Source organism: Arenibacter catalasegens, from assembly GCF_002909235.1.
In the GTDB taxonomy this organism is placed as follows: Bacteria; Bacteroidota; Bacteroidia; order Flavobacteriales; family Flavobacteriaceae; genus Arenibacter; species Arenibacter catalasegens.
The window spans coordinates 1-200,310 of sequence record NZ_PHQQ01000007.1; the positions used below are offsets into that span (position 1 = coordinate 1).

At 37.7% G+C, this 200,310-nt stretch carries 188 protein-coding genes, 1 rRNA gene, 1 other RNA gene and 1 riboswitch; of the genes, 100 read left to right on the forward strand and 90 right to left on the reverse strand.

Translation table 11 applies throughout. From position 1 onward, the window contains the following. Window positions 1-585 precede the first annotated feature (585 nt). From CWD90_RS07340 to trhA, 3 genes are all read left to right on the forward strand, one after another. Entirely contained in the window at window positions 586-2,487 is a 1,902-nt protein-coding gene (locus tag CWD90_RS07340; RefSeq protein ID WP_103475300.1) for a 3-keto-disaccharide hydrolase, read from the forward strand. Between the two features lie 16 nt (window positions 2,488-2,503). Next, a complete protein-coding gene (locus tag CWD90_RS07345) occupies window positions 2,504-4,462 on the forward strand; it encodes a plastocyanin/azurin family copper-binding protein (protein WP_103475301.1) in 1,959 nt (652 codons plus the stop codon). Between the two features lie 158 nt (window positions 4,463-4,620). Next, complete coding sequence (gene trhA, locus CWD90_RS07350; RefSeq protein ID WP_103475302.1) at window positions 4,621-5,238, forward strand: PAQR family membrane homeostasis protein TrhA; 618 nt, start codon at window positions 4,621-4,623, stop codon at window positions 5,236-5,238. Here trhA and CWD90_RS07355 read toward each other — a convergent pair. Beyond that, entirely contained in the window at window positions 5,235-5,663 is a 429-nt protein-coding gene (locus tag CWD90_RS07355; protein WP_103475303.1) for a DUF4268 domain-containing protein, read from the reverse strand. The genes trhA and CWD90_RS07355 overlap by 4 nt on opposite strands. 95 nt (window positions 5,664-5,758) lie before the next feature. Further along, complete coding sequence (locus CWD90_RS07360; RefSeq protein ID WP_103475304.1) at window positions 5,759-6,430, reverse strand: ZIP family metal transporter; 672 nt, start codon at window positions 6,428-6,430, stop codon at window positions 5,759-5,761. A 90-nt stretch (window positions 6,431-6,520) separates the two neighbouring features. Here CWD90_RS07360 and CWD90_RS07365 point away from each other — a divergent pair, with 90 nt between their 5' ends. Both CWD90_RS07365 and CWD90_RS07370 read left to right on the forward strand, forming a co-directional pair. Beyond that, window positions 6,521-7,684, forward strand: a complete 1,164-nt coding sequence (locus CWD90_RS07365; protein WP_103475305.1) for a THUMP domain-containing class I SAM-dependent RNA methyltransferase — start codon at window positions 6,521-6,523, stop codon at window positions 7,682-7,684. 32 nt (window positions 7,685-7,716) lie between these two features. Further along, complete coding sequence (locus CWD90_RS07370) at window positions 7,717-7,947, forward strand: hypothetical protein (RefSeq protein WP_103475306.1); 231 nt, start codon at window positions 7,717-7,719, stop codon at window positions 7,945-7,947. A 1-nt stretch (window position 7,948) separates the two neighbouring features. On the opposite strand, the gene CWD90_RS07375 is transcribed toward CWD90_RS07370, so the two are convergent. From CWD90_RS07375 to rlmD, 3 genes are read right to left on the reverse strand one after another with little or no spacing between them, the layout of a single operon-like run. Continuing rightward, on the reverse strand, window positions 7,949-8,755 hold the full coding sequence (locus CWD90_RS07375) for a DUF6048 family protein (protein WP_103475307.1): 807 nt from the start codon (window positions 8,753-8,755) through the stop codon (window positions 7,949-7,951). Continuing rightward, a complete protein-coding gene (locus tag CWD90_RS07380) occupies window positions 8,736-9,239 on the reverse strand; it encodes a DUF6452 family protein (RefSeq protein WP_103475308.1) in 504 nt (167 codons plus the stop codon). The genes CWD90_RS07375 and CWD90_RS07380 overlap by 20 nt, the downstream gene beginning before the upstream one ends. Window positions 9,240-9,250: 11 nt before the next feature. Continuing rightward, window positions 9,251-10,666: a 23S rRNA (uracil(1939)-C(5))-methyltransferase RlmD gene (gene rlmD, locus CWD90_RS07385; protein WP_103475309.1), complete on the reverse strand. Its 1,416-nt coding sequence runs from the start codon at window positions 10,664-10,666 to the stop codon at window positions 9,251-9,253. 226 nt (window positions 10,667-10,892) lie between these two features. Between rlmD and CWD90_RS07390 the strand changes: the two genes are divergently transcribed. The 3 genes from CWD90_RS07390 to rocD all read left to right on the forward strand — a co-directional run bounded on the left by CWD90_RS07390 (window position 10,893) and on the right by rocD (window position 14,856). Continuing rightward, the gene (locus CWD90_RS07390) at window positions 10,893-12,359 is read left to right on the forward strand and encodes a sulfatase (protein WP_205161216.1); all 1,467 of its coding nucleotides are present in this window, start codon (window positions 10,893-10,895) and stop codon (window positions 12,357-12,359) included. 166 nt (window positions 12,360-12,525) lie between these two features. Beyond that, on the forward strand, window positions 12,526-13,431 hold the full coding sequence (locus CWD90_RS07395; RefSeq protein ID WP_103475310.1) for an endonuclease/exonuclease/phosphatase family protein: 906 nt from the start codon (window positions 12,526-12,528) through the stop codon (window positions 13,429-13,431). 144 nt (window positions 13,432-13,575) lie between these two features. Continuing rightward, window positions 13,576-14,856 (forward strand): ornithine--oxo-acid transaminase, encoded by a 1,281-nt coding sequence (gene rocD / locus CWD90_RS07400; protein WP_103475311.1) that lies wholly within the window; start codon window positions 13,576-13,578, stop codon window positions 14,854-14,856. 53 nt (window positions 14,857-14,909) lie between these two features. On the opposite strand, the gene CWD90_RS23695 is transcribed toward rocD, so the two are convergent. The 4 genes from CWD90_RS23695 to CWD90_RS07420 are packed head-to-tail and all read right to left on the reverse strand — an operon-like array spanning window position 14,910 to window position 16,285. Beyond that, window positions 14,910-15,290 (reverse strand): DUF2752 domain-containing protein, encoded by a 381-nt coding sequence (locus tag CWD90_RS23695; protein ID WP_157941175.1) that lies wholly within the window; start codon window positions 15,288-15,290, stop codon window positions 14,910-14,912. Window positions 15,291-15,312: 22 nt separating this feature from the next. Further along, complete coding sequence (locus CWD90_RS07410; RefSeq protein WP_103475313.1) at window positions 15,313-15,597, reverse strand: CD225/dispanin family protein; 285 nt, start codon at window positions 15,595-15,597, stop codon at window positions 15,313-15,315. Window positions 15,598-15,634: 37 nt separating this feature from the next. Next, a complete protein-coding gene (locus CWD90_RS07415) occupies window positions 15,635-15,973 on the reverse strand; it encodes a CCC motif membrane protein (RefSeq protein WP_103475314.1) in 339 nt (112 codons plus the stop codon). A gap of 9 nt (window positions 15,974-15,982) precedes the next feature. Next, window positions 15,983-16,285: a DUF2752 domain-containing protein gene (locus CWD90_RS07420; RefSeq protein ID WP_239986483.1), complete on the reverse strand. Its 303-nt coding sequence runs from the start codon at window positions 16,283-16,285 to the stop codon at window positions 15,983-15,985. Window positions 16,286-16,344: 59 nt separating this feature from the next. Here CWD90_RS07420 and CWD90_RS07425 point away from each other — a divergent pair, with 59 nt between their 5' ends. Both CWD90_RS07425 and CWD90_RS07430 read left to right on the forward strand, forming a co-directional pair. Further along, window positions 16,345-16,542 carry a hypothetical protein gene (locus CWD90_RS07425; protein WP_103475315.1) on the forward strand — a complete coding sequence of 66 codons (198 nt, stop codon included), beginning with the start codon at window positions 16,345-16,347 and terminating at the stop codon, window positions 16,540-16,542. Further along, on the forward strand, window positions 16,542-17,090 hold the full coding sequence (locus tag CWD90_RS07430) for a Smr/MutS family protein (RefSeq protein ID WP_103475316.1): 549 nt from the start codon (window positions 16,542-16,544) through the stop codon (window positions 17,088-17,090). Before CWD90_RS07425 ends, CWD90_RS07430 begins: the two co-directional genes overlap by 1 nt. Here the strand turns inward: CWD90_RS07430 and CWD90_RS07435 are convergent, their stop codons facing one another. Then, window positions 17,091-17,600 carry a hypothetical protein gene (locus CWD90_RS07435; RefSeq protein ID WP_103475317.1) on the reverse strand — a complete coding sequence of 170 codons (510 nt, stop codon included), beginning with the start codon at window positions 17,598-17,600 and terminating at the stop codon, window positions 17,091-17,093. It abuts the gene before it with no gap. A 134-nt stretch (window positions 17,601-17,734) separates the two neighbouring features. On the opposite strand from CWD90_RS07435, the gene CWD90_RS07440 reads away from it, so the two are divergent. Further along, complete coding sequence (locus tag CWD90_RS07440) at window positions 17,735-18,883, forward strand: cysteine desulfurase family protein (RefSeq protein WP_103475318.1); 1,149 nt, start codon at window positions 17,735-17,737, stop codon at window positions 18,881-18,883. On the opposite strand, the gene CWD90_RS07445 is transcribed toward CWD90_RS07440, so the two are convergent. The 3 genes from CWD90_RS07445 to CWD90_RS07455 all read right to left on the reverse strand — a co-directional run bounded on the left by CWD90_RS07445 (window position 18,880) and on the right by CWD90_RS07455 (window position 23,782). Continuing rightward, window positions 18,880-19,533 carry a hypothetical protein gene (locus CWD90_RS07445; RefSeq protein ID WP_192877998.1) on the reverse strand — a complete coding sequence of 218 codons (654 nt, stop codon included), beginning with the start codon at window positions 19,531-19,533 and terminating at the stop codon, window positions 18,880-18,882. The two genes, CWD90_RS07440 and CWD90_RS07445, sit on opposite strands and share 4 nt — an antisense overlap. Window positions 19,534-19,620: 87 nt before the next feature. Next, window positions 19,621-22,140, reverse strand: coding sequence for a TonB-dependent receptor (locus CWD90_RS07450; protein ID WP_103475319.1), 2,520 nt, complete (start codon window positions 22,138-22,140; stop codon window positions 19,621-19,623). After that, on the reverse strand, window positions 22,094-23,782 hold the full coding sequence (locus CWD90_RS07455; protein WP_103475320.1) for a M23 family metallopeptidase: 1,689 nt from the start codon (window positions 23,780-23,782) through the stop codon (window positions 22,094-22,096). Before CWD90_RS07455 ends, CWD90_RS07450 begins: the two co-directional genes overlap by 47 nt. Before the next feature lie 194 nt (window positions 23,783-23,976). Here CWD90_RS07455 and CWD90_RS07460 point away from each other — a divergent pair, with 194 nt between their 5' ends. From CWD90_RS07460 to rny, 4 genes are all read left to right on the forward strand, one after another. Beyond that, on the forward strand, window positions 23,977-24,267 hold the full coding sequence (locus tag CWD90_RS07460) for a hypothetical protein (RefSeq protein WP_103475321.1): 291 nt from the start codon (window positions 23,977-23,979) through the stop codon (window positions 24,265-24,267). Between the two features lie 14 nt (window positions 24,268-24,281). Then, entirely contained in the window at window positions 24,282-24,578 is a 297-nt protein-coding gene (locus tag CWD90_RS07465) for a cell division protein ZapA (protein WP_103475475.1), read from the forward strand. A gap of 54 nt (window positions 24,579-24,632) precedes the next feature. Beyond that, window positions 24,633-24,742, forward strand: a non-coding RNA gene (gene ssrS, locus CWD90_RS07470) — 6S RNA. Between the two features lie 54 nt (window positions 24,743-24,796). After that, complete coding sequence (rny, locus tag CWD90_RS07475; protein WP_103475322.1) at window positions 24,797-26,362, forward strand: ribonuclease Y; 1,566 nt, start codon at window positions 24,797-24,799, stop codon at window positions 26,360-26,362. 122 nt (window positions 26,363-26,484) lie between these two features. On the opposite strand, the gene CWD90_RS07480 is transcribed toward rny, so the two are convergent. The 13 genes from CWD90_RS07480 to CWD90_RS07540 all read right to left on the reverse strand — a co-directional run bounded on the left by CWD90_RS07480 (window position 26,485) and on the right by CWD90_RS07540 (window position 43,436). Further along, window positions 26,485-27,330, reverse strand: a complete 846-nt coding sequence (locus tag CWD90_RS07480; RefSeq protein ID WP_103475323.1) for a hypothetical protein — start codon at window positions 27,328-27,330, stop codon at window positions 26,485-26,487. A gap of 65 nt (window positions 27,331-27,395) precedes the next feature. Next, complete coding sequence (locus CWD90_RS07485) at window positions 27,396-29,624, reverse strand: DUF349 domain-containing protein (protein WP_103475324.1); 2,229 nt, start codon at window positions 29,622-29,624, stop codon at window positions 27,396-27,398. A gap of 152 nt (window positions 29,625-29,776) precedes the next feature. Further along, on the reverse strand, window positions 29,777-30,529 hold the full coding sequence (locus CWD90_RS07490) for a shikimate dehydrogenase family protein (RefSeq protein WP_103475325.1): 753 nt from the start codon (window positions 30,527-30,529) through the stop codon (window positions 29,777-29,779). Next, on the reverse strand, window positions 30,507-31,520 hold the full coding sequence (locus CWD90_RS07495) for a DUF368 domain-containing protein (RefSeq protein WP_103475326.1): 1,014 nt from the start codon (window positions 31,518-31,520) through the stop codon (window positions 30,507-30,509). Before CWD90_RS07495 ends, CWD90_RS07490 begins: the two co-directional genes overlap by 23 nt. Window positions 31,521-31,532: 12 nt before the next feature. Next, window positions 31,533-32,450 carry a DUF368 domain-containing protein gene (locus tag CWD90_RS07500; RefSeq protein WP_103475327.1) on the reverse strand — a complete coding sequence of 306 codons (918 nt, stop codon included), beginning with the start codon at window positions 32,448-32,450 and terminating at the stop codon, window positions 31,533-31,535. Between the two features lie 28 nt (window positions 32,451-32,478). Further along, window positions 32,479-33,879, reverse strand: a complete 1,401-nt coding sequence (locus tag CWD90_RS07505) for a tetratricopeptide repeat protein (RefSeq protein WP_103475328.1) — start codon at window positions 33,877-33,879, stop codon at window positions 32,479-32,481. Window positions 33,880-33,974: 95 nt separating this feature from the next. Beyond that, complete coding sequence (locus tag CWD90_RS07510) at window positions 33,975-35,156, reverse strand: aspartate aminotransferase family protein (RefSeq protein WP_103475329.1); 1,182 nt, start codon at window positions 35,154-35,156, stop codon at window positions 33,975-33,977. 12 nt (window positions 35,157-35,168) lie between these two features. Further along, on the reverse strand, window positions 35,169-37,187 hold the full coding sequence (locus CWD90_RS07515; RefSeq protein ID WP_103475330.1) for an OstA-like protein: 2,019 nt from the start codon (window positions 37,185-37,187) through the stop codon (window positions 35,169-35,171). 111 nt (window positions 37,188-37,298) lie between these two features. Beyond that, window positions 37,299-38,570: an adenylosuccinate synthase gene (locus CWD90_RS07520; RefSeq protein WP_103475331.1), complete on the reverse strand. Its 1,272-nt coding sequence runs from the start codon at window positions 38,568-38,570 to the stop codon at window positions 37,299-37,301. A 16-nt stretch (window positions 38,571-38,586) separates the two neighbouring features. Then, entirely contained in the window at window positions 38,587-39,042 is a 456-nt protein-coding gene (locus CWD90_RS07525; RefSeq protein ID WP_103475332.1) for a Fur family transcriptional regulator, read from the reverse strand. Between the two features lie 41 nt (window positions 39,043-39,083). Continuing rightward, window positions 39,084-41,288: a RelA/SpoT family protein gene (locus CWD90_RS07530; protein ID WP_103475333.1), complete on the reverse strand. Its 2,205-nt coding sequence runs from the start codon at window positions 41,286-41,288 to the stop codon at window positions 39,084-39,086. A gap of 44 nt (window positions 41,289-41,332) precedes the next feature. Beyond that, the gene (locus CWD90_RS07535) at window positions 41,333-42,565 is read right to left on the reverse strand and encodes a M48 family metallopeptidase (RefSeq protein ID WP_103475334.1); all 1,233 of its coding nucleotides are present in this window, start codon (window positions 42,563-42,565) and stop codon (window positions 41,333-41,335) included. 61 nt (window positions 42,566-42,626) lie between these two features. Then, window positions 42,627-43,436: a TrmH family RNA methyltransferase gene (locus CWD90_RS07540; protein ID WP_103475335.1), complete on the reverse strand. Its 810-nt coding sequence runs from the start codon at window positions 43,434-43,436 to the stop codon at window positions 42,627-42,629. Window positions 43,437-43,510: 74 nt separating this feature from the next. Between CWD90_RS07540 and CWD90_RS07545 the strand changes: the two genes are divergently transcribed. Then, window positions 43,511-44,314, forward strand: coding sequence for a DUF6503 family protein (locus CWD90_RS07545; protein WP_103475476.1), 804 nt, complete (start codon window positions 43,511-43,513; stop codon window positions 44,312-44,314). Window positions 44,315-44,468: 154 nt separating this feature from the next. Here CWD90_RS07545 and CWD90_RS07550 read toward each other — a convergent pair whose 3' ends face one another. Then, window positions 44,469-45,536: a DUF3810 domain-containing protein gene (locus CWD90_RS07550; protein ID WP_103475477.1), complete on the reverse strand. Its 1,068-nt coding sequence runs from the start codon at window positions 45,534-45,536 to the stop codon at window positions 44,469-44,471. 73 nt (window positions 45,537-45,609) lie between these two features. On the opposite strand from CWD90_RS07550, the gene CWD90_RS07555 reads away from it, so the two are divergent. Both CWD90_RS07555 and CWD90_RS07560 read left to right on the forward strand, forming a co-directional pair. Then, window positions 45,610-47,070 carry an aminoacyl-histidine dipeptidase gene (locus CWD90_RS07555; RefSeq protein ID WP_103475336.1) on the forward strand — a complete coding sequence of 487 codons (1,461 nt, stop codon included), beginning with the start codon at window positions 45,610-45,612 and terminating at the stop codon, window positions 47,068-47,070. A gap of 167 nt (window positions 47,071-47,237) precedes the next feature. Beyond that, window positions 47,238-47,699 (forward strand): CBS domain-containing protein, encoded by a 462-nt coding sequence (locus tag CWD90_RS07560; RefSeq protein ID WP_103475337.1) that lies wholly within the window; start codon window positions 47,238-47,240, stop codon window positions 47,697-47,699. A 139-nt stretch (window positions 47,700-47,838) separates the two neighbouring features. Here the strand turns inward: CWD90_RS07560 and CWD90_RS07565 are convergent, their stop codons facing one another. The 3 genes from CWD90_RS07565 to CWD90_RS07575 are packed head-to-tail and all read right to left on the reverse strand — an operon-like array spanning window position 47,839 to window position 50,515. Continuing rightward, window positions 47,839-48,945 carry a peptidylprolyl isomerase gene (locus CWD90_RS07565; protein WP_103475338.1) on the reverse strand — a complete coding sequence of 369 codons (1,107 nt, stop codon included), beginning with the start codon at window positions 48,943-48,945 and terminating at the stop codon, window positions 47,839-47,841. 11 nt (window positions 48,946-48,956) lie between these two features. Continuing rightward, the gene (gldI, locus tag CWD90_RS07570) at window positions 48,957-49,502 is read right to left on the reverse strand and encodes a gliding motility-associated peptidyl-prolyl isomerase GldI (protein ID WP_103475339.1); all 546 of its coding nucleotides are present in this window, start codon (window positions 49,500-49,502) and stop codon (window positions 48,957-48,959) included. After that, window positions 49,499-50,515 (reverse strand): DHH family phosphoesterase, encoded by a 1,017-nt coding sequence (locus CWD90_RS07575; RefSeq protein WP_103475340.1) that lies wholly within the window; start codon window positions 50,513-50,515, stop codon window positions 49,499-49,501. The genes gldI and CWD90_RS07575 overlap by 4 nt, the downstream gene beginning before the upstream one ends. Window positions 50,516-51,230: 715 nt before the next feature. Between CWD90_RS07575 and CWD90_RS07580 the strand changes: the two genes are divergently transcribed. Continuing rightward, on the forward strand, window positions 51,231-52,169 hold the full coding sequence (locus CWD90_RS07580; protein ID WP_103475341.1) for a calcium/sodium antiporter: 939 nt from the start codon (window positions 51,231-51,233) through the stop codon (window positions 52,167-52,169). Window positions 52,170-52,191: 22 nt separating this feature from the next. Then, a complete protein-coding gene (locus CWD90_RS07585) occupies window positions 52,192-53,817 on the forward strand; it encodes a carboxypeptidase-like regulatory domain-containing protein (RefSeq protein ID WP_103475342.1) in 1,626 nt (541 codons plus the stop codon). A gap of 75 nt (window positions 53,818-53,892) precedes the next feature. Here CWD90_RS07585 and CWD90_RS07590 read toward each other — a convergent pair whose 3' ends face one another. Further along, window positions 53,893-54,906, reverse strand: a complete 1,014-nt coding sequence (locus CWD90_RS07590; protein ID WP_103475343.1) for a glutamine synthetase beta-grasp domain-containing protein — start codon at window positions 54,904-54,906, stop codon at window positions 53,893-53,895. Between the two features lie 196 nt (window positions 54,907-55,102). On the opposite strand from CWD90_RS07590, the gene CWD90_RS07595 reads away from it, so the two are divergent. From CWD90_RS07595 to CWD90_RS07615, 4 genes are all read left to right on the forward strand, one after another. Then, complete coding sequence (locus CWD90_RS07595) at window positions 55,103-57,289, forward strand: glutamine synthetase III family protein (RefSeq protein ID WP_103475344.1); 2,187 nt, start codon at window positions 55,103-55,105, stop codon at window positions 57,287-57,289. An 89-nt stretch (window positions 57,290-57,378) separates the two neighbouring features. Beyond that, a complete protein-coding gene (locus tag CWD90_RS07600) occupies window positions 57,379-58,557 on the forward strand; it encodes an AIR synthase related protein (protein ID WP_103475345.1) in 1,179 nt (392 codons plus the stop codon). Window positions 58,558-58,606: 49 nt separating this feature from the next. Further along, on the forward strand, window positions 58,607-59,047 hold the full coding sequence (locus CWD90_RS07605; protein ID WP_103475346.1) for a QcrA and Rieske domain-containing protein: 441 nt from the start codon (window positions 58,607-58,609) through the stop codon (window positions 59,045-59,047). Between the two features lie 193 nt (window positions 59,048-59,240). Next, on the forward strand, window positions 59,241-60,287 hold the full coding sequence (locus CWD90_RS07615; protein ID WP_317045712.1) for an FAD:protein FMN transferase: 1,047 nt from the start codon (window positions 59,241-59,243) through the stop codon (window positions 60,285-60,287). On the opposite strand, the gene CWD90_RS07620 is transcribed toward CWD90_RS07615, so the two are convergent. After that, a complete protein-coding gene (locus tag CWD90_RS07620) occupies window positions 60,276-60,938 on the reverse strand; it encodes an ATP-binding cassette domain-containing protein (protein ID WP_103475348.1) in 663 nt (220 codons plus the stop codon). The genes CWD90_RS07615 and CWD90_RS07620 overlap by 12 nt on opposite strands. Window positions 60,939-61,324: 386 nt before the next feature. Between CWD90_RS07620 and prfA the strand changes: the two genes are divergently transcribed. Beyond that, window positions 61,325-62,401: a peptide chain release factor 1 gene (gene prfA, locus CWD90_RS07630; protein WP_103475350.1), complete on the forward strand. Its 1,077-nt coding sequence runs from the start codon at window positions 61,325-61,327 to the stop codon at window positions 62,399-62,401. Between the two features lie 5 nt (window positions 62,402-62,406). Then, entirely contained in the window at window positions 62,407-63,225 is an 819-nt protein-coding gene (gene pyrF / locus CWD90_RS07635; protein ID WP_103475351.1) for an orotidine-5'-phosphate decarboxylase, read from the forward strand. A gap of 5 nt (window positions 63,226-63,230) precedes the next feature. Here the strand turns inward: pyrF and CWD90_RS07640 are convergent, their stop codons facing one another. After that, window positions 63,231-63,428 carry a hypothetical protein gene (locus tag CWD90_RS07640; protein ID WP_103475352.1) on the reverse strand — a complete coding sequence of 66 codons (198 nt, stop codon included), beginning with the start codon at window positions 63,426-63,428 and terminating at the stop codon, window positions 63,231-63,233. A 184-nt stretch (window positions 63,429-63,612) separates the two neighbouring features. Between CWD90_RS07640 and CWD90_RS07645 the strand changes: the two genes are divergently transcribed. Then, window positions 63,613-64,392 carry an alpha/beta fold hydrolase gene (locus CWD90_RS07645; RefSeq protein WP_103475353.1) on the forward strand — a complete coding sequence of 260 codons (780 nt, stop codon included), beginning with the start codon at window positions 63,613-63,615 and terminating at the stop codon, window positions 64,390-64,392. A gap of 273 nt (window positions 64,393-64,665) precedes the next feature. Here the strand turns inward: CWD90_RS07645 and CWD90_RS07650 are convergent, their stop codons facing one another. Together CWD90_RS07650 and purU are read right to left on the reverse strand one after the other, a co-directional pair. Beyond that, window positions 64,666-65,367: a DUF4197 domain-containing protein gene (locus CWD90_RS07650; RefSeq protein ID WP_103475354.1), complete on the reverse strand. Its 702-nt coding sequence runs from the start codon at window positions 65,365-65,367 to the stop codon at window positions 64,666-64,668. 55 nt (window positions 65,368-65,422) lie between these two features. Beyond that, a complete protein-coding gene (gene purU / locus CWD90_RS07655) occupies window positions 65,423-66,274 on the reverse strand; it encodes a formyltetrahydrofolate deformylase (protein ID WP_103475355.1) in 852 nt (283 codons plus the stop codon). A 255-nt stretch (window positions 66,275-66,529) separates the two neighbouring features. Between purU and CWD90_RS07660 the strand changes: the two genes are divergently transcribed. Continuing rightward, on the forward strand, window positions 66,530-69,988 hold the full coding sequence (locus CWD90_RS07660; protein ID WP_103475356.1) for a methylmalonyl-CoA mutase family protein: 3,459 nt from the start codon (window positions 66,530-66,532) through the stop codon (window positions 69,986-69,988). 112 nt (window positions 69,989-70,100) lie between these two features. On the opposite strand, the gene CWD90_RS07665 is transcribed toward CWD90_RS07660, so the two are convergent. Then, entirely contained in the window at window positions 70,101-70,493 is a 393-nt protein-coding gene (locus CWD90_RS07665; protein ID WP_103442067.1) for a hypothetical protein, read from the reverse strand. Between the two features lie 117 nt (window positions 70,494-70,610). Here CWD90_RS07665 and CWD90_RS07670 point away from each other — a divergent pair, with 117 nt between their 5' ends. The 3 genes from CWD90_RS07670 (at window position 70,611) to CWD90_RS07680 (ending at window position 73,547) form a co-directional block, all read left to right on the forward strand. Continuing rightward, window positions 70,611-71,063 (forward strand): Lrp/AsnC family transcriptional regulator, encoded by a 453-nt coding sequence (locus CWD90_RS07670; RefSeq protein ID WP_103475479.1) that lies wholly within the window; start codon window positions 70,611-70,613, stop codon window positions 71,061-71,063. A gap of 222 nt (window positions 71,064-71,285) precedes the next feature. Continuing rightward, a complete protein-coding gene (locus CWD90_RS07675; RefSeq protein ID WP_103475357.1) occupies window positions 71,286-72,698 on the forward strand; it encodes an alpha/beta hydrolase in 1,413 nt (470 codons plus the stop codon). Between the two features lie 210 nt (window positions 72,699-72,908). Further along, window positions 72,909-73,547 (forward strand): DUF1684 domain-containing protein, encoded by a 639-nt coding sequence (locus CWD90_RS07680; RefSeq protein WP_103475480.1) that lies wholly within the window; start codon window positions 72,909-72,911, stop codon window positions 73,545-73,547. A gap of 60 nt (window positions 73,548-73,607) precedes the next feature. Here the strand turns inward: CWD90_RS07680 and CWD90_RS07685 are convergent, their stop codons facing one another. The 4 genes from CWD90_RS07685 to crcB all read right to left on the reverse strand — a co-directional run bounded on the left by CWD90_RS07685 (window position 73,608) and on the right by crcB (window position 77,074). Continuing rightward, window positions 73,608-74,675 (reverse strand): outer membrane beta-barrel protein, encoded by a 1,068-nt coding sequence (locus tag CWD90_RS07685; protein WP_103475358.1) that lies wholly within the window; start codon window positions 74,673-74,675, stop codon window positions 73,608-73,610. 112 nt (window positions 74,676-74,787) lie between these two features. Further along, window positions 74,788-76,038, reverse strand: a complete 1,251-nt coding sequence (locus CWD90_RS07690) for an ammonium transporter (protein WP_103475359.1) — start codon at window positions 76,036-76,038, stop codon at window positions 74,788-74,790. 31 nt (window positions 76,039-76,069) lie between these two features. Continuing rightward, window positions 76,070-76,408, reverse strand: a complete 339-nt coding sequence (locus CWD90_RS07695; RefSeq protein ID WP_103475360.1) for a P-II family nitrogen regulator — start codon at window positions 76,406-76,408, stop codon at window positions 76,070-76,072. 300 nt (window positions 76,409-76,708) lie between these two features. Continuing rightward, window positions 76,709-77,074, reverse strand: coding sequence for a fluoride efflux transporter CrcB (gene crcB, locus CWD90_RS07700; protein WP_103475361.1), 366 nt, complete (start codon window positions 77,072-77,074; stop codon window positions 76,709-76,711). A gap of 666 nt (window positions 77,075-77,740) precedes the next feature. Between crcB and CWD90_RS07710 the strand changes: the two genes are divergently transcribed. Continuing rightward, window positions 77,741-78,130, forward strand: coding sequence for a pyrophosphohydrolase domain-containing protein (locus CWD90_RS07710; protein WP_103475363.1), 390 nt, complete (start codon window positions 77,741-77,743; stop codon window positions 78,128-78,130). Window positions 78,131-78,228: 98 nt separating this feature from the next. On the opposite strand, the gene CWD90_RS07715 is transcribed toward CWD90_RS07710, so the two are convergent. Beyond that, window positions 78,229-79,299, reverse strand: coding sequence for a branched-chain amino acid aminotransferase (locus tag CWD90_RS07715; protein WP_103475364.1), 1,071 nt, complete (start codon window positions 79,297-79,299; stop codon window positions 78,229-78,231). 411 nt (window positions 79,300-79,710) lie between these two features. Here CWD90_RS07715 and CWD90_RS23435 point away from each other — a divergent pair, with 411 nt between their 5' ends. The 10 genes from CWD90_RS23435 to CWD90_RS07770 all read left to right on the forward strand — a co-directional run bounded on the left by CWD90_RS23435 (window position 79,711) and on the right by CWD90_RS07770 (window position 89,733). After that, the gene (locus CWD90_RS23435) at window positions 79,711-79,869 is read left to right on the forward strand and encodes a DUF4920 domain-containing protein (protein ID WP_239986484.1); all 159 of its coding nucleotides are present in this window, start codon (window positions 79,711-79,713) and stop codon (window positions 79,867-79,869) included. A 29-nt stretch (window positions 79,870-79,898) separates the two neighbouring features. After that, on the forward strand, window positions 79,899-80,564 hold the full coding sequence (mnmD, locus tag CWD90_RS07725) for a tRNA (5-methylaminomethyl-2-thiouridine)(34)-methyltransferase MnmD (protein ID WP_103475365.1): 666 nt from the start codon (window positions 79,899-79,901) through the stop codon (window positions 80,562-80,564). 139 nt (window positions 80,565-80,703) lie between these two features. Beyond that, window positions 80,704-81,666, forward strand: a complete 963-nt coding sequence (locus tag CWD90_RS07730; RefSeq protein WP_103475366.1) for a TIGR01777 family oxidoreductase — start codon at window positions 80,704-80,706, stop codon at window positions 81,664-81,666. A 140-nt stretch (window positions 81,667-81,806) separates the two neighbouring features. After that, the gene (locus tag CWD90_RS07735) at window positions 81,807-82,379 is read left to right on the forward strand and encodes a nucleotide exchange factor GrpE (protein WP_103475367.1); all 573 of its coding nucleotides are present in this window, start codon (window positions 81,807-81,809) and stop codon (window positions 82,377-82,379) included. A 9-nt stretch (window positions 82,380-82,388) separates the two neighbouring features. Then, window positions 82,389-83,522: a molecular chaperone DnaJ gene (gene dnaJ / locus CWD90_RS07740; protein WP_103475368.1), complete on the forward strand. Its 1,134-nt coding sequence runs from the start codon at window positions 82,389-82,391 to the stop codon at window positions 83,520-83,522. Window positions 83,523-84,525: 1,003 nt separating this feature from the next. Next, window positions 84,526-85,449 carry an ABC transporter ATP-binding protein gene (locus CWD90_RS07750; RefSeq protein ID WP_103475370.1) on the forward strand — a complete coding sequence of 308 codons (924 nt, stop codon included), beginning with the start codon at window positions 84,526-84,528 and terminating at the stop codon, window positions 85,447-85,449. Between the two features lie 5 nt (window positions 85,450-85,454). Continuing rightward, window positions 85,455-86,792, forward strand: a complete 1,338-nt coding sequence (locus CWD90_RS07755; RefSeq protein WP_103475371.1) for an ABC transporter permease — start codon at window positions 85,455-85,457, stop codon at window positions 86,790-86,792. A gap of 1 nt (window position 86,793) precedes the next feature. After that, window positions 86,794-87,690: a mechanosensitive ion channel family protein gene (locus tag CWD90_RS07760; RefSeq protein WP_103475372.1), complete on the forward strand. Its 897-nt coding sequence runs from the start codon at window positions 86,794-86,796 to the stop codon at window positions 87,688-87,690. After that, window positions 87,680-88,558 carry a DUF6268 family outer membrane beta-barrel protein gene (locus tag CWD90_RS07765; protein WP_103475373.1) on the forward strand — a complete coding sequence of 293 codons (879 nt, stop codon included), beginning with the start codon at window positions 87,680-87,682 and terminating at the stop codon, window positions 88,556-88,558. Before CWD90_RS07760 ends, CWD90_RS07765 begins: the two co-directional genes overlap by 11 nt. An 11-nt stretch (window positions 88,559-88,569) precedes the next feature. Beyond that, window positions 88,570-89,733 carry a sigma-54-dependent transcriptional regulator gene (locus CWD90_RS07770; RefSeq protein WP_103475374.1) on the forward strand — a complete coding sequence of 388 codons (1,164 nt, stop codon included), beginning with the start codon at window positions 88,570-88,572 and terminating at the stop codon, window positions 89,731-89,733. A 154-nt stretch (window positions 89,734-89,887) separates the two neighbouring features. Here CWD90_RS07770 and CWD90_RS07775 read toward each other — a convergent pair whose 3' ends face one another. Then, complete coding sequence (locus CWD90_RS07775; RefSeq protein ID WP_103475375.1) at window positions 89,888-90,577, reverse strand: hypothetical protein; 690 nt, start codon at window positions 90,575-90,577, stop codon at window positions 89,888-89,890. Window positions 90,578-90,990: 413 nt separating this feature from the next. Between CWD90_RS07775 and CWD90_RS07780 the strand changes: the two genes are divergently transcribed. The 3 genes from CWD90_RS07780 (at window position 90,991) to CWD90_RS07790 (ending at window position 94,327) form a co-directional block, all read left to right on the forward strand. Then, on the forward strand, window positions 90,991-91,869 hold the full coding sequence (locus CWD90_RS07780) for a PPK2 family polyphosphate kinase (RefSeq protein WP_103475376.1): 879 nt from the start codon (window positions 90,991-90,993) through the stop codon (window positions 91,867-91,869). Continuing rightward, window positions 91,866-93,239, forward strand: coding sequence for a M20/M25/M40 family metallo-hydrolase (locus CWD90_RS07785; protein WP_103475377.1), 1,374 nt, complete (start codon window positions 91,866-91,868; stop codon window positions 93,237-93,239). The genes CWD90_RS07780 and CWD90_RS07785 overlap by 4 nt, the downstream gene beginning before the upstream one ends. 155 nt (window positions 93,240-93,394) lie before the next feature. Continuing rightward, complete coding sequence (locus CWD90_RS07790) at window positions 93,395-94,327, forward strand: peptidylprolyl isomerase (protein WP_103475378.1); 933 nt, start codon at window positions 93,395-93,397, stop codon at window positions 94,325-94,327. 474 nt (window positions 94,328-94,801) lie between these two features. On the opposite strand, the gene CWD90_RS07795 is transcribed toward CWD90_RS07790, so the two are convergent. Both CWD90_RS07795 and CWD90_RS07800 read right to left on the reverse strand, forming a co-directional pair. Continuing rightward, a complete protein-coding gene (locus tag CWD90_RS07795; protein WP_103442091.1) occupies window positions 94,802-94,993 on the reverse strand; it encodes a cold-shock protein in 192 nt (63 codons plus the stop codon). Window positions 94,994-95,351: 358 nt separating this feature from the next. Continuing rightward, window positions 95,352-95,990, reverse strand: coding sequence for a peroxiredoxin (locus CWD90_RS07800; protein WP_103475379.1), 639 nt, complete (start codon window positions 95,988-95,990; stop codon window positions 95,352-95,354). A 366-nt stretch (window positions 95,991-96,356) separates the two neighbouring features. Between CWD90_RS07800 and CWD90_RS07805 the strand changes: the two genes are divergently transcribed. Then, window positions 96,357-96,908 (forward strand): YfiT family bacillithiol transferase, encoded by a 552-nt coding sequence (locus tag CWD90_RS07805; protein WP_103475380.1) that lies wholly within the window; start codon window positions 96,357-96,359, stop codon window positions 96,906-96,908. A gap of 75 nt (window positions 96,909-96,983) precedes the next feature. Here the strand turns inward: CWD90_RS07805 and CWD90_RS07810 are convergent, their stop codons facing one another. Beyond that, entirely contained in the window at window positions 96,984-97,541 is a 558-nt protein-coding gene (locus CWD90_RS07810) for a thioredoxin family protein (protein ID WP_103475381.1), read from the reverse strand. Between the two features lie 109 nt (window positions 97,542-97,650). Here CWD90_RS07810 and CWD90_RS07815 point away from each other — a divergent pair, with 109 nt between their 5' ends. The 4 genes from CWD90_RS07815 to CWD90_RS07830 are packed head-to-tail and all read left to right on the forward strand — an operon-like array spanning window position 97,651 to window position 100,252. After that, window positions 97,651-97,956 carry a phosphoribosylpyrophosphate synthetase gene (locus CWD90_RS07815; protein ID WP_103475382.1) on the forward strand — a complete coding sequence of 102 codons (306 nt, stop codon included), beginning with the start codon at window positions 97,651-97,653 and terminating at the stop codon, window positions 97,954-97,956. Beyond that, window positions 97,953-98,291 (forward strand): tRNA-binding protein, encoded by a 339-nt coding sequence (locus CWD90_RS07820; RefSeq protein ID WP_103475383.1) that lies wholly within the window; start codon window positions 97,953-97,955, stop codon window positions 98,289-98,291. Before CWD90_RS07815 ends, CWD90_RS07820 begins: the two co-directional genes overlap by 4 nt. A 3-nt stretch (window positions 98,292-98,294) precedes the next feature. After that, on the forward strand, window positions 98,295-99,215 hold the full coding sequence (locus CWD90_RS07825; RefSeq protein WP_103475384.1) for a bile acid:sodium symporter family protein: 921 nt from the start codon (window positions 98,295-98,297) through the stop codon (window positions 99,213-99,215). After that, window positions 99,212-100,252, forward strand: a complete 1,041-nt coding sequence (locus tag CWD90_RS07830) for a lysophospholipid acyltransferase family protein (protein ID WP_103475385.1) — start codon at window positions 99,212-99,214, stop codon at window positions 100,250-100,252. The genes CWD90_RS07825 and CWD90_RS07830 overlap by 4 nt, the downstream gene beginning before the upstream one ends. A gap of 164 nt (window positions 100,253-100,416) precedes the next feature. Here CWD90_RS07830 and CWD90_RS07835 read toward each other — a convergent pair whose 3' ends face one another. Beyond that, window positions 100,417-100,788 carry a PUR family DNA/RNA-binding protein gene (locus CWD90_RS07835; RefSeq protein ID WP_103475386.1) on the reverse strand — a complete coding sequence of 124 codons (372 nt, stop codon included), beginning with the start codon at window positions 100,786-100,788 and terminating at the stop codon, window positions 100,417-100,419. 80 nt (window positions 100,789-100,868) lie between these two features. Continuing rightward, window positions 100,869-102,623: an ABC transporter ATP-binding protein gene (locus tag CWD90_RS07840; RefSeq protein ID WP_103475387.1), complete on the reverse strand. Its 1,755-nt coding sequence runs from the start codon at window positions 102,621-102,623 to the stop codon at window positions 100,869-100,871. A gap of 180 nt (window positions 102,624-102,803) precedes the next feature. Here CWD90_RS07840 and nusB point away from each other — a divergent pair, with 180 nt between their 5' ends. The 7 genes from nusB (at window position 102,804) to CWD90_RS07875 (ending at window position 110,857) form a co-directional block, all read left to right on the forward strand. Further along, a complete protein-coding gene (nusB, locus tag CWD90_RS07845; RefSeq protein WP_103475388.1) occupies window positions 102,804-103,751 on the forward strand; it encodes a transcription antitermination factor NusB in 948 nt (315 codons plus the stop codon). Window positions 103,752-103,882: 131 nt separating this feature from the next. Further along, window positions 103,883-104,356, forward strand: coding sequence for a DUF1573 domain-containing protein (locus tag CWD90_RS07850; protein ID WP_103475389.1), 474 nt, complete (start codon window positions 103,883-103,885; stop codon window positions 104,354-104,356). A 12-nt stretch (window positions 104,357-104,368) separates the two neighbouring features. Further along, entirely contained in the window at window positions 104,369-104,656 is a 288-nt protein-coding gene (gene yajC, locus CWD90_RS07855) for a preprotein translocase subunit YajC (RefSeq protein ID WP_103475390.1), read from the forward strand. A 95-nt stretch (window positions 104,657-104,751) separates the two neighbouring features. Further along, on the forward strand, window positions 104,752-106,071 hold the full coding sequence (locus CWD90_RS07860) for a Gfo/Idh/MocA family protein (protein ID WP_103475391.1): 1,320 nt from the start codon (window positions 104,752-104,754) through the stop codon (window positions 106,069-106,071). A 316-nt stretch (window positions 106,072-106,387) separates the two neighbouring features. After that, window positions 106,388-108,175 (forward strand): FAD-dependent oxidoreductase, encoded by a 1,788-nt coding sequence (locus CWD90_RS07865; protein ID WP_103475392.1) that lies wholly within the window; start codon window positions 106,388-106,390, stop codon window positions 108,173-108,175. Window positions 108,176-108,248: 73 nt separating this feature from the next. Further along, complete coding sequence (locus tag CWD90_RS07870; RefSeq protein ID WP_103475393.1) at window positions 108,249-109,361, forward strand: hypothetical protein; 1,113 nt, start codon at window positions 108,249-108,251, stop codon at window positions 109,359-109,361. A gap of 56 nt (window positions 109,362-109,417) precedes the next feature. Continuing rightward, complete coding sequence (locus tag CWD90_RS07875) at window positions 109,418-110,857, forward strand: carbon starvation CstA family protein (RefSeq protein ID WP_103475394.1); 1,440 nt, start codon at window positions 109,418-109,420, stop codon at window positions 110,855-110,857. Between the two features lie 145 nt (window positions 110,858-111,002). On the opposite strand, the gene CWD90_RS22995 is transcribed toward CWD90_RS07875, so the two are convergent. The 12 genes from CWD90_RS22995 to CWD90_RS07930 all read right to left on the reverse strand — a co-directional run bounded on the left by CWD90_RS22995 (window position 111,003) and on the right by CWD90_RS07930 (window position 121,587). Next, on the reverse strand, window positions 111,003-111,158 hold the full coding sequence (locus CWD90_RS22995) for a hypothetical protein (RefSeq protein WP_157941176.1): 156 nt from the start codon (window positions 111,156-111,158) through the stop codon (window positions 111,003-111,005). 137 nt (window positions 111,159-111,295) lie between these two features. After that, window positions 111,296-112,939 carry an AMP-binding protein gene (locus CWD90_RS07880; RefSeq protein WP_103475395.1) on the reverse strand — a complete coding sequence of 548 codons (1,644 nt, stop codon included), beginning with the start codon at window positions 112,937-112,939 and terminating at the stop codon, window positions 111,296-111,298. Between the two features lie 17 nt (window positions 112,940-112,956). Continuing rightward, window positions 112,957-114,006: a proline iminopeptidase-family hydrolase gene (locus CWD90_RS07885; RefSeq protein WP_103475396.1), complete on the reverse strand. Its 1,050-nt coding sequence runs from the start codon at window positions 114,004-114,006 to the stop codon at window positions 112,957-112,959. 15 nt (window positions 114,007-114,021) lie between these two features. Then, complete coding sequence (locus CWD90_RS07890) at window positions 114,022-115,059, reverse strand: methyltransferase (RefSeq protein WP_103475397.1); 1,038 nt, start codon at window positions 115,057-115,059, stop codon at window positions 114,022-114,024. Between the two features lie 12 nt (window positions 115,060-115,071). Next, on the reverse strand, window positions 115,072-115,617 hold the full coding sequence (locus CWD90_RS07895) for an acyl-CoA thioesterase (protein ID WP_103475398.1): 546 nt from the start codon (window positions 115,615-115,617) through the stop codon (window positions 115,072-115,074). 89 nt (window positions 115,618-115,706) lie between these two features. Next, the gene (locus CWD90_RS23185; protein WP_192877999.1) at window positions 115,707-116,633 is read right to left on the reverse strand and encodes an ester cyclase; all 927 of its coding nucleotides are present in this window, start codon (window positions 116,631-116,633) and stop codon (window positions 115,707-115,709) included. A gap of 71 nt (window positions 116,634-116,704) precedes the next feature. Then, the gene (locus tag CWD90_RS07905) at window positions 116,705-117,601 is read right to left on the reverse strand and encodes a dioxygenase family protein (protein WP_103475399.1); all 897 of its coding nucleotides are present in this window, start codon (window positions 117,599-117,601) and stop codon (window positions 116,705-116,707) included. A gap of 62 nt (window positions 117,602-117,663) precedes the next feature. Next, the gene (locus CWD90_RS07910; protein ID WP_103475400.1) at window positions 117,664-118,584 is read right to left on the reverse strand and encodes an ester cyclase; all 921 of its coding nucleotides are present in this window, start codon (window positions 118,582-118,584) and stop codon (window positions 117,664-117,666) included. Between the two features lie 63 nt (window positions 118,585-118,647). After that, entirely contained in the window at window positions 118,648-119,082 is a 435-nt protein-coding gene (locus CWD90_RS07915; protein WP_103475401.1) for a hypothetical protein, read from the reverse strand. Between the two features lie 153 nt (window positions 119,083-119,235). Continuing rightward, a complete protein-coding gene (locus tag CWD90_RS07920; protein WP_103475402.1) occupies window positions 119,236-120,042 on the reverse strand; it encodes a hypothetical protein in 807 nt (268 codons plus the stop codon). 163 nt (window positions 120,043-120,205) lie between these two features. Then, a complete protein-coding gene (locus CWD90_RS07925) occupies window positions 120,206-120,973 on the reverse strand; it encodes a hypothetical protein (RefSeq protein WP_103475403.1) in 768 nt (255 codons plus the stop codon). Window positions 120,974-121,047: 74 nt separating this feature from the next. Further along, a complete protein-coding gene (locus CWD90_RS07930) occupies window positions 121,048-121,587 on the reverse strand; it encodes an ester cyclase (RefSeq protein ID WP_103475404.1) in 540 nt (179 codons plus the stop codon). 183 nt (window positions 121,588-121,770) lie between these two features. On the opposite strand from CWD90_RS07930, the gene CWD90_RS07935 reads away from it, so the two are divergent. The 3 genes from CWD90_RS07935 (at window position 121,771) to CWD90_RS07945 (ending at window position 125,468) form a co-directional block, all read left to right on the forward strand. Next, window positions 121,771-123,723, forward strand: coding sequence for a histidine kinase dimerization/phosphoacceptor domain -containing protein (locus tag CWD90_RS07935; protein ID WP_103475405.1), 1,953 nt, complete (start codon window positions 121,771-121,773; stop codon window positions 123,721-123,723). 2 nt (window positions 123,724-123,725) lie between these two features. Continuing rightward, a complete protein-coding gene (locus CWD90_RS07940; RefSeq protein WP_103475406.1) occupies window positions 123,726-124,460 on the forward strand; it encodes a response regulator in 735 nt (244 codons plus the stop codon). Between the two features lie 219 nt (window positions 124,461-124,679). Continuing rightward, on the forward strand, window positions 124,680-125,468 hold the full coding sequence (locus tag CWD90_RS07945; protein ID WP_103475407.1) for a hypothetical protein: 789 nt from the start codon (window positions 124,680-124,682) through the stop codon (window positions 125,466-125,468). 109 nt (window positions 125,469-125,577) lie between these two features. Here CWD90_RS07945 and rpiA read toward each other — a convergent pair whose 3' ends face one another. The 6 genes from rpiA to CWD90_RS07975 all read right to left on the reverse strand — a co-directional run bounded on the left by rpiA (window position 125,578) and on the right by CWD90_RS07975 (window position 131,734). Next, window positions 125,578-126,270, reverse strand: coding sequence for a ribose-5-phosphate isomerase RpiA (rpiA, locus tag CWD90_RS07950; RefSeq protein WP_103475408.1), 693 nt, complete (start codon window positions 126,268-126,270; stop codon window positions 125,578-125,580). A 28-nt stretch (window positions 126,271-126,298) separates the two neighbouring features. Then, window positions 126,299-126,910: an FMN-binding negative transcriptional regulator gene (locus tag CWD90_RS07955; protein WP_103475409.1), complete on the reverse strand. Its 612-nt coding sequence runs from the start codon at window positions 126,908-126,910 to the stop codon at window positions 126,299-126,301. 9 nt (window positions 126,911-126,919) lie between these two features. Continuing rightward, window positions 126,920-127,762 carry an endonuclease/exonuclease/phosphatase family protein gene (locus CWD90_RS07960; protein ID WP_239986485.1) on the reverse strand — a complete coding sequence of 281 codons (843 nt, stop codon included), beginning with the start codon at window positions 127,760-127,762 and terminating at the stop codon, window positions 126,920-126,922. A 129-nt stretch (window positions 127,763-127,891) separates the two neighbouring features. Next, complete coding sequence (locus tag CWD90_RS07965; RefSeq protein ID WP_103475410.1) at window positions 127,892-129,166, reverse strand: DEAD/DEAH box helicase; 1,275 nt, start codon at window positions 129,164-129,166, stop codon at window positions 127,892-127,894. A 69-nt stretch (window positions 129,167-129,235) separates the two neighbouring features. Beyond that, window positions 129,236-130,792, reverse strand: a complete 1,557-nt coding sequence (locus CWD90_RS07970) for an NAD(P)/FAD-dependent oxidoreductase (protein ID WP_103475411.1) — start codon at window positions 130,790-130,792, stop codon at window positions 129,236-129,238. Window positions 130,793-130,864: 72 nt separating this feature from the next. After that, window positions 130,865-131,734 (reverse strand): AraC family transcriptional regulator, encoded by an 870-nt coding sequence (locus CWD90_RS07975; protein ID WP_103475412.1) that lies wholly within the window; start codon window positions 131,732-131,734, stop codon window positions 130,865-130,867. A 194-nt stretch (window positions 131,735-131,928) separates the two neighbouring features. On the opposite strand from CWD90_RS07975, the gene CWD90_RS07980 reads away from it, so the two are divergent. The 9 genes from CWD90_RS07980 (at window position 131,929) to CWD90_RS08020 (ending at window position 142,046) form a co-directional block, all read left to right on the forward strand. Then, on the forward strand, window positions 131,929-135,435 hold the full coding sequence (locus CWD90_RS07980) for a PVC-type heme-binding CxxCH protein (protein ID WP_103475413.1): 3,507 nt from the start codon (window positions 131,929-131,931) through the stop codon (window positions 135,433-135,435). A gap of 84 nt (window positions 135,436-135,519) precedes the next feature. Beyond that, the gene (locus CWD90_RS07985) at window positions 135,520-136,377 is read left to right on the forward strand and encodes a sugar phosphate isomerase/epimerase family protein (RefSeq protein WP_103475414.1); all 858 of its coding nucleotides are present in this window, start codon (window positions 135,520-135,522) and stop codon (window positions 136,375-136,377) included. Window positions 136,378-136,389: 12 nt separating this feature from the next. Continuing rightward, entirely contained in the window at window positions 136,390-137,523 is a 1,134-nt protein-coding gene (locus CWD90_RS07990) for a Gfo/Idh/MocA family oxidoreductase (protein WP_103475415.1), read from the forward strand. Window positions 137,524-138,554: 1,031 nt separating this feature from the next. Continuing rightward, the gene (locus tag CWD90_RS07995; protein WP_103475416.1) at window positions 138,555-138,743 is read left to right on the forward strand and encodes a hypothetical protein; all 189 of its coding nucleotides are present in this window, start codon (window positions 138,555-138,557) and stop codon (window positions 138,741-138,743) included. Window positions 138,744-138,860: 117 nt separating this feature from the next. Next, a complete protein-coding gene (locus CWD90_RS08000; RefSeq protein ID WP_103475417.1) occupies window positions 138,861-140,198 on the forward strand; it encodes a 2TM domain-containing protein in 1,338 nt (445 codons plus the stop codon). 89 nt (window positions 140,199-140,287) lie between these two features. Continuing rightward, complete coding sequence (locus CWD90_RS08005) at window positions 140,288-140,590, forward strand: 2TM domain-containing protein (protein ID WP_103475418.1); 303 nt, start codon at window positions 140,288-140,290, stop codon at window positions 140,588-140,590. Then, window positions 140,581-140,919: a 2TM domain-containing protein gene (locus CWD90_RS08010; RefSeq protein WP_103475419.1), complete on the forward strand. Its 339-nt coding sequence runs from the start codon at window positions 140,581-140,583 to the stop codon at window positions 140,917-140,919. The genes CWD90_RS08005 and CWD90_RS08010 overlap by 10 nt, the downstream gene beginning before the upstream one ends. A gap of 5 nt (window positions 140,920-140,924) precedes the next feature. After that, window positions 140,925-141,242, forward strand: coding sequence for a 2TM domain-containing protein (locus CWD90_RS08015; protein ID WP_157941178.1), 318 nt, complete (start codon window positions 140,925-140,927; stop codon window positions 141,240-141,242). Between the two features lie 48 nt (window positions 141,243-141,290). Continuing rightward, entirely contained in the window at window positions 141,291-142,046 is a 756-nt protein-coding gene (locus tag CWD90_RS08020) for a LytR/AlgR family response regulator transcription factor (RefSeq protein ID WP_103475421.1), read from the forward strand. Between the two features lie 92 nt (window positions 142,047-142,138). Here CWD90_RS08020 and CWD90_RS08025 read toward each other — a convergent pair whose 3' ends face one another. Continuing rightward, entirely contained in the window at window positions 142,139-143,326 is a 1,188-nt protein-coding gene (locus CWD90_RS08025) for an LETM1-related biofilm-associated protein (protein WP_103475422.1), read from the reverse strand. Between the two features lie 176 nt (window positions 143,327-143,502). Between CWD90_RS08025 and CWD90_RS08030 the strand changes: the two genes are divergently transcribed. The 3 genes from CWD90_RS08030 (at window position 143,503) to CWD90_RS08040 (ending at window position 146,346) form a co-directional block, all read left to right on the forward strand. Then, window positions 143,503-144,183, forward strand: a complete 681-nt coding sequence (locus CWD90_RS08030) for a DUF4331 family protein (protein ID WP_103475423.1) — start codon at window positions 143,503-143,505, stop codon at window positions 144,181-144,183. Between the two features lie 25 nt (window positions 144,184-144,208). Further along, complete coding sequence (locus CWD90_RS08035) at window positions 144,209-144,976, forward strand: DUF4331 family protein (RefSeq protein WP_103475424.1); 768 nt, start codon at window positions 144,209-144,211, stop codon at window positions 144,974-144,976. 92 nt (window positions 144,977-145,068) lie between these two features. Then, entirely contained in the window at window positions 145,069-146,346 is a 1,278-nt protein-coding gene (locus tag CWD90_RS08040; RefSeq protein WP_103475425.1) for a tetratricopeptide repeat protein, read from the forward strand. A gap of 601 nt (window positions 146,347-146,947) precedes the next feature. Here the strand turns inward: CWD90_RS08040 and CWD90_RS08045 are convergent. Together CWD90_RS08045 and gndA are read right to left on the reverse strand one after the other, a co-directional pair. Continuing rightward, a complete protein-coding gene (locus CWD90_RS08045) occupies window positions 146,948-147,229 on the reverse strand; it encodes a hypothetical protein (RefSeq protein WP_103475426.1) in 282 nt (93 codons plus the stop codon). An 81-nt stretch (window positions 147,230-147,310) separates the two neighbouring features. Further along, a complete protein-coding gene (gndA, locus tag CWD90_RS08050; RefSeq protein ID WP_103475427.1) occupies window positions 147,311-148,720 on the reverse strand; it encodes an NADP-dependent phosphogluconate dehydrogenase in 1,410 nt (469 codons plus the stop codon). Between the two features lie 188 nt (window positions 148,721-148,908). Between gndA and zwf the strand changes: the two genes are divergently transcribed. Further along, a complete protein-coding gene (gene zwf, locus CWD90_RS08055; RefSeq protein ID WP_103475428.1) occupies window positions 148,909-150,441 on the forward strand; it encodes a glucose-6-phosphate dehydrogenase in 1,533 nt (510 codons plus the stop codon). Window positions 150,442-150,464: 23 nt separating this feature from the next. Further along, a complete protein-coding gene (gene pgl / locus CWD90_RS08060; RefSeq protein WP_103475429.1) occupies window positions 150,465-151,175 on the forward strand; it encodes a 6-phosphogluconolactonase in 711 nt (236 codons plus the stop codon). Here the strand turns inward: pgl and CWD90_RS08065 are convergent. The 6 genes from CWD90_RS08065 to CWD90_RS08090 all read right to left on the reverse strand — a co-directional run bounded on the left by CWD90_RS08065 (window position 151,168) and on the right by CWD90_RS08090 (window position 156,580). Further along, the gene (locus CWD90_RS08065; RefSeq protein ID WP_103475430.1) at window positions 151,168-151,722 is read right to left on the reverse strand and encodes an acyl-CoA thioesterase; all 555 of its coding nucleotides are present in this window, start codon (window positions 151,720-151,722) and stop codon (window positions 151,168-151,170) included. The genes pgl and CWD90_RS08065 overlap by 8 nt on opposite strands. A 5-nt stretch (window positions 151,723-151,727) precedes the next feature. Continuing rightward, entirely contained in the window at window positions 151,728-152,084 is a 357-nt protein-coding gene (locus CWD90_RS08070; RefSeq protein WP_103475431.1) for a 6-phosphogluconate dehydrogenase, read from the reverse strand. Between the two features lie 18 nt (window positions 152,085-152,102). Continuing rightward, complete coding sequence (locus tag CWD90_RS08075) at window positions 152,103-153,449, reverse strand: DNA recombination protein RmuC (RefSeq protein ID WP_103475432.1); 1,347 nt, start codon at window positions 153,447-153,449, stop codon at window positions 152,103-152,105. A 63-nt stretch (window positions 153,450-153,512) separates the two neighbouring features. Further along, on the reverse strand, window positions 153,513-154,307 hold the full coding sequence (locus CWD90_RS08080) for an ABC transporter ATP-binding protein (RefSeq protein ID WP_103475433.1): 795 nt from the start codon (window positions 154,305-154,307) through the stop codon (window positions 153,513-153,515). A 95-nt stretch (window positions 154,308-154,402) separates the two neighbouring features. Beyond that, the gene (locus CWD90_RS08085) at window positions 154,403-155,434 is read right to left on the reverse strand and encodes a FecCD family ABC transporter permease (protein ID WP_262494947.1); all 1,032 of its coding nucleotides are present in this window, start codon (window positions 155,432-155,434) and stop codon (window positions 154,403-154,405) included. After that, entirely contained in the window at window positions 155,435-156,580 is a 1,146-nt protein-coding gene (locus CWD90_RS08090; protein WP_103475435.1) for an ABC transporter substrate-binding protein, read from the reverse strand. A 258-nt stretch (window positions 156,581-156,838) separates the two neighbouring features. Next, window positions 156,839-157,055, forward strand: a riboswitch (cobalamin riboswitch). Between the two features lie 34 nt (window positions 157,056-157,089). On the opposite strand from CWD90_RS08090, the gene CWD90_RS08095 reads away from it, so the two are divergent. Next, the gene (locus CWD90_RS08095) at window positions 157,090-158,934 is read left to right on the forward strand and encodes a TonB-dependent receptor (protein WP_103475436.1); all 1,845 of its coding nucleotides are present in this window, start codon (window positions 157,090-157,092) and stop codon (window positions 158,932-158,934) included. Window positions 158,935-158,948: 14 nt separating this feature from the next. Continuing rightward, the gene (locus tag CWD90_RS08100) at window positions 158,949-160,004 is read left to right on the forward strand and encodes a YncE family protein (RefSeq protein ID WP_103475437.1); all 1,056 of its coding nucleotides are present in this window, start codon (window positions 158,949-158,951) and stop codon (window positions 160,002-160,004) included. Window positions 160,005-160,100: 96 nt separating this feature from the next. On the opposite strand, the gene CWD90_RS08105 is transcribed toward CWD90_RS08100, so the two are convergent. After that, window positions 160,101-161,573: a S41 family peptidase gene (locus CWD90_RS08105; protein ID WP_103475438.1), complete on the reverse strand. Its 1,473-nt coding sequence runs from the start codon at window positions 161,571-161,573 to the stop codon at window positions 160,101-160,103. Window positions 161,574-161,669: 96 nt separating this feature from the next. Next, window positions 161,670-163,154 carry a S41 family peptidase gene (locus CWD90_RS08110; RefSeq protein WP_103475439.1) on the reverse strand — a complete coding sequence of 495 codons (1,485 nt, stop codon included), beginning with the start codon at window positions 163,152-163,154 and terminating at the stop codon, window positions 161,670-161,672. Window positions 163,155-163,396: 242 nt separating this feature from the next. On the opposite strand from CWD90_RS08110, the gene CWD90_RS08115 reads away from it, so the two are divergent. The 5 genes from CWD90_RS08115 to CWD90_RS08135 all read left to right on the forward strand — a co-directional run bounded on the left by CWD90_RS08115 (window position 163,397) and on the right by CWD90_RS08135 (window position 167,210). Beyond that, entirely contained in the window at window positions 163,397-163,906 is a 510-nt protein-coding gene (locus CWD90_RS08115; protein WP_103475440.1) for an RNA polymerase sigma factor, read from the forward strand. Further along, window positions 163,893-164,315: a hypothetical protein gene (locus CWD90_RS08120; RefSeq protein ID WP_103475441.1), complete on the forward strand. Its 423-nt coding sequence runs from the start codon at window positions 163,893-163,895 to the stop codon at window positions 164,313-164,315. Before CWD90_RS08115 ends, CWD90_RS08120 begins: the two co-directional genes overlap by 14 nt. A gap of 10 nt (window positions 164,316-164,325) precedes the next feature. Beyond that, window positions 164,326-164,874, forward strand: a complete 549-nt coding sequence (locus CWD90_RS08125; RefSeq protein WP_103475483.1) for a DUF4252 domain-containing protein — start codon at window positions 164,326-164,328, stop codon at window positions 164,872-164,874. Between the two features lie 67 nt (window positions 164,875-164,941). After that, window positions 164,942-165,487, forward strand: coding sequence for a DUF4252 domain-containing protein (locus CWD90_RS08130; protein ID WP_103475442.1), 546 nt, complete (start codon window positions 164,942-164,944; stop codon window positions 165,485-165,487). A 181-nt stretch (window positions 165,488-165,668) separates the two neighbouring features. Continuing rightward, window positions 165,669-167,210 carry a GH3 family domain-containing protein gene (locus CWD90_RS08135; protein WP_103475443.1) on the forward strand — a complete coding sequence of 514 codons (1,542 nt, stop codon included), beginning with the start codon at window positions 165,669-165,671 and terminating at the stop codon, window positions 167,208-167,210. On the opposite strand, the gene CWD90_RS08140 is transcribed toward CWD90_RS08135, so the two are convergent. Then, entirely contained in the window at window positions 167,207-167,815 is a 609-nt protein-coding gene (locus CWD90_RS08140) for a hypothetical protein (RefSeq protein ID WP_239986486.1), read from the reverse strand. The two genes, CWD90_RS08135 and CWD90_RS08140, sit on opposite strands and share 4 nt — an antisense overlap. A gap of 235 nt (window positions 167,816-168,050) precedes the next feature. Here CWD90_RS08140 and CWD90_RS08145 point away from each other — a divergent pair, with 235 nt between their 5' ends. Then, window positions 168,051-168,866: a mechanosensitive ion channel family protein gene (locus CWD90_RS08145; RefSeq protein WP_103475444.1), complete on the forward strand. Its 816-nt coding sequence runs from the start codon at window positions 168,051-168,053 to the stop codon at window positions 168,864-168,866. A gap of 131 nt (window positions 168,867-168,997) precedes the next feature. Here CWD90_RS08145 and purB read toward each other — a convergent pair whose 3' ends face one another. The 3 genes from purB to CWD90_RS08160 all read right to left on the reverse strand — a co-directional run bounded on the left by purB (window position 168,998) and on the right by CWD90_RS08160 (window position 171,902). Beyond that, window positions 168,998-170,341 (reverse strand): adenylosuccinate lyase, encoded by a 1,344-nt coding sequence (purB, locus tag CWD90_RS08150; protein WP_103475445.1) that lies wholly within the window; start codon window positions 170,339-170,341, stop codon window positions 168,998-169,000. Between the two features lie 109 nt (window positions 170,342-170,450). Next, on the reverse strand, window positions 170,451-170,942 hold the full coding sequence (locus tag CWD90_RS08155; RefSeq protein WP_317045713.1) for an adenylosuccinate lyase: 492 nt from the start codon (window positions 170,940-170,942) through the stop codon (window positions 170,451-170,453). A gap of 267 nt (window positions 170,943-171,209) precedes the next feature. Continuing rightward, the gene (locus CWD90_RS08160) at window positions 171,210-171,902 is read right to left on the reverse strand and encodes an SIR2 family NAD-dependent protein deacylase (RefSeq protein WP_103475447.1); all 693 of its coding nucleotides are present in this window, start codon (window positions 171,900-171,902) and stop codon (window positions 171,210-171,212) included. A 60-nt stretch (window positions 171,903-171,962) separates the two neighbouring features. Here CWD90_RS08160 and CWD90_RS08165 point away from each other — a divergent pair, with 60 nt between their 5' ends. Continuing rightward, window positions 171,963-172,619 carry a TrmH family RNA methyltransferase gene (locus CWD90_RS08165; protein WP_103475448.1) on the forward strand — a complete coding sequence of 219 codons (657 nt, stop codon included), beginning with the start codon at window positions 171,963-171,965 and terminating at the stop codon, window positions 172,617-172,619. 41 nt (window positions 172,620-172,660) lie between these two features. After that, on the forward strand, window positions 172,661-173,197 hold the full coding sequence (locus CWD90_RS08170) for an SRPBCC family protein (protein WP_103475449.1): 537 nt from the start codon (window positions 172,661-172,663) through the stop codon (window positions 173,195-173,197). Here CWD90_RS08170 and CWD90_RS08175 read toward each other — a convergent pair whose 3' ends face one another. The 6 genes from CWD90_RS08175 to CWD90_RS08200 all read right to left on the reverse strand — a co-directional run bounded on the left by CWD90_RS08175 (window position 173,198) and on the right by CWD90_RS08200 (window position 180,026). Continuing rightward, on the reverse strand, window positions 173,198-174,013 hold the full coding sequence (locus tag CWD90_RS08175) for a metallophosphoesterase (protein WP_103475450.1): 816 nt from the start codon (window positions 174,011-174,013) through the stop codon (window positions 173,198-173,200). 134 nt (window positions 174,014-174,147) lie between these two features. Beyond that, on the reverse strand, window positions 174,148-175,842 hold the full coding sequence (locus CWD90_RS08180) for an alpha-amylase family glycosyl hydrolase (RefSeq protein ID WP_103475451.1): 1,695 nt from the start codon (window positions 175,840-175,842) through the stop codon (window positions 174,148-174,150). A 129-nt stretch (window positions 175,843-175,971) separates the two neighbouring features. Next, the gene (locus CWD90_RS08185) at window positions 175,972-176,751 is read right to left on the reverse strand and encodes a carboxypeptidase-like regulatory domain-containing protein (RefSeq protein WP_103475452.1); all 780 of its coding nucleotides are present in this window, start codon (window positions 176,749-176,751) and stop codon (window positions 175,972-175,974) included. A gap of 77 nt (window positions 176,752-176,828) precedes the next feature. After that, the gene (locus tag CWD90_RS08190; protein WP_103475453.1) at window positions 176,829-178,634 is read right to left on the reverse strand and encodes a DEAD/DEAH box helicase; all 1,806 of its coding nucleotides are present in this window, start codon (window positions 178,632-178,634) and stop codon (window positions 176,829-176,831) included. Window positions 178,635-178,804: 170 nt separating this feature from the next. Next, complete coding sequence (locus tag CWD90_RS08195) at window positions 178,805-179,449, reverse strand: DUF4337 domain-containing protein (protein ID WP_103475454.1); 645 nt, start codon at window positions 179,447-179,449, stop codon at window positions 178,805-178,807. Beyond that, entirely contained in the window at window positions 179,436-180,026 is a 591-nt protein-coding gene (locus CWD90_RS08200) for a non-canonical purine NTP diphosphatase (protein WP_103475455.1), read from the reverse strand. The genes CWD90_RS08195 and CWD90_RS08200 overlap by 14 nt, the downstream gene beginning before the upstream one ends. Before the next feature lie 186 nt (window positions 180,027-180,212). Here CWD90_RS08200 and CWD90_RS08205 point away from each other — a divergent pair, with 186 nt between their 5' ends. The 4 genes from CWD90_RS08205 (at window position 180,213) to serA (ending at window position 184,141) form a co-directional block, all read left to right on the forward strand. After that, entirely contained in the window at window positions 180,213-180,587 is a 375-nt protein-coding gene (locus CWD90_RS08205) for a methyltransferase family protein (RefSeq protein ID WP_317045714.1), read from the forward strand. Window positions 180,588-180,673: 86 nt separating this feature from the next. Beyond that, entirely contained in the window at window positions 180,674-181,285 is a 612-nt protein-coding gene (locus tag CWD90_RS08210; protein ID WP_103475457.1) for a SatD family protein, read from the forward strand. Then, window positions 181,282-181,980, forward strand: coding sequence for a DUF3307 domain-containing protein (locus tag CWD90_RS08215; protein WP_103475458.1), 699 nt, complete (start codon window positions 181,282-181,284; stop codon window positions 181,978-181,980). The genes CWD90_RS08210 and CWD90_RS08215 overlap by 4 nt, the downstream gene beginning before the upstream one ends. A 268-nt stretch (window positions 181,981-182,248) precedes the next feature. Continuing rightward, on the forward strand, window positions 182,249-184,141 hold the full coding sequence (serA, locus tag CWD90_RS08220) for a phosphoglycerate dehydrogenase (RefSeq protein ID WP_103475459.1): 1,893 nt from the start codon (window positions 182,249-182,251) through the stop codon (window positions 184,139-184,141). A gap of 162 nt (window positions 184,142-184,303) precedes the next feature. Here the strand turns inward: serA and rlmH are convergent, their stop codons facing one another. After that, window positions 184,304-184,777, reverse strand: coding sequence for a 23S rRNA (pseudouridine(1915)-N(3))-methyltransferase RlmH (gene rlmH / locus CWD90_RS08225; protein ID WP_103475460.1), 474 nt, complete (start codon window positions 184,775-184,777; stop codon window positions 184,304-184,306). Between the two features lie 211 nt (window positions 184,778-184,988). Between rlmH and nadC the strand changes: the two genes are divergently transcribed. Genes nadC through priA form a run of 4 tightly spaced genes read left to right on the forward strand, consistent with a single transcriptional unit; the run spans window position 184,989 to window position 189,727 of the window. Continuing rightward, window positions 184,989-185,846, forward strand: a complete 858-nt coding sequence (gene nadC / locus CWD90_RS08230; protein WP_103475461.1) for a carboxylating nicotinate-nucleotide diphosphorylase — start codon at window positions 184,989-184,991, stop codon at window positions 185,844-185,846. Continuing rightward, a complete protein-coding gene (locus tag CWD90_RS08235) occupies window positions 185,847-186,833 on the forward strand; it encodes a YihY/virulence factor BrkB family protein (protein ID WP_103475462.1) in 987 nt (328 codons plus the stop codon). Then, window positions 186,808-187,257: a DUF2147 domain-containing protein gene (locus CWD90_RS08240; RefSeq protein ID WP_239986487.1), complete on the forward strand. Its 450-nt coding sequence runs from the start codon at window positions 186,808-186,810 to the stop codon at window positions 187,255-187,257. The genes CWD90_RS08235 and CWD90_RS08240 overlap by 26 nt, the downstream gene beginning before the upstream one ends. 13 nt (window positions 187,258-187,270) lie before the next feature. After that, window positions 187,271-189,727, forward strand: a complete 2,457-nt coding sequence (gene priA, locus CWD90_RS08245; RefSeq protein WP_103475463.1) for a replication restart helicase PriA — start codon at window positions 187,271-187,273, stop codon at window positions 189,725-189,727. 4 nt (window positions 189,728-189,731) lie between these two features. On the opposite strand, the gene CWD90_RS08250 is transcribed toward priA, so the two are convergent. After that, window positions 189,732-190,424 carry a LytR/AlgR family response regulator transcription factor gene (locus tag CWD90_RS08250; protein WP_103475464.1) on the reverse strand — a complete coding sequence of 231 codons (693 nt, stop codon included), beginning with the start codon at window positions 190,422-190,424 and terminating at the stop codon, window positions 189,732-189,734. A gap of 235 nt (window positions 190,425-190,659) precedes the next feature. On the opposite strand from CWD90_RS08250, the gene rpsF reads away from it, so the two are divergent. From rpsF to hisS, 6 genes are all read left to right on the forward strand, one after another. Further along, the gene (gene rpsF / locus CWD90_RS08255) at window positions 190,660-190,998 is read left to right on the forward strand and encodes a 30S ribosomal protein S6 (protein ID WP_103442173.1); all 339 of its coding nucleotides are present in this window, start codon (window positions 190,660-190,662) and stop codon (window positions 190,996-190,998) included. A gap of 2 nt (window positions 190,999-191,000) precedes the next feature. Further along, the gene (gene rpsR / locus CWD90_RS08260; protein WP_192878001.1) at window positions 191,001-191,300 is read left to right on the forward strand and encodes a 30S ribosomal protein S18; all 300 of its coding nucleotides are present in this window, start codon (window positions 191,001-191,003) and stop codon (window positions 191,298-191,300) included. 13 nt (window positions 191,301-191,313) lie between these two features. Next, the gene (rplI, locus tag CWD90_RS08265) at window positions 191,314-191,769 is read left to right on the forward strand and encodes a 50S ribosomal protein L9 (protein ID WP_103475466.1); all 456 of its coding nucleotides are present in this window, start codon (window positions 191,314-191,316) and stop codon (window positions 191,767-191,769) included. 102 nt (window positions 191,770-191,871) lie between these two features. After that, window positions 191,872-195,036 carry a carboxypeptidase regulatory-like domain-containing protein gene (locus CWD90_RS08270; protein WP_103475486.1) on the forward strand — a complete coding sequence of 1,055 codons (3,165 nt, stop codon included), beginning with the start codon at window positions 191,872-191,874 and terminating at the stop codon, window positions 195,034-195,036. A gap of 130 nt (window positions 195,037-195,166) precedes the next feature. Next, a complete protein-coding gene (locus CWD90_RS08275; protein ID WP_103475467.1) occupies window positions 195,167-195,637 on the forward strand; it encodes a DUF6495 family protein in 471 nt (156 codons plus the stop codon). Between the two features lie 64 nt (window positions 195,638-195,701). Further along, entirely contained in the window at window positions 195,702-197,078 is a 1,377-nt protein-coding gene (gene hisS, locus CWD90_RS08280; protein WP_103475468.1) for a histidine--tRNA ligase, read from the forward strand. Here the strand turns inward: hisS and CWD90_RS08285 are convergent. Both CWD90_RS08285 and CWD90_RS08290 read right to left on the reverse strand, forming a co-directional pair. Beyond that, complete coding sequence (locus CWD90_RS08285) at window positions 197,073-197,621, reverse strand: NUDIX hydrolase (RefSeq protein ID WP_103475469.1); 549 nt, start codon at window positions 197,619-197,621, stop codon at window positions 197,073-197,075. The two genes, hisS and CWD90_RS08285, sit on opposite strands and share 6 nt — an antisense overlap. Before the next feature lie 79 nt (window positions 197,622-197,700). Next, window positions 197,701-198,789: a M42 family metallopeptidase gene (locus CWD90_RS08290; protein ID WP_103475470.1), complete on the reverse strand. Its 1,089-nt coding sequence runs from the start codon at window positions 198,787-198,789 to the stop codon at window positions 197,701-197,703. 104 nt (window positions 198,790-198,893) lie between these two features. Between CWD90_RS08290 and CWD90_RS08295 the strand changes: the two genes are divergently transcribed. Beyond that, window positions 198,894-199,580 carry a DUF4294 domain-containing protein gene (locus tag CWD90_RS08295; RefSeq protein ID WP_103475471.1) on the forward strand — a complete coding sequence of 229 codons (687 nt, stop codon included), beginning with the start codon at window positions 198,894-198,896 and terminating at the stop codon, window positions 199,578-199,580. A gap of 640 nt (window positions 199,581-200,220) precedes the next feature. After that, window positions 200,221-200,310, forward strand: a 16S ribosomal RNA gene (locus CWD90_RS08300); the annotation flags it as partial.

A 200,310-nucleotide genomic window follows, 5' to 3' on the forward strand; every position in this document is an offset into this window, starting at 1 on the left:
TTGTCCTAAACTCTTCATAAAAGAGACCTCCATTAAATATATCGATCCGACAACCTGTCACTAAATTCTACCTGGAGTTACGGGCTGTCATGGAATGGCACGCCTAGGGCGTGATCAGTTCCTGCAACCACCGCTACTGCGTTTTAGGATAAAGGTCAATTGTCGTATTAATTCATTGGTACATTGAACAATGGCTACATTACTATAATGGTATATTCCCAAATTGACCCACTTCCAAATCATTTCTTCCCGGGCAATAGTTCCCCGGGCCATGACTTTTGGGTGTTATCCAGTTTTATTTATCAACCATATGTGGGTTTTCCCAACTTTAATCATTGGATAAATAGTGTTTGTAAATACATATAAATAAGATCTTTTTCCATTATGGGTTTAGGCTTACACTTGACTTTTGTAAATGACTTCATAAAGTTACGAAAACCTTTTCGTAGTTCAAATGGCCAGTGTTCGGGGACTTGGCAATAAAGTGTTTTTTGACATGTCGTCAGGGATATAGGAATTTTATAACTTATAGTTCTATATTTAAGGATTGGAACTACTGTTTCAAGTAACTTAAGCTTCAATTTTATGAAAACTCCATTGTTTTTAAGTGGATTATTGCTGTTCTTTATTTCGTGCGGTGATCGTCCTTCCAAAGAAACTGCGACTACAGCTACCGAATCCATCATAATTAATAATTATCTCCCATTCTCAGAGCTCCAACTAGATGACCTATCAAAGTTTAAGGTGGAAACCGATAATTGGAAGATTGTTGGAGATGTTTATGTGGATAGGTCACAGGAGAAGATATTAGAATCCTCCCCAGGAAGGGGGATTTTGGCTAATATTCCCAGTGAGCAGGCAAAAAATGGTCATATTTTCACAAATTTTGAACATGGGGATATAGAAATTGAGTTGGATGTGATGATGCCGGTCAACTCAAATTCTGGTCTCTATTTTCAGGGTAGGTATGAAGTTCAATTATTGGATAGTTGGGGTGTAAAGGAGCCTACATCAGGGGATATAGGAAGTATTTATAAGCGTTGGGACGATACTAGGGAGGAGGGTCATAAAGGTTTTGAGGGACATGCCCCAAAAATCAACGCTTCAAAATCACCAGGACTTTGGCAACATTTTAAAATTATATTTCACGCTCCGAAATTTGATGCTTCGGGTAATAAAATCAAAAATGCCGTATTTCAAGAGGTATGGTTGAATGGTGAGTTAGTTCAGGAAAATGTGGAGGTAACGGGACCTACAAGATCTTCTGCTTATGACGATGAAAAAGCTAGAGGGCCATTAATGATTCAAGGAGATCATGGACCTGTCGCGATTAGAAATTTAGAATATAAGCAATATGAGGATATAGAAGTATCCTTATTGGATATTCACATGACGGAATACGAAAGTAATTCTGATACAATTGCTGGATTGGACACTCTTACTGTGGTGAGGGAGATAAATACGGACAGTATTTCAGCCAAAATGATAACCGGGGATAGAGTGAAAAGAATATTGAAGTATGATGGACAGTTGGATATCCCAAATTCTGGTATTTATCTCTTCGATATAGGAGTTAACAATGGTGGCGCCTTATTAGTTATAGGCAAGGATACCGTAGTAGATTTAAATGGAGATTATAGCCTGGATTCCCCAGGGATTGGAAAATTGAAATTGGAAAAGGGTACAATACCTTTCACTTTTATTTACAATAAGCATAATCCTTGGAACACAGGGTTTAGTTTTGAGGTGGAAGGCCCTGAGATACAAAAGATGGCCTTGCATGCCAAGGCTTCCTTTGGTTCTTCAAGGAGAGGGCCCGTAGACAATATATTGGTTCAGGTGAAGGAGGAACCTATTGCACAGCGTGGCTATATGATGCATAATGGTGAAAAAAGGACCCATTGTATTGCTGTAGGAACCCCGGAACAATTACATTTTTCATACGATTTAAGTAGAGAGTCCATTTTGCAGGTATGGCAAGGTGATTTTCTTGATGTAACACAAATGTGGCATGCACGTGGTATTAATCAACTTGCGGAAGTAAAAGGATTTTCGGTATCCTTTCATGGTGATCCTGATTTTATGATTTTGGAAAAAGAGGACATGGTTTGGCCAGATAGTATCCCTTCCAATGTTAATTTTAAGCAACTGGGGTATGACATTGAGGACAATGGTCTCCCAGTATTTTTACTCCAAGTTAAGGAAACCGTGATTCGCAATTCATTTAAACCTTCTGAAAATGGTCGCGGACTAACCCGTACCATCTCCATTAAGGGCGATGAAGATATCTGGCATAAAATTGCCGAAGGGCAATCAATTAAAAAGCTTCAGGATGGTACCTTCATCATAAATGACGAAAGTTATTTTATAGATTTTTCAGGAAATGGAAATTTGGTTCCTCTGGTCCGAAATTCCAATGGAATGGATGAATTACTTCTAAAAATACCCGCGGGTAGTCAGAACATTAAGTACACTATTATTTGGTAACCCAAAATAACCAATTATGCAGATTTTAAGACAGGCAGTTTTCTTTATATTCCTTTTAGGTACGGTGCAATGTATGTTTGGTCAGGACAGTTCGGACTTGGCAAAAAAAGAATCGGAATATTATAAAATATTGGAGGTGCCAATTCCAAAGGAGGTTGTATTGGAAGTGGGAGGTTTGGCCTTTACAGATGATGATAAATTAGGAGTGTCTACAAGAAGGGGTGAGGTATGGCTAATAGATAAGCCATATAGTTTAAATCCAGAGTACAAACGATATGCCAATGGCTTGCATGAAGCCTTGGGCCTGGCATACAAGGATAATGGTTTTTATCTTGCACAAAGGGGAGAGCTTACCAGGTTGGATGATAGGAACGGGGACGGTAGGGCGGATAGTTATAAGACTGTTTATTCTTGGCCGCTGTCCGGGAATTACCACGATTATTCTTATGGGCCTAAAATTCTACCCAATGGGGATATGTTGGTAACCTTAAATTTATCCTGGATAGGTCATGGAGCCAGTTTGGTTAAATGGAGGGGTTGGATGTTAAAGATAACTCCAGAAGGTGATATGACGCCTATAGCAACGGGTTTAAGGTCGCCAGCTGGTTTCCAAATCAGTCCAGAGGGTGATTTTTTCTACACAGAAAACCAAGGGGATTGGGTAGGTTCAGGAAGGATGACTCATTTGGAAGTAGGTGATTTTGCAGGTAATCCTGAAGGTTTAAGATGGACAGATGACCCACAGTCGCCCTTAAAACTAAAACAGGAAGAAATCGAGGAACAATCAGGTTTAAGTCTTTATGAATATGCTAAAAAAGTACCAGCATTAAAGGCTCCTGCAATCTGGTTTCCCCATACCATACAGGGTATTTCCACTTCGGATATCCTATATGATACTACGAATGGAAAATTTGGTCCATTTGAAGGACAGATATTTGTTGGTGACCAAGGCCATAGCAAGATTATGCGGGTTTTTATGGAAAAGGTCAACGGGGTGTACCAAGGTGCTTCGTTTTTATTTCGTGAAGGTTTTTCCTCTGGTTTAATACGAATGTTATGGGGTAGCGATTCCAGTATGTTTGTGGGTATGACCAGTAGGGGATGGTCTTCTACAGGAAAAGCACCATATGGTTTGCAACGGCTTGTCTGGACTGGAAAAATACCTTTCGAAATTAAAACCATGAAGGCGCTTGATGATGGATTTAAATTGGAATTCACGGAACCGGTAAATAAAAAGTTGGCAGCTGATGTAACTAGTTATGAAATGAAAAGTTTTACTTACCAATATCACAATACTTACGGTAGTCCCATTGTGGAAGAACAGCCGGTAATGGTACACAAAGCAGCGGTTTCGGTAGATGGATTATCTGTTAAATTAACATTGCACGGTATGCGATTGGGTTTTATCCACGAGATAAAAATTCCAGGTCTTATCTCGGGTTCGGGAAAGAAACTACTGCATGACACAGGTTATTATACGCTGAACGAAGTTCCAGGGGGAGTATTGAAGTCTCCACAAATGATAGCTGCTGTCAAATCGGGTAAAAATATTGTCCAACCTAAAAGAATAACAAAAATGCCTAATGATTGGAATAATAAATCCGATCAGAAATTGATGATCGGTACCAAACCGGGATTGAAGTATGATGTCGAGGAAGTGCAGGTAAAAAGAGGAGCCAAGGTAGAGCTCACCTTTAATAATAACGACGATATGATGCACAACCTAGTAATCACCCAGAAAGGTAAGGAGTCGGTGGATAAGGTGGGGCAAATGGCTTTGATGTTGGGATTGGACGGACCGGACTATAATTATGTGCCGGATACCGATTTGGTGTTGTACCATACTGCTATCATGCAGCCAGAAACAGCAGAAACAATTTATATTAAAATGCCAGATGAGCCGGGTGAATATTGGATAGTATGTACCTTCCCGGGTCATTCCTCGATAATGCGGGCTAAACTAATTGTAGAGTAAATATTTGTTTCTACTCTTTGAGTATTGCATTGATAATGGAATATGTGACTTATTTTAATTTTTGGTCCCCAGATAAAAAATGATGGGTTCTGTGCAATTTAGGTAACGGAATATCGGTTATGATGGATTAAATGGAAGCATATGACTACTTTTAAAGAATGTTATCCAACGAGGAAAAACTAAACACCGTTTCACATGCTCTAGGAATATTCTTGGGGCTTATCGGCTTTGCGGTTTTAATTCAATATGCCGGGGAGCTAATCTCTTACGGTACCTTTTCCATAGTGCTGTACAGTTTTACCATTGTATTGTTGTTTACGGCATCAACCTTATATCATCGTGTTGGGGATCGTAATTTGAAAAACAAATTAAGGATACTGGATCACATCAGTATTTATTTTTTAATTGCGGGGACTTATACACCGGTTGCCTTGATCTTGTTGGAAAATGGCAATGGATGGTTCCTATTTTATACAGTTTGGGGAATAGCAGCCGTAGGTACGGTCATGAAATTATTCTATACTGGAAAGTTCGAATTTATTTCACTTTTTCTTTATTTGGTAATGGGCTGGTTGATCGTATTGGATTTGGATAATTTGCTTAGCCATACAACTACAATTGGACAGAGTGCCCTTTTTTTGGGAGGTGCTTTTTATACCCTTGGAATTGTATTTTATGCCACAGAAAGAATCCCCTATAATCACTTTATTTGGCATTTATTTGTATTGGCAGGTGCCATAAGCCATTGGGTTTTTATTCTAGTAGATGTGGTTTAAGGTTTAATAATGTCTTCATATTGATTATAGAATTCTTCAAAAGCAGCCATTTGGTCTTTAAAAAAGACCATGGTCTCCTGCCAAGTATTTTTATTGTGTATGGAAACATTCTCGAGACCAACTGAAATTCTGGAGATTTCCTTCCCGTTATCCAAGAAAACCGTATCCTCAGATAGGGCTTTCGGTAGATATTCCTCTAATAAAATCGATTTAAGTGACATCAATTTTTCCCATACTTCCAATCGTTTTTCTAGATCTTGAGTTTCTATATCGAAAGAGACCATTGCTCTCTTCAAATCAAAATGAAATTTAAAAGAGGAGTCCTTTATACCAGTGTTATACAGAATCCATTTTCTCGGAAAGGATTTCCCAAAGGAGATCCAAAAATCTTGGCGTAACTTTTTTGCTTCCTCCTTGCTGAACATTTATTGGTCTTGGTGCTATGTTAATTTTAGCAGTGGCTACTAATTTAAAGTAATTGACCTGTTGTGCCAATTATTCTTGTAATTGGAATTCGATTTTATAGCATATAAGCAATTGAAATTCCCAAAATAATAACCACCAGTTTGCGCAAGTTAAATTTATGCGCTTCCGAACTTTCGAATAAAATAACAGTTGAAATATGAAGAAAAACACCAATTACCAAGGCGTTTAACAATACAGCATAATCGTGGATAAATTCATAATTGGCAGCAATATAAGTACCTATAGGGGTCATAAGGGCAAAAAGCACTATAAAAAATATGGCGGACAGCAACTTGATCTTGGAGTTGAGTAAAAATATGCTAAGAATAATGGCAATTGGAATTTTATGAATTAGTATTCCATATAAAATGGTACTGTGATTTTCTATAGGCAATCCCTCAAGTAGTGAATGTATGCACAGGCTTATAAATAGCATCCAAGGGAAATCCGATTTTTCAGGATCTAAATGAACATGACCATGTTCTGCTCCTTTGGAAAAAAATTCGAGAAATATCTGGAGCAGAATCCCCAACATAATAAAAACTCCGACGGTTTTTGGTTCTGCACTACCATAAACTTCAGGGAACAATTCAAATACAGTAAGCGCTAATAAAAAAGCGCCACTGAAAGCCAGTAGTAGCTTAAAGACTTCCTTGTTTTTTGGTTTGGTGAAGTATACAAATAAGAAACTCAGCACTACAGCAAGAATAGGTAATAAATATTTCATTAAGGATTAATTCTGGTATTGTACAAAATTATCATATTGGCTAATAAGGGCTAAAATTAATGTATTTTTGCCGTAATCTTAAAGGTAGATATGAACAATAATTTTAAAATGGTGGCCAAGACCATGTTTGGTTTTGAGGAAATTTTGGCCAAGGAACTACGTAACCTAGGTGCGAGTAATGTTCAGGAAGCAGTTAGGAGCGTATATTTTGAAGGGGATACCGGTTTTATGTACAAGGCAAATCTGTGTTTGCGTACTGCAATTAAAATTGTTAAACCGATCCATTCGTTTCGGGTGCGGGATGAAAACGATCTTTATAAAAAAATATATGCCATGGATTGGTTCGATTATCTTTCGACCACCACGACTTTTGCAATAGATGCTACAGTAAATAGCGAAAATTTCACCCATTCCTTATATGTCTCCCAAAAGACAAAAGATGCCATAGTGGATAAATTTAGGGATACGGACGGTACTAGGCCAGATGTAGATATTAAATTTCCAGATGTTAGAATCAATATTCACATTCAAAATGATCAATGTAACGTGGCCCTAGATTCCTCAGGGAGATCTTTGCACCAAAGAGGGTATCGGACCGCCACCAACATAGCACCTATAAATGAGGTTTTGGCAGCTGGACTTTTGTTGTTAAGTGGATGGGATGGACAATGTGATTTCTTGGATCCCATGTGTGGAAGTGGTACCATGTTAACAGAAGCGGCCATGATTGCCTGTAATATTCCGGCCAATATTAATAGAAAGGAATTTGCCTTTGAGAAATGGCACGATTTTGATCCCGAGCTTTTTGAGAAAATTGTAGATAGCAGTCTAAATAGGACAAGGGAGTTTAACCATAAAATTATTGGATATGATAAAGCACCCTCTGCCGTTAGAAAAGCACAGGACAATGTGGTTAACGCCAATCTATCCGATTATATAACGATTGAAAGAAAGAACTTTTTTGATACGGAAAAATCAATTGAAGGGCATTTGCATATGGTTTTTAACCCTCCTTATGGTGAGCGCTTGGATATTGAAATGGAGGATTTTTATGGAGACATTGGAAATACCTTAAAGAGAAATTACCCTGGTACCGATGCATGGTTTATTACGTCCAACTTGGAGGCTTTAAAATTTGTAGGGTTACGTCCGTCAAGAAAAATAAAAGTATATAATAGTCATTTGGAGTCCCGATTAGTAAAATATGTGATGTATGAAGGGAGTAAGAAGGCCAAGTTTAATAAGGCAGAATAGCACCCTACCTACTATTTTACAGAATTGAAATTATGAAACCAAAACATAAAGTCCTAATCTATAATTTTCTAGGCTTTGCTATTTTATTTGTGGCTGGGCGGTTATTGCTTGGTATGTTCTTATCATTAGATACTCTTGTCCTGGCGATTATAGCAGCAGTAATAGCGAGTTTAATGGCGCCCAAATTTGCGGTTGTCAAATCCGGTAAAGGCAACAAAATAATGATGAAATGGATTTTGATTAAAGGGTTTCGGGAGTTTTAGGTTATTTCTGACCCTGTTTTTTTTCTACCGGTTTTTCTTCTTTTTCCTTTATTTTTTTGGCTTTCTTGTAGAGCGGTATAAAATAAGTAATGGAATAATTAAAGCCAGCCCCAAAATTGCTCCCGTCAGTAACTTTATTGAATCCCGGAATCCATAGATTTCTAAAACTATCAGGTTCCTTATTACTGACCAAAAAGCCAATGCGTACGCTTGCTCCCAAATAAATATTGGCAAAAAGCTCTGCTTTTAAGCCAATCACAGCTTCTAGCCAACTGGCACTTAATCCGCCAAATTCTTGAGGAACATCTGAGCCAAAGGGAAAATCGTTCACGGCATTGGGGTTAGGGTTGTTCTGATAATCCGGATCGTTCCAGTATCGGTTGGTATCATAAATTTGATAATTATTCAAGGTTTGACTAAAAGTACTGTATGCATAACGGCCTCCCACATGTACAGAGTTGTTCATTCCATACCAATTACCATACGTATTATAATCCACTCCAAGTTTTAAGTAACTCCCGGAGGTTGTAAAATTGTAAAGATCCTCTTGTTTTGTATTTTTTTCATTACCAAGTTCGGCCGCTACATAAAGTTTATCTGTAATCCTGTAATCGCCAACTATTTCCAGTCCAGTGTAATTATCATTTAAAATGGATATCAATGGGCGGCTAAGGTCTATCCCTACCCTAAGGCCATAAGGGTCTGTATGGGCTACTGTGTCTTTGGGCTGCAGGTCAATTGGCTTACTTTGTGAGTATCCCAAAACAAAGGCTAGAAATATAAAACTACTAATGAAATATTTTAACATGGGCCGTTGTTGAGTTTTCTACCATTGGGGTTACAATTTCTATTTCTTTTATCCAATTATCGGTTTCCGTTTTTAAATCGCTACTTAATGTCTCATAATTGGCAATATAACCACAGGCCCTCGAAACAAACTTATCCTTTCTCGTATAATTGAAGTATAAGGTGTCCAGATCTCCTACTTCTACGGAATCTACCTCGGAAGAATTGTTGATAAAATAAAAACCGCTACTTTCTTCGGCAACTCTTAATGGAATGGCAATAGAATCCAAATCGGTTCTGTCGGAAACCGTGGTTACGGTCGTATTCTGGCCAACTCCAACAATTCGTAATTTAGTTACCTTTTTTAATACGGTAGGGTTGTCAACATCATAAAACCTTATCACCATTAAAGGGGTATCCCCGTCCACACAGATATCATCCTTTTCGCAAGCTCCAAAGCTGATAAACGCAATTATGAAAAGTATTGGAATATAGACCTTCTTCATGCTTAGTTGGATTATTTAATCCGTTTTTTCAAAAGTACAACATTTTCAACATGATGGGTTTGCGGAAACATATCCACCGGTTGCACCTTCATTATTTCATAATCTTCCTTCATTAATTCCAAGTCCCTAGCCTGTGTAGCACTGTTACAACTAACATATACCACCTTTTCAGGTGCTATGGTCAAAATTTGTTGCACAACGGCTGCGTGCATACCATCTCTCGGCGGATCTGTTATAATGAGGTCGGGCCTTCCATGTGCCTTAATAAAACTCGGGTTAAAGACGTTCTTCATATCCCCAACAAAGAAATCTACATTGTCTATTTTGTTTCTCTCGGCATTGGTCTTAGCATCGGCAATGGCTTCAGGAACGGCCTCTATACCTATAACTTTTTTGGCTTTTTTGGCCACAAATTGGGCAATGGTACCTGTACCTGTGTAAAGGTCGTATACCAATTCATTTCCAGTAAGTCCGGCAAAATCACGTGTTACCTTATAAAGTTCATAGGCTTGGTCGGAATTGGTTTGATAAAAGGATTTGGCATTTATTTTAAATTGTAAGCCTTCCATTTCCTCAAATATATGATCGCGACCAGAATGGCATATGATTTCTTGGTCATATATAGTGTCATTTTGTTTTTGATTGATGACGTATAACAAGGAGGTTATCTCCGGAAAGGTCGTTTCTAAATGGGCCATCAACAATTCCCTCTTTTCCAAATGGTCCTCGTAAAATTGGACCATAACCATAATTTCACCTGTAGAGGATGTGCGTATCATTACGGTCCGAAGCATGCCCCATTGATTTCTTGGATTAAAGAAGGTAAGCCCGTTCGTGATAGCGAAATCCTTTATTTCCAACCTAATGGCATTGGAAGGGTCATCTTGTAAATGACATTTTTTAATGTCCAATATTTTATCCCACATACCAGGAATATGAAACCCCAAGGCATTTTTATCCTCAATCTCCTTACCCGAGTTTATTTCATCCAAGGTCAACCACCTACTGTCCGAAAAGGAAAATTCCATCTTATTTCTATAGAAATATTGTTTTTTAGAGCCCAAAATGGTATTGGTTGGTGGTAATTCCAAATGACCAATTCTACGAAGATTGTTTTCTACTTCTTTTTGTTTGTAGAATAGCTGATGCTCATAGCCCATATCCTGCCATTTACAGCCACCGCAAACTCCAAAATGCTCACAAACGGGAGTAGTCCTTTTGTCCGAAAAAGTATGGAATTTGGTAGCGACCCCTTCAAAATAGGCCTTTCGTTTTTTAGTGGTCTCAACGTCCACAACATCACCCGGTACCGTATTGGTCAGGAAAATTACCCTTCCGTCTGGTGCCTTGCCAATTGTTTTTCCTTTGGCTCCAGCATCTACGACTTCTACATTTTCAAAAACTTGTCTTGTATTCTTTCTGCGCATGGCGCAAAAATAGGAGAATTTTTTAGGATTTATGTAGCTTTTTAACAGAGTCTTATTTGTATTTATTAGATTCGTTTGCGCTGTGGTATAAATAAAATGGGAATTGCCTATTAAATGAGTTTTACCTACGGTGGATTGCAGGCAAATAAAAGCAGAAGTAATTGAGGTTATAGGCCCTAGGGAATTGATGAATATTGTTATTTTAAGTTTTGATAAATTAGTTACAATGAGAAAACTACTTCTATGTCTCTTAATGATGTGTTTTTTTTATGGACCCGCACAAAAAGGAAAATTGGGAAATAAAATTAAAAACAATAAACCCAATGTTCTATTTATAATTGCGGATGATCTAACGGCTACAGCGATTTCATCCTATGAAAATCAGGCGTCCAATACCCCGAATATTGATCAATTGGCAGCTAAAGGCACTAGGTATACAAGGGCCTATTCCCAATACCCAGTCTGTGGCCCATCAAGAGCTTCCCTTATGTTCGGCTACTATCCCAACGCTACCAATACTTATGGATATGTAAGTGGAAGGGAAAATGTTGGCCCTTCACGAAAGTCACTTTCACAACTGTTCAAGGATAATGGCTATTATACAGCTCGGGTAAGCAAGATATATCATATGGGAGTTCCTATAGATATTGAAACGGGTTCTAATGGTCAGGATGACGAGGCCTCGTGGACCGAACGGTTTAATAGTAAGGGTCCAGAATGGACTGCGGAAGGGGAGGCCGAATTGGTGCAGAATAATCCCTATGGGCTGAAACCAAGAAAAGGAGGTAATGTTATGACCATTGTTAAGGCAGATGGGGATGATTTGGTGCATTCCGATGGAAAAACTGCTGAAAAGGCTATAGAACTAATTAAAAAGCACAAAAATAATCCCTTCTTTTTAGCAGTAGGATTGGTAAGGCCCCACGTGCCCTTTGTTGCTCCCAGAAGGTATTTTGAACCTTATCCACATGAGCAAATAGTATTGCCGCCTAAAGTTGAAAACGATTGGGACGATATTCCCGCGCGTGGAATTAATTATGTAACCAGTGTAAATGGTGAAATGTCCGAGGAACAAGAAAAAAAGGCAGTAGCTGGGTATTATGCATCCGTATCTTATATGGATGCTCAAGTAGGAAAGATACTAAAGACATTAAAAGAAGAAGGGTTGGATGAAAATACCATTGTTGTATTTACTTCTGATCACGGTTTTCATCTAGGGGAACACCGTTTTTGGATGAAAGTAAGCCTTCATGAGGAATCGGTTAGGGTTCCCTTGGTGATAAAAGTGCCAGGCAAAGCACCGGCAGTATGTAATTCCTTTTCCGAACTTTTAGATTTATATCCTACACTCGCAGAATTGGCTGGGATAAAAGCTTCAGAACATTTACAAGGAAAGAGCCTTGTAAAAACATTGGATAATCCTAAAGCCAATGTGAGGGATTATGCATTTTCGGTGAGTCAGGGAGGTAAGACCTTTCTTTTGCGCAACCACAAATGGGCATACATACAGTACGATGAAGATGCAGGAGCTGGTATGGAACTTTTTGATATGGAGAACGATGCCAAACAGTATAATAATCTCGCGCATAACCCTAAATATGCTGTGATAGTGGAGGAAATGCAGAAGACTTTAAGGGAGAAACTGAAGGAACTTCGCACTAACGATTTGGGTATCCAGTATGGTTCCAAGTAGTTAAGCGTACACACTAGTGTGGGTAGGGTATATGGATCCGATCCCGAGTTGGAGCATCAAAATTTTTGCTTGTTTATAAATAACCATCATACTTTTACGGCCTTCTGACCAGATTTTTTTTGGGGGACAGAACTGTTGGCCATATTGTTAAAATAAATTTAGACCAATGAATTTTCGAAATATATTATTTATAATTATAATAATACCATTATCACTGGTATCCCAAGATAAGCAGGAGAATTTTAAAATTCTAACCTACAATATTTGGAATGGCTATGATTGGGGCAAGGATCTGGAAAGAAGGAAAAATATACAAGATTGGGTAGGAGCACAAACTCCAGATGTTGTTGCCTTACAAGAGTTATGTTCCTATTCTTCGGAAATGTTAGCGGAAGATGCCAAGGTCTGGGGTCATGATTACTCTGTTTTATTGAAAACAACTGGTTATTCTGTTGGCCTTACCTCTAAATATCCCATAGAGGTTGTAGAAAAAATAATGGAAGGTATGCATCACGGTGCGTTGCACTGCAAAACCAATGGAATTGATGTTTTGGTAGTTCACCTCCATCCTGGAAGCATTGAACGTAGGAGGGAAGAGGCCATTATAATATCCAATAAATTGAACGAAATAGTCAAAACCACTTCTAAATATGTGGTATTGGGAGATTTTAATGCCCATTCACCTTTTGATGCCGATTTGTACGACCCCAAGGGTAAATTATTAACTAGGTTACAGGAATCTAATAAGGGAAAGGGATTAAACGGCAATATTGTAAATGGAACATTGGATTATGCTGTAATGTCCAAATTTCTTTCATTCCCATTATATGATGTAGTTCAAAAATTTTCTGCTGGTTTAGCTGAAAGAGGCAGTTTTCCTGGGCAGGTTTTGGCAGAGGTGAATAAGGAAAGTGCTTTACAGCTGGTTTCTCGTCTGGAACGGATAGATTACATTTTGGTTTCTCCTGAGTTATCCATAAAATGTTTGGATGCAAAAGTCCACAATGGTTCGGAAAATTGGTTTTTATCCGATCACTATCCCGTTAGTGCCAATTTTGACCTAAAAGATTGAAAGCTAGGTGTTCTGTGAGGAAAATCAATTCATAAAATATTTTAGCATGCAAATTACAATTCGTAATTTGCATGCTCTACAATAGAAGGATGATTTCTCTCCCCAAGAAGGAATTGCTAAAGTTTTATTTAAAATTTAAAAATCATGTCAGTTTTAGAAAAATTAACTTCTAAGGATGCAATTGCGTTGGAAGAAAAATACGGGGCACATAATTATCATCCGTTACCAGTTGTTTTAAATAGGGGAGAGGGAGTCTTTGTTTGGGATGTTGAAGGAAAGAAATATTACGATTTTTTATCGGCCTATTCAGCAGTAAATCAGGGGCATTGTCATCCTAAAATTATCAGCGCAATGATGCGGCAAGCGCAAACGCTTACCTTGACATCTAGGGCATTCTATAATGATATGTTGGGTAAGTTTGAGAAGTTGGCAACCGAAACCTTTGGTTTTGATAAGTTGTTACCTATGAATACAGGTGCGGAAGCAGTGGAAACGGCGCTTAAAATATGCAGAAAATGGGCCTATGAGAAAAAGGGAATTCCGGAAAATCAAGCCCAAATTATCGTCTGTGAAAATAATTTTCACGGACGTACAACCACTATTATCTCATTTTCCAACGATTCCGTGGCGCACAAAAATTATGGTCCATATACTGAAGGTTTTATCAAAATTGAATATGACAATCTAAAGGCCCTACAGGAGGTTTTAGAGAACAATGTAAACATAGCTGGGTTCTTGGTAGAACCCATTCAAGGGGAAGCCGGAGTGTATGTGCCGGCGGAAGATTATTTGTCCGAAGCCAAGGAATTATGTAAGAAACATAACGTTCTTTTTATTGCCGATGAAGTACAGACCGGAATAGCCCGGACGGGAAAATTATTGGCAACATGTGGCAACTGTAATTGTCCGGATAGGCATTGTAGCGGAACACCTGAAGTGAAAGCGGATTTATTGATTTTAGGAAAAGCCCTTTCTGGAGGGGTTTACCCAATTTCTGGAGTTCTAGCCAATGATGAAATTATGGATGTTATAACACCTGGTAGCCATGGCAGTACTTTTGGGGGGAATCCAGTGGCTGCTGCTGTGGGTATAGCTGCCCTCGAGGTAGTAAAGGAAGAAGGGTTGGCAGAAAATGCCTATCTGTTGGGTGAAATTTTCAGGGATGAGCTCAATAAGTTTATTCCAACATGTAATATTGTGAATGCCGTTAGGGGCAAGGGTTTATTAAATGCCATATTGATAAATGATACAGAAGATAGTTCTACAGCTTGGGATATTTGTTTGGCTTTAAAGGAGAACGGTCTTTTGGCCAAGCCTACCCATGGAAATATTATAAGGTTTGCCCCTCCTTTGGTAATGGATAAGGAACAGCTCCTTGATTGTGTGGGGATAATTATAAAAACATTAAAGAAATTTGAAAAATAATTTCTTATAATTTTAGTAAATAGCCCGTTATTGTCTTTATAGCGGGCTTTAGTTTATCCTGGAGCCAGTAACGTAAAAGGGTAAATGTTTACATTCCTTAAAATTGTAAATAGCGTGATTATAATAAATAGTACTATTGGAGTTTTGGGATGATAGATAAGATCAGGTAAGGCTTTTTTGTTCTTTAAGGGGGTATAATTGCGAACCCAATGGTAGATGATCAATAAAAATGCGGGAATAAACAGGATATTATGCCGAGCAACACCTAATAAATTTAAGTGTAGCAAATCATGTAGGGCCCTTTGGCTACCGCAACCCGTGCAATAATAACCTGTGGCAGTTAAAAATGGACATTTGGGGAAGTAGTTGGAACTAACGGGGTTTATAAAAAAAAATAGGAGCAGTAGTCCAAGGAACACTGCTCCCAAAATCATTATTAATGGTATTTTTATTTTTTTAGAAATCACCCGAACTCATTAAACCACCTATTATGGCAAAGCCAAAAATAGCGATATATAAAAGCCACAATACACCTGCAATGGCAATACCAACAATGGCCCATGTTTTGGCGTTTTTAGAAGCTTTTTCAGCTTGGTCATAATTGCCCAGAGCATATGCCTCATTTACCTTGGCAGCATTTACAATACTGACGATGCCAGGAATCAAGCAACAAAATACAGTACTGATAATAGCTAAAACCAAATAGTTGTTCGGTTTGGGTCGGGTTTGATGGTTTTCCATAAAATAGTTTAATAAAATTGTTAGGTTGTAATTATATTTATTGAAGGTTCTGGAAATAATCTTCCATTCTTTCCCTCATAATTTCTTCGTTCTGTAATGCATCCCAGCCAATAATAGAGATAATCCAAATAAAGAAAATGACCACAAGTATATTTAGTACAATACCTATAATCGATAGCGTTTTTCCTAGCTTAACATTGTTATAGCCTTCATAAATAGTGGGGTCTAATGCATAGATGTTGGTTGCCTTGTTGGCTAAAATAAGTCCGATTATTCCAAATATCAAACCAATAATCCCATAGCAGCAGCAGGTTACTATAGAGATAATTCCAAATACTAAAATCAGCGTTGCGTTCGGTAGTTTTTGTTGTTCCATAATTCTATTTTAATGTATTAGATGGGTCATCTTGTATATATAACTTATAATGATGATTCCGGCGTTTAGGTATAAAAGATATATTTTAATCTTGAATGAATTTTTAAAATTGAACATTAGAGAGGCGCCAACAAAACCAACTAACAATATCAGTGTGTAAATGGCGGGATATATCTTTAGTGCGTCAATAAAATTGCCGTCCAATAAATAGGAAATGGAACGTTGAATGCCACAACCAGGGCATTCGATACCGAAAATTTGCTTGTTCATACAGGGCAGCATATAATTTTCAAGTTCCAAGAGAATCGCCATTAGGTTAATTTAAAGTGCTAATATAATTCTTTACCGAAAATTACTATTATTTTTGGGCAATGAAAACAAAACGGACTTTTTATTTAGTGCTCATCATAGTAGGAGCCGCAATCGCTGGGTTGGGAGACAATGTAATGGAAGAGGAGTATGCGTTAAGCCTTGGCATTGTCCTTCTAATGTTCGGATTGTACAAGACCACACAGTTATGGAGCAGTGATAAGTTTGGGCCAGAGGAAAATGACAAAGAGAATAAGTAATGGATTTTAAAGTTGGAGATCAAGTAGAGGCCATCGATGATATTATTCAAGGGGTCGTAGTAAAAATAAATGGCACTCAAATTACTGTAGAAAGTAACGACGGGTTCTTATTGAGTTATACGGCAGCCGAATTATTGAAAATAGCAAGCTCCAATGCTATTAAAGTAACCAATTTTGAAGTGGCTAAAATAAAGGCGGAAAAGGAAATACCAAAAAATAGACATCATAAGAAATTAAGACCAAAGGAGCGCAATATACCACAGATGGAAGTTGATCTGCATATAAATAAATTGACAGCTTCAACCAAAGGGATGACCAATTTTGAAATGTTGAACCTACAATTGGATACGGCAAAGCGCCAACTGGATTTCGCTATGCGAAAAAAGATACAAAAAGTTGTTTTTATTCATGGTGTGGGGGAAGGTATTTTAAAGGAAGAGCTATATTTTCTTTTTAAGCGATACGAAAATGCAAAGTTCTATGACGCTGATTATCAGAAATATGGTATGGGGGCAACAGAAGTATACTTTTTTCAGAATACCCCTTGATTATTCGGTTGTTACCGTTCCGAAATCATTGATGCTTAAATCGGTAATCCTCTGATTGTTGGAATTGTTAATTAAAGTAATCCCGCTCAACCTTATTGTATGTTCGTAAGAAGTGTTTTCTCCATCAACTACAGCCGTAGTGGTTATTAGTACAGATCCGCTTTCTGCCTCAATTTCTTCGAGTACCGTAGGTTCCGTTACGGGAATCACATCACAAAAATAGGTTTGGGTTACACTGGCGGAAAAAATGCGATACGTTAGAGTAGTATTGCTAGAAATGGGATATTCAACCTCCCCGGCAGATGCCTCATTCTTAAGGGTTCCACTGGCTAAGGTGAGTATTAAGGCTTCACTGTCAACAATTTTAAAGAATAAGGTGGAGCTTGTTGTAACCGTACTGCCACAATATTGAATATCGCTATCGTCAAAATTTATAGTTTCAATTTGTAAATCCCCGTCATCACAAGAAGTAAGGGCCAAACACAAAAGGAGAATCAAAAGATTTTTCATACCTCAAATTTAATTGAAATTTAAGTTATAAACCTAGAGGTTTATATGCATTTTGCAGGAAATTAACTTTATTTCAAGTAATTTTGGGGGACTTTCCTAGAGTTGGGAAAGCTTTTAAATGGATTTATAATTAAATGAAAAAGGTTTATTTGGATAATGCCGCCACCACTCAGGTTAGGCCGGAGGTTATCTTTAGAATGCAAGATGCTTTGGAAAGTTCCTACGGAAATCCTTCTTCTTCCCATGGTTTTGGAAGAACTGCCAAAACGGCAATCGAAAAAGCAAGGAAAACCATTGCCAAGTTATTAAATGCCCATCCGGCTGAGATAATTTTCACTTCAGGTGGTACGGAAGCGGACAATATGATTCTAAGATGTAGTGTTAGAGATCTTGGGGTTAAAACTATAATTACTTCTAAAATAGAACACCATGCGGTATTGCACACGGCTGAGGCATTGGCTACAGAATATGGTGTGGAACTATTATTTGTGAATTTGGATAGTTTTGGAAATCCGGACTTGGCCCATTTGGAATCACTTTTGAAAGGGGAGGGAAGTAAAAAATTGGTAAGCCTGATGCATGTGAACAACGAAATAGGAAACACCATAGATATTGTGGCTATTGGTGAGCTTTGTGAGGAATACAATGCCCTATTTCATTCCGATACCGTACAGTCTATAGGTCATTTTCCTTGGGATGTACAAAATACCAAGGCACATTTTTTAACAGCGGCGGCACATAAATTTCATGGGCCCAAAGGTGTTGGATTCGCGTACATTAAAAGAAACACTGGTTTAAAACCATTGATTTTAGGTGGATCTCAAGAACGCGGTTTTAGGGCGGGAACGGAACCTTTCCATAATATAGTAGGTCTAGAAGAGGCAATTATTGCCGCATATGACCATTTGGAAGTAGAAATGGATTTTGTTACTGAATTAAAAAGATATTTTATAGAGAAAATAGCCGTGGCCATACCCGAGGTAGGCTTTAATGGTCTTTCGGGAGATATGGAGAAAAGTACCTATACCCTAGTGAATGTACGCCTTCCATTTGATCCTGAAAAAGCACTCATGTTGTTGTTTCATTTAGATCTTAAAGGTATCGCATGCTCCAAAGGTAGCGCGTGTCAGGCCGGTAGTGATATCGGGTCACATGTACTTACGGAAATTCTTTCCCCTGAGGATCTGGAAAAACCGTCCCTACGGTTTTCTTTTTCAAAATATAATTCCAAAGAAGAATTGGATTACGTAATTGAGGTGTTAAAAGAGTTCGGCTCCCATTAGCCTTTCTTTCGGTCCCTAGGCCGTTCCCTGTCATATGGGAATTTTCTGGAGGCTAGTTTCATCATCAAATCGATTAGGTCCGTTGTGTTTTTACCTGATTTTTTATTGATCTGTTTTTCGTATTTCCACAGTAATTTTCCGGTGGTTCCATCACTTATTTTTACGCCTATTCTACCGTAATTGGCATTGCCTTTAATATAATCCAATAAACTGAACTCTGTAGGGACACCTTTGGATAAGAGTACGTTAAGGTCTAGGGTGCCGCTTATAATACCGTCAACTTCTAAAATTTCGGCCAGTTGCTTTACACTATAAACATCAATATTGTCGTAGGATATGCCATTCTGTTTAAGAATAGCATTAGTGTTTTTGGTATTTTGGAATTCTACCGAAAATTTCTTTTTCTTTTTTCTTTTCGAAAAATAGGTTTCCAGTGCATCCTGTACAGCATAACCCTCCTTCTTCTCAAGGTCCTTTAATTCCTTGTTGGATATTTCGTCCTTTAATTCCAAGTTGGTCAAGAAAGGGATAATGGCCAAATTATTATGATCACGACTTAGCTCATCAAATTTATCACTCTCATAAATGTTTTTTTGAGCATATATGCCTAGGCTTATGAGCATAAAAATGCTTGCAACGATATTTTTCATCTATTTATATTTCTTTTTTATATTGTGACCATTAAATAATTATAATCCAATGTCCTGGTCCAATTTGTTATCTTCTTATTCTCAATACTAAAACTGCATCTCTATTTTTATATTTAAAATACGCCCGGTCATAAAATTGGGTACGGCAAATTGCTGTTCATTGATCAAATCCCTAACCCAGGTGTTGGTTATGGAATTTTGATTGTTAAATAAATTAAATATTTCAACACCTCCACTTAATTCCTTAAAAAGCCGTAAGAACGAGTTTTTGTCGTAGGATTTATTTGCTCCCACAAAAATATAGGAAATTCCTAAATCTGCACGTTTATAATCCCTTAATCTATTTTGAAAGAGATAAGGATCCGCATAGCTTGGTGAACCACCCGGCAAACCTGTATTATATACTAGGTTTAAATACATTTTAATATCTGGGACCTCTGGCATATAATCCTGAAAAAGGATTCCAACTTTTAAGCGCTGGTCTGTAGGTCTTGAGATATAACCTTGGTCATTAATGTTTTCCTTGGTTTTTAAGTATCCTAAACTAAACCACGATTCTGTTCCGGGAACAAAAGCTCCGTTCAGTCTAAATTCTGCCCCATAAGCATAGGCTTTGGTATTGTTAAGTGCGGCATAACGTATACGAACGTCCTCCAAAGTATATGGGTTTACATTGGTCAATTTTTTCCAATATGCCTCCCCAGTTAATGTAAATGGCCTTTGCCACAATTTAAAACTGTACTGATTTCCCAAGACCACATGAAAAGATTTTTGGGCTTCAACTTCGGGATGGACCGTACCGGAGTTATCCCTTAATTCCCTATAGAAAGGAGGTTGTTGGTAGACGCCACCCGAGAGCCTGAATAACATATCTTTTTCCCAATCCGGTTTAATTGAAACTTGGGCTCGGGGACTAAATATGGTGTGTGTACTTTTCGTAAGATCTTTGCCTTTTACCACCCAATGACTGGCTCTGGCCCCTAGGTTATAATAAAGGTTATGGCCGTTCCATTGCGTTTGTTGGCTATATTGTACAAATCCGGATAGTTTATTGGTGTTTACCGAATTCTTTGCAATTATTCCTGCGAAAGGAACCAGCGGTGCCTCGAAGGGGATTTCAGGTTCATTTCGCTGAAATCCTGAATTAGGCGGGCGAATCATAAACCCTAAAGAATCTATGAATTCTGACTCTCTGATCTGGTCACGAATATCTGTATGTTCATATTTGAGGCCCCATGAGGTAACTTTTCCATCTTTGGAATGCGTTCCTTTATGTTCCAAATTAAAAATTTTAGCATCCAAATCATTTCTCGCAAGGTCGTATTGTGTTGCCAATCCATTGGATGGTGTAGGTTGGCCCAAATTATCATCCTCAATAGTTGCATTTAGCTCGCCAAGCTGGTATTGTGATATGACATCTGAATATTCTTGTTCCCTATTGAAATATAAAGAAGAAATTAGTTTAATAGTTGTTCTGTCGTTAATTCTATACTCTGCTTTCAGGGCATTGAGGTTGGTCCTGAATTGGCTTTTTTCACTTCCAGCATAGTATACCGTTAATATTTTTATATCGTCCAAGGTTCCAAAATTTGTCTGCCTTGTAAAGGGTTTGTTTCTGTAATTGTTGATCGAAAGATTACCTAAATAGCTAATCCGGAACTTTGGTGTAAAGATATAGGTAGTGTATTGTTGAATATCAAAAAATGCTGGATTATAGTTACTTTTGGTTGTACTGCTATTTACAAGTAGGCTGTTGTCCCTAGACCTAACACTTGTAATAGATGATAATTTTTTATTTTTTGATACACCTTCCAAAGTAACTGCTGTGCCTAGTAAGGTTGCATTTATTTTAAGGCCAAAGGCAACAGGAGTTTTATAGTTGATATCAAGAACCGAGGAAAGTTTATCACCGTATTTGGCTTGAAAGCCGCCAGCCGAAAATTGTAAATTTTCCACCATATCACTGTTTATAAAACTTAACCCTTCTTGTTGTCCTGAACGAATTAGAAATGGTCGATATATCTCAATGTCGTTTACATAAACTAGGTTTTCGTCATAATTGCCACCTCTTACCATGTACTGGGTACTGAGCTCATTGTTGACGGAAACACCTGGTAAAAGCTTTAAAATATTTTCGACCCCGGCATTGGATCCGGGAATATTTCGAACAATATCCGATGAAATGGTGGTAATTCCTTCGGCATATCTGGTTCCGGAAGGGGTTACAACGACTCCAGCAATTAGTATCGCTTCATTAGGTAGAACGGGATTAAATTCGTAATTCTCGTTAGTGTTTAGAATTAGGTCCCTAAGTATTAGCTTTTTGTTACCGAGATGGGAAAAAGTTATAGATGTTTCCTGGTCCGCTACAATTTCCAATATATAAAACCCATTTATATCGGAAAAAGTCCCTTTGTTTTCCGTGGTGATATTAACATTGGGCAAAGGGGTTTGGTTTTCATCAAAAACCACACCTGTTATGGTAGCCGTTTGTGCCTTTAAAAGGGGAGATGTCCCCATAAAAAAGACCAGAAAAAATAGTTTATAAAGTCTCAATGTTTTATTTTCTGTAAAACGTACTTGTGAAAGTACTGCTGTTGCCAACATTATCGGTAACCACGACTTTCAAATCACATTGCTTTTTGTCCAATATAAGATCATCAAAGTTGTAGGTAATGGTATTGGTTTTGGGCTCATATTCCAAAAGTATCCATTCTCCGTTTAGTGTTGCATTGTAGGAGCTTATTCCACTAAGATTATCAGAAATGTTTAAACTTAAATAACTAAAGTTGGTTAACCATTGTTTATGTTTAAAATTTTTCGGTCTAATCTGAGGAGCAATGGTATCTTTCGCCAAGGTATAAGTTCCCAAATTCCTAGTTCGTGTTGTAAAGGTCGTCCCGCGTTTGTAAGTGGAGGCGTAGCTTGCGGATCCATTGCTATCCAATCTTCCTATAAATAATTGTTTTCTTTCTTGGTCAGAATATTTTGTGACATCAAAGGTTATGGTAAAGTTTCTATGTGCTGGTACTTTACTGTTGTGTATGGTAACGGTGTCCTGCCCTTTTTTTAGGTCGATATAAAAATTATTGTAAAAGGTATTCGATGGGAAATATACTTTTGCACCACCCAAATCAAAATTATTCGGCTTTTTTGCTATAATATACTGGTCTGTTTTCTCTTCTATTTTAGGGATTACTATTTCCTGTTGTTTCCCTTCCACAGGGATTATCAATTTGGTGAGATTACCTGCAAGATCATTGATGTGAATCTCCACATTATAGGAGAGGCCTTCGCTTACCTCAATTTCACCATTGTTAAAAATAGTTTTGTAAATACCCAAGAGATTGCTTTCTTCCTTAAAACACTTTTGAATTCGTTCCCTATAAGTGCTAAAATGGTCATAGTCTATCAAGGTGTTTATATAGCGACTTTCAACAAAGGAGAAGGTTTCAAAATTGAATTCGGTATATGTTTTCCCGTTCACTATTTGTTTAACAGAATAAACTCCATTTTTATTGGCAGCCAAATCTTGCCGGTCAAACGCATTTATCCCAAATCCAATGGTTCCCATTGCCGTTACTTTGTCAGCAAGATAAGTCCCATCACTTTGTCTATGGTATTTTAGTTTTATTTTTTCCTGACTTTGGTTTACCTGTGAGTTTTCTGAAAGGGGATAAGCATAAGCATCCAGTAAGGTCGGGTCTGTAGCGTCCCTAACTTCCAATCCATGTAGGAGGGGGTTAGTTGGCATTTCTGAAGCACTGCTCCTAATTTCGAAATGTAGGTGGGGTCCGGCAGATCCACCTGTATTTCCAGTAAAGGCAATTAGTTCGCTTTTTTCGACATTAAGTTCCGAAAAGTCGGGAAAAATTTCCACTTCAAAAGATTTTTTCTGATACTGAACCTTCTTGATGTAGGCCTCTATATCGGGTGAGAACTTTTGAAGATGGCCATAGACGGAAGTGTACCCATTAGGATGGGCAATATATAGTGCTTTGCCATAACCCCATTCAGAAACTTTGATCCGCGTAATTGTACCATCGCCAATTGCATAAACGGGTAATCCCTGCCGCTGTTGCGTTTTTATATCAATCCCTGAATGAAAATGGTTGGAACGCAATTCGCCAAATGTTCCGGATAATATTATTGGAATATCTAAAGGGGCTCGGAAAAAATCCTGAGGATAAGGAGCTTGCCCATAAAATATTGATGTAAATAAAAAAAATCCTAAGATAAAGCCTTTCATAATTATTTAATAATTGGTACGAATGTAATTAATACCATTCTAATTGAAAAAAAGTCTGTGTTATATAATGAAGATGGGGTCATTTTTTTTTCTTAAATTGAGGGTGCAAATTTAACTTTAAGAATAATTGAAAAAAGAATTGCTAAGTATAAAGAGGTGTGTTAACTTTGTGTAAAATGCATTGATATTTGCAAATGGGTGAATTGGTAGATATTGTTGATTCTTTAGAAAATAAAATAAGTAAGTTGCTGCATAAGTTAGAGCTATTGCACCACACGAATATAAAATTGGAAGAAGAATTAGTTTCTGTAAAAAATGATCACGAAGCAACTAGGGTTTCTGTGAGTGAATGGCAGGAAAGATACAATTCACTAAAAATGGCAAGTTCTATGCTGGGCAGTGATACAAATAAGACCGAAGCTAAGCTTAAAATAAACACATTGATAAGAGAGTTGGACCATTGTATAGCCCAACTTTCAGAATAGTGTAAATGAATAATATGGCAGAGAAGCTCAAGATAAAGCTTTCTATAGCAGATAGGGTATATCCCTTGACCATAGATCCTCTGCAAGAGGAGGGGCTAAGAAAGGCAGCTAAAAACATAGAACAGCTGGCAAAGAAATTTGAGCAAAACTATGCCGTTAGGGATAAGCAAGATGTGTTGGCCATGTGCGCACTTCAGTTTGCTTCCAAGATTGAGCAAAAAGGAATAGATCAGACAGAAGGGGTGAAAGAAGCTGCAGAGCGACTTAAAGCACTTAATCTGTTGGTAGATTCCAAGCTAGGGATGAAATAACGTTCTTTAAAATAAATATAGTTACTGCCCACATTGGTAATTAATTTTTGACAAACTCAACACTAATTTGTTTGAAAAGGGTGAGTTTAGGTTGTAAAAGCATGCCTTACTAGTATAAGGATCCTTGAGCAGTCTGGTAGCCCTAAACCTGTTCATCGGGGTTTGTACAAAACTTCCATCAATGTGGGCTTTTTTTATAAATAATTTTCAAATTAAATATGGATAGTATAGCAATAATAATAGGATTGGTTGGATTGGCAATTGGTTTTGCCATTGCAAAATTTATGGAAAAGGGCAAGGCCTCCAAAACCATCGCCAGCGCAAAAAAAGAGGCGGCGAACTTAATAAAAGAAGCAAGTATTGAAGGGGAGAATATAAAGAAGGATAAAATATTTCAGGCCAAAGAAAAGTTTTTGGAACTTAAAGCCGAGCATGAGAAGGTAATTATCAATAAGGATAAGAAAATCTCGGAATCAGAAAAACGGACTAGGGATAAGGAGTCCCAAATAAGCAGTGAATTGGCCAAAGGTAAAAAATTGGGCGAGCAACTCGAGACGAAACTAAAAGAGGTAGATTACAAGAGCGAGTTTCTAGAAAAGAAACAATCCGAGTTGGAAAAGCTGCATAAGAGTCAAGTGCAACAATTGGAAGTTATTTCCGGGTTGTCCGCCGATGATGCCAAATCACAATTGATGGAATCTTTAAAGGATACCGCGAAATCAGATGCTATGGCTTATATACAAGCCACAGTGGAGGAAGCAAAGCTTACGGCACAACAAGAAGCTAAAAAAATAATTATCAACACCATACAGCGCATTGGTACGGAAGAGGCCGTCGAAAATTGTGTTTCCGTATTTAACCTGGAATCCGATGATGTGAAGGGGCGAATAATAGGTCGTGAAGGGCGAAATATTAGAGCGTTGGAAGCAGCTACAGGGGTTGAAATAATAGTAGACGACACTCCTGAGGCCATTATTCTTTCATGTTTCGATTCGGTTCGTAGAGAAGTGGCACGCCTGTCTTTGCACAAATTGGTGACGGACGGAAGAATACACCCTGCAAGAATTGAAGAGATCGTTAAAAAGACCGAAAAACAGATAGAGGAGGAAATTGTTGAAATAGGCAAACGTACGGTAATCGATTTGGGGATACATGGACTGCATCCTGAATTGATCAAAGCAGTGGGTAGAATGAAATATCGTTCTTCCTATGGCCAAAACTTATTACAACACTCCAGAGAGGTTGCAAAACTTTGTGGCGTAATGGCTGCCGAGTTGGGATTAAATCCAAAATTGGCCAAGCGTGCCGGTCTTTTACATGATATAGGAAAGGTGCCCAATACCGAGGCTGAGGTAGAAACGCCTCACGCAATTCTTGGTATGCAATGGGCGGAAAAATTTGGAGAGAAACCAGATATTTGTAATGCGATAGGTGCTCACCATGATGAGATTGAAATGAAAACCCTCATTGCCCCAATTGTACAGGTGTGTGATGCCATTAGCGGAGCAAGGCCAGGGGCAAGAAGACAGGTGTTGGATTCTTATATTCAGCGTCTGAAAGATTTAGAAGAGATAGCCTTTGGATTTGGTGGTGTGCAAAAGGCATATGCCATTCAGGCAGGTAGAGAATTAAGGGTTATCGTTGAAAGTGAGAAAGTGAGTGATGATAAGGCGGCCGAACTATCTTTTGAAATTTCGCAAAAAATCCAAACTGATATGACTTATCCTGGTCAGGTGAAAGTTACCGTAATTAGGGAAACTAGAGCGGTAAACGTGGCCAAGTAGAATATATAGATTTTTTTAGAAGCCTTCCTTAAAATGAATTAAACAATCATTGTAGCGAAGGCTTTTCTATGTAATATTGATTGTATATCTATCCCTGAAATCAGGTAAAAGGGAAGCCTTTATTAATCCTCCTTATAAGGCCTATTAATAGTCTTATTTTTGTAAATGGCCAGTTCCTCTAATGCGGCTTCGGTCCATTCGTTCCAAAGGGATTGTTGCGATAAATTACTATAGACCTCAGTGTCATAGGCCTCTTGTTTTAATTGAAGTTCCTGATCGACTTCATCTCCTATATGTTCCACTTTTTTTATTAAGTCCTTATAACTCTTAATCTCTTGCTGTAATCTTTGTATAAATTTCCTAGCGTAGATTTCGGTAATATCAAAGTGTAGTTGTTCGTGATTTAATACCAAGGATTGGTTCTCATTATTTTTAAAGTAGGAGGCTTCGCAGTCAAAATAGGTATCCACTTCTACGATAACTAAGTTCTTCTTGGTTTTTACACTGGTAGTATAGCCAAAATAGGCATTTGTGGCCGCAATAAAGGGCTTGCCCTCTACAGTTCCTTTAAAGTCCGTGACTTTTAGTTTCCTGTTAGGCTTCCAAAGAATTTCTTTTTCAAAGTCTTCTGGATTGGGAACTGCGTATATATTACCTTGTATTCTATGGCATGGATTTAAAAGCAGATTTGGGCGCTTATGTTCCGTTATAAATATTAAATTACCACCAATTGCCATGGCTTTATTTTTGGCCGTTTGTTTAACTTGTCGCAGGTTGCAATCTCCTGTAAAGGCATTATGTTTGGTGGCAATGGTGCCGATTAAAAGAGAGTCATTTAGATTTGGATTTTCTTTTGTTATAACAAAAATGAAATCGTGTTGCAATATCGATTTGGCAAGGCTATTCCCTGTTTCCTTTACAATTACTCTAGGAGTACCGCAGCTTGTTAATAAAATAACAAGACACACTGCTATAATAAAACTAAACTTTCTTATCCCAATAGGCTTATGCTTTAATTTATATAGGTTGATCTCTATTCTTCGTCAGTAGTTGTGTTTTCCTCACTTTCCATATCCTCGGCCTCTTTCATCAAATTATTTTCCAGAATGTTCAACTTTTTAAGTTTAGCTTTCCATGTGGCCAATGAATCTTTGTGATTGTTTATGTTTTTAATTACATCCTTTACTAGAGGATTGTCCTCGGAGGCATTCGAAAAGAATTGAAGGTTGTTCTCCAATTGTCTAATTTCATTTTTACTTTCGTCAATTTTTCTTCTAATAAAAGTACGCTCGTTGGAGATCGCATAGTCGTTGTCATTATTGGCCAACTGCTGAATCTTATTCCCGTATTTCAATAGCTCGGCTTCTTGTCTATTGATATTTAATTTCTTGAAAAGTGCATCTAGAATTTTATTGAACTTGGCATTTATACTCTTTTTGTTAAAGGGTACCCTCCCGGCCTCTTTCCATTCTGAAATAAAGTCTTTAATGGTGGCCATATCCTTGGCCTTATCCCCACTTAGTTCAAAATTCTTTAAATTTTCTAGGCAGGCATTTTTTAGTTCAAAATTCTCAGCCTCTTCCTTATGAGCTTCATTTTTTAAAGCATGGAAACGGTCAAAATAGTGGTTACATGCGCTTTTGAATTCCTTCCAGATTTTGTCGGAGTATTTTCGGGGAACATGCCCGATTTTCTTCCATTCGTTCTGAATTCTTTTTAGCTCCTGAGTGGTGGCTTCCCAGTCTTCACTATCCTTTAAAGTAGTGGCAAGCTCTAATAAGGCCCTTTTTTTATCAAGGTTAACTTGCTGGTCTTTCTTTAAGTTTTTGTAATAGTTATTCTTGTTTCTGTTGAATTCACGTACTGCATCCTTGAAACTTCCCCAAGTTTTCTCATTGACTTTCTGAGGTACTTTCCCGGCTTTAAAGAAGAAATCACGTAATTTTTCGACCTCACTTATTTGTTGTTGTAGTTCTTTGTGACTAGATGCAATATGTGAGGCTATTGTACTTATGGATTGGATAATCTCGGTTTTCCTTTCCAAGTTTTGTTCGTAAACCTTTTCTAGGTCTTTATAATATTCCTGTCTTCTTTGATGTAGTAATTTGGTAGCATTGCTAAAGCGGTCCCAAATCTCTTCCCTGTGATCTTTGCCGACAGGACCAATATCTTCTTTCCATATTTTATGAAGTGTCTGTAGTTCCTGAAAGGCTTTGCTTAAATCTTCCATTTGGACCAATTCTTCTGCCCGCTCAACAATTTTAAGCTTTTCCTCGAAGTTGTGCTTGAAATCCAAATCTCTGAGCTCCCTATTTAAATGAAGAAAGTCATAGAATATTTCAATATGATGGTGGTAAGTTCTCCAAACATCATTATAATTTGTACGGGGTATTGGGCCCGCATTTTTCCAGCGTTCCTGTAGGTCCTTGAAGTTCTTATAAGTAGTGTTGATGTCTTCCTCTACATTTACCAAAGACTTGAGTTCATTGATTATTTCCAATCTCTGGGAAAGATTGGATTTAAGTCCCTGTTCGAGGCTTTTGTAATAACTATTTCTTTTTTCCCGGTAATCGGAATAAACCTCGTTAAACTGTCTTTTTGTAACAGAATTGTATCTGAAATCTATTTCGTTGCCACCGCTATTAACAAAATCCTCCTTCTTTTCATCTATGAATTCTTGAAATTTTAGATCAAATTCATATTTAATTCCATCCACATGCTTTTTAATAGCCTGGACTTTTTCATTTCTTACCAAACGCTGAAGCTCCCCTACCAAATTCTCCATAGACATGGCATGGTAATCGGGCATAGGAATCTGGTGTCTTTGGTGATTGTCAGAATCTTCCGCATCTTCTGCGTTTGATTCATCTATTTCCTCCAAAACATCCTCGTCTTTTGCTACAGTTTCCCCATCAGCTGACTGTTGGTCCGTTGTAGTATCTTCCACATTATCGTTATTGGATACTAGATTTTCCGTTGTTTCCATAACAGAAGAATTGGCAGGTATGATACTTTCTGGAGCAGGTTCTCCGGATTTTTCTATAATTATCTCCTTTTTTTCTTCAGTATTAGCTTCGTTGGCCGCACTTACCTTTGGGTTAACTTCATCCGTATCATCTCCGGAATTGGTATCCGTTGTCTCAGGGTCGGGAGCGGATTTGGCTTCAGTTTCGGTGTCCGAAATTTTTATGGGTTCGGTGGTTTCCGAAGTTTCCTCTGTACCTACATTATGCTGCAGGTTGTCTTCTTTATCTTCTAACATTTTATGAATGTTTATAGCTTTCTATATGTAATGTACGGAAATATAATTACATCCGTTTTAATATCAAAGGTAATGAAACTTCTTTTTAAGGATTCTAGAAGTGGGGTAAACGTATATTTTTTTGGTTTTCAGAAACTTAGTAATCTTTTATGCTATGAATTCCATATTTCCCAGGATTTTTCTGCCTGAAATTGAAGCATGTTGGCACCATTGCAAATTTCGGCACCTTCTTGCTCCCCAGCCAATAAAAAAGCTGTTTTTTCTGGATTGTAAATAAGATCGAAAAGCAAATGTTGGTTAGATAAAAAGTTATAAGGAATGTCCGGCTTGTCATTAATATTGGGGTAGGTTCCCAAAGGCGTACAATTAACTATTACCGTATGGTCCAACAATACCTCCTTGCTAAGGTCTGAATAGTTAAGCTGTTGGGCCGCTGGACTTCTGGAAACAAATTTATGTGTTATCCCTAATTTATTGAGTACAAAGGCCACGGCTTTTGAAGCACCTCCCGTTCCAAGTATAAGCGCCTTTGTATGGTGGTTTCTTAAATAGGGCTCAATGGATTTTTGAAAGCCATATACATCCGTGTTATAGCCTACTGTTTCATTCTCTACAATTTTAATAGTGTTCACAGCGCCTATAGCCAGAGCTTCTTTGTCTATTTTAGATAAAAAGGGCATTATCTGTTCCTTGTACGGAATGGTAACGTTAAAACCTTTGATATCGCTATTGTGGTCCATCAGTTCCTTGAATAAATCTATTTGCTCAAGGTCAAAATTCACATAAGTATATTGGTCCAGCCCTAGCTCGGAAAATTTCTTGGTAAAGTAACCTCTTGAAAATGAATATGAAATATTCTTTCCAATTAGACCAAATCTATATTTATCCCTTTCTATTCTTCCCATACCAGTCTAAACCTAATAAAATTAAAATTCCAAAAATTATAAAAAAAATAGCCCACCAAGTCTCATAAGATACCAAATCAGGTAAATACCTTTCGTAATTTTTTATTATTGGATTTTGATTGGTATCCAATAGTAAGTTTCCTGTATTGTCCGTTTTAAATAACGTTCGCTTCCATGGCCAAACCACTCCGAGAGAACCTGTAATAAAACCTATAATTACGGCAGTAGTAATAGGCTTATAATGTTTTAGTACGTAGCTTAAAAGATGGGAAAGTGTCACTAACCCGGCAGCGGATCCAGTGGTAAATACAGCAAGTATCTTTAAGGTATTCAACCTTGTTGGATTATCGATAAAACTGAAGTCGCCCCCGAAAATTTCAGAGAAGGTATCATAAAGTGCATTAACGGAATCTACCAAGAGGAGTACATAATTGCCCAAAAGAATTAGAATAAACGACCCGGATAGTCCAGGTAACGTCATTCCCGAAACACTGATAATGCCACAAAAGAATATAAAGACCAAATTTTCATTCTGTGTTGCCGGATTTAAGAAACTTATAGATATTCCAATGGTAAGTCCAACAATACCTGCGGTGATGGTTCTTTTTTTCCAATGTCCAAAGTCCTTGCCTATGAAGTAAATCGAGCCCAATATCATTCCAAAAAAGGCAGCCCATACATAGAGCTCATTCCGTTCCAAGAAATAATCCAAAATTCTGGAGACACTGAAATAGCTTACCAGCATACCAAAAATAAGTAGTATTAAAAACTGGCCATTTGTATAGCGATAGAAGCTTTTCAACCTTCCGCTGATCAAGAGTTTAAAGGCTTTACCGTTTACTTTTTGGAGCGAATAGATAAACTCCTCGTAGAAACCACCTACAAAAGCCACAATTCCACCGGAAACGCCCGGAACTTTGTTGGCAGCACCCATAAACAAGCCTTTTATTACAAGGAAGAATTTATCCGTAACGGTTCTGGGGTTTTTCATTTGAGGTATGCGTTATTTTTTTGATGCCAATTTTTCCAGTATAAAAATAACGGAAAAACCAAGTAAAGCTAAAATAACTGCACTTGTTAATTGGGAGTCACCATCAAAGGAAAAGGGGGATACGTTCTGTTCTTTAATGGTAATTATTTTTTCTCCAAACATCTTGGTTTCCAAGACTTCTTTCCAAGGCCAGATTTTATTCAAAGAGCCCACTATAAATCCAGTGAGCAGGGCCAATGTTAGGTTTTTGTAATGGGTAAACATCCATTTTAGAAGTTTTGCGAAGCTTAGCAGTCCAAAAATGGCCCCTAAGCCAACGGTTGCTATGATTTTTAGATCGCGTTCGTGCACTGCGTCCAGAACCGTTTTATAAGAGCCTAAAAGCACTAGAATAAAGGCCCCGGATATTCCTGGTAAAATCATGGCACATATGGCCAATGCCCCGGAAAAAAACAAATAGGGGAGGGAAGCCGAATTTTCAGAAGGTGGCAATTGGGTAATATAATAAGCTACAGCTGCGCCTACAATCATTATAATTATAGTACTCAACTCCCATTTTTTAATTTCCTTGCCCACAAGCAATATACTGGCCAAGACCAGTCCAAAGAAAAAAGACCATAATGGAATAGGTTCATTCTCCATTAACCAGCTAATCAGTTTGGCCAAGGATAGCACGCTAATACCGATACCTAGAAGTAGTGCAAGAAGGAAGTTACCATTTAATTTGATCCAGAAAGATTTAATTCCTTCCTTTCTCAAAGTGTTTAAAAGGGCAATGTTTACATTATTTATGCTGGTAATAAGTTCTTCATAAATACCCGATATAAAAGCAATTGTGCCTCCAGAGACACCGGGTACAACATCAGCAGCACCCATGGCCATTCCTTTTAATAAAATAACAATGTAATTTAAAAGATTGCGATTTTCCATAAATGATAAAAAAACAAAAATAGCTTATTTATCTGGAAGCATTTTTCACATCTTCAATTAAGTTTTGGGCCCAATTGGTATTGAAGAACTGAGGAAATTCGTCCTCGAATAAATGAAGTTGTTCAAGGTCTATCTTTAAGGCGTTTAACAATCGATATTGCGCTCTCGGGAAATCGCTAATTAGCAGATAGAATCCTGCCATTTTATACTGCATTTCACATCGTTGCGGATAAAACTCATGGCCTTGGAGCAATATTTCTATCGCGGCATGAACATCTAGGTTTTGCACAGCTACATCGGCCCAATGAAACCAGGTGTCAAATTCGTAGTTCCCTAAGTCCACTGCTTGTTGATAGGCATAATAGGCTTCATCATTGTTTTTTAAGGCAGCATGTATCTTGGCACATTTTTTCCAATACTTGGAATTTTCTCCATCAATATTTATAGCCTTATTTATATAGTGCAATGCTTTTTTATAATCCTCCTGCCTTATGTAATAATCCGTGATGGACAACCATCCTTTATCCAATAAAGGGTCTTCATGAACCGTCCTGTAATAATAGGATTTTGCCAATTCATCATTTTTTAATTTTTCGTGGCATCTTCCAATTCGTAAATAGGCATGGGAGGTTGGATCCTCAATAGTAATAGTGGTCTCATAGTTTTCAATGGCCTCATTGTATCTGCCCATTTTTTCCAATACTTTTCCTTTTTCAAAGTAGGCACCTATAAAAGTGTCATCGGAAATTATGGCAAAGTCAAAAGCAGTCAAGGCTTCTTTGTGCATCTTTTTGGTAAAATACATTTTACCTAATTGGTGCCATGCCACTTCGCTATAGGGGTTTCGTTCCAGATAGTCGTTTAGGTATACGATGGCTCCGTCAAAATCCTCAAGGAATTCAAAACAATAGATTACATTATAAAGAGAGGAATAATCTTCCTCATCAAAGGAAACGCACATCATGAAATTTCGTTTGGCGTCCTCAAAATTATCCATGAACAAATACTCCATCCCTAGAAGTGAATGTATATCAAAACTGTCATCGGTTAAATCCAGGGCATGGTTTAAGAGCGATACAGCCGCTTCGTGATTATCTTTTTTGGAATAAATATTGGCCCTTTGGATGTATATTTCCTCGTTGCTACTATCTAATATCTGTAGCTCATCCAACATTTTTTCTGCCAACTCCAGATTGTTTTCAAAGACAAGGACCTCTATAGACAATAACTTAAGTTCAATGCTGTCCGGGTGCTGTTGCAACCCTATTTTAATGGCTTTTTTAGCCAATGCAATTTTGCCGTTATTGAGATAGTGATGAATAATATCTTGAAAATCTTCCGCATCAAAGAAGTAGACATCGTCTGTTTTGAGCATGGATTCAAACTTAGCAATTGGTTGCCCTGGTCTCTCGTTTGGTTCTAACGCCATAGGAACTTCTAATTATTCATTGGAACTAAAGTAGTCTATTGAAACCCTTAATTCCGACAGATTTGGTCTATAATATTAACAAATTAGTTAACAATTTATTGTTTCATGCCGTCCAATACCTCCAAAATCAGCTCACAACCTATTGTGATTTCTTCAGTGGTAATGGTCAATGGCGGGGAAATTCGAACCGCATTTGGTTCAAAAAGCAACCAGAATAAAATCAGGTTTTTTGCAGCACATTTAAGTATAACTTCATTAGCTATTTCCGGTTTTTCCATCATTAAGGCCAACATTAGGCCTTTTCCTCGAATTTCTTTTATTAGTCGGTGTTGTAAAAGTTTCCTTAATAGAATTTCTTTTTCCAGGGATTCCTGGATAAGTGTGCCCTCCGTTAATTCTTGCAAGGTAGCTAGACAGGCAGCAGCAATTACAGGATTACCGCCAAAGGTGGTAATATGACCCAGTTTTGGATTTCCTGTTAATGTCTGCATCATTTTGTGCGAAGCTACAAAGGCTCCTACAGGCATTCCGCCACCCATGCCCTTTCCAATTACAAGTATGTCCGGAACGCAATTAAAATATTCAAAGGCGAACAATTTTCCAGTACGCCCAAATCCAGGTTGTATCTCATCCAGAATGAGCATGGCGCCCATTGCTGTACATCTTTCCCTGACCTTCTTTAAATATCCATTTTCCGGTACTATAAAACCGGCACCCCCTTGAATGGTCTCCAGAACTACGGCAGCAGTTTTCCCCGTTATTTTTAATATATCCTCTTCATTATTAAAACGAATAAATCCTATGTCTGGAATTAGAGGTCTAAAAGCACTTTTGCGCTCTTCATAGCCCATAATGCTCAAACTTCCCATGGTATTTCCATGGTAAGCATTCTTGGCGGCTAGAATTTGGCTTCTTCCTGTATACCTTCTTGCCAGTTTCAATGCTCCTTCAATGGCTTCAGTTCCAGAATTAACCAGATAAGTGGTCTCCAAAGGAGCGGGGAGGTGATTAGCCAAAAGCTTGGTATAGGCAACAGCGGGTTCCTGAATGTATTCGCCATATACCATTACGTGCATGTACTTTTGTACTTGGTCCTGTATGGCATTTACCACTCTTGGGTGGCAGTGACCCAGGCTACAAGCGGAAACACCAGCAACAAAATCGAGATGTGCATTTCCTTTGGAATCATAAATATAACTGCCTTTGGCATGTGAGATTTCCAGGGCTAAGGGATGCTCAGAAGTCTGTGCCTGGTATTTATAATAATCCTCAATCATGTATCATTCGATCTATTTGTCCAATACTCTAAAAATCCAGGTTTCGTCCATGTATTTACCGTTGAAATTACTGTCACGGGAATTAAGTGCCTCTTGCCATGAATTAAATCGTTCTAAATATACGTAGTGAAATTGGTTGAAATTCCGAAAGAAATATTTAGGTTCCAAGCCTTTTTTGGTAAGGTTTTTTGAGAATTTCTCATAATTTTTCTTGAGTTCAAACACGTTGGCAATTAAATAGTAACCAGGAGCCAAGCCGTCTTCTTTGTTGCCCTCCTCATAGCGTTCTTTAGTTTTCTGATCTGTAAGTGTAGGCTTTGACTCTTTTTTCTGTTGGTCGATTTTTTTTGTTTCCAATTTTTTCTTCACTGGACTTGGCCCCGGTAATTTGGAGGAATTTATAGAATCGCGTATCCTTTGATCTTCTTCCGCCTCATCTGGATTTACGTCTATATCAATAGGGTTTTCCACACCTTTAATGGTGGCCAATTTAATATTATTATCGTTTTCGTCAAAAATATCGTCTTTAGTAAGAATACGCTCATCCCCACGCCAGATAAAACCTTTTAGTAGTCTGCTGTTGTCAGGGATGTCCTTCTCTGGGAAAATATCGCCATCAGGATTGGTTATAAAAGTAATATCCTCTATCTCGTTATTGGCAAGGGTCATTTTAATGGCACTACATATGGTTTTGTTGATCCCTATAAATTCTTGGTCATCATTGTACATGTAATAGATGACCTCAGTGTTTTTTACCAGATCTATAAGACTCAGTTTATTGTCTATAAACTTTCCAAAGAGGTCCTTGCCCTTGGCCTGGTTGTAGCCTACTTTGCTTACAGTGTCTATTGATATAACAAAGGCATTGTTGATTACCTTCAATGAGTCCAATTTTTCGGTTGCCAAATTGGAGAGTAAATGAATGCTATCGCCGGTCATTTGATTTTCGCCATTCCAAATAATAGGCTTGGTAATGAGTTCTGTAATTCCGGTCTTTTGGTTAAAATGTATGGAATCGCATTTACCACTTAAATCGGTCTTATAGAATTTTGCATTCCTAAAGGCCCTTAGTATACGCTGTTCGGGCTTTCCAGTGATCATTAGTGTATCACCGTGCATATAAAGGGAATCCTGCTCTACGAGATTAATGGATACGGCTCTTTTGGTAGCAAATACAGAATCTTGGGCCTTGTATACTTCAGCGTAGTGAGCCCTGATCAATCCATTATTTATAGTGTCCCTAATTGTAATATTGTTGGTAGCGGAGGCAAATTCGGTCTTCTTGTCAAAATACAGGCTGTCCCCCGTAATAATACGGTTATTATAGTCGATCCGGGTATTTTTAATTCCGTACCCATTTTCTATTTTGGTATCATAAAACCCACGTTCACAATACATTTTATAGGTTTCTCCAGTAATGGTAGACGGTCCGTATAAATAGGCATTTTTTGAAACCGTATAATAATCCAATTGTTTGGAGACCAATTTGAATTCTGGATTGACGAGGTTTACACTATCTAAAAATTGTGATTTTTTAAGTTGGGTAAAATAGCGTCCAATTCTACTAGTAAGGGTGTTGGACGAATCTACAACGGTTCCGTAATCTTTGTAATAAGCCTCTTGTTTTTCCCTGTCAAATCGTAAAGTATCCGTGGTAAGGGTCATGCTGGTATGATTCAAAACCACATTTTCCCAGGCTTTCGCTAGATTCAGATTGCCGTCATAGTCTATCTTCCCACTGGTTAATTGTACTGAATCTCCTTGTTGAAGTTTAATATTCCCTATGGCCTTAAGTCTATTCTCCTTTTGGTAATAAATGGCTATATCGCACCATAAATCGGCTCCTTCATGCTCAAATTGCACCTGCCGATCATCTTTGCTAAAGATGGCCGCACCGGGATATTGTTTTTCATCTTTGGTGAAGTTGGCTCCATAAACAATGTTTATTTGTTTAACCTCTGTCTTCGGTTCCTGGGCCCAACCGTTCCAACAAATGAATACGGTAAATAATAAGAATATGGACTTAAGCAATGTTTAAAATTTTGGTCAAAAATAGTATATTTTGAGGGAGGAAGTTATAGTTTGGGATAGTTTTAATAAAATGCCATTATCAAAAAAGCCATCTTAAAAGATGGCTTTTGTTTATCGATATATCGTCTGAGTCCTATCGGGTCCTACCGAAACAATCTTGATGGGGACTTCCAGTTCTTTTTCCAAGAACTTTATATAATCCATTAAGGTGTCCGGAAGTTCATCAGCCTTGCTCATTTTGGTCAAGTCTTTTGCCCAACCCTTCATTTCCGTATACACCGGAGTTACATATTCCGGTTCAATGCTATAAGGTAAATGTTTTATCTGTTTTCCTTTATAGTTGTATGCAGTACACACTTTTAGGGTTTTAAACCCGCTAAGTACATCTGCTTTCATCATCATTAATTCCGTTACTCCATTAATCTCAACAGCATATTTAAGGGCAATTAAGTCTAACCATCCGCAACGTCTGGGTCTTCCTGTGGTTGCGCCAAATTCGTTACCGACACGGCCCATGGTGGCACCGTCCTCATCAAAAAGCTCTGTAGGGAACGGTCCACTACCTACACGGGTAGTGTAAGCCTTGAAAATACCTATGACGTTGCCAATTTTATTTGGTGCCACGCCCAATCCAGTACAGGCACCTGCCGCTGTAGTGTTGGATGAGGTTACAAATGGATAGGTTCCAAAATCGATGTCCAACAAAGATCCTTGTGCACCTTCCGCCAATATTTTTTTGCCTTCCCTTTGTGCATTAAAAATGTACTCTTCACTATCTATGAAGGTCAATTTTTTTAATTCTTCAACAGCCATAAAGAAATCGGCTTCCAATTCCTTTAGGTCATATTGGATCTCTACATTGTAAAAGTTGATCATAGCCTCATGTTTGTTGGCCAATGATCTGTATTTTTCTTTCCAGTCCGAGAATTCCAAATCCCCAACCCTCATTCCGTTTCTTCCCGTTTTGTCCATATATGTTGGACCAATACCCTTGAGGGTAGATCCAATTTTGGCCTTGCCTTTGGCAGTTTCAGAGGCTGCATCCAATAGGCGGTGGGTAGGCAAAATTAAATGGGCCTTTCTAGAGATAAATAATATAGACTTAATATCTAAATTGAATTTCTTAAGGTTATCGAGCTCTTTTTTAAAGATAACGGGGTCTATTACCACACCGTTTCCGACAATGTTGACCGCAGTCTTGTGAAAAATTCCAGAGGGAATAGTGTGCAAAACATGTTTTATACCATCAAATTCCAGAGTGTGGCCAGCATTGGGTCCGCCTTGGAAACGTGCTATAATGTCATAGTTTTTTGTTAAAACATCAACTATTTTCCCTTTTCCTTCATCTCCCCATTGGAGTCCTAGTAGTAAGTCTACTGCCATTCTATATGTAATTGGATTAATTATTCGTGTTCTCTTCCTTGATTTTTGTCCCGTAAAAATAGAGTGAGTGAGTATTGATCTTAATTTTGAAAACTTCCTCAATAGTCTTTTTTATACTTTGGATTCGGGGGTCGCAAAATTCCATGACTTCACCAGTATCCGTTAGGATAACATGATCGTGCTGTCTGTCAAAATAGGATTTTTCGTATTGGGCCTGGTTTTTTCCAAACTGGTGTTTTCTAACTAATTTGCATTCCAATAGAAGCTCAATAGTATTGTAAAGTGTAGCCCTGCTAACCCGATAATTTTTGTTTTTCATAGTGATATAAAGTGATTCTATATCAAAATGTTCTTCACTATCGTATATTTCCTGTAAAATTGCGTAGCGCTCAGGTGTTTTTCTGTGCCCATTTCCCTCTAGAAAAGTGGTGAAGACATTTTTAACTATTTCTTGGTTCTTATTTTCGGCCATAGCATTTACCCAGCTTTAGGGTACAAATGTACAGTTAAAATTTAAATTCTGGACACTTTATCGATACCGTTAATACGCTTTAGATTATCTATAACTTTTTTAAGGATAGCATTATTTTTTACAACAAGTGTAATTTTTCCGGAAAAGGTGCCTCCGTCGTTACCGAAATTAATATTCCGCATATTTACATGTAAATTGCCAGAGATTACTTCTGTAATTTCACTGATCAAACCTAGGTTGTCTATACCTGTCAGCATTATTTCTACTGTAAATTCCTCTTGGGAAGAATCGATCCATTTGGCAGAAATAATCCTATAGGCGTAGTTGGACTGGAGAGATATGGCATTGGGACAGTTTTTCTTGTGTACCTTAATTCCATCATTTACACTAACGAATCCAAAAACTTCGTCTCCAGGAATGGGATTGCAGCATTGGGATAATTTATATTCCAGCTTATCCTCTTCCTTGCCAAAAACAAGCGTATCAAATTTAGTAGTTATTTCCTCTCTATGAATATCTTCAGGAACTGGGTTTCTCCTTATTCTATTCTTAAAGAAACTAATAAAAGCATTACTATAAGATGCCGCAAAATCCTTTAACATCTGATTGTCAATAACTCCTATGCCCACTCTATAGAACAAGTCCAAACTGGTTTTGAGTTTAAAGAATATGACCAATTTGTTTATGGTATCCTCGTTAAGGGTAATTTTTTGTGATTTTAGTTTGCGTCTAAGAATTTCCTTACCGTCCATTGCGGTGGACTTCTTTTCTTCCCTTAATGAAGATTTTATCTTGGCCCTGGCCCTTGCTGTAGTGGCGTAATCTAACCAGCTTTGGCTGGGGCTGGCGGTGTCTGAGGTTAATATATCTACTTGGTCTCCACTGTTTAGGGTGGTGTTCAATGGGACTAATTTACCATTCACCTTGGCTCCTCTGGTGTGCATGCCCACTTCCGTATGTATATTAAAGGCGAAATCCAAAGGTGTAGCGCCTTTTGGGAGGGATTTTAATTCTCCTTTAGGTGTAAATACAAAAATCTCCTTGGAATAAAGGTTAAGCTTAAATTCTTCTACAAAATCAACTGCGTTCGTATTGGCATTTTCCAATGCTTCCTGTAGTTTGTTAAGCCATTCTTCAATTCCTTGTTCTTTTTGATTGCCGTGTTTGTATTTAAAATGGGCCGCATAGCCTTTTTCGGCAATCTCGTGCATCCTTTCACTTCTTATCTGTACTTCTACCCATTTGCCCTTTGGTCCCATTACCGTTATGTGTAGGGCCTCATATCCGGTAGATTTTGGAGAGGAAATCCAATCACGTAACCGAACAGGGTTGGGAGTGAAGTGGTCAGTAACGATGGAATAAATTTTCCAGGCTATAAACTTTTCGTTCTGCCGGTCAGACTTGTAAATGATCCTTATGGCAAATTTGTCATAAATCTCATCAAAGGCCACATTCTGAACCTTCATTTTTCGGCGGATAGAGAATATGGATTTCATCCGTCCTTTTATATAATAATCTAACTGCTCTTTATCCAAAGATTCGCTGATAACTCCCGAAAAAGCATCAATATAGGACTGTTGGTCTTCCTTGGATTCTTCAATTTTACCCAAAATATCTTCGTAGACATCCCGTTCCGTATATTTAAGGCTAAGGTCTTCCAGTTCTGTCTTTATGTTGTACAGACCTATTCTATGCGCCAATGGAGCATATATGTACAAGGTTTCCGATGCTATCTTCACTTGTTTATGCTCTGGCATGGAATCCATAGTGAGCATGTTGTGATACCTGTCTGCAATTTTTATAATAATGACCCGGACGTCATCATTTAACGTTAAAAGCATCTTTCTAAAATTCTCAGCCTGTTGGGATATGTTCATATCCTTTTTTAGGTGGGCAATTTTAGTGAGTCCATCCACGATACGTGCTACGGTTTCCCCGAACATACGTTCTATGTCGGCCAAAGTATACTCCGTGTCCTCAACAACATCGTGTAATAGTGCGGAGGCAATGGACACGGCATCCAAACCTATTTCGGAGCTTATTATTTTAGCCACTGCTATAGGGTGAAAAATGTAGGCTTCTCCTGATTTTCTTCTTTGATTTTTATGTGCATCTACGGCAATATCAAAGGCGGAGCGTATCAATTTCTTATCCTCATCGGTAAGATTCTGATAGCTTATGCGGAGCAATTCCTTGTATTGCTTGGCAATCTCCTTGTTTTCTTTCTCTATTGCTGCTTCGGTCATCATAAATTAAAAATAGCACAAACTATACTAGTAGGCAACAAAAATTATGCCTTTAAATTTTGAATTCTGGACATTAGGGTTGGGTGTGAATAGTGCATAAAAACATAGGCCGGATGGGGAGTGAGGTTGCTTAGACTATTTTTTGATAATTTTTTTAATGAGGTGATCAGAGGTTTGGAGGCAAAAGTGTTTTTGGCATAATCATCTGCCTGATACTCAAATTTTCTAGACATAACGTTCATTATCAAGCCAGTAATTTCAGATATAGGACTGTAAAGTATTCCAAAACCGATAAGCGCGGCATGAAAACTTGGCTGTGAAACGCCTATGGCCAAAGATACCTCTGGGGTGTTTATGAATATTGATAAAATAAATAGGGTAAGGCCAGTTAGTAAAATGGAGGCAGATAAATTAAAGATAATGTGTTTCCTTTTATAATGTCCAACTTCATGGGCCAGTACCGCTACAATTTCATCCTCTTCAAGATCATTGATCAAGGTGTCGTATAAGGTTATTCTTTTTTCTTTACCGAAACCCGAAAAATAGGCATTGGCCTTGGTAGATCGTTTTGATCCGTCTATGACAAAGATATTTTTTAGCTCAAAGCCCACATTTTTTGCATACGCTTCAATTTTACTTTTTAAACTACCTTCTGCTAAGGGAGTCTGTTTATTAAAAAGGGGTACTATAAGTTTACTGTAAAAAAGGTTCATGAAAAGCGAAAATACAGCAACGAGTGCCCAAGCATAAATCCAAAAGTTGGTGCCAGCCCATTGAAAGAACCAAATGACCAAGGACAGTATCCCTCCGCCAAGAATTATCATCATCATCCATCCTTTAAGCTTATCTGTCCAGAACAACTTTTTGGTACTCTTGTTAAACCCAAATTTTTCCTCGATAACAAAGGTATGGTAATATGAAAAAGGAGTGGTTACTATATCATTCCCGATCATGATTATGCCAAAAAACATCAGGGCAATAAGGATGGGGCTTTGACTAAGGCTTCTCGCTACTGAATCGATCCATTCAAATCCTCCAAAAGTCAGAAATAACAATGTTAATAAGAGGGAAAAGACAGAACTGATTAGTCCAAAGCGATATTTGATTTTCTTGTACTCTTGGGATTTTCTATATTCCTCTTGGTCAAACACATCACTCAATTCGTTTGGTACCACATCGGAATAACGTTTGGCATTTAAGTATTCCAAAAAAGTTTCAATACAAAATTGAATAACTAATATGGCTATTATTATATAAAATAGGATGTTACTGTTCATGTAAATATTAATGGATTTCAATATTAATTTAAGCTGTAGTTCTTTTATTCTGATTCTTTTGTTAAAACCCTCTCTGCCTTCTAGCCTCAAAGATAAGTATTGCAGCGGATACGGAAACATTCATGGAGTCTATTTCTCCGTGCATGGGAATTATAATATTTTGAGAGGACTTGTTCAGCCATTCCTCGGATAGTCCAGTAGCTTCTGTACCCACTACTATGGCTGTTGGCTTAGTGAAATCCACTTCCGTGTAGGGTTTGGACGCACTTAAGGCTGCACAGTTGATGGCTATATTTCTATTTATTAAGTATTGAATTATCTCTTGTGTGGAGCCTAGGGCCAAATTGGTCGTAAATACACAACCAACGCTAGACCGGATTATATTGGGATTATAGAGGTCGCTTTTCGGATTGGCAATAATTACGGCATCTAGATCAGCGGCATCCGCAGTGCGAAGAAGTGCACCTATATTGCCCGGTTTTTCAGGTGCTTCTGCTATTAAAATCAACGGGGAGTCGTTTCTGAAATTTAATGATTCCAGTGAATGTTCCTTTGTTGCGGCGATGGCCAAAATACCCTCTGTGGTACCCCTATAGGCCAATTTTTGAAAAATTTCTTTCGAAACGGCTATAATTTCTGGTTTAGGTGAAACACTTTGAGTTACTTCCAAAACCATCTCAAAGCTAATAAGACCAGGATAAAAAAGCAGGATCTTTAGGTTGTATTTGCCTTTCAGGGCAAGTTGAAGTTCCTTGACTCCTTCAATAACAAAGAGGCCATTTTTTTTTCGCTCCCGGGATTTTTCTTTTAGTAATAAGATACTCTTTATTAGAGGGTTGTGGGTGCTGGTGATTTCTTTTGGGTGGCTCATTGATGCAAAAATAATATAATATTGTTAACTTAATTAAAGTTATGCGACGAATGGAGCAACTAAAGATAGGCACGATGAAATATATGATTGTAGTGTTGGTGTTGGCCAGCGTGTTATCCTGCAAGCAGGAAAATAAAACAAAGGAAGTTAATGTGGAAATAACTGAACCTAAAACGGAATCAAATATAAACCTTGACCGATATCCAGAACCATTGTTAAAGGTTTTTGAAGCCCATGGTGGAATTGCGAATTGGAAGAACAAAAAGAGTTTGTTTTTTAAACTAGGGGAGGAGCTACATACGATCGATCTACAGTCTAGAAAAGATAGGATAGACGGTCCGGGATACGCCATTGGATTTGATGGGGAAAAGGTATGGCTGCAGAGCGAAGAAAATGCCTATAAAGGTGACCCCGTTTTTTATCACAACTTAATGTCTTATTTTTTTAATATGCCATTTATGTTGGGCGATAAGGGAATAATTTATGACGATACGGAAGATTTGGTGTATCAAGGGGTAAATTATCCTGGTATAGCCATTCGCTTTAAGTCTGGGGTAGGCACCTCCTATAAAGATGAATATTTTCTGCACTATGACCCGAAGACTTATGAAATGGCTTGGCTGGGATATTCAGTGAGCTACCGTAGTGGTGAGCGTTCCGATAATGTAAATTGGATTGAGTATCAGGATTGGGCGGAAGTAAATGGACTAATGGTTCCAAGCTCATTGATGTGGTACAGTTCCGAAGGGCGCACCATTAAAGAACCTAGAAAACCGGTTGTTTTTGAACAGGTAGCGTTCAGTGAGCAGTCCAAGCCGGAAAGTTTTTTTTCGAAGCCCGAAAATGGGGTATTTGTTGAAGGAAAAGTGCAAGAGTAACCATTAAGGGTATTCCCCAAAATGAACAATAGTATTTAGTGCTACATTAGGAGTGTTCTTTGATTGTTTATAGGGGTTTATCCAATAATTTATTTGCTTTGGGTAATTGATGCTGTTTTAATTTTACATGACTTTTGCGGCGCTATGTATTTCTTTATAAGGGATTTTCCTGATAATAGTTTACCAAGAGTGAAACAACGGCGTTGTAACTTTTTATACCCCCTTTCTGATTGTTGGCTTTTAAAAAGGTGTTAAATATAGATTTAAAAACAGGCTCTAGCGGATTTTCATGTGCCTGCCAGAAGTTGGCCTCTTCCCTATAATTCTTTTTAACGCCAGGGTTAAGTTTGCTGTATTGGCTTTTAAAGACATCATGATCCCGTCTAGCAAGCTCGTTCAGGCAATAACTTAGGGCGTAGGAATAAGCGGCATATTTAAAATAAATATCTTCATTGTTGGCCGTAACCAGATAGCCTATAAAATTGGTTTCATTTTCGGCGGAAAAACCCAATTGATGGCCAATCTCATGGCCACATATGACCGGAAATCTAAAATTGGGTAACTTACTATTGGCCTGGGCTTCATTGGTAAACGGATTTAAATAGCCGCCATAACCCATATAGGTCAAAGCCGTACTAAATATCGACTTCTTTAGGCTGGGTCTGTTGTAAGTGAAGAAAGGTATTTGTTTTTCAAGGGATTCATAACCTTTTAAGGTGAGTTCGAAAATTTCTTTTTTGGTATAGGGGACTTCAACTATTTTACTTGTGTCCTTGGTAATTTGAAAATGGATCTCATTGGTTTTACGAATAAGTTGCTCCACAAAATTTACCAAGTCCTGTTGACTGTGTTTATCCCCTAACTCCATAGTTTTAGCAAGGGGTTCACGGTAATAATTTAATCCCCATAAGATATAGAATGTAAAGTAAGCTACAGATAAGACCATGGCAATATCCCTTAAAAATCCGAGGAGGTTTTTTTTAATGGACATTCTATTCACAATGATATAACCTACTCCCAAGATAATTAGAAGTGCGTATATGATATCACCGACGGAAAAAGGAATCCAGCCCAATATTGTTCGCCAAAATCCTGAAATAAACGGATATATTCCTTTACTGTAATAGGTTTCTATAAATTCAGGGTAATTCCCCAGCCACTTCACTATGATAACCTGCGGGATAATTAGCAGGGCAATCAGATTTTTAATTTTGCTGTTCATCGTTTCAAAAATAACCATTAATCTAGCATGGTTGTTTTTTCTATCTGTATTTTTGAACTTATAATTTATACACATGAACAAAGAAATAAGGAATTTAGAGCCTAGGAATATCTGGAATAAGTTTGCCGATTTAAATGAAGTGCCTAGACCTTCCAAACATGAGGAGTGCGTTATAGCATTTATGATGGAATTTGGGAAATCTCTTGGCTTGGAGACTTCAATAGATGAGGTAGGAAATGTGATCATAAAAAAAGTAGCAACCAAGGGAATGGAAAATAGGAAGACAATCATTCTCCAATCCCATTTAGATATGGTACATCAGAAAAACGCAGATACCGATTTTGATTTCAGTACCCAAGGAATAGAAATGTACGCAGACGGTGATTGGGTTAGGGCTAAAGGCACAACCTTGGGAGCCGACAACGGTTTGGGAGTAGCTACTATTATGGCAATCTTGGAAAGTAAAGAAATTCCCCATCCTTCCCTGGAAGCCTTATTTACTATTGATGAAGAAACGGGAATGACGGGGGCAAAAGGCCTAAAAGGCGGATTGTTGGAAGGTGACATTTTATTAAATCTTGACACGGAAGATGATGATGAGATAGATATTGGTTGTGCCGGTGGAATAGATATTACGGCCAATGGAAATTATAAGGAAGAATCTTTGCCTAAAGGGACCCTTGCTTATAAAATAGTAGTAAAGGGGCTTTCTGGAGGTCATAGCGGTATGGATATCCATAAAGGTCTAGGCAATGCCAATAAGATTATGAATGCTTTTTTAATGTTAGGGCAAAAGCATCTGAATTTGAGAGTTGCGAAAGTAGAAGGAGGCGGATTAAGAAATGCAATTCCCAGGGAAAGTACAGCATTGGTGGTGGTAAATGAATCGGATTCCAAGGAACTCAATGAATTGGCAGAAGATTGGGTCAATAGTATATCGAAGGAATTTGTAGCTATAGAGCCTAAGCTTAAAATTGTATTAGAGCCAACCCTTACTCCCCTAAAGGTAATGGAAACTCTGGCCCAGAGTGCTTTGTTAAAGGCTATAAAGAATGCCCATAATGGTGTGTACGCTATGAGCAGGTCCATGGAGGGTTTAGTGGAGACCTCCAATAATATTGCCAGGGTTGAAGTTCAAAATGGCACTATAAAAATAGCATGTTTAACAAGGTCCTCCGTTGAGGCCGGTAAAACGGAATTGGCCCAAAAACTTAAAAATAATTTTGAAGAAGCGCAATATGAAGTGACTTTAAGTGGAGATTACCCCGGTTGGAATCCTAATCCTGATTCTGATATTCTAAAGCTTTTGCAATCCAAGTATGTAGAATTGTTTAAGGAACAGCCCAATGTAGTGGCATGTCATGCAGGGCTGGAGTGTGGGATACTTGGGCAGAATTATCCTGATGTGGATATGATAAGTTTTGGACCCACCATTAAAGGGGCCCATTCTCCTGATGAGCGCGCCAGTATTACGTCATTGCAAAAATTTTGGAAGTTTATTTTAAAAATTTTGGAGGAAATTCCAAAAAAATAGAAGGGAGCCAAAGTCGAGTTGTTTAACGTTCCTAAATCTTAAAGACGGTATGAAATCACAGTCTATATAGTTTATAGGGATGTCTGACTTTAGTAATAACGGAATGATTTTTCTAGGTTGGCATCCTAAAATTCCTTATTTTTAAAAGAAACAAAGTTATATCCGTAATGGGAATTAAAAGTTTTCAAGGGCGAAGAATTCAACAACCTAGCGAGGAGCCACCTCTAAGGGTGTGTGATTATATGACCAGAAAACTGATTACTTTTAAGCCTGAACAATCTGTTGAAGAAGTTATTGTTTCACTTTTGAAATATAAAATTTCAGGAGGTCCGGTGGTAAATGACAAAAACGAATTGATCGGGATGATTTCTGAAGGTGATTGTATAAAGCATATTAGCGAAAACAGATATCACAATTTGCCAAGCTCCAATCTAACAGTGGAAGGGCACATGATTAAAAATGTGGAAACCATTGATGGCAATATGAATATTTTTGATGCGGCAAATAAGTTTTTAAATGAAAAACGCAGACGTTTTCCAATAGTGGAAAATGGAAAATTGGTCGGACAAATTTCACAGAAAGATATATTAAAAGCCACTTTGAAGCTTAAATCGACAAACTGGAAATAATCTTTCTTCCTATTTGTCGTTTTAGACCTATTTCAGGATATTTTTTATTACAATCATAACGATTATTAATTAAAAAGTCCCTTATTGGTTTTCATTAATTTGAAACCAGCAAGGGACTTTTTTCCGTTGTGCAAGGTAATTACTGCGCTATTTCCGTAATTTCTAGGTCAAAGACCAACTTTGCATCCGGTGGGATTGGCCCGTATCCGGCTTCTCCGTATCCTAAATGGGATGGTATAAACAAGCGAACCTTGTCTCCAACCTTCATTTCCATTAGACCTTCCTTGAAACCAGGGATTATCCTAGCCTCAGGGCTATAGTCCATAGGAATGGCTTCATAGCCACGGCCTTGTTTTCTAGCTTCGTCGTAGACTCCATATTTTTTTGCAACCTCTTCGTAATTACTATCAAAAAGTGATCCGTCAGATAAATACCCGGCATATAGTACACTCACCTTTTGACCCACTTTAGGCTTTTCTCCATTGCCCTCGGTTAAGGTAAGAATTTTAAGTCCAGAAGGAAGTTCCTTAGCCGTATTTTCCTCGGTAGTAAGCTGGGCTACGAAATCGGTTTTCATTTTCTCCATTGCCTTGACTTTTTCTTCTGCCTCGGCAAAGTAATTGCTCATTACTTCTACAGCGTCAAATTTCCTGGCTTCCTTACCATTTCTTATAATTTGAACGGTGTTCATGACGACATCCGTCACAGGTCTGTCTCCTTCTGCTGTTTTAACATTGGCAATGGAATCAATAACATCCATTCCTTCAACAACCTCACCAAATACAGTATGTCTGCCATTTAAAAAAGGGGTTTCCTTGTGGGTAATGAAAAATTGACTACCGTTGGTAGTAGGTCCGGAATTGGCCATAGATAGGATACCTGCCTTATGGTGGGTAAGTGAATCGTTAAACTCATCCTTGAATTTATAGCCAGGATTTCCCATACCAGTTCCAGTTGGATCTCCACCTTGAATCATAAAGTCTTTAATTATTCTATGGAAGACAATACCGTCATAGTATTTTTTTCCTTTAAGACTATCGCTAACAAAGGGATTTTTGCCTTCTGCTAGGGAAATAAAATTGGCAACGGTCAAAGGCGTCTTTTGGTACTCCAATTTAAGCACAATTTCTCCTTTAGTTGTGGTGATATCTGCAAAAATACCATCTCCCAAATCGGCATGCTTGCTAGACTTACAGCTCGAAAATGCTATGGATACGATTGCCAATAATAAATAAATTTTCTTCATTTTAATTAATTTTAATTGTTCTCTTTTTGTTTATCGATCTTTAAAATGGTAATAGTGGATTTAATGGGTGCGTTTACCCCAATTTTATTACTGTCCCCGTGATACCCATATGCTAACGAGGAGGGGAATAAAAATGTAGCACTTTCATTCTCCTTTAATAGTTTTATGCTGTTTCTTAGGCCTGGAAAAAGGTCTTGTTTATCTACTTTATAAGTTAAAATCCCAACATGTTCCTTGGAATAAATGGTGTCCTTGTTAAAACTGATCACATTGTATTCCAGGGTTACCAAGTCGTCTGTTTGTGGGCGATAATCAGAGTTGTCGTTCTTTTGTATATAATGGTACCATGAACCAATGCCGCTTGAGAAATAGGTGTTCAGGGAATCATTTTTAATAATTTCCATTATTTGTTTTTCCTCCATGGCCAATAGCTCTTTATTGCGTTCCACGGATTTCCGTATAATACTTCCCGTTTTAACTTTAATCGGTTTTCTGGGTTCTGGGCCACCACAACTAACAAGGGCAGTAATCAGGAAAATGTATAAGAATTGCTTCATGAGTTTAAATCGGCTTTGTACTTGGGTAACAGAGATTTAAAAAAGGTTGTGGTATCTTCCAAAGAAATATCACTTCGGCCCCCTGCGGCATTAGTATGTCCGCCTCCGTTGAAATGGGCCCTGGCGAATTCATTGACTGAAAAGTCACCTTCAGACCTAAAAGAAATCTTAATAATTCCTTCTTCCTTGTTTTCGATAAAAATGACAGCGAAGACTATTCCTTCCAAGGTTAGGCCGTAATTCACAAAACCTTCTGTATCCCCTTTTTTATATTCGTAGGCGTCCAATTCTGCTTGTGATAGGGTGATAAATGCAGTGTTGAACTCCTCTAAGATTACCATGTTTTTTAATGCACAACCAAGTAGATGCAATCTACTTGGTGTATTGGTGTCATATACTTTGTTGTGTGCCTCCGTATTTTTTGCGCCTTTTTCAATTAATTTGGAAACAACAGTATGGGTGCGGCTAGTGGTGGAAGAATATTTAAAAGATCCGGTATCGGTCATGATACCCGTATATAATGAAATAGCAAGCTCCGGGGTAATGCACTCAACGTCCTTTAAGCCTTCGATTACATTGTAAACCATTTCACAAGTGGAACTCATACTAACATCAGAGTAAGTGATTTTAGCGTAATCATCGGGTTCTTGATGGTGGTCTATCATCACAAATGTTGCTGACGCCCCTTCTAGTAATGGTTGCAATTGCCCAATCCTACCCAAGTGATTAAAATCTAAAGTAAATATAACCGAGGCATTGTTAATGAGCAGCTTGGCCGTTGAAGAGTCTTTCTCGAAATTTAATATATGCTCGGTTCCCGGCATCCATTTCAAGAATTTAGGAAAATCGTTGGGTACTATGATGGTAGCGTCCTGGCCTTTATCCTTTAAATAATGCCATAGCCCTAAGGTAGAGCCAATTGCATCACCATCAGGGTTTTTATGCGGTATAATTACAATTTTTTGTGGTACGTTCAGTAACGTCTTAATTGCCTTTGTAATTTCTAAATTCATGCGCGCAAAGATACAATTTAATAATATATGCCATTATTCCACGAATCTATTTTTTACAATATGTGAACTAATGTATGTATTATAAAAAGGAGGTTCCTTAAGGTAAGGAAAAATAAAGTAACAAATTGTGTTATTCGTAATTTAGCTAAAACGGGGAGGGAATTCAATGTTCCAGCATAATAGCGTCCCTGCCATATCGGTACAGAGACGTTAATGATGTATATAGGCATATAAAACCTTTCCTTATTTCGAAAGAATTATTGAAATTATTACAAACAACAGAATCTTGGTTAGTGTAATCATAAGTCATGTTTTAATGGTTAGCGAATTGTATAATAATCGATTATCCATTCAAGATATACAATAGAAAGGTAGATTTCCAAAACTTAAAGACGGAAATATTACATTTGAATACAATTTTATAATCAAAAGAATCACTTGAGTTGTAAATTATAATATAACCCCTTGTAGTGAGTTGTTTTATTGAATTGAAATTGCTATTTAATGTTCTAAAGTGCAATCAAGTAATGCATGTATTATGAATTTTTTTGAATTGCAAGGAGGTTTTAATTCGGAAAAGACCATTTTTTATACATTTCATTGGGGGCCATAGTTCTTTGGGGCCGCTAAATTCTGTTTCTATGATTTTCTTGAAAGCTAAGGTTGGAAGAAAAAAAAGTCAGATTCTTGGTTATATTTGCGGGAAAACCTTTTGATGCCAGATTTACTTTATATTGTTTTAGGACTTGCTTTATTGATTGCTGGGGGAAATTGGCTTTTGAAAGCGGCAGTTGCCTTATCCTTAAAGCTCAATATTCCGAAAATCGTTATTGGGATGACTGTAGTTTCCTTTGCAACTTCTGCTCCAGAACTTATTGTAAGTGTCAATGCCGCTTTGGACGGCTTTCCCGATTTGGCGCTAGGCAACGTTGTGGGTTCCAATATTGCCAATCTAGGTTTGGTACTGGCAATAACTGTTATTTTGGGTAGTATAGACGTAAAAAAGAGCTTCTATACTACCGATTGGCCGGTTATGATGCTGGCTTCATTATTATTTTTTGGGTTTATTTATTTTGATGGTGAAATTCAAAGATATGAGGGCCTTGTAATGGTGGTAGTACTCTTCATCTTTCTGGTATATTTATTGCGATTTCAGAAAACTGCGGTTGTTGATGAATTACCTGAGGATGATGTTCCGTTGCCGTTGTATAAAACGGTATTATTTTTAGGCCTTGGTGGTCTAGCGCTCTGGGGTGGGTCCGAATTATTGATAAAGGGTGCCGTGGGATTGGCTACCTTTTACGGTGTTAGTGAGCGTGTAATCGCTGTAACCGTAGTGTCTATTGGAACTAGTATACCTGAACTAGCGGCCTCCATAATTGCGGTGCTTAAAAAGGAAAAAGCCATTTCTCTGGGAAATCTTATTGGGTCCAATATTTTTAATCTTCTGGCGGTTTTGGGAATTACAGCAATGATTACACCAATCAAATTAGTAGATCAACGTCTGTTGACTAACGATATTTTTTGGATGTTGGGGGTGTCTTTTATGATACTTCCCTTGGTGTTTCTGCCAAGAGGACTCAGGTTAGGCTGGCGAGATGGATTAATACTTCTTGCTGTATACATTGCATTTGTATATTTAACTATAACCTAAAAGGCGGTATCAAATTTGGCTTATGGGAAGTTTAAAATGGAACTTTATTGCTTTCTTAATTTTGTCATATGCAGTTGGTTATAGCCAGCAAAGCGAATTTGTAAGCGGAATGCTTATCGATGCGGAAACAGTAGAGCCTATATCCTTTGCGAGTATTAGGGTCAAGAATAGGGCTGTGGGGGTAATTTCCAACAATGACGGTAGTTTTAGGGTCCCTCTTAAATTTAGGGAGCTTAATGACACTTTGGAAATCACTTCTATGGGTTATGATTCCAGGGAAATTGTAATGGGCGAGTTATTATCTGATAAAATCAATCGGATATATCTAAAACCTATGCTTATCCAATTGGATGAGGTTACATTAGCGGCTTCCAAAAAAAGAGGAAAAGGAAGAATTGCTGGAAATAAGAATGATAAGCCCACTTCTGCAGAGGAGATTATTGATCATTCGATCAAAAATATTCCGTTGAATTATCCCTTTAATCCACAGTCCTATGTAGGATACTACAGGGATTACCAATGGAAATCAGGAGGATATACCAATTTGAATGAGGCAATTGTTGAGGTGTTCGACAAGGGTTTCGGGACTTCTGATTATGAGGATTCCAATACTAGGATATACGAATATTTTAGAAACACGAACTTTCCAATTGATTCTTTAAGTGAAAGGCTATATGACTATGGTGAATACAAGACCAAGACGATTCCTAAAGCCTTTTTGAACAGCTATGGTGGCAATGAGTTTGTTATTTTACGTATAATGGATGCCATCAGGAATTATAACACTTTTTCCTATTCCTTTGTTGATCATTTGGATGCCGATTTTTTAAAAAACCATGATTTTTCTCTGGAAAAAGATACGTATTTGGACGGGAAATCATTGTATGTGATTGACATATATAAGCATAATTGGAAGTATATGGTCCGGGGCAAGATTTATATTTCACAGGACAACTTTGAAATCCATAAATTGGAATACGCTACCTATGATGCTTTGTTGGGGACTAGAAAAATAAGTAAGACCAGTAAAAAAATAGAGGATAGGTTACTTTACCGAACTGTAGTGGAGTATAAGAAGCAGGATGACAAAATGTTTCCCAGTTATATTTCCTTCAGCAATAAATTTCAGGTAAAAGTGCTACCGGTTTTTACCGTCAAGGATGTTGTTATCAATTTTGAAAACAAGCGATTTGAAATTATATTTAATAGGAAGCCCTTGCATTTCAAGGTGCTCAAGGATAAAAATTACAATATCAGTTATAAAGGTAAGAGCATTGAAATAGAGAACATTGTTCTTAAAGATAATGTAACCGTAGCGTTGTATCCTAAGTTGAACCTTGGAGATCAGGCCTTGGAGATTTTTTATGCGGATCCTGCAGATATTAAAAAGGAAGATTTTAGTGTGGTAATGGATAATATTATCGATTTGGAGGGCAACAAGTTGGATTACTCGGAGACTTATTCCCTAATGCAATTCAGGGAATTTTTTGTTCAGCAACAAAAACCAATAAATCAATATCCGGAGGACCGCCTTTTTATGGATAAAAATTGGCCTATATTCCAGGATCAGCCCATTGTTAAACCTGATAATTACAATGACTATTGGATGAATACCCCACTTCTTAAAGAAGGTGCCATTGTAAAATAGGGAGAAATAAAAAACCGCCCCTCTTTTTCAAAAGGAACGGTCGGTAAAAATAATCAACAATTATTTTTATTCTCTTTATATTTTAACGGATTTAACCGTTTTAACGATTCTACCTGCAATTTTGTACGGATCACCGTTAGAAGCTGGTCTTCTATCTTCTAACCAACCTTTCCAGCCTTTTTGAACTGTAATGATCGGAATTCTAATTGAAGCTCCCCTGTCAGAAATACCATAACTAAAGTCATGTATAGATGCTGTTTCATGCTTTCCTGTTAAACGTTGGTCGTTGAACTCACCGTAAACTGCAATGTGCTCTTTAACAACTGGACGGAAGGCTTCGCATATTTTTTCGTAAACTTCTCTAGAACCACAAGTTCTCAAGGTAGTGTTGGAGAAATTTGCGTGCATACCTGAACCATTCCAATCGGTGTCACCAAGAGGTTTTGGGTGGTATTCAATATAGTAACCATGTTGCTCAGTTAATCTGTCCAATAAATATCTGGCAATCCAAATTTCATCACCGGCTTTTTTTGCACCTTTTGCAAACAATTGAAATTCCCATTGCCCACAAGCTACTTCTTGGTTGATACCCTCAAAGTTTAGTCCTGCATCAATACATGCATCAGCATGCTCCTCGACTAAATCACGACCATGGGTATTTAGACCACCAACAGAACAGTAGTACATACCCTGTGGTTTTGGATATCCTCCTCTTGGAAATCCTAACGGAAGTTCTGTTTTTGTATCCATTATGAAATATTCTTGCTCAAATCCAAACCAGAAGTCGTTGTCTTCATCTTCAATTGTAGCCCTACCGTTAGATATGTGCGGAGTACCATCGGCATTCATAACCTCGGTCATTACTAAAAAACCATCGATGCGATGTGGATCAGGATAAATGGCTACTGGCTTTAACACACAGTCAGAAGATCCTCCTTCGGCCTGGCGGGTTGAACTTCCATCAAAGGACCAGATTGGGCAATCTTCCAATTTACCGCTGAAATTTTCCTCAACCTTAGTTTTACTCCTCATGTTCTGTGTGGGCTCGTACCCATCCAACCAAATGTATTCTAATTTAGACTTGCTCATAATATTTCTTGTTGATTTTTATTATTAACGCAGACAAAAATAATAATTTTCGTCATATACGCCATTTTTTAGCGGGTTAAATGATTATAACGATGTTATTTTTTTTGAACCCCCTAAAAATTAGGGGGTAAATTATTAAATAATTATTTTTTGTGGATTATTTTAATGAATTGTTATTTTTGTCAAAAATGTATTTATGTCAAATCAAAGGTTTAAGGCTATAGCTAACAGTCATACTAGGAGTAAATTGGAAATTGAAGAAACTGGTAGGCGTTCGGAATATTTTGGGGCGAACGTGTTCAATGAGGAGCGTATGTTGCAATACTTGACCAAAGATGCGTATGACAGGGTGAAGGCTGCTGTAGTGTCCGGTGCCAAAATAGATAGAAAAGTAGCCGATCAGGTGGCCGAAGGAATGAAGACTTGGGCCATATCTATGGGGGCTACCCACTATACGCATTGGTTTCAGCCACTCACCGGAGCAACTGCAGAAAAGCACGATGCTTTTTTTGACTTTTCAACGGAGGGTAGGGTAATGGAGAAGTTTGGAGGTGGCCAATTGGTTCAGCAAGAGTCCGATGCATCCAGTTTCCCCAATGGGGGAATTCGCAACACCTTTGAAGCCAGGGGCTATACGGCATGGGATCCAACATCTCCTGCATTTTTATATGGTAGCACCCTTTGTATACCAACTGTTTTTGTGGCTTATACCGGTGAGGCCCTTGATAACAAGGCGCCACTCTTAAGGGCATTGAACGCCATGGATGAGGCCGCTACTGCCGTTGCAAAGTTCTTTGATAAAAACGTAACCAAAGTTTATGCTACCTTGGGTTGGGAACAGGAATATTTCCTAATAGATAAATCCTTGGCATTTTCCCGCCCGGATATAAGTTTGGCCGGCCGAACATTGGTAGGGCATTCTGCAGCAAAAGGTCAGCAATTGGATGATCATTATTTCGGGGTTATTCCAAATCGGGTGTTGAATTTCATGAAAGATTTGGAAATGGAATGTACCAAATTGGGTATTCCTGTAAAAACAAGACATAATGAAGTAGCACCGAACCAGTTTGAATTGGCACCAATTTTTGAGGAAACCAATTTGGCGGTAGATCACAATCTTTTGCTTATGGATGTCATGGAAAAGATTGCTGATAAGCACTTTTTTAAAGTACTTTTTCACGAAAAACCTTTTAAGGATATAAACGGTTCTGGGAAACATAACAATTGGTCCTTGGCAACAGACACCGGTGTTAATTTGCTTAGTCCAGGGTCCACCCCAATGAAAAATTTGCAGTTTCTGACTTTTTTCGTGAATACTATAAAGGCCGTAGATAATTATGAGGAATTATTGCGTTCTTCCATAGCTTCCGCAAGTAACGACCATAGGTTGGGTGCCAACGAGGCACCACCTGCCATTATGTCGATATTTATAGGCGAACAATTAAATGAGGTCCTAAATGAATTGGAAGGGGTTACCAAAGGAAAATTATCTCCGGAAGAAAAAACGGAATTAAAGCTTAACGTGGTCGGTAAGATCCCTGAAATATTATTGGACAATACGGATCGTAATCGTACCTCTCCATTTGCATTTACTGGAAATAAATTTGAAATGCGAGGTGTAGGGTCCAAATCCAATTGCGCTAAGCCAATGACGGTTCTGAACACCATTGTGGCCAAACAACTTATTGCCTTTAAAAAAGAGGTGGATCAATTGGTGGACAAGAAGGGACTTAAAAAGGATGAGGCTATCTTTAATGTTCTAAGGGAATATATTAAAACCTCCAAAAGGATTAGGTTCGAGGGCGATGGTTATAGTGCAGCATGGGAAAATGAAGCCAAATCCAGAGGGTTGAGCAATAATAAAAACACACCTCAGGCATTACAGGTACTTACCTCCAAGGAAAGCTTGGCATTGTTCAAGTCTATGAACGTCATGAGCGAAATAGAGGTAAGGGTAAGGCAAGAAGTGGAATTGGAGGAATATATTCTTCATATTCAAATAGAAGGAAGGGTTTTTAATGAGCTTGCTTATGGATATGTAATTCCGGCTGCGGTAGAATATCAGAATAAATTGATAAAAAACGTCGTAGGCCTAAAGGAGATATATGGTGCTGCCCATAAAAAAATGTCCGAAAGTCAATTGGATATTGTGGAGCGAATTTCTGAACATATCCGTGCCATAAAAATTAAGACCGATGCTATGGTAGACGAAAGAAAAAAAGCCAACAATATGTCGGATATAAACAAGAAGGCCTTTGCCTATTGTGAGAATGTGCGACCCTATTTTGATGAAATACGCTACCATTGCGATAAATTGGAGCAATTGGTAGGAGATGAATACTGGCCCCTAACCAAATATAGGGAACTGTTGTTCATTAAATAATTTGGACGTTTATAAATAATTGGATTAAAAGCCCACAATTAGTGGGCTTTTTTTATGGATTCCACTATTTTTGTCGCAAACTTTTATTCATGAGCTCATCCAACAGCAAAAGATACGATCAAAGAGGAGTTTCTGCTTCTAAAGAAGACGTGCACAATGCCATAAAAAATATTGATAAGGGCTTGTTTCCTCAGGCCTTTTGCAAAATTGTACCCGATTACCTTACCAATGATGAGGATTACTGTTTGGTGATGCATGCCGATGGGGCAGGTACAAAATCTTCTCTAGCCTATATGTATTGGAAAGAGACTGGGGACATCTCCGTTTGGAAGGGAATAGCCCAGGATGCCTTGATCATGAATGTGGACGATCTAATTTGCGTTGGGGCTACGGACAACATTATGTTGTCCTCAACCATAGGGAGAAATAAAAATTTAATCCCAGGAGAGGTTATTTCTGCCATAATAAATGGTACGGAAGAGTTGATCTCGGATTTGGAAAAACACGGAATTACCATTAGGTCTACGGGTGGGGAAACAGCTGATGTAGGGGATTTGGTGCGTACCATAATTGTGGATTCCACGGTGACCGCAAGATTGAAAAGAAGTGAAGTAATCAACAATGCCAATATTAAGGCGGGAGATGTTATTGTTGGATTGTCTTCTTATGGACAAGCCAGTTACGAAAAGCAATATAACGGAGGTATGGGAAGCAACGGTCTTACCTCTGCCAGACATGATGTTTTTGCAAAATACTTAGGAGAGAAATATCCTGAAAGCTATGATGCAGCAGTGCCTGAGGATTTGGTGTATTCCGGGAATGTGAAATTGACGGATGAGGTTCCTAACGCTCCTTTGGATGCAGGGAAATTAGTTTTGTCGCCAACCCGGACCTATGCGCCAATAGTCAAAAAAATACTCAAGAAATACGATTCGAGTGCTATTCATGGAATGGTACACTGTAGTGGTGGTGCGCAGACCAAAATTCTTCATTTTGTGGAAAACCTCCATATTATAAAAGATAACCTATTTCCGGTCCCTCCATTGTTTAAATTAATACAGGAACAATCCGGGACAGATTGGAAGGAGATGTACCAAGTTTTTAATTGTGGCCACAGGTTGGAATTGTATGTTGACCCATCTATTGCAAGTGATCTTATTGCTATTTCGGAAAGCTTTGGCGTGTCAGCTCAAATTGTTGGCAAAGTGGAAGCTAATTCTGTTAAAAAACTCACAATTGAAAGCGAGTACGGCACCTTTGAGTATTAGGGTATACGAATACCTTTTTTTTAGCGTTGTTTTATAAAGAAATTACGCTATGGAAAGAAAGCAGTTTTTAAGGACTTTAGGAACGGGTGCAGCATTTGCGCTCACATTTCCATGTTTAAATGGTTGCTCTAAAGATAATGACAACGGCGATATTGTGGAAGTCCCGACTGGTGTAGACTTCACTATTGATTTGAATTCTTCCGAGGGAGCCAAGTTGACGAACAATGGCAGTTTTATTTTAAAAAATTTGGTGGTGGTCGTTAAAGATTTGGATGGTAACTTTGTGGCTGCTAGTCAGGTTTGTAGTCATGAATCTTATGACCAAGTGCGTTTTACGACTAGTAATGGAGGTATTTTTCACTGTGATGTACACGGGTCACGATTTGAACTGGACGGCACACCTTTAAATCAAGTGGATAGTAATCCAGCAAAGCAACTAAAAATATTTAATACGGAGTTGAACGGGCAGATCCTTCGTGTATTTGAATAGTCAAATCTGATTTATAACCTACATTTTTTCATGAGTTTTTCACCAATATTGTTCTACATCCGTTTATTTTATGCCTTTTGGATATTTCCTTTTTTAGATAATGGAATTATGCGAGCTATTAATGATATGGGATTTCTGATCAGGGAAAAAGTTAATTTTTATTGGGCCCCTATTTATGAACTAAAATTCTTCAATGGAAATTCAATTTCTATTTTTAAGAAGGAAAATAGTTCAATCTTTAACTTTGTTTAAGGTGAGGATCTTATTTTCTCTTATTTTATTTTGGATGGCGCTAATGTGCCATGCCCAAGTACAAAAGTTCGTTACGGTACAGCGAACCGTGACCTTAATGGGGGAAAAATTTGATATTACCATTGTGGCCGATAACGAGGAAATAGGATATATAAATATCGAAGAGGCCGTATCTGAAATTAAAAGAATAGAAAAGCTGATGTCTTCTTGGGACGAGGAATCGGAAACCTCAGAAATCAATAGAAATGCCGGCATAAAACCGGTTAAGGTTAGTGTTGAACTATTTAAGCTAATAGAAAGGGCAAATCAAATTTCAGAAATTACCGATGGCGCTTTTGATATTTCATTTGCCGGGTTGGACAAAGTTTGGAAATTTGATGGCACTATGAAATACAAGCCCACCAATGATCAGATTAGGCAGTCTGTGAGTAAGGTAGGTTATGGTAAAATTGTTCTCAATGAGGATAATCATACGGTATTCCTAAAAATGAAAGGGATGAAGATTGGCTTGGGGGCTATAGCCAAGGGTTATGCTGTTGATAAGGCCAAAGAACTGATGGTGGAAAAACAAGTACGTGCAGGAGTTATTAATGCATCAGGAGATCTTACATCTTGGGGTACCAAGGCAACAGGGGAGAAGTGGTTGATCGGTATTGCCAATCCACTTAGTAAGGATAAGATATTTTCTTGGTTGCCTGTCCTGGAATCTTCCGTTGCTACTTCAGAAAGCTATGACAAATATATTTCCTTTGAAGGAAAAAAATATTCCCATATTATTGATCCGCGGTCAGGACTTCCTACTACTGGAATAAATAGTGTATCTGTCTTTTCAAAAACAGCTGAATGGTCAGATGCTATGGCCACGGCTATTTTTGTACTTGGGGTTGATTCGGGAATGGCCTTGATAAACCAATTAAAGGGAACTGAGGTGATTATTGTGGATAGTAATAACAAGATGCACAAAAGCAGTGGTATTTTATTCGATTAGACCCTTATACAAATAGCCTTCACTAATCAGTTCTTCTTTTCTTGTTATTTTTTTTGAACAGCCATTTTTAAGTAGATATATAGTGTCACTTACCTCTACGATATCCTTGTAGAAGTGATCGGTTAAAATAATAATACTGGTCTTTTTTATTTCGTTGATCAAAGCTTTAAATTTTTCCACATATAGTGGTGCTATAAAGGAGAATGGCTCATCTAGAAGTATTATTTTTTTCCCCGACATAAGTATTAAATAGGCTTCAATAACCCTGACCTCGCCAGAGGATAAATATTTGATTTTTGTATTGCCGTATTTTTTAAAACTTTCAAAATGGTAGATAAAGGTCTCCCACGAAACATTAAATAACTTAAATACCAGATTGATCTTTAAATTCTTTGGTAAAAGTGGATATTGGGGCAGATAACCAATTATACTTGTTTGGTACAAAGGTTTTGAAAAGCATTTTTCATTACTGCGAATGTTCTTGTATTTTGGTTGTAAATCTCCGAACAAAATTCTCAATAAACATGTTTTTCCACTTCCATTTCGTCCAAGGATTCCGGTGACTTTTCCAATTTCCGACTTTATGTAAATTCCGTATAGGATCTTTTTGCCATCAAACTCCAGGTCAACACTGTCTATTTCCAATATCAAAATACAAGGATGAGGTTTACAATTGTGAAGGTAATGATAGTGTCGAACAATAGTGCCAAGACAAAAAGGACGGTTTTTGAGATGCCAAAATTTTGATAAAACGTCAAACGTTTTCTGAGGCCAATTTCAAAATAAAATAGAAAAAGGCCTAAGTAGAATAATATTTTGGAGGTCAGGATCATGGTGTTTAGATGGGGCATATTAAAGATAGCCCTACCGCTAAACAGCATAAAAAGGGTAATAAGAAAGGATATCCATAGATACGGCTTGGCAAAGAGAAAACCTAATTGATAGGTTCTAAACTTGAAAATTGAATTCATCTATTATTAGGATATGCTTAAATGTACAAATTTATCGTAAATTCGCAATCCAAGTGTAGATTGTATATGATAGATAAATTAAACATAGTAAAGCAACGTTTCGATGAGGTTTCGGACCTTATAATTCAGCCAGGAATTATCGCCGACCAGAAGCGTTATGTGGCGCTAAACAAGGAATATAAGGATTTAAAACGGCTAGTGGATAAGAGAACTCTTTATTTGGAGTTCACCAATAATATTTCCGAAGCAGAGGAGATTTTGTCCGATGGTAGTGATCCCGAAATGGTAGATATGGCTAAAATGCAGTTGGAAGAGGCCAAGGCAAAATTGCCCAAATTGGAGGATGAAATTAAATTTATGCTGATACCAAGGGATCTGGAAGATTCCAAAAACGTAGTGGTTGAGGTACGGGCAGGTACAGGAGGTGACGAAGCAAGTATTTTTGCCGGTGACCTTTTTAGAATGTATACCAAATATTGTGAATCCAAGGGATGGAAAACGAATGTTATTGACCTAAGTGAAGGTACCAGTGGGGGCTATAAGGAAATCCAGTTCGAGGTTACGGGCGAGGATGTTTATGGCACCCTTAAGTTTGAAGCTGGAGTACATCGTGTTCAACGCGTTCCACAAACTGAAACACAAGGTAGGGTGCATACCAGTGCCGCTACCGTAATGGTGCTTCCTGAGGCGGAAGACTTTGATGTACAGATCGACCCCAAGGAGGTTCGAATAGATTTTTTCTGTTCCTCTGGACCTGGAGGTCAATCGGTGAACACAACTTATAGCGCCGTACGTTTAACCCACTTACCTACAGGCTTGGTGGCCCAGTGCCAAGATCAGAAATCACAGCACAAAAACAAGGAAAAGGCATTCAAGGTGTTGCGCTCGCGTTTGTATGATATGGAACTGGCAAAAAAGCAGGAGGAAGATTCTGCCAAGAGAAATTCCCAAGTGAGCAGTGGTGACCGTTCCGCTAAAATTAGAACCTATAATTATCCACAAGGCAGGGTAACCGACCATAGAATCGGTTTAACTCTTTATGACTTGCAAAACATTATTAATGGGGATATTCAACGTATCATAGACGAACTAAGTTTAGTCGAGAATACGGAGAAATTAAAAGAAGCCTCTGAGATTTTTTAATTCCTATGACCACTCAGTTTTTAGTTGAACAGATCCGAAAAAAGGAATCCTTTCTTTGTATAGGATTGGATACAGACTTGGATAAAATTCCAAAGCACTTACTAAATGAGAATGATCCCATTTTTGCATTTAATAAGGGCATTATAGATGCCACACACCATTTGTGTGTTGCCTACAAACCCAATATTGCCTTTTATGAGGCATACGGAATAAAAGGTTGGCAGGCTTTGGAAAAAACGATTAACTATTTAAATAGCAATTATCCTGAAATATTTACTATTGCGGATGCCAAACGCGGCGATATAGGCAATACTTCCTCGAGATATGCCAAGGCATTTTTTGAAGATCTGGGCTTTGACTCGATTACCATTGCACCATATATGGGAAGAGATTCTGTGGAGCCGTTTTTAACTTTTAAGGATAAGCATACTATACTATTGGCACTTACTTCCAATATGGGGGCATTTGATTTTCAGACGAAGATAGTAGAGGGTCAGGAGCTGTATAAGGAGGTTTTGGAAATTTCAAAAACCTATGCAAATTCAGGAAATTTAATGTATGTCGTAGGAGCAACAAAAGCTACTTTTTTGACTGAAATAAGAAAAATTGTCCCTGAGAGTTTTTTGCTGGTACCAGGGGTAGGGGCACAGGGCGGCAGTTTATCCGAAGTCTGTAAATATGGTATGAACGATAATGTGGGACTTTTGGTGAATTCCTCAAGAGGAATTATTTACGCCTCGGACCAAAAAGATTTTGCGCAGGTATCGGCTGAAAAGGCTAGAGAACTGCAATTGGAAATGAGTTTGGAGCTAAAAAAACGCTAAAGCTTTTATTGAACCAAGTTTTGGATTATTTTTTGGATTTTCATGGCTTTCAATTCAAAAAACTCAGCAAGTTTTAAATCTGAATGTTTAATACTTGAAGCCTTATCCATGAAATTTTGATACTGGTACTCCAATAAGTTAATTTCATGGGTACCGTTCTCCATAGGTGTAACTGAGCCGACTTTGCAATATTGATTTTCCATAAATATTTTTTTAACAAATATAAATAGAAACAAGGTTCAAACAGACTCTGTTAGGGGGTATTGGTCTAATAATCAGGTAATTTATCTATTTTTTAACCTAGCGGTAATGTCAGTGGTATAATTTGATATTTTTGAACCTTATCACGGCTATTATATTTAATGCTACTTTTATAAAAAATGCATATTGATCAGTTATAATACACATATTCATAATACTTCCATTAAATGGGTGACTTTTGTACACGGTGCGGGAGGTAGCTCCACTATTTGGTATAAGCAGCTCAGGGAATTTAAAAAACATTTTAATGTACTTCTTTTAGATCTTAGGGGGCATGGAAACTCCAAGCCTAATCTTAAGGACGCCTTTAAGGATAAGTATACATTTGATAATATAACCGAGGATATATTGGAGGTTATCAATTACGAAAAAATTGAAAGATCTCATTTTATAGGGATTTCTCTGGGTACCATTCTAATTCGAAATTTGGCCGAAAAGCATCCACATAGGGTGGAAAGCATGATTATGGGCGGGGCTATTATGAAATTGAATCTAAGGTCCCAGATATTGATGAAGCTCGGTGTTATATTAAAATCAATAGTTCCTTATTTATGGCTGTATAAATTTTTTGCATTTGTGATTATGCCAAATAAGAATCATAAGGAGTCCCGTTTGCTTTTTGTTAGAGAAGCCAAGAAATTATACCAAAAGGAATTCATACGCTGGTTTAAATTAACATCGGAAATTAATCCTTTACTCCATTTTTTCAGAACGGTTGATATTAAAATCCCAACACTCTATGTGATGGGTGCCGAGGATTATTTGTTTTTACCTACCATTAAACAAATTGTTCAGGATCATAAAAGTTCAGAGTTGATTGTAGTCCAAAACTGTGGGCATGTGGTGAATGTAGAGCAACCACAATTTTTTAATGATACGGTAATAGAATATCTATTAGTGAAATAGTCCATAGACCTTTCTCAGGATATTTTATGAAATTGGGTCCATCTTAACGGTCGCAATTATAGCAATACTTCGTGATAATAAATTAACACTAGGTCATAAAAAAAACCGGTGCTCCCACCGGTTTTAAACTAACTAACTCAAAAAATACTAACTCAAACTTTTATTTTATAGTTGTATTGCCATTTTGGCAATTAATAGGCTGTAGCGTATACTTGTAATTGTAACGGATAGAAATTAGATTTATTGTGCAAATTTCATATAAATTTTAAACCTTTAATCCTGCATGGCAAAAACCTTTTTTAATACAGTTGTGGTTCTAGAAGATACCTTGGTTCTAATTTCTTTTTCTTCCACGGCAATCATCGTAAATACACCTTTCAAAGCTTCTTGGGTAACATAATCCGTTAGGTCCGGATTTACATTATTGGTAAGGGGTATGTTGTTGTATCTCGTGATAAGATTATTCCATATTTTATCTGCCCCCACTTTTTCAAAGGAAGTTTTAATAACTGGATTAAACTTATTGTAGAGTTCTGTTTGTGTAGTATTGGTAAGGTAGACAGTAGCTGCATTGTCCGATCCCAATAGAATATTTTTAGCGTCGTTAAAGTTGATTCCTTTAACGGCGTTCACAAATATGGGAGTTGCTTCTTTAACGGCATCCTCAGCTGCCCTGTTCAGAATTTTAAGTCCTTCATCGGCTAAATTGGACAAACCTATATCCCTTAGGGTCTTGTCTACTTTTTGCAGTTCCTCCGGGAGTATAATTTTTACAAGTTCGTTATTTAAAAACCCATCGGTTTGGGTTAGTTTACTTACTTGTTTATCAATGCCCATAGTAAGGGCCTCTCTAAGTCCATTTGCAATTTCGTCATTGCCGATGGCGCCTCCTTGTGGTAATTGATTCACCACCTGTTGTAATTCTGAACAACCTAAAAATTGGAATAGGATTACGGCTAATAATATTTTTTTCATTTCTAAATTTTAATGTTATTACTATAACTTAAGCTATTGGGATTTAGTACATGGATTACGAGAAAATTACCGTCTTGTTATTATAGACCATGGTTTTTCTTCTAATATGAAGTTTTACGGCTCTGGAAAGAACAATTTTCTCCAAATCTCGCCCCTTGGTTATAAAGTCACTAATGCTATGTGCGTGGGTTACAGTAGTAACATCCTGCTCTATTATAGGACCAGCATCCAGTTCCTCGGTAACATAATGGCTTGTGGCCCCAATAATTTTAACCCCTCTTTCAAAGGCAGCGTGGTAAGGCTTAGCGCCAGCGAATGCAGGAAGAAACGAATGGTGTATGTTAATAATTTTATTGGGATACTGGTCAATGACTTTGCCACTCACTATTTGCATATATCGGGCCAATACAATAAAATCTATTTGGTACTCCTTTAAAAGGGCCAATTGACGGTTTTCCGCTTCACTTTTTGTGCTTTTTGTTATCGGAATATGGAAAAAAGGAATTTCGAATTGTTTGGCTACATATTCTAATTCACTGTGATTGCTAAGGATAAAGGGTATCTCAACCTCCAATTCGCCTATATTGTATCTGCTTAATAAATCATATAAACAATGATTGTATTTAGAAACGAATAGGGCCATTTTTGGTTTAAAGGATCCCAAATGCAAACTCCACTCCATTTGGTAGGGTTGGGCCAATTCGCTTTCAAATTCTTGTTTCAAATTCTTCACTGCCGGAATGTTCTTTTCAAAATCACTTTCCAGTCTCATGAAAAACACACCAGCTTCTTTATCTACGTGTTGATCAATGTAAATTATATTGCCGCCTTTTTTATGTATAAATCCAGTTACGGTACTTATTATTCCAGATTGGTCTGGGCAATTAATGAGGATGGTTGTCTTCAAAGTATACTTGTTTTAAGCTGTAAAATTAGGATTTTAGGAATGAAGTACTCTTACTAGGGACTATTTTTATAATATTCTAATTTTATGACTGTATATTTTGCGATTTCGCTAAATTGCACCCAAATAATTGTCTTTTATTTGACTTTTAAAATGTGGAAACCTAGGTATTTCAATATCTCCAATAACAGCAGTGCGGAACTACTCCGCAATAGGTGATTTTAATGAGATCAATTAAAGTGTAATAGTATTGTTAATATGAAGCAGCAGCTCCCGTATATTCCAAAAAATAAGGTTCGTATCGTCACCGCTGCATCCCTTTTTGATGGTCATGATGCTGCTATTAATATGATGCGACGCATTATTCAGTCCACAGGGGTGGAAGTTATTCATTTAGGTCATGATCGAAGTGTATGGGAGGTTGTGGAATGTGCCATTCAGGAAGATGTGAATGCCATAGCCATAACTTCATATCAGGGAGGGCATAATGAGTATTTTAAATATATGTACGACCTTTTATTGGAGAGGGGTGCAGGCCACATTAAAATTTTTGGTGGGGGTGGAGGGGTAATCTTGCCCGAGGAAATTAAGGATTTAATGGATTACGGCGTAACCCGAATATATTCCCCAGATGCAGGTAGGACTATGGGGCTGCAGGGTATGATCAATGATCTGGTCCGGCAAAGCGATTTTCCTATTCCATCTTTCAAAGAGCCTAAGGGTAAAAAAATTGGTCAATATTTAAAAGAAAGGAATGCGAATGCCATAGCTAGGCTCATAACTTTGGCCGAAAACAGGCACGAGGAATTTACAAAGATATTTTCGGGTTTAACACGCTCTAAAAGTACCGTGCCGGTACTTGGAGTTACAGGAACGGGAGGTGCTGGGAAGTCTAGTTTGGTAGATGAATTGGTCCGAAGGTTTTTAGTGGACTTTCAAAGTAAATCTATTGGAATAATTTCCGTGGACCCCTCAAAAAGAAAAACCGGTGGTGCCTTGTTGGGAGATCGTATTCGCATGAATGCTATTAACGATTCCCGAGTCTATATGCGTTCATTGGCTACCCGGCAATCCAATTTGGCGTTATCCCAACATGTTGATGAGGCAATTCAAGTACTAAAAGCTGCGGAATTCGACTTAATTATTTTGGAAACTTCGGGAATAGGACAATCGGATACCGAGATAATAGAACACTGTGATGTTTCTCTCTACGTCATGACGCCCGAATTTGGTGCGGCAACACAGTTGGAGAAAATAGATATGTTGGATTTTGCAGATATAGTGGCCATTAACAAGTTCGATAAAAGAGGGGCTCTTGATGCACTTCGGGATGTGAAAAAACAATATGTGCGTAATCATGGACTTTGGGAGGCTGATCCAGATGAGCTACCTATTTTCGGTACCGTGGCCTCACAGTTTAATGATCCAGGAATGAATCGTTTGTATAAGTCGGTCATGGACAAGTTGGTTACAAAAACCGGAACGGCTTTCAATTCTCAATTCGAAATTACCATTACCGATGCACAAAAGATTTTTATAATACCTCCTTCCCGAACTCGTTACCTATCGGAAATAGCCGAAAACAATAGGTCTTTTGATAAAAGGGCCCGTTCTCAAGCGGACCTGGCCCAAAGATTATATGGTATTTTTATTACTATTAAATCTATTTCTGGAGTAGACACCAATATAGATTTTAATTCATTTCTGAAGAAAAGCGGGTTAGATATCGACGGAATACTAAAGTTGTCCGTGCCTGAGGATAAAAAACTGTTATTGGAGCTATTGTCGAAGGAATTCGACCATATAAAAATGAATTTGGATCGCAATAACTGGGAACTTATCTTGAATTGGGAAAACAGGGTTCAACAGTACGGATTGCCAGTCTTCAAATTCAACGTAAGGGGAAAGGAAATTAAAATTGAAACACATACAAAATCCTTAGCCCACACGAAAATTCCTAAAATAGCGCTTCCAAAATATCAGGCTTGGGGAGACATTCTAAGCTGGATTCTTCAGGAAAACACGCCAGGTGAGTTTCCTTATACTGCTGGACTTTATCCATTTAAGCGAACAGAGGAAGATCCAGCCCGGATGTTTGCCGGAGAGGGTGGTCCGGAACGTACAAATAGGCGATTCCATTATGTTAGCTTGGGGTTATCGGCCAAGCGATTATCAACAGCCTTTGATTCGGTAACCCTTTATGGCCATGATCCTGATAACAGGCCGGATATCTATGGCAAAATAGGCAATGCGGGCGTTTCTGTTTGTTGTTTGGACGACGCGAAGAAATTGTATTCCGGTTTCGATCTGTGTAGTCCCACAACCTCTGTGAGTATGACCATTAATGGTCCTGCACCTATGTTGTTGGGGTATTTTTTGAATGCAGCTATTGATCAAAATTGTGAGAAGTATATTATTAAAAATGGATTGGAAAAAGAGGTTGAAAATAAAATAGCGACAATTTATAAGGGCCAGGGCCTGATGAGACCTAAATATATAGGTGGGCTGCCCGAGGGCAATAATGGTCTAGGGCTAATGCTTTTAGGAATTACTGGAGATCAAATCTTGCCCAGTGATGTATATGCGGAAATTAAAAAGAAAACACTGAATAAGGTAAGGGGTACTGTGCAAGCAGATATCTTAAAGGAGGATCAGGCTCAAAATACCTGTATTTTTTCTACGGAATTTGCCCTGCGTCTAATGGGTGATGTTCAGGATTACTTTATAAAGAACGACGTCCGTAATTTTTATTCGGTTTCTATTTCAGGTTATCACATTGCAGAGGCAGGAGCCAACCCTATTACTCAATTAGCCTTTACGCTTTCTAACGGTTTTACTTATGTGGAGTATTATTTAAGCCGTGGGATGGATATCAATAAATTTGGTCCTAATCTGTCTTTTTTCTTTTCCAATGGGACTGATCCCGAATATGCGGTGATAGGGAGGGTTGCCCGTAGGATTTGGGCAAAAGCTATGAATTTTAAATACGATGCCGGTCCAAGGGCACAGATGTTAAAGTATCATATTCAAACTTCGGGCCGCAGCTTGCATGCCCAGGAAATTGATTTTAACGACATCCGAACTACTTTACAAGCGCTCTACGCTATCTATGATAATTGTAATTCTTTACATACCAACGCTTATGATGAGGCAATAACCACCCCCACAGAGGAGTCGGTTCGTAGGGCCATGGCCATTCAATTAATAATAAACAAGGAATTGGGCCTCACTAAAAATGAAAATCCATTACAGGGGTCATTTATAATAGAAGAATTGACAGACTTGGTAGAGGAGGCCGTATTGTTGGAATTTGACCGTATTACGGAACGTGGGGGAGTTCTTGGGGCCATGGAAACAATGTATCAGAGGTCTAAGATTCAGGAGGAGAGCCTATATTATGAAACGCTAAAGCACAATGGGGACTTACCTATTATTGGGGTCAATACGTTTTTAAACTCCAAAGGTTCACCTACAATTTTGCCGGCAGAGGTTATCCGGGCCACAGAGGCTGAAAAACAGGCTCAAATTGATACATTGGAAAAATTACACACTAGAATGGGCGATTCGGCAAGGCAACAATTAGAGGATTTGAAGTTGGCAGTCATTAAAGGTGATAATATTTTTGAAAGACTAATGGAGGTTACAAAGTTCTGTTCCTTAGGACAAATTACCAAAGCATTATTTGGAGTAGGAGGGCAGTATAGGAGGAATATGTAATGTAGATAAAGCACTTAGACTACCTTAAGATTCAATTAGTTCCACTAATTGCTTTCAGTTTCCGAAACATCCTTAATTTATAGGTAATTAGGAGGTTGTAGTACTAATAACCCTAACTCCGAATGGATCGTCTCCAAACTTTGTACATTCTTCTGAAACTTTTTATTTCGCTTCTAAGAAGGTTTAAGTATTCCTTTTCTTTGACGCCATCTTTTTCTAAACCGGTACAATAAGAGTTTATGTTTCTAATTATAACATTGATGAAGGTGGCACTTCTCATTCTAGCTGCGTGACATTCAGAGCGCTCCGCTGCTGCTATTTGTTGAGGAATTAAAATGGAATCCGTTAAAAGGGAATCTACCATAATATCCCGTAGGCTGTTGGATTGATAAAGCTTTAGCAAATCCTTATTGTAAGATAGGTACGATGCAATTTCCCTGCTCATCTGTAAAAGATCCAAGGATTTGCGATAAATAGGAATCGTACTTAAGTTTTTATAGGGCATTTTTTATGGCAACTTTTGATATATAAAATTACGTAGAAATTAAGGAATATTAGTTTATATAATAAGGTAAAATTGTACATTAGCTATTGAAAGTTAATAATTTTAATCATTTACGTGTTGAATACAAAGATTGATGTCCTTAATTGGAAGATTTTAAAATTGCTACAGGAAAATGCCCGGGAATCTTTTGCGAATATTGGCAGGAAAGTAGGGTTAACTCCTCCTGCGGTTGCAGAAAGGGTGAAAAAAATGGAGGATTTGGGTGTTATTACAGGGTATAAAGCTGTGGTGTCCCATTCCCATACGGGATATCAATTAAAAGCTATAATTACGTTGCGTGCCTTTATGGGAAAATTACGACCATTTTTAGAAATTGTAAACACCTATGAGGAAGTCGTTAATTGTTATCGGATTACAGGAAATGAAAATATTATTATGTTGGTGGTCCTAAAGGATCAATTTCATTTAGAAAAATTTATAGATAAGCTTATACAATATGGAGAGACCCGTACCCATATTATCTTGTCGGATGTAGTTTCTAACGCTCCCATTAGAAAGAGGGAGGTATAAGTGCGATGTTAAATTGATTTTGCAAACGGAATTTTCAATTAAAAGAGGTTAACCTCTTTGGTGCTAATGTATTTATTATTTAATTTAATGTATTATAAAGGGCTAGTTAAAAAGTTGGCCGTGTTTAACTTTGCTTAAACTATAGTTTTCCGAATCTCTGAGATATCTTAGAATGAAGGAAAGGAGTATTAATTTGGCTAGATATTTGATGACAATAAGTCTATGAAGAAATTTATATTATTTCTGTTCCTTGGGGCGGTTTTTTTTGGTAATTCGCAGATAACCTTGAAGAAAGGTATCGTAATCGATTCGATCATAGTAAAGGATTCAATATCGGAAAGTTTTTCACTATACCTTCCTACTAGTTTTGAAATGGACAAGAATTGGCCCATCCTTTTTGTTTTTGATATGGCGGGCAGGGGTAAACAGGCCATTCGTATGTTCAAGGATGCGGCTGAAAACCAAGGGTATATCCTAGCGGCCTCAAACAATGTTAACGACTCTTTGACCACCTCCCAAAATATTTTGATAACGGGGAGAATGTTCAATGAAATTATAACGCTATTACCTATCCAAAAGGACAGGACCTATAGTGCCGGATTTGATAGTGGGGCCAGATTTGCATCTGTTTTACCCATTTTTGTAAAAGGTATAGCTGGGGTAATATCCAGTGGTGCAGTATATCCTAATTTAGAGATATTGGATGTTAATAATTTATTTCAGTTCATAGGAATCGTAGGCAAGGAAGATTATGCATATCCCGAAATGTTGATAGGAAAATCGCTATTGAGTAAATTGAAATTTCCAAATCAATTAATAGTATTTAACGGGGGTCATGAATGGCCCCAAGCCCAATATCTGGAAAAAGCTCTGGAAATTTTCACTTTATCTGCAATGGCTAAGGGAAAAATTGTGAAAGATGAAGCTTATGTAAATAGTACTTTTACTCAAAATCTGAAGGAAATAGATCGTTTAATTAATTCCAAAGGCTTAATTGAAGCTAATAACTTATTGGAGGAAGTTATGTCTGTATATAGAGCGTTCAAGGACACAGATTCCTTAAAAAAAATAAAACGTGAATTGAAAAAAGACAAAGTTTTCAAGACTATGACCCGTAATGAAAATAATACCTTGTTGAAGGAGTCTTTTATAAAGGAAGATTATGTTTATTATTTGGAGGAGGATTTGGCTACCTATAATTACAATAACTTGGGTTGGTGGATATACCAAATGGGGGAGTTAAAAAGGTATGATAAAAGTAAAATTGCGGCCGAACGGGAAATGGGAAAACGACTTTTGGGGTATGTAAATGCATTAATCGAGGATAATATGGATATTGTTCAAGGAGGGGGTCAGGTAGACCAAGAGGTCTTGAGTCTACTTTGGATGCTAAAGACAGTTACGGATCCTGATGATTATAGTTATTACTTGAAGATAATAGCTAACAGTGCCAATATGGAAGACTATGGAACCTCACTGTTTTATTTGGAGGAATTATTGAAAAACGGGTATACCGATAAAGCAGAATTATATAGTTTGGAAGGTACCGCCCTGCTGCGTATAACGCCAGAATTCAATGAGATTGTGGCAAAATATTTAAAAGATGCCCGTTACGATGTCATTGAGGAGAGATAGGTGCCTCTTGTGAATTATCATGCTGTTGCAATCCTTGGTATTATTCAATGTCCATCTTCTCTAATTGGTTATTGGAGAATAAAAAAATTCTTGTTTTCCTGGATTTTGTATAAGAATTTGCACTGCGAATCCGTCTTGCCAACCGTTAGATTTTAAGAATTTTTTTATTCAGAAATAGGGATGTTGTATTTTTATGCCAAAAGCAGGAAAATGAAGCAGTTATTTTTGATTTTAGTGATATTAACATGGGGTTGTAAGGAGAAAAGATATCACGATCAGGAGCAAAAGAAAATCGCGTCACTAGACACCGATGCTCTGGAGGAAATTGTGCAATTTCAAAATAAAATGAATGCGGAATTCAAAGATCCTGAAACGTCCCCCTTACCGGATAGGTTTAGAAAGGATTTTACTACCTTGGATTTCTATAAACCGGACACTACTTATAGGGTAATTGCAAATTTTATCAGAACGCCTGGGGCCTTACCTTTTCTAATGCCTACGACAACAGAAAGACAGACGGAGGAGGTTGTATATGGGGTAGTGACTTTTACTCTTAAAGGCCGCTCCCATAAGCTGGAAGTATATCAAAATCAGGAATTAATGCAGCAGGAGAAGTATACAGATTATTTATTCTTGCCCTTTGCCGACCTTACCAATGGGGAGGAAACCTATGGTGGCGGTAGATATCTGGACTTATCCATTCCTGACGGTGAAACCATTATTCTCGATTTTAACAAGGCTTATAACCCTTATTGCGCATATAACCCAAAATATTCCTGTCCATTGGTGCCCAAACAAAATAGACTGAATCTGGAGATTTTAGCAGGAGTGAAGGCATTTAAAAAGTGATAAAAATATAAAAGCCCAGCAATTATATTGCTGGGCTATAAATAATAAACTCAATTTTTTTTAGAAAGAATACACTGCGGCAAGAACAAATGAAGATAAACTCTTTTGTGGAGCCAAATCAGTATCTAGAAAGCTAAAGGAATCATCCGATGCGCTATCCAATCGCAATTCTGGTTTGATTATTAAATTTCCTATTGTAGCACTTCCAGTAAGTGTTACTGCAAAAACACTGGAATCTTCAACACCTGTTCCAATTGCACCATAGTCTCCTGTTTCAGTGAAATATTCACCTCTTAACCCTAGGGTGAAGTTCTCAGAAGTAGCGTATTGTGGATAAAGAGCTACTCCGGCGAAACCAATATCATCATTATCGTAAATGGCTGCATTGAGTCCCAAGAAGAATTCATCCGATAGGTCAAACCCACCTGTAAAGTCAATCTCAAATGCCCCGTCATCGGCTAGGAAGTTTAAGAATTGTCCGCTATAGCCTAATTGAGCACCAAAAGCATATTTTTCGGTGGGATTCAATTCGGTTTGATCCGTAGGATTCATGATGGCCAACATTAAGCTAAAGTCATCAGATAAGGTAAAGTCTGCTTTTAAGCCTGTATGGGAAAAAGGACCGTATGAAAATAAGTAAGAAGTGCTATAGTTAAAGTTAGCTACAGGAGAAATTACTTCATAACCTAAAAAGGTATTGAAATTTCCAAAGGTCAATTTTACAGATTCACTTACATTCCAGTATACATATAACTGGTTTACAATGTTTCCGGTAGCGGAATACAATGGTGAGGCAAAAATGGCATCGGTTCCTCTAGGTCCAAAAACAAGATCGGCAACAAATCCTACATCCTCGCCTTCGTAACCGGCTATTACATTGGCCATACCCAATGCAAAACCTGGTAGATTGGCAAAAGAAGATCCAGGAGCCGCATTGGGGGCACCCGAAGTCTCGTCAAAACCGTTGTCACCATTTAGGTTTGTCCTGTAATAAGCATCCACACTACCACTAATCGTGAATTTTTTATCTTCTTTTTCCTCCTCTTGAGCGAAGGTTACTGTTGAAGCAAGAACAAATGCAAGTAATAGTAAATTTTTTACGTATTTTGTGTAAATAATCGTTTTCATAATTCAATGGTTTGTATCCTATATCAGGATGTTAATTATATATTGAGTTGCTATATTGAAAAGGTTATTAACGGAGCGTTCTGCAAAACGCTCCGTTACCTTTTAGGTGTTATTAGTGTTGGTTCATCCTGAAATCGGCATAAGCATCCATTCCGTGCTCATGTAAATCTAGGCCTTCCAATTCTTCATCTTTGGAAACTCTGATTCCTGAAGTTTTCTTAATTGTATAGAGGATGATAAATGCTGTAAGGCAGCAGAATACGCCAGTAGCGGCTACTCCTGTTAATTGGTATAAAAGTTGGGATAGACCGGCCTTAACTCCGAAGATACCTACTGCTAAAGTACCCCAGATACCACAAATAAGATGCACCGCAACGGCTCCAACAGGGTCATCCAATTTTAATTTGTCTACCAATGCAACACCAAGGACAATAATTACCCCGGCCAATAGACCAATAATAATGGCTTCCATAGGAGACATTAAATCCGCTCCGGCAGTTATTCCTACCAAACCACCCAAGATACCATTTAACATCATGGTAAGGTCATAGTTCTTGTAAAGAATTGTTGAGAAAATAAAAGCCCCGATACCACCTGCAGCTGCTGCTAAGCAAGTTGTAACCAATACTATTGAAGTACCTGCTGGATCTGCGGATAAAACTGATCCACCATTAAATCCAAACCATCCCAACCAAAGAATAAGAACGCCTGCTGCTGCCAAAGGTATGTTGTGGCCAGGAATCGCATTTGGTTTTCCATCTTCGCCGAACTTACCAATTCTAGGTCCTAATATATAGATAGCGATCAAAGCTGCCCATCCTCCAACGGAGTGAACCAATGTAGATCCTGCAAAATCATGGAAACCACCAGCATCACCGCCAAGTGTGGACAAGAATCCACCGCCCCATTGCCAAGATCCTACTATAGGATAAACCAATCCTACATAGATAACGGTGAATATCATAAAACCACCAAGTTTAATACGTTCTGCTACTGCTCCAGAAACTATAGTAGCCGCTGTTGCGGCAAACATCGCCTGAAAAAGAAAATCTGTCCAATACGTATACCCTTCATTATAGCTTAGGTCTAAACTTCCGTCAGCTAGGATTGGAGCTTCTATACCAAATCCTGCAAAACCTAGAAAACCGTTGAAATCACCAGGATACATTAGGTTAAAGCCGCCTATATAGTAAAGGAGTAACCCTATACATATAATGAATACGTTCTTAAATAAAATATTGATTGTGTTTTTTTGTCTGGTTAGTCCGATTTCCAAAAGTGAAAATCCTAAATGCATGAAGAATACGAGAGCCGTACATATCATCATCCAAACGTTATTTGCTGTAAATAATCCTACGTCCATGTTGTTAATTGTTTGTTGGTTCTTAATTTTTTTAGTTGATTCCTGCTTTTCCGCTTTCTTTTGTTCTGATGCGATAGGCTTCTAAAACTTCCGAAACGAAAATTTTACCGTCACCTACATTACCAGAATATGCGGTTTCCAGAATCGTATTAACGGTACGTTCTAAGAACTCATCCGATATCACAATGGAAAGATACCTGCGTTGAATGTCGGATGTACTATAGGAAATGCCTCTATAGACATGACCTTCTTTTTCATTGCCGACACCAGTTACGTCCCAGTAACTAAAAAAGTTTACTTCGATTAGATGTAACGCTTTTTTTACGTCATCAAATTTTGACTTCCTAATAATTGCCTCGATTTTTTTCATAATTGATTTATTATTTATGAGGCAAAAATATATATTAAAATGATACCCCCCTATTTTTTAGGGGGTATATGCTTCATAATTACATATTAAATAAAAACTACCCATATATTTTAAGGGTAGTGTGATTCGAAAATGTTATTTATGATAATATGTTAATATAATTAACACTTGTTTAGGTGAAAACCTGAAATATTCGTGCCTTTTTCAGCTTTTTGCTATTGATAATGCAGGAAATTGCATAAAATCGCTAGAAAAACGGAAATGACAAGAATTACTTACAATCGTGTATATGGAAAATTGTTACTTGGAAAACCAGAATCCGGCAGCCACGGCAAGGACTCCTATGATTAGACTGGCAAGAGTGTAGCCGGTGAAATAAATAAAATCGCCGGTTTTTAAAAAAGAGTGTTGTTCCAGGGCAAAGGTTGAAAAAGTAGTGAAGCCACCGCAGAAGCCAGTGGTTAATAATAAGGTCTGATTTGAGGAAAGTAAATTATTTTTAAAAGAAAGCCCGATGATAAAACCAATCAGCAAGCATCCTATAATATTTACAATAAATGTTCCGAGAAAGAAATTGTGAAAAGTGTTATTGAAGGATTTACTTAATAGAAAGCGCAATCCACTTCCTAAGCCCCCTCCTAAAAAGACCAATAGAAATTGCTTCATTGCATTTTAATTTTTATTCCTTGTATAAAGTAAATAAAAATTACCATACCCATAAGGTTCTTAAAAATTTGCATTGGATTGTCATCAATACTATATAAGGTAGTATTTATACAAAGATGCACATATTTCTTTTTAGACTAGATTTAAACTGCCTTTTTATATTTCGAGTTAATTAAATCTAGGGGGAAGATTACTGTTGTAGATTCTGAAATATTTTTGACGGACTTTTCTTTCTTTTTCGGACTACTGTTAAAACTAACTAAAAAAAGCAATGTGTTTATACCAATAAGAACTAATAGAATACTGAAAAAAGTTACCATACAACTAAACGATTTAGTTACCAAACGCAAAATTACGCCTTTTCGTATATTTTACGCTGTAAAAATTCAGAATGTTCTTAGTGGCTGTGCTTTTTATTATGAAGCGATATAATTTGTTAATTTTTAAGGAAAAACTTAATAAGAAATAATATTATTATGAATAATGTGAAGAAAAGTCCTACCCATTTAACTCCTTTGTAATTTTTTTTATGGAGTTTCATGTCTTTTTGATAGGCAATTATGGTAATTACTACAAATGCGACAAAAAAAAGACCTGCAAAAATTAATTGTCCGGTACTGAACATATTTCTATTTTTACGCAAATCTAACTTAAATAATTACAATTATGAAAAGTAAACTGAGTGCGGTAGAATTGTTCCATAATTCTTTTGGGTTGGGTGTTTCCAAAGAGATTAAGGCAGATTTGGGAAAGGATAAGAATTTACTTCGCTTTAATTTAATGGATGAGGAGAACAATGAATATTTAGAGGCTGCTACCAATAATGATGTGGTAGAAGTGGCTGATGCCCTTGGAGATATGCTTTATATATTGTGTGGGACCATACTGGAGCACGGAATGCAATACAAAATAGAAGAGGTTTTTGAGGAAATTCAGAGAAGTAATATGAGTAAATTGGGGAAAGATGGCAAACCAATTTACAGGGAAGATGGGAAAGTCCTAAAGGGGCCAAATTATTTTAAACCCAATATAGTTGATATTTTGGATAAAAAATAGCCTTAGAAAATAAAGAATTCATCTGTGAGTTTAAAAAAAAAGGCCCCTCATCCTTTAAAGAAGAGGGGCCTTGTCATAATGAAAATGGTATATAATTATTATACCTCCACTTGATATCTCCAACCAAATTTATCTTCGGCCTTATTGTATTGTATATCTGTAATGCGTTTCTTTAACAAGGAGGCATAACTATCTTTTAATTCTGGCAGATCATAATCCTTGTTCTGGAATCCAAAAGTAGCAATAGGTGAAATTACAGCCGCAGTACCTGCTCCGAACATTTCTTTCAGAGAACCGTTCTTAGAGGCTTCAACAACCTCTTTTACAGTAATTTTTCTAACCTCCACATTTATATTTTCGTCTTTGGCAATGTCTATGATGCTCTTTCTGGTAATACCGTCCAATATCCTATCACTAGTAGGGCTGGTAATTAAAGTGTCATTTATCCTTATGAAAATATTCATGGCTCCGGCCTCCTCAATATATTCGTGGTTGTTATCATCAGTCCAAATTACCTGATTATAGCCTTTCTCAACTGCCAATTGGGTAGGGTAAAATTGTCCAGCGTAATTACCGCCGGCCTTGGCAAAGCCTACACCGCCATTTGCAGATCGGGAATATTTTTCTTCTATCAAGACTTTAACTTTCCCGGCAAAATAAGAGTCAGATGGAGAACAAGCAATTATAAACTTATACTCGCTAGAAGGTGAGGCGTGGAATCCATTGCCACTGGCAAACACAAAAGGTCTAATGTACAAGGAACTTCCTTCCTTAGTCGGAATCCATTTATGGTCCAACTTTAAAAGTGCCTTTAAGCCCTCCATAAAGTAATCTTCAGGGAATTCTGGCATAGCCAGTCTCTTGGACGAAATGTTAATTCGTTTTTGGTTTTCCAATGGACGAAAAAGCCAAACATTTTTGTCTTCATCCTTGTAGGCTTTCATTCCTTCAAAAACAGATTGCCCATAATGGAAAATTTTAGCGGATGGGTCCAGTGTAATCGGTTGATATGGAACTATTGTAGGGAGTTCCCAAGCCCCGTTCTTATAATTACAGATCATCATATGATCTGTAAAATATTTCCCAAACGATAAATTATCAAAATCTACTTTATCAATTTTTGAACCTTTAACTTTCTCAACTATTATTGAATTTAAAACAGTTTGCATAGAGATTTAATTTAAAGCAATAAAATTAAGCAAATATCATTAGTAGTACTTCTTTTTTCGTCTAAAAATACCCAGTTTTGTAAAGTGATATAAATTCTGGCTATTATGAAATAATTTAACATTTTGATTGCCATTTTTTTGACGTTTACCGCTTGTAAGCCACAAAATAAACCCAAGGAACCGTTGGGAAAGGAAAACTATGAGTACTTTGGAGACCAAATTGCTGAAATTAACGCAGTGACATGTAAGATAATGCTGAAAAATTATCAAAAAATGGCCACGTCCGATACACTTGTTTGCCAATTTTATGGTCGGGTTACAGAGGTTTGCAGCCTAAAAGGCTGTTGAATGAAATTGGAATTGGTAAACGGGGTAGAAAGTTTGGTGAAATACAAGGATTATTGATTTTTTATGCCAAGGGATATTTTGGGTAAACAAGTCATCGTAAATGGTTTGGCCTATATTGAGGAAAGTAGCGTTGAAGCCCAAAGGCATATTGCTGATGATGGCGGAAAATCCAAAGAAGAAATTGCCGAAATAACTGAAATTAAAGAAAACCTACGCCTTTGAAGCAGATGGTGTATTGATAAGAAAATAATTTGAAAAGGAAAATTATTACCACAGCAGACGGATCTAAAACAATTCAAATTGAAGATTGGAACGAACAGTACCATTCTATTCATGGCGCTGTCCAGGAGGCCTACCATGTCTTTATAAAGAATGGCTTATCCCTTTTCCATGATCGGTCGATATCTATTTTGGAAATTGGTTTCGGAACTGGATTAAACACGCTTATAACTTTATTGGAATCGGATAAGCAAGGTTTGGAAGTTACTTATAAGGGTGTTGAAGCTTATCCCGTGCTTCCGGAGGAATTAGACCAGTTGGGCTATAGCGGAGCTCTGAAAGCAAAGGAGTTTGAACAGTATTTTTTAAAGATGCACCAAACTTCATGGGGAGAATTGCATCAAATTAGATCCAATTTTTCTTTGATAAAACAGCAATTGGATTTTAGGGAAATATCGGACATTAATACTATTGATCTAATTTATTTTGATGCTTTTGGTGCCCGGGTACAGCCAGAGCTTTGGACGGAGGATGTTTTTGCTATAATGTTCAAAGCATTGAAAAAAGATGGTGTGCTGGTAACTTATTCAGCAAAGGGAAGTGTAAGGAGAGCTATGCAGGCTGTAGGGTTTGTTGTGGAACGATTGCCAGGCCCTCCTGGAAAAAGAGAAATGCTCCGAGCCTTAAAGGTATCATAAATAGTAATCTTGTATTATGGATTATTTAACGATCTACAACCGTAGATTGTTAAACCTAAACTAAATACAAGTGCTTCAATATTAAAAACCCATATATTTATATCTAAGTTGATGGAAAGATAGAAAAGATAGAAAGGATATGAAGGTTCTAGTAACGGGTGCAACAGGTTTGGTGGGGAGTGAAATTGTAAATTTGTGTAAACAAAATAATATTTCGGTTAATTACTTGACCACCAGTAGAAACAAAATTGTTTCTCAAACGGACTATAATGGCTATTATTGGAATCCCAGCAAGAATGAAATAGATGTTGATTGTTTTGAAGGGGTTACTGCAATAATCAATCTGGCTGGAACAAGTATTTCCAAAAGATGGACCAAGAATAATAAAAAAAAGATACTAAACAGTAGGGTTGATTCCTTAAGGACTTTATTGGGTGCTATACCAGAAGATGGTATGCACGGTATTAAAATAATTGTGTCCGCTTCTGCCATAGGTATCTACCCTAATTCCTTGTCCCAATATTATAAGGAAGATGAGGTAAATATTGATAACAGTTTTTTAGGGGAGGTAGTATCCACTTGGGAGAAGGAGGTTGATGCGTTTGAAAAAGTTAATATTAAAACCGCCAAAATTAGGATAGGATTGGTGGTCTCTAATAAGGGGGGGGCTTTGCCTGAAATAGCTAAGCCTATAAAATGTTACTTAGGCGCGTCATTAGGGTCTGGTAACCAATGGCAATCTTGGATTCATCTCCATGATTTGGGTAGAATATTTCTACACGTTATGACCAAAGAGCTGACGGGAATATTTAACGGGGTAGCTCCAAATCCGGTTACTAACGTAAAGCTTACAAAAGAATTGGCAGGAGTTTTAGAAAAACCGCTTTTCTTACCCAATATTCCTAAAACCGTGATGCGATTGGTTTTGGGTGAAATGTCATATTTGCTATTTGTCAGTCAGCGCGTAAGTTGTAAAAAAATTGAAAATTCAGGATTCGATTTTATCTATCCAAATATATGTAGGGCCTTAGAAAACATTTATAAGGAGAAGGGCGAACATAGGACTCAGGATACACTTTATCAGAACGAGTTCATTTCCTAGGGATACATGGAGATTGTAAGAATTGTGAACATCCGTCATTGGCGGATGTTTTTTTATAAAGTTTAATGACATTATGACATTTTTAAAGAATTGGCAGTACTTTTGCCATCTCAAATCGGAAGTATATAAATGTATTTTAAATGAGCAACGAAAATAAAACAGAAGAAATGGAAGATGATGTTCTAAATAATTTAGAAAATCAAGACGTAGAACAAGACGGTTCATCTGTTGGGAACGAGGATTTAGAAAATGGAGAGGAGCTTAGTCTTGAAGAGCAATTACAGGAAGACCTTAAAAAGGAAAAAGACAAATTTTTGCGTCTTTTTGCAGAGTTCGAGAATTACAAAAGACGGACTTCAAAGGAAAGGATAGATTTGTTTAAAACGGCAGGTCAAGAAGTTATAGTATCCTTATTACCGGTAATCGATGATTTTGAGCGTGCAATAAGAGAAATTTCCAAATCAGAGGATCAGGAAATGTTTAAAGGAGTTGAATTAATAAGCAACAAGTTCAAGGAAACTTTAAAAAATAAGGGTCTTCAGGAATTGGAGGTAAAAGAAGGTGATGCCTTCGATGCAGAGATTCACGATGCCATCACACAGATTCCAGCTCCAAGCAAAAAGTTGAAAGGTAAAATTATAGATGTAGTTGAAAAGGGTTTTAAACTGGGGGATAAAATTATACGCCATCCAAAAGTGGTTGTTGGAAATTAAAAATATTTTATGAAGGAGGACTATTATGAAATCTTGGGCATTGGAAAGAATGCTACAGCGGCAGAAGTAAAGAAGGCTTATCGTAAAAAAGCAATAGAGTATCATCCTGACAAAAACCAGGGTGACGTAAAGGCCGAGGAAATGTTTAAAAAGGCAGCTGAAGCTTATGAAGTTCTCAGTGACCCCAATAAGAAGGCACGTTATGATCAATACGGACATGCAGCCTTTGAGGGCGGCGGCGGATTTGGCGGCGGCGGAATGAACATGGATGACATTTTTAGTCAGTTCGGCGATATATTTGGTGGCGCTTTCGGTGGCGGTGGTGGCGGCTTTAGTGGTTTCTCAGGATTTAGCGGCGGCGGCGGTGGTCAAAGACGTGTTAAGGGAAGTAACCTAAGAATAAGGGTTAAACTAACCTTGGAGGAAATTGCCAATGGTGTAGAAAAGAAAATTAAGGTAAGGAGAAAGATTCAGGCAGAAGGGGTTACCTACCAAACCTGTGGCACCTGTGGGGGTCGTGGGCAAGTAACCAAAATCACCAATACAATTCTGGGTAGAATGCAGACGGCAGCTACCTGTAGCACTTGTGGGGGTAGTGGACAAATGATCGATAAGAAACCTACCGATGCGGATGCCAATGGTTTAACAGTTTCCGAGGAAACTGTAAGTGTTAATATTCCCGCAGGAGTTGAGGACGGTATGCAGTTAAAAGTGCCCAATAAAGGAAACGATGCTCCGGGAAATGGGGTTCCGGGCGATTTGTTGGTGGCTATTGAGACGGAAGAGCATGAAACCCTAAAGAGGGAAGGCGATAATCTACATTACGACCTTTATATCAGTATTTCCGAAGCTGTATTGGGTACCTCAAAAGAGATCGACGCTGTTGGTGGTAAGGTGAGGATCAAATTGGAGGCAGGGATACAATCTGGCAAAATTCTTAGGTTAAGAGGTAAAGGTATTTCTAGCCTTAATGGATATGGCAGTGGTGATCTATTGGTACATGTCAATGTCTGGACGCCCAAGGAGTTGAATAAAGAGCAAAAAGACTTTTTTGAACGTATGCAGAATAACGAAAATTTTGAACCCAGACCAGAGAAATCGGATAAATCATTCTTTGAAAAGGTCAAGGATATGTTCTCATAATAGTAGTAATTTAAGGTTTAAATAAAAAACGTATATTTGAGTTAATGTTGGGAAACCAATATTATTTTCTTTTTCATAGCAATTTTTTTTCCCATCCTTGATTCGTTAAGGGTGGGTTTTGTTTTTTAGTTCAACCCCATTTTTATAAGCTCCAAAGGAGCGAAATAAAGATGGATGGTTGAACTAATCCCGCCCTTTGGCGGGATCTTCACGTTACCCCTGGTGGGTTATGTTAGTGAAACCCCGTTTTTATAAGCCCCGAAAGGGGTGCAATAAACGCGGCAGGTTGAACTAATCCCGCTCCTTGGCGGGATCTCTTTGTTGTAGTGTCCGCAAGCCCTAAAGGGGTGCAATAAAGATGGATGGTTGAACTAATCCCGCCCTTTGGCGGGATCTTCACGTTACCCCGGGTGGGTTATGTTAGTGAAACCCCGTTTTTATAAGCCCCGAAAGGGGTGTAATAAACGCGGCAGGTTGAACTAATCCCGCCCCTTGGCGGGATCTCTTTGTTGTAGTGTCCGCAAGCCCCGAAAGGGGTGCAATAAACGCGGCAGGTTGAACTAATCCCGCCCCTTGGCGGGATCTCTTTGTTGTAGTGTCCGCAAGCCCTAAAGGAGCGAAATAAAGATGGATGGTTGAACTAATCCCGCCCTTTGGCGGGATCTTCACGTTACCCCGGGTGGGTTTTGTTAGTGAAACCCTGGCTTTAAGAGCTTCAAGGAAGCGAATTAGAAATGGATGGTTCCCCTTGGGGATCTCAACGTTTTACACGGTATTTTTTTTTGCTGTAATTTGAATAGTTAGTTGTTTTTAGGAGGGATATGAGTCATTATCGCTTCATTTATCTTCTTTTTTATGGATTTTTTATTTCAAAATTTCACTTGGGCCTAAGCTTATAATATCCTTCTAGTATAATATATAAAAAAGCTTTAAAAGGAATAATTTATAATATTCCAGCCTATCTCTTAAATAGCAATTATATATCTTTGAGGAAATTGCGTGCATGAATAATATATTGGTCGCTAAAGAGGTTTCTAAGCAGTTTGGGAGCCATATAGCTCTCAACAAAGTTTCATTAGAAATTCCCAAGAACAGTATCTATGGCTTGCTTGGTCCTAACGGAGCAGGGAAGACTACTTTAATACGGATAATCAATCAAATAATCTATCCGGATCAAGGGGAAATTTTATTTGATGGAAAGCCCTTGCAGCCCAATCACATATCCATGATCGGGTATTTGCCGGAGGAAAGGGGACTTTATAAAAGTATGAAAGTAGGCGAGCAGGTCCTATATCTTGCCCAATTAAAGGGACTCTCCAAGGCAGATGCAAAAAGCAGATTAAAATATTGGTTTGATCGTTTTGAAATAGGGGATTGGTGGAACAAGAAAATTCAGGAACTTTCAAAAGGAATGGCGCAAAAGATCCAGTTTATCGTCACAGTTTTGCACGAACCAAAGCTTTTAATTTTCGATGAGCCATTTAGTGGGTTCGACCCTATAAATGCCAATCTTATAAAGGATGAAATTCTTCTGCTTAGGGAAAAGGGCACATCCATTATATTTTCCACACATAGAATGGAATCTGTAGAGGAATTATGTGACTATATCGCGCTAATACACCAGTCGGAAAAATTATTGGATGGAAAGCTTAGTGATATAAAAAAAGCATATAAGAACAACATTTATAAGGTAGGTTTGGGGGTGCAAAGCCCCAATGGACTTTTGGAAGACTTAAAGGATAAATTTCAAATTCTTTCCTCGGAATATGTAGATGGCGGGCTACAGTTAAACTTCACCGTGCAACTGCCCACAGATGAAACAGGCCCCTTTTTATCACATTTATCGGGCAAGGCAAATGTCAATAATTTCTCGGAAAAAATTCCATCGGCCAACGATATATTTATTAGAACCGTTCAATCCAAATAATATATATGGGCAAGTTGTCACTCATCATAAAACGAGAGTATTTAGCAAAGGTTAGGAATAAGTCCTTTGTGATCATGACATTTTTGAGTCCAATCCTAATGGTGGGGATGGTTGTTCTTATTGTTTACCTAACTAAGGTTAATGATAATGAAGTAAGGACTATTGGAGTACTGAATGAGAGTAATTATTTTTCAACAGATTTTCAGGGTACCGAAAGTACCTCTTTTGTAAGACTTAAGGATATAGATTTGGAGGCTGCCAAGGATTCTGTTCAAAATATGGGATTTTATGGATTGCTTTATATCCCAAACGAATTGGACTTGGAAAAGGTGGCTAGTAGGTCCTTCTTTTATACTAAGGAGCCTCCTGGTACTAATGTTTTGGACAATTTGGAAAATGTATTTGAAGACCGTCTACGATTGCGAAGATTACAGGAATTAGGGGTTTCGGTATCCGATTTTGAAAGTGTCGACAACAATTTTCAAATTAATACAGCTACCTATTCCGGAGATCAGAACCTGAAAGGTATAACCGAATTAAAGGCCTTTATAGGAGGGGGATTTGGGTACCTAATAATGATGTTCATCATTATATATGGTGGATTTGTTATGCGCAGTGTAATTGAGGAAAAAACATCTAGGATAATAGAGGTTATTATTTCTTCTGTAAAACCTTTTCAGCTTATGCTAGGGAAAATAATAGGGACTTCTTTGGCTGGAGTTACCCAGTTTGCTATTTGGATCATTTCGGCCTTTCTAATGTTTGGAGTGTTGATTCTGGTTTTCGATATTGATCCTTCAGGCTTTAATTCGGAAGCTGCTAACGCCCCAGGCCTGATGGGGGGAGCAGCGTATATGGCAACATCGGATTCCGCAATTCAATTGTATGCAAATGAACTTTTTAGGATACCATGGATTATGCTTATTTGTTTTTTTGTAATCTATTTTATCCTGGGTTATTTAATTTATAGTTCAATATATGCTGCAATAGGGGCTGCTGTGGATAATGAAACAGACACACAACAGTTTATATTTCCTATTATTCTACCATTAATGTTGGCCATTTATGTGGGGTTCTTTTCTGTTTTTAATAACCCACATGGTCCTATAGCCGTGGCGTTTTCTTTATTTCCTTTGACCTCGCCCATTGTGATGATGATGCGTTTGCCAGGTGGCATAGGGGAAGGAGGTGTCCCTATTTGGGAGGTGGTAGCATCTATTTCACTATTGATTATTACTTTTATCGGTATCGTATGGTTGGCTGCAAAAATTTATAGGGTCGGAATATTGATGTACGGTAAAAAACCATCCTATAAAGACCTATTTAAATGGCTGAAATATTAGAATGGAAGAAATAAAGAATATTGTTAAAGTTGTAAATGAATTCCTTGCTTACAAAATTTGGCCTGGAGATAAGGTGGTCATAACGGCCGGTACCTTATTAATTATTATTATTTCTGTAATTGTAGTAACCTATGCCTTAAAATTGGTTCACAGATTGGTTACGGCAAAGTTACCAGAGGAGGATAAGAATAAGTTTATAAGCATTTTTGGGTTTTTAAGATACCTGTTCTATATAATGGTGGTATTGGTTATTCTTCATACCTCCGGGGTTAATCTCACTGTCCTGTTGACTGCATCTGCCGCGTTGTTTGTAGGTTTGGGATTTGCACTTCAATATTTGTTCCAGGATATTATTTCGGGAATCTTAATCATTTTGGATCAGTCTTTGCGTGTAGGCGATATTATTGAGGTAAATCAAAAAGTTGGCCAGGTCTTTGAAATTCGCTTAAGGACAACAAGGGCACTCACTAGGGATGACAAGGTAATCATAATTCCTAACCACCAATTTTTAACAGATAGTATTTATAATTATACCCAAAATCATAAAAGTACCAGAGAGAGCGTTAAGATTGGGGTTGCTTATGGGAGCGATGTTAATTTAGTGACCAAAATATTGGAAAATATAACAAGTGATCAAAAAGGGGTTTTAAAAAATCCTAAGCCTTTTGTGCTATTTGAAGACTTTGGGGATTCTGCGTTATTGTTTTCCATCAATTTTTATATTAGCGACAGTTATGGAGATCCAAAAATTAAAAGTGCTATGCGGTATAGGATAGATGCGAAATTCAGGGAACATAATATAAGTATACCCTTTCCACAAAGGGATATTCATTTGTTTCAATCCCGACCATTAAAAACTTCACAGGTCGATAATAATAGTGCTGGGTATGGGAATTAAAATAGGAAGGCTTGGATTTCTTTTTGGATTCATTTTGCTAGTGAATTTCTGTCCTGCCCAGACACCTGATGTTTTTAGGTTGGAGTATATGCTAATGCCAAGGAATACGGCTGAGGCAAAATTATCTAGAATAAAATTGGTAGCCAACTTGCCAATTAAAGTGGGAAAGAACGATAATATTATTGTTGGTGGCGAGTACAATCGGATAGCCTTTGATCTTAATCGTGGAGCACCATATGACGATGTTATAACGGAAACGTTTCATGTAGCCGATTTTAATATGGCCTACATATTGCAATACAATCAAGATTGGCGTTTTGTGGGAGTCGTTACTCCTCGATTATCTTCGACATTGACCAACGATATAGGTGATGGTGATGTATCTTTAAATGTCACGATCGGGGCACTTCGGGATAGGCCGAATATTGAAAAACCAACGCGATTGGTATTGGGAGTGGCTTATAATTCAACGGTGGCGGTAAGAATACCATTGCCTTTGGTTTATTTTGAAAAGAGGTTTCATCCTAATTGGGCATATGTTATTGGAGCGCCCAAGAGTGGTATGAAATACTTTTTTAATGACAAACATATGCTTCAAACAGAATTTATAGTGGACGGATATTATGTAAACTTACAGAATACGGTGATTAGCTCGGATTCTGGGATTGCTTCTTCCATTTCAACATCTGTTGCATTATTTACATTGGGATATCAATATGCTGTGGCCAAAAATATTTTCTTTTATGGTTATGCAGGGCATACCTTGTTTCAAGCTGGGGTGTTGAGGGATGATGATCGAAATAATATATTTACGTTGAACGATCAACCTAGTTTCTATTTTAGAACAGGTTTTAGAATTGGAATTTAAAATACTTAGTTATGTCTAGAATATTAGTTATTGAAGATGAATCGGCTATTAGAAGGGTTTTGGTGAAAATTCTTTCTGAAGAGAATGAAAACTATAAAGTAGAGGAGGCTGAAGATGGTTTGATAGGGTTGGAAACCATAAAAAAAGATGATTTTGATCTTGTTTTATGTGATATAAAGATGCCAAAAATGGATGGTGTTGAGGTGCTGGAAGCTGTTCGTAAAATAAAACCTGAAATCCCTTTTATCATGATTTCCGGACATGGGGATCTGGATACGGCCGTTAATACCATGAGAATAGGGGCCTTTGATTATATATCCAAGCCGCCAGATTTAAATAGGTTGTTGACTACGGTTCGCAATGCTTTGGATAGAAAGGAATTGGTGGTGGAGAACAAAATTTTAAAGAAAAAAGTCAGTAAAAATTATGAGATGATCGGAGAGAGTAAAGAGATTTCCGTAATCAAAGAAATGATCGAGAAGGTAGCTCCTACCGATGCCAGAGTACTTATTACGGGTTCTAATGGTACGGGAAAGGAACTTGTGGCACATTGGATTCATGAAAAGAGTGAGAGAAATGGAAATCCTATGATAGAGGTAAACTGTGCGGCCATCCCATCCGAATTGATCGAAAGTGAGCTTTTTGGACATGTCAAGGGGGCTTTTACTTCAGCCGTCAAGGATAGGGCCGGTAAGTTCGAAGCAGCCAATAGTGGTACCATATTTTTAGACGAGATAGGAGATATGAGCCTGTCGGCACAGGCAAAAGTTCTTCGTGCACTCCAAGAAAATAAAATAAGCAGGGTAGGATCTGATAAGGACATTAAAGTAGATGTTAGGGTGGTTGCTGCGACCAACAAGGATCTAAAGACGGAAATAGAAAGTGGAAGGTTTCGGGAGGATTTGTACCACAGGCTGGCAGTGATATTGATAAAGGTACCCTCATTAAATGATAGACGAGAAGATATTCCGTTACTCATAAAGCATTTCTCCGAGAAAATTGCTTCAGAACATGGAAGCGCACCTAAATCATTTTCTTCAAAGGCAATTTCCTTGTTAAAGGGGTATGATTGGACGGGAAATATTAGGGAATTAAGGAACGTTGTAGAACGTCTTATAATTCTTGGTAGCAACGAAGTAACTGAAGAGGATGTGAAATCCTTTGCCAGTAAATAAGGTGATACTTTTTGTTGCCCTAATTTAGGTTTGGGGCAAGCACCAGGCGATTGTGAATTCTAGAAGGAATATTTGATTTAGGGCCCTATCGTCAGGCGACCACTATGCCCATAGGAAATTTGGCCTTTAGGAATGGGTTTCTAAGCCATAATTCCTATTTTTTGCAGTCTCCAAGGCGCTCAAGGGCTTTTGATGCAATTTCCTTGGTTCTTAAGTTATAGTATTTTTTGCCTTCGGAAAGGCGAGGATTTAAAAGTTGCTGTTCGCAAATATTAAATATGTTTTGTGTATATGCCAAAGCCTCCGCACAATCCACGGACTCTACTACCTTGTCCAAGGATACTTTAAACTTCGCCAAGGCAATATCAACCTTATTCTCAAGGGTTTTATTGTCCATAAGTTTTTCGGATTTTTTCGCTGCTATGGCTGTCTTGGTATTCATTGCCAAAACGTCATTGTTATACCTACTGTCATGGGAGTCGTGCTCATCTAAGGCCTCGAGGCTTCCTGTGGCGTTGTCCAACGCTTTTTCAAGTAATATTTTAGCACTTGGCATGGAAATGGCCTTAGTGGCATTGGTTAAATTAAGAGAGCTTTCATGGATAAGTTCCATAGCATGTTCACAGCCACAATCCTCTAATTGGGATTTTGATTTAACTATGGCATTCAAAGCCTTATAAGCAAAATACTTGGACATATTAATGTCTTCGGTGGATATGGCTTTTTCAGTTTGTGATTGTATGTAGGCTAAATTGGAACCAGCATATTCACAGGCTTTGTTATTCTTGAAAGATGAGAAAATAAACATTGCCAAGGAGCAAACAGTTATAACGTAAAGTCTCATAAAGTAGGATTTAGTTTCTTGTTATACTGGGAAATATAACCTTGTAAAGATAATCCTACGGCCGTATTCCTCCATGTTTTTTTCGACGAAGTACAGTTGTTGGATTTGTTTTTAGACGAACAGAGGCTTTCTTCGGACAAATGGTGATTCTTTTATAGGGTTTTTAATAGGAATAATCGATGAAGTTCCTTGTCAGATTTCAATGTTCTATTAATAATTACCTCAATTCCTTAGAATTGGGTTAGGCATTGTTCCCGTGTTTACCGTGAGGTCTGGATTGGATTGTATACTGCGTTCAAATACCATAGAAATTCGGTTTCTTATAAATTCGGGCCTTAACTTTTAGGTAGTTTGAATAATTTCATATATTTTTTGTTTCTAATTGCTCTATATAGGAGCGCTAAGCATTATCCATGAAAAACATAGAGGCAGCTACATATAGAGTTGATAGCGAAATTGAATTGGCAGACTTAAATACTAGGGAAGATTTTGAATCGTCAGATAAAAAATTAAGAAAAGCACTGGAAAATATTAGAATAGAGCTGGGAGAGTTTCAGGATACCTTGTATGCCCATTCCAAATACAGTGTACTAATTTGTTTGCAGGGTACGGATACCGCTGGTAAGGATAGCCTAATTAGGGAAGTGTTCAAAGATTTTAATGCGAGGGGCGTTGTAGTCCATAGTTTTAAGGTGCCGACAGAATTAGAGTTAAAGCACGACTATATTTGGCGACACTATATAGCCCTTCCGGCAAAAGGAAAATTTGGTGTTTTTAATCGCACACATTATGAAAACGTTTTGGTGACCAGGGTGCATCCGGAATACATTATGAACGAACATATCCCAGGTATCCATAGTGTATCGGATATAGACCAAAGTTTTTGGGACAAGCGTTTTGAACAAATAAACAATTTTGAACGGCACATTGCGGAAAACGGAACTATAATATTTAAATTCTTCCTGCATTTGTCAAAAGAGGAACAACGGCAACGCTTGTTGCGCAGATTGGACTTAAAGAAGAAAAATTGGAAGTTTTCTCCCGGCGATTTAAAGGAAAGGTTAATATGGGATGAATACCAAAACTGTTACCAAGATGCCTTAAATAACACCTCAAAACCTCATGCCCCGTGGTTTGTAATTCCATCCGACAATAAAAAGGCGGCCCGCGTAATTGTGGCCTCTATTTTGTTTGAAGAGTTAAAAAAATACAAAGATATAAGGGAACCAGAACTGAATGATAAAATAAAGGCTAATTTAGAAGATTATAAAAAGCAACTGGAAAACGAATGAGATATATATTAGTAGTATTTCTACTCATAGCAACACAAGTCAAGGCTCAAAATAGTGATCAAAAACAGATTAAGGAAATTTATAATTCGGCACTAACCAATGGTAACGGCTATGCTTGGCTAAATTATCTATCGAACCAAATAGGAGGTCGACTTTCAGGGTCACTACAGGCGCAGCAGGCAGTCGAATACACCAAAAAGGTTTTGGATTCCATGGGTCTAGATCGGGTATGGCTCCAGCCGGTTAAGGTGCCCAAATGGGTGCGAGGTACTCCGGAATTTGCCTATATAGAAAGTGACCCGGGATTAACCAATAATGTTCCCATTTGTGCATTGGGAGGGTCTGTCGCAACTCCTTTTGGAGGTATAAAGGCAGGGGTGGTTGAGGTAAACGGTATTGAGGGATTAAAAGCATTGGGGAAAGAAAAAATTCAAGGCAAGATCGTGTTTTTTAATAAACCTATGGATCCTGCCAACATAAACACCTTTCAGTCTTATAGAGGTTGCTCGGACCAACGGTATTCCGGTGCGGCCGAAGCGGCTAAATATGGTGCCGTAGGGGTAATTGTTAGATCCTTAAATCTACGGTTGGATGATTTTCCCCATACTGGGGCAATGAGTTATGGGGATACTAAAATAGACGACAGGATTCCAGCAGCAGCAATAAGTACTAATGGTGCAGAACTTCTCAGTACTACCCTCAAGCTTAATCCTAGTATAAATTTTTTCTTTAGACAAAATTGTAAAATATTACCGGACGCGGATTCTTTTAATGTAATTGGGGAAATAAAAGGGAGTACTTATCCTAATGAAGTTATAATAGTGGGCGGCCATTTGGATTCGTGGGATTTGGGAGATGGTTCCCATGATGACGGTGCCGGATGTGTACAGAGTATGGAAGTACTAAGATTGCTAAAGAATACAGGGTATAAGCCTAAACGCACAATCCGGGTGGTGCTCTTTATGAACGAGGAAAACGGACTAAGAGGCGGTACCACTTATGCAGAGCAAGCCTCCAAGGGAAATGAAAAACACATTTTTGCCCTTGAAAGTGATTCAGGGGGATTTACGCCCCGTGGATTTTCCTTCGATTGCAGTGAGGCCAATTTTACTCAGGTAGAGGGTTGGAAAAGTATGTTTGAACCCTATTTGGTTCATCTCTTCATTAAAGGAGGGAGTGGGTCAGATATAGGACCTTTAAAAAGCGATAACAATGTTTTGGCAGGACTGAGACCTGATTCCCAACGTTATTTTGATCACCACCATTCTGAAAACGACACCTTTGCACATGTCAATAGACGTGAATTGGAACTTGGGGCGGCTGCTATGACCAGTTTGATCTATCTCTTTGACCAATATGGAATTAAGTAATTGCTGTCTGCGACCCACTTAATTAGGTTACACACATAGAAACAGTGCTTTTTATTAAGTTTAGATAGGGCTTCAATAGGTACCTTCTATGCTCCCAAGTTTTTCTAAAAAGAAAACTTATCCTTACCTTTGCAGACTAATAAAAAAACAGTGATATGCAAGACGGAATTTACGCAAAATTCAATACTTCGAAAGGAGAAATAGTGGTAAAACTTACCCATGATAAAACACCTGGGACCGTAGGAAACTTTGTAGCCTTGGCAGAAGGTAATTTGGAAAATAGTGTCAAAGCACAAGGTAAGCCATATTATGACGGTTTAAAATTTCATAGGGTTATTCCAGATTTCATGGTACAAGGTGGATGTCCACTTGGTACAGGAACCGGAGATGGGGGTTATAAATTTGATGATGAATTCCATCCAGATCTTACACATGATGCCCCTGGAGTACTATCTATGGCCAATGCTGGCCCAGGAACCAACGGGACTCAATTTTTCATTACCCATGTGGCTACTCCATGGTTGGATAACAAACATACCGTTTTTGGTCATGTAGTAGAAGGCCAAGATATAGTGGACGCCATTAAGCAAGGTGATAAAATTGAAAGTTTAACCATTGAAAGAATTGGTACCGAAGCTGATGCATGGAATGCGGTTGAGGCATTTAGAACTTTTGAGGGCTCAAGGGAAAAGAGATTGGCAGAAGAAAAGAATAAATTAGCTGGCGAACTGGATAAGGTAGCTGCTGGTTTTGATGAAACGGCAAGTGGACTTAGGTATAAAATTGTTCAAGAAGGAAAAGGAGCCAAAGCTGTGAGCGGAAAAAATGTTTCCGTTCATTATGAGGGATCTTTGTTAGACGGTCAGGTTTTTGATTCTTCTTATAAGAGAAAAGAGCCTATTAGCTTTCAGTTAGGTGTTGGGCAGGTAATCCCAGGATGGGACGAAGGAGTAGGTCTATTGAAAGTAGGGGATAAAGCCAGGTTTGTTATTCCATCTAATTTGGGCTACGGTAGCGCTGGTGCAGGAGGAGTAATTCCACCAAATGCTACCCTTATATTTGACGTTGAATTAATGGGGGTAGGTTAATAGCCCGAACATTTTAAAATTATAAGGTTCTAAGAAATTAGAACCTTTTTTTTGCCCAAGGGTCAATATTTATAAGTCTATATGGCATATTGAGCCCCAAGAGATAATTAATGGGTAAAGCACTAATCGATTTTTGTGAAAATCGATTTTATCTTTTGGTCCTATTAAGACTTAATACCAGTAGCGCTATATTTATTACCAATAAAGTTAAAAGAATGGTGAAAAAGGTGGTCATGTAATTATTATTTATAATGGTGTAAACTCAGTGTTTGTAGCTAAGATGATAAAAGTGGTAAAAGGTTGCGTTTAAAATATAATAGTTACCTATGAAGATGTAAAAGCTGAAGGGGGTGTAGTTGAAATGAGGAAAAGTGAAGTGCTGTGGTTTTCCTATTTGTTTTTTGGTTAGGGCCAATAAAAAACCCATCCTAGTGGATGGGCTCTATTTTCTAAAAAAAAATTGTACCGTAATTATTAAATCACTTTTACATTTACTGCGTTCAATCCTTTTTTACCTTGTTGTAGTTCAAATTCTACAACATCACCTTCGCGAATTTCGTCGATTAAACCAGAAATGTGTACAAAGTGATCTTCGCTTGAGCCATCTTCAGTGATAAATCCGAAACCTTTGGAATCATTGAAGAATTTTACTGTTCCTTTATTCATTATAAAAAATTAAATTAGGTGCGAATATAAGGTTTAATTATTTAACTATATGATTTTTTGATAGTTATATTTTTTTAGACAGGGTCGCAATTTATCAAGGTATCAAAATTAAACCGCTAATTCTCTGTGAGTTAATGGTCTTGGTCCGTTATCCTTTTTCCTTAAACCAATCAAATTTCATTGTTGTGGCCTATATGCTCTAAATAAAAAAAAGTAAGATTATAGCTCTAGGGTGGGGGGTATGGCGTTCCCCAGTAGTTTAAAACAAGATGGCGAAGGTATGGGCTTTTAAACAATAAAGTCCTCCTAGAAATAGAAAGACTTTAAAGTTTGACGAGTGTTTTTTAGATAAAAAATATTAAATATTAGGCTGCGGTGTCATCCTTAAATAAGGCTTAATTTCTTCTACCCCTTTGGTAAATATTTTTTTAGCATCTTCAGTGTTTATGGCTGGACTAATAACAACCCTATCTCCATTTTCCCAGTTTGCGGGAGTAGCTACCTTGTGATAAGCAGTTAATTGAAGCGAATCAATAACCCTTAGCAATTCGTGAAAATTACGCCCTGTAGATGCCGGATAAGTGATAATAAGTTTAACCGTTTTGTCCGGTGCTATAATATAAACGGAACGCACTGTTAAGCTGTCATTTGCGTTAGGATGTATCATATCATATAAGGTGGAAACCTTTTTGTCCTCATCAGCAATAATGGGAAAGTTAACAGTGGTGTGCTGTGTTTCATTTATATCCTTGATCCATTCTCCGTGCGATGCCACACCGTCAACGCTAAGTGCCAGCATTTTTACATTACGTTTGTCAAACTCTGGTTTAAATTTTGCAGCAGTTCCCAACTCAGTGGTACAAACAGGAGTAAAATCCGCTGGGTGCGAAAACAAAATGCCCCATCCCTCGCCTAAATAATCATATAAATTGATCATTCCCATTGAACTGTCTGCTGTAAAATCAGGGGCCGCGTCGCCCAATCGTATAGTTGCCATATTATAGTGATTTAGATAAAAATTAATATCCTATAAAATTAGTAGATTACATTGTAATCGACTTTTTTAAAAGGTTAAAAAAGTATTAAAATTTAATAAAAATAAATAACCTTTTAATTAATTATTTCAATTCCATTTTCTTTGTTTTTTTACTTATAACCCTTTGAAAAGCAATATGTAGACTATTTTTTTTAAAAGATTTACGGTAGGAATAATGCTTCAAAATTTTAGTTTAAATCAATTTCAAGGATTATTATTAATTACCATAATAAGATGGCTTATTTTGATAGTGGAAATTCATGGCATCAACAAAATAATTTAATCGGATATCTACTAAATTAAATTAAACTTTTTTAATTTTAGTCTATGGAAGAAAGAACCCTAGAAGAATTAAAATATCCCATTGGCCATTTTGTTTTTACTGAAAATGTAGGCGATATAATTTTGTCCGATTGGATCTCTGAACTGGAAGCGTTGCCTACTCGTTTGGAAGACTTGGTGGTTAATCTGAATGAGGAGCAGTTGAATACTCCTTACCGTCCAGGTGGGTGGACTATTAGACAAGTGGTACATCATATTGCGGATAGTCATCATCATAGTTATACCAGGTTTAAATGGGCCTTGACAGAAGATAGCCCTATTATAAAAGCATATAACGAGAAGGAATGGAGCAATTTATTTGATGCCAATAATGCACCAATTTCCTTTTCATTGAATTATCTTAAGGCACTACATGCAAAATTGGTATATCTATTAAAGGGCTTGTCCAAGGAGGATCTGCAAAGAGTATTTATTCATCCCGATGGCAATGTAGCCGTAAGCCTTATGGAAAATATTGGAAAATATGCCTGGCACGGGAATCATCATTTAGCACATATTGAAGGTTTAATAGACCGCAAGGGCTGGAATTGTTCATAATAATTGTACAGTTTTGCTAGTACTAAACTTATCTTCACTGTATGTTTTTAAAATGTAGGACCCTTAAGGTGGTTGTTATTTTTTCCACTTAATATTGCATCCCATGCTGGGTTTTTGATTGGTATTTACTTCTGCTCCAGCAAGTAGGGCGTCCATGGCGCCTTTTAGATCTGCTCCATTCACCTGGGTTCCATTGCCAGGGCGGGAGTTGTCAAACTGACCTCGATACACTAATTTTAAATCATCGTCGAATAAGTAGAAATCCGGGGTACAGGCTGCATCGTAGGCTTTGGCGACCTCTTGCGACTCATCGTACAAATATGGGAAAGTATACTTTTGCTCTACACTGATTAATTTCATTAAATGAGGCGCATCCTGCGGATAGTTTTCCACGTCGTTACTGGAAATTGCAATAAATAAAATATCTTTATGTTGGTATTCCATAGCTGTTTTAACTATTTCGGTATTAAGATGCTTTACAAATGGGCAGTGGTTGCAAATAAACATGATTACGGTGCCCTTGGAGCCTTTTAATTCATGAAGGCTTTTGCGTTTATCCGATGTGGTGTCGAGCAATTTAAAGTTTGGGGCTACGGTCCCTAAGGGTAACATTTTACTAAGTGTATTGGCCATGACTTTAATATTTAGAGGATAGGTCCTTTACAAAGTTAAATCAAATTGAAGTTACTTGTATAAGGATCGGACATTTGTTGTTTATAGGTTAGCCTTTAGATTATTGGTAATGAGAAATTCTTATACAAACTTATTGGAAGTGATATTCGACGTGAAAAAAGCGGGTTTCACAGAGGATTTAAATTTATGTGAAGTGGGAATAGAAACTAAAAAATTAAAACGGATTCATTCCTCAAAGGAATTGAATGTAGTTCAATACTATAGATTTGAGGGAATGAGCGATCCGGATGATAATATGATTCTATATGCTATAGAAACTTCAAGTGGTGACAAGGGCCTTTTGGTTGATGCCTACGGAGTGTATTCCGGTAATGTCCCTAGAGCAATTATTGATAAATTGAGAATTGTTAGATGAACGAAACGATTACTTGGCCTGATTTCTCCAAAATAGATATGAGGGTAGGCACGATTATAGAAATAAAAGATTTTCCTGAAGCCAAAAATCCTGCCTATCAGATTTACGTGGATTTTGGCCTGGATATTGGGATAAAGAAATCCTCGGCCCAAATTACGGAAAGGTACTCCAAGGTGGAACTTTTGGGGAAACAGGTAATTGCGGTGGTAAATTTCCCTAAAAAACAAATTGCAAATTTTATGAGCGAATGTCTTATATTAGGTGCTGTTGACGGTTCCGACGTAATATTGTTGCAACCGGAAACAAAAGTATACAACGGACTTAAAATTTCTTAATATTTGATTTCTACCCCCCTGGACAAGATCCATATAGACTTTAATGAACAATCGCTTTGGGTGCTGAACATCGCATTGGCCATGGTTATGTTCGGGATTGCTTTGGATATTTCCTTGGATGATTTTAGAAGATTGGTCAGAAAACCAAAACCCCTTTTTATAGGTGTTTTGAGTCAGTTTATTTTATTGCCTGCAGTCACCTTTGTTTTAGTACTGCTGGTAGAACCGTTACCGAGTATTGCATTGGGTATGTTTATGGTTGCCGCTTGTCCGGGGGGCAATATTTCCAATTTTATTTCGCATTTAGCACAAGGGAATACGGCCCTATCCGTTAGTCTAACGGCTGTAGCTACCTTATTGGCTGTGGTTATGACCCCTTTAAACCTTCAATTTTGGGGTTCCTTTTATGGCCCAACGGCGGACTTGTTGCAAGAAGTTGCCATTTCACCAATTTCAATGATCAAATTAGTAGCATTGATTTTGGGGTTGCCACTAATTTTGGGGATGTCGCTTAATTATATAAGGCCTAACTGGGCAATGAAAACAGCCAAGGTATTGAAAGCACTATCCCTAATATTTTTTATAGTGCTAATTTTTGTAGCCTTATATGATAATAGGGATATTTTTATGGATTACGTACTCTACGTATTTTGGATCGTGGTTTTACATAACCTTTTGGCATTTGTTACCGGATATTCGGTGGCGAGTGTTCTAGGCCTTTCACAGAAGAATAAAAGAACCATAGCCATAGAAACTGGAATCCAGAATTCAGGATTAGGCCTTCTCCTTATATTTACTTTTTTTGACGGAATGGGTGGGATGGCACTTTTGGCGGCTTTTTGGGGAATATGGCACTTGGTGTCCGGATTAACCTTGGCCACTTTATGGGGATACAAACCAATTGATAAAAAAGAACTTGTTTGAAGAAAATTGGATATCTTTTTTTTGGGGTATGGATCCGTACGGCACTAACTTGTTATTTTTCCAAGATAAAGGTTGATGGTCTGCACCATGTGCCTTCAGGAAAGCCTTTAATGTTTTTGGCAAATCATCAAAATGCTTTGCTAGACGCCCTTCTAATTGCAACTCATTGCAATCGGAAGCCTTATTTTTTAACAAGGTCGGATGTGTTTAAAACATCAATATTAAAAATGCTTTTCGAATTTTTGCGGATGATCCCAGTGTATAGAATCAGGGATGGTAAGGATTCCTTGAAAGGGAATACTGCTATTTTTGAACGTTGTTCGAGTCTTTTGCTAGAAGGAGAGGCCATTCTTATTTTTCCGGAAGGGAACCATTCCTTGCAACGTAGGGTCCGGCCTCTGAGCAAAGGCTTTACGCGTATTTTGTTTTTGGCTTTGGAAAACAACCCTTCAATGGAGATAGGCATTATACCTATTGGTGTGAATTACGCAAGTGCAGCACATTTTCCCGACAAAGCAGCCTTGTATTATGGCAGGGAAATAATAGTTCAGGATTTTTTTGATAAGGACGATTTATCCGGATCTACAAACCGATTGAAGCAGGAAGTGTATCATCAATTAAAAAAACTAACCGCGCATATAGAGGTACAGGCCAATTACGATAGTATAGCACAAAAATTAGATAACTCCGATGTGGATTATTTAGATCCCAAAGCGGTTAATCTAGTTTTGGAGAAAGAGGAAATAATAATAATACCTAAATCCAACGGAAAAGCTTCGATAATCAAATACTTATTTAAAGGCTTATTTATTGTACTGAATTTCCCTATGATAATTTTATGGTCCATGTTCATTAGGCCTAAAGTAAAAGAACTGGAATTTCTGAGTACTACTCGATTTATGTTTGTCTTATTGTTTTACCCATTCCAAATTCTTTTTATTGGGTTAGGAGCGTTTATGCTCTATAATGGGCAGATGGTATTGGCTATTTGCTTGTTACACCTCATACTAAATGTCGTTCTAGTAAAGTTGCAATGAGGAGGTTAGTCTAAAAGTTTTGATATGTGATACACTTCCCATTTCGGGACATAATGGTAATGGGACACTGTCTTGAGGTACCGGGAGAATAATTTGGGGGAAATGTGTAAATAAAAACGGCCCCATATTCAAGGGCCGTTATGTTTTATAAAAAGATAAATGGATTAAATATCGTCAAAGCTTACGTCTGTAAAACTGTCGGTAGAGTTTATGGATCCATTTTCCTCAGAATCTTCCTTCTTAAAATCTTTTTGATGACGTTCTGATATTACTTCTGAACCCTTTTCATCAATAATATAGTCCATCATCTCATCTAAATTCTCCTTGAAGGCGGTAAAGTCTTCTTTATATAAATAAATCTTGTGTTTCTTATAATGAAAAGAGCCATCATCATGAGTAAATTTTTTGCTTTCAGTAACAGTTAAATAATAATCACCTGCTTTTGTGCTTCTAACATCGAAAAAATAAGTTCTTCTTCCTGCCCGTAAAACTTTTGAATAAATTTCTTCTTGGTCCATTAAATCTTTATCGCTCATTTCGTCTAGTGTATAGTTAATTTTTCATAGGTATATATCTGTCAAAAGTGGAAAAAAAAACCTAATCTAACAACATTTTTCTATTTTTCTTTTTCAGAAAGTTGGTGCCTATACAGCTCTTTGTAGTATCCTTCAACAGAATTTAATTCTTCATGTGTCCCTTGCTGCATTAATTTTCCGTTCTCGAGAACTATTATTTTATCCGCGTTTTTGGCAGAAGAAACCCTATGACTAACTATAAGAGTGGTCTTGTTTTTGGATTCATTTTTCAGTTGATTTAAAATTTCCTCTTCGGTTTCCGTGTCAACAGCAGAAAGACAATCGTCAAACAGATATATTTGCGGATCCTTGAGGAGTGCACGCGCAATGGAAACACGTTGTTTTTGACCTCCACTTAGGGTAATGCCCCTTTCTCCCAAGATGGTTTCATACTGTTTGGTAAAGCCCATAATGTTTTCGTGTACAACCGCTTTCTTGGCTACGGCGATAATTTCCTCATCTGTGGATTTTTCCTTGCCAAATTTTATGTTGTTTTTGATAGAGTCCGAGAAAAGAAATGCATCTTGAGGAACGGCACCAATCGATTTTCGTAAGCTTTGTAGATTTAATTCCTTAATTGGAATCTCATCAATAAGAATTTCTCCAGAGTCGATGTCGTACAATCTGGCAATAAGGTCTAAAATGGTCGATTTTCCAGATCCTGTTTTTCCAAGGATGGCAACGGTCTCTCCTTTATTTATGGTAAATGATATATTGTTTAAGGCTGTAATGTTGGTGTCTTCATAAGTGAAGGTGACATTTTTAAACTCCACTTTTCCTGATATTGGGGTATCCTTGTCTACGGTACTTACTATATTGGGCTCTTCCTGCAAAAATTGATTTATCCTTTTTTGCGATGCTTCTGCCCTTTGCACAATAGATGTTACCCAACCTACGACCGCTACTGGCCATGTTAGCATGTTTACATATAAAATAAATTCGGCAATGATACCTATTGAGGCTATTTCGCCGTCTATATATTGTTTACCACCAACGTAGATGACAAAAATATTACTTATCCCGATCAACAAGATCATCAATGGAAAAAACCAGGCATTCACCTTGGCCAGATCCATACTTTTGTCTTTCCCATCCAGAGCCAAATGTTTTAGTTCCGCGTTTACCTTGGGTTCCAAAGCATACGCCTTTATAACAGAAATTCCGGAAAAAGATTCCTGGGTAAAAGTAGATAGCGTGGATAAAAATTCTTGAACAACAGTACTGCGCTTATGAATGATCTTACTGATCTGATAAATTAGTACAGACAATATAGGTAAGGGCAACAAGGCGTATAGCGCCAATACAGGCGCTTTTATAAACATAAGGGGAACAAGGCAAACGAAAAGTGTTAGTGTTTGAATACCATACATTATGGCAGGGCCACCGTAAAGCCTAACCTGGTTGACATCCTCACTAATTCTATTCATTAAATCTCCAGTTCTGTTCTTTTTGTAGAAATTAAGGCTTAAAAGCTGATAGTGGTCAAACACTTCATTTTTTAGATCGTACTCTATGTATCTGGAAACATTAATGATTGTCTGCCTCATTAGAAAGGTAAAAAAGCCAGATAGTAATGCCGCTCCCACGATAATTAGGATGTATTCCAGAAGCATTTCCTTGGCTTCGGACTTTACAATATCATTGCCAATATAACCCTCTACGACTTCAATGGATTTTTTTACATAAGAAGGCATAACCAGTTGAAAAATACGGGCTATCATTGTGATTACAATACCGACAAGGAGTTTAAATCGATACTTTTTAAAATATTTATTTAGATGTTTAAGTTCTTTCATCCGATAGTAAACAGAAATTGCAGCATTTATGGATTACAATTCGGCAAAGATAGTTTTTTGAATCTTAAACAAATGTTATAAAACACATAAGATAATACCGAAAAACGTAGCTAGGATTAAAAAATATAATCCTACTTTTGTACCCGAAAGTTTTATTTATTTTACTAAAGTTCTTTAAAAATGCTTACAAGAAGGCACATTAGGGTTAAAGTTATGCAATGTATTTATGCATTGACACAATCGAAGGATGATTCGCTTGAAAAACAGGAAAAATTTTTGAGAGTAAGCATAGAAAACATGTACACCCTTTACTTGTTAATGCTGAGTCTTTTCATAGAATTGCACGAAAGGGCACAGAATCAGGTAAACCTTTCTTCCAAAAAATATCTAACAAACACCTCGGATTCCTTTCCAAACAAGGAAAAGTTTCTGGGTAATAAATTACTTCTTCAAATTTCTGGTAACAAGTCTTTAAAGGATGAGTTGTCTAAAAGAAAACTGAACAATTGGTATTTAAACGAGGAGTATATTAAGATTATATATAAGGAGATAATGGAAAGCGATGTATATGCTACTTATATGTCCACTGCCACTAGTACATACGATGAGGATAAAAAGCTGGTTTTAGATCTGTTTCGAGAGATCATTGCTCCTAACGAAAAGATTTATGATTATTTTGAAGATGATAAATTAACCTGGGTAGATGATATTCCTATCGTAAATACTTATCTCTTAAAGCAGTTTAAAAAAGTAAAGGAAAGTAGTGTTCCATCTTATTTTTTACCACCCCTTTTTAAGGATGAGGATGATATGGTGTATGCCAATAGACTTTTGACGAAAACGCTACTGAACAATGCGAAATTGGAAAATGAGATCGAAGGTAAAACCCCGAATTGGGATAAAGATAGGATTGCTGATATTGATGCCATATTATTAAAAATGGCAATTTGTGAGTTACTTAACTTTCCATCGATACCGGAGAGAGTTACCATAAACGAGTTTTTAGAAATTGCCAAGGAATATTCAACACCTAAAAGTAGCATATTCATCAATGGAATATTGGATAAGTTGGTAAGGGAGTATAAGGAGGCCGGCAAACTAAAAAAAGTGGGTAGAGGTTTATTGTAAGTAAATATTCCTTAATTTTGCGCAAAATAAAAATTAAAACAGTTGAAATGAGCTACAGGAATTCTTGAAATCGATCAAGATGTTTAATGGCGAATTACTTCTGACTTTTAAAAACAATTAAATATAAACAGATGAAAAGATTATTCTTAACCTTAAGTGTTTTTTCTGTACTTGTGCTTTTTTCGTGTAAAGAAAAAGCCTCCAGTAAAATCGAAGCCTCCAATGTAGAAGTTGCTGCTGAAAGAGATGCAGCCTCAAAAAGTCTTCCAGTAATGGAGTTCGATAAAGTAGAACATGATTTTGGATCGATCGATCAAAACGCACCACAAGAAACTATTTTTACTTTTACAAATACTGGTGATGCTCCATTGATTATTACCGACGCAAAAAGTAGCTGTGGATGTACTATTCCAGAATTTCCAAAGAATACTCCAATTGCACCAGGTGAAAAAGGTGAAATGTTGGTTAAGTTCAATGGCTCTGGGCAAAATCAGATTACCAAAAATATTACCGTTACTGCCAACACTAGCAAAGGAACGGAAACTCTTACAATTAAAGCATTTGTAACTCCTAAAGGAGCAGGTCCTGTAGGTCCTGTTAAATAATTAGATTAAATTATGTTAGAACAATATCCATATCTTCCGCTTATATTGATGTTTGTAGTGGTTTATTTTTTTATGATAGCCCCGCAAAGAAAACGTCAAAAGCAAGAGAAGAAATTTACAGAGGAGTTAAAAAGAGGAGATAAAGTGGTTACCAAAAGTGGTATGCACGGAAAAATATTCGAATTAAGTGACAATGATTTTTCCTGCATAATCGAAACTATGGCCGGAAAAATAAAATTTGATCGTTCCTCTATTTCCATGGAAATGAGTAAAAAATTGAACGAACCCGAAAAGAAATAATTTCTTCTTGAATAGTATTAGGAGCACCAACCAAAAGTTGGTGCTTTTTTGTTATAATATTTTGTACATTAAGGGTTTATATACTTCATATTACCATGATACAGAATAGACGCAAATTCATAAAAAAGAGTTCCCTATTGGCAATGGGCACTGGAGCAGCATTTTTAATTCCAATGGACTTATTGGCCGCTATTAGAAGGAATATAAGTCCAAACGACAAAATAGGGGTGGGATTGATCGGTTGCAATGGGATGGGCTTTCACGATTTAAGTTCCATGCTTAAGATGAGTGAAATTCAGGTTGTAGCTCTATGCGACGTGGATGATGGAGTGTTAAGAAAGAGAACTGCCGATTTAGAAAAGGCCGGAATAAAAAAGCCGAAGTTATATAAGGACTATAGGGAATTATTGGGAGATAAAGATGTTGATGTGGTAATTATAGGTACACCAGATCATTGGCATTGTCTACAGCTTTCAGATGCGGTAAAGGCGGATAAAGACGTGTATTGTGAAAAACCCTTGGCCAATTCCATTGAGGAATGTAACCTTATGCTAAATTCCGTGCAGGCAAGTGATCGAATGGTGCAAATAGGGCAGTGGCAAAGGAGTCAGCCCCATTTTGTAGATGCCATAGATTTTGTCCATTCCGGAAAATTGGGGGAAATTCGCCTAGCAAAAGCATGGGCCTATCAGGGTTGGATGGGAGCTATTCCTGTTTTGCCAGATACCGCTACACCTGCTGGTGTGGATTATGATATGTGGTTGGGACCTGCTCCCAAGAAACCTTTTAATGCCAATAGGTTCCATTTTAATTTCAGGTGGTATTGGGATTATGCAGGGGGATTAATGACGGATTGGGGAGTGCATCTTATGGATTATGCCCTATATGGAATGAAGGCCAATACGCCAAAATCGGTAATGGCGTTGGGCGGTAAGTTCGCTTATCCCAATGATGCTTCAGAAACACCGGATACATTGCAGACCGTCTATGAGTATGATGGTTTTTCCATCTTATGGGAACATGCTACAGGGATAGATAATGGTAATTACGGCCGAGATCATGGTATTTCCTTTATCGGTAATAATGGCACCCTGGTTTTGGACCGTAAGGGATGGGAAGTAATCGCCGAAAAGGATAAAATGCAAAGTATACCTTTGCAACAAAACCAAGGAAACGGTCTGGACAATCACACATTAAATTTTATTGAGGCAGTAAAATCCCGTGACGCTTCCAAACTAAAAGCGCCTTTAAAAGTTGGGTATGATGCTGCTTTGGTTTGCCATATGGGAAACATAGCTTTTAAAACGGGCAACAGAATTTATTGGGACAATTCTTTGGGCCAATTTTCTGATGATAGTTCCAATGCATTCATAAATGCGCATTACCATAATGGTTGGGAGTTGCCAAAAGGTTAGTAAAAACATCAAAATTATCATTTTCAGTAGCTTAGTGATGTGAGTTGGGTTTTGAATTGCTAAGTAGTTTATGTTGCAACATTTTGTTATATCGAGCAAATAGCGCATTTCAATTTGGTTTTTGTTCCCATCAATTTTCTAGTTCACTTTTAAGTGAGTTCTAATAGGGTTTCTCCATTATAAACAGAAAGGCGTCCGCAAGGTTAGAGAATAAGTAAAATAATGTATATTTTGCGGAGATAATATAATTGAGTTCTTAATTTAAATTCCACATCAACCAAACCTTTGTTTTAAAAACTTAATAAAATAAATACTTATGAAATATTTGATTGTGATTTTATGCTTCTTTAGTTTGAATATAGCTAAATCACAGGAGTTGTTGCTGGAAGCGGAAAGTTTTGATGATAAAGGGGGGTGGGTCGTGGATCCCCAATTTATTGAACAAATGGGGTCTTCCTATCTTCAAGCTCACGGTATGGGCGTAGCTGTAGAAAATGCACGAACCCAGGTAATTTTCAAAAAAAATGGTGACTATAAAGTTTGGGTACGAACCAAAAATTGGGTACCGGGAGATTGGGAAGCACCGGGAAAATTTCAGATAAAAGTAAATGATTTGGTGTTGGGAAATACCCTTGGCCTCCGTTCTGGCTGGGGTTGGGAATATGCTGGAGCTGTTCAGATAAAGAATGTAAAGAATACTTTGGAACTTGTAGATCTTACAGGTTTTAATGGCCGTTGTGATGCCATCTATTTTACTACTTCTGACGTTGAACCGCCTTCATCTATGAAAAAGTTGGCTACTTGGAGGAAAACTGTAGTTATGGAGCCCTTGGCACCCAAAGTTACCAAGAAGTATGACCTAGTTGTTGTAGGAGGAGGAATTGCTGGTTGCGCAGCGGCTATAGCGGCCGCAGAACAAGGGCTTCAGGTTGCGTTAATTCATGACCGACCTGTTTTGGGAGGTAATGCCAGTAGCGAAATTAGGGTACATACCTTGGGTATATACGGAAATTTTGAAAGGATTCTTAAAAAGTTGGATACCGAACATTATCCCAATGGATCTCCCGAAGCACATAAAGACCAAATAAAAAGGGATAACAATGTGAAAAGTTATGAGAATATTTCCCTCTTTTTAAATTGGAGGGCGTATGATGCAAAAGCTGTTGAAAATAAGATCAGCTATGTAGATGCGCGACAAACTGCAACCTCCGAGCGCATTCGTTTTGAGGCGCCACTTTTTGTAGATTCAACCGGTGATGGTTGGATAGGTTTTTGGGCCGGTGCAGAATTTTCTTATGGACGGGAAAGTGTAGATCAATATGGGGAAGAATGGAAAGAGCATGGGGAATTATGGAGTCCAAAGCAACCCGACAATGCTGTAATGGGATCTTCGGTGCTGTGGCGTTCCTTTGAAGCGGACCATAAGGAAGACTTTCCTGAAGTGCCTTGGGCAATGCCAGTGGCTAGAGATTATGCCAAAGTCAAGGGAGAATGGCAGTGGGAGTTTAGCCGTAATGATCTTAATCAAATAGACGATGCCGAGGAAATTCGCGATCATATGCTAAGGGCTATTTATGGTTCATTCGGTAATGCAAAAAAGATACCGGAAAATGCCAATCGAAAATTGGAATGGGTATCTTATCTAGTTGGTAAACGGGAATCCAGAAGATTGGTCGGGGATTATATATTTACCTTGAATGATGCTAAATCTGGCCGCACTTTTCCCGATGGCGTAGTTGAGGAAACTAGGGAAGTGGATGTTCATTATCAGACGGTGTTGGAGGATGAGAAAAATCCTGACTTTATTTCTGAGGCACTTTTTTACAAGACGCCTAAATATTATATCCCTTACCGAAGTTTGTATTCAAAAAATATTAGCAATTTATTTATGGCCGGCAGGAACTTCAGTACCTCACATGTTGGTCTGGGCGGACCAAGGGTAATGAGAACTACGGGGCAAATGGGGGCGGCTGTAGGCTTTGCGGCCTCACTTTGTAAAAAGTACGATGTTGACCCCAGAGATATTTATTCTGGGTATTTGGAGGAATATATGAATCTTATCGAAAAACAAAAATATACACCTATTCCAGATTCCAAGAAATAGTTTGTTGGGTATTCATCCATCTAGGAAGTCTCTAAATCTAGTTTAGATATATGAAAGGAGTAAGTAAATCTTCATGAAAATAATAATTGCGACAATACTATTTTGTGGATTTGGATTGGTATGGACTCAGAAAATAGAGTTGATCAATACTAGTGTTTCCCAAAATAAAACGTTGAGCAAAAAACCGGAGTTCTTTGCATTGGAATGGCAAGAAGGATTGGTATTAAAAAATAAAACAACACCATTTTTTATAAAGGTAGAGACTATAGGCAATCAAAATGTTGATCTCCTTGTTAACGAGCAGAATAGACCTGTACTTTATACAGCTGATATTTGTACTCCGGTCTGTGCAGATGGCGAATGTAGGCTAATGTACCTTACACTTTATTGGAATTTATTGGGTGCATATGTTGGTTATGATAAGGTGGAGGGCCAGACATTGACGAAACATGATCATGAGGAATTCTTGGGCCAGGATTATGAGAAATTACACTATTTATTAATGGATGATAATTCGATCCTGAAAAGAAAAAAAATTAATGAGTTGGTGGAGAAACCAGAGGAGTCTGAGCTTGATGGTGCAGACGCCAAAGCGGGAGCCACCATAACCGAGGTAAAGGAATCTGTGGTAGACGGGGCGCTCTATTCTTGTTATGTAGCTTGGCATATTGCCCACGGTCCCATTAATGGTGAACTGCAGGAATATACTACCTCCATGTATGACAATAAATTGAAACGGTTTATGTTAATGAGTAATGTACAGGATTATCAAATGTATGCGCTAAAGACTCTTAACGATGAGGAGTATATTGACTACAAGGACCGGATAGTTCAGATTTTCAAAGAAGGTATTCCCTTGGTACGTACCTATATTGTCCAAAATCTTCCTAAATTGTTCTGGGAAACCGATAGCCTACAAATCCTATTTTGGGATAATTTTGCTACTGTGGATATCAACAACAGAAGTTTATTGCTAAATCATGTTCAGCAGGCGCCGGTTGAGGTATTGGTCTTATTGAGCGGTAATTTGGAGATAATGACTAAAAATCAACTCAAATTATTCCTAGCGGCCATTAAAAATAAGGTGAAGACCAATTCTGAAATTAATGCCAATTTATTGATTTTTGTAAATTCGGGTAAGCATACATACGCTTATATTGTAGCCGAATTTTTGGAGACCTTGTAATAAATAGAAAAGTGTAAGTAGAGTTAAAAAAGAATCAAAATTATAACATTATTTAAATGATATCATTCTTATTATCGATTGGAGCTTTAATACTAGGCTATTTTACTTACGGAAAATTTGTGGAACGGATTTTTGGTGTGGATAAGGATAGGGAAACCCCGGCAGTACGCCTTAGGGATAATGTAGATTTTATGACATTGCCCACCTGGAAGGTATTTTTGATTCAATTTTTAAACATAGCGGGATTGGGACCAATTTTTGGTGCAATAGCTGGAGCGATGTTTGGACCGGCCGCCTTTTTATGGATTGTATTGGGAAGTATTTTTGCAGGTGCTGTGCACGACTATTTTTCCGGAATGTTATCTATAAGGCATGATGGGTTGAGCATCAGTGAAGTGGTGGGAATATATCTTGGAACCACCGCAAAACAATTTATGCGCTTTTTTTCGGTAGTCCTTTTGATATTTGTTGGAACTGTTTTTTTGGTAGGACCCGCAAAAATAATTGATGGTATGACGGGGAATATCTGGAGTGTGTGGATTTGGGTGGCCATTATTTTGGTTTACTACATTCTTTCCACATTACTGCCTATAGATAAATTAATAAGTAAGCTCTACCCAATATTTGGGGTAGCTATGCTGCTTATGGCCATTGGGTTGCTTATTGCTCTCTTTTTTGGAGATTATAATATTCCTGAATTGGTACCGAGTAATTTAAGAAATATGACCAATGACCCCGAGGCAACACCATTGTTTCCAATTTTATTTATAACTATTGCATGTGGTGCCATTTCAGGATTCCATGCTACCCAGTCTCCATTAATGGCACGCTGTATGAAAAACGAAACCCTTGGAAGAAAGATATTTTACGGAACCATGGTAACGGAGGGAATCGTGGCCTTAATTTGGGCTGCTGCTGCCATGACCTTTTTTGGAAATGTGGAAGAATTAAATGGAGCAATGTTAGCTAATAACAATAACGCTGCCTGGGCAGCCAATGAAATATCGCTTAATATGTTGGGTAAGTTCGGCGGCATACTGGCCTTATTGGGAATAGTTGCTGCCCCAATTACTTCGGGAGATACCGCATTTAGGTCGGCACGCCTAATATTATCGGATATCTTTAAGTCGAACCAAAAAAAAATAATCAATAGGCTTCTTATTAGCCTACCCTTGTTCATCATCGCCTTCGCACTAACACAGATAGACTTTGGAATTATATGGCGCTATTTTGCATGGAGTAACCAAACCTTGGCCATGATCGTGCTTTGGACCATAACGGCATATTTAATCTATGAAAACAAGGCCTACTGGGTAACCCTATTGCCAGCCATTTTTATGACCATGGTATGTAGTACCTATATTTTAATAGCCCCGGAAGGATTCCAACTATCCAATGAAATCTCCTATATAGGTGGAACTCTAATAACATTGACCATCACTATCGCATTTTGGGTTTATACCTCCCAAAAGAAAAAAGTCTTTGTAGGGATATAAGAATTATTTCTCATATACTTCTTTTGAAGACGGGCAATAAATACTCCTTACAAATAACTCAGCCACCATTTATCACGATTATTAAGCTTATAGATCATGTACTTTTTGTATAAGGGATATAGTGCAAGTATTAATCCGATCCATATTAAATAAACAATCCAAAGGGCATATCCACATCTGTGGGGTCAATAAAAAATGAACCATAATTAAAATAGTCCCTAACATGGTCTAGGGCCATAATAACCATGACCAAACCTCTTAATATATCAATGGATTCTATTCGGTTGGTTTTTGGTTGCATAAATATAATGTTGTTTTTGGTTGATTATTAGAGCACATTATAACTGGGTAATAATTGCAGATGTAGTTTTAACTTGCTTAAATATACCAACTACCTCCGGATTCTTTATAGAGTTGGGCCATACGCCTGGAATATTATTAGGATTTAAAAATCACGTTTTGGTCAGCTTCAAACCATGTTTTGTACAAGGGCTGGAATACCCTTTCCAAACTATTTCTCTTTATTTTTAATGTTGGAGTGGAAAATCCATTGGCAACGTTCCATTCCTCTTCCATAACTACAACTTTGGATATTTTCTCATGTTTTTGCAGACTTGGATTAATGTCTAAAATGGTTTGATGTAAACTTTTACTTAGATCATCTTTGGATTTGGACTTTCCTAAAGATGAGACGGTAACTAGCGCAATAGGCTGAGGTATACCTGTGCCAACGACGCAGATCTGTTCAATATCGGTATTCTTTGAAATTTGAAGTTCTATAGGAGCTGGGGATATGTATTTTCCTTTATCGGTTTTAAATTGATCTTTCACTCTTCCTGTGATTGTTAAATAACCTTCATGATCGTATTCGCCGATATCCCCGGTTTTAAAATATCCATACACATCAAAAACTTCCGCTGTTATTTCCGGTGCTTTGTAATAACCCTTAAAAAGACAATTGTTTAAAATTAAAATTTCACCTTCCTCAGAGAATTTAATTTTCACCCCTTCCAGTGCTTTGCCTACAGTACCTATTTTACTTTGACCGGATAAATTGGTATGTGAAATACAACAATCCTCCGTCATACCATAGGCTTGTTGAATAGTGATGCCAATAGTATTATACCATTTAACCAAACTACTAGCAATGGGTGCAGCCGCCGAGGCAATGAATGATGCGTTGGACAATCCCAATTTGGTCTGGATTTTTTTCTTTATTGATTTGTTTACGAATGGGATGGATAATAGTAAGGATAATTTCCTTTGTGGAAGACTTTCCAAAATTTTTTCTTGAAATTTGGTCCAAATTCTAGGTACGCCAAAGAAAATATCCGGTTGTAATTTTTCTAAATTCTCGGCGAATGTTTCCAAAGAATAAGGAAAGGTTATCTGGCCGCCATAAAAAAGTATTCCATTGCAAAAAGCACGTTCCGCAACATGTGCCAAAGGCAAATAAGAAAAAAATTTGGGATTCTTTGGGAGGTTTATGACCTGGGTAAATGTACTTGAACTATTGGTGAAATTCCCTGAAGTATGCATTACTCCTTTTGGTTGTCCCGTAGTTCCAGAGGTATATATAATTGTCCGTAGATCATCGCTTTTCGGTATACACAAATCCATCAACTCCAATTCCTGGTTCAAAATGTCTTCCCAATATAATCCGGTATTAGCTCCAAATGCTTTTACACTAATTATGGGGATATTGGGAATGCCTGTTTTTTGGGATGCAAAATCGTCCAGTTTCCCAATAATAATGGCTTTGGATTCACTATGTGTTAATATTTGATTTATCCCTTCGGAGGTCAATGTTGGGTAGATGGGAATGGAAATAAATCCTGCCATGGATATGGCCAAATCCGCCATAATCCAGTGGGGGCAATTTTTGGAAAGCAAGGCAATATGACTTTTGTTAGGTAGTCCTAGTTTCAATAAATACGAAGCCAATTTTCTCATTTCAATCCCAGCATCGGAATATGAAATGCTCTTTTGATGGCTCTCAAAATTCTGAATCAAGAACGGCTTACTTGGTGTTTCCTTTTCCCAATAAAGAAAAGCCTCTATTGAAGAACTGAAATTATTCATGACGGTATTTTTTTAGATTAAAAATTATTGTCGTCAACGTCTTTAATGAATTTGATCAATCCAGTGAAATAGGTCTTTTGGTCATCGTATTGCGATAAATGGCTGCCATTTGGGCATAATAAAAATCTGCCCTTTGGTAGTTCTTGGGACATCCATTCCATGTATTTCGGATCCATGGTATCATGTGTGGCACCGATAACCAAGGTAGGAACTGTAATGGTTTTTAATCTCTCGGAGACATCCCAGCCCTTTAAAGAGGCATTGCCGGTAACCCCAAATTCACTATAACCTTGCATAAAAACATAAATATTGGGGTTGAGGTGGGCCATTGCGCGATTAATGGATTCTGGCCATTTATTCATAGGCAATCTTAAAAAGTGTTCGGTATAGTAATGTTGCATTACGAGTTCCGAATATTTGGGATTCATAAAATCATCATTGGCCTCCATTGCCTTTATTTCCTTATAGACCTCAGGAGGTAATTGTGGCCCCAGCACTTCAGCAGCATATTTCTCATATTCTGGTATGCTGGCCATCATATTGGAAATAATAAGTCCTTTTAAATTATCTTGATATTTCAAGGCGTACTCCATCGCCAAAATACCGCCCCAAGATTGCCCAAGAAGGTAAAAGTTGTCTTTATTAAGGTTTAGTGCTTTTCGAACTTGCTCCACTTCCTCAACAAAATGATCTGTGGTCCAAAGAGTGGAATCATTTGGTTTGTCACTGTAATAGGAGTCCAATTGATCGTAATAAATATATTCAATTTCTTCTTTTGGTAAATAACCATCAAAACATTCAAAAAATTCGTGTGTACCACCTGGACCCCCATGAAGTAATAACACCTTCATTTTGGGATTGTTGCCTACCCGTTTAGTCCATACCTTAAAAATTCCTTTAGGGGTATTGATGGCTATCATATTGATTCCGCCTGTAAATTGATCTTCGCTATTGGAGTAATCCATATAGGTGGATGTGGGCTCCGTTTCCATTTTTGATTCTTGTTTTTCCGCACAGGAAACTAAAAAAACAAGAAAAATGTTCGTGATTAAAAATACTGTTCTCATAACTACAACGTATTTTTATTTTATAGCTATCGCCGCACTTGTTGGACCTTTCAACGGCATTAATGAAGTTGATTTAAATCCTGCCTCCAGGGCCATTTTATTAAAATCGGAAGCAGAGAAGTCATAACCTTCAGCCGTCTCAATAAGCATGTTCAGGGACATCAAAAGCCCAAAGGCATTTTTACTTCTTTCATTATCTATAATATTTTCGATTACAACAAAGGCACCTCCTTTAGGTAGGGCATCATATGCTTTTTTTATAAGGGCCTTTTTATCCTTGGTACCCCAGTCATGTAAAATGTTACCCATGGTAATGATATCCGATTTTGGAAAATCATCAGTAAAAAAATCTCCTGATGTGATTTTCACCTTATCCTTTAAACCCATATTCTGGACGTTTTCCTTTGCAATGGGCTCTACCTGGGGCAGATCCATGGATGTACATTGCATATGTTGATTGTTCATGGCTACGTGAGCCGCTAAAAATCCTCCCGCCCCACCAATATCGCAAAGGGTTTTGTAATTCGAAAAATTAAATGCCTTGGCAAATTCTATAAAATTTCCCATTTGTACCCCGGCCATTGCTCCAACAAATTCCCGAAGTTTTTTTGGATCTGCATAAACCGCTTCAAAAATGGGTTTTCCACCATTTTTGGTTTCATTTTGCGGCAAGCCCGTTTTTAGTCCATCCTCCAAATTGTTCCAAAAGGGGTACAAACGGTTGTTGCACATTTCCAAAATTCCACCTATGTAGGTAGGTTTGTTCTTGTCCAGAAAGAAATCGGCATCCTCTGCATTACCGTAAAGAGCACTTTCTTTTAATCCCTTTCTTTTCAAAAAGCCCATCGCTACCAAGGCATCCAAAAAATCATATAGGCTTCGAGAGTGCAAACTTAGCCTGGATTGAATGTCTTTACCAGATAATTCCCGTTTCGCCAAAATGGTAAAAAGGTCCATATTTACTGCTGTAAGCAAGGTTTTGGTGCCAAAAAATCCGGTACCGACCTGCATAATTTTTGAAGGGTCCAATGTTATCTTTTCTGCTGTTTCCATGTTACAAAGTATTTAGATTAATATGTCAGTTGTATTTTTTAAAAGTTGGTAATCACTACTAAATATGTCATGTATTTCTGCTGAAATTTTCAATTCATCAACTGTGACACCACAATTTTTGAATATCATTTTTAAATCCTGTGCCTTCTTGTCTTTCCAAAAAGCGGCTTTTGTATAGCCAATGGCACACACTTGGTTATTTTGTTCAAAAACCTGACTGTGATAGACCCATTTGTCATCCCATCCTTCCAGGATAAGGGTGATTTTGAAAGTTGACCACATTTTTAATGGTTTTTTGTAGATAATTTTTTGAGACCCTAATACCGCATACATCCCTTTTTTTACAGTATTCTCAAATAGTTTTGAGCGAAACATTTTCTCAAATCGAATGAAGTCCATGTAATAAGCGTACTTGGCATTGGACATATATCTGAAGGTGTCGCAATCTAAAATACTAACCCTTTGTTTTCTAGTTTGATTAGATGTCAGATCAACTTCCTTCCAAAATAATTTGGAACCTATAAAAATGTATAGTAGCTGTAACCAATAATAGACCATTAAAAATTTGTTGATTTTCGATTATATAAGTTTATTTTTATCGGCCAACGTTGCTTGGTTTTCGACATTCCCGTTTATCCTTGTTTTTTCTATTTATAGACTGCATCATTAAGTTGTTTAGTATCCACATATTGCTGAAAAGCAATCACCTTTCCGTCATGAAGCGTCCAAAGATGGGCCGCCTGTGCATCTATAAGAGCTCCATTTGTCTTTAATTTGGCATTGTATCTCAGGGTAGCCAGCACTTGGTTATTACTCATTTCGTGAAGCTCAATATCCGTAAGGTTAAAGTATTCATGTTCCGCTCCTAGGCGCGCAAAGACCCCATTGACTACGGCATCCGGTCCTTTATAGGGATTTCCGTCCGCAAGTTCATTGCCTTCGGCCTCGTTCCAAACAATATTGGCATCCATTGCAGCTAGTACGGTAGGAATGTCGCCCACAGCGAAGGCTTTGTAAAGACCGTCGATAATATTCTCATTATCAGGGTTGGAAAGCAAACCCAACTGTTGCAGGAACACCATATTGTCCATAAAATCTTGTTCTTGGGCTATCTTGCCATTTTTCATTTTCACCAGAGTTACTCCATCCACGTTTACGCTTTTTCCCGTTGGCGGAATTCCAAAAAAATCATCGGTATGGGTTCCCTTAAAATTCCAATATTTTACAATTTTATCGCCCTGCCCGAAGACATCCATGATAGTGAAGTTGACCTCAGAAAATCCGGTAAGGTAATTTTGATAGTAGGCCTTAAACCCTTCAATGCCTATAATATTTTCGGGAGTGGAAATGAGGGTTATGTTGGTGTCAAAATTCTTGTTGTTGATTTCGTCAATTTTTCCTTGATTAATAATTTCGTCCCATACCTGGGAATACATTTTAATGTCCTTTTTGATGTTGCTTTTTTGAGCAATTCCCGGAGCGGAAATAAATAGAATTACTAACACCAATAGAATAGTGTTAGTAATTGTGTTATTACCAATTATGTTGGGTTTTTGTTTATTTTTTGAAATCATAATGGTTTAGTTTAAGGGTTGTAGGATTATCTGGTTTACCATGTATATTAAACAGACTAGGCCACTATAGTTTATATTTTTTCTTTAGTTAATACTCGAATCTTCTTTTTCCCATTTTCGTTTAATTCGGAAATGGTCAATCTAGTGGTGTTTAAGGATAAAATTTCAAAATGATAGCTCAACTTACGTTTTGTGTCAATACCGGGAAGGGTAAAGGTATTGTCTCCCAAATAATTGAAATTGACACCATACAGCTCGTTTTTCATCCAAAGAGCATTGTCCTTATTAAAGAAGACTTTTTTTAGAAGCTTTTTATCGTCGGTATAAACGCCAACCAATTTGTCAATAGCAGCCGATTCGGGACTTAGGTTTTGTGACATATTTACGTCAAAGACAACTTTTTTGCTGCCATTGTTCAAGCGTTCCACACTCAAAATCCTTTTTTTTGCAGTTGGGGAAGAAGCGGATTCGTCTTTGTCTAAATAGTCATCACCAATAAAATAGAGTTGTGTTACCAAGGGTTGATAGCCGGTTGCAGATATCATCATATGAAAATGCGCGGGCCGAATAGTTCCATCACCCACGTCATAAGGTACCGGTAGAATGGTATTGAAGTTATAATTGCCATTTGAATCGGAATAGGTAGTGCCACGATAACGATAATCCTGGGAGGTGTTATCGTAAACACCCCGTGCATCGCAATGCCATAGTTCTATTTTGGCCTTAGGGTAGGGGGTCGTACAGTCGTTATGGTTTATTTTCCCAATGAGTTCAATAGAATCTCCCATTTCACCTTTAATGGATAGACTATTGCGCAGTGGACTATTGGGTCTATAAAACGGACCCAATATATCGGTTGTCGTTTCGCAATCTCCTACATAACTATGCCCATCAAACCGAACAAAACCAGAGGTACTTATTGCAATGGCAAACAGAGCCGTATTATTGACAAAAGTTCTTCTTTCCATTTTATAGTTGATTTAATAATTTTAACTATTATGTAAATTGATTCAGAACATTTAGATTATCATTACTTAAGAGCTGGCATGGTATATCCTAACTGTTCGTAAACTACTAGGTTGTCATAAAAGGCATCTTCACGAACGGCTTTTCCAGAGGTGTCGAAAAGCCAGACACTAATTCCTTGGGTTTTAATTTTTTTGTTGGTAGGTGCATTTCCCATGAATTCTCCTTTATTGGTGCCAGTACATGTCCAGTTTATATAGGCCTTGTTGCCGGATATTACCGTTTTGTCCAGGCTTACCTTAAAGTCAGGAAAGGCAATGTGATAGACTCCCATAAAGTCGCCATAATCCGATTGTTTTTTGGCGATGGTGACCCCGTTGGCCGTTCTTGTGACATTTTTAGCCAAATTACCATACATTAATTCCTTATCATTTGTATTCCATGCTTTGATGACATTGTCCATAGTAGCCTGAATAGCTTTTTCATCGGCAGACATGCTGTTTTTCATTTCCATTTCCTGAACGGCCAGAACCACTTCCGTGGGATCCCACATCCCAACTTCTCGAACAATTTTACCATCTGCGAAACGAAATGTTAGATGTATAGGGATATTCACCACTTGACCATTACCTGCAAGTGTGCCTTGCCAGTCTAACCAACAATTTACCCATGTCTCCCCATCATCCGTGAGCACCATTTCATATTCTTGGTCTTTATCAAGGAAACTCCTTTGAGAGTAGGTCAATTCCGTTTGTTTATGAAAAGCCAAGGCCTCCTCGGGCGTTAAGGGAGATTCTTTTGAATTATAATAAGTCTTCGAGGTATCGGCATAGATACTGGAGTCATATGTTTTATTATTGTAATTGTCGATTAATTTCTTTACTGTATTGATTTCCGGTGAACTTTGTGTGTAACGTTCCGGTTTTTTTTCTTGACAGGCCGTTATAAAAGCTATTGCGAGCCCAATAATTAGTAATTTTTTCATGATGCTTTCATTTTTTGTTTGGACCTGACGGGATTAAAGCTCCCGTCAGGTTTTGTGCCAAAACTATTTTTTGGTTAATTCCGGATTTTCTTGATATATCTCGTCGGAATGGGTTACCACGTATTTACTCCACGACTTAATAAATGCCAAGCGGTCTTCTTCCTTGGGCCATGCAGTTTTCATCAATTCATTCTGCTTATTGGATGCGGCTTCTATATCGTTCCAATTGGCATACTCACTAATTACAACCAAATCGCGTAAGTCGGCACCCGATATATGGTGGAACACTTTTTCACTGATAACCTTATCGTTTTTGAAGGTTATTTTTTCAGAAAATTCTTTTAAATGGGCATTGAGCTCTGCCCGAGATCCATTTTCAGGTATACTTAGTTTCCAGGTGGTTACAGTATAATAATGCCCCTCTTGTGCTGCTCCAGTAGTGGGAATAAAAAAGGCCATTACTATTAGTGTCCCAATAATTGATTTTAGTGATTTCATAGATTTTAGAGTTTCTGTTATTAATTGATTGTTAGTCAAATTGTACATTTATTTTCCCTTAGAGATATAATTTGAAGTGAACTTCACATCGAAATTGTATTGATACTAATTCAAACATTTATTTAAAACTTATAAAGCTGTTTGAAGGTGATGCTACTGCCCTGATGGCGCTACTACTTTTACAATCCGGTAGACAAAGCTGATGCGCTGATCAATCTCTAGTTCGCCAATCTCTGTAAGACCATCTGTTGGAAATACCGCATTCGGACCCCAAGTGGGATCTAGTGCTTCCTTTAAGCTGGAATAAAGGTCAAAAGAAATTGTGTTGGCCTGCATATTGGGACCGGAGGGGGTCAGTATTCTAGCATTTCCCCAGGCCTTCTGTTTCGTTTTGCCACTATTCATTGCTGATCCAATAAAAGGGCCCCAATGCTTTTCTTCCAGCTCGATCAAATTCCCGGGATTAGAGGCATTGTGATAAATAATTTTAACAAATTTATAATCCTTTTCTGGTATTGCATTACTGGCCTTGACCCATACTTCGGGTTTTACAAATATGGTATGGATTACCTTACTCATAGAAAAAGTTTCCATTTTATCCATAGGAACATCAGGCCAAACCCCAGATGGATCCCAGATATTTGCTGTCGCGTCAATGTCTTTAAAGGTATTGATGAACAAAATATTAGGAGAGTTGGGCTCATCAAAACCGCCGACCTTCTGAAACAGCCCCCAGAATATCAGATTCCCTTTGGATAAAGCATTTTCGGCAACTTTACTCCAATATTTGGTTTCCCTAGAAATGAATTCTTCCATTTGATCGGGTGCTACCTGTCTGTACTGATATACACTTATGCCCTTGTTGACGTCATCTTGGGCATTCAGCTTAATACTGAATAAAAAAACAAAAACCAGCATAAGTTTTGCTAATTTCTCCATGCAATGAATAGTTGTTTTCATAATGTTTGATTTTGCTGTTATTACTTTTTTGTCAAAAAAGCAGGCATGCTGGTTTTAGCGTTGGTTGGTATATTTTCTTTACTTAGTTGCTAATTCAAATTGAAAATTTACTTACTACGTATCACCTTATAGTTTTTTTACTAGAGCATGCCTGTTTATGTATTTAATTCGATGGCTTATAAGCAAGGTCTGGGTGCATTTCACCTGTCTCCGTTTCGTATTTCAGTACATAACCAAAGAGTTCTTCGAAAAGTTTTTTTCCTTCCTCCCCTAATAATGCTTCATTTGCTTTAGATTTCTTGGCATGATCCTCTTCGTCTACTGCGGAAATTACTGCGAGATAGTAATCTCCCATAGTGCCAAATCCATTGTGGTAAATACGATAGTACTCCTTGGATCCTTTTTTTGCATATAAGGCTTTTAACTCTTTAAGTTTTCCCTTAAGATTTTGGAGATTGCTGGGAGTTACATTTAAAAAATGCCATTTTCTGTAGTTTTGACCCTCAGTGGTAGTACTGATGCCTTCTGGCATATAGGTAAGTTCTTTGTTTAGATAAATTACATAATCGCCATGTTTGTCATAACATTCATTAAACCGCCTAAACAAATCTTTAAAGGCATCCTCTCCCATTTTATCAGATAAGGGCTCAAAGACGTTCTTATCCAATTCCGCCATATTTTCTATAGGTGAAATGTTGAAATATCTACCTGTAGAGGTGGATGCCACTTGCCAGCTAGCCCCTTCGAGCTTATGTTTTTTACATGCTTCCATAAAATCCTTGGATACCTCGTTGTATTTTTGGATCATGGAAGGTTTTACCTGGTCCTCGTGGACATAATAGGCTTGGTTTTTTTCACCTTGCGCCAATGCTAGGCTAGGAGTCAATAGCCCTAATAATATAATGACAAATGATTTTTTAAAGTTTCTCATAATTTTAAAGTTTAGTTAATAATGTTGATTTTAATATTAGTTTTATTTTTAGAAGGGAACATTTATTAAGTACCCTATTTAAGATTTGGAGCTACTAAGGTGTATCCCAATTGTTGCAGAAACTCCAATTCATTGTAAAAAATATCTTCTTGGTATATTTTACCCTCTTCATTAAAATAGAGATGTGAAAACCCATTTATTTTAACTTTTTTACCCGTAGCAATTACATCTGCAAATTGTCCTGTATGGGTTCCGGTGAAGACCCAGTTTACATATCCTTGATTTTCACAGACATTACTATTGCTCGTAAATATATTATGGTCGGGGAATCCAGTACTATATAGGCTTAGTCTTGCTTTTAATTCCGATCTATTGGTAACCACGGGAATTCCGTTCATATTTCTTATATAATTGTCTGTTACCAAGCCATTAATCTCTTCCTCATCCTTAATGTTTAAATAGGTGCCAATAGCCAACGCAAGACGGGCATTTTTATGAATTACCTGGTTTCCATTGTTTTCTGATTTTATGTCATTACCCACAGGTTTTTGGTTGTTTTTGCAAGAAATACAACCTATAACCATAAACATAAAAAGTATTATTGGTGATTTCATGCCGATATAATAACGCTCTACTTTAAACTAATTAATCGGATTTTATGCAGATAATCAATCCTTTAAGGACGGAGGCCATGATTTATTGTCCGAGCAGGTGGTTTTAATTACCTAATGAAATATGCAAATAATATTCGTATATTTAAGAACCCCTGCTTTTTAAAGTATTTGATAGTTTAAATAATGGGCAAACACCACTACATAGCAGTTTCCATCACTATTTTATTTAGTTCATTATTATATGGTCAACTCATAGATTTTGACAGGGATATTCCTTATCAAAAAGTGTTTGTGGATACCGACAATTTTGGAGCCTCCTATCTGGACCATTTGGAGATTTTTTATGAAAGTGCCCCTACGGATACCTTGCAATTTGAAATCCTGAATGATTTGGCATATTATTGGCATACGCGTAACCTAACAAAGGCTTTGAATTTTACTAGGGTAGGCTTAAAACGAACTATTGATCATAATAATAAGCTCTGGAATGGCCGATTTCAGATTACGCAAGGCGCCATTCTTCTGCGTATGGAAAAACTGGACAGTGCCCAAATAGTCTTGGAAGAAGCCAAAAGTAAAGTGTTGGCCAAGGATCTGGCTTTTTTAAACACCCAACTAGGTTATGTTTATGAACGTCGAGGGCGACTAGACCGGGCTGCCGATTATGCCATGGAAGCACTACGGTTAGGGGAGGAGCAAAATGACAAAAGGGCAATTGCCGTTGCTTATAGTGATTTGAGCAATATTTTTTGGAAACAGGCCAAATATGATAAGGGATTAAAATATGGTATCAAAGCCATTATCCTCTTTGAAGAACGTGGAATAATGGATTTGGATTATGACTTTACACTCTATGTTGTAGCCAACAACTACCTTAAATTAAATAGGCATGAAGAAGCACTAAAATATTTTGAACATTCTTTGGCTATTGGTGAACGATACGGTTTTTATAATAATTTAAGTGATGTTTATATTTCTCTTGTGGATTTGTACGCATATTTAAACGAGTACAAGAAAGCCGAAAATGCCGGACTTAATGCCATTAAATATGCCGAGTTGTTGGATAATGATTTTATGCTGATGCGATCATGGCTATCCATCGGGAAATTGCAGAATTTGCAGGGAAAATATAAGAATGGTATAGAAAGTCTTCAAATGTCACTTAATGTGGCTACCTCTGATTTTGGGGATGAATTTTATTTGAGTCAGGCATATGAAGCCTTGGGAAAAGCTTTCGCGGGGGACCATAATTACATGGAAGCTTACAAGGCATTTTCAGAATATGACGGCCTTAAGAAGGAAATTTTCACAGCAGAATCCGATCACCGTATTGCCTTATTGCAAACGGAATTTGACGTTGCACAAAAAGAGGACACTATAATTCTTCAGCGGGGAACGATAAAAAAACAACAGAGTAACCAGACTTTGACTTCCATAATCACTGGATTATTATTGTTTCTCTTGGTCTTGGGAGTTCTGTCTATTAGAAATAACCGAAGAAAAAACATACTACTACAGCATCAAAATAAAGAGAAGGAATTCCTGATAAAGGAAATACATCACCGGGTTAAAAATAATATGGAAGTGGTCTCCAGTTTGCTTTCACTACAATCTACGCATATAGACGACAAAAAAATAAAGGAAAACATGCACCAAATCCAAAATCGGATTCAGAGTATGAGTATGATTCATCAAAATTTATATCAGGGAAAGAATTTGGCGACTATAGAGATGAGGAATTATTTTAAAATTCTGGGTGATTATGTACTCCATTCTTACGGTGCAGAGCAAAGGATTAGCATGTTTTTTGACATGAAGAAGATCGAACTAAATGTTGACATTGCAACGCCTATTGGATTAATTGTTAATGAGTTGATTACAAATTCATTGAAATATGCTTTTCCCCACAATCTTCATGGTAAAATTACCATATCCTTGGAGCAGAAGACCACTCATTTAGAACTAAAGGTTAACGACAATGGCATTGGTTTCACAGAGGGAAATAAGGCTAATGGCACCGGTTTTGGGACCCAGTTGATAGCACTTTTGACCAAGCAATTGGACGGTAAAATGGTGTTAAGACAAAAGAAAGGAACTTCAGTATCCTTTGAATTTCAACATCACAAAGCAGCCTGATTATGAATCAAACTACCCGTATTTTAATTGTTGAGGATGATATGATCATCGCTGCAAATATTTCTGTACAACTCACCAATTTGGGCTATGAAGTAATCGGCATTGAAACTAGAGGGGAAGAGGCTATTTTACATGCTTCGGCGAACACTCCGGATATTATTTTATTGGATATTAACCTGAAAGGAAGGGTAAATGGTATTGAAGCGGCAATTCAGATTCAGAAATTCAAAAGAATTCCCATAATATACCTTACGGCCAATAGTGATGAAGCTACCTTTACCAAGGCTAAAGCTACACATCCATACGCGTTTATTTCCAAGCCGTTTAATAATCTGGATTTGCAACGTACCATTGCCTTAGTAGTGGATCAAATTAAGGAAAATAATCAGGATACCGAGGATATTCCTGAAAATTTCGAGGTCATGGTAGACCGAATCTTTGTAAGGCATAATGGGCGAATGGTAAAACTACTTCTCGACGAAATTCTTTATATCGAGGCCGATAGAAATTACAGTAATATCATCACATCAAATGGCAACTATCTGATTAGTACTACACTTAAGGTTGTGGGAAATGAAATTAAGAACCATATGTTTATTCGGGTGCATAGATCTTTTATAGTCAATATTTTTAAATTGGATGTAGTAGCGGATAACCATTTGGAAATTAATAGAAAAGTAATCCCTTTAAGTAAATCGTTCAAAGAAAATCTTCTTAAACACCTACATACTATATAAAATAAAAATGTCTAGGCTTTGGTAATTTTTTGCGTATCTACGGACAATAATGGCTTTGGTTCATCCTAATCTCCTGAATTTTACGGGATTTATTATTTTATTTGGGATAAGCCAACCTATGGTTCAAAGGAGCCATACCTCGGTATTTGGTTTGGGCTTTGATTATGAAACGGATTGAATAATTCGAAAGAGTAGTATTAACCAATAGCACCTAATTTTATGAAAAATTTATTAATTCTATTCGCTTTATTGATGGTGAGCAATTTGACTATTGCTCAGGAAAAACTATATCTCGTATTTGAATTCATGAAAGTGGATAACGAACAGGAAATGGAGTATAACGCCACAGAAGAGTTTTGGGAAAAAATTCAGGTGCAACGGATAAAAGCCGGTGATATTATGGGCTGGGACCTTTGGGCACTTAGTCCGGGGGGAGAACAGCAAGGATTTCAATACGTTACCGTCACCGTATTTAACGACCCTGTAAAGATGATGGATGGTAGTAGTTGGTCACAGCTTTTGGATAGGGCCAAAGCGGCTTATCCTAAAATGGCTGAAGCGGATATTAATAAAAAAATACAACATTCCTCGGCAACAAGGGATCTGGCAGTAAGAATATTTACGGAAGAAATTGCCACGACCAAAGGAGATTTTGATATGCCTTTGGGTACCGTGGCCCAGATAGACATGATGAAGGTAGACCTTATGAACTACGGTGCTTATGAAAAGGCAGAGATGGAAATCTTTCAACCAATTCACCAAAAAGTTGTCGACGCTGGAGAAAAAGCCAATTGGGGATTAATACGATTTATTAATCCTATAGGAAGTGATACATACGCTTCCCATATGACGGTAAGCATGTTTAAGGATTATAAGCAAGCCTTGAACCAAAATATCAATTGGGAAGAGGGAGCAACCCCGGTATCCACCAAAGCTATGGAAGTCGGCTTAGGGTTAAGGGACATGAAATATGTTTATATGGCTAATTTGATTAGAAAGGCACGGTAGTCTATTATCTTTTTTTGTCGAATTTTAAATTAGAAAAACCTGTAACGTTACGTTACAGGTTTTTCTGTTTATTGTGCCCAAAAATTCAGTTGTTTGGATTGGCGATTTATTAAATAGCCTGAACCTTCTTATTTTTTATTGTTATGGCACTTTCTCCTTTGCCTACAATAATAATATCGGCCATATCCAAGAATAGGCCAGTTTCTACAATACCTGGAATCTGTTTTAGGCTGCTTTCCAACAATGGCATATTCGTAATATGCGCTATATTAAGGTCTAGGATAAAATTACCCTCATCAGTGATAAAATTTGCACCATTCTTTTTTCTTAAATTAGGCTGAAGTCCTCTTTCTTTTAGTAACAGCTCTATTTTCTGGGTAGCCAACGGAATGGTTTCTACGGGTAATTTAAAAGCACCCAACCTTTTTACCTCTTTTTGTGAATCGGCAATGATTATGACTAAATCGGAATTATACGTCAATATTTTCTCCCTTAACAAAGCACCTCCACCACCTTTTATAAGTTGCATATAGGGGTCAAATTCATCGGCTCCATCAATATAGATATTAATAGCATTGACATTTTCCAAGGTAGTAAGCGGTATTTCTTTTTCAGTCGCTAATTTTTTTGTGCTTTCTGAAGAGGGTACTCCAACTATTTTTAATCCGTTTTGCACTAGTCTACCCAATTCATTTACCATGTGGGCTGCAGTAGAACCCGTGCCCAATCCTACAGTCATTCCACTTTTTACATATTTCACTGCTTCCTTGGCAGCTATTTGTTTTTCTTGATCTAAGTTCATTATTAAGATTTGCGAATGCGAATTATGTTTACTTTTTTAAATGTTTCATACAACCTGCAATTGCTTGTGAACCAGGGTTATTTCTTTTTTGTAATTCTTCCAATATTTTTGGATTGTCCTCTGGCCTTGTTTGCGACAACTTATAGGTAGCTTGAATATCAGTAATATTGATTTGGAACCCTACTATCCCCTTTATCTGCTTCATGGTATTTTTGGATAGGTCATTTATGGAAATCGGATTAGAAGATCCTTTTTCGTATTTGTCCACTAATTTATGAAGGGAAGCCAAGACGGCCGCCTCATCCAAAATGTTTATTTTTCCGTAAACATGAACGGCAATATAATTCCAGGTTGGAACTTCTTCCTCTTTGTACCACGAAGAGGAGATGTAACTATGTGGTCCGTTAAAAATAGTTAGAACTTCCTCATTATTTTTAAAGCCCTGCCATTGTGGATTAGCTTTAGAGATATGTCCCACCAAAATGTCCTTACCATCCCCATCCAGATCCAATTCCAGAGGGATATGTGTTGCCCAAGGCCTGCCATTGGTCTGGTTCACCAAAATACCAAAGCTGTTTTGTTTTATGAACTCCTTAACTTCTGCTAGGTCTTCATTTTTATAGTGGGATGGGGTATACATGTTAATAAATTAATTGGCGATGGTCATCAGAATCGGCAAGTGGTCGGAAACATGCTTGTTATTGGGCATTCTGTCATCAATATGGGTATAAGACAAGACGTCAACATTTTTCACAAAGAAATAGTCTATTCTATTTTCCATAATTCTGTCCTGGTTAAATCCATTAAAGGTGCCTATGGGACCATAGAAGGGTTGTTTTGATATTTCCATGGCGTCTGTCAGGTTCTTTTTTAAATATTGAATAGGTTCGGAGTCAGGTGTTAAATTTAAATCGCCCATTAAGATTACAGGTAGCTTAGAGGTGTTTATTTCATTTATTTTTTTATAAATGAGTTGAGCCGAATTTATCCTGGCCTGTACTCCCCTATGATCAAAATGGGTGTTGAATACCCAAAATTGTTTTTTGGTGTTTATATTTTGAAAGAGCGCGTAGGTGCAGATTCGTTCCAAGGAAGCGTCCCATCCTACCGATACTTTTTCGGGTGTTTCGGATAACCAAAAAGTATTCGTTTTAAGTATTTTGAATTTATCGGTATTATAGAATATCGCCGAGTATTCCCCTTTTTGTTTACCATCGTCCCGGCCGATGCCAACATAGGCATAACTGGTAAGGGCAGTATTTAAGTAGTCCACCTGATTATATAATCCTTCTTGAATACCTACTATATCGGCATCATAATGCTGAATTAGTTTTGCCAAGGAAGCTTTACGGTCATTCCAATTGTTGATCGTATCCCCAGTATTGTCATATTTAATATTAAAACTAATGAGGTTTGTAGTTTGGGATAATGAGGGAAGTGGAATAGTAAAAAGGACTAAACCTATTACCATGGCAGTAAATAAATTTTTCATATGATATTTATTCTTTTAAAAATGAATTGATTTAAAAGAATAAATATCTTGAATTTTTTAAATACCTGCTAATTATAGGGGATTTATATCACTAAATAACATGCCTAAATGCGGACTAAACTTAAAATATTAATCTCTTTTTGGCCTATTGTTCCTACTCCTATTCTGGTTGTTAGTTCTGCCACCTCTGGAATTGGTATGTCCCGTTCTTGGTTTTTGCCTGTTATTGTGATGTTTTTTTTCTTCTAAAGGCACCTCTTCAGATCCATCATCTACAAAAGGATGGTCCTTTATAACAGGGACCTGTTGATTTATAAGTTTTTGAATATCTTTTAGATAAGGCCTTTCTTCAGCATCGCAAAAGGATAAGGCAACTCCACTGGCACTGGCCCTTCCTGTTCTACCAATACGGTGCACATAAGTTTCCGGTACATTGGGCAAGTCGTAGTTGATAACCAATGAAAGCTCCTCAACATCTATTCCCCTGGCCGCAATGTCGGTTGCAATAAGCACCTTTAATTCCCCATCCTTAAAATCGCCCAGCGCCTTTTGTCTTGCATTCTGTGATTTATTACCGTGAATGGCATCGGCCTTAATATCGGCCTTGGCCAATTGCTTTACTATTTTATTGGCACCATGCTTGGTACGAGAAAATACAAGGGCCGAATCATTGGGGTCTTTTTCCAAAAGGTGGATCAATAAATTCGGTTTATTCTTTTTGGTAACAAAATAAACGCCCTGTTCTACTTTTTCCGCAGTAGCCTGTTGAGGTTTTATGGTAACACGATCAAAATCGCCCAAGATTTTCTTGGATAGTTCTACTATGGCCGGTGGCATGGTGGCGGAGAAGAAAAGGGATTGTCGATTGGAAGGTAGTTTGGCAATTATCTTTTTAATATCGTGGATAAAGCCCATGTCCAACATTTGGTCAGCTTCATCCAATACGGCGTATTTAACATCCCTTAGGGAAATAAATCCTTGGTTCATTAAATCCAATAACCTTCCTGGGGTGGCTATAACTACATCCACTCCCTTTCTTAGGGCATCTGTTTGTCTTCCCTGTTTAATGCCTCCGAAAATAACGGTGTTTCTTATTCCGGTAAATCGAGAGTATGAGGTAAAACTTTCTCCGATCTGGATGGCCAATTCCCTTGTTGGGGTAACCACCAAGGTTCTAATTTTTCGTTGTTGTTGATTGGCTTCCCGATCCATCGCCATTTGTTGAATGATGGGAATGGAAAATGCCGCCGTTTTACCGGTTCCTGTTTGTGCGCAACCCAATAGGTCCTTACCTTTAAGTAAAATGGGGATGGACTGTTCTTGTATTGGGGTGGGATTTGTATAGCCTTCTGCCGTTAGGGCTTTTAGGATAGGCTCAATAATACCTAAGTCTTTGAATGTCATGTAGTATGTAAAATAAGTGGCAAAGGTAGTGGATTAGTTTGGATAAACCGTTTAAATCAATAAATAGACCTAGAGTCCAGCGGCCGCAGCCTCAGCACAGCGCTCACCGTCCATGGCAGCCGATACGATGCCCCCAGCGTAACCGCCACCTTCTCCACAGGGAAACAGCCCTTTGATTTCCGGATGTTCCAAATTTTCCTTTCTAGGAATGTTTACGGGTGATGAGGTTCTGGATTCTACACCAATAACATTGGCCTCCGCGGTGTAATAGCCTCTCATTTTTTCGCCAAATGCGGTAAAACCTGAACGCAGCCTACTACCGATCAATTTGGGCAATAGCGAATGTAAAGGTGCGGATTTTAGACCAGGTTGATAAGAGGTCGGATTTAGATCTTTGGACAGCTTTCCTTCCACGAAATCTGTAAGTCGTTGTGCAGGAGCGGTTTGGTTTCGTCCACCTGAGGTAAAAGCCAATCGCTCTAGATCCTTTTGATATTCCAACCCTTTCAATGGGCCAAAGTGTTCATATTTATGGATATCTACATCCACATTGATCTCCACCACAATTCCTGAATTGGCGAATAAGTTATTGCGTTTGGAAGGCGACATACCGTTTACGACCACCTCCCCAGGAGCGGTTGCGGCGGGAACTATGAATCCTCCCGGACACATACAAAACGAATATACCCCTCTATCCTTAACCTGCTCTACTAGACTGTAGGAGGCGGCAGGGAGCAACTCGTTCCTGTCCCCAGAACAATGGTATTGAATGCTATCTATAATATGTTGTGGATGTTCTACCCGAACACCCATGGCGAATGATTTAGCTTGTAGGGCAATTTTTTTATGGTGTAACAAGTAATATATATCCCTTGCGGAATGGCCTGTTGCCAAAATAACCCTTTCTGCAGACAGTTCCCTGCCATCTCCCAAAACGATTCCTTTAATAGAATTATTAACGATCTTAAAATCTACTACCTTCGATTCAAAGTGTATTTCTCCTCCATATTTTAAGATGGTCTCCCTAATATTCTGTACTAATTGGGGTAATTTGTTAGTGCCTATATGTGGGTGGGCATCTATTAGGATCTGTTCTGTAGCACCGTGAAAGACCAAATTCTCGAATATTCTTCGTACATCCCCCCTTTTTAGGCTTCGGGTATACAATTTGCCGTCAGAGTAGGTGCCGGCACCACCTTCGCCAAAACAGTAATTAGAATCTTCATTTACCAAATGATCTCTGTTGATGGCTTTTAAATCGCGTCTGCGGTCCTTAACATTTTTCCCCCTTTCCAGGACTATAGGTCTATAGCCCAATTCTATACAGCGCAAGGCGGCATACATGCCTGCTGGACCAAAACCTATAATGTGAATTTCCTTGGCTTTGGAAACATCCTTATAATCAAAGTTATAATCATTGGTCTTAGGGCCTGGCTCGTTAATATAAACCGAAACCTTATAATTGAAGTATATGGTAGATTTCCGTGCATCGAGAGATTTCCGAAGCACTTTTATTGTTGAAATTTCTTGACTGGGGACTCCCAAATATTTTGCAGCTTTCTTTTTCAGGATATCTTCTACCGATTCTTCCATTAAAGTGGTCCTGAGCTGAATGTTTCTTACCATAGCGCAAAATTACTTTAATTAAAGTAATTATGTATTCAAAAAGTGCTTAGGCTTGTCCCTGAATTTTTGGATTCATTGAACTTCATATTCCTTTTTATAGGACATGGGAGTTCTTTTGGTAATTGTCTTAAACTGTTTGTTGAAATTGGACAAGGTTTGAAAGCCGCTATCATAGCAGGCCTGACCAACATTCATTTTGTCTTCGATCAATAGTTTGCAGGCATAGCCAATTCTAATCTCACTTAAAAATTCGGAAAAGGTCTTATTGGCGTGGATCTTAAAATACCGGCTAAAAGAGGTAGGGGTCATATTGGCCAAGGAAGCTACAGTGCCTAGCGCTATTTTTCCTTTAAAATTCTTCATTACATAAGCGTGTACATCATTCATTCTTTCAGTATCTCCCTCTTTTAAGGAGTTGGTATAGCCTGGGCTGGCCAATAGGGTAGTTTCCGTTGTGATGGACAGACCGTTTAAGATTTTAAACAATTCCAAAACACTGTCCATACCTTCAAGATGTATAAGCTTGTTCATCATAATTCGAATGGAATTAGCGGTTTTGCCCGTAATATCCAATCCCCTTAAGCTCTTTTGAAACAACTGCCGTAGTTTAATCATTTCTTCCTTTTGTAAAAGACTGCTGCCAATAAAATCCTCGTGGAAGTACACTACAATTCCTTCAGACCACGAATTTTTCTCTACCCTCATACCTTCATTGTCACTACGCCACATATGCGGTAAATTGGGACCTGTAAAGGTGATGTCCCCTTCCTTATAATGTTTTACGTGATCGCCTATAAACCGTGTGCCACTGCCTTTTAATACCAGAAATAGTTGATATTCCGGATGAAAATGCCAAATAGGGTCAAAATTGGGTTGTCTCAATATTTTGGCAATAAAGGCATGGGAGTTTGGAATGGGTGATTTTTGTAAGGCAGATTTCACTTAGAGACAAGGATTTAATTACTATTAAGAGGATAACAGATCTTTAATAGAGAGCTAGTTGTTGGCAATTATTTATCCGTAAATATAGGTAAAAAACATTTTTAATGATATAATATAGTCAACTTTGGATAACATATAGGATTCTTTATGCCTGTTTAATTGTTATCATTGTTGAACAAAAATATAAGTTTATCATGAACACTTTACAGGCACGTTTTTTTTGTTTACTATTCGTCTTTATAACCCTAATGGGCTGTAATTCTTCCAAGGAGAAAAAGAAGGATGATCAACCCAGACGAATTGAGATGTTGTTCCTAGGGCATGCCCTTGAGCATCATAATTCCAAGGTCTATATGCCGATTTTGGCCTCTGCCTTGACCAAAAGTGGTATTAATATCACTTATACAGAAGAGGTAGAAGATCTTAATCCAGAAAATTTAGCGCTTTATGACGGTGTAATTATTTATGCCAATCATGAAAATAGGTTTCCGGAACAGGAAAAGGCTTTGTTAGATTATGTGGCTGAAGGTCATGCTTTTATTCCCATTCATTGCGCCAGTTTTTGTTTTCACGAGTCTGAAGAATATGTGGATTTGGTAGGCGGGCAATTTAAAGCACATGGCACGGATACTTTTACAGCCAATATTATTGATAAATCGCACCCGATCATGCAAGGTATAGAGGAATTCTCCACTTGGGATGAAACTTATGTTCACGATAAATTGGCCAAGGATATCACTGTACTGATGGAAAGAGTTGAAGGCGAACATCATGAGCCTTGGACTTGGGTAAAACAATTTGGTAAAGGAAAGGTATTTTATACCGCTTATGGACATGATGAAAGAACTTGGAACCAACCTGGGTTTCAAAACCTGATAAAAGAAGGTATTCTTTGGGCGGTAAGTGACCAGGTAAAAAAGAACTGGCAAGAATTTTCTATAAGCATTCCAAGTTTGAGTTATACTGAAATGGCCAATATCCCCAATTATGAGAAAAGGGATCCAGCTCCAAAATACCAGTTGCCATTGTCGCCGGAAGAATCTGCAAAATTAATCCAAGTCCCAGCAGGGTTTAAGCTAGAGCTTTTTGCTTCCGAGCCAAATATTATTAACCCAATAGCAATGAACTGGGATGAAAAAGGTAGGCTTTGGGTGATAGAGACGGTGGACTACCCAAATACAGTGCGAGACGATAAGGGTGATGGAGACGATCGAATTAAGATTTGTGAAGACACCAATGGGGATGGGAAAGCAGATAAGTTCACGGTCTTTGCCGATAAATTAAATATCCCTACCAGTTTTACCTTTGTAAATGGGGGCATTCTGGTCTCCCAAGCACCGTATTTTTTATTTTTAAAAGATACCGATGGCGATGACATAGCTGATGTCAAGAAAATTGCCATTAGTGGATGGGGGGTTTTTGATACTCATGCCGGACCATCAAACCTTCAACGGGGAATTGATAATGATATCTATGGGGTGGTTGGTTATTCAGGTTTTAAAGGGGCCATTTCTGGTGAGAATTTCGAATTTGGTCAAGGTATATATCGTTTCAACCGGGACTATGGCAATTTTGAATTTTTAACGAATACCAGCAATAACACTTGGGGTCTGGGTATTACCGAAGATAATTCCATTTTCGCATCCACCGCCAACAATACCCACAGTGTTTTTATGGGGATACCCAATAAAAATTTAAGAGTTGAAATGGGGGTCTCATTGAAGGGAAGTGCAAAAATAGATGGCCATTATAATATGTCGCCCATTACCCAAAATATAAGACAGGTTGATGTTTTTGGGGGTTTTACGGCGGCCGCAGGACATCACTTTTATACTGCTAGGACTTTCCCAAAACAATATTGGAATAAATATGCCTTTGTTTGCGAACCAACGGGAGGGGTAGTACATATTGCTAAAATTGAAAAGAATGGTGCTGGATATATAGAAAAGGATGGAGGCAATTTAATGGCTAGCTCGGATGAATGGGTTTCTCCGGTAGAGGCTAAAGTGGGTCCTGACGGTGCCGTTTGGGTATTGGATTGGTATAATTTCATAATTCAACACAATCCCACGCCTAAGGTCGATAGAGGTGGGTATGATGCGGTAAATGGAGCGGGAAATGCCTATGAAAACCCGTTACGTGATAAATCCAAAGGACGAGTATGGCGCATTATGCCCAAGGATAAGCAAGAAGTGAAATCCTTGTCTTTAGATAAAGCCGATTCAAAAGGTTTAGTAAAGGCCCTATCCAATGACAATATGTTTTGGCGAATGACCGCCCAGCGCTTATTGGTTGAAAATGGGAATACCGATGTTGTGCCAAATCTCATTAAGTTGGTACAAAATACCGATGTTGACGCTTTGGGGCTAAACCCAGGGGCATTACATGGTTTATGGACATTAGACGGACTTGGTGTTATTTCTGCCAATGCAGAAGCCATGGAAGTAGTAAAGTCAGCCTTGTACCACCCATCAGGTTCGGTCAGAAAGGCTGCTATTCAGATTTTACCTAAAAATAAAACTGTAGATGCCTTGTTGCTAAAGGCCAATTTGCTAAACGATAAGGATCCTGAAGTTCAATTGACAGCACTTATATATTTCTCAGAAAGAGAAGCTAATAATGAAGTAGGGGGCTTGTTATTCGAGCTAAGTCAGAACAAAGAAATAGTGGCCGACGAATGGTTGGCAAAGGCAATTTACGTGGCCGGAAGTAAACATCATCAAGGATTTATCAAGGCATTCAAGACTGCCAAACCAGAATTTGAAATTGGATCGGTAGATAAAATTGAAAGACAAGCAAGTGATTTTAATGATTCCAAATGGGAAACAATGCTGTTGCCCCAGCTTATTGAGGATGCTGGATTACAGATAGATGGTATTATATGGTTCCGTAAAAATATTGATGTTCCCTCAGGAAGTGCCGACAAATCGGGTATTATTGCTTTAGGACCAATAGACGATTCCGACAAGGTCTATATTAACGGTGAATTTGTTGGAGGGACAGAGAAAGATTATCAAGCTAACAGGGTATACCAAATTCCATCCGGGGTCTTAAAACCAGGTAAAAATTCTATCGCTGTCAGGGTAGAGGACACTGGGGGTGGTGGAGGAATTTGGGGTAAAAAGGAGCAAATGTTCCTTAAAACAGGACAATTCAGTGTCTCTTTGGCAGGAGATTGGAAATATGAAGTGGAGTTGGATTTTTCCAAATCAGCAAAGAACCTCTTTGCTGATAAGTCTATACCGGAACTCTTGGCAGAAACCTATATTAATGAGGTTGAATTGGGTGCGGATAATAGTATGGATAATGGTTCGAATGCCATTGTTGTTAATATCAAGACTATTAAAAACGAAATGAAGTACGATCTGACCGAATTTGTGGTGGAGGCTGGCAAAGCTGTAGAGTTGGTGTTTGAGAACACAGATTTTATGCAGCACAATTTAGTCATTACCAAAACCGGTGAAAAGGAAAAAGTGGGCATGGCCGCCGATAAATTGGCAATGGACCCTAATGGTGCAGAAAAAAATTATGTCCCTGATATGGCTGAGGTGCTTTTTGCCACCGCCATCATAAACCCTGAAGAAAAGGTTGTATTAAAATTCATAGCTCCCAAAGAGCCAGGAGATTACCCATATATCTGCACCTTTCCTGGCCATTGGCGAATAATGCAAGGTGTTATGAAGGTTGTCAAGGCAAAATAGACGTTATAATGACCTCTATATTTTTAAAGTATCTAATTGTAAAATAAGTTATTGGTGTAACTTATTTAAAGTAACTGTTTTAGAATGATAAAAGATATAAAATACGGTGTAAGCACCTGGCTTTGGGAATCACCGTTTAACTCACAATCCATTGCCCTGTTCCCCAAAATTAAAAAAATGGGGTATGATTTGGTGGAAATCCCAGTAGAAGAGCCGGATTTGATTAATGGGGAGGTCATAAAAAAGGCATTGAAAGACAATGGGCTACAAGCGGTTGTTTGCGGAGCCTTTGGACCAACAAAGGATCTGACCCATGAGGATACCGCAGTACATCAAAATTGCTTCAATTATATTGAAAAATGTTTCCAGCTATGTAATCTGTGGGGGGTAGATTTTTTGGCGGGGCCCATGTACGCTGCGGTAGGCAAGGCTCGAATGCTTCCTCAAGAAGAAAGGAAACGGGAGTGGGACCTAGCGGTGAGTAATGTTGCCAAGGTTTGTGCAATGGCCCAGGATTTTGGGATGTCTATAGCTTTGGAACCGCTAAATCGTTTTGAATCCGATATGGTCAATACCGCTGAGGACGTTATGCGTTTTATTGCAGATGTCAACCATAATAGAGCCAAGGTGTTATTAGATGGATTTCATATGACCATTGAGGAAGGGAATATTGCAGAAGCTATAAAAACGGTAGGAGACAAGTTGATACATGTTCAGGTTTCGGAGAACCACAGGGGAATCCCTGGGTCTGGATTAACACCTTGGGCAGATTTTGCAGAGGGCTTAAAGGCTGTAGATTATAAAGGAGCAATAGTGATCGAGAGCTTTACACCTGAAATCAAGGAATTGGCTGGAGCGGTATGTATATGGAAAAATTTGGCCAAGAGCCAGGACGAATTCGCCTCCCAAGGGATCGATTTTTTAAAGAAGACATTTAATTAAAAATAGGATAAGATGAATAGTAAGAAAATAAACATCGCCATTGTGGGCTTGGGATTTGGAGCAGAATTTATTCCGATCTACCAGAAACATCCAAACGCTAATTTAGTGGCAATATCCCAAAGGAACCCGGACAAATTAAAGGAGTTGGCGGATTTATTTAATATAGAAAAAAGGTATACTTCCTATGATGAACTTTTGAAGGACCCAGATATAGATGCAGTCCATATAAATACGCCTATTCCGGATCATGGAATTCAATCTATTAAGGCCTTAAAGGCGGGCAAACATGTGGCCTGTACAGTACCTATGGCCACAACTGTGGAAGAATGTGAGGAAATAGTGCGTTTAACGGAAGAAACCGGACTCACCTATATGATGATGGAAACCGTAGTTTATGCTAGGGAATTTCTGTATATGAAGGAGTTGTACGAAAAAGGTGAATTGGGTAAAATACAATTTTTGAAAGCCAGTCATCAACAGGATATGGACGGTTGGCCCAATTACTGGCCAGGGTTACCGCCAATGCATTACGCGACACATTGTGTTGGTCCGGTTCTGGCACTCACTAGAGGGGAAGCTGAGTATGTTTCCTGTTTTGGGTCGGGAACTATACGAAAGGAGTTAATACCTCATTACAACTCGCCATTTGCCGTGGAAACCACTCATATTAAATTTCGAAATTCAGACTTAAGCGCACAGGTGTATCGTTCGCTTTTTGATGTGGCCAGACAATACCGTGAAAGCTTTGAAGTATACGGGTCAAAGAAGTCGGTAGAATGGCCCTTGATCGAAGGGAAGCCATTGGTGGTGCATACGGCCAAGAAGGAGGAGAGTGAAATCCCAGAGGAAGTGGAAAGTCCTGATTTCGCAAAATTATTACCAAAAGAAATACAACATTTCACAACTAAAGGCGTGTACGATTCTGATGAGCACCAACACCTGTCATTTACACAGGGAGCCGGACATGGTGGGTCGCATCCACATTTGGTACACGAATTTATAGATGCACTTGTTCAGAAAAAAGCGCCTTATCCGAATGCTAAGCAGTCTGCCAATATCACCTGTGTCGGGATTTTAGCACATGAGTCGGCACTTAAAGGGGGTGAAATTATTAGGCTGCCTGAGTTTACTTTATCTAGTAAATAGCTAGTTTTTAATTGTGTACAGGCTGAAGTATAAAGCACTATGGACTGTATTTTAGAGGTGTTTACTAACAGCCATTTACTGTTTGAGGCATAATTTTTATCAAAAAAGCACCTTCCGCATTAAAATATTTGTTAATTTTAATATTCATAAGTAAGACTTAAAAAATAAGTTGTTTGTTAAAAAACCTATTTTTTAACTTTTAAAAGAGGACGTAGGGGTGCGTCCTCTTTTTTTTATTTTAATAGGCCCTACTCTTGTAGTCAACTCCTATTTCTCACAACTAACTTTTAGCGGTAAATGCAAATTATTAAAATATTTGTCTTTATTGTCTAGCGCTGGCCCCATCTTCCTATTTATCGATTATCCATTTTTCTAGAATTAATATAGCGCTGCAAGAGTTAAATGTTCTTTCGAATGTTAATTTACAAAGTGTATACCCTAAATGGTTTACATATAAATTTAGCTTAGCGTCATATTAAGCGATTGAGTCAATTTTCTTTTTTAAACAGAACCTTTAACTGGTAATCAGCATCTACATTTGTTGTTCATAAGTAAGACTTGAAAATTAGGTATAAGACAACCTATTTTTTAACTTTTAAAAGAGGACGTAGGGGTGCGTCCTCTTTTTTATTTTAATAGGCCCTGCTCTTGTAGTCACCTCCACTTTTTCACAACTAACTTTTAGCGGTAAATGCAAATTATTATAATATTAGTCTTTGTTGTAAACTGTTGTCTCACGCTGGGCTCAACTTTATATTTATCGTTAGAGTTAATTTTTTTTCGAAAAAGATGTTTTCGTAGGGGAATTAATGTTAATTTTAACATTCATAAGTAAGACAGAAAAATAAGTTTTCTAAAGAAACTATTTTTTTAAATTTTAAAAGAGGACGTAGGGGTGCGTCCTCTTTTTTTGTTTATTATTGATTCTTCATCAACTCATCCCTGGAAAACAACATATGGGTAAATCCAATTTCTCTGCAATTTTAGTTTAAAGCACTTTTACATGGTTGTGAATTAAATAAAACCATGTTATGCAAAAAATCATATTGATTATTATAGCTATGATAGTTAATCAATTGGCGTCCGGACAGGATCAAAGTGAAACACGAGATCAATGTGGCTTAAATTCAGTATTTCAAAGTTGTAATGAAGAGGCGGCAGACCTAGAAATGCTTTATCGGGAACTCGTTGTTAGAGAAAAGGTGCTGACTCCCTTGTAGTAGACTTAGATCAGTGGTGGGAACTTTTTGCTAACTTTAAACCAAGAGGGTTGCCCGCCGTCAAAATTGGAAAACTTATGGCACAGTCCACTTATAAACCGTAGAAAATTATTGTGAATGATACGATTTATTAAACATTTGGGTAATGCATTGTTTTTAGGGACTTTGATATATTTAATATTTCTTGCCGTTTATTTTTTTATGGGAAAATTTGATAGCGGCTTCACCTATCAACGTGCTGTGGAGGAATACTATGGCAATTTAATTTTCGCTGTAATTCTATATATGGTCAATGCGTATTGGATTCAGTTCCTTATAATTAAATATAAAAATCAGTTTTACCGAAGTAAACGCCTTTTGTTAGGTTTTTTCGGAAATATTCTACTCTCCTTGGCAGGGATTTTTTTGTCACGCCTAATTTTAGTGGTGGGAATCGAAAAAATGCCGTTATCTGATTTTTTAAATGCTGAGAAATTGGAGTATTATAAGTTTTCACTCTTACTTGCTGTTCTAATTTCTGTTATATTTTATTTAGCATGGTATTTTAAGTATCGCCAGGAAAACAAGGTAAAGGAACAGAAAATAATTGCAGGTACCGCCTCTGCCAAATTCGATGCGCTTAAAAATCAATTGGACCCCCATTTTCTTTTTAATAGCTTAAATGTGCTTAGCAGTTTAATTGAAGAGGACCCGGAACAGGCACAAAAATTTACGACTTCCCTTTCAAAGGTATATCGCTATGTTTTGGAACAAAAGAATAAGGACTTGGTAACTGTGGATGAAGAGCTTGCTTTTGCAAAAACTTATGTACGATTATTAAAAATGAGGTTTGAGGACAGTATAGTTTTTGATATCCCTGAGCAGGGCAGTGGACTCGAAACAAAAATAGTACCGTTGTCCCTTCAGTTGTTGTTGGAAAATGCTGTAAAGCATAACGTTGTTACCTCCACCAAGCCTTTGCGTATAAGTGTGTATGAAGAAGGAGGGATGCTGTGTGTGTCCAATAATTTGCAGGAAAAGCAAGTAGTTAAAAAAAGTAGTGGAGTTGGACTTCGAAATATACAGGAACGATATCAGATTTTATCCAACAGGGAAGTGCAGATTCAAAAAACGGCGTCAGACTTTACGGTTAAACTCCCTGTGCTGAGCCAGAAAATAGGTGTTGTGGAAACACATAAAACATTCTTAGAGGATAAGCGGTATCAAAAAGCAAAAGAACAGGTTGAGGCCGTCAAAGGTTTTTACGGAAATCTTATTTCCTATTGTGTGGTATTGCCGGTTTTGGCTATCGTTAATTATAATACCACCGGTTTTCCATGGGTGATTTTCCCCGCTGCAGGCTGGGGATTTGGTGTTGTCGTTCACGGAATGGAGGTTTTTGGTTATAATCCACTGTTGGGGAAAAACTGGGAGGAAAGAAAAATTCAAAAATATATGGATGATGAAAATTTTTAGGGTACAATCCATCCCTATTATTCAACAGTTCATAAGTTTCTTTTTGAAGTAGTGAAGCTATGTCTTGAAATTTGAAATAAAAATGGATCATGGAAAATTTGGATAAGGAAAGTAAATATTATAGGGCCAAGGAGAGAGTGGGAGCTATTAAGAAATTCTATTTGAACCTAGTTTCTTATCTTATTTTTATATTGTTCCTAGCTGCCTTAAATTACTATATCAACAAATGGGAGTATGCCTGGTTCTTGTGGGCGGCTTTCGGTTGGGGAATTGGATTGGTTTTTCAGGCAGTGAAAGTCTTTGGATTAAACCCATTCTTCGGAAAGAATTGGGAGGAACGAAAAATAAAAGAGTTTATGAAGGAAGATGAGCCGCAAAATAAATGGAAATAATGGATTTGGAAAAGGATAAAAAATTGGAGCGAGCCAGAAAGCAGGTTAAGGAATTAAAGGGGTTTTATGTTCATTTGAGCGTTTATCTTGCGGTTAATCTACTAATTACTATAGTTGAAATTACAGAAAAAATGGGTCGGGGGGAGACCTTTTTTGAGGCTTTCCGAGATTTTGGAACTTTTGCTATATGGCTGTTTTGGGGTATTGGATTGGTGTTTCATGGTTTAAAGGTCTTTTCCTGTAGTCCGTTTTTTAACAAGGAATGGGAAGCAAGACAGATTCAAAAGTATATGGATAAAGAGAAAAGGGAATCTGAAAAATATAAATAATGGAAATGGATAAACACTATTTTGGAAAATACATGCTAGCAAAAAAACGGGTGGACAATCAAAAGAACTTTTATGCCCATATTGTAGTTTATTTGGTTATGAACGTTCTTCTTTTTTTCTTTAAAGGAAAAATTATAAACTTTTTTCTAGATAGAGGAGTTAGCGATCAAGGATTTCTAAATTGGATGGAATGGAATATTATTTTAATTCCGGTTCTATGGGGAATTGTATTATTGGTCATTGGAATATACTTGTTCAAATTAAAACCTTTTATTTTTAAAAATTGGAAGGAAAAACAAATTCAAAAATACATGGAAGAATAGGGAATGCCTAAATTAACCAAGCAACATAGAAGTAACTTGTCCACACAGATGAACGCAATTATAATTGAAGATGAAAAACCAGCTGCAAGAAGATTGGGTCGCTTATTGGCCAATTTGAAGGTAGAGGTCTCTACCATGCTTTATTCCGTTGAAGAAGCCATAGTTTGGTTTAGGGAAAACAAACATCCGGAACTAATTTTTTTGGATATTCAGCTTTCTGACGGACTTTCGTTTGAGATTTTTGAAGCTATTGATATACAAAGTTCGGTGATTTTTACGACGGCTTATGATGAATATGCATTGCAAGCATTTAAGTTGAATAGCATTGATTATTTGTTAAAACCAATCGATGATGAGGAGTTGGAAATTGCCGTAAAAAAGTACCTTTCCTTTCGACCTGTAAAACAGAAAATGTCGCTCGATTTTGAAGATATAAAGAAGTTGTTGGTGAACCCCCTGGAACGTGAATATAAAAAGAGGTTTACGGTAAGTGTAGGGCAGCATTTAAAAATTATTAATGCTGATGAAATAGAATGCTTTTACAGTGAGAACAAAGGCACTTATGCTTCCACTATTGATGGCAGAAATTATCTTCTGGATCTTACTTTGGAAAACTTGGAATCAGAACTACACCCCAAATCATTTTTCCGGGTAAGTAGGAAATTTTATATCAACATTAGTCATATAAAAGATATTGTTTCCTACACGAATTCTAGGCTTGAAATTAAACTAAATCGGTTTAAGGGGCAAGAAATTATAGTTAGTAGGGAAAGAGTAAAGGACTTTAAGTTTTGGTTAGAATAACCTATATTAATTAATTGAACTTTATATACTTACGTGTGAAAATAACATACCATAGGTTTTTCTTATAGTAGTGATTTCAGACAATTTAAGGGTTATTCATCAACTCTATTGTCATCGAAGGAGGAAGGTAGTAATTTAGGGATTAATTTGATGAATATTGGTAATAAAACTGCCCCTCCCGGAAGTATAAATATTGCTAACGAGGGAACGCTTTTGAAAATATCAAGGAGGTGATTCTGTACTTTTTTCTTCTCTTCAGGGCTAAGATCCTTTACGGTAGATTTGGATAATAGGGTGACTAATTCCTTACTTTCGGATAGTTCTTTTTGCAACCTTTTGCTGTTTCTGAGAATCAATTTTTTTACAATTTTAGACATACTATCATAAAATTGAACGGCCAAATTATGGTCCTTTAAATGTGGTATTTTGTCCGCATTTAAGTTGAAAAATTCGGTAACATCTTGCAGTGATTTTACAATTATATCTGGAGCAAAACCTAGGTCTCTTCCTATGCCAAAAATGAACTCTGATTCGGTATAATCCAATGACTGATCTTCCCAGACTGTTAAGCAGGCTACATCAAGAAAATACCTGTTTTCCGAGGTAGAATATTTGTTGACCAATTCATTCCTATAGGAACCGTCAAAATTTTGTTTCTCACTTTGAATAAAGGTCAGTGAGGATGCAAAAAGTTGTGCTAACTTCTCGTCATTTCTATTTTTCTCTTTCGAATTTAAGGTGTGATAAGTGATATTTATAGTGATATGCTCCAAGCGTTGCGCATACTCTTTTATTAAAGTTTCACCTTCAAGATATCTTTTAAAACTTAGCACATCTATAAATAGCAGCGAATTAGTGATAATATTATTGAAGGTCTTGCTAATAACATTATCCTCTAAATATATTCTTGAATTTAAAAGGTTTTCAAGTTTGGAAGATGTTTTCTTTCCTGTTAGAAATTTGTTCAAAATGGAAATCCTGTTAATCCCTAAATCTTTATAAAATTTAAAGATATAACCTAAGAAATCTTCAAAATTAGGTTCCCTGTTTTTGAGTTTATAGGTGAAATAAAGTGCAGTTATTAAATTGATTTTGGCCTTCTCGTCCTCGGACAAGGGAACCTCTTTTAAAATAAATGGGGGTATATCTAAATTGATCCCATAGACAAATCCAGTGCTTTTTAGTAGGGCATATAATTCTTCAAAGGAGCTAAAATAGTCATTGTTGTCCTTTACCAGATACCCAAACTTATCTATCCAACCAGAGGCCGAAGGATTCATAGTTCTAAATTTTAGTGGGTAAAATTAAGTTAAAATATGTGACTTCATTCTTATTGTGAATGTTTTTTGGCCAAAAACCAAATCCAACCATTAACATAATATTAACATTTAAAACCAAACCCTGCCAATTCAAGTTGCGTAGGTAAGGGTGATTTTAATCTAAAAATATCTAAATTATGAAAAAGACAAAATTATTATTTGGGCTTGGATTCCTTGCGGTTGCAGGAGTTATTTTGGTCGCAGCGGATCACATTGACGCTCCCTCCTCTATGGGAACTACAGCGGATATCGCTGATTTTTACGGATTTGAACCCTCTGAAGGATCTGACAACACCGTTTTTGTGGTGGATATTCAAACCAATGTACTGCCAGACTTGGCCTATGGAAGCTTTGACGAGACGGTTTTAACGGAAATCAATATTGATACCGATGGGGATTTGGTAGAGGATTTGGTTATTCAGGCTATACCAAGAGATGGTAGGATGTATTTCTTTGGACCGGTAGCTCCGTTAAAAACGGGATTGGATAGTGAGGTTTTGGTCGACTCTCCCTTGGGAAGTGTTGAAATATCTGGAACCACGGCTATAAAGTCTACCACGGCCAATGGTGTTACACTATTTGCAGGACCTAGACAAGATTCGTTTTTCTTTGATTTTTTCCAATTCAATGCCGTAATCGGAGGTATGGCTCCAGGAGGGTTTAAAACAGCTGAGGAGGCCGTAGATACCTTTGAAGGGAAAAACACCATGTCTATCGTGGTAGAGGTCCCAAACTCCTTGTTGGGCACCCCTACAGGTCAGAATGCATTGGGATTAACGGTTTACAAGACTTGGGTTACTACAAACAAAAAACAATAATATTTAACTATTTAAAGATATAATTATGAAACTAGATACAATCAAATATGCGCTGTTGCCAATCTTAGGTTTGGCTTTAATCACCGCTTGTAATAACGACGATGACATGATGGAGCCGATTGCAATGGCTACGTGTGAGGATGGAATTATGAATGGTACCGAAACTGGTGTTGATTGCGGTGGTTCTTGCGAACCATGTATGATGGCCGTCGATTTTTCTGGAAGCTTTACACAAGTGGATCATATGGGCAGACCGGGGATAAATACAGTTTTAGGATATGATATGGATGGTCAGCCTAGTGTTAAGGATGCACAAAACAGAACTATTCCTTCTGAAATGGGAGCAACTTTCCAGGCTGGATACGAAGCGAGATTGGAACAATACTATGACGTGTACGCCGGTTTGTTGGGTATTGATCCAGCTGACTTGAATTATGAAAATAATATTTTGGGATTGGATGCAGCAACTTTGACAGGTTATTTAGCATCTGATGTATTGGAAATTTCCCCGAGCTTACCCACTACATATTTTAATCCAGGTACGGATTTCGATAATGACGGAAGAATTTTGGTTCCAGACGGGGATGAGGTAGCGCTTACAGGTAGAACGTTGACCGATGATGTAATAGATGTATCCTTGATTCTATTATTTGGAGGAGCTGAAGGGGACCGTTTTGACGGTTCTGATAAAGATATGGACGGAAACCCTGATACACCAAGATTAACTTCGGACGGAGTAGCCTTAACATCAACGGTCTCTGCAAGTTTTCCATACGTGGGAAATCCTGAGTAGGTATTTATCTATGAATAAGGAGGGTAGGGGAGAATGGTAATAGTTCTCCCTTATTTTAAAAGTATCACTTAAAAACAATAAAACCTTCAACAATGAAATATTCACTTTTAATGATAGCCTTACTTGTAGTGGTTTCCTGTACACAGGTGTCGCCCGAGAACATCACTGATGCCGAAGACTACAATGTTTTTTTAGGTTCCGTGGAATCCAAGAAAACGTCAAAATATTTTGAACTTTGGAATTCCAAGATTCAGACAGATAGCATGCAGCTAATGAGTTTTGGTATAGTTGCAGGGGAGTATAGTAGGTATTTTCAGGAAACGGGTGATATAAAACAACTTAAAATGGCCGAAAAGGCCCTTGATAAGGCTGTTGAAATTGCAGCTATAGGTAAGTCAGGATATTATAGGGCCTTGGCCCGTAACTATATTTCCCAGCATAGGTTTAAAGAAGCTCTGGAATTAGCTAATTCCTCCAGGGCCATGGGCAGCGGGGTTGAAGAGTCTCGGAAATTACTTTTTGATGTTCATATGGAACTAGGTAATTACGATAAGGCACAGCATTATCTGGATAGTATTAAGAATATGTCCGATTTTGATTATTTGATTAGGTTGGCAAAATGGAGCGATCATAAAGGAGATTTGGACACGGCCATCCGCTTTATGGAAAAGGCAACGGCAAAGGCGGAATCCTCAAAGAACTCCGCATTAATGTTGTGGTCCTATACCAATTTGGCGGATTATTATGGTCATGCAGGAAGAATTCAGGAATCTTATGAGCATTTTTTAAAATCTTTGAGATTAGATCCTCAAAATGCCTTTGCCAAAAAAGGAATTGCTTGGATAGTATTTTCATTTGAAAAAAAACCAAATGAAGCCTTGCGGATATTAGATTCGGTTACCAAAAACTTCCTGTCACCAGATTATTACCTCTTGAAGGCTGAGATAGCGGAGTATATGGGCAAAAGGACAGAGATGGCAAACAATTTGGATAGTTACGCCATAGCCGTGGAGAACCCTGATTATGGAGCCATGTACAATGTATACAATGTTGGTATGTATTTGGAGCAGACAGAGCAATACAATAGGGCTTTAAAGATAGCGAAAATGGAGGTGAATAATAGGCCAACGCCAGGATCTTATGATCTTTTGGCTTACAGTTATTATAAACTTGGGGAAAAGGATAAGGCATTGGAAATTGTTAAACAACATATTGAAGGTAAAACCTTTGAACCCGGAATACTTTATCGCACTGCTGAGATTTATAAGGCTTCAGGAGAATATTTAAAGGTGAAGGAATTAAAGAATGAATTAATGGGTGCAATTTATGAACTAGGGCCTGCCATGGAAAGCAAAATCATAAACCTTTAAGGCAGGTTGTAATTGGTTGAGCACAACACTTTATTTATGGCAAGGTTTAAATAGTGCTAATGTGTGTTTAGTAGTTTTTTAGGTGGGAACACCATGGCATTTAATGTGATGGTGTTCTTTTTTTATCGGAATTACGATGTAGAACCAAAATAAGTGGCTTAACGGTAAAACCTTGACTAAGATTATTCCGTAAGTATTTTAAAATAAAAACATTAGGCATTGTTATTTAATGGTTTAATTATTAACATAAATCTTTAGAAATATGGAGTATTATCTTTTTACAGCGTGGGTGTTTATCATGGTATTTTCTTATGTCAAGATTATAAAGGCACATCTTATAACTATAGAAATAAGTAAGGATCTAAAAAAGTATAATTTCAAATTAAGGCAAGGACAATAAAGAGTTCGGAGTTCCCCCATTTTTTATTAGGGATGTTTATCATCATCAAAATCCCATTTTCAAGGTTTTTTTTATTGAATCTTGTTGAGAAATAAAAGATAACAGTAGGGAATATTAGAATTTAGAACACTCTAAATTAAAGATTTAGAAGAAGTGCAACGGTATTTAAGGATTGGACACTTGTCTTAAGGCTATAAATGTTTATTTGAAGAGTATTAATAGTGTTGCCGTGAGCGTCAATACAATTACAATAAAAATAAACATTTCCTTTTTTCTATCTTTTAAGGCCGTACTATTAATCTTGTCCTTTATTTTCCTTAATTCAATTTCGGATACTTTCTTAAAGGTAAGTTTTGTTGGGGAAGGCTCGGAATCCGAATAAATATTATCCCGATTGTTTTCCTTAAACCGGGCCCGATTGGATGGTTTTAAAGAGCGATTCTGATTCACTCTATTGTTCATATCCTGAATGCTTCCACTCATCTTATTTTTTTTGGCTACTCTTAACTTATATTAAAAATAGCCAAAAAAAACTTATGTGCAACACTTAAATAAAACTAGGAATTATTTCTCCCATTCGGTATGGAATATGCCTTCCATATCGGTACGCTCATAGGTGTGCGATCCAAAGTGATCACGCTGCGCCTGAATAAGGTTTAGAGGCAATCTTGCAGAAGTATAGGCATCAAAATAGGTCAAGGAATTGGAAAGACCGGGTAAGGGAATACCATTTTTGGCACCATAAGCCACTAGATTTCTTGCCGCTGCTACTGTTGATTGTACTTTGGGCACAAATTGTGGGGACAACAAGAGGTTGGGTAATTGTTTGTCATTGGTAAAAGCCGTGGAGATATCCTCCAACAATCCAGCACGGATAATACATCCTGCCCTCCAAATTTTTGCTATTACAGAAAGATCTAGATCATAACCGTATTCGTTGGAAGCATCAGCTAATTGATGAAGCCCTTGGGCATAGGTGGTGATAAAAGCAAAGTAAAGCGCTTCTTCTGCCCATTTCGCTATTTCCTTTTTGTCCATTATTGCTGGTTCTGGCCTATTGTACAGCTTATCCGCTAGTACCCGTTCTTCCTTCAAGGCAGAAATTTCCCTCATACTCACTGCTATATCTATACTGGGTATAGGAATGCCCAAATCCATTGCGTTTTGAGAAGTCCATTTTCCAGTTCCCTTTTGTTTGGCCTTGTCCAGTATTTTGTCGACCAATCTGCCATCACCTTTGTCATCTTCCTGTTTAAAAATCTCCGCGGATATTTCTATTAAAAACGACTGTAGGCGACCCTTGTTCCAAGAATCGAATGTGGCATGCAGTTCGTCATTATTGTATTTTCCTGCCTTTTTTAGAAGATCATATATTTCTGAGGTAAGTTGCATTAGGCCATACTCAATGCCGTTGTGTACCATTTTTACATAGTTACCGGCAGATTTTGGTCCTAAATAGGCTACACAGGGCTCTCCTTTAAATTTTGCGGAAACCGCTTCGAAAATAGGTTGTACTTCTTTATAGGCTTCCTTGTTACCTCCCGGCATTATACTAGGGCCACGTCTAGCACCTTTTGCCCCTCCGGAAACACCGGAACCAAAAAAGTGTATTCCTTTAGACTGTAGGTACGTTTCTCTACGATCGGTATCGGTGAAAAAAGAATTTCCTCCATCTATAATAAGGTCGTTTTTGTCCAAATGTGGTAATAGACTCTCGATTACGGAATCCACGATTTTACCAGCCGGTACCAAAAGCATAATTTTTCTGGGTTGTGCCAGGGACTTAACAAAATATTGGATATCTGTAGAGGCATTTACCCTTTTGGTGTCTTGTCCTTCTTCAATTAATGCATTTACTTTTTCATCATCAAGATCGTATCCCATGGCCGAAAAGTTGTTGTCCGCAACGTTCAATATAAAATTACGTCCCATTACACCTAGGCCAATCAATCCAAAATCGTATGTGTTTTCCATGTTTTTTTCTTAAAGTAATTTAACAAAATAAAGGGGCTTTTGTTAAGTGTCCTTGTTTATAAATGAATAAGCTAAATTAGTTTTATCTTCGCACGATAATTAAAAATCAAAAATAATCAATTAAACGGTTTTTGGAACCAAAGTTTTAAATTCCCAACAAATTGAACAAAACTTCCAATAAATATAATATGAACAAAACAGCAAATCAAATGCTTGTTATTTTCGGGGCATCAGGAGATTTAACTGCTAGAAAGCTGGTACCGGCTTTATTTAATTTATACAAAGCAAATCAGCTTCCTGAGAATTTCGTGGTATTGGGGGTAAGTAGAAGTAACTTGACCGATGGGGAGTTTAGGCGAAAGGTGGTTTTGGAAAGCACCTACCTTAAGGAAAAGCTAAAGGACGCCTCCTTGGATTTTATAAATACCTTGGCCGACAAGTTTTTTTATGAGGACTTAGGTGAGGATTACAATAAGGAATACAGCAAGCTGGCCACCAGAATATCCGATCTAAACAATAAATTCAGTACTGGTGAGAACTATATCTTTTATCTTTCTACCCCACCCAGCCTCTACGAGGTAATTGCAAAAAATCTTTCCCAACAAAGTCTAAATAACGAGACCAACGGCTGGAAGAGAATCATTGTAGAGAAACCGTTTGGTTATAGCTTGGAAACGGCCAAAAAACTTAATATAGGGTTGCAGACCTACTTTAATGAATCCCAGATATATAGAATTGATCATTACCTTGGTAAGGAAACTGTTCAGAATTTACTGGTCACGCGTTTTTCCAATAGTATTTTTGAGCCGCTTTGGAATAGGAATTACATACACCATATAGAAATCACCAATGCCGAAAGCGTTGGTGTGGAAAAAAGGGGAGGCTATTATGACAAATCAGGTGCTCTGCGAGATATGTTTCAAAACCATTTATTGCAGATTGTATCATTAATTGTGATGGAACCACCTATTGATGCAAGCGCTCAGGAAATTAGGAACGAAAAAGTCAAGGCCCTAAAGTCATTGCGAATTATGCGCGATGAGAAAACCTTATACACCAATACCGTAAGGGGGCAATACCTTTCGTCTGTTATAGATGGTAAAAAAGTTAAGGGATACCGAGAGGAGGATGGTGTAGATCCCAATTCAAAAACCGAAACTTATGCAGCCATCAAGTTCTTCGTAGACAATTGGAGATGGAAGGATGTGCCTTTCTATGTACGTACCGCTAAAAGAATGCCTACTAAAGTAACCGAAGTCGTTATTCATTTTAAATCGCCACATCATCAGGTGTTTAAAAATTCTGACATGAACAATAAGGACAATCAGTTGATTATCAGGATTCAGCCAGATGAAGGAATACTGATAAAATTTGGGGTAAAAGTTCCTGGACAGGGCTTTACCGTGGAGCGCGCCAATCTGGATTTTTATTATTCCAATTTGGCAGATAGCAATGTGATGGATGCTTACGAACGATTATTGTTAGATGCAATGCAAGGTGATGCCACGCTTTATGCAAGGGCAGATGAAGTGGAAGCAGCATGGGAATTTGTTGATCCTATTTTGGATTATTGGAAGAATGGCACTGATGTAAATATTTATGGTTATTCTTCAGGGGTTTGGGGGCCAACCAATTCCGATGACTTACTGGAAGGCGAATTGAAATGGAGAAATCCCGGTGAAAACTTGGCCGATGACCCCGGTTTCTGTGTTATTCGCTAATAATTAATATTAAATAATAATAGATGCAAATAAATATATCCCCCACCAAATTGGAGGTTGCCCAAAGCTTTTCCAATTATTTGGAAGAACAGATAAAAAGTAATAAAACAACTCATATTGCCTTGTCTGGAGGTAGTACGCCCAAGGTGGTTTTTGATTATATGGCGGAGCACTATAAAGACGTGGATTGGTCTACGGTTCATTTGTATTGGGGAGATGAGCGTTGTGTTCCTCCTACCGATAATGAAAGTAATTACAAAATGACGGTAGAACACCTATTGTCCAAGATCAATATACCAAAAGATAATATTCACCGTGTTCATGGGGAAGACGTACCAGAATTGGAGGCGGGTAGATACGGAAAGGTATTGGAAGAGGAATTGCCTATTGCGAACAACATCCCTCAATTTGATCTGGTTATCCTAGGTTTAGGTGATGACGGACATACCGCATCCATATTTCCGCATGAAATTGATCTATGGGGTTCTAAGAATACGTGTGAAGTGGCTGTTCATCCTGATTCAGGACAAAGAAGAATTACCATAACCGGAAAGCTGATCAATAACGCAAAGACGGTAGCGTTTTTGGTAACGGGGAGTAGTAAAGCCGAAAAAGTAAGGACTATTATCACAAAAGAAGCAGGCCACGATAGTTATCCAGCGTCCTTGGTAGTGCCTACTTCAGAGGATTTAATTTGGTTTTTGGACGAGGAGGCTGCAGCCCAAATTAACTAAGGGAATCTAGATTGATTTGGACATTTTCGCTGTCCAAATCCTTCAAATGGTCATTTATTTTAAATTGGGACGATTCAAATAGACTGCTGCGGGACATAGCTTGTTTTTTTCGTTGAATGCTTCGGCTAAATCTGCGTACACCTTGCTCATCTTCAATAATCAATCCGGGTACAGGAGTACTATTTCCTTCAGCATCCTTGGCTACCATAGTGAAGTAAGAGGAATTGCAATGTTTCTTCTTTCCTGTGGTTATATTTTCGGATTCAACACGGACACCAATGACCATAGAGGTTCGCCCTGTATAATTTACCGAGGCCTTTAAGGTGATCAATTCCCCGACTTCAATAGGGTTTAAAAAATCCACCTTGTTTACGGAGGCCGTAACACAATATTTTCTGGAATGTTTTGAGGCGCAAGCAAATGCTATCTGATCCATTAAATTCAATATGTGTCCCCCATGTACCTTGCCACCAAAATTGGAATGGGAGGGTAACATTAATTCGGTTATGGATAACCTGGATTGTTTGGCTGTTTTAAATTTGTCCATCGTTTCTAATTTAAGTGGGGAGATTTCTCTTTTTCAACTGCAGTGATAAAATATTTGGAATCACCTAACCAAAAGAAGGTACGGTAACGTTCTATATAGGTCACTTTGACATAATCCCCCTGGTGTTCCTTCAATTTGGCAATTACATCGTCCTTTATTACAGAAAAGGAAAATATCTGTGCCCCTGATATTCCTTGACTTATCTCACCCTCCCATGTTTTTATAAGTACTCCTTTATGGCTTATTTTTATGAGTTCCCCTGAGCGGATGCCTTCGCTATAGGGAACAAAATATACAAATGAAAAATAGGCAGTCATAATTAGGACTACGGCAAGTAGGATTATTCCAAGTATTTTTTTCATGCTGTTTGTTTAAGTAATCTATAATAATGATAAGGGTTCTTCTGAATCATCGTCGTCTATCGCTCTTTGAAGTAAAGATTCGGGAATGGACTTCTTTGCTTTGGCCCCCATCTTCTTTAATTTTTCGATACTGTTAATTATGTTTCCTCTTCCATCAACCAATTTGTTCATGGCGCCCTTATATTCCGTCTTGGCTTCGTCCATCTTTTTGCCGACCTTCATTAAATCTACAACAAAACCCTCAAACTTATCGTATAATGCACCTGCCTGCCTTGCAATTTCAATGGCATTTCGTTGTTGTTTTTCATTGTTCCACATACTGTCTATGGTGCGTAGGGTAGCTAATAGGGTGGAAGGGGTTACTATTATTATGTTCTGTTCAAAGGCCTTGTTATAAAGGGAGTTGTCGTTGTTTATTGCTATGGCAAACGCAGGCTCTATTGGTACGAACATGAGTACAAAATCCGGACTTTCCATCTCATAAAGATCTTCATATTTTTTTGCCGAAAGTTGGTCTACATGCCTTCTTAAAGAATTGATATGGTCTTTAAGGAATTTATCCTTTAACTCATCTTCGGCATTCACATAACGTTCATAATCCGTAAGGGAAACCTTGGAATCCACAATCATCTTTTTGCCATCCGGTAGGTTTATAATAACATCGGGCAGCACACGACTGCCATCTTCTCGGGTAAAACTTTGTTGTACGGTATATTCCCGGTCTTTTTCCAAGCCCGACTTTTCAAGGACACGTTCCAAGACCAGTTCCCCCCAGTTTCCTTGCATTTTACTATCGCCTTTTAGAGCCTTGGTCAGGTTTTCGGCTTCTTGCGTTATTTTTAGATTTTGCGTCTGTAAATTGGCCAATTGTTCCTTGAGGGCAGAATGCATGCCCACACTTTCTTTCTGACTGTCCTCTACCTTTTTTTCAAAAAGAATTATTTTCTCTTGTAAGGGGGTCAATATGTTTTTTATGTTTTCCCTGTTCTGTTCTGTGAATTTTGTGCTTTTTTCATCCAAAATTTTATTGGCCAGATTCTCGAACTCCTTGGTGAACTTTTCCTGTAATTTTTCTACTTCCCCTTTCTGTTCGCGATTTTTTAGATCCAAATTTTCCATTTCTGCTTGGTAACGGACTATCTTATTGCCAAGTAGTTCCTTATCGGATTGTAACAATACTCTATGTTCCTCGACAGCAATAAGTCGCTGTTCTAAGGTGTTGAGGTTTGCTCTCAATTGTTGTTCCCGCTCCAATAGAGCACTGTGAGTGGATTTTGTTTTTAGATTTTGGATGTAATTCCCTAAGAAATAGCCAATAGCCAAACCAATTAGGACTAGGACTACATATAAGAGCAATTCATTCATTTTTTAAGGTTCTTTGCAGTAAAGATAGTGGATTGTGTTAAAAAAAAGTGGGGTCAACTTTTATTACTTATTAACTCTAAAAGAACCGGTTTGGGAATCGAAAGTAATGGTGTCCAAAGGGAATAGATTTTCAAAACTTTTCTTTTGTATCAATTCACATGGTGACCCAAACGTACTTTGGTTGCTTTCCAAGATGAGCATTTTGTCGCACAACTGAATGGCAATTTCAATCTCGTGGGTAGTAAAAAGAATTGTCTTGTTGGTTTTATGGGCAATGGATTTCAGTAATTTCAAAATCTGTACCTTATGGTATAGATCCAAATGAGTAGTTGGTTCGTCCAGTAAAATTAGTTGGGTGTCCTGTGCCAAGGCCCTGGCGATCATAACACGCTGTAATTGGCCATCGCTTAGCTCATAGCATTTTTTAAACTTTAATTCCGAAATCTGAAGCATGTCCACAGCTAAAGAGATCTTTTCCTTATCTTCCTCGGTAAGGGTGCCAATCCAATTGGTGTAGGGCTGCCGCCCCAAACTGATAAGCTCCAACACCGTTAAGTTTTTGGAAGCAATAGGTTCAGTTAACACCACACTTATTTCCAATGCGAGCTCCTGGACGGAAAGTTGTTCCAAGGGAACATTGTTCAGGGTAATGCTTCCAGAGAGCCTGGGCTGTACATTGCCCAGAGTACGTAATAGGGTGGACTTTCCAATACCATTAACGCCAACAATAGCGGCAACTTCCCCTTTACACAAGGAAAAATCAAGATCCTTGGTAATACAGGTTTGTTGTTTTTTAGAAGTATAACCTATGCTTAGGTTTTCTATTTTTAGGGCGATATGAGGTGTGTTATTCTTTATTTTAGTTCTATTTAGTGGTTACTAAGTTATTGGTTTTAGAGGTTTTGTTGGTTATTTTAACATGTAATCGACTGTTGCTGTTTGTTTTTTTTAAATTAGAAAATCATTTTTCTTTTCCGTATCAGAAGCCAAATTACAACGGGTGCCCCAATAATCGAGGTAATGGCGTTGATGGGCAAAACATTGGCAGAATTGGGCATTTGGGCAATAGTGTCACAGATTAACATTAAAATGGCACCATAAATCAATACTGCAGGCAACAAAATTTTATGGTCAGTGGTGTTAAAAATTTGCCGCGTTAAATGGGGTACGGCCAAGCCTATAAAGGCAATAGGACCTGCGAAAGCAGTTACACCACCGGCCAGTAACCCTGTGGCGATTATAATGATATATCGAGATCGCTTCATGTTTACACCCAAACTTTTGGCATAGCTTTCCCCTAATAGTAAGGCATTCAATGGTTTTATTGAAAAGATACTCATCAAGACTCCAATTGCTATAATCGTTAATAGCAGCATTAATTGGTTCCAAGATAAATTGCCGATACTACCAAAAGACCAATAGACAAATTGCTGTAACTTTTCGGCCGTAGAGAAGTAAGATAGCACACTTACCACGGCAGTGGTTATGCTTCCGAACATTAGACCTATAATAAGTAGGGCCATCGTATCCTTTACCTTGGAAGCAACTACCATAACGGCCAACAGTACTAAAAAACTGCCGATACTTGCTGCCAACGCCAGGGAAATATCATTCACCATGGTGAACGCAAAAATTCCAGAAAAAAGGGAAGATCCCAAAATTAAAAGGGCAGCCCCTAAGCTTGCACCAGAACTTATGCCGAGAACAAAAGGGCCTGCTAAAGGGTTTCGAAATAAGGTCTGCATCAATAAGCCACTCAATGCCAATCCACTTCCCACTAATATGGCAGTAAAAGCCTTGGGGATTCTGTAATTCCAAATTATATAGCTCCATGAATCTACCTTGGTAGTATTACCGATTATGGCATTTATGGTTTCCTGTAATGGAATAGAGACCGAGCCTAAGCTGATATTTACCATAAAGCAAACAATCAACACCAGCAGCAGGAAAATAAAATAAGCCCTATATGTTGTTAATTGCTGCACTTAATCCAAGGGTTTAAAGAAGGTGGGTGTATAATCTAGTAACAGTTCTGGGTGAAAGATATGGATAAGGTCTTTTAGGACCAAATCTGGTCTGTTGGGGGCCAGTTCAAAATAGAGCAACCCTCCCGTTTCCCCTTTGGAATTGGCATAGGTATATACTTTGTTATTTCTAAAAGCAGAAAACTGGGTATAATGTCGGTTGGCTTCTTTTAATTCCAAATAATTACCAAATTGTGAAGGTGAGACCCAAAAATCGGCATCCTTGGCGCGTTCAATAACACTCTCTAGACTAAGGGAAAGACTTCCGTTGGTAGTATTGGTGTTCCAGAGATATTCTGCATTGGCATCTTCTATAAATCTAGTTGCCCAACTCTTACCTCCAGGCAAGTACCAAATATCTTTATACAAGGCTCCGCTTAGTACAGTTGGCCTATTTTTTGCTTTCTTCGCAAGTAGCTTCGCACTATTATAACTGTCTTCAATGGCGCGGAATATACTGTCTGCTTTTTTTTCTTTTTGAAAAAATGGTGCAAAAAACTTTATCCATTCGGCTTTGCCCAAAGGAGTCTCTTCCGTCCAATCTCCATTATAAACAACTGGAATATTGGATCGTTGAATGGTCTCGTAGGCTTTATTATTATTGTTAATGCTAAATCCTACAACTACTTCAGGATTTATGGCGATGACCATTTCTGAATTTATAGCTTCGTTATTACCTAAATCTTTCACCAACCCTTCATTGATCCTTTTTCTGGTAAGGGGAGATGAAACGTATTCCGTATCTGGAAATCCAATCAATTTTTCGGCCTCTCCCAAAGCCTCCAGAGCGGGTATATGGGTAGTGGAGGTAACAACTATTCTCTCTACTGGCACCCCTATTATGGCGTTATATGCATCCCTGTCCAGGGTAATACTTGCTAATTTTTCTTTGGGAACCAAAGCGTAGGTAAAGCTAGTTTCCGATCCTGGCCAAGGAGATGATACTTTTATTATTGTGATGTCTCCGGAGCTGTTTTCGATCGTAAAACCTTGGGCATGTTTTATGGTGGTCGATTGCGAAAAGGCCGAAGTAGAAATAGTGGTTTTTTTAGGCTGTTTGCAAGACCAAATAGAAAGAAGGAGTAAAAAAAGGAATGTTTTGTTCAAGAGCTTAAGGGTTTATTTAAGAATCCAAAAGTAGTATTAATTTCTTGAATCAAAATTTCTAGAAGCCTAACAAGGGTCATAATTTATAACACAGAAAGTATTTAATTTTGAAGAAATCTTAATTCATGAGAGGAGATGCCAATACCTTAATTTACTTCATTGCGGCTGTTATTGTCTTACATTTTTTTGTTGATCTTATTTGGGTGGCCTATAAACTAAATAAAAAAAAGGACGGTGATACTTCGGAAAAAAAGTATTAGTTTCGCAGCGAATTTTGGTTTTTATTCTCTTAGTTTAGGAGGATAGGATTAAAAGGGAATTCGGTGAGATTCCGAAACTGTTCCCGCAACTGTGAGCTTAATCCATGTATAATGGATGGCTATCATTTCTTCTAATACCACTGCCCTACATTTGAGGGTGGGAAGGTAAATGATAGTACGCAAGTCAGGAGACCTGCCATATTCATCACTAAATAGAATAGATCTTCGGGCAAAAGGGTCTTCTTGAATATGGAAAAAAAACGAATTTTTTTATTTTTTTGGGCATTATTGGCCATTGCACAGGTTTTTGGGCAAAGGGACAGTGTAATAGTTTTGGATGAGGTTGTTTTGAGCGACGCAAAACTCCTGCATTTCTCCAAGGGCACAAAAGTGAGGGCTATCAATGATTCTATCCGCCAAAAAAGCGGGGCTTCCCTAACCGATTTATTACGGTATAATTCCAATATTTATTTTAAGGAAAATGGTTACGGAATGGTATCCTCTGCGTCTTTTCGTGGAACCAACGCCCAACAAACGGCTGTAGTCTGGAATGGGATAAACATAAATTCGCAACTTACAGGACAGACAGATTTTAATACTTTGATTCCTGGAAATTACAACAATGTAGTGGTCAGAAGCGGTGGAGGCAGCGTACAATACGGCAGTGGAGCTGTTGGTGGAACTGTTTTGCTGAATGATAATTTTAAGTTTAATGAAGGCTGGAAAAATAATTTGCTAACAAGTTATGGTAGTTTTAATACCAGTAAACTTGGCTTTAATACTTCTGTTAGTAATGAAAAAATATCATTACAATTGGGGATCAATCACCTTGCTTCTGATAACGATTATAAATATTTAGGAACGGATAGGAGAAATGAGAATGGAGCATATGATCATTTAAATTTAAATGCCAATGTTGGCATTATTTTATCCGAAACCCAAATATTAAAGGTCTACCATAACACATTTTTTGGTGATCGGGATTTTTCAGGGACATTGACGGCCCCAGCTGATGAAAATTATAGGGATTTAAACCACAGGTCCTTAGTGGAGTTGGGAAGTTTTAATAAGCGAAAAATAGCCCGATTAAAAGTAGGGCATTTGTACGAACGTTATCGTTATTTCCCCAATAATCAAAGAGAGGAGTTTAGTTTTGGGCAAGCCAATACTTTTCTTGCCAACTACGATTATAAATATCAATTAAACAAAATCATCTTAAATGGAATAATCGATTTGTCTTCAATTAGTGCAGAAGGGACCTCGATTGAAAAGGCCAATAGAAATTTTGTTGCCGGTACTTTCTTGTGGTCACATGACCTCTCAGATAGATTAAATTATGGAATAAACCTTAGAAAGGAAATGGTCAGTGATTTTGATAGTCCTTTTCTTTTTTCATTGAATAGTAGTTATGAAGTATCCACAAACTACACTTTAGCTATTAATGCGTCCAAAAACCATAGGATTCCAACCTTTAACGATTTGTATTGGACAGGTGCTGGCGCTAGTGGTAATTTGGACGTCACCCCCGAAAGCTCGTGGCAGTTGGAACTGGGACAATCACTAAAGGGTGAAAATCATGCCCTTTCAGCAAATATATATACCATAAAAACCGATAATTTAATCCAATGGCGGCCCAATAATCAGGGCATTTGGATGGCGATGAACGTACAAGATGTTTCCCAATATGGCTTGGAACTTGGTTTTGATTGGAAAAGGAAGTGGGGGAACCAAATTGTGGCTTGGGAAAGCGAATATACCTTTACCAAATCTACCGATAATACCACCAACAATCAATTGTTATATGTCCCTGAGCATCTATTCAGATCTAATTTGGCGTATCAATATAAGAGGCTTGTCGCCTTTTCTCAACTTCTGTACAACGGCTCTGTTTACACAACAACCGATAACAGTGATAGTTTACCAGGTTATGTTGTGGGTAATATGGGGTTGGATTATCACTGGGCTCTGAAGACCAAGGTGAAATTTATTTTGGGTCTTAAGGTCAACAACATTTTTAATACAAATTATCAGAATGTGGCATATAGACCTATGCCCAATAGAAATTTTCAACTACAATTAATCACTAAATTTTAAAACAGCTTAAACAAATGAAGATTAGAAATGTATTTTTATCCCTAATGATTATGGGCCTTTCCTGGTCATGTACCAATGATGATGACGGGGTTCAGGAGCCTTTGGGTGATTACGAAAATGGAATATTGGTTTCCAACGAAGGCCCCTTTAGCAATGGCTCTGGAACTGTCTCTTTTATTTCCGAGGATTTATCAATGGTAGAAAATGGTATTTATAAAAAGACGAATGATGAAGACCTTGGAAATGTTGTACAGTCCATCGGTTTCACAGACGAGGAGGCTTTTATTGTAGCCAATGTCTCCAACAAGATAAATGTTGTAAACAGATATACGTTTGAAAAAATCGCAAGTATTGATGAAGGGTTGAATAATCCGAGGTATTTCATTGCGGTTAACGGAAAAGGCTATGTAACCAATTGGGGGGACACTGCGGATGATTCGGATGATTTTGTTGCGATTATAAATCTGCAAACTTATTCTGTGGAGGGAACAATATCGGTAGTATTGGGGCCTGAAGCCATTCTGGCAAAGGACAATACGGTTTATGTAGCTCATCAAGGAGCTTGGGGACAAAATAATAAGGTTACCGTAATAAATACGGCCACCAACGATGTGGTTAAGCTTATAACCGTTGGTGATGTACCTAATTCGATGCAATTGGATGGTTCTGGAAACCTATGGGTATTGGCATCTGGAAAACCATCGTACACCAATGATGAAACGGCAGGAGTACTTTCCAAGATCAATACTTCCACCAATGTGGTAGATGCGAATTTTCAATTTGATACTACTCAGCACCCAGGGGGGTTAAATTTAGATGGAAGTGATTTGTATTATAATTTAGGTGATAAGGTGTACAAACAAAGTCCATCCGCATCTAGCTTAAGTCTGGATGTAGTATTGGAAGGCGTTAGCTTTTATACAATGGCAGTACACAATGGACGGTTATACGGGACGGATGCAGGTGACTACGCAAGTAATGGAACCTTGACCGTTTATGACTTAAATACCAAATTGGCCATCGAAACCCTAAATGTGGGATTAATACCTGGCGGGATATACTTCAATTAGGCAAATAGGGCTGTAAGCTTAAGAAACTAGAACCCCTCATTTACTAGGTCTTTACCATGTAAATGAGGGGTTTATTTTTTTTAGAAATATTAATTCTTATTGAAAAGTAAAATCAAGAGGTTTGTCCAAGTACATATTGTCCTTTATTGGGGTAAACATCTTAGTGTTGGAAACTTCATTTATTGGCATTTTTACAGTAAAATCCCTTTTGGCACTTACCCCGGTAATCTCTTGGATAGCTCTAGCAAATAGCGGTTCGGTTACGTTTCCAAGGATTCCTAGATTAGAAAGGTCTTCCTTTAGGACTACATCAGGAGCCAAGCCCGAGGTATAGTCCGAAAAGCCATCGGAATTCTCATTTCTCCCCATAAGCGGCTGCATGGCCCACAAATTACCCGGATTAATTTTATTCTCCCTATCGGCTCTATATATGTAGTCGTTGTCTATATCATCTACCATGGTTACCGAGAATTCATTCTTTCCCCTAGTAGTTTCACCAATGTGAAAAATATCTATATAGGGCGCCAATCCGTTCATGACCAATTCACTGGCCGAGGCGGAACTGCCCGTGGCAAGAACATATACTTTAGTAAGGTTTAGGCTGTTCAAACTTGTTCCTTTATCCGTTTTATTGGCAAAATAATCTTCAAGTTGTTCTTTCTTAAGGGCTCCTTGTATCTTATCGTTCCATCGTTGTCTCACATATAGTTCATCGGTATTGGTGCCATATATCATACTGGCCAATAATCTGGAACTGTTTACGGAACCACCAGGGTTATAGCGTAGATCGACAACCAATTCTGTTGCGCCTTCGGTTTTAAACTGTCCGAAAGCGGTATTCAGTAATTCATTATATCCACTTGTAAAACCATTGTACATCAAGTAGGCAATTTTGGTTCCATTAACCTCTACCGTCTTGGCGATCAGTATGGGGTTTTCTTGTAATCCTTCTTCCTTGGTCAATATTACCTCCTTATCATTATCTGTAACAACCGTGCCAGATATATCTGCCATTCCAAGGGTATAGGTATCTGAATTTCCGAAGAGTAGACCCACATAATTGGCATCCGTAAGTTGAGTACCGTTAACACGCGTAAATATTTCCCCTCTAGCAATATCTTTGGAGGAAGCGTTGGAATTTGGAATTATGTATCTCACGTATCCAAAAAGATCGGTACTGCCCTCATTTCGAGCTAGACCAAACTCCAAGCCATTACTTTTTGAAACGCCTTCAAGGGAGTTGACCAAGGTTTTGTAATCGTCTTCTAAAAAGCTAAACCTGTCAATGGCCGTACTGGCACCAACAATATTAGAGTGTTTATAACAGGTTTGGTAGAAGAATTCTTCCGGATCAGAGTATTTTTCAAGATAGGTTACATAATCTTCATTGGTAGTAAATCTATTGTCACCTAAATTAGGCGCATCAGCCTGCCAAAAATACCATTGATTTAGACCTTGCCACATAAAGTTCTGTACAGTTGTCTCCTTTGGATAGGTGAAGGCATCATCATCCTTGTCTGAACAAGAAAGAATCATACTAATTAATAGAAGCCCTAGGATTTTTTTCATGATGTAATTGTAATGTTTATAGTCTCGCACATTATTTAAATTCGCCTAGTTGGACGGTTATAGGCACTGCCGACACCAATTGTAGGGTATCAGCTTCTATTTTTTTGTCAAGTTTAATGGATTTTTAATATCCATAAACATATTATCCTTGATTTTTGTGAACATTTTGGAACTACTTATCAGTTTAACCGGCATATTTACTGTCAAATCCATTTTTGCGCTAGTTCCTGTAATCTCTCCAATCGCCTTGGCTAATAGGGGTTCATTCATATTACCTAAGACGCCTAAATTAGATATGTCTTCTGGCAAGACAAAATTTGGTATAAGTCCGTCTGTGTATTCGGAAAAACCGTTGGCATTTTCATTTCTACCAATTAATGGTTGTATAGCCCATTGATTTTCCGGGTTGATTTTATCTTCCCTGTTTGGACTGTACACATTTCCGTTATCAAAATCATCGACAAAGGTTACCGAAAATTCATTTTTACCTGTTGTTGAGGTTCCGATATGGATTACCTCTATATAAGGTTCCAGGCCATTCATAACCAATTCACTTGCTGACGCAGTACTCCCGGTAGCTAAAACATATACCTTATTTAGGCCTAACGTATTTATAGGTGTATTGTTGTCTGTCTTGTCTGCGAAATACTCAAATAGTTCGGAGTCCTTAAATTCCAATTGTAGCTTTTGGTTATATCGGGCCTTAAGAAAAATACTATTGGTAAAAGTTCCGTAAATCATGCTCGATAATAATCGAGCCGAATTGACCGAACCTCCTGGATTGTACCTTAAATCCAATACTAAATCCGTTACGCCAGATGACTTGAACTCTCCAAACACATCATTCAACTGTTCATCAAATTCGTTAGTAAAGCCATTGTACATTAAATAGCCTATTTTTTTACCTCCGGTTTCCAAAATATTGGAGATAAATATGGGATTCTCAGTAAGGTTAGCCTCTTTAGTCAAAGTAACTTCCCTATCTGTGTTTGTAATAGTATTATTAGAGATATCAGCCAAATTCAAGGTATAGGTATCACTTTCGCCAAACAATAGATCTACATAGTTGGTCAAGTTCAGGGTAGTGCCATTAACACCTGTAAAAATATCCCCCCTTTGTATGTCTTTTGTAGCGGCATTGGAATTCGGGATGATATAACGAACGTACCCATAAACATCATCGCTATCGGCAAATAAACTTAGACCAAATTCTACACCGTTGCTCTTGGAGATACCTGAAAAAGACTGTGTCAATTCCTTATAATCTTCCGCATAAAAACTGAAGCGGTCTTCACTGAAAAGTAATTTGTCGTCAAAAAACTTTCCTGGTTCCTGCTCAGATTCCAAAAATGTCACATAATCCTCATTAGAATTAAAGCGAGAATCACTAAGGTCCGTCACATCGCTTTGCCAAAAATAATATGCATTCATAGTCTGCCACATAAAATCTTGGACCGTTATATCTATTTCTGGGGTAGCAATTATTTCTTCAATCTCTCCTGTAACCAGGTTGTCATCATTCTTACTACAACTGCTGAGAAACAAACTCAATCCTAAAAATCCTAATAAATACTTCTTCATAGTTTGTATAATAAACGCCGAAACATTATTAACTGTGGCGAGCAAATATCATCCCATTAAAAAAGTAAACATCAGTTTTGGGGAACGATTTTAAATATATACGGATATATTACCTATTTGGTTTCCATAGGGCTAAATTACTTACATTGTAAAGAAATAGAAACAAATTGTAACAATATTCGATGTATGTCGTCTTCCTATTGTAAGCCTATTATTAAGGATTATAAAACAACTAAACCAAAATGCAACAAACTGAGTTTTTAAATGTGGTTTTACCATTTAAGGATAAACTTTATAGGTTAGCTAAACGTTTATTGGTTTCTAAAGAAGAAGCGGAGGATGCCACACAAGAAATCTTAATGAAGCTATGGTCCAAAAAAAAAGTGATGACCGGCTATAATAATGTAGAGGCATATGCCATGATGATGACCAAGAATTTTTGCTTGGACCGACTTAAATCCAAACAGGCAGGGAATCTAAAATTGGTGCATAGTAATTATAAGGATGAAAATGTTTCATTGCAAACCCAAGTAGAGGTCAGTGACAGTTTAAGTTGGGTAGAAAAAATTATGGAAGAATTGCCCGAGCAACAAAAAATGGTATTACAACTACGGGATGTTGAACAATATGAATTTGGAGAAATATCGGAATTGTTAGGCATGAGTGCAACTGCCGTTAGGGTAACATTATCCAGGGCAAGAAAAACAGTAAGGGAGAAATTAGTACAAAAGCACAATTATGGAATTCAATAACATAGAAAAATTATTGGAAAAGTATTTTGAAGCAACTACCACAGTTGCCGAAGAAGAAATATTGAGGGATTTTTTTACAAAGGAGGATGTTCCTTTGCACTTAAAAAAATATGCTTCGTTATTTCAGTATTTTTCCATTGCCAAAGAAGAACGGTTTACCAAGCAGGTTCCACTAAAACCTAGTAAAAAAAGATATATAAAGTGGATTTCCGTTGCAGCTGTAAGCATCTTAGTGTTTGGTATATATTTTGGAAGAAGCTACCAGGAACAGAAAGAAGCGGAATTCGCCTATCAGGAAACCAAAAAGGCATTAAGTCTTTTGGCGACCAATCTTGGTAGAGGAACCGAGAAAGTGGCCTATTTGAGAGAATTTGAAGAAACAAAACAAAAAATTTACAACAGAAATTAAATTAAAAAAGATGAAAAAAAATATTATAATAGCCTTGGTAGCAGTACTGCCATTAATTGGATTTTCGCAATCCATGTTCGATAAGTATGAGGATTTAGATAATGTAAGTGCCGTTGTGGTCAACGAAAGTATGTTTAAGTTATTAAGTAAAATAAACGTGGAGGTCGATGACAAAGAAGCACAGGATTTTATGGATATAGCCCAAAATCTAAGAAATCTAAAGGTTTTTATCACAGAGGACAAAAAGGTTTCTGCAGATATGCAGTCTACCATGGAAAGATACTTAAAATCCTCATCATTACAGGAACTTATGAGGGTTAAGGATAAGGATGCCAATGTGAAATTTTATATCAAAAGCGGAAAGGATGAAGACCATGTGAGCGAACTGTTAATGTTTGTAACGGGTGTCAAAAATATGAATGTGGAAATCAATGACCGTAAAATAGAAACGGTATTACTTTCCTTAACTGGAGATATAGATTTAAATAAGATCGGGTCACTTACGCAAAAGATGAATTTACCTTCAGAACTGAGTAAGGCAGGCAAGAATAAGAAATAAATGGACATGCGCAGTGGGTTTTTAAAAACCTGCTGCGCATGTTGTCTAAGAACTTAAAACACGGAAAATGAAAAAATTAATTGGAAAATTGGCTATGGGAATGTTATTGGCCATTGTAATGAGCGCATGTTCGTCAACGCCGAGCCTGCAGGAGTACTATGTGCACAATGCGGATAATCCAAATTTTTTATCTGTAGATCTGCCGGTAAGCTTATTAAATATGGATAAAGCGGATCTTACCGCAGACCAGAGGGAAGCACTTGGGTCATTAAAAAAATTAAATGTTTTGGCATTTAAAATAACAGCAGATAACCTATCGGAGTTTCAAAAAGAAAAATCGAATATCAATTCCATATTTAAAAACAGCAAATTCACGGAGTTGATGAAAATGAATACTAGTTACGGAAAAGCTTCCGTAAGATATCTAGGAAATGATGATGCCATTGATGAGGTAGTTATCTATGGTGATAGTGATGATAAAGGATTTATGTTGGTTAGGGTTTTGGGCAAAAATATGAACCCTGCTAAATTGGTTCAATTTATGAAGGCAGTTGAAAAATCCGATTATAAAGGAGAAGGCTTGGGAGAGATCGGAAAGTTCTTAAAGAGTTGAATCTATAGTTTGCAGATGGCGTTATATTAAATGCGTTAAACATTATTTGTTTTGAAATAAGTTCATAATTGGGTATTGGGGATATTTATGCTTTGAATCAACTCTTAATTGGGATTAGTGAATCTAAACTTGATTATTTTAATGGAGTTGCGGAAGACATTGGTAATCAAAATTATCCACGATGGCAATCCTAGGAAATATTATTAAAGGTGCAATTCATTTAAAGGAAACTTTTACTACGGAAAAAGACCCTTGGAGAGAACAACAGGAAGTGCTCCAGAACCTTTTGGATACGGCTAAAAACACCGATTTTGGTAGGTGTTACAATTTTGAAACCCTCTTGAACTCTCAGGATTTACCAAGTGTTTTTGCCGAAAAAATCCCCTTTTTTGATTACAATAAAATAAATGATGAATGGTGGCATAAATTGCATAATGGACATGAAAATGTTACCTGGCCGGGCCAACCTTCCTATTTTGCAATAAGTTCTGGAACTACAGGTAAAAGTAGTAAGAGAATTCCAGTAACTGATGATATGGTCGAGTCTATTAGGGCTGCCGGACTTAAGCAGGTCTTTGCATTGAGTAATTTTGATTTACCTGCGGATTTTTTTGAAAAGGAAATTATGATGCTGGGTAGTTCCACTAATTTGGAGGAACGTAATGAATTTATGGAAGGCGAAATTAGCGGTATAAGTGCTGGAAATATTCCTTTTTGGTTTAGAGGTTATTACAAGCCCGGGGAGGAAATTGCGAAAATTGAGGATTGGGATAAAAGAGTTGAGCGTATTGCTGAAAAAGCCTCAAAATGGGACATTGGAGCCTTAAGCGGTATTCCTTCATGGATAGAATTAATGCTTCAAAAAGTCATTGAATACCATAATCTAAAAAACATCCATGAAATTTGGCCCAATTTAAGAGTATATACCTCTGGTGGTGTTGCCTTTGGACCCTATGAAAAAAGTTTTAATGCTCTTTTAAGACATCCAATTACCGTTATTGACACTTATTTGGCGTCGGAGGGTTTTATAGCATGTCAGACTAGGCCAGAAACCAAGGCCATGCAATTGATTACCAATAATGGTATCTATTTTGAGTTTGTTCCTTTTAAACCAGAATATATTCAGGAAGATGGCTCCCTAATTCCCAATGCACCTGCGATTGCTTTAAACCGGGTAGAATTGGATCAAGATTATGTACTTATTATTTCTACGGTAAGTGGGGCTTGGCGCTATTTAATTGGGGATACCATTAGGTTTACAAATTTGGGCAAGGCTGAAATACAGATAACAGGACGCACAAAGTTTTTCTTAAATACAGTAGGGTCTCAGCTCTCGGTAAACAAAATGGATGATGCTATGAGACATTTAGAAGATGTTTATGATACAAAGATTCCCGAATATACCATTTGTGCCAAACGTTGTGAAGATGGCGAGTTTTATCATTGTTGGTATCTCGGTGCCGAGCTGAAGAATCCTGATTGCGACTCACTTTCCAACTCCTTGGACGAATTTTTGATGAAGGCCAACAAAAACTATAAGGTAGCTAGGGGCAAGTCCCTAAAAGGATTGAAGGTAAAGGTGGTTTCTACAATATTTTTTCACGACTGGAATGGCAAGAACAAAAAAAAAGGTGGACAAGTAAAAATGGAACGAGTTATGAACGAGGAAAAATTTGCCGATTGGGAACAATTTGTCCAATCAAAAGTCTCAACAGAAACCTAACGGCTGCGCTCTTCTACCAATACCATAATTTCTTCAGGGGAGAGGTAATATTTTTTAATTCGATTTTTATAGGAAACGGTAATGTCAGAATGGTTTAAAATAAAGTTCTTGGTTGCAAGAATATATTTTCCCATTCCTTGTGCAACGGCATAGGTATCGGCGCTGCGCTCAGCCTCTACTATAAAGCGATCTGAAAAGAGGTATCTTATCCCAAATGAAATTAAATTGATTTTGCTTCTTTCTTTATAATCCATGATATGTCCCAGTTCATGGCCTACCCAACCAATTAAAATGTTGGAAGGAATATCCTTAGTAGTAAATTCCTTGTCAGAAATCTTAAAAGTTTCACTAATCAAAATCACATAACTCCTATTGCTTCTTTTTTTAAAGAAACTTTGAAAAGTTGGCCTAGCCTGCATGGTAGATTTTTTAATGTTTTTTTTAAACCGAATTTCAATATTGCATTCCCTCAATTCGGGGTAAAAGGAAATAGCTTTTAGCGCTTCATTTTCAATGGATTTTGGGATATTATGTTGTGCATTCATAGATAATGTAGCGGAAATGGCCAAGATGTATATTATCGTTTTCGTATTGAGTAAATTCATGTTACAGTATAAAAATATATACCAACAAATAGCATTCCAAGAGCAAAAATTATCCTAAACTTTAGTATTTACATCATTAATACACCTTTATTACCTCCAAACCTGCTGAGAAATTTAGGTTGCCACCAAAATAATACCAATCCCAATCGCCTATTATATAGTTTAAATTGGCAATTAGTCTATTTTAAAACAAATCTTATATTCGTAATACTTTTAACACTTACTATATACTATTATGGAAAAAGCAGAAGAATGGATTAATTACGCGATAGAACTCGCAAAGGAGTTTGGACCTAAGGTGCTAACCGCGTTATTGATTTTTATTATTGGTTCATGGGTGATTAGACGGATTGTTGGGGGTACTCGAAAAATGATGTCAAGTAGTAAATATGAAGATTCCCTTCAACGTTTTTTACTTAGTCTGGTATCATGGATATTGAAGTTATTTTTAATTCTGGTGGTAATTGATCAATTAGGTGTTGATGTAACCACTTTTGCGGCAGTAATCGCTGCTGCAGGTCTGGCTGTGGGACTGGCTTTGCAAGGTTCATTGTCCAACTTCGCTGGCGGAGTTTTGATTATGATCTTTAAGCCCTACAAAATTGGTGATTTAATTGAGGCCCAGGGCGTTTTGGGTGCGGTAAAGGAAATTGAAATTTTCACCACAAAATTGATTACCCCTCAGAATAAATTGGCCATTGTGCCCAATGGTGCTATGGCCAATGGAAATATAATTAATTATACTGCGGAGGGCAAAATGAGGGTTGATACTACCATAGGTATTGGTTACAATGAGGATATAAAGAAAGCTAAGGAAGTTCTATTAGCAGTTTTAACGTCCAATCCAAGGGTGTTAAAAGATCCAGCGCCTTCGGTTAATGTATCGGAGTTGGCGGATAGCTCAGTGAATTTTGCAGTACGACCCTTTTGCGTGCCAGAAGATTATTGGGCGGTATATTTTGAAACACTGGAAAATTGTAAAATAGCCTTGGATAAGGCTGGTATTGAAATTCCGTATCCACATCAGGTGGAGATACAAAAGAAGGGATAATTTCAAGCTGTCATCCTAGACCATTATAAAAAAAGCAATCTAGAGTATTATTATGTAACTCAAGATTGCTTAATGATTTATAAAAGTCAATGTCTTAACTTTTTGCTCGGATAATTGAAATCCGATATCTTTTAAATTCCGGTGTAATTACTCGGTGTAATTTGTTTCAATTCGGATTTGATCGCATCCGTAGTCTCCAAGGTGTCAATAAAATTGGAAATAGATTGTTGGGTAATCTTCTCATTGGTCCGGGTTAATCCTTTCAATGCTTCATAAGGATCGGGATAAGCCTCACGTCTTAAAATTGTTTGAATGGCTTCTGCCACTACCGCCCAATTATTTTCTAAGTCTTGCTCAAATTTCTCTTTGTTCAGGAGCAATTTATTTAATCCTTTTAAAGTAGATTGAAAGGCTATTAAGGTATGGCCAAACGGCACTCCAACATTTCTAAGTACTGTACTGTCCGTTAAATCCCGTTGCAATCTTGAGATAGGAAGTTTGGCAGACAAATGCTCGAAAATGGCATTTGCTATTCCTAAATTCCCTTCTGAGTTTTCGAAATCGATTGGATTTACTTTATGAGGCATAGCAGAAGATCCTACTTCTCCTGCTTTTATTTTTTGTTTAAAATAGTCCATCGAAACATAGGTCCAAAAATCCCTATCTAAATCTATCACTATAGTATTGATCCGCTTCAGGCAATCGAATAATGCAGCCATGTGATCGTAATGCTCTATTTGTGTAGTTGGGAAAGAATGGTGTAGTCCAAGTTTTTCCTGTACAAATTTTTGACCAAATTGCTTCCAATCAATTTGAGGATAGGCTACTTTATGGGCATTATAGTTCCCTGTGGCGCCGCCAAATTTGGCAGCACTTGGAATGTCGTTAAGTAGATTAAATTGCTCTTCCAAACGCACAGCAAAAACTTCGATTTCCTTACCTAAACGGGTAGGAGAAGCCGGTTGCCCATGTGTTCTGGCCAACATGGGAATAGCTTCCCAATCCTTGACCAAAGCTGTTAATTTGTTTAGCACCTCCAAATATTGGGGTACGTAAACCTCATTCATTGCATCTTTAATGGAAAGAGGAATAGCTGTGTTGTTTATATCTTGAGAGGTAAGTCCAAAATGGATAAACTCCTTATGGGCCTCTAAACCTAATTTGTCGAACTCTTTTTTAATAAAATACTCAACAGCCTTGACATCGTGGTTAGTAACCTTTTCAATATCCTTTATGGCATTGGCATCCTTTGAGTTAAAATCAATATAGATTTTTCGTAAATCGTTAAACCTAGAATTGTCAAAATTTGAAAGTTGAGGTAGCGGAACTTCGCAAAGCGCGATAAAATATTCAATTTCTACCCGTACCCTATATTTTATAAGCGCCTCTTCAGAAAAATATGAAGCCAAGGATTCTACTTTATTTCTGTATCTACCATCAATAGGAGATATGGCGTTTAATTTGTTTAATGACATTTTGTAATATTTGTTTGATTTTGGAAAAGCGCAAAGATAGCCATAAGTTAAAGAGTTTAAAAGTTAAGCGAAAGATTGTTCCTTTTATTTATTTAGGACTTGTACTTCATTATAGCTTTGCAAGGGTCATCCTGGCCCTTGCCTTATACGCTGCGCTGCCATTTTGGTAGTTCTGTTCCAAAATCACCCTCAATTCTGGATGGATCCAGTAGAATTTCCTACCTAATAATAAAAGACTTGTCATTGAATAAGCTTGAGCCGCCACTTTATGATCACCAATGAGCCAATCGAAACACGCTGATGTAATACCTTCCAAATGTTGGTTTGTAAGTGCCTTGCAAGTATAAATATCTTTTGATTGAAAGTAAGACTTCATTAGGATCTCACATATTTTTGCCATAGGTCGCACGGACGAATCCAAATATACTGAACCTATGTTTTCAATAAATCTATCTAGATATGGAAAAAGCAAGTGTAAATGTTCCTTTAAAGTAAATTCCAATACCCAACACGCTTTGCAGGAAATAGGGTCATCTACTTTAAAGGCTATTTCTAGAATTGTTTTGATATTGGTGGGATTATTAAGGACAAGGTTGGACATCTCCATTCTTTTAAGTCTGGAATGATTAACGTAATCAAGGGAGTTATAGAGTTCTATGTAAGTCAAAACACTTAATTGTTAATGTTGATTTTTTCAGGATAATAAGCCTTTTAATATTTAAACACCATGATTGATTTGGGGGAATAAATATAAAAATAACGAACAACAAATAGTAATGGAAACATTTTGAAAGGCCATTATTTGGACCGGGATAAAGATATAATCAACCATAAAAGAAAGAGGGGGGTTGAAGTGGAAAGTATAATTTTAGCCTTCTTTTTCAATTAGTTCCGAAACCAATTTAGGTACCCCCTGCACTGCACTCGCCTGAATAATGTTCAGGCCCTGAAAATCGGTCTGACTTATGTTTGGTTTTGGATCTATGAAAAAAATAGGTGTATTGCTGGGTACATAGTGTATTAAACTGGCTGCTGGATAAACTTGCATTGAGGTGCCTATAATGATTAAAATATGGGCTGTTTGTGTAATACTGGCCGCTTTTTCCAGTAAAGGCACTTCCTCTCCAAACCATACTATATGAGGGCGTAACTGTCCTCCTTCTTCTGAGAGGTCGCCTATTTTTATATCGGTTTTCCAATCCATTATTTTAAGCGGGTTGTCAACGCTCCTGGCCTTTAATAATTCTCCGTGCAAATGTATCACCTTGGAACTTCCGGCCCGCTCATGTAGATCATCCACATTTTGAGTAATGATACTTACGTCAAAACGTTCTTCCAATCGTGCCAAGGCTATATGGGCCTCATTAGGGATTACGTTAAATAACTGTCTTCTTCGCTCATTATAAAAATTGAGTACCAATTCAGGATTTTTTCGAAAACCTTGTGGTGTGGCCACTTCCATGACATCATGACCTTCCCATAGTCCATCCGCATCCCGAAAAGTATTAATACCACTTTCGGCACTTACCCCTGCACCTGTTAAAACTATTATTTTTTTCATTTTTAAAGAATACGTAATATTTGTAAAATTACACGATTTCTTTTTTATTATCTTAGAATTATGGTTGACCTTAAGTTGTTGGAATATTTGGAAGGATTTATAACCCCGCAGCGTAAATCCCGTTTTTTGGATATTTTGGAATATCGGACGAATTATATAACCGTAGCCATAGAGGATGTTTATCAAATGCACAATACGAGTGCCGTGGTAAGAAGCTGCGATGTTTTTGGGGTGCAGCAGGCCCATCTGATAGAAAGCAAATTTGGCAAGCGATTGGACAAGGATATTGCCATGGGTGCCGAGAAATGGGTGGATATAAAAAGATATAAAACAACTGTGGACTGTATCGATGATCTAAGGCAACAAGGGTATAAAATTGTAGCCACAACTCCCCATGAATCAAATTGTTCCCTTACCGATTTTGAGTTTGCTGGCAAGACTGCACTATTTTTTGGCACGGAGCGGGATGGATTGAGTAAGGAAGTATTGGAAAAGGCCGATTCTTTTCTTAAAATACCTATGGTTGGCTTTACGGAAAGTTTAAATATTTCAGTATCTGCAGCTATTATATTGCATGCCCTGACCAATTATTTAAGGAGAACCGAAATTGATTGGAGGTTAACGGAAGAGGAGAAATTGGAAAAAAGATTGGATTGGACCAAGAAATCGGTTAAGAGTTTGAATGATGTTTTGGCTAGATTTCACGGAACAAAATGATTTTTTCATTATATTTAGAGTAAACCAACACATATTATTTAATGATTACTTTTCTTTATATTGTATTAGGGTTAATTGTTCTAATTGTTCTAATTGCCCTACTGGCCATATTATCGCCTAAGAATTATGATGTTTCACGTTCAATCGAAATAGCCAAACCGAAGGCGGAGGTCTTTGAATATATCAAGTATCTGAAAAAACAGCACGAATGGTCTCCCTGGGGCAAGAAAGACCCCATGATGAATAAAAAATTTACCGGCGTAGATGGGGAAGTTGGGGCTATAAGTTATTGGAACGGAAACAAGGATGTTGGGGAAGGGGAACAGGAAATTACCAAAATTATTGAAGGCGAAAGGGTAGAAGGGGAGCTTCGATTTCTTAAGCCATTTAAATCCACCTCGGATTGTTATTTAGATGTTGCAGAATCTAGCAATGGAAAAACTAGAGTAACATGGGGTTTTAAGGGTGATAATAAATTTCCAATGTCTATTATGATGTTGTTTATGAATATGGATAAGGCTGTTGGAAAGGATTTTGAAGAGGGGCTTCAGAGTCTTAAAACTATTTTAGAGAAATAATTAGATATAGAAAATACTTGCTTCGGCCCTGGCACCAAAGCGCATGGGATAAATGGTGGTCCCAACTCCTTTGGATACGTACATGTTGGAAATTTTATTGTTATACCAACCTTTAACATAATTACCACTACCAAAGGGTGTAAAGAAGGGTTTTCCAAAAAAGGTAATTTGACCGCCATGAGTATGCCCTGCTAATATTAGCTCGGGTTTAATGTTTAAGGGAGCACTTATGCGATCAATTTCTTCCCTATAGACAGGACAATGGTTAAGTACTACAGTGGTCAATGATGTATCGATATCTTGGGCCGATTTTTTAAAGTCCGGATAACCACAAACAAAATCATCAATACCCAATACATTGATTTTCCTGCTTTTAGCATCAAAAATGAGCGATTCGTTCACCAAAGTTGTGCCATTATAGCTCCCGTAAATGCTTTTTAATTGCTCCAGATCTACACGTCCGGAATATTCCTTATTACCCAAAATGGTTATTTTGGGAATTGTGATATCAATTAAGCTTAAAAAATCACCTAAAACAGTTAGATGTCTGTTCCGTTCCACAGAATCCCCAGTAAAAAAAATGACATCGGGTTGTTCCATGTTAATTCGCTCAGCAATGGATCTGTGCACCGATTTTATACTATGTAAATGTAGGTCGGTTAGGTGAATTGCCTTGATTTTATTGAATTCCGTTTTGGAAATATCATGCTCGGTCCACTCTATAAAATAAGTCTCCAGCCAGAAGGAATCAAGGACCAGAAAACTAAAGGAGCCTAAAAAAAGTTTTAGGATAAATTGCCTTCTATTCAACTTCATTTAATTTCTATTGGTGTCATTATTAATTTAAAACGGAAGAGTACGAAATTAGGGAACATAATTAGAAAAAATACTGTGAAAAAGTTAAAATGACCGGCATAGTATAAAAGAATTAGTTTAGGCCAATTTAGGTGCTAGTTTTTGGCTAATTCCAAAAGTGCTATATCAAAATCATTATCAAGAACCACTTTACCGTTATCTACGGTGACATAAGTTTCAGAATAAGTATCAAAGAGTTTGGTGCCGTCTCCGAAAAAACCTTTTACCCAAAGGGATTTTTTTCCTGTTGGAAGATCTAGCCCTACCACCACTTTATCTTTGAATTCCTTCTTTATATAGGTTCTACTGAAAACATAAGGCTGCTTGGATAGTCTTTGATGCCTGCCAGCACCAATTGAAGGATGATTGCTTCTAAATTGACCTAGTTTTTGCCAGTAGGCCAAAACTTTTTTGATATTGGGAATACTGTCCAATTCCTCCCAATTCATAAAAGACCTAAGAGTAGCATCACCTTGGGCCCCCTCAATGGTCAAATCTCTGTTGGACTCATCACCGTAGTAAATTTGGGAAGCTCCCGGTGTAAGTAATAGGATATTTGCTGAGCGATATGGATTTTTTCTTTCTACATCATAGGGGTTGGCATCATCGTGGGAAGTAAGGTAGTTAACCACACTTTTGCCTTCCAGCTTAGTGTGCAACAAGTCGCTGTATTTTTTAAATATAGTTTCGTAATCGTTTTTGGCATCATCTTTTAATTCGAAATTGATCAGACTGTGGAATCCATTATCAAAATAATCCACTTTTTTATCTCCAAAATCATATTCACGACCTCCAGATAAGCCATAACCATATACCTCACCAACCATATAAAAAGGGTTGTCGTCCAGTACCTCTTCAGGATGTTTCTTTTTCCATGTATTGAAGGCATGGGAAGCCTCGCTGTAGAGTTCTTTCCAGGATTTTTCGTCTACATGTTTAGCGGTATCTACTCGAAAGCCATCTATTCCTAGGTCGTTAACATAGTCCGTTAGCCATTTAATAATATAAAAGCGGGGAGCCCTTGGGTATTTTGTGCGATTAAAAAAAACTTGTAGTTCGTCTAGTTCGTTACTCAAACGTCCCTCTTCCTTCCATTTTGCCATGAGGGCATCTGGCAGTACAACAGCATTGTCAGATTCCGTAATTATATCTGGGAGGTTCTTTACCAAAGTACAATTGGTTGTTGTTTCGTAATTGTTGTATTCACAAACAGGTCCTGTACGTATCCATTCGTTTGGCCATACGGGGTCCATGTCTGTAACTGGTCCTGTATGGTTTAGAACAATATCCATTAGTATTCTTATACCCTTTTCATGCGCGGTCCTTACCAGAACTTCCAAATCCTTTTTGGTTCCAAAATTAGGGTCTAGAGCTGTCCAGTCCTTTGCCCAATAACCGTGATAGGCGTAGGTGCTTCCTGTTCCCTCGTCCACGTTGTCATGAATTTGCTCCACAACAGGACTAAACCATATGGCATTAATGCCTAGGTCCGTAAAATAGCCTTCATTTAACTTTTGTGTAATTCCTTGGATGTCTCCCCCCATAAATCCCCTAAGCACGGCTGTTTCCTTAGTTCTATTTAGGGTAATATCGTTCAGGGTGTCCCCGTTTTTGAAACGATCGGTAAGCAGAAAGTATATATTGGCAGCATTCCAATCAAATAAGGGCTTCAATTTCGGTTTTTGGGATAGTTCAATAGTCGTGTCCTCCTCCTTTATAATTTCAGTTTTATGCTCTTTGCAGGATAAAATGATCAATAGAAATACGGCAAGTAGAAGTCCCTTTTTCATTATCGCTATTTTGCTTAAAGCTATAAAATGATAAGGGGAATATAAAATTTATTTTAAGCGAAACTGGGGTGCCTAGAATAATAATGTAAAATTTTCCGTTGTGGAAGAAGTGCTTGGTCGGCTTAAAAGTTACTTCCTTCTGTTCAGAACTTTATATTCTTCATAGCAACTGCTGATCGCATCCAGTATTTGAAGATCATTGGCCGTAGTTATGAAGGACCTGGAATAATTGCAATTATTGAGAATATCTTCAATATCCAACTTTTCCAATTGAAGCAATTCCATTAAGGTTTCCCGATCAAATTTTGAGGCTAAAAGATCCCTAATTCTATCGTCTTCCTTAATCTGTCTTAGCTTGCGCATTTGATTGGGTTTCTTGCCGAACAAATTTCGCAACAAATCCGCGGGATTAAGTATGGCTCCCAGCACCTTGGTGACTGCACTTGGATTTTTGTTACCGCCTTCATAACCAACGGACAATCCAGAAATGCTATATTGGAAGGCATTGTTTAGAGGTAAGTTTTTTACATCTATTTCCAAATAACCGGTTAGGGAGTAGGGTCTAACAATGACCTCTTCCAGTGCGTAGGCCAATTCAGTTAAGGATATTTTTGTACCCTTAAATTTGAACATATCATTGGTGACCCTAACTTTTTGGGATTTAAAACCTAAAAAAGAAAAGTAAAGGGTGTCGTTGACTTTCGCAGGAATATCGAACTCTCCCTTTTCATTGGAAATTGTACCAACTACCTCATTCAGGTTTACCACATGGACACTTTCCATAGGCTGGTCGGTTTGGGCATTTAGAATTACCGCTTTTAATTGTTTAACCTCTTCTTCATTTTTGTCCACTTGTGAATATCCAAAAGAGATAAATAAGAGGGATAGGGCCAATAAATAATTTTTCATTAAGTAATTTCGATGATTATAATTGGTAAACTAACTAAAAAAATACGCCGAAGCGTATTTTTTTAATATAGAATTAACTAATAGGAATCACTTTTTCTTTTAGTTCGTCTTTTTCCCGAACTACTGGAGGAGCCTCCTTTGGAGTCACTACGTTCCCTTCTTCTTCCTTTGTTTCTATCATTGTCCCTAGAACTAGAATCCCTTCCGCCGCCACTTCTGCTTCTGTCGCGTCTTCCACGGCCGCCTCCGCCGCCTCCACCTGGACTTTTAGATACTTCCACGTTGACAAATCGTCCATCAACCTTAAATTCGGTAAACGTCTTTAAAATGGCTTCTGTAGCGGATGCATCTGTGTTAAAGAAAGAAAAGCTTTCTTTAACATCTACTTTAAAGACATCATCCTGGCCTAGATTTACCGTGTCCCTTAAGAAATCTTTCAAGGTCATCCAATCATAACCATCTTTTTCACCAACATTGATAAAATATCTAACATTACCATCTGCTGGGATTCGGCTATCACCGTCTCTTGATCGTCCTCTTTCACCGCGTTCTCCCGCATCAGAAGTATTAAGATCTTTTGTTTTGTTGTAGTAATTAAAGAAACGGGTAAATTCTACCGAGATTATTTTTTTGATAAGTTCTTCTCGGTCTATACCTTGAAGTACATCATTAATAGCCGGTAAATAGTTATCTACCTCCTCATTAATTTTTGTATCCTTAATTTTATTGGCCAAATGGTAAAGCTGTATTTCACAGATTTCCATTCCGGTAGGAATTTTTTTGGAAATAAAAGCTTGTTGAATTTTATTTTCGATGGCCTTAATTTTCCTAAGTTCACTTTTAGTGACGATTACCATGGAAATTCCGGATTTCCCGGCTCTTCCTGTACGTCCACTACGGTGGGTATAGGTTTCTATTTCATCAGGTAATTGGTAATTGATTACATGGGTTATATCATCTACGTCAATACCACGAGCTGCTACATCCGTTGCAACCAACATTTGTATTTGTTTCTTACGGAAGGAATTCATAACCAAATCTCTTTGATTTTGACTTAAATCTCCGTGAAGTGCACCAGCGTTATAACCGTCTTCAATTAATTTTTCGGCTACCTTCTGGGTGTCTCTTTTAGTTCTACAGAAAATAACTGAGAATATGTCAGGATTGGTATCTGCTAGCCTTTTTAGTGCTGGATAACGGTCTCTGCCACCAACTACATAATATTCGTGCTGTACTGTGCTTGCTCCTGAGTTTTTTGTTCCGACCGTAATTTCTTGCGGACTGTTCATAAACTTTTTGGCAATTACAGATACTTCCCTAGGCATGGTTGCAGAAAACAACCAAGTTGATTTTTCCTTAGGTGTGTTCGAAAGAATATCTTTGATATCCTCCATAAAGCCCATATTCAGCATTTCATCGGCCTCATCAAGAATACAGTAATCAATTTTGGAGATATCCACCAAGCCACGACCAATCATGTCTTTCATTCTACCTGGAGTAGCCACAACTATTTGGGCACCCCTTTTTATTTGTCTGGCCTGATCGGTAATACTGGCACCACCGTAGATAGCTACAACATTTACCCCTTTTTCATACTTGGCATATAAGGTAAGCTCATTGGTAATTTGCAAGCAAAGTTCCCTAGTAGGGGATAGGATCAACCCTTGGGTGGTCCTACTATCACTATCAATTTTTTGAATAAGTGGAAATCCAAAGGCGGCGGTTTTACCTGTACCTGTTTGGGCCAAGGCCACTAAATCGGTTTCGCTTTCCAATAAGATTGGAATAGCTTTTTCTTGTACTTCCGATGGCGTTTCAAATCCTAAATCAGAAATAGCATTTAATATGGACTGTTTTAGCCCTAATGCTTCAAATTTTGTCATAATATGTTTTAAATAATCGCAAATATGTATGTTGCATAGAGCGATTATTTTTATAACCTATTTAAACTCAGGGCAACACATGCTATACTAGCGGCGTTAATTGAAGCGGCAAAGGTACTGTTAATTTTTCAATTAAAATATTATATTTTACAACAGTGTTTTTTAAGGCTTTACGGGGCCAGGGTAAAACCGTAGACAGAGATTATAATTCCAATGGCACCAAATGCCAACATTAGGGCAATGAAGTTTTTTTGTAATTTTTTATTGTCATGTATTATAATGCAGAGGGCACCTAGTACAATACAAATTTGAAAAAATAATTTCCCTAGGTCAAATTTCTTTGTGGCCGAGTCATATTCTTGAGTAAGGTTTTCCCATTCATTTATTCCTATAATTTTTCCCATTTCCCCGTCGAGGTCTTGCGACCAATGTTCTCTTGGAATATTGGATGAGCCTACCAAGATCTCAGTTTTTTCTGCTTCGTATTTTAATACCAAGGATTTGGTCTGGGCTATTTTTGTCTTAACTTTCGTTATTCGATCATCGGGTATTATTCCGGTTTCCATCAGTACAGTCAAATAATCCAATTCACTTTCCTTTAGGCTTTGCTTAATACTTTTTGACTGGTACCAATTGGAATAATTTACGAATTGGCTGTGGGAAATCATCATCTCCTCTTCCAAATTGTTGTTTACTAGTTCCGTGATGGCCATGAAAGCAGCAAATACAGCAATTAGTATTCCTCCAACGGTCTCGGGGCGTTGTAGTAATTTAGTGGTAGGTATGTATTTTTCTTCAGATTTAGTTGTGGGCATGGTTGTAGTTTTTGAAAAAGGCAAGTAATTGTTGTATTGCTATGGCACGGTGACTTATTTCGTTTTTTACTGACAAAGGTAATTCGGCAAAAGTTTTGTCATACCCTTTGGGTTTAAAAATGGGGTCGTATCCAAAACCTTTTTCCCCCCTTTTTTGAGTGGTTATTTCTCCTTTCACAATTCCTTGAAAAAGTATTTGTTGATTGTTTAGATTTAGGGCGATGACGGTTTTAAAATGTGCAGAGCGGTTGGTTTGGTTCTTTAATTGGAGCATCAATTTATCCATATTGTCATCTGCGTTTTTTTGTTCGCCAGCATAACGTGCTGAATATACTCCTGGTGCGCCATCCAAAGCATCTACTAAAAGTCCAGTATCGTCAGCAAAACAGGGGTAGCCATAATTTTCAGTAACAAAATTGGCCTTAATGGAGGCATTGCCTTCCAAAGTGGTTGCGGTTTCTGGAATTTCATCCATACAGCCTATGTCCTCAAGGGACAGTAGCTCTATTTCTTTGGGGAATAGGATTTGCACCTCTTTTAGTTTATTGTTGTTGTGTGTGGCAAATACCAATTGCATTCAATGTAATTTTATTGTTTTATAAATCCAAGTATAATTATCTTTTGAGGTAAATTTATTTAGAAAGTCTAAAAGTAGTAATTTTATTTCCTTATCATTTTATATTTTATGAAGTTAAAAATACCGCCACTAGTTGTCACTTTACTATTCGCATTATTAATGTATCTATTGGCTAAATATTTGCCAATGGGTTATTTTGATTTTTTCGGAAGATATTATCTAATATATTTTCTTTTTCTTCTTGCATTAATAATTGGAATTGTTTCATTGTTTCAGTTTTTTAAATCTAAGACGAGCATAGACCCTCTTGTCCCTTCCAAGGTATCCAAATTGGTTACCAGTGGCTTGTATCAGTATTCTAGAAACCCTATGTATTTGGCCTTATTGCTTCTTCTTTTGGCTTGGGGCTTGTATTTGGGCAATGCATTTAATACACTTTTGGCGGCCGGGTTTGTTTTTTATATGAATACTTTTCAGATTATACCCGAGGAGGAAGTGTTGGTGAATAAGTTTGGCAAGGAGTTTCAAAAGTATTGTGTAATGGCACGCCGTTGGTTTTAACGATGTAATTATAAGTTATTTTACTTATAATTACAAATATTAGCATATTAGCTTATATTTTAATATATTAGCGTTTTAACTTATATATGATAGCTATAATTACAGGAGATATAATGAATTCCGACCACTACGCGGCTTCGGAATGGATGGATATTCTTAAATCATATCTTGGCCGCCAAGGGGAGACACCCCATGATTGGGAGATTTATAGGGGTGATGAATTTCAAATAAGGACAACTCCACAAAAGGCCCTGAAGATGGCGATTCAGATTAAGGCTCTAATTAAATCTATAAATAAGTTGGATGTAAGAATGGGTATAGGACTAGGGTCTGAAACCTTCGTAGGCAGTAGTGTGAGCCAATCCAATGGAAAGGCCTATCAGCGCTCAGGAAGAATTTTTGAAACCTTAAAAGAACAAAAGCTCAATTTAGCCTTAGTAACCGGAGATGAAGATAGGGATGCTACTTTGAACCTTATGTTGAAGCTTGCCTTGAATTTTATGGACGATTGGTCTACAGTTTCTGCAAAAATGGTAAGTTTAACACTAGATGAACCAAACGTCTCCCAGCAAGAGGTTGCGGACCAATTAAAGATAAGGCAATCAGCCGTAAGCCAGCGTTTAAAGCGTGCTAGGATGGATTTGGTGTTAGATTTATTGGCGTATTACGAAGGAAATCTAAAAGATATTAACGAATGATATTGTTCACCAAGCTCTTGTTGGCCCACCTTTTAGGTGATTTTCTGTTTCAGCCCAATAAATGGGTAGTGCATAAAGAGGCAAATAAAATAGCCTCCAAATACCTATATCTACATATACTGATTCATTTTGGAGTTGCCATGCTACTTTTGTGGGATCTTCAATTATGGTGGTGGGTAGTAATAATAGCAATGTCGCACTATTTTATCGACCTATTAAAGTTATATGCAAATCCTTATTTTAAGAATAAATCCATTCCTTTTTTTATAGACCAGACATTACACATTGTTGTGCTTTATTGCTGTGCGTTTAATTCTGATTTATTCGGTCATACCATAGGACTTTTAAAGGAAATAAATTGGCAGTTGATTACCGCAGTGGTATTTGTGAGTTATCCATCTTCCATAATCATGGCCAAATTATTGGAAGGAATGTCGGACAGAATAGAGCTAGACCATAAATCCCTTCCCAATGCAGGAAAGTACATAGGGATAATTGAACGATTATTTGTGTTGGTATTTATCATTTTAGGCAGATGGGAGGCTATTGGTTTATTGATTACGGCCAAATCGGTCTTTAGGTTTAACGACCTTAAAGAAAGTAACTCTAGAAAGCTTACCGAATATATATTGATCGGCACCTTATTGAGTTTTGGACTTGCAATTATAGCCGGGTTAATTTATCTAAGCACCTAAAATAAGGGTAAAAAGGGAAAGGAAAGAGTGTCAAATATCATTATAGGAGCAATAGAGATTTATTGAGCACATGATAATTGCTCTAAAATAAAGATACCCTGAGCCATAGGGGAAAGGCAGATTTTATTAATTCCTCAATTTTAAGGGTGTAAAAAAATCAATTTCTTATATATTAAGGTGAAAATCAAGGTGTCGATTACTTTTCTTAACAAGTATAGGAAGTTGGACAAAATTTATTCATACTTTTGCCCCTTAAAATTCAGATTCAATGGTTGCGGCAGGCAGAAAATATGTGTTTGATTTTGATAGCACCCTAACTAGGGTAGAGGCGCTGGATGTTTTAGCAGAAATTACGCTAAATGGAAGGTCGGATAAGGATGAAATAATTCGGGAAATCCAGAAAATAACCAATTTAGGCATCGACGGTGATATTTCCTTTACCGAATCTTTGGAAAAAAGAATTAAGTTATTAAACGCCCATAAAGACGATTTGGACAATTTGGTCCAGCTACTACGTCAGAAGATATCTAAGTCAATAGAATCCAACAAGGAATTTTTTCATAATTATTCAGATGATATTTATGTTATTTCCTGTGGCTTTAAAGAGTTTATAGACCCCATAGTTGCTGAATACAATATTCCGGCCGATCGCGTGTATGCAAATACATTTAAATTTGACGAAAACGGAAAAATAATTGGCTTTGACGAGGATAACGTTTTAGCTTTACACAACGGTAAAATTGCCTGTTTAAAAAGCTTGGACCTACAAGGAGAAGTACAGGTAATTGGAGACGGTTATAGTGATTATGTAATGCGTGAAGCAGGTATTGCGGATAAATTTTTCGCCTATACCGAGAATGTGCATAGAGAAAAGGCTGCGAGAAACGCAGACTATATTACACCTAATTTAGATGAATTTTTATTTGTGAACAAGTTGCCAAGAAAAATTTCCTACCCAAAGAATAGAATTAAGATTTTATTGTTGGAAAATGTCCATCAAAATGCCTTCGATACCCTTTCTGAGGAAGGGTTTTCTGTAGAACTGTTGAAACATAGTTTAACGGAAGAAGAGCTGATAGAGAAAATAAAAGGAGTGCATGTCTTAGGAATACGCTCCAAGACCCAGGTTACTAAAAATGTATTGGCTGCAGCCGACAAATTAATGGTAGTCGGTGCTTTCTGTATAGGTACTACCCAAATAGACTTGGATGCCTGTAAGAAAAAGGGAGTCGTTGTATTTAATGCCCCTTATAGCAATACAAGGTCGGTTGTTGAACTGGCGATAGGTGAGATTATCATGCTAATGAGAAGCATATTTCCACGTAGTACCGAAATCCACGATGGTCAATGGAATAAAACCGCTGCCAATTCAAAAGAGGTAAGAGGTAAAAATCTAGGTATCATAGGATACGGAAACATTGGAAAGCAATTGTCCGTATTGGCCGAAGCCTTGGGAATGCGTGTTTACTACTATGATGTTGGTGACCAATTGGCCTTGGGTAACGCTACAAAGTGCAGTACTTTGGAGGATTTGTTAAATGTTTCCGATGTAGTTACCTTACATATCGATGATAATAAGGCCAATAAGAATTTTATTGGGGAAAGGGAAATTAACCAAATGAAGGATGGTGCATTGTTTGTAAATCTTTCAAGAGGATTTGTCGTAGACATTGAGGCCTTGGCAAATGCGTTGAAAAGCGGAAAAATAGCAGGTGCTGCTATAGATGTTTTTCCAGAAGAGCCAAGAAGCAATGGTGAGTTTCTAACCGAACTTAAAGGCTTGGAAAATGTTATATTAACACCACATATTGGTGGAAGTACCGAGGAAGCACAGCGCGATATTGCTGATTTTGTTCCCAACAAGATAATGGATTATATGAATTCAGGGAATACTGTTGATGCGGTCAATTTTCCAAATATAAGACTGCCCAAACAGAATAATGCACACCGTTTTTTGCATATTCACAAGAATGTTCCAGGGGTAATGGCGAAGATCAACGAAGTTTTGGCCCGTTACGATATGAATATTTCAGGACAGTATCTTTCTACGGATAATGAGGTGGGATATGTAATTTCGGATTTGGACAAAGAGTATAACAAAGATGTATTAAAAGCCCTCAAGAAAATAGATAACACTATTAAATTCAGGGTTTTATATTAGATAGAAACTGGTATTCATAACTTTAAAACTGCCTAAGCGTAAATCTCAGGCAGTTTTTTTATGCCTAATAATTTAGGAATCTATGGGAATCGGGATTTCGGCTGGTTAATTTAAAGTGATTTTTAAATCAAAGTAGGATTCTTCTGTTTCAATGGCTTTGTACTATTGGTGATGATAAGGTTCATTCCTTAATATGGTGAAGGCCCTATACAATTGCTCTACCATGAATAAGCGAACCATTTGGTGTGAAAAGGTCATTTTGGATAAACTGATTTTACCTTGGGATTTTTGATAAACCGCTTCACTAAAACCATAGGGCCCTCCAATAACAAATACGAGTTGCTTAAGACCTGAATTCATATTCTTTTGGAGGTATTCAGAGAATTCTACGGAGGTTTTTTGCTTGCCGTTTTCATCGAGCAAAACCAGCTGGTCTGTAGGGGCAAGCTTGTTTAAAATGGCATCTCCCTCTTTCTCCTTTTGTTGCTTTTCCGATAGGTTTTTGGTATTCTTTATATCGGGGATTATTTCCAATTCAAACTTAATATAATGTTTAAGCCTATTTTGATATTCCTCAATTAATTGGCTTAATTGAACACTATCTGTTTTTCCCAGTACTAGTAGTTTTATGGTCATAGGACAAATGTAATATGCAAATCTCTAATACCAAAAAGTAGCTCTGGATCATAAAACGGTAATCCTAAGAAAATCTATGGTTTTATTTGGGAAAGGTATATTTAGTTTTGTCAATTAGGTCTATTATTTTTAAGGCTTTTCGGGCTTCAATGAAAAAACAAAGGAGGAATTCGACAAACATTTTAGTAAATTAGCAAGGAAAACGAATTGTATGATTTCAGAGGAACAATTTAGGAAAGAGCTTGATTTAATTATAATAAATGCGATACGGGAAGATGTGGGCGATGGGGACCATAGCTCACTTGCTTGTATTCCGGTTACGGCAACCGGTAAGGCTAAGCTGTTGGTGAAGGATGAGGGGATAATTGCAGGAGTGGATTTCGCTAAACAGGTATTCCGATATGTGGATAAGAGTTTGGAGGTAGACGTGCTAATAAATGATGGGGAAGCTGTAAAATTTGGGGATATTGTTTTTTATGTAACGGGAAGTTCGCAAAGTATTTTAAAGGCGGAGAGATTGGTCTTAAACGGTATGCAAAGAATGAGTGCCATTGCCACCAAGACCAATTATTATGTCAAACTTTTAAAGGGAACCGGCACTAAAATATTGGATACCCGTAAGACCACCCCAGGAATTAGGGCGTTGGAAAAATGGGCAGTAAAAATTGGCGGAGGCGAAAACCATAGATTTGCCCTGTATGATATGGTCATGCTCAAGGATAATCATATTGATTTTGCCGGAGGTATAACTAAGGCCATTGAAAAAACACAGCAGTATTTAAAGGATCAGAATCTGGATTTAAAGATAATTGTAGAAGCTAGAAACTTGAAGGAGGTGGAGATTATATTGCAGTCTAACGGAATCTATAGAATACTGTTGGATAACTTCAACTTTGAGGACACCCAGAAAGCAGTAAAAATGATAGGGAATCAATGTCTAACAGAGTCTTCTGGTGGTATAAATGAGGAGACCATAAGGAAATATGCGGAATGTGGGGTCAATTTTATCTCTTCGGGAGCCCTAACCCATTCCATCTATAATATGGACCTTAGTCTTAAAGCGGTATAGATGTCCATAGAAATTGAAAGTAAATTAGAGAAGATTCCCATAGTAAATTGGATAGTGAGGTTAACGAAAAAGATTAAGTTGCCTGCGTTTGAGGGACTTTCGTTTTACGACCTCATAGAGATGTATATTTTTGGGATTGTAAAAGGAGCAATGTCCACAAGGGCCAGTGCTATTTCCTTTAGTTTGTTTTTAGCGTTGTTCCCATTGTTGATTTTTTTGGTCACTCTAATCCCCTTTATTATTCCTTATATTTCAATTGAAAATTCCAATTTCGATACGGAATTCTTAATTTTTCTGGAATCATTTCTACCTACTGCAACTGGTGAATATTTTAGTGAAATATACTTGCAGATAAGTGAACAGGAGAGGGGTGATATATGGTCATCTGCCATCGCCTTTATTACTTCAATTTTTTTAATGGCCAATGGGGTGAACGCCATATTTGTTGGATTTGAAAATTCATATCATGAAATTCTTAACCGTAATATTTTTAAACAGTATGTCTATTCCTTGATGGTAGGGCTAATGTTATCTATCCTACTTTTGTTTGGGGCTATCATATTTGTCTATTTCGAGGCCTATGTACTTATAGGCTTACACGATATAACCCATAGGGGAATTGAATTGGAGGTGGACCAAAGTGAATTTGTTTTGGTACAATGGGGTAAGTTTCTGTTTTTGGGGCTGCTGGCCTATTTTATTACGGCTATTTTATATTATTTTGGAACCAAAGAAGGGAGGCAGGCAAGATTTTTCTCAGCTGGGGCATTAATGACCACCTTACTTTTTATATTAACTTCCTACTTATTCGGTGTATATGTTGAAAAATTTGCCCGATATAACGAATTGTATGGAGCATTAGGTGGTTTGTTGATATTATTGGTCTTTATTTGGCTAAATTCCAATATCTTGCTCCTGGGGTTTGAATTAAATGCCTCATTAAACTCGCTAAGGAAAAAATATGAAAAACATGATGGAAGTGAATAGGTGGGCAATTTGGAGTGTTTTTATTCTTTTTTCAATGGGCTGTTCGGCACAAAGTATTTTTGGAAAATGGAAGACTATAGACGATAGGACAGGTAACCCCAAGGCTATTATCAGTATTTATGAAGAAGACGGCCTTATGTACGGCCATGTGGTAGAGATTCTCGAGGAAGGTAGGGAAGATGCGATTTGCGGAAAATGTGATGGAGACCGGAAAGATCAGCCAATTGTTGGTATGAAAATAATTCAGGATGTGGAACATGTCGGAAATGGGGAATGGAAGGGGAAAACGCTGTTCGATCCTGAACAGGCCATGACCTTTAGGTGTAAGTTATGGTTAAATCCCGATAATCCTGATGAATTAAAAGTAAGAGGGTATTTGGCATTTATCTACCGCACCCAGACTTGGATTAGGGTGGAAGGATAGAAGATAAGGGGATATGCAGGATTTTATTAATGTTATATTACCTATTCCTATAGAAAACCTCTTTACCTATAAGGTTACCGAGGAAGAGGTAAAACTTTTAAAACCCGGAATGAGGGTGGCCGTTCCTTTCGGAAAGTCAAAAATATCTACAGCCCTGGTGTTCGAGATTCACAACACCGCTCCCACCGCCTATGAGGCCAAGGGGATTGACCAAGTTTTGGACGATTATCCTTTGGTAACGAGCATCCAGTTAAAGTTTTGGCAATGGTTGTCCCAATATTATATGTGTTCCATAGGAGAGGTGTTTCGTGCTGCGGTACCTAATGCATTATTGTTGGAAAGTGAAACCCTGATCCTTAAGAACGATGAGGCAATTATTGAGGAAAGCGACTTGTTGGATGATGAATTTATGGTGTTTGAAGCTTTGCAGCACCAATCAATTCTTCGTGTGCAGGAAATAAGCGATATCCTGGACAGAAAGAATATTATTCCCGTATTAAATAGATTGTTAAAAAAGAATGTTATCCTTCTAAAAGAGGAAATGTTTGAACAATACAAGCCCAAATTGGTCCGATATGTTCAATTGGGAAAAAACCATAGGTCCGAGGAAAACTTGGAAGTATTGTTGAATGGCTTAACCAGGGCCCCAAAACAAAGTCAAGTGGTACTCTCACTTTTTCAACTACAAGCCGTGACTAAAAAACCCGTAAAAGTGAGCGATTTGGAAAGGGAGAGCAATAGTTCCAATGCTATTATTAAGACACTTATAGACAAGGGTATTTTAGAAGAACATTTTGTGCAAACCGATAGGGTAGTGTACGAGGGGGAAGATGAAAACGAAACATTAAAAACCTTAAATGAATATCAGCAATCTGCACTAGAGGATATAAAGGTGTCCTTCAGGGGGAATAAGGTAGTTCTGCTGCATGGGGTAACTTCCTCCGGAAAAACGGAGGTTTATGTTAAGTTAATAGAGGAGTACATAAATAAAGGTAAGCAAGCGCTATACCTCCTTCCGGAAATTGCACTTACCACCCAATTGATATCTAGATTGCAGGCCTATTTTGGTGAAAAAGTGGCGGTTTATCATTCTAAGTATAATGTTCAGGAGCGGGTAGAGGTTTGGAACAATGTATTGGAGAACAAGCTTAAAGCACAGATTGTCATTGGGGCCAGGTCGGCTTTGTTTCTTCCGTTTAAGGAGTTGGGATTGGTTATAGTGGATGAGGAACATGAAAGTTCCTTTAAACAATACGACCCGGCTCCTAGATATCATGCAAGGGACGCTGCCATTGTTTTGGGCAATTTACATGGAAGTGATATTTTGTTAGGTTCGGCCACACCAAGTGTAGAAAGTTTTTATAACGTAAAGATTTCCAAATATGGTTATGCTCGCATAGAAAGAAGATATGGCAATGTGCTTATGCCGGAAATGGAATTGGTAGATATAAAGGAACAGTCTCGAAAAAAAAGAATGAAAGGTCATTTCTCTGAGCGGCTACTGGAAGAAATTTCGGAAACCTTGGACAATGGGGAACAGGTTATTCTATTTCAAAATCGAAGGGGATTTGCGCCAATAATGGAGTGTACTACTTGTGGTCATGCCCCTCAATGTCCAAATTGCGACGTAAGCTTAACGTATCATCAGCATAGAAAGCAATTGCGTTGTCATTATTGCAGTTATCATATTGCGCTACAGGCGAGCTGCCAAGCCTGTGGGAATGCTACCTTGGACACCAAAGGTTTTGGAACCGAACAGGTGGAACAGGAATTGAACAACTTGTTCCCTAAAGCCAATGTTGGAAGAATGGATTTGGATACTACTCGAGGGAAACATGGTTACGAGAAGATTATCACCTCCTTTGAGCAGCAGGAAATCGACATTCTCGTGGGTACCCAAATGCTTACCAAAGGGTTGGATTTTAGAAATGTGAATTTGGTAGGGATCATGAATGCGGATTCATTATTAAACTTTCCTGATTTTAGGGCACATGAGAGAAGTTTTCAATTATTAACTCAAGTAGCCGGTAGGGCAGGGAGAACCAAGAAAAGAGGTAAGGTTATAATACAGAGTTATAATCCCAATCATAGGATATTACAGCAAGTGACCACAAGCGATTATGATGGAATGTTTCAGGAACAGGTTTATGAACGTGAACAGTATAAGTATCCTCCAATAAACAGAATTATTAAAATTACGTTTAAGCATAAGGATTACAACAAACTTAATGACGCAGCGGAGTGGTTTGCCAAGTCGCTAAATAATATATTTGGAGAAAACGTGTTGGGCCCCGAATATCCTCCTGTGGCAAGAATACGAAATCAGTATATTAAAAACGTAATGATCAAGATCGGGGGGAAATACTCTTTGGTGAAAACAAAAAATAGCATTAAAAGAATTGAAAAATCCTTTAATGCTATCTCTTATTACAGAGGTGTTCGGGTAATCTACAACGTAGATCACATTTAACTACCTAAAAATTATTAAGGGCCTCTGCTAATTCAGTCTTCTTATTTCTACTTAAAGGTATTTGTTTTCCGCTAACTTCTACATTTTTGCTATTAAACTTCTCCACTTTCTCCAAGTTAACAATATAGGATTTGTGAATTCTTAAAAACTTATCTTCCGGCAACTGCTTTTCAAAAGATTTCATTGTTGATAAAATTACGATATTCGCCTCATCTGTAACTAATTTGATATAGTCTCCCAAGGCTTCAATCCATTTTATATCGTTTAATATAACCTTTCTTTTCTTCAAGTTACTCTTAACAAAGATATGTTCTTCATCTTCTGTTACCTTATTGATTTGTTCGTATTTAGCAACGGCTCTCTTAACAGATGCGTCAAAACGAGATAAGGTAATAGGTTTGTGAAGGTAATCTGTTACATCGTAATCAAATGCTTTTAGGGCATAATCAGGTTTACCAGTAATCAAAATTACCTGAGGGCTATTATCTAGGGACTCTAATAGGTCGAACCCGGTGATAATTGGCATCTCTACATCTAGGAAAATTAAATCAATTTCATTGTTTTTGATGCCGTTCTTGGCTTCAATGGCATTACTGTACTCAGCTACCAAAGCCAGATTCGGATGGTTGTTCACCAGTTTGGCAACTGCCATCCGCTGCATGGACGAGTCGTCCACGATAATGCTTCTTAATTTCATAAATGGTTGATTTGTGGGGTTAAATCATCGACAAAGTACTTAAAAATCATGCTGATGTACAACAAAAGTTGTAAACATTGCAGTAATTGTTGTGTAAATGGCAATGACCATAGTTTTAATTGTTTTTGGTTAAGTTCAATATTATGTTTGTTCTATGTATAACGAAGATTTTTCCATTTTCTTGTGATATGAAGAAAAAATAATTACTTTTGCACACTTAAAAAATTTTAAACATATGAACAATTACGAAACTGTTTTCATTTTAAATCCCGTTCTTTCTGATGTTCAGATAGAGGAAACAGTTAAGAAATTCGAGGATTTCTTAATTAACAAAGGTGCCAAAATGGTAGCCAAAGAAAACTGGGGGCTAAAGAAATTGGCCTACCCTATCCAACACAAGAAAAGTGGTTTTTACCATTTGTTCGAGTTTACAGCTGAAGGCGACGTTGTTGCCCCTTATGAATTGGAATTCAGAAGGGACGAGCGAATTATGCGTTGTTTAACTGTAAAATTAGACAAGCACGCCGTATCATGGGCGGAAAGAAGAAGAACAAAGTTAAAAGCTAAAGCGTAAGGATTATGGCATCAATAGAACAACAAGCGAAAGGTAAAAAAGACGGAGAGATCAGATATCTTACTCCTCTTAATATAGAGACCAATACTCAAAAGAAATATTGTCGTTTCAAAAAATCAGGTATTAAGTATGTAGATTACAAAGATCCTGATTTTTTAATAAAGTTGGTAAACGAGCAAGGTAAATTGCTTCCAAGAAGACTTACGGGTACTTCCTTGAAATTTCAACGAAAAGTGGCTGTAGCTGTAAAAAGATCACGTCATTTAGCTTTAATGCCATATGTTGGCGATTTATTAAAATAAAAAGAAACTGACGATGGAACTTATATTAAAGGAAGACGTACAAAACTTAGGTTTTAAAGACGATTTGGTGAAAGTAAAGAATGGTTTTGGTAGAAATTACCTTATTCCTAGAGGATTAGCCTCCTTAGCTACGCCATCTGCCAAGAAAGTATTGGCGGAAAACCTAAAACAAAGAGCTCATAAAGAGAAGAAAATTGTTGATGCTGCTAATAAAACTGCAGAAGCAATTAAACAATTGGAAATTAAAATTTCTGCTAAGGCCGGTGCCGGAGATAAGTTGTTTGGATCTATCACCAATATAGATTTAGCAGATGCTTTGGATAAAGCAGGACATTCTTTGGATAGAAAATTTATTTCTATTCAGGGAGGGGCAATTAAAAGGACTGGTCCTTACAATGCTCAAATAAGATTGCACAGAGATGTGGTTGTCGATTTCCCATTTGAAGTAGTTGGAGAGGCAAAAAGTTAATAGCTTTTACATAATTATTTAAAAGGCCACAGAAATGTGGCCTTTTTTTGTGCTATTTTTATAAGGATTTCCATAAATAATAACTCAAAAACTCAAATAATGATGAAACTTAAATTATTTCTGACTTTAGTGCTTTTTTGCTATGGACTTATGCTTACGGCACAAGTAACTACCTCTAACATTAGGGGAATTGTTATGGATAATGAAGATATTCCTTTGTTGGGAGCCAATATTGTGGCAATACATACCCCAACTGGTACCAAGTATGGGGCCATTACTAATGAGGACGGAAGGTTTAATCTTTTAAATCTTAGGGTTGGAGGGCCTTATGAAGTGACCATTTCTTTTATAGGTTTTAAAAGTCAAACAGATAACAACATTTTCTTGACTTTGGGAAAAACGCAAAATATAGATGTTAAAATGGTGTCCGACGATCAGGCACTGGATGAGGTAATTGTTGTGTCTGATAGAGGGACGGGTACTTTTGGAAGCGATAGAACTGGTGCTGAGACTAGCGTTGGCCGCAGAGAGTTAACACGGCTTCCCACAATTTCTAGATCAGCCTCTGATTTTACTAGGCTAGAGCCTACCGCCAGTGGAAATTCGTTTGGGGGTCGGAATGATCAATATAATAACTTTTCGTTGGATGGGGCTATCTTTAATAACCCTTTTGGTCTGGATTCACCTACGCCTGGTGGACAAACAGATTCCCAGCCTATATCCTTGGATGCCATAGATCAAATTCAGGTTTCTACAGCGCCTTATGATGTTACCCAATCTGGATTTACGGGAGCATCGGTGAATGCGGTAACCAAAAGCGGAACCAATGAATTCCACGGAACGGTATATGGCTTTTATCGAAATGAAGATCTTACCGGTAGCAAGGTTAAAGGAGAAGATGTTGTAAAACCGGCATTAAAACAAAATCAATACGGATTTAGTTTTGGTGGTCCAATTGTTAAAAATAAGCTGTTCTTTTTTGTCAATTTTGAAAAGGAAGAAAGAGATGATTTGGGCACCAATGGCTGGATTCCCAATACAGGCTCCGGGGCAGTAAACGAATCACGGGTTTTGGAGAGCGATTTAATAGCTGTAAAAGATGCTCTTTTATCAAGGGGATATGATACAGGTAGTTATGAGGGGTTTACTTACGGGTCCCAGTCCAACAAAGGAATTTTTAAATTGGATTGGAACATTAATGATAACAATAGGCTGGCTATTATTTACAATTTTTTAAATGCTTCAAAAGAAAAGCCTGCGCATCCCACGGCTTTGACCCAAAGAGGACCTGGATTTACAACCTTGCAGTTTGAAAACACGGGATACGAAATTAATAATAAGTTGAAGTCGGTCCAATTGGAACTCAATTCAACTCTTTCTGATGAGGCCATTAATAAATTACAGGTAGGGTATTCCCATTTTGATGATTTTAGAGTCCCTTTGTCCGTTCCTGCTCCAGTAATCACCATCCAGGACGGGAACAACAGCAATTACATTATTGCCGGGCACGAACCTTTCTCCATTAATAACCAATTGGATCAAAAGGTTTTTCAAATAACCAATAATCTAAGTTTTTTTAAAGGTGATCATACCTATACGGTAGGTTTTTCCTTTGAAAAGTTCGAATTTCAAAATTCGTTTAATTTAACGGGGTACGATAATTTTGGAGCATCGTCGTATTATGGAACTTTTGGTGCCTATCCGGATATGGGAACGTTTTTGGCTGATGCCAACAACCCCAATGGGGTAATGGCCACAAATTTGGCATTTGCCAATAATGTATTTAATTCTCGAACAGCAGCGGGTACAGGAAATGACGGCGGATGGAAACTATCGGAATTAAATGTGGGTCAAGCGGCTTTTTATGTACAGGACGAATGGAATACTACCAACAATTTTAAATTGACTTATGGGATTCGGTTTGATAAGCCCTTATATTTTAACACGGGAGATTTAATTCAAAAGTTCATAGATACGGATAACGGTGCTACTAGGGATAATTCCATTTCCTATTTTAACCCCAACAAGAATGAGGAAGTCCTATTAAACTCAACTAAAATGCCTACCAACGATTGGTTAATATCACCAAGATTGGGTTTTAATTGGGAGGTAGATAGCGAAAGTACTGCTCAGCTTCGGGGAGGAACTGGAATTTTTACGGGCAGGTTGCCATTTGTATGGCTTGGAAATCAGGTTAGTGGTGCCGATGATGGATATTTTCAATTAGTAGATCCGGATTTTAAATTCCCCCAGGTATGGAGAACTAATTTAGGTTTGGATAAAAGATTCGAGAACGGAATTATAGGAACAGTGGATGTTTCCTATACCAAAGATATAAATGCAGCACATGTGCAAAACTGGGGCATGCGAAATCCGACAGGAACTTTGAATGCCCCAGGAGATAATAGACCGGTTTATGCAGCGGCAGATAAGGGCAATAATGCTTATGTGTTTACCAATTCGACTAAAGGGAGAATTTGGAACGTTGCCCTAAAGGGACAAAAGACTTTTTCTAACGGATTGTACACTATGATAGCTTATAGCTATCTGAATGCCAAGGATGTAAATTCTATTGAGGCAGAGATTACTGGAGATGCCTTCGACTTTAATCCAAATTTAGGAAATGCCAATAACGACGTTCTTGCCTATTCCAAATATGGGGATACGCATCGGTTTATAGGGGTATTGTCCAAGCAGTTTAAATATGGAGGGGACGCATGGGCGACCACTATTTCCACATTTTTTGAATACGCACAGGGAGGCAGATATAATTATACCTATGCCGGCAATATTAATAATGACAGCTCCTTTCAGAATAATGATCTTTTGTATATCCCTACCAGTGCAGAACTAGGGCAAATGCAGTTTTCAGGAGCCGGACAGGCAGAGGCCTTTGAGGCCTACATTAATCAAGATGATTATCTAAAGGACCATAGGGGCGAATATATGGAGCGTTATGGGGCTACTGCACCTTGGAGGGGCCGTTGGGATATGAAACTATTACAGGATTATAATTTTAAGGTTTCAGGTGATAAAACAAACACCATTCAATTTAGTATAGATGTTTTGAATCTGGGGAATTTAATTAGCTCGGATTGGGGTTTAATTCAGCAGGCAAATAATATAAGCCCTATTGGGGTAAGTGTGGATTCCAATACCAATATACCTAACTATACCTTTGATCCCAGTGTTAGCAAAACCTATGGATATGATACTGGATTGTTGTCCAGATGGCAAGCGCAATTTGGCTTACGCTATATATTCTAAAATAATTTTAATTTAATATTTAAAAGGCTGTGCAAATCCCACAGCCTTTTTATTTTTGCAGTTCTTTAGAGCTTTGCTAAACTTCATTGTATGATCAGTGAATGTTAAGAGGGCTATTCAATTATTAAAAATGAAATATACTAGACTAACAAGAGAGCAGTTGGAGGAGTTACAACAGGAATTCATTAATTTTTTGGCTACCCAATCCATCACAGGGGACGAATGGGATAAGTTGAAGAAAGAGAAACCGGAAGTAGCAGAGGAGGAACTGGATATTTTTAGCGATTTAATTTGGGAGGGTGTTTTGGCCAAAGTGAAGTACTTGGAAAATATCTCTGCCCAGCAAATGCATTTTTTCAGTACAGAAGAAAAGGAAATGAAGCTTATTTCGGTAAAAGTGATGAATCCAGAAATAGATCTAAGTACTCAAGAAGGCTTTTCCTGGTTCAGAAAAAATTACCACTCCGATTTCGTGGAATACCTAACCGCCTCCAAGGCGTATACGGAAGATAAAAACCTGGATAAGTTTAATTTAATTAAACAGGGAGCTGTGATAACTAAAGGCGAGCTTTATCTATGGTTCGATGATTTAATAGGTTAATTTAAGTTATTCCTAAACAGGCAAAATTCCACAATCCCTTATATTTACATCAGATTTATAAACAATGGCACAGAAACCATCTATACCAAAAGGAACTAGGGATTTTTCCCCATCCGAAGTCAATAAGAGAAATTATATTTTCGATGTGGTAAAAAAGCATTTTCAAACCTACGGGTTTCAGCCTATAGAGACCCCGTCCTTTGAAAACTCCGAAACCTTAATGGGGAAATATGGTGATGAAGGCGATCGACTGATATTTAAAATTCTTAATTCTGGGGATTTTTTGAATAAAGTGAAGGATGATTTATATGCCAGTAAGAATTCGAGTGCGTTAACTTCCAAGATTTCGGAAAAAGCCCTGCGCTATGATCTTACCGTGCCCTTTGCCCGTTATGTGGTAATGCACCAAAACGAATTGGATTTTCCTTTTAAAAGATATCAAATCCAGCCCGTATGGCGCGCAGATAGACCTCAAAAAGGTCGTTTTCGTGAATTTTTTCAGTGTGATGCCGATGTGGTAGGTTCAGATTCTTTGTTGCAAGAAGTGGAACTGGTGCAGCTGTACGATGCTGTTTTTACAGATTTGAAGTTGCAAGGGGTTACAATTAAACTGAACAACAGAAAAATATTGGCAGGAATTGCCGAGGTAATCGGGGAGCGAGATAAATTGATCGACTTTACCGTGGCGTTGGATAAATTGGATAAGATTGGGATTGATGGCGTATCCAAAGAAATGCGCGAAAAGGGGATTTCAGATACTGCCATTGAAAAGGCCGCCCCATTATTTTCACTTAGAGGAAGTAATTTGGAGCAACTTTCAGTTTTAAGGGATTTGTTAAAGGATTCCGAGGAAGGTGTAAAGGGGGTAGGGGAGCTTAGCTTTATCATTACCACCCTGGAAGAGTTGGGATTGCAATCCGCAAATTTACAGATAGATGTTACTTTGGCCAGAGGCCTTAATTACTATACTGGTGCTATATTTGAAGTAGCAGCTCCGGCAGGGGTCAGTATGGGCTCTATAGGTGGCGGTGGTCGTTATGATGATCTTACCGGAATCTTTGGACTTAAAGATGTTAGTGGGGTAGGTATATCTTTTGGCCTAGATCGAATTTATTTGGTATTGGGGGAGCTGGGGCTTTTTCCAGAAACTGCTGATCAATCCTTGCAAGTGCTTTGTGTTAATTTTGGGGATAAGGAAGCGTTGACTTCTTTGAAACTAATAGGCCAACTGAGGAATGCGGGGGTCAAATGTGACCTATATCCTTCCAATGCCAAGATGCAGAAACAAATGAAATATGCCAATAACAGGAATGTTCCTTTTGTTATTTTGATCGGGGAACAGGAATTGGCCAACAATTCCTTTGTGGTAAAGGACATGGTCAAAGGGGGTCAGGAAACCTATAGCTTGGATAGGGCAGAGGAGTTCTTGAATAATTTATAAACTTTTTAGTATGGAACTTATTACAATGTCATAATATTCCATTTCGTAAGGGACGTACTTTTTAGTAATCATATTGCTTTCCAATTCTTTTCGGAATGTTGGGATAGAAATCAAGGCTAGGTCGTGGACTTCGGTCTCCTGCATTTCCAGGGTGGTCAAGGGTACTTTCAGTTCGCTTAAAAAAGTATGGTGAAATTCGCAGTCCAATAGATTCTTCTTATGTTGGTAACGGTATTTAAATATACCTATTTTATGCAATTCCTTTTCCGTAATAGCAAGTCCTATCTCCTCCTTTACTTCTCTAATGGCTGAATCCACTATATCCTCACCGGCGCCTATATGTCCGGCTACTGAAACATCCCAAAGTCCTGGGTGGGTATCTTTGTTCTTGGCCCGTTGCTGAATTAATATCTCCCCATTTAAGGTATATAACCAGACGTGGATGCTGGGATGGTAAATTCCTTTCTTATGGGCCTCGGATTTCATAATGGAATTGCCCGTATAATTTCCATTGGTATCCAGTATGTCTATTAATTCATCCATATGTGAAGCTATATTTTAAATAAAAGGCTAAAGAGTTAAAATAAAAAATCCTCCCCATAAGGGAGGATTTAGAAAAAGACTATTCAAAATAGCTGAAAGTTTCTCCATCTTTTATGTTCAATAATGATTCGTAGATCAATCGAATAACATTTTCAACATCATCCCTATGTACTGTTTCTACAGTGGTGTGCATATATCTAAGGGGTAATGAGATTAAAACCGAAGCAACGCCCCCATTGCTGTAGGCAAATGCGTCGGTATCCGTACCTGTATATCTAGAAGCTGCCATGCGTTGAAAAGGAATCTTACTGGCTTCCGCAGTTTCAATAATTCGTTCCCGAAGTTTGTTTTGTACCGCTGGGGCATAAGAAATAACAGGGCCAGCACCAATTTGGGTATGTCCTTGTTTCTTTTTTTCGATCATTGGCGTTGTGGTATCATGACAAACATCGGTTACAATGGCGATATCAGGTTTTATGGTATGGGTAATCATTTCAGCACCCTTTAGTCCAATTTCCTCCTGTACCGAATTGGTGATATAAAGGCCGAATGGCAATTTCTTTTTGTTTTCATGTAGCAATCTGGCCACCTCTGCAATCATAAACCCACCAACACGGTTGTCTATGGCTCTACAAACAAACTTGTCTTTATTCAGGATCTGAAAGGTATCCGGATAGGTTATAACACATCCAACATGTACCCCCAATTTTTCTACTTCGGCCTTATCTTTAGCGCCTACATCAATAAATATATTGTCCAATTTGGGCGATTCCTCTTTGGAGCTGTCCCTGGTGTGAATGGCCGGCCATCCAAATATTCCTTTTACAATACCTTTTTTGGTGTGGATATTGACCCATTTGGAAGGGGCTATTTGATGATCGCTGCCACCATTGCGGATAACATAAATTAAACCATCATCCGTAATGTAGTTAACATACCAGGATATTTCATCGGAATGCCCTTCAATGACCACCTTGTATTTGGCATCTGGATTTATGACGCCTACGGCAGTACCATAGGTGTCCGTTATAAAAGTATCTACATATGGTTTTAAATAATCCATCCATAATTTTTGACCTTCCCATTCGTAACCGGTCGGTGCGGCATTATTTAAATATTTCTCTAAAAAATCCATAGATTTTTTGGTAAGAATCTTTTTTGCGCTCATTTACGTATATTTTGAATACAAACTTAACAATATTCATTTTTAAATAATAGAAAGCTACTTTCTTTATCATTAATTTTGGCAAGGCTTTTGTATTTTAAGGTTCAATGGGAAAAAGATTATTGGTAATATTTTACGGGATTATGGGATTTGTTGGTATGGCACAGGTGCCGGAACAAACATTGGATTCCTTGGCTGAACAATATATTATAATGGAGGGCGACTCCGTTCTCCAGAGTTCTATAGCTTTAAACGAGGTTTATGTATTTGGTAGGCTCAAATTCTCATCCTATAACGATAAGTTACGGTACTATATATTAAGGAGGAAAACCATGAAGGTATATCCCTATGCCAAACTGGCTGCTGAACGTTTGGTAGAACTAAATGATAGTTTGGAACATATTAAGAAGAATTCCCACAAAAGAAGGTTTACCAGGAAGGTTCAAAAATTTATTGAAGACGAATTTTCCGAGGAGTTAAAAAAACTAACACGTACCGAAGGCCAGATTTTAGTTAAGTTGATCTATAGGCAAACGGGGATTACAGCATTCGATCTTGTAAAAGAGTTGCGAAGTGGTTGGCGTGCCTTTTGGTACAATACTACCGCCAAAATGTTTAGTATTAGTATTAAGGAGGAATTTCATCCCGATCAGGTGCATGAGGATTACCTTATTGAGGATATTCTGCAGCGGGCCTTTGCAGAGTTTAGTTTGGAACGGCAGCCTTCCGTTTTGGAATACGATTATGCAACACTCACCAATATCTGGAAAGACCAGAACAGATCAAAGGAGTAGGGGTTAAGTATTCTTTATATTTTCTATATAGTTATAATAATAAGTTGTTCAGCGTTCCCTCCTTGGGGTCGGTCCGGGTGCTCTGCTGTATCCCTTGCGCCGCTTCGGGGATGCCGCTTTGCCCCCTAACGCGCCTTCGGGGCAATTTTAAGGTGCGGTGGTTTTGCGGTCCGGGAAAAAAGTTTTAAATTGTTTTCCCTTTTTTGGGGGAAATATCGCTGCGCAAAATGCTTGTTGACAGGGGGTTGTGCGGTGCGGTGCAAAAAAGGCGAAAAAAGTTTCAAAAAACCCTTGTGGATTTAAAAAAGGGTGGTAGATTTGCACCCCGTTAACGAAGCAAAAGCAATGTCGGCGGAAAAGGTGTTAGGAGCGCCACGTTCATATAGGTCCTGTTCCATTGTCCGCCGCTAAAAAAGAAAAATATTTTTTTTCAAAAAAAGCTTGGCGGATTAAAAAAAGGCTGTACATTTGCAGCCGCTTTGGGAGACAGGGCGAACGAAGAAAGAGTAAGAAGTTCATTGATATATTGTAAAGACAGCGCGCCATTTTCCTGGAAACGGGGGGATGGCGCAGAAAAGAAATCGAAAGAACGGGCTAGGAAACATGTCTTGGATGGTTGATCGAAGTTATATAAGAATCAACGATGAAGAGTTTGATCCTGGCTCAGGATGAACGCTAGCGGCAGGCCTAACACATGCAAGTCGAGGGGCAGCGGGGATAAGCTTGCTTA

What these genes read in the sequence shown, in the direction of transcription:
- CWD90_RS07340 (WP_103475300.1), top strand. Translation starts at nt 586, where the DNA reads ATGAAAACTCCATTGTTTTTAAGTGGATTATTGCTGTTCTTTATTTCG.
- CWD90_RS07345 (WP_103475301.1), top strand. Translation starts at nt 2,504, where the DNA reads ATGCAGATTTTAAGACAGGCAGTTTTCTTTATATTCCTTTTAGGTACG.
- trhA (WP_103475302.1), top strand. Translation starts at nt 4,621, where the DNA reads ATGTTATCCAACGAGGAAAAACTAAACACCGTTTCACATGCTCTAGGA.
- CWD90_RS07355 (WP_103475303.1), bottom strand. Translation starts at nt 5,663, where the DNA reads ATGTTCAGCAAGGAGGAAGCAAAAAAGTTACGCCAAGATTTTTGGATC.
- CWD90_RS07360 (WP_103475304.1), bottom strand. Translation starts at nt 6,430, where the DNA reads ATGAAATATTTATTACCTATTCTTGCTGTAGTGCTGAGTTTCTTATTT.
- CWD90_RS07365 (WP_103475305.1), top strand. Translation starts at nt 6,521, where the DNA reads ATGAACAATAATTTTAAAATGGTGGCCAAGACCATGTTTGGTTTTGAG.
- CWD90_RS07370 (WP_103475306.1), top strand. Translation starts at nt 7,717, where the DNA reads ATGAAACCAAAACATAAAGTCCTAATCTATAATTTTCTAGGCTTTGCT.
- CWD90_RS07375 (WP_103475307.1), bottom strand. Translation starts at nt 8,755, where the DNA reads ATGTTAAAATATTTCATTAGTAGTTTTATATTTCTAGCCTTTGTTTTG.
- CWD90_RS07380 (WP_103475308.1), bottom strand. Translation starts at nt 9,239, where the DNA reads ATGAAGAAGGTCTATATTCCAATACTTTTCATAATTGCGTTTATCAGC.
- rlmD (WP_103475309.1), bottom strand. Translation starts at nt 10,666, where the DNA reads ATGCGCAGAAAGAATACAAGACAAGTTTTTGAAAATGTAGAAGTCGTA.
- CWD90_RS07390 (WP_205161216.1), top strand. Translation starts at nt 10,893, where the DNA reads ATGAGAAAACTACTTCTATGTCTCTTAATGATGTGTTTTTTTTATGGA.
- CWD90_RS07395 (WP_103475310.1), top strand. Translation starts at nt 12,526, where the DNA reads ATGAATTTTCGAAATATATTATTTATAATTATAATAATACCATTATCA.
- rocD (WP_103475311.1), top strand. Translation starts at nt 13,576, where the DNA reads ATGTCAGTTTTAGAAAAATTAACTTCTAAGGATGCAATTGCGTTGGAA.
- CWD90_RS23695 (WP_157941175.1), bottom strand. Translation starts at nt 15,290, where the DNA reads ATGATTTTGGGAGCAGTGTTCCTTGGACTACTGCTCCTATTTTTTTTT.
- CWD90_RS07410 (WP_103475313.1), bottom strand. Translation starts at nt 15,597, where the DNA reads ATGGAAAACCATCAAACCCGACCCAAACCGAACAACTATTTGGTTTTA.
- CWD90_RS07415 (WP_103475314.1), bottom strand. Translation starts at nt 15,973, where the DNA reads ATGGAACAACAAAAACTACCGAACGCAACGCTGATTTTAGTATTTGGA.
- CWD90_RS07420 (WP_239986483.1), bottom strand. Translation starts at nt 16,285, where the DNA reads ATGGCGATTCTCTTGGAACTTGAAAATTATATGCTGCCCTGTATGAAC.
- CWD90_RS07425 (WP_103475315.1), top strand. Translation starts at nt 16,345, where the DNA reads ATGAAAACAAAACGGACTTTTTATTTAGTGCTCATCATAGTAGGAGCC.
- CWD90_RS07430 (WP_103475316.1), top strand. Translation starts at nt 16,542, where the DNA reads ATGGATTTTAAAGTTGGAGATCAAGTAGAGGCCATCGATGATATTATT.
- CWD90_RS07435 (WP_103475317.1), bottom strand. Translation starts at nt 17,600, where the DNA reads ATGAAAAATCTTTTGATTCTCCTTTTGTGTTTGGCCCTTACTTCTTGT.
- CWD90_RS07440 (WP_103475318.1), top strand. Translation starts at nt 17,735, where the DNA reads ATGAAAAAGGTTTATTTGGATAATGCCGCCACCACTCAGGTTAGGCCG.
- CWD90_RS07445 (WP_192877998.1), bottom strand. Translation starts at nt 19,533, where the DNA reads ATGAAAAATATCGTTGCAAGCATTTTTATGCTCATAAGCCTAGGCATA.
- CWD90_RS07450 (WP_103475319.1), bottom strand. Translation starts at nt 22,140, where the DNA reads ATGTTGGCAACAGCAGTACTTTCACAAGTACGTTTTACAGAAAATAAA.
- CWD90_RS07455 (WP_103475320.1), bottom strand. Translation starts at nt 23,782, where the DNA reads ATGAAAGGCTTTATCTTAGGATTTTTTTTATTTACATCAATATTTTAT.
- CWD90_RS07460 (WP_103475321.1), top strand. Translation starts at nt 23,977, where the DNA reads ATGGGTGAATTGGTAGATATTGTTGATTCTTTAGAAAATAAAATAAGT.
- CWD90_RS07465 (WP_103475475.1), top strand. Translation starts at nt 24,282, where the DNA reads ATGGCAGAGAAGCTCAAGATAAAGCTTTCTATAGCAGATAGGGTATAT.
- rny (WP_103475322.1), top strand. Translation starts at nt 24,797, where the DNA reads ATGGATAGTATAGCAATAATAATAGGATTGGTTGGATTGGCAATTGGT.
- CWD90_RS07485 (WP_103475324.1), bottom strand. Translation starts at nt 29,624, where the DNA reads ATGTTAGAAGATAAAGAAGACAACCTGCAGCATAATGTAGGTACAGAG.
- CWD90_RS07490 (WP_103475325.1), bottom strand. Translation starts at nt 30,529, where the DNA reads ATGGGAAGAATAGAAAGGGATAAATATAGATTTGGTCTAATTGGAAAG.
- CWD90_RS07495 (WP_103475326.1), bottom strand. Translation starts at nt 31,520, where the DNA reads ATGAAAAACCCCAGAACCGTTACGGATAAATTCTTCCTTGTAATAAAA.
- CWD90_RS07500 (WP_103475327.1), bottom strand. Translation starts at nt 32,450, where the DNA reads ATGGAAAATCGCAATCTTTTAAATTACATTGTTATTTTATTAAAAGGA.
- CWD90_RS07505 (WP_103475328.1), bottom strand. Translation starts at nt 33,879, where the DNA reads ATGGCGTTAGAACCAAACGAGAGACCAGGGCAACCAATTGCTAAGTTT.
- CWD90_RS07510 (WP_103475329.1), bottom strand. Translation starts at nt 35,156, where the DNA reads ATGATTGAGGATTATTATAAATACCAGGCACAGACTTCTGAGCATCCC.
- CWD90_RS07520 (WP_103475331.1), bottom strand. Translation starts at nt 38,570, where the DNA reads ATGGCAGTAGACTTACTACTAGGACTCCAATGGGGAGATGAAGGAAAA.
- CWD90_RS07525 (WP_103475332.1), bottom strand. Translation starts at nt 39,042, where the DNA reads ATGGCCGAAAATAAGAACCAAGAAATAGTTAAAAATGTCTTCACCACT.
- CWD90_RS07530 (WP_103475333.1), bottom strand. Translation starts at nt 41,288, where the DNA reads ATGACCGAAGCAGCAATAGAGAAAGAAAACAAGGAGATTGCCAAGCAA.
- CWD90_RS07535 (WP_103475334.1), bottom strand. Translation starts at nt 42,565, where the DNA reads ATGAACAGTAACATCCTATTTTATATAATAATAGCCATATTAGTTATT.
- CWD90_RS07540 (WP_103475335.1), bottom strand. Translation starts at nt 43,436, where the DNA reads ATGAGCCACCCAAAAGAAATCACCAGCACCCACAACCCTCTAATAAAG.
- CWD90_RS07545 (WP_103475476.1), top strand. Translation starts at nt 43,511, where the DNA reads ATGAAATATATGATTGTAGTGTTGGTGTTGGCCAGCGTGTTATCCTGC.
- CWD90_RS07550 (WP_103475477.1), bottom strand. Translation starts at nt 45,536, where the DNA reads ATGAACAGCAAAATTAAAAATCTGATTGCCCTGCTAATTATCCCGCAG.
- CWD90_RS07555 (WP_103475336.1), top strand. Translation starts at nt 45,610, where the DNA reads ATGAACAAAGAAATAAGGAATTTAGAGCCTAGGAATATCTGGAATAAG.
- CWD90_RS07560 (WP_103475337.1), top strand. Translation starts at nt 47,238, where the DNA reads ATGGGAATTAAAAGTTTTCAAGGGCGAAGAATTCAACAACCTAGCGAG.
- CWD90_RS07565 (WP_103475338.1), bottom strand. Translation starts at nt 48,945, where the DNA reads ATGAAGAAAATTTATTTATTATTGGCAATCGTATCCATAGCATTTTCG.
- gldI (WP_103475339.1), bottom strand. Translation starts at nt 49,502, where the DNA reads ATGAAGCAATTCTTATACATTTTCCTGATTACTGCCCTTGTTAGTTGT.
- CWD90_RS07575 (WP_103475340.1), bottom strand. Translation starts at nt 50,515, where the DNA reads ATGAATTTAGAAATTACAAAGGCAATTAAGACGTTACTGAACGTACCA.
- CWD90_RS07580 (WP_103475341.1), top strand. Translation starts at nt 51,231, where the DNA reads ATGCCAGATTTACTTTATATTGTTTTAGGACTTGCTTTATTGATTGCT.
- CWD90_RS07585 (WP_103475342.1), top strand. Translation starts at nt 52,192, where the DNA reads ATGGGAAGTTTAAAATGGAACTTTATTGCTTTCTTAATTTTGTCATAT.
- CWD90_RS07590 (WP_103475343.1), bottom strand. Translation starts at nt 54,906, where the DNA reads ATGAGCAAGTCTAAATTAGAATACATTTGGTTGGATGGGTACGAGCCC.
- CWD90_RS07595 (WP_103475344.1), top strand. Translation starts at nt 55,103, where the DNA reads ATGTCAAATCAAAGGTTTAAGGCTATAGCTAACAGTCATACTAGGAGT.
- CWD90_RS07600 (WP_103475345.1), top strand. Translation starts at nt 57,379, where the DNA reads ATGAGCTCATCCAACAGCAAAAGATACGATCAAAGAGGAGTTTCTGCT.
- CWD90_RS07605 (WP_103475346.1), top strand. Translation starts at nt 58,607, where the DNA reads ATGGAAAGAAAGCAGTTTTTAAGGACTTTAGGAACGGGTGCAGCATTT.
- CWD90_RS07615 (WP_317045712.1), top strand. Translation starts at nt 59,241, where the DNA reads ATGGAAATTCAATTTCTATTTTTAAGAAGGAAAATAGTTCAATCTTTA.
- prfA (WP_103475350.1), top strand. Translation starts at nt 61,325, where the DNA reads ATGATAGATAAATTAAACATAGTAAAGCAACGTTTCGATGAGGTTTCG.
- pyrF (WP_103475351.1), top strand. Translation starts at nt 62,407, where the DNA reads ATGACCACTCAGTTTTTAGTTGAACAGATCCGAAAAAAGGAATCCTTT.
- CWD90_RS07640 (WP_103475352.1), bottom strand. Translation starts at nt 63,428, where the DNA reads ATGGAAAATCAATATTGCAAAGTCGGCTCAGTTACACCTATGGAGAAC.
- CWD90_RS07650 (WP_103475354.1), bottom strand. Translation starts at nt 65,367, where the DNA reads ATGAAAAAAATATTATTAGCCGTAATCCTATTCCAATTTTTAGGTTGT.
- CWD90_RS07660 (WP_103475356.1), top strand. Translation starts at nt 66,530, where the DNA reads ATGAAGCAGCAGCTCCCGTATATTCCAAAAAATAAGGTTCGTATCGTC.
- CWD90_RS07665 (WP_103442067.1), bottom strand. Translation starts at nt 70,493, where the DNA reads ATGCCCTATAAAAACTTAAGTACGATTCCTATTTATCGCAAATCCTTG.
- CWD90_RS07675 (WP_103475357.1), top strand. Translation starts at nt 71,286, where the DNA reads ATGAAGAAATTTATATTATTTCTGTTCCTTGGGGCGGTTTTTTTTGGT.
- CWD90_RS07680 (WP_103475480.1), top strand. Translation starts at nt 72,909, where the DNA reads ATGAAGCAGTTATTTTTGATTTTAGTGATATTAACATGGGGTTGTAAG.
- CWD90_RS07685 (WP_103475358.1), bottom strand. Translation starts at nt 74,675, where the DNA reads ATGAAAACGATTATTTACACAAAATACGTAAAAAATTTACTATTACTT.
- CWD90_RS07690 (WP_103475359.1), bottom strand. Translation starts at nt 76,038, where the DNA reads ATGGACGTAGGATTATTTACAGCAAATAACGTTTGGATGATGATATGT.
- CWD90_RS07695 (WP_103475360.1), bottom strand. Translation starts at nt 76,408, where the DNA reads ATGAAAAAAATCGAGGCAATTATTAGGAAGTCAAAATTTGATGACGTA.
- crcB (WP_103475361.1), bottom strand. Translation starts at nt 77,074, where the DNA reads ATGAAGCAATTTCTATTGGTCTTTTTAGGAGGGGGCTTAGGAAGTGGA.
- CWD90_RS07710 (WP_103475363.1), top strand. Translation starts at nt 77,741, where the DNA reads ATGAAAAGTAAACTGAGTGCGGTAGAATTGTTCCATAATTCTTTTGGG.
- CWD90_RS07715 (WP_103475364.1), bottom strand. Translation starts at nt 79,299, where the DNA reads ATGCAAACTGTTTTAAATTCAATAATAGTTGAGAAAGTTAAAGGTTCA.
- CWD90_RS23435 (WP_239986484.1), top strand. Translation starts at nt 79,711, where the DNA reads ATGCCAAGGGATATTTTGGGTAAACAAGTCATCGTAAATGGTTTGGCC.
- CWD90_RS07730 (WP_103475366.1), top strand. Translation starts at nt 80,704, where the DNA reads ATGAAGGTTCTAGTAACGGGTGCAACAGGTTTGGTGGGGAGTGAAATT.
- CWD90_RS07735 (WP_103475367.1), top strand. Translation starts at nt 81,807, where the DNA reads ATGAGCAACGAAAATAAAACAGAAGAAATGGAAGATGATGTTCTAAAT.
- dnaJ (WP_103475368.1), top strand. Translation starts at nt 82,389, where the DNA reads ATGAAGGAGGACTATTATGAAATCTTGGGCATTGGAAAGAATGCTACA.
- CWD90_RS07750 (WP_103475370.1), top strand. Translation starts at nt 84,526, where the DNA reads ATGAATAATATATTGGTCGCTAAAGAGGTTTCTAAGCAGTTTGGGAGC.
- CWD90_RS07755 (WP_103475371.1), top strand. Translation starts at nt 85,455, where the DNA reads ATGGGCAAGTTGTCACTCATCATAAAACGAGAGTATTTAGCAAAGGTT.
- CWD90_RS07760 (WP_103475372.1), top strand. Translation starts at nt 86,794, where the DNA reads ATGGAAGAAATAAAGAATATTGTTAAAGTTGTAAATGAATTCCTTGCT.
- CWD90_RS07765 (WP_103475373.1), top strand. Translation starts at nt 87,680, where the DNA reads ATGGGAATTAAAATAGGAAGGCTTGGATTTCTTTTTGGATTCATTTTG.
- CWD90_RS07770 (WP_103475374.1), top strand. Translation starts at nt 88,570, where the DNA reads ATGTCTAGAATATTAGTTATTGAAGATGAATCGGCTATTAGAAGGGTT.
- CWD90_RS07775 (WP_103475375.1), bottom strand. Translation starts at nt 90,577, where the DNA reads ATGAGACTTTACGTTATAACTGTTTGCTCCTTGGCAATGTTTATTTTC.
- CWD90_RS07780 (WP_103475376.1), top strand. Translation starts at nt 90,991, where the DNA reads ATGAAAAACATAGAGGCAGCTACATATAGAGTTGATAGCGAAATTGAA.
- CWD90_RS07785 (WP_103475377.1), top strand. Translation starts at nt 91,866, where the DNA reads ATGAGATATATATTAGTAGTATTTCTACTCATAGCAACACAAGTCAAG.
- CWD90_RS07790 (WP_103475378.1), top strand. Translation starts at nt 93,395, where the DNA reads ATGCAAGACGGAATTTACGCAAAATTCAATACTTCGAAAGGAGAAATA.
- CWD90_RS07795 (WP_103442091.1), bottom strand. Translation starts at nt 94,993, where the DNA reads ATGAATAAAGGAACAGTAAAATTCTTCAATGATTCCAAAGGTTTCGGA.
- CWD90_RS07800 (WP_103475379.1), bottom strand. Translation starts at nt 95,990, where the DNA reads ATGGCAACTATACGATTGGGCGACGCGGCCCCTGATTTTACAGCAGAC.
- CWD90_RS07805 (WP_103475380.1), top strand. Translation starts at nt 96,357, where the DNA reads ATGGAAGAAAGAACCCTAGAAGAATTAAAATATCCCATTGGCCATTTT.
- CWD90_RS07810 (WP_103475381.1), bottom strand. Translation starts at nt 97,541, where the DNA reads ATGGCCAATACACTTAGTAAAATGTTACCCTTAGGGACCGTAGCCCCA.
- CWD90_RS07815 (WP_103475382.1), top strand. Translation starts at nt 97,651, where the DNA reads ATGAGAAATTCTTATACAAACTTATTGGAAGTGATATTCGACGTGAAA.
- CWD90_RS07820 (WP_103475383.1), top strand. Translation starts at nt 97,953, where the DNA reads ATGAACGAAACGATTACTTGGCCTGATTTCTCCAAAATAGATATGAGG.
- CWD90_RS07835 (WP_103475386.1), bottom strand. Translation starts at nt 100,788, where the DNA reads ATGAGCGATAAAGATTTAATGGACCAAGAAGAAATTTATTCAAAAGTT.
- CWD90_RS07840 (WP_103475387.1), bottom strand. Translation starts at nt 102,623, where the DNA reads ATGAAAGAACTTAAACATCTAAATAAATATTTTAAAAAGTATCGATTT.
- nusB (WP_103475388.1), top strand. Translation starts at nt 102,804, where the DNA reads ATGCTTACAAGAAGGCACATTAGGGTTAAAGTTATGCAATGTATTTAT.
- CWD90_RS07850 (WP_103475389.1), top strand. Translation starts at nt 103,883, where the DNA reads ATGAAAAGATTATTCTTAACCTTAAGTGTTTTTTCTGTACTTGTGCTT.
- yajC (WP_103475390.1), top strand. Translation starts at nt 104,369, where the DNA reads ATGTTAGAACAATATCCATATCTTCCGCTTATATTGATGTTTGTAGTG.
- CWD90_RS07860 (WP_103475391.1), top strand. Translation starts at nt 104,752, where the DNA reads ATGATACAGAATAGACGCAAATTCATAAAAAAGAGTTCCCTATTGGCA.
- CWD90_RS07865 (WP_103475392.1), top strand. Translation starts at nt 106,388, where the DNA reads ATGAAATATTTGATTGTGATTTTATGCTTCTTTAGTTTGAATATAGCT.
- CWD90_RS07870 (WP_103475393.1), top strand. Translation starts at nt 108,249, where the DNA reads ATGAAAATAATAATTGCGACAATACTATTTTGTGGATTTGGATTGGTA.
- CWD90_RS07875 (WP_103475394.1), top strand. Translation starts at nt 109,418, where the DNA reads ATGATATCATTCTTATTATCGATTGGAGCTTTAATACTAGGCTATTTT.
- CWD90_RS22995 (WP_157941176.1), bottom strand. Translation starts at nt 111,158, where the DNA reads ATGCAACCAAAAACCAACCGAATAGAATCCATTGATATATTAAGAGGT.
- CWD90_RS07880 (WP_103475395.1), bottom strand. Translation starts at nt 112,939, where the DNA reads ATGAATAATTTCAGTTCTTCAATAGAGGCTTTTCTTTATTGGGAAAAG.
- CWD90_RS07885 (WP_103475396.1), bottom strand. Translation starts at nt 114,006, where the DNA reads ATGAGAACAGTATTTTTAATCACGAACATTTTTCTTGTTTTTTTAGTT.
- CWD90_RS07890 (WP_103475397.1), bottom strand. Translation starts at nt 115,059, where the DNA reads ATGGAAACAGCAGAAAAGATAACATTGGACCCTTCAAAAATTATGCAG.
- CWD90_RS07895 (WP_103475398.1), bottom strand. Translation starts at nt 115,617, where the DNA reads ATGGTCTATTATTGGTTACAGCTACTATACATTTTTATAGGTTCCAAA.
- CWD90_RS23185 (WP_192877999.1), bottom strand. Translation starts at nt 116,633, where the DNA reads ATGATTTCAAAAAATAAACAAAAACCCAACATAATTGGTAATAACACA.
- CWD90_RS07905 (WP_103475399.1), bottom strand. Translation starts at nt 117,601, where the DNA reads ATGGAAAGAAGAACTTTTGTCAATAATACGGCTCTGTTTGCCATTGCA.
- CWD90_RS07910 (WP_103475400.1), bottom strand. Translation starts at nt 118,584, where the DNA reads ATGAAAAAATTACTAATTATTGGGCTCGCAATAGCTTTTATAACGGCC.
- CWD90_RS07915 (WP_103475401.1), bottom strand. Translation starts at nt 119,082, where the DNA reads ATGAAATCACTAAAATCAATTATTGGGACACTAATAGTAATGGCCTTT.
- CWD90_RS07920 (WP_103475402.1), bottom strand. Translation starts at nt 120,042, where the DNA reads ATGAAAACAACTATTCATTGCATGGAGAAATTAGCAAAACTTATGCTG.
- CWD90_RS07925 (WP_103475403.1), bottom strand. Translation starts at nt 120,973, where the DNA reads ATGAGAAACTTTAAAAAATCATTTGTCATTATATTATTAGGGCTATTG.
- CWD90_RS07930 (WP_103475404.1), bottom strand. Translation starts at nt 121,587, where the DNA reads ATGAAATCACCAATAATACTTTTTATGTTTATGGTTATAGGTTGTATT.
- CWD90_RS07935 (WP_103475405.1), top strand. Translation starts at nt 121,771, where the DNA reads ATGGGCAAACACCACTACATAGCAGTTTCCATCACTATTTTATTTAGT.
- CWD90_RS07940 (WP_103475406.1), top strand. Translation starts at nt 123,726, where the DNA reads ATGAATCAAACTACCCGTATTTTAATTGTTGAGGATGATATGATCATC.
- CWD90_RS07945 (WP_103475407.1), top strand. Translation starts at nt 124,680, where the DNA reads ATGAAAAATTTATTAATTCTATTCGCTTTATTGATGGTGAGCAATTTG.
- rpiA (WP_103475408.1), bottom strand. Translation starts at nt 126,270, where the DNA reads ATGAACTTAGATCAAGAAAAACAAATAGCTGCCAAGGAAGCAGTGAAA.
- CWD90_RS07955 (WP_103475409.1), bottom strand. Translation starts at nt 126,910, where the DNA reads ATGTATACCCCATCCCACTATAAAAATGAAGACCTAGCAGAAGTTAAG.
- CWD90_RS07960 (WP_239986485.1), bottom strand. Translation starts at nt 127,762, where the DNA reads ATGAAAAATTTATTTACTGCCATGGTAATAGGTTTAGTCCTTTTTACT.
- CWD90_RS07965 (WP_103475410.1), bottom strand. Translation starts at nt 129,166, where the DNA reads ATGACATTCAAAGACTTAGGTATTATTGAGCCTATCCTAAAAGCCCTA.
- CWD90_RS07970 (WP_103475411.1), bottom strand. Translation starts at nt 130,792, where the DNA reads ATGGTAAGAAACATTCAGCTCAGGACCACTTTAATGGAAGAATCGGTA.
- CWD90_RS07980 (WP_103475413.1), top strand. Translation starts at nt 131,929, where the DNA reads ATGAACACTTTACAGGCACGTTTTTTTTGTTTACTATTCGTCTTTATA.
- CWD90_RS07985 (WP_103475414.1), top strand. Translation starts at nt 135,520, where the DNA reads ATGATAAAAGATATAAAATACGGTGTAAGCACCTGGCTTTGGGAATCA.
- CWD90_RS07990 (WP_103475415.1), top strand. Translation starts at nt 136,390, where the DNA reads ATGAATAGTAAGAAAATAAACATCGCCATTGTGGGCTTGGGATTTGGA.
- CWD90_RS07995 (WP_103475416.1), top strand. Translation starts at nt 138,555, where the DNA reads ATGCAAAAAATCATATTGATTATTATAGCTATGATAGTTAATCAATTG.
- CWD90_RS08000 (WP_103475417.1), top strand. Translation starts at nt 138,861, where the DNA reads ATGATACGATTTATTAAACATTTGGGTAATGCATTGTTTTTAGGGACT.
- CWD90_RS08005 (WP_103475418.1), top strand. Translation starts at nt 140,288, where the DNA reads ATGGAAAATTTGGATAAGGAAAGTAAATATTATAGGGCCAAGGAGAGA.
- CWD90_RS08010 (WP_103475419.1), top strand. Translation starts at nt 140,581, where the DNA reads ATGGAAATAATGGATTTGGAAAAGGATAAAAAATTGGAGCGAGCCAGA.
- CWD90_RS08015 (WP_157941178.1), top strand. Translation starts at nt 140,925, where the DNA reads ATGGATAAACACTATTTTGGAAAATACATGCTAGCAAAAAAACGGGTG.
- CWD90_RS08020 (WP_103475421.1), top strand. Translation starts at nt 141,291, where the DNA reads ATGAACGCAATTATAATTGAAGATGAAAAACCAGCTGCAAGAAGATTG.
- CWD90_RS08025 (WP_103475422.1), bottom strand. Translation starts at nt 143,326, where the DNA reads ATGAATCCTTCGGCCTCTGGTTGGATAGATAAGTTTGGGTATCTGGTA.
- CWD90_RS08030 (WP_103475423.1), top strand. Translation starts at nt 143,503, where the DNA reads ATGAAAAAGACAAAATTATTATTTGGGCTTGGATTCCTTGCGGTTGCA.
- CWD90_RS08035 (WP_103475424.1), top strand. Translation starts at nt 144,209, where the DNA reads ATGAAACTAGATACAATCAAATATGCGCTGTTGCCAATCTTAGGTTTG.
- CWD90_RS08040 (WP_103475425.1), top strand. Translation starts at nt 145,069, where the DNA reads ATGAAATATTCACTTTTAATGATAGCCTTACTTGTAGTGGTTTCCTGT.
- CWD90_RS08045 (WP_103475426.1), bottom strand. Translation starts at nt 147,229, where the DNA reads ATGAGTGGAAGCATTCAGGATATGAACAATAGAGTGAATCAGAATCGC.
- gndA (WP_103475427.1), bottom strand. Translation starts at nt 148,720, where the DNA reads ATGGAAAACACATACGATTTTGGATTGATTGGCCTAGGTGTAATGGGA.
- zwf (WP_103475428.1), top strand. Translation starts at nt 148,909, where the DNA reads ATGAACAAAACAGCAAATCAAATGCTTGTTATTTTCGGGGCATCAGGA.
- pgl (WP_103475429.1), top strand. Translation starts at nt 150,465, where the DNA reads ATGCAAATAAATATATCCCCCACCAAATTGGAGGTTGCCCAAAGCTTT.
- CWD90_RS08065 (WP_103475430.1), bottom strand. Translation starts at nt 151,722, where the DNA reads ATGGACAAATTTAAAACAGCCAAACAATCCAGGTTATCCATAACCGAA.
- CWD90_RS08070 (WP_103475431.1), bottom strand. Translation starts at nt 152,084, where the DNA reads ATGAAAAAAATACTTGGAATAATCCTACTTGCCGTAGTCCTAATTATG.
- CWD90_RS08075 (WP_103475432.1), bottom strand. Translation starts at nt 153,449, where the DNA reads ATGAATGAATTGCTCTTATATGTAGTCCTAGTCCTAATTGGTTTGGCT.
- CWD90_RS08095 (WP_103475436.1), top strand. Translation starts at nt 157,090, where the DNA reads ATGGAAAAAAAACGAATTTTTTTATTTTTTTGGGCATTATTGGCCATT.
- CWD90_RS08100 (WP_103475437.1), top strand. Translation starts at nt 158,949, where the DNA reads ATGAAGATTAGAAATGTATTTTTATCCCTAATGATTATGGGCCTTTCC.
- CWD90_RS08105 (WP_103475438.1), bottom strand. Translation starts at nt 161,573, where the DNA reads ATGAAAAAAATCCTAGGGCTTCTATTAATTAGTATGATTCTTTCTTGT.
- CWD90_RS08110 (WP_103475439.1), bottom strand. Translation starts at nt 163,154, where the DNA reads ATGAAGAAGTATTTATTAGGATTTTTAGGATTGAGTTTGTTTCTCAGC.
- CWD90_RS08115 (WP_103475440.1), top strand. Translation starts at nt 163,397, where the DNA reads ATGCAACAAACTGAGTTTTTAAATGTGGTTTTACCATTTAAGGATAAA.
- CWD90_RS08120 (WP_103475441.1), top strand. Translation starts at nt 163,893, where the DNA reads ATGGAATTCAATAACATAGAAAAATTATTGGAAAAGTATTTTGAAGCA.
- CWD90_RS08125 (WP_103475483.1), top strand. Translation starts at nt 164,326, where the DNA reads ATGAAAAAAAATATTATAATAGCCTTGGTAGCAGTACTGCCATTAATT.
- CWD90_RS08130 (WP_103475442.1), top strand. Translation starts at nt 164,942, where the DNA reads ATGAAAAAATTAATTGGAAAATTGGCTATGGGAATGTTATTGGCCATT.
- CWD90_RS08135 (WP_103475443.1), top strand. Translation starts at nt 165,669, where the DNA reads ATGGCAATCCTAGGAAATATTATTAAAGGTGCAATTCATTTAAAGGAA.
- CWD90_RS08140 (WP_239986486.1), bottom strand. Translation starts at nt 167,815, where the DNA reads ATGAATTTACTCAATACGAAAACGATAATATACATCTTGGCCATTTCC.
- CWD90_RS08145 (WP_103475444.1), top strand. Translation starts at nt 168,051, where the DNA reads ATGGAAAAAGCAGAAGAATGGATTAATTACGCGATAGAACTCGCAAAG.
- purB (WP_103475445.1), bottom strand. Translation starts at nt 170,341, where the DNA reads ATGTCATTAAACAAATTAAACGCCATATCTCCTATTGATGGTAGATAC.
- CWD90_RS08155 (WP_317045713.1), bottom strand. Translation starts at nt 170,942, where the DNA reads ATGTCCAACCTTGTCCTTAATAATCCCACCAATATCAAAACAATTCTA.
- CWD90_RS08160 (WP_103475447.1), bottom strand. Translation starts at nt 171,902, where the DNA reads ATGAAAAAAATAATAGTTTTAACAGGTGCAGGGGTAAGTGCCGAAAGT.
- CWD90_RS08165 (WP_103475448.1), top strand. Translation starts at nt 171,963, where the DNA reads ATGGTTGACCTTAAGTTGTTGGAATATTTGGAAGGATTTATAACCCCG.
- CWD90_RS08170 (WP_103475449.1), top strand. Translation starts at nt 172,661, where the DNA reads ATGATTACTTTTCTTTATATTGTATTAGGGTTAATTGTTCTAATTGTT.
- CWD90_RS08175 (WP_103475450.1), bottom strand. Translation starts at nt 174,013, where the DNA reads ATGAAGTTGAATAGAAGGCAATTTATCCTAAAACTTTTTTTAGGCTCC.
- CWD90_RS08180 (WP_103475451.1), bottom strand. Translation starts at nt 175,842, where the DNA reads ATGAAAAAGGGACTTCTACTTGCCGTATTTCTATTGATCATTTTATCC.
- CWD90_RS08185 (WP_103475452.1), bottom strand. Translation starts at nt 176,751, where the DNA reads ATGAAAAATTATTTATTGGCCCTATCCCTCTTATTTATCTCTTTTGGA.
- CWD90_RS08190 (WP_103475453.1), bottom strand. Translation starts at nt 178,634, where the DNA reads ATGACAAAATTTGAAGCATTAGGGCTAAAACAGTCCATATTAAATGCT.
- CWD90_RS08195 (WP_103475454.1), bottom strand. Translation starts at nt 179,449, where the DNA reads ATGCCCACAACTAAATCTGAAGAAAAATACATACCTACCACTAAATTA.
- CWD90_RS08200 (WP_103475455.1), bottom strand. Translation starts at nt 180,026, where the DNA reads ATGCAATTGGTATTTGCCACACACAACAACAATAAACTAAAAGAGGTG.
- CWD90_RS08205 (WP_317045714.1), top strand. Translation starts at nt 180,213, where the DNA reads ATGGGTTATTTTGATTTTTTCGGAAGATATTATCTAATATATTTTCTT.
- CWD90_RS08210 (WP_103475457.1), top strand. Translation starts at nt 180,674, where the DNA reads ATGATAGCTATAATTACAGGAGATATAATGAATTCCGACCACTACGCG.
- CWD90_RS08215 (WP_103475458.1), top strand. Translation starts at nt 181,282, where the DNA reads ATGATATTGTTCACCAAGCTCTTGTTGGCCCACCTTTTAGGTGATTTT.
- serA (WP_103475459.1), top strand. Translation starts at nt 182,249, where the DNA reads ATGGTTGCGGCAGGCAGAAAATATGTGTTTGATTTTGATAGCACCCTA.
- rlmH (WP_103475460.1), bottom strand. Translation starts at nt 184,777, where the DNA reads ATGACCATAAAACTACTAGTACTGGGAAAAACAGATAGTGTTCAATTA.
- nadC (WP_103475461.1), top strand. Translation starts at nt 184,989, where the DNA reads ATGATTTCAGAGGAACAATTTAGGAAAGAGCTTGATTTAATTATAATA.
- CWD90_RS08235 (WP_103475462.1), top strand. Translation starts at nt 185,847, where the DNA reads ATGTCCATAGAAATTGAAAGTAAATTAGAGAAGATTCCCATAGTAAAT.
- CWD90_RS08240 (WP_239986487.1), top strand. Translation starts at nt 186,808, where the DNA reads ATGAAAAACATGATGGAAGTGAATAGGTGGGCAATTTGGAGTGTTTTT.
- priA (WP_103475463.1), top strand. Translation starts at nt 187,271, where the DNA reads ATGCAGGATTTTATTAATGTTATATTACCTATTCCTATAGAAAACCTC.
- CWD90_RS08250 (WP_103475464.1), bottom strand. Translation starts at nt 190,424, where the DNA reads ATGAAATTAAGAAGCATTATCGTGGACGACTCGTCCATGCAGCGGATG.
- rpsF (WP_103442173.1), top strand. Translation starts at nt 190,660, where the DNA reads ATGAACAATTACGAAACTGTTTTCATTTTAAATCCCGTTCTTTCTGAT.
- rplI (WP_103475466.1), top strand. Translation starts at nt 191,314, where the DNA reads ATGGAACTTATATTAAAGGAAGACGTACAAAACTTAGGTTTTAAAGAC.
- CWD90_RS08270 (WP_103475486.1), top strand. Translation starts at nt 191,872, where the DNA reads ATGAAACTTAAATTATTTCTGACTTTAGTGCTTTTTTGCTATGGACTT.
- CWD90_RS08275 (WP_103475467.1), top strand. Translation starts at nt 195,167, where the DNA reads ATGAAATATACTAGACTAACAAGAGAGCAGTTGGAGGAGTTACAACAG.
- hisS (WP_103475468.1), top strand. Translation starts at nt 195,702, where the DNA reads ATGGCACAGAAACCATCTATACCAAAAGGAACTAGGGATTTTTCCCCA.
- CWD90_RS08285 (WP_103475469.1), bottom strand. Translation starts at nt 197,621, where the DNA reads ATGGATGAATTAATAGACATACTGGATACCAATGGAAATTATACGGGC.
- CWD90_RS08290 (WP_103475470.1), bottom strand. Translation starts at nt 198,789, where the DNA reads ATGAGCGCAAAAAAGATTCTTACCAAAAAATCTATGGATTTTTTAGAG.
- CWD90_RS08295 (WP_103475471.1), top strand. Translation starts at nt 198,894, where the DNA reads ATGGGAAAAAGATTATTGGTAATATTTTACGGGATTATGGGATTTGTT.